General features: G+C 57.3%; 212 protein-coding genes, 8 tRNA genes, 3 rRNA genes and 4 pseudogenes (1 of these 227 cut by a window edge). 66 read left to right on the forward strand and 161 right to left on the reverse strand.

Annotation, left to right across the window (positions count from 1 at the left end):
• Positions 1 to 30: 30 nt before the first annotated feature.
• The 8 genes from rrf to apaG all read right to left on the reverse strand — a co-directional run bounded on the left by rrf (position 31) and on the right by apaG (position 8,455).
• Positions 31 to 143, reverse strand: a 5S ribosomal RNA gene (rrf, locus tag RHM62_RS00005).
• 178 nt (positions 144 to 321) lie between these two features.
• Positions 322 to 3,207 (reverse strand): 23S ribosomal RNA (locus tag RHM62_RS00010).
• Between the two features lie 344 nt (positions 3,208 to 3,551).
• A tRNA-Ala gene (locus tag RHM62_RS00015) sits at positions 3,552 to 3,627 on the reverse strand.
• 53 nt (positions 3,628 to 3,680) lie between these two features.
• Positions 3,681 to 3,757 (reverse strand) — tRNA-Ile (locus tag RHM62_RS00020).
• Between the two features lie 145 nt (positions 3,758 to 3,902).
• Positions 3,903 to 5,435, reverse strand: a 16S ribosomal RNA gene (locus tag RHM62_RS00025).
• Together the 16S, 23S and 5S rRNA genes with 2 tRNA genes alongside form the textbook arrangement of a ribosomal RNA operon.
• A 474-nt stretch (positions 5,436 to 5,909) precedes the next feature.
• The gene (locus RHM62_RS00030; protein ID WP_322123579.1) at positions 5,910 to 6,686 is read right to left on the reverse strand and encodes an enoyl-CoA hydratase; all 777 of its coding nucleotides are present in this window, start codon (positions 6,684 to 6,686) and stop codon (positions 5,910 to 5,912) included.
• A gap of 40 nt (positions 6,687 to 6,726) precedes the next feature.
• On the reverse strand, positions 6,727 to 7,923 hold the full coding sequence (locus tag RHM62_RS00035; RefSeq protein WP_322123580.1) for a murein transglycosylase A: 1,197 nt from the start codon (positions 7,921 to 7,923) through the stop codon (positions 6,727 to 6,729).
• A 154-nt stretch (positions 7,924 to 8,077) separates the two neighbouring features.
• Complete coding sequence (apaG, locus tag RHM62_RS00040; RefSeq protein ID WP_322123581.1) at positions 8,078 to 8,455, reverse strand: Co2+/Mg2+ efflux protein ApaG; 378 nt, start codon at positions 8,453 to 8,455, stop codon at positions 8,078 to 8,080.
• A 142-nt stretch (positions 8,456 to 8,597) separates the two neighbouring features.
• Here apaG and rpe point away from each other — a divergent pair, with 142 nt between their 5' ends.
• From rpe to trpC, 6 genes are all read left to right on the forward strand, one after another.
• Complete coding sequence (rpe, locus tag RHM62_RS00045; RefSeq protein ID WP_322123582.1) at positions 8,598 to 9,263, forward strand: ribulose-phosphate 3-epimerase; 666 nt, start codon at positions 8,598 to 8,600, stop codon at positions 9,261 to 9,263.
• Positions 9,260 to 9,934, forward strand: a complete 675-nt coding sequence (locus tag RHM62_RS00050; RefSeq protein WP_322123583.1) for a phosphoglycolate phosphatase — start codon at positions 9,260 to 9,262, stop codon at positions 9,932 to 9,934. Before rpe ends, RHM62_RS00050 begins: the two co-directional genes overlap by 4 nt.
• A 198-nt stretch (positions 9,935 to 10,132) precedes the next feature.
• Entirely contained in the window at positions 10,133 to 11,629 is a 1,497-nt protein-coding gene (trpE, locus tag RHM62_RS00055) for an anthranilate synthase component I (RefSeq protein WP_322123584.1), read from the forward strand.
• A gap of 1 nt (position 11,630) precedes the next feature.
• Positions 11,631 to 12,194, forward strand: a complete 564-nt coding sequence (locus tag RHM62_RS00060) for an aminodeoxychorismate/anthranilate synthase component II (RefSeq protein ID WP_322123585.1) — start codon at positions 11,631 to 11,633, stop codon at positions 12,192 to 12,194.
• A gap of 34 nt (positions 12,195 to 12,228) precedes the next feature.
• Positions 12,229 to 13,263: an anthranilate phosphoribosyltransferase gene (trpD, locus tag RHM62_RS00065; protein ID WP_322123586.1), complete on the forward strand. Its 1,035-nt coding sequence runs from the start codon at positions 12,229 to 12,231 to the stop codon at positions 13,261 to 13,263.
• 13 nt (positions 13,264 to 13,276) lie between these two features.
• On the forward strand, positions 13,277 to 14,077 hold the full coding sequence (gene trpC / locus RHM62_RS00070) for an indole-3-glycerol phosphate synthase TrpC (RefSeq protein WP_322123587.1): 801 nt from the start codon (positions 13,277 to 13,279) through the stop codon (positions 14,075 to 14,077).
• Here the strand turns inward: trpC and RHM62_RS00075 are convergent.
• The 7 genes and pseudogenes from RHM62_RS00075 to RHM62_RS00105 form a co-directional block, all read right to left on the reverse strand.
• A complete protein-coding gene (locus tag RHM62_RS00075; protein WP_416172277.1) occupies positions 14,066 to 15,880 on the reverse strand; it encodes a M61 family metallopeptidase in 1,815 nt (604 codons plus the stop codon). The genes trpC and RHM62_RS00075 overlap by 12 nt on opposite strands.
• Position 15,881: 1 nt before the next feature.
• Positions 15,882 to 16,343: a DUF3429 domain-containing protein gene (locus RHM62_RS00080; protein ID WP_322123588.1), complete on the reverse strand. Its 462-nt coding sequence runs from the start codon at positions 16,341 to 16,343 to the stop codon at positions 15,882 to 15,884.
• A 54-nt stretch (positions 16,344 to 16,397) separates the two neighbouring features.
• A complete protein-coding gene (locus RHM62_RS00085; RefSeq protein ID WP_322123589.1) occupies positions 16,398 to 16,976 on the reverse strand; it encodes a nucleotidyltransferase family protein in 579 nt (192 codons plus the stop codon).
• Between the two features lie 12 nt (positions 16,977 to 16,988).
• Positions 16,989 to 19,234, reverse strand: a pseudogene (locus RHM62_RS00090) (molybdopterin cofactor-binding domain-containing protein).
• A gap of 25 nt (positions 19,235 to 19,259) precedes the next feature.
• Complete coding sequence (locus tag RHM62_RS00095; RefSeq protein ID WP_322123590.1) at positions 19,260 to 19,718, reverse strand: (2Fe-2S)-binding protein; 459 nt, start codon at positions 19,716 to 19,718, stop codon at positions 19,260 to 19,262.
• Positions 19,719 to 19,840: 122 nt separating this feature from the next.
• On the reverse strand, positions 19,841 to 20,557 hold the full coding sequence (locus RHM62_RS00100; protein ID WP_322123591.1) for a DsbC family protein: 717 nt from the start codon (positions 20,555 to 20,557) through the stop codon (positions 19,841 to 19,843).
• A 41-nt stretch (positions 20,558 to 20,598) separates the two neighbouring features.
• Positions 20,599 to 21,792, reverse strand: coding sequence for an FAD-dependent oxidoreductase (locus RHM62_RS00105; RefSeq protein WP_322123592.1), 1,194 nt, complete (start codon positions 21,790 to 21,792; stop codon positions 20,599 to 20,601).
• A 120-nt stretch (positions 21,793 to 21,912) separates the two neighbouring features.
• Here RHM62_RS00105 and RHM62_RS00110 point away from each other — a divergent pair.
• Positions 21,913 to 21,988, forward strand: a tRNA-Phe gene (locus RHM62_RS00110).
• A 100-nt stretch (positions 21,989 to 22,088) separates the two neighbouring features.
• Here RHM62_RS00110 and RHM62_RS00115 read toward each other — a convergent pair.
• Positions 22,089 to 22,784 (reverse strand): dienelactone hydrolase family protein, encoded by a 696-nt coding sequence (locus RHM62_RS00115; protein WP_322123593.1) that lies wholly within the window; start codon positions 22,782 to 22,784, stop codon positions 22,089 to 22,091.
• 316 nt (positions 22,785 to 23,100) lie between these two features.
• On the opposite strand from RHM62_RS00115, the gene RHM62_RS00120 reads away from it, so the two are divergent.
• The gene (locus tag RHM62_RS00120) at positions 23,101 to 24,423 is read left to right on the forward strand and encodes an ATP-binding protein (RefSeq protein WP_322123594.1); all 1,323 of its coding nucleotides are present in this window, start codon (positions 23,101 to 23,103) and stop codon (positions 24,421 to 24,423) included.
• 64 nt (positions 24,424 to 24,487) lie between these two features.
• Here RHM62_RS00120 and RHM62_RS00125 read toward each other — a convergent pair whose 3' ends face one another.
• Positions 24,488 to 24,946 (reverse strand): hypothetical protein, encoded by a 459-nt coding sequence (locus tag RHM62_RS00125; RefSeq protein ID WP_009665470.1) that lies wholly within the window; start codon positions 24,944 to 24,946, stop codon positions 24,488 to 24,490.
• A gap of 436 nt (positions 24,947 to 25,382) precedes the next feature.
• Here RHM62_RS00125 and RHM62_RS00130 point away from each other — a divergent pair, with 436 nt between their 5' ends.
• The 10 genes from RHM62_RS00130 to RHM62_RS00175 all read left to right on the forward strand — a co-directional run bounded on the left by RHM62_RS00130 (position 25,383) and on the right by RHM62_RS00175 (position 37,124).
• Positions 25,383 to 26,072, forward strand: coding sequence for a response regulator transcription factor (locus tag RHM62_RS00130; RefSeq protein ID WP_322123595.1), 690 nt, complete (start codon positions 25,383 to 25,385; stop codon positions 26,070 to 26,072).
• Between the two features lie 26 nt (positions 26,073 to 26,098).
• Positions 26,099 to 27,490 carry a FecR domain-containing protein gene (locus tag RHM62_RS00135; RefSeq protein ID WP_322123596.1) on the forward strand — a complete coding sequence of 464 codons (1,392 nt, stop codon included), beginning with the start codon at positions 26,099 to 26,101 and terminating at the stop codon, positions 27,488 to 27,490.
• Between the two features lie 9 nt (positions 27,491 to 27,499).
• Positions 27,500 to 29,839, forward strand: a complete 2,340-nt coding sequence (locus RHM62_RS00140) for a CHASE2 domain-containing protein (protein WP_322123597.1) — start codon at positions 27,500 to 27,502, stop codon at positions 29,837 to 29,839.
• A gap of 62 nt (positions 29,840 to 29,901) precedes the next feature.
• Positions 29,902 to 31,191, forward strand: a complete 1,290-nt coding sequence (hemA, locus tag RHM62_RS00145; RefSeq protein ID WP_322123598.1) for a glutamyl-tRNA reductase — start codon at positions 29,902 to 29,904, stop codon at positions 31,189 to 31,191.
• 72 nt (positions 31,192 to 31,263) lie between these two features.
• Positions 31,264 to 32,346 (forward strand): peptide chain release factor 1, encoded by a 1,083-nt coding sequence (prfA, locus tag RHM62_RS00150; protein ID WP_322123599.1) that lies wholly within the window; start codon positions 31,264 to 31,266, stop codon positions 32,344 to 32,346.
• 73 nt (positions 32,347 to 32,419) lie between these two features.
• The gene (locus RHM62_RS00155) at positions 32,420 to 32,896 is read left to right on the forward strand and encodes a disulfide bond formation protein B (RefSeq protein WP_322123600.1); all 477 of its coding nucleotides are present in this window, start codon (positions 32,420 to 32,422) and stop codon (positions 32,894 to 32,896) included.
• Position 32,897: 1 nt separating this feature from the next.
• On the forward strand, positions 32,898 to 33,734 hold the full coding sequence (gene prmC, locus RHM62_RS00160) for a peptide chain release factor N(5)-glutamine methyltransferase (protein WP_322123601.1): 837 nt from the start codon (positions 32,898 to 32,900) through the stop codon (positions 33,732 to 33,734).
• 66 nt (positions 33,735 to 33,800) lie between these two features.
• Positions 33,801 to 36,158 carry a Tex family protein gene (locus RHM62_RS00165; RefSeq protein WP_322123602.1) on the forward strand — a complete coding sequence of 786 codons (2,358 nt, stop codon included), beginning with the start codon at positions 33,801 to 33,803 and terminating at the stop codon, positions 36,156 to 36,158.
• A 56-nt stretch (positions 36,159 to 36,214) separates the two neighbouring features.
• Entirely contained in the window at positions 36,215 to 36,526 is a 312-nt protein-coding gene (grxD, locus tag RHM62_RS00170) for a Grx4 family monothiol glutaredoxin (RefSeq protein ID WP_009665479.1), read from the forward strand.
• 1 nt (position 36,527) lies between these two features.
• Positions 36,528 to 37,124 (forward strand): UbiX family flavin prenyltransferase, encoded by a 597-nt coding sequence (locus RHM62_RS00175; protein WP_322123603.1) that lies wholly within the window; start codon positions 36,528 to 36,530, stop codon positions 37,122 to 37,124.
• Positions 37,125 to 37,184: 60 nt separating this feature from the next.
• On the opposite strand, the gene RHM62_RS00180 is transcribed toward RHM62_RS00175, so the two are convergent.
• From RHM62_RS00180 to petA, 6 genes are all read right to left on the reverse strand, one after another.
• Positions 37,185 to 37,260 (reverse strand) — tRNA-Thr (locus RHM62_RS00180).
• A gap of 29 nt (positions 37,261 to 37,289) precedes the next feature.
• Positions 37,290 to 37,790 (reverse strand): ClpXP protease specificity-enhancing factor, encoded by a 501-nt coding sequence (locus RHM62_RS00185; protein WP_322123604.1) that lies wholly within the window; start codon positions 37,788 to 37,790, stop codon positions 37,290 to 37,292.
• Positions 37,791 to 37,886: 96 nt separating this feature from the next.
• Entirely contained in the window at positions 37,887 to 38,498 is a 612-nt protein-coding gene (locus tag RHM62_RS00190) for a glutathione S-transferase N-terminal domain-containing protein (RefSeq protein ID WP_009665482.1), read from the reverse strand.
• An 83-nt stretch (positions 38,499 to 38,581) separates the two neighbouring features.
• Positions 38,582 to 39,346 carry a cytochrome c1 gene (locus RHM62_RS00195; protein WP_322123605.1) on the reverse strand — a complete coding sequence of 255 codons (765 nt, stop codon included), beginning with the start codon at positions 39,344 to 39,346 and terminating at the stop codon, positions 38,582 to 38,584.
• An 18-nt stretch (positions 39,347 to 39,364) separates the two neighbouring features.
• Positions 39,365 to 40,771, reverse strand: coding sequence for a cytochrome bc complex cytochrome b subunit (locus RHM62_RS00200; protein WP_322125280.1), 1,407 nt, complete (start codon positions 40,769 to 40,771; stop codon positions 39,365 to 39,367).
• Positions 40,771 to 41,385, reverse strand: a complete 615-nt coding sequence (petA, locus tag RHM62_RS00205) for a ubiquinol-cytochrome c reductase iron-sulfur subunit (RefSeq protein ID WP_322123606.1) — start codon at positions 41,383 to 41,385, stop codon at positions 40,771 to 40,773. Before petA ends, RHM62_RS00200 begins: the two co-directional genes overlap by 1 nt.
• 299 nt (positions 41,386 to 41,684) lie before the next feature.
• On the opposite strand from petA, the gene mscL reads away from it, so the two are divergent.
• The 3 genes from mscL (at position 41,685) to RHM62_RS00220 (ending at position 44,031) form a co-directional block, all read left to right on the forward strand.
• Complete coding sequence (gene mscL, locus RHM62_RS00210) at positions 41,685 to 42,104, forward strand: large conductance mechanosensitive channel protein MscL (RefSeq protein WP_322123607.1); 420 nt, start codon at positions 41,685 to 41,687, stop codon at positions 42,102 to 42,104.
• A gap of 72 nt (positions 42,105 to 42,176) precedes the next feature.
• The gene (locus RHM62_RS00215) at positions 42,177 to 43,358 is read left to right on the forward strand and encodes a trypsin-like peptidase domain-containing protein (RefSeq protein ID WP_322123608.1); all 1,182 of its coding nucleotides are present in this window, start codon (positions 42,177 to 42,179) and stop codon (positions 43,356 to 43,358) included.
• 4 nt (positions 43,359 to 43,362) lie between these two features.
• A complete protein-coding gene (locus RHM62_RS00220; RefSeq protein ID WP_322123609.1) occupies positions 43,363 to 44,031 on the forward strand; it encodes a DUF2461 domain-containing protein in 669 nt (222 codons plus the stop codon).
• Here RHM62_RS00220 and tatC read toward each other — a convergent pair.
• The 27 genes from tatC to RHM62_RS00355 all read right to left on the reverse strand — a co-directional run bounded on the left by tatC (position 44,028) and on the right by RHM62_RS00355 (position 68,201).
• Positions 44,028 to 44,792: a twin-arginine translocase subunit TatC gene (gene tatC / locus RHM62_RS00225; protein WP_322123610.1), complete on the reverse strand. Its 765-nt coding sequence runs from the start codon at positions 44,790 to 44,792 to the stop codon at positions 44,028 to 44,030. The genes RHM62_RS00220 and tatC overlap by 4 nt on opposite strands.
• Positions 44,793 to 44,853: 61 nt before the next feature.
• Positions 44,854 to 45,354: a Sec-independent protein translocase protein TatB gene (gene tatB / locus RHM62_RS00230; RefSeq protein ID WP_322123611.1), complete on the reverse strand. Its 501-nt coding sequence runs from the start codon at positions 45,352 to 45,354 to the stop codon at positions 44,854 to 44,856.
• Positions 45,355 to 45,406: 52 nt separating this feature from the next.
• Entirely contained in the window at positions 45,407 to 45,643 is a 237-nt protein-coding gene (gene tatA / locus RHM62_RS00235) for a Sec-independent protein translocase subunit TatA (RefSeq protein WP_322123612.1), read from the reverse strand.
• A 65-nt stretch (positions 45,644 to 45,708) separates the two neighbouring features.
• Positions 45,709 to 46,080, reverse strand: coding sequence for a histidine triad nucleotide-binding protein (locus RHM62_RS00240; protein ID WP_322123613.1), 372 nt, complete (start codon positions 46,078 to 46,080; stop codon positions 45,709 to 45,711).
• Positions 46,081 to 46,134: 54 nt separating this feature from the next.
• Positions 46,135 to 46,497 (reverse strand): phosphoribosyl-ATP diphosphatase, encoded by a 363-nt coding sequence (locus RHM62_RS00245; protein ID WP_322123614.1) that lies wholly within the window; start codon positions 46,495 to 46,497, stop codon positions 46,135 to 46,137.
• A 91-nt stretch (positions 46,498 to 46,588) separates the two neighbouring features.
• The gene (hisI, locus tag RHM62_RS00250) at positions 46,589 to 46,993 is read right to left on the reverse strand and encodes a phosphoribosyl-AMP cyclohydrolase (protein WP_009667856.1); all 405 of its coding nucleotides are present in this window, start codon (positions 46,991 to 46,993) and stop codon (positions 46,589 to 46,591) included.
• On the reverse strand, positions 46,990 to 47,754 hold the full coding sequence (gene hisF / locus RHM62_RS00255) for an imidazole glycerol phosphate synthase subunit HisF (protein ID WP_322123615.1): 765 nt from the start codon (positions 47,752 to 47,754) through the stop codon (positions 46,990 to 46,992). The genes hisI and hisF overlap by 4 nt, the downstream gene beginning before the upstream one ends.
• Positions 47,751 to 48,545, reverse strand: a complete 795-nt coding sequence (gene hisA / locus RHM62_RS00260; RefSeq protein WP_322123616.1) for a 1-(5-phosphoribosyl)-5-[(5-phosphoribosylamino)methylideneamino]imidazole-4-carboxamide isomerase — start codon at positions 48,543 to 48,545, stop codon at positions 47,751 to 47,753. The genes hisF and hisA overlap by 4 nt, the downstream gene beginning before the upstream one ends.
• 56 nt (positions 48,546 to 48,601) lie before the next feature.
• On the reverse strand, positions 48,602 to 49,240 hold the full coding sequence (gene hisH / locus RHM62_RS00265; RefSeq protein ID WP_322123617.1) for an imidazole glycerol phosphate synthase subunit HisH: 639 nt from the start codon (positions 49,238 to 49,240) through the stop codon (positions 48,602 to 48,604).
• A gap of 38 nt (positions 49,241 to 49,278) precedes the next feature.
• Positions 49,279 to 49,887: an imidazoleglycerol-phosphate dehydratase HisB gene (gene hisB, locus RHM62_RS00270; protein WP_322123618.1), complete on the reverse strand. Its 609-nt coding sequence runs from the start codon at positions 49,885 to 49,887 to the stop codon at positions 49,279 to 49,281.
• The gene (gene hisC / locus RHM62_RS00275; protein ID WP_322123619.1) at positions 49,871 to 50,989 is read right to left on the reverse strand and encodes a histidinol-phosphate transaminase; all 1,119 of its coding nucleotides are present in this window, start codon (positions 50,987 to 50,989) and stop codon (positions 49,871 to 49,873) included. Before hisC ends, hisB begins: the two co-directional genes overlap by 17 nt.
• A 27-nt stretch (positions 50,990 to 51,016) precedes the next feature.
• Positions 51,017 to 51,793, reverse strand: a complete 777-nt coding sequence (locus tag RHM62_RS00280) for a site-specific DNA-methyltransferase (RefSeq protein WP_322123620.1) — start codon at positions 51,791 to 51,793, stop codon at positions 51,017 to 51,019.
• A 15-nt stretch (positions 51,794 to 51,808) separates the two neighbouring features.
• A complete protein-coding gene (gene hisD, locus RHM62_RS00285) occupies positions 51,809 to 53,122 on the reverse strand; it encodes a histidinol dehydrogenase (RefSeq protein ID WP_322123621.1) in 1,314 nt (437 codons plus the stop codon).
• 18 nt (positions 53,123 to 53,140) lie between these two features.
• Complete coding sequence (gene hisG / locus RHM62_RS00290; protein WP_322123622.1) at positions 53,141 to 53,800, reverse strand: ATP phosphoribosyltransferase; 660 nt, start codon at positions 53,798 to 53,800, stop codon at positions 53,141 to 53,143.
• Positions 53,797 to 55,047 carry a UDP-N-acetylglucosamine 1-carboxyvinyltransferase gene (murA, locus tag RHM62_RS00295; protein ID WP_322123623.1) on the reverse strand — a complete coding sequence of 417 codons (1,251 nt, stop codon included), beginning with the start codon at positions 55,045 to 55,047 and terminating at the stop codon, positions 53,797 to 53,799. The genes hisG and murA overlap by 4 nt, the downstream gene beginning before the upstream one ends.
• Positions 55,040 to 55,282, reverse strand: a complete 243-nt coding sequence (locus RHM62_RS00300) for a BolA family protein (RefSeq protein ID WP_009668075.1) — start codon at positions 55,280 to 55,282, stop codon at positions 55,040 to 55,042. The genes murA and RHM62_RS00300 overlap by 8 nt, the downstream gene beginning before the upstream one ends.
• Before the next feature lie 24 nt (positions 55,283 to 55,306).
• Positions 55,307 to 56,062 (reverse strand): ABC transporter permease, encoded by a 756-nt coding sequence (locus RHM62_RS00305; protein WP_322123624.1) that lies wholly within the window; start codon positions 56,060 to 56,062, stop codon positions 55,307 to 55,309.
• Positions 56,059 to 56,970, reverse strand: coding sequence for an ABC transporter ATP-binding protein (locus RHM62_RS00310; RefSeq protein WP_322123625.1), 912 nt, complete (start codon positions 56,968 to 56,970; stop codon positions 56,059 to 56,061). The genes RHM62_RS00305 and RHM62_RS00310 overlap by 4 nt, the downstream gene beginning before the upstream one ends.
• Before the next feature lie 146 nt (positions 56,971 to 57,116).
• Positions 57,117 to 57,413 carry an STAS domain-containing protein gene (locus RHM62_RS00315; protein WP_322123626.1) on the reverse strand — a complete coding sequence of 99 codons (297 nt, stop codon included), beginning with the start codon at positions 57,411 to 57,413 and terminating at the stop codon, positions 57,117 to 57,119.
• Between the two features lie 9 nt (positions 57,414 to 57,422).
• Positions 57,423 to 58,058, reverse strand: a complete 636-nt coding sequence (locus RHM62_RS00320; protein ID WP_322123627.1) for an ABC transporter substrate-binding protein — start codon at positions 58,056 to 58,058, stop codon at positions 57,423 to 57,425.
• 43 nt (positions 58,059 to 58,101) lie between these two features.
• Positions 58,102 to 58,944 carry a VacJ family lipoprotein gene (locus RHM62_RS00325; RefSeq protein ID WP_322123628.1) on the reverse strand — a complete coding sequence of 281 codons (843 nt, stop codon included), beginning with the start codon at positions 58,942 to 58,944 and terminating at the stop codon, positions 58,102 to 58,104.
• On the reverse strand, positions 58,941 to 59,414 hold the full coding sequence (gene mlaD / locus RHM62_RS00330) for an outer membrane lipid asymmetry maintenance protein MlaD (protein WP_322123629.1): 474 nt from the start codon (positions 59,412 to 59,414) through the stop codon (positions 58,941 to 58,943). Before mlaD ends, RHM62_RS00325 begins: the two co-directional genes overlap by 4 nt.
• A gap of 67 nt (positions 59,415 to 59,481) precedes the next feature.
• A complete protein-coding gene (gene mlaE / locus RHM62_RS00335; RefSeq protein ID WP_416172306.1) occupies positions 59,482 to 60,258 on the reverse strand; it encodes a lipid asymmetry maintenance ABC transporter permease subunit MlaE in 777 nt (258 codons plus the stop codon).
• Positions 60,258 to 61,058, reverse strand: a complete 801-nt coding sequence (locus RHM62_RS00340; RefSeq protein ID WP_322123631.1) for an ABC transporter ATP-binding protein — start codon at positions 61,056 to 61,058, stop codon at positions 60,258 to 60,260. The genes mlaE and RHM62_RS00340 overlap by 1 nt, the downstream gene beginning before the upstream one ends.
• A gap of 123 nt (positions 61,059 to 61,181) precedes the next feature.
• Positions 61,182 to 62,645 (reverse strand): glutamate synthase subunit beta, encoded by a 1,464-nt coding sequence (locus RHM62_RS00345; protein WP_322123632.1) that lies wholly within the window; start codon positions 62,643 to 62,645, stop codon positions 61,182 to 61,184.
• A gap of 56 nt (positions 62,646 to 62,701) precedes the next feature.
• Complete coding sequence (locus RHM62_RS00350) at positions 62,702 to 67,390, reverse strand: glutamate synthase-related protein (RefSeq protein WP_322123633.1); 4,689 nt, start codon at positions 67,388 to 67,390, stop codon at positions 62,702 to 62,704.
• 169 nt (positions 67,391 to 67,559) lie between these two features.
• Positions 67,560 to 68,201: a transposase gene (locus RHM62_RS00355; protein WP_322123634.1), complete on the reverse strand. Its 642-nt coding sequence runs from the start codon at positions 68,199 to 68,201 to the stop codon at positions 67,560 to 67,562.
• Here RHM62_RS00355 and RHM62_RS00360 point away from each other — a divergent pair.
• Entirely contained in the window at positions 68,118 to 68,351 is a 234-nt protein-coding gene (locus RHM62_RS00360; protein ID WP_322125453.1) for a hypothetical protein, read from the forward strand. The genes RHM62_RS00355 and RHM62_RS00360 overlap by 84 nt on opposite strands.
• Positions 68,352 to 68,425: 74 nt before the next feature.
• Here RHM62_RS00360 and RHM62_RS00365 read toward each other — a convergent pair whose 3' ends face one another.
• The 5 genes from RHM62_RS00365 to ssb all read right to left on the reverse strand — a co-directional run bounded on the left by RHM62_RS00365 (position 68,426) and on the right by ssb (position 74,269).
• Positions 68,426 to 69,421 (reverse strand): glycosyltransferase family 4 protein, encoded by a 996-nt coding sequence (locus tag RHM62_RS00365; protein ID WP_322123635.1) that lies wholly within the window; start codon positions 69,419 to 69,421, stop codon positions 68,426 to 68,428.
• Complete coding sequence (locus RHM62_RS00370) at positions 69,418 to 69,966, reverse strand: GNAT family protein (RefSeq protein WP_322123636.1); 549 nt, start codon at positions 69,964 to 69,966, stop codon at positions 69,418 to 69,420. The genes RHM62_RS00365 and RHM62_RS00370 overlap by 4 nt, the downstream gene beginning before the upstream one ends.
• A 71-nt stretch (positions 69,967 to 70,037) precedes the next feature.
• Positions 70,038 to 71,555 (reverse strand): HDOD domain-containing protein, encoded by a 1,518-nt coding sequence (locus RHM62_RS00375; RefSeq protein ID WP_322123637.1) that lies wholly within the window; start codon positions 71,553 to 71,555, stop codon positions 70,038 to 70,040.
• A complete protein-coding gene (locus RHM62_RS00380; protein WP_322125281.1) occupies positions 71,552 to 73,222 on the reverse strand; it encodes a putative bifunctional diguanylate cyclase/phosphodiesterase in 1,671 nt (556 codons plus the stop codon). Before RHM62_RS00380 ends, RHM62_RS00375 begins: the two co-directional genes overlap by 4 nt.
• 552 nt (positions 73,223 to 73,774) lie before the next feature.
• The gene (gene ssb / locus RHM62_RS00385) at positions 73,775 to 74,269 is read right to left on the reverse strand and encodes a single-stranded DNA-binding protein (protein WP_322123638.1); all 495 of its coding nucleotides are present in this window, start codon (positions 74,267 to 74,269) and stop codon (positions 73,775 to 73,777) included.
• A gap of 315 nt (positions 74,270 to 74,584) precedes the next feature.
• Between ssb and uvrA the strand changes: the two genes are divergently transcribed.
• Complete coding sequence (gene uvrA / locus RHM62_RS00390; protein ID WP_322123639.1) at positions 74,585 to 77,443, forward strand: excinuclease ABC subunit UvrA; 2,859 nt, start codon at positions 74,585 to 74,587, stop codon at positions 77,441 to 77,443.
• Between the two features lie 35 nt (positions 77,444 to 77,478).
• On the opposite strand, the gene RHM62_RS00395 is transcribed toward uvrA, so the two are convergent.
• Both RHM62_RS00395 and RHM62_RS00400 read right to left on the reverse strand, forming a co-directional pair.
• The gene (locus RHM62_RS00395) at positions 77,479 to 78,372 is read right to left on the reverse strand and encodes an alpha/beta hydrolase (protein ID WP_322123640.1); all 894 of its coding nucleotides are present in this window, start codon (positions 78,370 to 78,372) and stop codon (positions 77,479 to 77,481) included.
• A 73-nt stretch (positions 78,373 to 78,445) separates the two neighbouring features.
• Positions 78,446 to 80,434, reverse strand: a complete 1,989-nt coding sequence (locus tag RHM62_RS00400) for a cation:proton antiporter (RefSeq protein ID WP_322123641.1) — start codon at positions 80,432 to 80,434, stop codon at positions 78,446 to 78,448.
• A gap of 94 nt (positions 80,435 to 80,528) precedes the next feature.
• Between RHM62_RS00400 and RHM62_RS00405 the strand changes: the two genes are divergently transcribed.
• The 8 genes from RHM62_RS00405 to RHM62_RS00440 all read left to right on the forward strand — a co-directional run bounded on the left by RHM62_RS00405 (position 80,529) and on the right by RHM62_RS00440 (position 87,245).
• On the forward strand, positions 80,529 to 81,578 hold the full coding sequence (locus RHM62_RS00405) for a KpsF/GutQ family sugar-phosphate isomerase (protein WP_322123642.1): 1,050 nt from the start codon (positions 80,529 to 80,531) through the stop codon (positions 81,576 to 81,578).
• A complete protein-coding gene (locus tag RHM62_RS00410; RefSeq protein ID WP_322123643.1) occupies positions 81,578 to 82,114 on the forward strand; it encodes an HAD family hydrolase in 537 nt (178 codons plus the stop codon). The genes RHM62_RS00405 and RHM62_RS00410 overlap by 1 nt, the downstream gene beginning before the upstream one ends.
• Positions 82,111 to 82,707, forward strand: a complete 597-nt coding sequence (gene lptC, locus RHM62_RS00415) for an LPS export ABC transporter periplasmic protein LptC (RefSeq protein WP_322123644.1) — start codon at positions 82,111 to 82,113, stop codon at positions 82,705 to 82,707. The genes RHM62_RS00410 and lptC overlap by 4 nt, the downstream gene beginning before the upstream one ends.
• A gap of 44 nt (positions 82,708 to 82,751) precedes the next feature.
• The gene (gene lptA / locus RHM62_RS00420) at positions 82,752 to 83,306 is read left to right on the forward strand and encodes a lipopolysaccharide transport periplasmic protein LptA (RefSeq protein WP_322123645.1); all 555 of its coding nucleotides are present in this window, start codon (positions 82,752 to 82,754) and stop codon (positions 83,304 to 83,306) included.
• 8 nt (positions 83,307 to 83,314) lie between these two features.
• Positions 83,315 to 84,088, forward strand: coding sequence for an LPS export ABC transporter ATP-binding protein (gene lptB, locus RHM62_RS00425; RefSeq protein WP_322123646.1), 774 nt, complete (start codon positions 83,315 to 83,317; stop codon positions 84,086 to 84,088).
• Between the two features lie 12 nt (positions 84,089 to 84,100).
• On the forward strand, positions 84,101 to 85,582 hold the full coding sequence (locus RHM62_RS00430; RefSeq protein ID WP_322123647.1) for an RNA polymerase factor sigma-54: 1,482 nt from the start codon (positions 84,101 to 84,103) through the stop codon (positions 85,580 to 85,582).
• Positions 85,583 to 85,689: 107 nt separating this feature from the next.
• Positions 85,690 to 86,046: a ribosome hibernation-promoting factor, HPF/YfiA family gene (gene hpf / locus RHM62_RS00435; protein WP_322123648.1), complete on the forward strand. Its 357-nt coding sequence runs from the start codon at positions 85,690 to 85,692 to the stop codon at positions 86,044 to 86,046.
• A gap of 101 nt (positions 86,047 to 86,147) precedes the next feature.
• Positions 86,148 to 87,245: an enoyl-CoA hydratase/isomerase family protein gene (locus tag RHM62_RS00440; protein WP_322123649.1), complete on the forward strand. Its 1,098-nt coding sequence runs from the start codon at positions 86,148 to 86,150 to the stop codon at positions 87,243 to 87,245.
• A gap of 27 nt (positions 87,246 to 87,272) precedes the next feature.
• Here RHM62_RS00440 and RHM62_RS00445 read toward each other — a convergent pair whose 3' ends face one another.
• Genes RHM62_RS00445 through RHM62_RS00480 form a run of 8 tightly spaced genes read right to left on the reverse strand, consistent with a single transcriptional unit; the run spans position 87,273 to position 97,412 of the window.
• Entirely contained in the window at positions 87,273 to 88,403 is a 1,131-nt protein-coding gene (locus tag RHM62_RS00445) for a deoxyguanosinetriphosphate triphosphohydrolase (RefSeq protein WP_322123650.1), read from the reverse strand.
• Positions 88,404 to 88,422: 19 nt separating this feature from the next.
• On the reverse strand, positions 88,423 to 90,093 hold the full coding sequence (gene aroKB, locus RHM62_RS00450; RefSeq protein WP_322125282.1) for a bifunctional shikimate kinase/3-dehydroquinate synthase AroKB: 1,671 nt from the start codon (positions 90,091 to 90,093) through the stop codon (positions 88,423 to 88,425).
• A gap of 29 nt (positions 90,094 to 90,122) precedes the next feature.
• Complete coding sequence (locus RHM62_RS00455) at positions 90,123 to 92,249, reverse strand: Ig-like domain-containing protein (RefSeq protein ID WP_322123651.1); 2,127 nt, start codon at positions 92,247 to 92,249, stop codon at positions 90,123 to 90,125.
• Between the two features lie 58 nt (positions 92,250 to 92,307).
• Positions 92,308 to 94,488 (reverse strand): type IV pilus secretin PilQ, encoded by a 2,181-nt coding sequence (gene pilQ / locus RHM62_RS00460; RefSeq protein ID WP_416172278.1) that lies wholly within the window; start codon positions 94,486 to 94,488, stop codon positions 92,308 to 92,310.
• Complete coding sequence (locus RHM62_RS00465; protein WP_322123652.1) at positions 94,485 to 94,997, reverse strand: pilus assembly protein PilP; 513 nt, start codon at positions 94,995 to 94,997, stop codon at positions 94,485 to 94,487. The genes pilQ and RHM62_RS00465 overlap by 4 nt, the downstream gene beginning before the upstream one ends.
• A 26-nt stretch (positions 94,998 to 95,023) precedes the next feature.
• Entirely contained in the window at positions 95,024 to 95,680 is a 657-nt protein-coding gene (locus RHM62_RS00470; protein WP_322123653.1) for a type 4a pilus biogenesis protein PilO, read from the reverse strand.
• 14 nt (positions 95,681 to 95,694) lie between these two features.
• A complete protein-coding gene (locus RHM62_RS00475) occupies positions 95,695 to 96,333 on the reverse strand; it encodes a PilN domain-containing protein (RefSeq protein ID WP_322123654.1) in 639 nt (212 codons plus the stop codon).
• Entirely contained in the window at positions 96,333 to 97,412 is a 1,080-nt protein-coding gene (locus tag RHM62_RS00480; RefSeq protein WP_322123655.1) for a pilus assembly protein PilM, read from the reverse strand. Before RHM62_RS00480 ends, RHM62_RS00475 begins: the two co-directional genes overlap by 1 nt.
• 399 nt (positions 97,413 to 97,811) lie before the next feature.
• On the opposite strand from RHM62_RS00480, the gene RHM62_RS00485 reads away from it, so the two are divergent.
• Positions 97,812 to 100,091: a penicillin-binding protein 1A gene (locus tag RHM62_RS00485; protein ID WP_322123656.1), complete on the forward strand. Its 2,280-nt coding sequence runs from the start codon at positions 97,812 to 97,814 to the stop codon at positions 100,089 to 100,091.
• Here the strand turns inward: RHM62_RS00485 and cyaY are convergent.
• A complete protein-coding gene (gene cyaY / locus RHM62_RS00490; RefSeq protein ID WP_322123657.1) occupies positions 100,088 to 100,429 on the reverse strand; it encodes an iron donor protein CyaY in 342 nt (113 codons plus the stop codon). The genes RHM62_RS00485 and cyaY overlap by 4 nt on opposite strands.
• 56 nt (positions 100,430 to 100,485) lie before the next feature.
• Between cyaY and lptM the strand changes: the two genes are divergently transcribed.
• Both lptM and lysA read left to right on the forward strand, forming a co-directional pair.
• Positions 100,486 to 100,662, forward strand: a complete 177-nt coding sequence (gene lptM / locus RHM62_RS18990) for an LPS translocon maturation chaperone LptM (protein ID WP_416172279.1) — start codon at positions 100,486 to 100,488, stop codon at positions 100,660 to 100,662.
• A 10-nt stretch (positions 100,663 to 100,672) separates the two neighbouring features.
• The gene (lysA, locus tag RHM62_RS00495; protein WP_322123658.1) at positions 100,673 to 101,956 is read left to right on the forward strand and encodes a diaminopimelate decarboxylase; all 1,284 of its coding nucleotides are present in this window, start codon (positions 100,673 to 100,675) and stop codon (positions 101,954 to 101,956) included.
• A gap of 53 nt (positions 101,957 to 102,009) precedes the next feature.
• Here lysA and RHM62_RS00500 read toward each other — a convergent pair whose 3' ends face one another.
• The 5 genes from RHM62_RS00500 to RHM62_RS00520 all read right to left on the reverse strand — a co-directional run bounded on the left by RHM62_RS00500 (position 102,010) and on the right by RHM62_RS00520 (position 107,720).
• Positions 102,010 to 102,639, reverse strand: coding sequence for a protein-methionine-sulfoxide reductase heme-binding subunit MsrQ (locus tag RHM62_RS00500; RefSeq protein ID WP_322123659.1), 630 nt, complete (start codon positions 102,637 to 102,639; stop codon positions 102,010 to 102,012).
• A gap of 2 nt (positions 102,640 to 102,641) precedes the next feature.
• Entirely contained in the window at positions 102,642 to 103,622 is a 981-nt protein-coding gene (msrP, locus tag RHM62_RS00505) for a protein-methionine-sulfoxide reductase catalytic subunit MsrP (RefSeq protein WP_322123660.1), read from the reverse strand.
• A gap of 77 nt (positions 103,623 to 103,699) precedes the next feature.
• Positions 103,700 to 104,851 carry a c-type cytochrome biogenesis protein CcsB gene (ccsB, locus tag RHM62_RS00510; protein WP_322123661.1) on the reverse strand — a complete coding sequence of 384 codons (1,152 nt, stop codon included), beginning with the start codon at positions 104,849 to 104,851 and terminating at the stop codon, positions 103,700 to 103,702.
• Positions 104,852 to 104,896: 45 nt separating this feature from the next.
• The gene (locus tag RHM62_RS00515; RefSeq protein ID WP_322123662.1) at positions 104,897 to 106,990 is read right to left on the reverse strand and encodes a cytochrome c biogenesis protein ResB; all 2,094 of its coding nucleotides are present in this window, start codon (positions 106,988 to 106,990) and stop codon (positions 104,897 to 104,899) included.
• 70 nt (positions 106,991 to 107,060) lie between these two features.
• Entirely contained in the window at positions 107,061 to 107,720 is a 660-nt protein-coding gene (locus tag RHM62_RS00520) for a c-type cytochrome (protein ID WP_322123663.1), read from the reverse strand.
• Positions 107,721 to 107,884: 164 nt separating this feature from the next.
• Between RHM62_RS00520 and yihA the strand changes: the two genes are divergently transcribed.
• From yihA to RHM62_RS00535, 3 genes are all read left to right on the forward strand, one after another.
• On the forward strand, positions 107,885 to 108,595 hold the full coding sequence (gene yihA / locus RHM62_RS00525; RefSeq protein ID WP_322123664.1) for a ribosome biogenesis GTP-binding protein YihA/YsxC: 711 nt from the start codon (positions 107,885 to 107,887) through the stop codon (positions 108,593 to 108,595).
• A gap of 220 nt (positions 108,596 to 108,815) precedes the next feature.
• The gene (gene hemB / locus RHM62_RS00530; protein WP_322123665.1) at positions 108,816 to 109,829 is read left to right on the forward strand and encodes a porphobilinogen synthase; all 1,014 of its coding nucleotides are present in this window, start codon (positions 108,816 to 108,818) and stop codon (positions 109,827 to 109,829) included.
• Between the two features lie 10 nt (positions 109,830 to 109,839).
• Complete coding sequence (locus RHM62_RS00535) at positions 109,840 to 110,928, forward strand: magnesium transporter CorA family protein (protein WP_322123666.1); 1,089 nt, start codon at positions 109,840 to 109,842, stop codon at positions 110,926 to 110,928.
• Between the two features lie 28 nt (positions 110,929 to 110,956).
• Here the strand turns inward: RHM62_RS00535 and RHM62_RS00540 are convergent, their stop codons facing one another.
• The 4 genes and pseudogenes from RHM62_RS00540 to RHM62_RS00555 all read right to left on the reverse strand — a co-directional run bounded on the left by RHM62_RS00540 (position 110,957) and on the right by RHM62_RS00555 (position 116,315).
• Complete coding sequence (locus tag RHM62_RS00540) at positions 110,957 to 111,595, reverse strand: peroxiredoxin (protein ID WP_322123667.1); 639 nt, start codon at positions 111,593 to 111,595, stop codon at positions 110,957 to 110,959.
• Positions 111,596 to 111,694: 99 nt separating this feature from the next.
• Entirely contained in the window at positions 111,695 to 113,479 is a 1,785-nt protein-coding gene (gene dsbD, locus RHM62_RS00545; protein WP_322123668.1) for a protein-disulfide reductase DsbD, read from the reverse strand.
• A gap of 333 nt (positions 113,480 to 113,812) precedes the next feature.
• Positions 113,813 to 114,199, reverse strand: a pseudogene (locus RHM62_RS00550) (ATP-binding protein); the annotation flags it as partial.
• A 578-nt stretch (positions 114,200 to 114,777) separates the two neighbouring features.
• A protein-coding gene (locus RHM62_RS00555) for an IS3 family transposase (protein WP_322123669.1) occupies positions 114,778 to 116,315 on the reverse strand; the annotation gives its coding sequence in 2 pieces (ribosomal slippage) (positions 114,778 to 115,688 and positions 115,688 to 116,315; 1,539 coding nt in all).
• A gap of 63 nt (positions 116,316 to 116,378) precedes the next feature.
• On the opposite strand from RHM62_RS00555, the gene RHM62_RS00560 reads away from it, so the two are divergent.
• From RHM62_RS00560 to tnpC, 4 genes and pseudogenes are all read left to right on the forward strand, one after another.
• Positions 116,379 to 116,606: a hypothetical protein gene (locus tag RHM62_RS00560; protein ID WP_322123670.1), complete on the forward strand. Its 228-nt coding sequence runs from the start codon at positions 116,379 to 116,381 to the stop codon at positions 116,604 to 116,606.
• Positions 116,607 to 117,100: 494 nt separating this feature from the next.
• Positions 117,101 to 117,514, forward strand: coding sequence for an IS66-like element accessory protein TnpA (tnpA, locus tag RHM62_RS00565; RefSeq protein ID WP_322123671.1), 414 nt, complete (start codon positions 117,101 to 117,103; stop codon positions 117,512 to 117,514).
• Positions 117,511 to 117,855, forward strand: a complete 345-nt coding sequence (tnpB, locus tag RHM62_RS00570; RefSeq protein ID WP_322123672.1) for an IS66 family insertion sequence element accessory protein TnpB — start codon at positions 117,511 to 117,513, stop codon at positions 117,853 to 117,855. The genes tnpA and tnpB overlap by 4 nt, the downstream gene beginning before the upstream one ends.
• Positions 117,856 to 117,892: 37 nt before the next feature.
• Positions 117,893 to 119,464 (forward strand): annotated as a pseudogene (gene tnpC, locus RHM62_RS00575) (IS66 family transposase).
• 281 nt (positions 119,465 to 119,745) lie between these two features.
• On the opposite strand, the pseudogene RHM62_RS00580 reads toward tnpC, so the two are convergent.
• The 48 genes and pseudogenes from RHM62_RS00580 to RHM62_RS00815 form a co-directional block, all read right to left on the reverse strand.
• Positions 119,746 to 119,928, reverse strand: a pseudogene (locus RHM62_RS00580) (transposase domain-containing protein); the annotation flags it as partial.
• A 129-nt stretch (positions 119,929 to 120,057) separates the two neighbouring features.
• Positions 120,058 to 120,453 (reverse strand): 50S ribosomal protein L17, encoded by a 396-nt coding sequence (rplQ, locus tag RHM62_RS00585; protein ID WP_322123673.1) that lies wholly within the window; start codon positions 120,451 to 120,453, stop codon positions 120,058 to 120,060.
• 130 nt (positions 120,454 to 120,583) lie between these two features.
• The gene (locus RHM62_RS00590) at positions 120,584 to 121,561 is read right to left on the reverse strand and encodes a DNA-directed RNA polymerase subunit alpha (protein ID WP_009666446.1); all 978 of its coding nucleotides are present in this window, start codon (positions 121,559 to 121,561) and stop codon (positions 120,584 to 120,586) included.
• Between the two features lie 98 nt (positions 121,562 to 121,659).
• Positions 121,660 to 122,283 (reverse strand): 30S ribosomal protein S4, encoded by a 624-nt coding sequence (gene rpsD / locus RHM62_RS00595; protein ID WP_322123674.1) that lies wholly within the window; start codon positions 122,281 to 122,283, stop codon positions 121,660 to 121,662.
• Positions 122,284 to 122,429: 146 nt separating this feature from the next.
• Positions 122,430 to 122,834 (reverse strand): 30S ribosomal protein S11, encoded by a 405-nt coding sequence (gene rpsK / locus RHM62_RS00600; protein ID WP_322123675.1) that lies wholly within the window; start codon positions 122,832 to 122,834, stop codon positions 122,430 to 122,432.
• Positions 122,835 to 122,874: 40 nt separating this feature from the next.
• Positions 122,875 to 123,240, reverse strand: coding sequence for a 30S ribosomal protein S13 (gene rpsM, locus RHM62_RS00605; RefSeq protein WP_322123676.1), 366 nt, complete (start codon positions 123,238 to 123,240; stop codon positions 122,875 to 122,877).
• A gap of 28 nt (positions 123,241 to 123,268) precedes the next feature.
• Complete coding sequence (gene rpmJ, locus RHM62_RS00610) at positions 123,269 to 123,382, reverse strand: 50S ribosomal protein L36 (RefSeq protein WP_012081231.1); 114 nt, start codon at positions 123,380 to 123,382, stop codon at positions 123,269 to 123,271.
• Positions 123,383 to 123,422: 40 nt separating this feature from the next.
• Positions 123,423 to 123,641 carry a translation initiation factor IF-1 gene (gene infA / locus RHM62_RS00615; RefSeq protein WP_005663428.1) on the reverse strand — a complete coding sequence of 73 codons (219 nt, stop codon included), beginning with the start codon at positions 123,639 to 123,641 and terminating at the stop codon, positions 123,423 to 123,425.
• Positions 123,642 to 123,666: 25 nt separating this feature from the next.
• A complete protein-coding gene (gene secY / locus RHM62_RS00620; protein ID WP_322123677.1) occupies positions 123,667 to 124,998 on the reverse strand; it encodes a preprotein translocase subunit SecY in 1,332 nt (443 codons plus the stop codon).
• A gap of 25 nt (positions 124,999 to 125,023) precedes the next feature.
• The gene (gene rplO, locus RHM62_RS00625; RefSeq protein ID WP_322123678.1) at positions 125,024 to 125,455 is read right to left on the reverse strand and encodes a 50S ribosomal protein L15; all 432 of its coding nucleotides are present in this window, start codon (positions 125,453 to 125,455) and stop codon (positions 125,024 to 125,026) included.
• 26 nt (positions 125,456 to 125,481) lie between these two features.
• Complete coding sequence (gene rpmD, locus RHM62_RS00630) at positions 125,482 to 125,661, reverse strand: 50S ribosomal protein L30 (RefSeq protein WP_083823006.1); 180 nt, start codon at positions 125,659 to 125,661, stop codon at positions 125,482 to 125,484.
• A gap of 10 nt (positions 125,662 to 125,671) precedes the next feature.
• A complete protein-coding gene (rpsE, locus tag RHM62_RS00635; RefSeq protein WP_322123679.1) occupies positions 125,672 to 126,190 on the reverse strand; it encodes a 30S ribosomal protein S5 in 519 nt (172 codons plus the stop codon).
• Positions 126,191 to 126,202: 12 nt separating this feature from the next.
• Positions 126,203 to 126,565 carry a 50S ribosomal protein L18 gene (rplR, locus tag RHM62_RS00640; RefSeq protein ID WP_322123680.1) on the reverse strand — a complete coding sequence of 121 codons (363 nt, stop codon included), beginning with the start codon at positions 126,563 to 126,565 and terminating at the stop codon, positions 126,203 to 126,205.
• A 12-nt stretch (positions 126,566 to 126,577) separates the two neighbouring features.
• Positions 126,578 to 127,111, reverse strand: a complete 534-nt coding sequence (gene rplF, locus RHM62_RS00645) for a 50S ribosomal protein L6 (protein ID WP_322123681.1) — start codon at positions 127,109 to 127,111, stop codon at positions 126,578 to 126,580.
• A 10-nt stretch (positions 127,112 to 127,121) separates the two neighbouring features.
• Complete coding sequence (rpsH, locus tag RHM62_RS00650) at positions 127,122 to 127,517, reverse strand: 30S ribosomal protein S8 (protein WP_322123682.1); 396 nt, start codon at positions 127,515 to 127,517, stop codon at positions 127,122 to 127,124.
• 14 nt (positions 127,518 to 127,531) lie between these two features.
• Positions 127,532 to 127,837, reverse strand: a complete 306-nt coding sequence (gene rpsN / locus RHM62_RS00655; protein ID WP_322123683.1) for a 30S ribosomal protein S14 — start codon at positions 127,835 to 127,837, stop codon at positions 127,532 to 127,534.
• A 7-nt stretch (positions 127,838 to 127,844) separates the two neighbouring features.
• On the reverse strand, positions 127,845 to 128,384 hold the full coding sequence (gene rplE / locus RHM62_RS00660) for a 50S ribosomal protein L5 (RefSeq protein WP_040723959.1): 540 nt from the start codon (positions 128,382 to 128,384) through the stop codon (positions 127,845 to 127,847).
• A gap of 5 nt (positions 128,385 to 128,389) precedes the next feature.
• Positions 128,390 to 128,704, reverse strand: coding sequence for a 50S ribosomal protein L24 (rplX, locus tag RHM62_RS00665; protein WP_322123684.1), 315 nt, complete (start codon positions 128,702 to 128,704; stop codon positions 128,390 to 128,392).
• Positions 128,705 to 128,713: 9 nt separating this feature from the next.
• Positions 128,714 to 129,082, reverse strand: coding sequence for a 50S ribosomal protein L14 (rplN, locus tag RHM62_RS00670; RefSeq protein ID WP_009665817.1), 369 nt, complete (start codon positions 129,080 to 129,082; stop codon positions 128,714 to 128,716).
• A gap of 214 nt (positions 129,083 to 129,296) precedes the next feature.
• Positions 129,297 to 129,572: a 30S ribosomal protein S17 gene (rpsQ, locus tag RHM62_RS00675; RefSeq protein WP_009665818.1), complete on the reverse strand. Its 276-nt coding sequence runs from the start codon at positions 129,570 to 129,572 to the stop codon at positions 129,297 to 129,299.
• Entirely contained in the window at positions 129,572 to 129,763 is a 192-nt protein-coding gene (gene rpmC, locus RHM62_RS00680; protein ID WP_322123685.1) for a 50S ribosomal protein L29, read from the reverse strand. Before rpmC ends, rpsQ begins: the two co-directional genes overlap by 1 nt.
• Before the next feature lie 11 nt (positions 129,764 to 129,774).
• A complete protein-coding gene (gene rplP / locus RHM62_RS00685; protein ID WP_040723969.1) occupies positions 129,775 to 130,194 on the reverse strand; it encodes a 50S ribosomal protein L16 in 420 nt (139 codons plus the stop codon).
• A gap of 2 nt (positions 130,195 to 130,196) precedes the next feature.
• Entirely contained in the window at positions 130,197 to 131,054 is an 858-nt protein-coding gene (gene rpsC / locus RHM62_RS00690; RefSeq protein WP_322123686.1) for a 30S ribosomal protein S3, read from the reverse strand.
• A 9-nt stretch (positions 131,055 to 131,063) separates the two neighbouring features.
• Positions 131,064 to 131,396: a 50S ribosomal protein L22 gene (gene rplV, locus RHM62_RS00695; protein WP_009665822.1), complete on the reverse strand. Its 333-nt coding sequence runs from the start codon at positions 131,394 to 131,396 to the stop codon at positions 131,064 to 131,066.
• Positions 131,397 to 131,402: 6 nt separating this feature from the next.
• Positions 131,403 to 131,678 (reverse strand): 30S ribosomal protein S19, encoded by a 276-nt coding sequence (rpsS, locus tag RHM62_RS00700; RefSeq protein WP_008113170.1) that lies wholly within the window; start codon positions 131,676 to 131,678, stop codon positions 131,403 to 131,405.
• Between the two features lie 9 nt (positions 131,679 to 131,687).
• On the reverse strand, positions 131,688 to 132,515 hold the full coding sequence (gene rplB / locus RHM62_RS00705; RefSeq protein ID WP_322123687.1) for a 50S ribosomal protein L2: 828 nt from the start codon (positions 132,513 to 132,515) through the stop codon (positions 131,688 to 131,690).
• Positions 132,515 to 132,832 carry a 50S ribosomal protein L23 gene (gene rplW, locus RHM62_RS00710; RefSeq protein WP_009664445.1) on the reverse strand — a complete coding sequence of 106 codons (318 nt, stop codon included), beginning with the start codon at positions 132,830 to 132,832 and terminating at the stop codon, positions 132,515 to 132,517. Before rplW ends, rplB begins: the two co-directional genes overlap by 1 nt.
• Entirely contained in the window at positions 132,829 to 133,452 is a 624-nt protein-coding gene (gene rplD, locus RHM62_RS00715; RefSeq protein ID WP_322123688.1) for a 50S ribosomal protein L4, read from the reverse strand. Before rplD ends, rplW begins: the two co-directional genes overlap by 4 nt.
• Positions 133,453 to 133,455: 3 nt before the next feature.
• A complete protein-coding gene (rplC, locus tag RHM62_RS00720; protein WP_322123689.1) occupies positions 133,456 to 134,112 on the reverse strand; it encodes a 50S ribosomal protein L3 in 657 nt (218 codons plus the stop codon).
• A 166-nt stretch (positions 134,113 to 134,278) separates the two neighbouring features.
• Positions 134,279 to 134,596, reverse strand: coding sequence for a 30S ribosomal protein S10 (rpsJ, locus tag RHM62_RS00725; RefSeq protein WP_322123690.1), 318 nt, complete (start codon positions 134,594 to 134,596; stop codon positions 134,279 to 134,281).
• An 80-nt stretch (positions 134,597 to 134,676) separates the two neighbouring features.
• Positions 134,677 to 135,867, reverse strand: coding sequence for an elongation factor Tu (gene tuf, locus RHM62_RS00730; protein WP_322123691.1), 1,191 nt, complete (start codon positions 135,865 to 135,867; stop codon positions 134,677 to 134,679).
• A 78-nt stretch (positions 135,868 to 135,945) separates the two neighbouring features.
• Positions 135,946 to 138,051 (reverse strand): elongation factor G, encoded by a 2,106-nt coding sequence (gene fusA, locus RHM62_RS00735; protein ID WP_322123692.1) that lies wholly within the window; start codon positions 138,049 to 138,051, stop codon positions 135,946 to 135,948.
• 122 nt (positions 138,052 to 138,173) lie between these two features.
• The gene (rpsG, locus tag RHM62_RS00740; protein ID WP_040722478.1) at positions 138,174 to 138,644 is read right to left on the reverse strand and encodes a 30S ribosomal protein S7; all 471 of its coding nucleotides are present in this window, start codon (positions 138,642 to 138,644) and stop codon (positions 138,174 to 138,176) included.
• 138 nt (positions 138,645 to 138,782) lie between these two features.
• Positions 138,783 to 139,166, reverse strand: a complete 384-nt coding sequence (rpsL, locus tag RHM62_RS00745) for a 30S ribosomal protein S12 (RefSeq protein ID WP_009664973.1) — start codon at positions 139,164 to 139,166, stop codon at positions 138,783 to 138,785.
• Between the two features lie 312 nt (positions 139,167 to 139,478).
• Entirely contained in the window at positions 139,479 to 143,714 is a 4,236-nt protein-coding gene (gene rpoC, locus RHM62_RS00750) for a DNA-directed RNA polymerase subunit beta' (protein WP_322123693.1), read from the reverse strand.
• A 301-nt stretch (positions 143,715 to 144,015) separates the two neighbouring features.
• Positions 144,016 to 148,122: a DNA-directed RNA polymerase subunit beta gene (gene rpoB, locus RHM62_RS00755; protein ID WP_322123694.1), complete on the reverse strand. Its 4,107-nt coding sequence runs from the start codon at positions 148,120 to 148,122 to the stop codon at positions 144,016 to 144,018.
• A gap of 261 nt (positions 148,123 to 148,383) precedes the next feature.
• The gene (rplL, locus tag RHM62_RS00760; RefSeq protein ID WP_322123695.1) at positions 148,384 to 148,755 is read right to left on the reverse strand and encodes a 50S ribosomal protein L7/L12; all 372 of its coding nucleotides are present in this window, start codon (positions 148,753 to 148,755) and stop codon (positions 148,384 to 148,386) included.
• 84 nt (positions 148,756 to 148,839) lie between these two features.
• A complete protein-coding gene (gene rplJ / locus RHM62_RS00765; RefSeq protein ID WP_322123696.1) occupies positions 148,840 to 149,385 on the reverse strand; it encodes a 50S ribosomal protein L10 in 546 nt (181 codons plus the stop codon).
• A gap of 314 nt (positions 149,386 to 149,699) precedes the next feature.
• On the reverse strand, positions 149,700 to 150,395 hold the full coding sequence (rplA, locus tag RHM62_RS00770) for a 50S ribosomal protein L1 (protein ID WP_322123697.1): 696 nt from the start codon (positions 150,393 to 150,395) through the stop codon (positions 149,700 to 149,702).
• Positions 150,395 to 150,826 (reverse strand): 50S ribosomal protein L11, encoded by a 432-nt coding sequence (gene rplK, locus RHM62_RS00775; protein ID WP_322123698.1) that lies wholly within the window; start codon positions 150,824 to 150,826, stop codon positions 150,395 to 150,397. Before rplK ends, rplA begins: the two co-directional genes overlap by 1 nt.
• 153 nt (positions 150,827 to 150,979) lie before the next feature.
• Entirely contained in the window at positions 150,980 to 151,582 is a 603-nt protein-coding gene (gene nusG, locus RHM62_RS00780; RefSeq protein ID WP_322123699.1) for a transcription termination/antitermination protein NusG, read from the reverse strand.
• Positions 151,579 to 151,962: a preprotein translocase subunit SecE gene (gene secE, locus RHM62_RS00785; protein WP_322123700.1), complete on the reverse strand. Its 384-nt coding sequence runs from the start codon at positions 151,960 to 151,962 to the stop codon at positions 151,579 to 151,581. Before secE ends, nusG begins: the two co-directional genes overlap by 4 nt.
• 36 nt (positions 151,963 to 151,998) lie before the next feature.
• Positions 151,999 to 152,074: transfer RNA gene (locus tag RHM62_RS00790), tRNA-Trp, on the reverse strand.
• A gap of 82 nt (positions 152,075 to 152,156) precedes the next feature.
• The gene (gene tuf / locus RHM62_RS00795) at positions 152,157 to 153,347 is read right to left on the reverse strand and encodes an elongation factor Tu (RefSeq protein ID WP_322123691.1); all 1,191 of its coding nucleotides are present in this window, start codon (positions 153,345 to 153,347) and stop codon (positions 152,157 to 152,159) included.
• Positions 153,348 to 153,428: 81 nt separating this feature from the next.
• A tRNA-Thr gene (locus tag RHM62_RS00800) sits at positions 153,429 to 153,503 on the reverse strand.
• 32 nt (positions 153,504 to 153,535) lie between these two features.
• Positions 153,536 to 153,609: transfer RNA gene (locus RHM62_RS00805), tRNA-Gly, on the reverse strand.
• A 66-nt stretch (positions 153,610 to 153,675) separates the two neighbouring features.
• Positions 153,676 to 153,761, reverse strand: a tRNA-Tyr gene (locus tag RHM62_RS00810).
• Between the two features lie 270 nt (positions 153,762 to 154,031).
• Complete coding sequence (locus tag RHM62_RS00815; protein WP_322123701.1) at positions 154,032 to 155,012, reverse strand: type 1 glutamine amidotransferase; 981 nt, start codon at positions 155,010 to 155,012, stop codon at positions 154,032 to 154,034.
• 195 nt (positions 155,013 to 155,207) lie between these two features.
• On the opposite strand from RHM62_RS00815, the gene RHM62_RS00820 reads away from it, so the two are divergent.
• Complete coding sequence (locus RHM62_RS00820) at positions 155,208 to 155,768, forward strand: NAD(P)H-dependent oxidoreductase (protein ID WP_322123702.1); 561 nt, start codon at positions 155,208 to 155,210, stop codon at positions 155,766 to 155,768.
• Complete coding sequence (gene kefC, locus RHM62_RS00825) at positions 155,758 to 157,560, forward strand: glutathione-regulated potassium-efflux system protein KefC (RefSeq protein WP_322123703.1); 1,803 nt, start codon at positions 155,758 to 155,760, stop codon at positions 157,558 to 157,560. Before RHM62_RS00820 ends, kefC begins: the two co-directional genes overlap by 11 nt.
• Positions 157,561 to 157,565: 5 nt before the next feature.
• Here the strand turns inward: kefC and RHM62_RS00830 are convergent, their stop codons facing one another.
• Positions 157,566 to 159,215 carry a response regulator gene (locus RHM62_RS00830; protein WP_322123704.1) on the reverse strand — a complete coding sequence of 550 codons (1,650 nt, stop codon included), beginning with the start codon at positions 159,213 to 159,215 and terminating at the stop codon, positions 157,566 to 157,568.
• 213 nt (positions 159,216 to 159,428) lie between these two features.
• Here RHM62_RS00830 and RHM62_RS00835 point away from each other — a divergent pair, with 213 nt between their 5' ends.
• Positions 159,429 to 160,430, forward strand: a complete 1,002-nt coding sequence (locus RHM62_RS00835) for a hypothetical protein (protein WP_322123705.1) — start codon at positions 159,429 to 159,431, stop codon at positions 160,428 to 160,430.
• Between the two features lie 14 nt (positions 160,431 to 160,444).
• Here the strand turns inward: RHM62_RS00835 and RHM62_RS00840 are convergent, their stop codons facing one another.
• The 5 genes from RHM62_RS00840 to RHM62_RS00860 form a co-directional block, all read right to left on the reverse strand.
• A complete protein-coding gene (locus RHM62_RS00840) occupies positions 160,445 to 160,969 on the reverse strand; it encodes a hypothetical protein (protein WP_322123706.1) in 525 nt (174 codons plus the stop codon).
• Between the two features lie 127 nt (positions 160,970 to 161,096).
• Positions 161,097 to 162,527, reverse strand: a complete 1,431-nt coding sequence (locus RHM62_RS00845) for a DHA2 family efflux MFS transporter permease subunit (RefSeq protein ID WP_322123707.1) — start codon at positions 162,525 to 162,527, stop codon at positions 161,097 to 161,099.
• Between the two features lie 5 nt (positions 162,528 to 162,532).
• On the reverse strand, positions 162,533 to 162,781 hold the full coding sequence (locus RHM62_RS00850) for a DUF2905 domain-containing protein (RefSeq protein WP_416172280.1): 249 nt from the start codon (positions 162,779 to 162,781) through the stop codon (positions 162,533 to 162,535).
• Position 162,782: 1 nt separating this feature from the next.
• Positions 162,783 to 162,980: a DUF2905 domain-containing protein gene (locus RHM62_RS00855; protein WP_009665873.1), complete on the reverse strand. Its 198-nt coding sequence runs from the start codon at positions 162,978 to 162,980 to the stop codon at positions 162,783 to 162,785.
• Between the two features lie 10 nt (positions 162,981 to 162,990).
• Positions 162,991 to 164,151: a class I SAM-dependent methyltransferase gene (locus tag RHM62_RS00860; protein WP_322123708.1), complete on the reverse strand. Its 1,161-nt coding sequence runs from the start codon at positions 164,149 to 164,151 to the stop codon at positions 162,991 to 162,993.
• A 37-nt stretch (positions 164,152 to 164,188) separates the two neighbouring features.
• Between RHM62_RS00860 and RHM62_RS00865 the strand changes: the two genes are divergently transcribed.
• From RHM62_RS00865 to ttcA, 3 genes are read left to right on the forward strand one after another with little or no spacing between them, the layout of a single operon-like run.
• On the forward strand, positions 164,189 to 164,965 hold the full coding sequence (locus RHM62_RS00865) for an SDR family oxidoreductase (RefSeq protein ID WP_322123709.1): 777 nt from the start codon (positions 164,189 to 164,191) through the stop codon (positions 164,963 to 164,965).
• Between the two features lie 30 nt (positions 164,966 to 164,995).
• On the forward strand, positions 164,996 to 165,391 hold the full coding sequence (locus tag RHM62_RS00870; RefSeq protein WP_322123710.1) for a dihydroneopterin aldolase: 396 nt from the start codon (positions 164,996 to 164,998) through the stop codon (positions 165,389 to 165,391).
• 15 nt (positions 165,392 to 165,406) lie between these two features.
• Positions 165,407 to 166,339 carry a tRNA 2-thiocytidine(32) synthetase TtcA gene (gene ttcA, locus RHM62_RS00875; RefSeq protein ID WP_322123711.1) on the forward strand — a complete coding sequence of 311 codons (933 nt, stop codon included), beginning with the start codon at positions 165,407 to 165,409 and terminating at the stop codon, positions 166,337 to 166,339.
• Here the strand turns inward: ttcA and RHM62_RS00880 are convergent.
• Positions 166,336 to 167,259 (reverse strand): DUF6279 family lipoprotein, encoded by a 924-nt coding sequence (locus RHM62_RS00880; protein WP_322123712.1) that lies wholly within the window; start codon positions 167,257 to 167,259, stop codon positions 166,336 to 166,338. The two genes, ttcA and RHM62_RS00880, sit on opposite strands and share 4 nt — an antisense overlap.
• On the opposite strand from RHM62_RS00880, the gene glmU reads away from it, so the two are divergent.
• Positions 167,246 to 168,604 (forward strand): bifunctional UDP-N-acetylglucosamine diphosphorylase/glucosamine-1-phosphate N-acetyltransferase GlmU, encoded by a 1,359-nt coding sequence (gene glmU, locus RHM62_RS00885; RefSeq protein WP_322123713.1) that lies wholly within the window; start codon positions 167,246 to 167,248, stop codon positions 168,602 to 168,604. The genes RHM62_RS00880 and glmU overlap by 14 nt on opposite strands.
• Positions 168,605 to 168,615: 11 nt before the next feature.
• Entirely contained in the window at positions 168,616 to 170,445 is a 1,830-nt protein-coding gene (gene glmS / locus RHM62_RS00890; protein ID WP_322123714.1) for a glutamine--fructose-6-phosphate transaminase (isomerizing), read from the forward strand.
• Here glmS and RHM62_RS00895 read toward each other — a convergent pair.
• A complete protein-coding gene (locus RHM62_RS00895; protein WP_322123715.1) occupies positions 170,432 to 174,286 on the reverse strand; it encodes an ATP-binding protein in 3,855 nt (1,284 codons plus the stop codon). The genes glmS and RHM62_RS00895 overlap by 14 nt on opposite strands.
• A gap of 369 nt (positions 174,287 to 174,655) precedes the next feature.
• Here RHM62_RS00895 and RHM62_RS00900 point away from each other — a divergent pair, with 369 nt between their 5' ends.
• A complete protein-coding gene (locus RHM62_RS00900; RefSeq protein WP_322123716.1) occupies positions 174,656 to 175,285 on the forward strand; it encodes a biliverdin-producing heme oxygenase in 630 nt (209 codons plus the stop codon).
• On the opposite strand, the gene RHM62_RS00905 is transcribed toward RHM62_RS00900, so the two are convergent.
• Genes RHM62_RS00905 through RHM62_RS00915 form a run of 3 tightly spaced genes read right to left on the reverse strand, consistent with a single transcriptional unit; the run spans position 175,251 to position 180,536 of the window.
• Entirely contained in the window at positions 175,251 to 177,830 is a 2,580-nt protein-coding gene (locus RHM62_RS00905; RefSeq protein ID WP_322123717.1) for a response regulator, read from the reverse strand. The two genes, RHM62_RS00900 and RHM62_RS00905, sit on opposite strands and share 35 nt — an antisense overlap.
• Positions 177,770 to 178,180, reverse strand: coding sequence for a response regulator (locus RHM62_RS00910; RefSeq protein WP_322123718.1), 411 nt, complete (start codon positions 178,178 to 178,180; stop codon positions 177,770 to 177,772). Before RHM62_RS00910 ends, RHM62_RS00905 begins: the two co-directional genes overlap by 61 nt.
• The gene (locus RHM62_RS00915; protein ID WP_322123719.1) at positions 178,173 to 180,536 is read right to left on the reverse strand and encodes an ATP-binding protein; all 2,364 of its coding nucleotides are present in this window, start codon (positions 180,534 to 180,536) and stop codon (positions 178,173 to 178,175) included. The genes RHM62_RS00910 and RHM62_RS00915 overlap by 8 nt, the downstream gene beginning before the upstream one ends.
• Before the next feature lie 298 nt (positions 180,537 to 180,834).
• On the opposite strand from RHM62_RS00915, the gene RHM62_RS00920 reads away from it, so the two are divergent.
• From RHM62_RS00920 to RHM62_RS00955, 8 genes are all read left to right on the forward strand, one after another.
• The gene (locus RHM62_RS00920) at positions 180,835 to 182,310 is read left to right on the forward strand and encodes an ATPase domain-containing protein (protein WP_322123720.1); all 1,476 of its coding nucleotides are present in this window, start codon (positions 180,835 to 180,837) and stop codon (positions 182,308 to 182,310) included.
• 3 nt (positions 182,311 to 182,313) lie between these two features.
• Positions 182,314 to 184,782 carry an EAL domain-containing protein gene (locus RHM62_RS00925; RefSeq protein ID WP_322123721.1) on the forward strand — a complete coding sequence of 823 codons (2,469 nt, stop codon included), beginning with the start codon at positions 182,314 to 182,316 and terminating at the stop codon, positions 184,780 to 184,782.
• A gap of 35 nt (positions 184,783 to 184,817) precedes the next feature.
• Positions 184,818 to 185,213 (forward strand): hypothetical protein, encoded by a 396-nt coding sequence (locus RHM62_RS00930; RefSeq protein WP_322123722.1) that lies wholly within the window; start codon positions 184,818 to 184,820, stop codon positions 185,211 to 185,213.
• Between the two features lie 62 nt (positions 185,214 to 185,275).
• A complete protein-coding gene (locus RHM62_RS00935; protein ID WP_322123723.1) occupies positions 185,276 to 186,637 on the forward strand; it encodes a TolC family protein in 1,362 nt (453 codons plus the stop codon).
• Positions 186,634 to 188,004, forward strand: a complete 1,371-nt coding sequence (locus tag RHM62_RS00940; RefSeq protein WP_322123724.1) for a copper oxidase — start codon at positions 186,634 to 186,636, stop codon at positions 188,002 to 188,004. Before RHM62_RS00935 ends, RHM62_RS00940 begins: the two co-directional genes overlap by 4 nt.
• A 16-nt stretch (positions 188,005 to 188,020) precedes the next feature.
• Positions 188,021 to 188,386 carry a copper resistance protein CopC gene (locus tag RHM62_RS00945; protein WP_322123725.1) on the forward strand — a complete coding sequence of 122 codons (366 nt, stop codon included), beginning with the start codon at positions 188,021 to 188,023 and terminating at the stop codon, positions 188,384 to 188,386.
• Positions 188,386 to 189,285 (forward strand): CopD family protein, encoded by a 900-nt coding sequence (locus RHM62_RS00950; RefSeq protein WP_322123726.1) that lies wholly within the window; start codon positions 188,386 to 188,388, stop codon positions 189,283 to 189,285. Before RHM62_RS00945 ends, RHM62_RS00950 begins: the two co-directional genes overlap by 1 nt.
• A gap of 28 nt (positions 189,286 to 189,313) precedes the next feature.
• Positions 189,314 to 191,653 carry a heavy metal translocating P-type ATPase gene (locus tag RHM62_RS00955; protein WP_322123727.1) on the forward strand — a complete coding sequence of 780 codons (2,340 nt, stop codon included), beginning with the start codon at positions 189,314 to 189,316 and terminating at the stop codon, positions 191,651 to 191,653.
• A gap of 24 nt (positions 191,654 to 191,677) precedes the next feature.
• Here the strand turns inward: RHM62_RS00955 and RHM62_RS00960 are convergent, their stop codons facing one another.
• Positions 191,678 to 193,684, reverse strand: coding sequence for a cytochrome-c peroxidase (locus RHM62_RS00960; RefSeq protein WP_322123728.1), 2,007 nt, complete (start codon positions 193,682 to 193,684; stop codon positions 191,678 to 191,680).
• Between the two features lie 180 nt (positions 193,685 to 193,864).
• Here RHM62_RS00960 and RHM62_RS00965 point away from each other — a divergent pair, with 180 nt between their 5' ends.
• A complete protein-coding gene (locus tag RHM62_RS00965) occupies positions 193,865 to 194,350 on the forward strand; it encodes a GNAT family N-acetyltransferase (RefSeq protein WP_322123729.1) in 486 nt (161 codons plus the stop codon).
• Here the strand turns inward: RHM62_RS00965 and RHM62_RS00970 are convergent.
• Genes RHM62_RS00970 through RHM62_RS00980 form a run of 3 tightly spaced genes read right to left on the reverse strand, consistent with a single transcriptional unit; the run spans position 194,347 to position 196,174 of the window.
• Complete coding sequence (locus tag RHM62_RS00970; protein WP_322123730.1) at positions 194,347 to 194,838, reverse strand: GNAT family N-acetyltransferase; 492 nt, start codon at positions 194,836 to 194,838, stop codon at positions 194,347 to 194,349. The two genes, RHM62_RS00965 and RHM62_RS00970, sit on opposite strands and share 4 nt — an antisense overlap.
• A complete protein-coding gene (locus tag RHM62_RS00975) occupies positions 194,835 to 195,248 on the reverse strand; it encodes a group 1 truncated hemoglobin (protein ID WP_322123731.1) in 414 nt (137 codons plus the stop codon). Before RHM62_RS00975 ends, RHM62_RS00970 begins: the two co-directional genes overlap by 4 nt.
• Positions 195,248 to 196,174 (reverse strand): DUF3034 family protein, encoded by a 927-nt coding sequence (locus tag RHM62_RS00980; RefSeq protein ID WP_322123732.1) that lies wholly within the window; start codon positions 196,172 to 196,174, stop codon positions 195,248 to 195,250. Before RHM62_RS00980 ends, RHM62_RS00975 begins: the two co-directional genes overlap by 1 nt.
• Positions 196,175 to 196,486: 312 nt before the next feature.
• On the opposite strand from RHM62_RS00980, the gene RHM62_RS00985 reads away from it, so the two are divergent.
• Positions 196,487 to 197,521 (forward strand): GGDEF domain-containing protein, encoded by a 1,035-nt coding sequence (locus RHM62_RS00985; RefSeq protein ID WP_322125285.1) that lies wholly within the window; start codon positions 196,487 to 196,489, stop codon positions 197,519 to 197,521.
• Positions 197,522 to 197,550: 29 nt separating this feature from the next.
• Here the strand turns inward: RHM62_RS00985 and RHM62_RS00990 are convergent, their stop codons facing one another.
• Together RHM62_RS00990 and RHM62_RS00995 are read right to left on the reverse strand one after the other, a co-directional pair.
• Positions 197,551 to 198,924, reverse strand: coding sequence for an ATP-binding protein (locus tag RHM62_RS00990; protein ID WP_322123733.1), 1,374 nt, complete (start codon positions 198,922 to 198,924; stop codon positions 197,551 to 197,553).
• The gene (locus tag RHM62_RS00995) at positions 198,921 to 199,649 is read right to left on the reverse strand and encodes a response regulator (protein WP_009666352.1); all 729 of its coding nucleotides are present in this window, start codon (positions 199,647 to 199,649) and stop codon (positions 198,921 to 198,923) included. The genes RHM62_RS00990 and RHM62_RS00995 overlap by 4 nt, the downstream gene beginning before the upstream one ends.
• A 164-nt stretch (positions 199,650 to 199,813) precedes the next feature.
• On the opposite strand from RHM62_RS00995, the gene ettA reads away from it, so the two are divergent.
• The 4 genes from ettA (at position 199,814) to RHM62_RS01015 (ending at position 204,640) form a co-directional block, all read left to right on the forward strand.
• Positions 199,814 to 201,481 carry an energy-dependent translational throttle protein EttA gene (gene ettA, locus RHM62_RS01000; RefSeq protein WP_322123734.1) on the forward strand — a complete coding sequence of 556 codons (1,668 nt, stop codon included), beginning with the start codon at positions 199,814 to 199,816 and terminating at the stop codon, positions 201,479 to 201,481.
• Between the two features lie 73 nt (positions 201,482 to 201,554).
• Positions 201,555 to 202,412, forward strand: coding sequence for an ion transporter (locus tag RHM62_RS01005; RefSeq protein WP_322123735.1), 858 nt, complete (start codon positions 201,555 to 201,557; stop codon positions 202,410 to 202,412).
• Positions 202,413 to 202,716: 304 nt separating this feature from the next.
• The gene (locus RHM62_RS01010; protein ID WP_322123736.1) at positions 202,717 to 203,868 is read left to right on the forward strand and encodes an MFS transporter; all 1,152 of its coding nucleotides are present in this window, start codon (positions 202,717 to 202,719) and stop codon (positions 203,866 to 203,868) included.
• A 10-nt stretch (positions 203,869 to 203,878) separates the two neighbouring features.
• The gene (locus RHM62_RS01015) at positions 203,879 to 204,640 is read left to right on the forward strand and encodes a phytanoyl-CoA dioxygenase family protein (RefSeq protein WP_322123737.1); all 762 of its coding nucleotides are present in this window, start codon (positions 203,879 to 203,881) and stop codon (positions 204,638 to 204,640) included.
• A 99-nt stretch (positions 204,641 to 204,739) separates the two neighbouring features.
• On the opposite strand, the gene RHM62_RS01020 is transcribed toward RHM62_RS01015, so the two are convergent.
• The 20 genes from RHM62_RS01020 to RHM62_RS01115 all read right to left on the reverse strand — a co-directional run bounded on the left by RHM62_RS01020 (position 204,740) and on the right by RHM62_RS01115 (position 228,241).
• On the reverse strand, positions 204,740 to 205,159 hold the full coding sequence (locus tag RHM62_RS01020) for a PRC-barrel domain-containing protein (RefSeq protein WP_322123738.1): 420 nt from the start codon (positions 205,157 to 205,159) through the stop codon (positions 204,740 to 204,742).
• A 124-nt stretch (positions 205,160 to 205,283) separates the two neighbouring features.
• Positions 205,284 to 206,579, reverse strand: a complete 1,296-nt coding sequence (locus tag RHM62_RS01025) for an HD-GYP domain-containing protein (RefSeq protein WP_322123739.1) — start codon at positions 206,577 to 206,579, stop codon at positions 205,284 to 205,286.
• A 16-nt stretch (positions 206,580 to 206,595) separates the two neighbouring features.
• A complete protein-coding gene (locus tag RHM62_RS01030) occupies positions 206,596 to 208,422 on the reverse strand; it encodes an aminopeptidase P family protein (RefSeq protein WP_322123740.1) in 1,827 nt (608 codons plus the stop codon).
• Between the two features lie 167 nt (positions 208,423 to 208,589).
• On the reverse strand, positions 208,590 to 208,898 hold the full coding sequence (locus RHM62_RS01035; protein ID WP_322123741.1) for a hypothetical protein: 309 nt from the start codon (positions 208,896 to 208,898) through the stop codon (positions 208,590 to 208,592).
• Between the two features lie 110 nt (positions 208,899 to 209,008).
• Positions 209,009 to 210,910, reverse strand: a complete 1,902-nt coding sequence (locus RHM62_RS01040; protein ID WP_322123742.1) for a hypothetical protein — start codon at positions 210,908 to 210,910, stop codon at positions 209,009 to 209,011.
• 89 nt (positions 210,911 to 210,999) lie between these two features.
• On the reverse strand, positions 211,000 to 211,515 hold the full coding sequence (locus RHM62_RS01045; protein WP_322123743.1) for a hypothetical protein: 516 nt from the start codon (positions 211,513 to 211,515) through the stop codon (positions 211,000 to 211,002).
• Positions 211,516 to 212,010: 495 nt separating this feature from the next.
• Positions 212,011 to 212,703: a hypothetical protein gene (locus tag RHM62_RS01050; RefSeq protein WP_322123744.1), complete on the reverse strand. Its 693-nt coding sequence runs from the start codon at positions 212,701 to 212,703 to the stop codon at positions 212,011 to 212,013.
• A 182-nt stretch (positions 212,704 to 212,885) separates the two neighbouring features.
• Positions 212,886 to 213,800: a hydroxymethylglutaryl-CoA lyase gene (locus RHM62_RS01055; RefSeq protein WP_322123745.1), complete on the reverse strand. Its 915-nt coding sequence runs from the start codon at positions 213,798 to 213,800 to the stop codon at positions 212,886 to 212,888.
• A 1-nt stretch (position 213,801) separates the two neighbouring features.
• Positions 213,802 to 214,731, reverse strand: a complete 930-nt coding sequence (locus tag RHM62_RS01060) for a glyoxylate/hydroxypyruvate reductase A (protein ID WP_322123746.1) — start codon at positions 214,729 to 214,731, stop codon at positions 213,802 to 213,804.
• 13 nt (positions 214,732 to 214,744) lie between these two features.
• Positions 214,745 to 216,754, reverse strand: coding sequence for an acetyl/propionyl/methylcrotonyl-CoA carboxylase subunit alpha (locus tag RHM62_RS01065; RefSeq protein WP_322123747.1), 2,010 nt, complete (start codon positions 216,752 to 216,754; stop codon positions 214,745 to 214,747).
• 376 nt (positions 216,755 to 217,130) lie between these two features.
• Positions 217,131 to 218,141, reverse strand: coding sequence for a biotin synthase BioB (bioB, locus tag RHM62_RS01070; protein WP_009667122.1), 1,011 nt, complete (start codon positions 218,139 to 218,141; stop codon positions 217,131 to 217,133).
• A gap of 31 nt (positions 218,142 to 218,172) precedes the next feature.
• Complete coding sequence (locus RHM62_RS01075) at positions 218,173 to 218,964, reverse strand: enoyl-CoA hydratase/isomerase family protein (protein WP_322123748.1); 792 nt, start codon at positions 218,962 to 218,964, stop codon at positions 218,173 to 218,175.
• A complete protein-coding gene (locus RHM62_RS01080; RefSeq protein WP_322125286.1) occupies positions 218,964 to 220,571 on the reverse strand; it encodes a carboxyl transferase domain-containing protein in 1,608 nt (535 codons plus the stop codon). The genes RHM62_RS01075 and RHM62_RS01080 overlap by 1 nt, the downstream gene beginning before the upstream one ends.
• Positions 220,565 to 220,957 (reverse strand): YchJ family protein, encoded by a 393-nt coding sequence (locus RHM62_RS01085; RefSeq protein WP_322123749.1) that lies wholly within the window; start codon positions 220,955 to 220,957, stop codon positions 220,565 to 220,567. The genes RHM62_RS01080 and RHM62_RS01085 overlap by 7 nt, the downstream gene beginning before the upstream one ends.
• 26 nt (positions 220,958 to 220,983) lie before the next feature.
• A complete protein-coding gene (locus RHM62_RS01090; RefSeq protein WP_322123750.1) occupies positions 220,984 to 222,114 on the reverse strand; it encodes an acyl-CoA dehydrogenase family protein in 1,131 nt (376 codons plus the stop codon).
• Positions 222,115 to 222,132: 18 nt separating this feature from the next.
• Complete coding sequence (locus RHM62_RS01095; protein ID WP_322123751.1) at positions 222,133 to 222,807, reverse strand: SDR family oxidoreductase; 675 nt, start codon at positions 222,805 to 222,807, stop codon at positions 222,133 to 222,135.
• Positions 222,804 to 223,997 (reverse strand): acetyl-CoA C-acyltransferase, encoded by a 1,194-nt coding sequence (locus RHM62_RS01100; protein ID WP_322123752.1) that lies wholly within the window; start codon positions 223,995 to 223,997, stop codon positions 222,804 to 222,806. Before RHM62_RS01100 ends, RHM62_RS01095 begins: the two co-directional genes overlap by 4 nt.
• A 2-nt stretch (positions 223,998 to 223,999) precedes the next feature.
• Positions 224,000 to 225,838, reverse strand: a complete 1,839-nt coding sequence (gene aceK / locus RHM62_RS01105; protein ID WP_322123753.1) for a bifunctional isocitrate dehydrogenase kinase/phosphatase — start codon at positions 225,836 to 225,838, stop codon at positions 224,000 to 224,002.
• 706 nt (positions 225,839 to 226,544) lie between these two features.
• A complete protein-coding gene (locus RHM62_RS01110) occupies positions 226,545 to 227,729 on the reverse strand; it encodes an isovaleryl-CoA dehydrogenase (protein ID WP_322123754.1) in 1,185 nt (394 codons plus the stop codon).
• An 83-nt stretch (positions 227,730 to 227,812) separates the two neighbouring features.
• Positions 227,813 to 228,241 (reverse strand): MerR family DNA-binding transcriptional regulator, encoded by a 429-nt coding sequence (locus tag RHM62_RS01115; protein WP_322123755.1) that lies wholly within the window; start codon positions 228,239 to 228,241, stop codon positions 227,813 to 227,815.
• Positions 228,242 to 228,326: 85 nt separating this feature from the next.
• Here RHM62_RS01115 and RHM62_RS01120 point away from each other — a divergent pair, with 85 nt between their 5' ends.
• A complete protein-coding gene (locus RHM62_RS01120) occupies positions 228,327 to 229,400 on the forward strand; it encodes an MBL fold metallo-hydrolase (RefSeq protein WP_322123756.1) in 1,074 nt (357 codons plus the stop codon).
• Here the strand turns inward: RHM62_RS01120 and RHM62_RS01125 are convergent.
• Positions 229,397 to 230,113 carry a Crp/Fnr family transcriptional regulator gene (locus tag RHM62_RS01125; RefSeq protein ID WP_322123757.1) on the reverse strand — a complete coding sequence of 239 codons (717 nt, stop codon included), beginning with the start codon at positions 230,111 to 230,113 and terminating at the stop codon, positions 229,397 to 229,399. The two genes, RHM62_RS01120 and RHM62_RS01125, sit on opposite strands and share 4 nt — an antisense overlap.
• Before the next feature lie 499 nt (positions 230,114 to 230,612).
• Between RHM62_RS01125 and RHM62_RS01130 the strand changes: the two genes are divergently transcribed.
• Positions 230,613 to 230,686: the start of a hypothetical protein gene (locus tag RHM62_RS01130; protein ID WP_009664555.1), read on the forward strand. It continues 328 nt past the right edge of the window; 74 of the gene's 402 nt are visible here — the first part of the coding sequence; it begins with the start codon at positions 230,613 to 230,615; its stop codon lies off the right edge, out of view.

The raw sequence follows: 230,686 nt of genomic DNA on the forward strand, positions 1-230,686 counted from the left end.
AGGGCCTTCTTGTTTGCTGCATGTAACTGAGCCTGACGATGACCTACTTTCACACGTGTTGACGCACTATCATCGGCGCAACGTCGTTTCACGGTCCTGTTCGGGATGGGAAGGGGTGGTACCGACGCGCTATGGTCATCAGGCTTAACTTGTAGAATCCTCTGTGGGGGCCGTTGATCTGGCTCCCTCAGGGGACGCAATTCGGAAGAAGTAAAGAAGTACAACACACACCTTGAAATCATCTTCAGTGTGCAGTTAGCGGGCGTGATGCATCAACAATCGCATACGCCATACTCGTCGTCTCTAACCCATCAAGGTTATAGGGACAAGCCTTACGGGCAATTAGTACTGGTTAGCTTAATGCATTACTGCACTTCCACACCCAGCCTATCAACGTCCTGGTCTCGAACGACCCTTCAAAGGAATCAAGTTCCTGGGAAATCTCATCTCAAGGCAAGTTTCCCGCTTAGATGCTTTCAGCGGTTATCTCTTCCGAACTTAGCTACCCGGCAATGCCACTGGCGTGACAACCGGTACACCAGAGGTTCGTCCACTCCGGTCCTCTCGTACTAGGAGCAGCCCCCTTCAAATTTCCAACGCCCACGGCAGATAGGGACCAAACTGTCTCACGACGTTTTAAACCCAGCTCACGTACCACTTTAAATGGCGAACAGCCATACCCTTGGGACCGGCTACAGCCCCAGGATGTGATGAGCCGACATCGAGGTGCCAAACTCCCCCGTCGATATGAACTCTTGGGAGGAATCAGCCTGTTATCCCCAGAGTACCTTTTATCCGTTGAGCGATGGCCCTTCCATACAGAACCACCGGATCACTATGTCCTACTTTCGTACCTGCTCGACTTGTCAGTCTCGCAGTTAAGCACGCTTATGCCATTGCACTATCATCACGATGTCCGACCGTAATTAGCGTACCTTCGAACTCCTCCGTTACACTTTGGGAGGAGACCGCCCCAGTCAAACTGCCTACCATGCACTGTCCCCGATCCGGATAACGGACCAAGGTTAGAACCTCAAACAAACCAGGGTGGTATTTCAAGGTTGGCTCCACGAGAACTAGCGTCCCCGCTTCAAAGCCTCCCACCTATCCTACACAGATTGGTTCAAAGTCCAATGCAAAGCTACAGTAAAGGTTCATGGGGTCTTTCCGTCTAGCCGCGGGTAGATTGCATCATCACAAACATTTCAACTTCGCTGAGTCTCGGGAGGAGACAGTGTGGCCATCGTTACGCCATTCGTGCAGGTCGGAACTTACCCGACAAGGAATTTCGCTACCTTAGGACCGTTATAGTTACGGCCGCCGTTTACTGGGACTTCAATCAAGAGCTTGCACCCCATCATTTAATCTTCCAGCACCGGGCAGGCGTCACACCCTATACGTCCACTTTCGTGTTTGCAGAGTGCTGTGTTTTTATTAAACAGTCGCAGCCACCAGTTTATTGCAACCCTTTCGTCCTTCCTCCGCAGGGAGGTCAAACTACAAGGGCGTACCTTATCCCGAAGTTACGGTACCAATTTGCCGAGTTCCTTCTCCCGAGTTCTCTCAAGCGCCTTAGAATACTCATCTCGCCCACCTGTGTCGGTTTGCGGTACGGTCTCGTATGACTGAAGCTTAGAGGCTTTTCTTGGAACCACTTCCGATTGCTTCGCTTATAAATAAGCTGGCCTCAACCCCTTGAATTACGCACCCGGATTTACCTAGATGCCTTCTACAAGTCAAGGACCGGGACTTCCAACACCCGGACAACCTTCCGCGATCCGTCCCCCCATCGCATCATACGACGGTGCAGGAATATTAACCTGCTTCCCATCAGCTACGCATCTCTGCCTCGCCTTAGGGGCCGACTCACCCTGCTCCGATGAACGTTGAACAGGAAACCTTGGGCTTACGGCGTGGAGGCTTTTCACCCCCATTATCGCTACTCATGTCAGCATTCGCACTTCTGATACCTCCAGCATCCTTTACAAGACACCTTCGCAGGCTTACAGAACGCTCTCCTACCATATCGACGTCATAAATGACGTTAATATCCGCAGCTTCGGTGACTGGCTTAGCCCCGTTACATCTTCCGCGCAGGACGACTCGATCAGTGAGCTATTACGCTTTCTTTAAATGATGGCTGCTTCTAAGCCAACATCCTGACTGTTTTAGCCTTCCCACTTCGTTTTCCACTTAGCCAATCTTTGGGACCTTAGCTGGCGGTCTGGGTTGTTTCCCTCTTGACGCCGGACGTTAGCACCCGACGTCTGTCTCCCTTGCTCGCACTCATCGGTATTCGGAGTTTGCAATGGGTTGGTAAGTCGCGATGACCCCCTAGCCATAACAGTGCTCTACCCCCGATGGTGATACAAGAGGCACTACCTAAATAGTTTTCGGAGAGAACCAGCTATCTCCAAGTTTGTTTAGCCTTTCACCCCTACCCACAGCTCATCCCCTAATTTTTCAACATTAGTGGGTTCGGACCTCCAGTGCGTGTTACCGCACCTTCATCCTGGCCATGAGTAGATCACTTGGTTTCGGGTCTACACCCAGCGACTGAACGCCCTATTCGGACTCGATTTCTCTACGGCTACCCTATACGGTTAACCTTGCCACTGAATGTAAGTCGCTGACCCATTATACAAAAGGTACGCAGTCACGGATCAAGTCCGCTCCTACTGTTTGTATGCACACGGTTTCAGGATCTATTTCACTCCCCTTCCGGGGTTCTTTTCGCCTTTCCCTCACGGTACTGGTTCACTATCGGTCGATATCGAGTATTTAGCCTTGGAGGATGGTCCCCCCATCTTCAGACAGGATTTCGCGTGTCCCGCCCTACTTGTCGCAAGCTTAGTTCCACACCAGACATTTCGTGTACGGGGCTATCACCCACTATGGCGCCAATTTCCAGTGGCTTCCACTATGTCTCATGCTAGATCTTGCAGGCTCTTCCCATTTCGCTCGCCGCTACTTTGGGAATCTCGGTTGATTTCTTTTCCTGCAGCTACTTAGATGTTTCAGTTCGCCGCGTTCGCTTTGCAACCCTATGTATTCAGGTTGCAATGACCATTAAGGCCGGGTTACCCCATTCGGAAATCTGCGGATCACAGCGTGTTTGCTCGCTCCCCGCAGCTTATCGCAAGCTACTACGTCCTTCATCGCCTGATATCGCCTAGGCATCCACCATGTGCACTTAGTCACTTGTCCCTATAACGTTGACCTCTGTACCACCAGCGTCTTTCTTTCGAAATGCACCGGTGACACAAAGACGGTTAGAACAACTGAGTACTACGTATGCACTTGCACCTTTGTAACCGCTTGCGCGGTCCAGCTAGATGCAAGCATGTTGAATCCATGTTTGTTGATTACAATCACTACCCACCAGCGCCTTTAATTCTCGCTTTCACGAGTCTCATCGACACTGATAAATCTTTACTTCTTCCAAATTGTTAAAGAGCGAACAGCTCATGGTTTCTTGTTATAAAAAACCAAACCTAAAGACCTTGTGGCGCTGCGCGCCACCTGTACTTAGGTTTGCATTTTTATGTCTCTGGTGGAGGTTGACGGGATCGAACCGACGACCCCCTGCTTGCAAAGCAGGTGCTCTCCCAGCTGAGCTAAACCCCCCAGGTGTTTCACTGACTGCTTAACTACTTGCTGCTTACCACCCTACTCTGTCTTGGTGGGTCTGGTTGGGCTCGAACCAACGACCCCCGCGTTATCAACACGGTGCTCTAACCAACTGAGCTACAGACCCGCTTGAACCCGCGCCACTTCACCACGACATATCACCACACTCTCGTGCACTTCCTTGTCATCGCTTGCTTGTTTTTACTGCTTGCTGTTCTTCTCTCGACTAACAGCTGATAAGTGTGGACACAGGGCTTCCGCGCATGCTCTAGAAAGGAGGTGATCCAGCCGCACCTTCCGATACGGCTACCTTGTTACGACTTCACCCCAGTCACGAATCCCACCGTGGTAAGCGCCCTCCTTGCGGTTAAGCTACCTACTTCTGGTGAAACCCGCTCCCATGGTGTGACGGGCGGTGTGTACAAGACCCGGGAACGTATTCACCGCGACATGCTGATCCGCGATTACTAGCGATTCCAACTTCATGCAGTCGAGTTGCAGACTACAATCCGGACTACGATACACTTTCTGGGATTAGCTCCCCCTCGCGGGTTGGCGGCCCTCTGTATGTACCATTGTATGACGTGTGAAGCCCTACCCATAAGGGCCATGAGGACTTGACGTCATCCCCACCTTCCTCCGGTTTGTCACCGGCAGTCTCATTAGAGTGCCCTTTCGTAGCAACTAATGACAAGGGTTGCGCTCGTTGCGGGACTTAACCCAACATCTCACGACACGAGCTGACGACAGCCATGCAGCACCTGTGTACTGGTTCTCTTGCGAGCACACTCTGATCTCTCAAAGCTTCCAGCCATGTCAAGGGTAGGTAAGGTTTTTCGCGTTGCATCGAATTAATCCACATCATCCACCGCTTGTGCGGGTCCCCGTCAATTCCTTTGAGTTTTAATCTTGCGACCGTACTCCCCAGGCGGTCTACTTCACGCGTTAGCTGCGTTACCAAGTCAATTAAGACCCGACAACTAGTAGACATCGTTTAGGGCGTGGACTACCAGGGTATCTAATCCTGTTTGCTCCCCACGCTTTCGTGCATGAGCGTCAGTGTTATCCCAGGGGGCTGCCTTCGCCATCGGTATTCCTCCACATCTCTACGCATTTCACTGCTACACGTGGAATTCTACCCCCCTCTGACACACTCTAGCCATGCAGTCACAAATGCAGTTCCCAGGTTGAGCCCGGGCATTTCACATCTGTCTTACATAACCGCCTGCGCACGCTTTACGCCCAGTAATTCCGATTAACGCTTGCACCCTACGTATTACCGCGGCTGCTGGCACGTAGTTAGCCGGTGCTTATTCTTCGGGTACCGTCATTAGCCCACCGTATTAAGATGAACCGTTTCTTCCCCGACAAAAGAGCTTTACAACCCGAAGGCCTTCTTCACTCACGCGGCATTGCTGGATCAGGGTTGCCCCCATTGTCCAAAATTCCCCACTGCTGCCTCCCGTAGGAGTCTGGACCGTGTCTCAGTTCCAGTGTGGCTGGTCGTCCTCTCAGACCAGCTACTGATCGTCGCCTTGGTAGGCTTTTACCCTACCAACTAGCTAATCAGATATCGGCCGCTCCACGAGCATGAGGTCCTTGCGGATCCCCCACTTTCATCCGTAGATCGTATGCGGTATTAGCGCAACTTTCGCTGCGTTATCCCCCACTCCAGGGCACGTTCCGATATATTACTCACCCGTTCGCCACTCGCCACCAGGGTTGCCCCCGTGCTGCCGTTCGACTTGCATGTGTAAGGCATGCCGCCAGCGTTCAATCTGAGCCAGGATCAAACTCTTCAGTTTAATCTCTGTGTTTTATGTCCTCTCGGACATGGTCATCGCTGACCGGTCGCTCACTCAAAATACTGACAGGATCAATCTTTCAATCTTTCCTATATTTCTTCGTGAGCACTTGCTTATATGTAAAGACTCCGTAGCAACCTAAGTCACCACAGTGCACTTCCACCAAGTGCCCACACTTATCAACTGTTAATTGTTAAAGAACTTACCGCACCATCCACAACACTTCGATTACCCTCACCGACCGTGCCGTCTTGTGTGCTGCTGACAAAGCGTTTTGTTTGTCTGCTGCAGAGAAACGAGATTATGCTGCTTTGCGATGTTGGCGTCAACCTTTTCGTTGGCGCGTTCTGCTTTTAATTTCCAGCAAAACCCCAGTTCCGTCGCCTTCTTGCGCTAACGTCGCTGCCACATCACTTGCCGCAATCACCTTCCGAACCCCTGCAATTCCCGCCTTTCGACGGGAGCCGAACTATATCAAATCCCGCGGAAACTTGGCAAGCGTTTCTCTATAAAAGCTTTCATTCCTTCCTTCTGGTCTTCGGTAGCAAAAGTACTGTGGAACATCCTGCGTTCAAAAAGTATGCCTTCAGACAAACTCACCTCATAAGCCCGATTGACCGACTCTTTGATCATCATTACAGAAGGAAGTGACATGCTCGAAATCACAATCGCTGCAGCAATCGCTTCATCAAACAATTTATCGAGAGGAACGACACGGGAAACGAGACCGGCCCGCTCCGCCTCGCTGGCATCCATCATCCGCGCCGTCAAACACAAATCCATGGCTTTTGATTTTGAAACCGCACGAGGCAATCGCTGCGTTCCTCCAGCACCGGGCATGGTTCCCAGTTTGATTTCCGGCTGGCCGAACTTGGCATTCTCAGCTGCGATAATAAAATCGCACATCATGGCCAATTCACATCCCCCTCCCAGCGCGTAACCAGCGACTGCTGCGATGACAGGCTTGCGGATAGTACGAATTCTTTCCCAGTTACGAGTTATGTAATCACCTTTATAAGCGTCCATATAACTGTAATTGGCCATCGCCCCGATATCGGCCCCTGCCGCGAACGCCTTATCGCTACCCGTCAGTACGATGCAGCCGATGTCGTCATTGGCATCAAAAGCAGCCAAGGCATTACCGAGCTCATCCATCAACTGATCATTCAATGCATTGAGCGCCTTCGGACGATTCAGACGGATTACCCCTACCCGCTCCTGTGTTTCAACCAGTATGTTTTCGTAAATCATCGCGTTCTGCCATCTCCATATAAGTTCAACGGGAAAATCTTCATTTCATCATGGCGTTGTTCGCCGGGGACTTTGGCAATAGCACCCACATCATTCCGCGCTGCTTCATTTTTCCTGCTTTTTCACCGGCCTCGGCACCGAAACCCCAGAAGTAATCGGCACGCACCGCATTCTTGATCGCACCGCCCGTATCCTGCGCCATCATCAAACGCTGCAATACTGCAGGATTATTGGGCTGGGTGGTAGACAAATACACCGGCGCTCCCAACGGAATAAATTGAATATCAACAGCAATCGACCTCTGCGGGGTCAATGGCACTCCAAGCGCGCCTTTCGGTCCTTTGCGAGGATCAGAAATCGATTCCTCCTTGAAAAACACATAGCTTGGATTTGCATTCAGCAATTCCTGCTGACGCTCCGGATGCGCGCTGTACCACGCCTTAATTCCCTGCGCCGATGCCTGGTCGAGTGTCAGCTCGCCACGATCAACGAGATAGCGACCGATAGATTTATACGGGTACCCATTCTGATCGGCATATGCAACCCGGACAACCGAACTGCCATCGGCAAATTTCACCCTGCCCGAACCCTGTACCTGCAGAAAAAAAGCTTCAATGGGATCATCGACCCACAGCAGTTCCTTTCCCGACATGGCCCCGGGTTTGGTCAGATCGGCGCGCGGGTAATACGCCACGACCTTGTTTCCCTGGATCCGTCCGCGCAAGCGCATGCCTTTCAATTCCGGGTACACCCCGGCAAGATCAATCGTCAGCAAGTCATCCGGCACACGGTAAAGAGGCGTCTGATAGATCCCGCCGCGCTTGCGCGCACCGCGCAGCAGCGGTTCGTAATACCCCGTCACCAGTCCTGATTCCGAACCATCGGCATTAAACACCTGATTCGGCACGAAGAAGGCAACAAAGAACGCCCGTACCGCCTGCAAGTCGGACACATTGACATCCTGTGCGATCGTACAAGGTTCCTTCCAGTCGGCTTTCCTGATCAGCACTTCGCACGATGCCAGAAAGGCAGGCCAGGTTTCACGCTGATCATCCTTGTCCCAGCCAGGCAAAGTTGAAAAATTAACCGGGCGTAATATCTCACCTTTGGGACCTGCTGGAGGCACGACAGGCACTGGGACGGCGACCGCCGGTTCAGGTGGAGTAGTAACGCAACCGGCCAGAATGAAGGCAAACAGGGAAACTGAAGCGAGTAAGCTAAGACGTTTTGATGACATGAAAGATGATCTGCTATGTGGCTGTTACTGTTGGAAGCTGGTGTCGCTGGATGTTTGCTGATCTTTATCGTCTGGTGGACGATGTACTCGGGCCCGAAAGCACGTCGCCCGCCATCGAAACCGCAAGCACCCAAAAAGGAAGACGAGACTTAATTCAATGCAATGTGCGCGGTAACGACAACACGAACTCAGGAATCACGGTCTGGAATTGTTCGCCGTCCTGCGCGACACAAAAGTATTCGCCCCGCATCGATCCTTGAGGCGTCGCCAGCGTTGCACCGCTGGTGTATTCAAATGCCTGCCCTGGTTCCAGCAGCGGTTGATGGCCGACTACGCCGAGTCCACGCACCTCTTCAATATGGTTATTGCCGTCGGTAATCACCCAGTGCCGGGATATCAGCTGCGCTGGAATCTGCCCCGTATTCTTGATCGTTACCGCATAGGCGAATACGAAGGTCGAACGTTCCGGCTCGGACTGCTCCGCCAGATATTGCGTTCTGACGGTAACGGTGAATTCGTACGCTGCTGCCATGAATGGTCCTCGGCTGGTTGGAAATAGATCACATCGCTCCGGCAGGTTTGGTCGCCGGAGTGACCGGACATTTTGACGAACGCCTCACCGCTTAGCAAGCACGACAGGGTTAAAATGCCGCACCTCCATTGAATTGATAACCATGCCAACTTACCACATCGCACCCAGCATCCTGTCAGCCGACTTTGCCCGTCTTGGCGAAGAGGTGCGTAACGTCGTCAGCGCCGGTGCCGACATCATCCATTTCGACGTGATGGATAACCATTACGTTCCCAATCTGACCATCGGCCCGCTGGTCTGCGCAGCAATCCGCCCGCACGTACAAGTACCGATCGACGTGCACCTGATGGTGAAACCGGTCGATCGCCTCATTCCTGATTTCGCCAAAGCAGGTGCCAACATCATTAGCTTCCATCCGGAAGCGTCGGAACACATCGATCGCACGCTGCAACTGATTCGTGACAACGGCTGCAAGGCCGGACTGGTCTTCAATCCGGGAACACCGTTGCATTTTCTCGAGCATGTGATGGACAAGATAGACCTGATCCTGATCATGTCGGTCAACCCCGGCTTCGGTGGCCAGTCCTTCATTCCGGAAGCGCTGAAAAAAATCGCTGCAGTGCGCAAGCTGATCGATGAATCCGGACGCACGGTCCTGCTCGAAGTTGATGGCGGCATCAAGATCGAGAATATCGCCGCCGCGGCCAGGGCGGGTGCGGACACCTTCGTCGCCGGCTCCGCAATCTTTGGCGCAACGGATTACAAAACCGTCATCGATGCCATGCGCGCCGAACTGGCTGGCGCATGAAATTCTCCGGCATCCGCGCCGCCATCATCGACCTCGACGGCACGATGATCGATACCGCACCGGATTTTCACTGTGCGATCAATCGCATGCGCGCGGAACTCTCGCTCGCCCCGCTGGACCTCGAACTGATCAAAAGCTTCGTTGGCAAAGGATCAGAAAACCTGATGCGCCGCGTACTGGCCGTCGATTACAACGAGCAGGATGTCAAGCGCCATTTCGATACCGCACTGGCATCGTATCAACACCATTACCTGGCCATCAATGGCGATTACGTCACCCTGTACGACCAGGTCTATGAAGGCCTCGCACAACTGCGTCACCAGCAGATCCGGCTGGCCTGCGTGACCAACAAGCCAATCGCCTTTGCACTGCCGCTGCTGGAAAAAACCGGACTGCGCGAGTATTTCGAGCTGGTCTACGGCGGCGACTCGCTGCCCACCAGGAAGCCCGAACCCGGCCCGTTCCTGCAAGTCTGCGCCGACTTCGACATCACCCCCGCGCAAGTCGTGGCCATTGGCGATTCATCCAACGATGCCCGCGCAGCCCGTGCCGCCGGTTGCCATGTACTGACCGTTCCTTACGGCTACAACCATGGCGAACCTGTACAGTCAATTGACTCGGATGGTATAGTCCAGACGCTGCTGGAAGCAGCTGGCCTGATCTCTCACTGACCTTCTACTGATTACTCTCACTCATGCTTCTCGCTAAAAAAACACACGCCTGCTTCACCAGCGCTCCCGAGGCCTGGCTGTGGCGAGGCTGGCAAATCCCGGACTGAACTGTCCCCGATTCGCCGTTGATTTCGCCTGCGGGCGTCAACGTTTCCCGAGAACCCGCCGTCCCGATAACCGGGCGGCCTGGAGAGCACCATGACCGAACTCGAATTCAAATCGCTTGCCACGCAAGGCTATAACCGTATCCCGCTGATCGCCGAAGCCTTCGCCGATCTCGAAACCCCGCTGACGCTGTACCTGAAGCTCGCACAAACCCAAAGCGCCGGAAAGAATACCTTCCTGCTCGAGTCCGTCGTCGGCGGCGAACGCTTCGGACGCTACTCGTTCATCGGCTTGCCGGCGACGACCATCATGCGCAGCCATGGCCAGCTGACCGAAGTCCTCGTCGATGGCAAGGTCACTGAATCCATCACCGGCAATCCGCTTGACTTCATCGAACAATTCCAGGCCCGCTACAAGGTAGCGATCCGTCCGGGCATGCCGCGTTTTTGCGGCGGACTGGCCGGTTACTTTGGCTACGACACGGTACGTCACATCGAAAAACGGCTGGCCGACTCGACGCCGAAAGACGATCTCGGACTGCCCGATATCCAGCTGATGGTGACCGAGGAACTGGCCGTCATCGATAACCTGTCCGGCAAACTGTACCTGATTGTCTATGCCGATCCGACCCGGCCCGAAGCGTTTTCGACCGCCCGCCAACGGCTCAAGGACTTGCGCGCGATGCTGCGCCGCGCGGTCGACGCACCGGTCACGTCGGCTTCGGTGCGCACCGAAAGCATCCGCGATTTTCCGCGCGACGCTTACCTGAAAGCGGTCGCGCAGGCCAAGGAATACGTGATGGCCGGCGATCTGATGCAAGTACAGATCGGCCAGCGCATCCGCAAGCCCTATGTCGATTCGCCGCTGAGCCTGTATCGCGCCTTGCGCTCGCTGAATCCGTCGCCGTACATGTACTTCTACAACTTCGGCGACATGCAAATTGTCGGTGCCTCGCCGGAAATTCTGGTCCGTAACGAGAGCATCAATGCCGACCAGATGAAGGTCACGATCCGTCCGCTGGCCGGCACGCGTCCACGCGGATCGACGCCGGAAAGCGACGCCGTACTGGCCACCGAATTGCTGGCCGACCCGAAAGAAATCGCTGAGCACGTAATGCTGATCGACCTGGCCCGCAATGACCTGGGCCGCATCGCCGACACCGGCAGCGTGAAGGTCACCGACAAGTTCGTCATCGAAAAATATTCGCATGTGCAGCACATCGTCTCGAACGTCGAAGCAGTGCTCAAGCCGGGCCTGTCGAATCTCGATGTACTCCGGGCGACCTTCCCTGCCGGCACGCTGTCGGGTGCGCCGAAAGTACGCGCGATGGAAGTGATCGACGAACTCGAACTGACCAAGCGCGGCATCTACGGCGGTGCCTGCGGTTACCTGTCGTTCGGTGGCGAAATGGATCTGGCGATTGCAATCCGTACCGGCGTCATCAAGGACGGCATGTTGTACGTGCAGGCCGCCGCCGGCATCGTCGCCGATTCGGTGCCTGAAATGGAATGGCAGGAAACCGAGAACAAGGCCCGCGCGGTATTACGCGCAGCGGAACAAGTACAAGATGGCCTGGACGGGGAGATCTGACATGCTGCTAATGATCGACAATTACGATTCGTTTACCTACAACCTGGTGCAGTACTTCGGCGAACTCGGCGAAGACGTGCGCACGGTACGTAATGACGCCATCACCCTCGACGCCATCGCGGCGATGAAGCCGGACCATATCTGCATCTCGCCGGGACCGTGCACGCCGCAGGAAGCCGGTGTCTCGGTGCCGTTGCTGCAACGCTTTGCCGGCCAGATTCCTATCCTCGGCGTGTGCCTCGGCCATCAGGCCATCGGCGCAGCATTCGGCGGCAAGGTGATCCGGGCGCGCGAAGTCATGCACGGCAAGACCTCGCTGATCGCGCACACTGGCGTGAGCGTATTCAAGGATTTGCCGAGTCCGTACACGGTGACCCGCTATCACTCGCTGGCCATCGAGCGCGCGTCATTGCCGGCGTGCCTGGAAGTCACGGCCTGGACCGACGACGGCGAAATCATGGGCGTGCAGCACAAGGAATTCAATTTGCATGGCGTGCAGTTCCATCCCGAATCGATCCTGTCGGAGCATGGCCACGCGCTGCTGCAAAATTTCCTGCGAGGCTGATGTGCCCTCCTCCACTTCATTGACAGGACACACGATGCCCATCACGCCACAAGAAGCGCTGCTGCGCTGTATCGACCACCGCGAAATTTTTCACGACGAAATGCTGTCGCTATTCCGCCAGATCATGCAGGGCGAGATGTCGCCGGTAATGATCGCGGCACTGACGATGGGCTTGCGCGTGAAGAAGGAAACCGTCGGCGAAATCGCTGCCGCGGCGCAGGTCATGCGCGAGTTTGCTACCAAGGTACCGATGGCAGACACCACCCACCTGCTCGACATCGTCGGCACCGGCGGCGACGGTGCCAACACCTTCAACATTTCGACCGCCACGATGTTCGTCGCGGCAGCGGCCGGCGCGCGCGTGGCCAAGCATGGCGGACGCAGCGTGTCGTCGTCGTCGGGCAGCGCCGATGTGCTCGAAGCACTCGGCGTGAACATCAACCTGAAGCCCGAACAGATCGCGCAATCGATCGCCCAGACCGGTATCGGCTTCATGTTCGCGCCCAACCACCACGCTGCCATGAAACACGCGGCGCCGGTGCGCAAGGAACTCGGCGTGCGGACCATTTTCAACATCCTCGGCCCGCTGACCAATCCGGCCGGCGCACCCAATATCCTGATGGGAGTTTTTCACGCCGACCTCGTTGGCATCCAGGTGCGCGTATTGCAGCGGCTCGGTGCGCAACATGCGATGGTGGTCTGGGGCCGCGACAACATGGACGAGATTTCGCTCGGTGCCGGCACCCTCGTTGGCGAGCTCGTCAATGGCGAAATCCGCGAATACGAAATCCATCCGGAAGACTTCGGCCTGGCAATGGTCGCGAGTCGCAACCTGAAGGTCAGCAACGCCACCGAGTCGCGCCAGAAAATCCTCGAAGCGCTCGACGATACCCCCGGCCCGGTGCGCGATATCGTCGCCCTCAATGCTGGCGCTGCACTGTATGCGGCCGGCATCTCGGCGTCGATAGGCGACGGATTGATCGCGGCACAAGCCGCCATCGCCTCCGGTGCCGCGCGCGCCAAGCTGGCGCAATTCGTCAGCGTTACCCAGCAACTAGCCAGCTCCTGAAGCCACGAAAACCATGTCCGATATCCTTACCAAAATCCTCGACGTCAAGGCCGACGAAGTCGCTGCCGCAAAAAAATACCGTGACTTTGCCAGCCTGCGCCGCGAAGTCGAAGCCGATACCGAAGCACGCGCCAACCTGCGCGGATTCGAGGCCAGCCTGCGTCAGAAAATCGCTGCCGGCCAGGCGGGCGTGATTGCCGAAATCAAGAAAGCCTCACCCTCCAAAGGCGTCTTGCGGCTCGATTTCAAGCCAGCCGAAATCGCTGCCAGCTACGCACAATTCGGCGCGGCCTGCCTGTCGGTGCTGACCGATGTGAACTTCTTTCAGGGTGATCCGGCCTATCTGCGACAAGCTCGTGCGGCTTGCAATTTGCCGGCGCTGCGCAAGGATTTCATGATCGATCCGTACCAGGTTTATGAAGCCCGCAGCTGGGGTGCGGATGCCATCCTGCTGATCGTCGCGGCGCTCGATCACGGCCTGATGGCCGAGATGGAAGCCGTCGCGCATGAGCTCGGCATGGGCGTGCTGATCGAGGTGCACAACGCGGACGAACTGACCGCCGCGCTGCGCCTCAAGAGCGCGCTGCTCGGCGTGAACAACCGCAACCTGCGCACCTTCGAGACCTCGCTGCAGAACACCATCGATCTGCTGCCGCGCATCTCGCCGGGCAAGCTGGTCATCACCGAGTCGGGCATCGTGAGCACCGATGATGTCAAGCGCATGCGCGACCACGACGTCAATGCCTTCCTCGTCGGCGAAGCCTTCATGCGCGCCGCCGACCCGGGGTTCGAACTGAACCGGCTATTTGCCTGAGCTCAGCCAGGCACGCCGTAATTTAACCGCGGCGGCTGGCTTGTCGAGCAGCGACAAACTGCTGGCCGGCGCATCATCGAGTGCCAGCTTTACGCTAAACGTCATCAGCTCGTCGCGCCGGAATGCATGTACTTCCACCTTGTCCCCCGCCCGATAACGACGCAGCAAATCCGCCAGATTGGTGGCATTGACGCGCAAGCCGTCGATGGCGACAAGTACATCTCCCGCCGACATCCCTGCCCGATGCGCCACGCCTTTTTCATAGACGCTGGCGAGCTTGCAATCATTGCCGTCGCGCGCAGTCCGTGCGCCCAACGCCACCACGCCCGGGGCCTTCTTCGCGGCGAACATCACACCGAATGGCGCGAGCACATCGGCCAGCGGCAAGTCGCTGGTACCGCGCACCGCACGGTCGAGCAAACGCTTGAGCTTCAGGCCGGTGGCTTCATCGATCAGCGCCTCGACCTCGGCTTCGGTGACGCCACGGCCGGTCTCAAAGAAGTCACGGCCATAGCGCTGCCACAACAAGCGCATCACGTCATCGAGTGACTTCTTGCCGGCGGTGCCGGCACGGATGGTCAGGTCCAGCGTCAGCGCCACCAGCGAGCCCTTGGTGTAATAACTGACGATCGCGTTCGGCGCGTTTTCGTCCTGCCGGTAGTATTTGATCCACGCATCGAAGCTCGATTCCGCCACCGATTGCTTGCTGCGACCGCTGCCGCGCAGCACGCTGTCGATGGTCTTGCCAAGCAGCGTGAAATACGCGGCATCATCGATGACGCCGCTGCGCACCAGCATCAGGTCATCGTAATAACTGGTAAAGCCTTCGAACAGCCACAGCAGCGAGGTATAGCTTTCGCTGGCCAGCGCATACGGTGCGAAAGCAGCCGGCTTGATGCGCTTGACGTTCCAGGTATGGAAATACTCGTGGCTGCACAGCCCGAGAAAAGTCCGGTAGCCGTCGCTCAGTTCCGGTTGGCCAAGCACCGGCAGGTCGGCGCGCTTGCAGATCAGCGCCGTCGACGCGCGATGTTCAAGCCCGCCGTAGCCATCGCCGACCGCCAGCGTCATGAACAGGTAACGCGCCATCGGCGCGCGTTTGGATTCCGGCTCGAACAGGGCGATCTGCGCTTCGCAAATCCGGGTCAGGTCGGTTTGCAAACGCGCCATGTCGAGGTTCGGCACATTGCCGGTGATGACGATATCGTGCGGTACGCCGTGCGCGACAAACGTCGCCAGTGCGAAGGTGCCGAGCTCGACCGGATGATCGATCAGCTCGTCATAGTTGGCTGCGACATAGGTACCGAAACCCAGTCGTGCGGCGTCGAGTTCCGGCAGTGCGGTGGCCACGCGCCAGTGCTTGCAAGCGACGTCATCCGGCTTGACGATATCGACCACGTGCGGCACGGCATCCTGCCCGGCCACTTGCAGGAACACGCTGGTGCCATTGAAAAATCCGTGGGTCTGGTCCAGATGCGCGGCGCGCACCGACAGGTCCCACGCATAGACGTCGTAGCTGACGACCAGCGCACCGCTGCAGGCGGCGGCTTGCCAGCTGTGCTTGTCGCACTTGCGCAGGACGACTTTCTTGCCGCCCGAAGTGGCGCGGATCTGCACGATGTTGCGGGCGAATTCGCGGATCATGTAGCTGCCCGGAATCCACGCCGGCAGGCTCAGCAACTGGCCGGCCGGATCGGGCCGGGCGATCGTCAGCGTGACCTCGAACAGGTGAGCAGCGAGGTCGCGCGCGACGATGGTGTAATGAATCGGATGGGTCACATGGTTGGTCACATCATTGGTCACATCAGCTCCTGACATTGGCAGCGAGGAAGGTCACGACCAATGCCGTGACGACCACGCAAGTAAGTTTGAAACGCAGACCGATAAACCAATCCGGAATGCCATACCACTGGTACAAGCGCTTGTCGATCTGGTAGGCCGCAATGAAGCCGGCCATCAGCACGGCAAAGCCCAGGCCGATCTCGATGCGCGACGCCAGCAACGCAATGAGCGACGGCGTCACGCCCCAGATCAGGGATCGCTTGGTCTGAGCGATAGTCAGCAGGTTGCAGGTCAGCGCGGCTCCCCAGTGAATGCCGCCGAGGAAGGACAGGATCGCAATGCCGTACGCGAGCTGGGCCTTGACCAGATAGCCCAGCCAATCCGGATGGACCAGCCAGCAACCGAGCGACAGTAATACGAACGGAATCAGGCCAGCCATGCCGAGCCGGAATGCCAGCCGCTGGTTAAAAAAATTTATGTTCATTCAGGAAGTTTCCGGGTGAAGAGGGACAAACCAACTCGTGCAGGTGTAACGCATTCAGCCCGCTTTTTTCAGATCGTCGGGCGTGTCGATGTCAAACAGAATACCGGGATCATCGACTTCGACCTCGACCACCGGATGCACTCTGACGACCTCGCGCGCACCCTGATCGCCATGCATGTCCAGCAATGCCTGCTGGTGCAGGCGACTGAATCCGACCGGATTGCCGCGCCGTCCCTGATGCACCGGGACTGCGATATCGGCACCGTCGCGAATTGCGGCGTCGAGCGCTGCGATGGTCGATGACTTCACGTGCGGCATGTCGGCCAGCGCCACGATCCAGCCCGGCGCAGCGGCGCTGCTGCGCACCCCGTGCGCCAGCGTGTGCCCCATGCCGGCAGCGGCGTCGGCGCAGCAACTGGTAGCAAAGCCCGACTGATGCAGCAAGTTCATCAGCCGCAGTGCATCCGGATGCACTACCACCAGCGTGCTGGTCAGGGCCTGCGCCAGACGCTGCGCCGAACGCAGCGCCACATGCTCGCCCTGCGGCAGGATTTGCAGTAGTTTGTTCTGCAAGCCGCTCGGATCGAAACGACGGCCGCGGCCGGCCGCGAGCAAAAGTCCGGTGCAATGCATGAGCGCGCTCCGTCAGGTCAGGTCGAACGGCAGCTTGCGCAAGCGCTTGCCACTGAGCCTGGCGAGCGCATTAGCAAAAGCCGGTGCCAGTGGCGGCAAGCCGGGTTCGCCCATGCCGGTCGGTGCATCGCCGGAAGCAACGATATGCACAGCCACCTTTGGCATGTCAGGCATGCGTGCAACCAGATAATCATTGAAGTTGTTTTGCTGGACCACGCCATCCTTGAGCGTCACTGCCGCGCCGGCCAATGTGGTGCCCAATCCCATCAGGATCGCGCCCTGCACTTGCGCTTCGATGGTCAGCGGATTGACAGCGAGGTTGCAGTGCACGCCGGCGGTGACTGAATGCAGCTTCGGCTTACCCTCGGTCAGCGACGCCACGACAACGTAGGCGACGACCGAGTTGAACGATTCATGCAGCGCCACGCCCCAGGCCTGACCTGCCGGCAGCTTGGCCTTGCCGTAACCTGACCTGGCTACCGCCAGGTCGAGTGCGGCCAGATGGCGCGGATGTTTGTCGCCAATGAGCTTCTTGCGATAGGCCACCGGATCGGTACCGGCGATCTGGGCGGCTTCATCGATCAGCGTTTCCATCACGAAGGCGGTGTGGGTCGAACCGACCGAGCGCCACCACAGCACCGGTACGTTGGCCTTGACGTTGTGAACCGACAGCTTCATCGGCAACGCATACGGTGCGCCCATGCCTTCGGTCATCGTGGAGTCCACGCCATCCTTGACTGCAAAGGCTTCGAACGCCGTTCCGATCATGATCGACTGGCTGACGATGGTGTGGTTCCAGGCCACGATGTCGCCGTTGTCATCGAGGCCGATTTCGGCGCGATGGACTGTCGCAGGACGGTAATAACCACCCTTGATATCATCCTCGCGGCTCCAGATCACCTTCACCGGGCTGGTTTTTCCGGCTGCTTTCCAGACCTTGGCGACCTGCACCGCTTCGACGATGAAGTCCGAAGTCGGCACGCCGCGCCGGCCGAAACCACCGCCGGCCATCATTGTGTTTACCGTGACCTGCCCGACCTTCAGCCCGGCTGTACGCGCAATAGCCGCCTGGTCGACGGTCTGGAACTGGGTGCCGGCCCAGACCGTGCATGCGTCGGCCTTCAGATCGACGATGCAGTTCAATGGCTCCATAGGCGCGTGCGCCAGATACGGAAACTCATAGTCCGCCGTGATTTTTTCGGTGCCGCTGCGAGCTTGCCGATGTCGGCCTTGATCGCGACGAGACCGGGCTGTTGTGCCAACTCCTTGTAAGCAAGCAGTTGCCGGTCGCTGCTGATTTTTTCGAGGCCGCTGGTATCCCAGTCGATGACTAACGCATCGCGCCCGGTCTTGGCCGGCCAGTAACCGTCGGCGATCACGACCACACCACTGCCGCCGCGATCGGTCGGCACTTCCAGCACGGCCAGCACGCCCTTGACGGCCAGCGCCTTGGTTGCATCGAATTTACCGACCTTGCCGCCAAAGACCGGCGGCCGCGCCACCACGGCCACCTTCATGCCGGGCACGCTGGCGTCAATGCCGAACACTTGCCCGCCTGTTGACTTTGCGCGGGCGTCGATGCGTGGCGTCGGCTTGCCAATCCGCTTGAAATTTTTCGGGTCTTTGAGCACCACTTTCTCCGGCATCGGCAGCTTCATTGCCGCGTCGGCCAACGCGCCGTAGCTTGCTTTCTTGCCGCCGGGGCCGATCACGACGCCGTCGGCCGTGCTGCATCGGGCCGGCTCGACTTGCCATTGTTGAGCGGCGGCTGCGATCAGCATCGCCCGCGCGGTCGCGCCGATTTCACGGTATTGCGTATACGAGTGGGCGATGGTGCCGGAGCCGCCGGTCATTTGCATGCCGAACGCCGGGTCCTTGAAGACCTCGGCAGCCGGTGCCAGCTCGCTGCGCACCAGGGTCCAGTCGCAATCGAGTTCTTCGGCAATCAGCATCGGCAGACTGGTATTGACGCCCTGGCCGAATTCGAGCCGGTTGACGGCTACGGTGATGGTGTTGTCGGGAGCAATCCGCAAAAAGGCGTTGGGCGCGTACACCGCCTTCGGTGCCTGTGCATTGGCCATCTTGTTCATGCCTGGCACGAAAAAGCCGAGCAGCAAACCGCCGCCAACGACACTGGACGCCTTCATGAAATGACGACGCGAGATGTGGCTTGATGCGTAGCTTGGTGCGTGACTCGTTGCGTGGCTTGATACGCCGGCGCCATTAGCGGCAACCTGGTTTATCCATTCGGTACGCATGTGATTCTCCGGAAAGTGGCAAGGCTCAGGCCAGCGTTTTTGAGGCGTCCTTGATCGCAGCGCGGATGCGCTGATAGGTGCCGCAGCGGCAGATATTGCCACTCATGGCGGCATCGATATCGGCATCGGAAGGCGATTTGTTGGACCGCAGCAAGGCAGTCGCTGTCATGACCTGGCCGCTCTGGCAGTAACCGCATTGCGGCACGTCGAGTTTGACCCAGGCATCCTGCACCGCCTTGCCGACCTTGTCCGCCTGCATGGCTTCGATGGTGGTGATTTTTGCTCCGGTGGCAACCGAAATCGGCGTGACGCACGAGCGGATTGGCTGACCGTTGAGGTGCACGGTACACGCACCGCACAGTGCAGCGCCACAACCGAACTTGGTACCGGTCATGTTGAGGTTATCCCGCAGCGCCCACAGAATTGGGGTGGAAGGATCGGCATCGACCTGCATGTCTTTGCCGTTGATATTGAGTGTGACCATGGAGTGCTCCGTATGGTGAAGGCGTTCTTGCGCTGGATCCGCATGTTGATCGGCTGAAATATAACGGATTTCAATAGGGACCGTGCAATGTGCCCGCCCCCTATTTGCCTGCGCGAACCAGATTACTGCGTGGCGAGCTTGGCTTCGAACGCCTTGACATCCATCGCGCCGGGAACCCGGCTGCCGTCGGCAAAGAAGATCGTCGGGGTTCCCGTGATACGCAGTTTCTGGCCGAGCGCCAGCACTTTGTCATTCGGCGTGGTGCAAGCGGCCGGCGCTGCGGCGGCTTCCTTGCCCCTCAACATCCAGTCATCCCAGGCCTTGTTACGATCCGCTGCGCACCAGACATTCTTGGCCTTCACACCCGAGTCTTCAGACAGGATGTTGTACAAGAAGGTGTACACCGTCACGTTATCCACGCCTTGCAAGGTTTGCCGGAAACGCTTGCAGTATCCGCAGTTCGGATCCTCGAACACCGCAATGACGCGCTTGCCATCGCCCTTGACCGATTTGATCGCCATCTCCAGCGGCAGGTCGGCAAACTTGATGCGGCTGACTTCGTCGACGCGCGACTTGGTCAGGTCCTTGAAGGTCTTGCTGTCCATCACGCGACCGACGAACAAGTAGTTGGCTTGTTCGTCGGTGTACAGGATGTCACCGCCGACGTGCAACTCATACAGCCCGCCATAAGGTGTCTTGCGAACGGATTCGACAACGGCACCGTCGCCGAGGCGCGGCTCGATCAGCTTCTTGATTTTGGCTTCCTGCGGCGTTTCGGCGCAGGCAACAAGTGTCGACAGAGCCAGCGAAACAGCGAGTACGGACTTATAAAGTTTCATGCAATGATTTCCAGAAATGGGGTTAGAGACGCGAGCACCGCTCACTTGATGCCCCCTGCGGCGTGGGACATCAGACGTCTTTTTATGACCGGCAACTTATTGAGCAAGTTCAATCCTAGATTACGGACTATACGCAGCGGTTCGAACTGGCTTGAAAACAAGCGTTGCAGTCCATCGGTGGCGATCTGCATCATCAGCACTTCTTCCTTGCGCGAACGGGCATAAGCGGCGAGCAGGCGGGCGTCGCCGCAATCGCGCCGGGCATCAGCGCCCAACAAGGCGCGCAATAGCGCAGCGACATCACCGAAACCCAGGTTCATGCCATGTCCGGCCAGCGGATGCACGGCGTGGGCGGCATCGCCCAGAAGCGCAATACGCGGGGCAACAAACTGATGTGCACGGATCAGTGCAAGCGGAATCGCCTGTACCCGTTCAGGCTGCATCGGCTGCAGCTGACCAAACGGCTGCCCGGGCAATGCCGTCAGGCGCGCGGCCAGTTGCGACGGCGACTCGGTCATCAGCGTTGCTGCCAGCGCATCCGGTGCCGACCAGACCAGCGAAACGCGCTGCCCTGCCAGCGGCAGCAAGGCAATGATCCCTTCGGTCGCCGTGAACCACTGGTAAGCCACGCCCTGATGGGCAACACTGCACTCGAAGTTGCTGACGACGGCGCGTTGTTCGTAAGGGCGATAGTCGATGCCGATATCGGCATGGTTGCGTACCCAGGAATGGGCTCCATCGGCACCGATCACCAGCGCCGCCGTCAAGTGGCTGCCATCGACCAGGTCGATACGGGCCGCATCGGCCGCGACATGCAAGGCCGAGGCCGAGCCGGTGACCAGCGTGACATCCCGCGAAAAGCGCAACGCCGCGTCCAGCGCCTGGTCCAGATTGCGGTGCTCGACAATCCAGGCCAGCGCGGCGACATGCGCGCCATACGCATCGAACTCGATCTTGCCGGCATGATCGCCATCACCGATGACCACCATCCCGTCGACGGCAGCCACACGATCGGCATCGAGCGCATCCCACACCTTCAGCGAGGTCAGCACATCGCGCGCGACATCGTTCAATGCATAGACCCGCAAGTCCCAGGCCGCTGACGCTGATGCCGCTTTCGCCGCTGGCGAAGGCGGCGGACAGAGCAAAGCAACCCGGTATCCCGCCTGCGCCAAGCCGAGCGCCGTGGTTTTTCCTATGGTGCCGTTGCCGATAACGCAAATGTCGGTGTGCATGTGATTCGATCAAAAGAAGTGGGGATGGAAATGCCTGGGGCAGATTATAGCGGCTGGTCAAAATTTAGATTCCCCCTCCAGCTTGCAAAATCCAAAAGAGTTGCTATACTTGCGCCCCTTGGCCTGGTAGCTCAGTCGGTAGAGCAGAGGATTGAAAATCCTTGTGTCGGTGGTTCGATTCCGCCCCGGGCCACCAAGAACAGCAGCCTCCGGAAAGCAATTTCCGGAGGCTTTTTGTTTTTTTACCTTCTGCAAAAAATGTCCGCCTGCCTGCAGGCGGACAACTCTCACTCTGCTCAGTACGCCTTGGCCAGAAACGACAATGACAAGCCATGCGCCAGCGACGAGGTCTTCTGGTCGTAAGCAGGACGCTCCCAGCAATTAAATCCGTGATCGACATCCGGATACACCTCGATGACCGCCGTTTTCACATCGGCAAACGCGTTCTGGACCGACTTCACTGCGGCGGCCGAAATGTAGTGATCCTTTTCTGCAAAATGGATCAGGATCGGGCAGATCACTTTGTCGACCAGGTTCAGGTGTTCTTCGATGGAGCCCGGGTAATAACAGACCGCCGCATCGACACCGGCGTTGGCAGCACTGAGATAGGACAGCAAGCCACCCATACAATAACCGAGCGAAGCCACCTTACCGTTACATTGCGGCAATGCGCGTAATGCACTGACCGTGGTCGTCAAATCCTGAATCGCCAGCGGGAAGTCCGTGTTTTGCATGAAGCCGATTGCCGCACCAAAATCACTCTCGGTGTAGCCAAGATCCACCCCCGCTTGCTGACGCCAGAACAGGTCCGGCGCAAGCACCACATAACCGTCCAGCGCGTATTGGTCTGCCACTGCCTTGATATGGTCATTGACACCGAAAATTTCCTGGATCAGGACGATGCCCGGACCGGTTCCGGTCGGCGGCAATGCCAGATAGCCCTGGAAGGTTTTTCCGTCGTGGCTTGCAATATCGATCATTTGAGATGTCATGGTGTCATTTCTTTCAAGAAGAGGGAAAGGTACTAAGAACATGAACCGCCCACTGCGCAGACGGCAACCTGATGGGAAGACAAAATGCTCACAGCACGGGTTCTGCCGCGCGTGAAGTCTAGGGTATCCGCACTATTTGTGCTGTAGCGGCGGGTCCTAAGCCCTCGCGCAGCAAAACAATATTTTTATATAGCAACTATTTGACGCGTCCTGTAGGATCTTTGAGGGAACTACCAACCCTTAGTCATGCATCCGTACTCCGCTGGTCGGACCGTCCGGCTTCATGCCACAAAGATCAACCGGGCGGCCACCTCGCATGCAATTTCACGACTTCGACCAGCAGCCCAGACATCAACCATCGATCGATCCTGCCCAGCAGGACGCGGCGTCTGCATTGATATCGACCAATGCACGGCTCGAATATCTGATCGCCAATACGCCCGCCATTATTTACAGCAGCGTTCCGACCGGCGACTTCAAGATGACTTTTGTCAGTGATAACGCCCGACGCGTGCTTGGCTATGAGCCGGCGGACATGGTCGCTGATCCGAATTTCTGGTTCGACCATATTCACCCGGAAGACATTCCCACTATTTTTTCCAGTCTGGCATTGCTGTTTGTAGAAGGCCAACGCTCGTACGAATATCGTTTCAAAACCAGCGATGGTATCTATCTGTGGATGCATGACACGCTTCGTCTGATGCGCGACGCAAACAACGAACCGCTGGAAGTCGTGGGCTTACTCAGCAACATCACCGAACGCAAAAAAATGGAAGAAGCCCTGCAAAAAAAGGGCGATGAACAGCAACGGATGATTGAGGAAATGCAGCAGATGCAGGCCAAGCTCCTGCAATCCGAAAAAATGGCCTCGATCGGCCAACTGGCAGCTGGAATCGCACATGAAATCAACAATCCTGTTGGTTTCGTCAATTCCAATCTGGGTTCGCTACGCGGTTATGTCGATACGCTGCTTGTCGTCCTCGAACAATATGATGCGGCCGTCGCCACGACGACGGACGTGCGTGACCTGAAATTACAATTGGCGCAGATCCAGCAAGAGGCTGAAGTCGACTACCTGCGCGAAGACGCCGTCGCGCTGGTGAGCGAATCGCTTGATGGCCTCAAAAGAGTTCGCGATATTGTCCAGTCGCTGAAGGACTTCGCTCATGTCGGCGAATCGGACTGGCAAGTGGCCGATCTGCACCACGGGCTGGATAGTACGCTGATGATTGCTGCCAACGAATTCAAGTACAAAGCCAGCATCGAAAAGCACTACGGCAAGCTACCGCTGGTGATGTGCCTGGCTTCACAAATCAATCAGGTCTTCATGAATCTGATCATCAATGCCGCACAGTCCATTACCAACAAAGGGACCATCACCATTCGTACCGGCGTCAGCGATGACTGGGTCTGGATAGAAATCGGCGATACCGGAAAGGGAATTGCAGCAGACCAGATCAACCGGATCTTCGAACCATTCTTCACTACTAAACCTATCGGCCAGGGCACCGGGCTGGGTTTGTCGCTGTCCTACAATATTGTCAGTCAGCACAGTGGCCGGATAGAGGTCGACAGCCAGGTCGATCTGGGTACGCGCTTTACCGTGCATCTGCCAATTAATCCGCCAGCCATGGCCTGAATCACGCGACGCCAGATAAAAAAAGCCCGGACAATGCCGGGCTGTTTTTTTGGAAGCGGCTGGTCTAGCCGCCGGTCTTCAGTTTGGTAACCCGGGTCGCCCGCTCCGGAATCACGTCCGGCGATGGGCGCCCTTTCTGGGCCAGCAGCTTGATGAAATCCTGCACGATCTGGCGATGATGCATATCCAGCTCCATGAAATCAGCAATCAGTTTCGATTGCGCCGATTCGGAGGCTCCGCTGGTCTGAGGAGCTGAAATCACCGCATTTTCTTCAGGCCCGCCAAACCGGAGCCACTCCGCCGTCACACCCAGCCAGTTCGACAGCGCGCGCAATTTGTCCTGGGTCGGAATCGATTCACCGACCAGCCATTTGCGCGCAGCATGGACCGTGATCGGACTACCGGAAAACCGGAAGTTGAACTCGCGGGATAAATAAGTCGGATGATTAGCAGCATGGTTGGCATTACGTAGCGCCAGTTGAAGTCGTGCACTAAAGGCAGTGCGTTCGGTAGATGTTTTCATTTTATGCAGTTCCGCAGGCAGTTTTTAGGCATCGACACGTTCTTTGTCCAGTCGTCGTTTTCAATCATGTTCCGTATTTTCCTACCGCAAGGTAGTAAAAAATCCCGATGGTCACGAGAAAGTTCTTTCGTTGGTCCGAGCATACAGCATGTAGCACTTCGAAAACTATTAGTTTCAAGAAATAACCAATAAGTGAAATATCTATCGTTTTGGTTTTTCCCGGTCAACTGGACTCGACAGATCGGGCGACGGCATATTTTTTAAATGCATTTTGAATGCCGTAAATTGCCGCCTCGTTACGCCAAGAATTTCGCCGGGGCGAATGTTAATTTCCATTGTGAACGATTGTTAAAGTAAAACGAAAAAAAACCGATTTTTAACAAAAGTTGGTAAATTGTCGACAACTTATTCACTCAGACCTTTTGCGACTGCCCCCATGAGAATTGCCGTACTTGACGATGACCGCACACAAACTGATCTGGTATGCCAGGTGCTGAGCGCTGCCGGCCATACCTGCCACGCGTTTCAAAGCGGCAAGGAAATGCTGAACCAGCTTCGTCGCGAAAGTTTCGACATGCTGATCATCGACTGGCAAGTCCCTGACCTGAGTGGTGCCGACGTATTGCGCTGGGCACGAGAAAAACTGCCGGCCGTCTTGCCGGTCCTGTTCATGACCAGCCGCTCGGGCGAGGACGATATCGTCGCCGGTCTGGCCGCAGGTGCGGACGATTACATGATCAAGCCGATCCGGCGCGGTGAGCTGGTCGCCCGCGTACAAGCATTGCTGCGACGCGCCTATCCGACTCAGAACACGATCGAACAAATCCAGTTCAGTCATTACATTTTTGAACCGCGCACCGGCCGGTTACTGGATCACGGTGAACCGGTCGAACTGACGCAAAAAGAGTTCGATCTGGCCTTGCTGCTATTCCGCAATCTTGGGCGGCCGCTATCACGTGCGTATATTCTCGAAGCAGTCTGGTCGCGCGATGTCGAAATTCCATCGCGCACGATGGATACACATGTTTCACGGGTACGTACCAAGTTAAAATTGCGTCCGGAAAATGGCTTCCGGTTAGCCCCGGTTTATAGTTACGGTTACCGTCTGGAACAAGTCTCCGGATAGTCGTCCAATTGCAGTGAAGAGAACGCATGCGTGCAACCACTACAGGCTGGGTCAGAATGGTCGTACTGGCGTCGGTTGCGCTGCTCTGCGTGCCACAAGCGCAGTCGGACGACGCGTCTGACGGCATCTCGGTCGGTGCCTCGGGCATTACCATCACCGCCCGCCAGGGCGACACCCTGTCATCGATCGCTACGCGATTTACCAGCGCCACGAGCAACTGGGTTGCACTCGGCAAGATCAACAACATCCTCAAAGACACCAGTATTCCGGTCGGCAGCGCCATCCTGATTCCGGCCGGCTTGCTGCCCGACGAACCGGCACAAGCGCACGTCACCACGCTGTCCGGCACAGTTACTGCGCTGGGAGCCGGCAATCAACCAGTGACGCTATCGATCGGTAGCCGCGTGGTCGAAGGCATGCACATCGAGACCGCCAATAACAGCTTCCTGACGCTGGGCTTGCAGGATGCGTCGCGCGTCTCCATTCCATCGAATACGCGCATCAGGTTGTCCATCCTGCGCATGGCCAGATACACCGGCAGTCCGCGCACCGAAATCACCATCCTGCGCGGCAAAGTGGAATCGCAGGTCAGCCCACTCGCTCCCCGCATGGGGCGCTACGAAATCCGTACGCCAATGGCCATGGCCGGCGTGCGGGGCACCCATTTCCGCGTCGGCCTGCAGGCCGGTGGCACGACCACCAATGAAGTGCTGTCCGGCATTGTCGAGGTCAGCCGGCTCACACCCGGCCCTGGCGTGAGCTTGCAGTCCGGACAAGGCAATATCGTCGGCAGTACGGTCGGTGCACCGGTGGCTCTGCTGGCGGCGCCGCAACTGGCTGACCAGGCCAGCCTGCAGAACGGCGGCATCGCCCAGTTCAAGGCTGTCACGCTGGCAGGTGCCGCCGCCTACCACTTGCAGATCGGTACCGACGCACAAGGTGAGGCCCCCTTCGCCGAAACCCGTTCCAGCGGCAATGCGATGTCGCTCAGCGGGGTCAGTGCCGGCGATTACTTCGTGCGTATTTCGGCCATCGATGCCCTTGGACTGGAAGGTTTTGCGCGTGTGGTGCCGGTCAGCCTGCGCCCGGCTCAGGCACCAACGCCATCGGCACCGACCGTCGACTCCAGCGATAGCAAGCAATTCCAGCTCAGCTGGCGCAGCCCGGCCGCGGCCGGATTCCATGTCCAGGTCGCCCGCGATGTCCAATTCAGCTGGCTCCAGTTCAATGCCACCACGACCAGGCCAACGCTGACGCTGCCACGCCCGCCGTTCGGCACTTACTTCGCCCGCGTACAAATCCGCAACGACGACGGCAGTACCGGACCATATTCGGCAACCCAGAGTTTTGTCGTGACCGATCAGTGGATCATCCACGAAGGCAATCCGGTCACCGCACAATCAGGCCGGGCGCGCTGACGCGTGGTCATGCGCGCCCGCTCCTTGCTGTCCCGGTCGCCACTGATGGCACTAAAAAATTATTTCGCGCTGCGCGAATGGGTCACCTTGCTGCTGGTGATGCTGTTACTGGCTGCCGGACTGGGATGGCAAAACGGTCTCGGGCGGCTCGATATGACGCTCTACGACCAGCTCATCACCGCCAGTGCGCGGCCGGCACGCGACGACATCATCATCGTTGCCATCGACGATTACAGCCTGGCCGAATTGGGCCGCTGGCCATGGCCGCGTGAATTGCATGCGCAGCTGATCGACCAGCTCAGCCTGGCAAAACCGCGCTCCATCGGCCTTGACGTGATCCTGTCAGAACCCGAGCGCGCACCACGGCTTGGCGATACGGCCTTGCAGGCGGCGATGGTACGCAGCAAGCGCGTGATCCTGCCCGTCGTCATCACCAACAACGGTGCCCGCCACATCGCCACGCCACCGATACCGGAACTGGCCGACGCCGCCCATGGCCTCGGCCACATCGGTCTGAATATCGATCCCGATGGCGTCGTGCGCAGCACATTTCTCGATGAAGCCGGCGAACACGGATCCTGGCCGCATTTTGCCGCAATGATAGGCGGCGACCAGCTGCCTGCTTACCCGCACCGCATCCGGCCAATGCTGATTCCGTACGCCGGCAGCAGCGGGCAGGTGATGTCGGTGCCGTATGCGGCAGTGCTGCGCGGCGAGGTGCCGGCGGACTTTTTTACGAACAAGTACGTGCTCGTGGGTGCCACCGCCGTCGGTCTGACCGATACCTATCCGACACCGGTCTCGGGTCAGGGCGGCGGCATGCCGGGGATTGAAATCAGTGCCAACATCCTCGCCAGCCTGCTCGATGGCCACACGCTGGTGGCAGCACGCCCGTGGCAAACCGCGTTGCTGAGCAGCCTGCCGGTGTTGCTGGCGATGCTGGGTTATTTGTTTCTGTCGCCACGCGCGGGCTTACTGGCGACTGCCGGATTACTGCTGACCAGTCTGGCCGGCGCATGGATGGCCTTCAGGCTGGGCGCCTGGATACCGCCGGCGGCAACCTGCATTGCACTGATCGTGGCCTATCCGTTATGGAGCTGGCGCCGGCTCGATGCCGCCATCAGCTATCTCGGCCAGGAATTCAGCCGGCTCGACAGCGAACCGCATTTGCTGCCCGAACTGGAGCGGCGCAAGCCACGCAGCGCCGATATCCTGGAGCGGCGCATCCAGGCCATGAAAAATGCGGCGCGGCGCGTCCGCGACCTGCGCAAGTTCGTCTCCGACAGTCTTGACAGCCTGCCGGATGCGACGCTGGTAACGACCGTCGATGGCTATGTGCTGCTGTCGAACAAGCACGCGGTGGATTATTTTGCCAGCGTCGGTTTCAGAAACGTCAATGGCGCATTGCTGCCGTATCTGTTTTCGACGCCGGGCCAGACCGTCCCGCATGCGTTCGACCATACCTTCGAAGGCCCGTTCGACTGGTGGGACTTACTCGATCCCCAGCGCGCCGCGACCTTCGCCGATGGCATCGGCTACCGCAACGAGGCCGGTGCCGAACTCCTGGTGCGCAGCGCACCATGCCGCTCGAACGACAATGTCCTGACCGGCTGGATCGTCAGCATCGTCGACATCTCGGCGATCAAGCTGGCCGAGCGCAGCCGGGATGAAACCCTGCGTTTCCTGTCGCACGATATGCGTACACCGCAGGCCTCGATACTGGCACTGCTGGAATTACAAGCCGATCCGGCATCGGCGCTGCCCGAAGCAGAGCTGTTCGCCCGCATCGACAAGGCGTGTCGCAAGACACTTGGCCTGGCCGATAATTTCGTCCAGCTGGCACGCGCCGAGTCGCATGAATACCGGCTCGATGAACACGACTTCCAGGATCTCGTGTTCGATGCCACCGATGAAATGTGGACCCTTGCCAATAGCAAGAAAATCACGATCCGCAACGAAGTCACCAGCGAGCTGTTTCCGGTCCGCGTCGATCGCGGGCTGATGACGCGGGCACTCGCCAACCTGCTCTCGAACGCGATTAATTACAGCCCCGAAGGCACGGTCATTACCTGCTCGCTGCGACCGCGAGCGACGCTACTCGGCACGCTGGTCGTGTGCGACATCACCGATCAGGGTTACGGTATCGCTGCGGCCGACCAGATCCGGATTTTCCGCCGCTTCCAGCGCGTCGATTTACCCAACCAACCCCGTCACGACGGCATCGGTCTTGGCCTGGTATTCGTCAAAACCGTCATCGAACGCCACCATGGAGAGATTTCATTCACCAGCAAGGTCGGGCTGGGTACGACCTTTACCGTAGTATTGCCGGTCATCAACGTGCACACCTGACCGGGCAACGGGCATCACACGCTATAATGGCCACTCACAAAGCAAGCCGGTCCACCCATACAATGCAACTGCTCGCCCTCGGACTCAACCACACTACCGCGCCGCTATCCCTGCGCGAAAAAGTCGCGTTCCCGACGGACCAGATCGGCCAGGCAGTCAGTGCAGCGCGGGCCTGGTTCGGCAAAGACGGTAATCTGCGTATCGGTGACGAAGCCGCCATCCTGTCGACCTGCAATCGTACCGAACTGTATGCCGCCAGCGATCTGCCGGGCGGCGCCGAAGCAGTGCTCGATTCAACCGGGCACTTCCTTGCCAGTTATCACAACCTGTCTTACTCTGAACTCCGTCCGTTCCTGTACGCACGCCCTCAAGGTGAAGCCGTACGACATGCTTTCCGTGTCGCTTCCGGCCTCGATTCGATGGTGCTGGGCGAACCGCAAATCCTGGGCCAGATGAAAGAAGCGGTACGCCAGTCCGATGCCGCCGGCGGACTCGGCACCTATCTGCATCAACTGTTTCAGCGCACCTTTTCGGTCGCCAAGGAAGTACGCAGCACCACTGAAATCGGCGCCCACAGTGTCTCGATGGCAGCGGCCGCGGTGCGCCTGTCGCAACGTATTTTTGACAGCATCAACGATCAGCATGTGCTGTTCATCGGTGCCGGAGAAATGATTGAATTGTGTGCAACTCATTTTTCCGCGCACAATCCCAAGTCGATCACGATCGCCAACCGGACCCTGGAACGCGGTCAGGCACTGGCCGAACGCTTCGGCGGCAAATCGATCCGGCTGGCCGAACTGTCCGGCAAACTGGCCGAGTTCGATATCGTTGTTTCATGCACTGCCTCGGCATTACCTATCCTCGGCCTGGGCATGGTCGAACGGGCCGTCAAGACCCGTCGTCACAAGCCGATGTTCATGGTCGATCTGGCCGTGCCGCGCGACATCGAACATGAAGTCGCCCGCCTCGATGACGTCTTTTTGTACACCGTCGACGATCTTGGCGCGGTAGTCCAGACCGGTGTCGAAAGCCGGCAGGCAGCGGTATCGCAAGCCGAATCCATCATCGACATCCGCGTGCAGTCGTTCATGCACTGGATCGATCATCGCGCGATGGTGCCGGTGATTCAGGAGCTGCACGAAACCAGCGAAGCGATGCGCCTGCATGAACTGGAGCGCGCCCACAAGCTGCTCGCACGCGGTGAAAATATCGACGTGGTGCTTGACGCCTTGTCGCGCGGTCTGACCGCCAAGTTCCTGCATGGCCCGCAACACGCGCTCAACAATGCCGAGGGGGACGAACGCGCTCGTCTCGCTGCGCTGCTGCCACAGTTGTTCCGCAATCGCCGCTAGCCGGTTCCACACTGCCCCTCGCTATGCCCTGCGCCGTCAGGCTACCGCCCCACCCGCTTTCCAGGACGTTCCATGAAACCATCGATGCTCGTCAAACTTGATCAGCTGGCCGACCGGCTGGGTGAACTCAATGAGCTGCTCACGCAAGAAGACCTGGCTTCGGACATGGACAACTATCGCAAGCTGACCCGCGAGCATGCCGAACTCGGCCCGCTGGTGGCGCTGTATGACAGTTTCCGTGTGGCCGAAGCCGACATCGCGACCGCGCACGACATGCTGGCCGATCCCGACATGAAGGATTTCGCGCAAGAAGAAATCCTCGCTGCGCGCGCCCGCACCGGACAGATCGAAGCCGACCTGCAAACCATGCTGCTGCCGAAAGACCCGAACGACGAGCGCAACCTGTTCCTCGAAATCCGCGCCGGTACCGGTGGCGATGAATCGGCGCTATTTGCCGGTGACCTGCTGCGCATGTACACACGCTATGCCGAACGCAATCGCTGGCAGGTCGAGATGGTATCGGAATCGAGTTCGGATGTCGGCGGCTACAAGGAAGTCATCGTGCGGGTCATCGGCAACGGTGCCTATTCGCGCCTGAAGTTCGAGTCCGGCGGCCATCGCGTTCAGCGGGTGCCGACCACCGAAACGCAGGGTCGCATTCATACCTCGGCCTGTACCGTGGCAGTGATGCCGGAAGTCGACGAGATCAGCGATGTCGATATCAATCCGTCCGACCTGCGCATCGATACCTATCGCGCCTCCGGTGCCGGTGGCCAGCACATCAACAAGACCGATTCGGCTGTGCGCATCACCCATCTGCCAACCGGCATCGTGGTCGAATGCCAGGACGACCGCAGCCAGCACAAGAACAAGGCCTCGGCCCTGAAAGTGCTGGCGGCGCGAATCAAGGATGCACAGGTGCGCGAGCAGCAATCGAAAGAAGCGGCTACCCGCAAGTCGCTCATCGGCTCAGGCGACCGCAGCGAGCGCATCCGCACGTATAATTTCCCGCAAGGTCGCATGACCGACCATCGTATCAACCTGACGCTGTACAAGCTCGACTTCATCATGGACGGTGATCTCAGTGACCTCACCGGTGCGCTGGCGGCGGAACACCAGGCTGAATTGCTGGCGGCGCTGGGTGACGACAATTGATTTCTGCCCGCTTAAGTTATCGTAGGGGCGACGCGCCCTTTTCCTTCTCGACTTTTCCTTGCTTGCCTACCTCATGAAAAATGCCAAACCCGTCCTGTTACTTGTCGCGCTAGCCTGCCTCGCGCTGCTCGGTGTCGCGCTCTATCTACAAGTCGTGGAGCGTATGCAACCCTGTCCGTTATGCATCATCCAACGCTATGCCTTCGCCGCAGTCGCGCTGATCTGCCTGGTGTTTGTCGTCCTGCCACGCGGCACCAGCGCTATCGGTGCGGGCTTCGCGGCGCTGGTAGCGCTGGCCGGTGCCGGCACGGCAGGCTGGCATCTGTGGGTCAAGGCCCATCCGGAAATCTCGTGCGGCATCGATCCGCTTGAAACCGCGCTCAACACGCTGGCACCGGCGAACTGGCTGCCGCTGGTCTTCAAGGCCGACGGGTTTTGTAGTACGCCGTATGCCCCGATACTCGGGCTGTCGATCCCGCAATGGTCGCTGGTCTGGTTTGTCGGCTTCGTGCTGATCCTGGGCCGGGTTGCCCTCAAGCGCGGTCGCTAGAATGCCACTGATCGTCGCCGGCGAGACCATCGAAGCCGCGCTGCGTCAGGCGGCACCGATTCTGGCGGAACGTCGCATCCTGCTGGGCCATGCACTCGGCCTGACGCGCATCGCACTCATCACCGGCAATGAACAGGTGCTGACATCGGCCCAGGCGCAACGGGTCTCGACGCTGTTTGCCCGCCGCATTGCCGGCGAGCCGATTGCTTATCTGGTCGGCAGCCGAGAGTTCTACGGCTTGCGCTTCGAGGTCACGCCGGCAGTGCTGATCCCGCGTCCGGAAACCGAGTTACTGGTCGAGCTGGCGATTGATCGCCTGCCACGCCAGGGTCGCGTGCTCGACATGGGAACCGGGTCCGGTGCCATCGCCGTGGCGCTCGCCTACAGCCGGCGCGATGCTGCCGTCAGCGCCATCGACCTCAGTGATGGCGCGCTCGCCGTAGCCCGCCGCAACGCCGCCCACCATGCCGTCCAGGTGCACCTGCAACGCAGCGACTGGTACGCGGCACTCGACGGCCAGTGCTTCGACATGATCGTGGCTAATCCTCCGTATATCGTCGACGGCGATCATCACCTGTCCGAAGGCGACTTGCGCTTCGAACCGGTCGATGCGCTGACCGATCATGCTGATGGACTGAGTGCGCTACGCCAGATCATCAGCGGCGCAACGGCGGCCCTCGCGCCGGCCGGCTGGCTGTTGATGGAACACGGTTACGACCAGGCCGCGGCGGTCTGTGCGCTGCTCGACGCCGCCCGATTCACTGATGTGCAGAGCTGGCCCGACCTGGCCGGCATTGCCCGTGTCAGCGGCGGACGCCGATGCAGTACCGCGCCGTAGCAGCGCATACCAATTCGTTTTCACTGCCTTCATTCACTGCTTGATTTTTACTTTTCCCGACACGCCATGCTGCCATCCATCGAACAACGCCTCGCCCTTGAACTAGTTGCCCGTCCGGCCCAGGTCGCCGCGGCCATTGCCCTGCTCGACGAAGGTGCGACCGTGCCGTTCATCGCCCGTTATCGCAAAGAAGCCACCGGCGGTCTCGACGATATCCAGTTGCGTCTGCTCGAGGAGCGCCTGCGCTATCTGCGTGAACTTGAAGCGCGTCGCAGCGCCATCGTCAGCGCCATCGAAGAACAGAACAAAATGACGCCGGCGCTGCGCGACATGATCCTGCACGCCGAAGACAAGACCCGGCTCGAAGACCTGTACCTGCCGTTCAAGCTCAAGCGCCGCACCAAGGCGCAGATCGCCGCCGAAGCCGGCCTGACCGAACTGGCCGACGCCCTGCTGGCGGACCCGCAGCTGGATCCGGAAGTCACTGCCGCGGCGTATCTGAAGCCGGCTTTCAGCACCGACAGCGGCGACAATCCGGGCGTCGCCGATACCAAGGCCGCGCTCGACGGCGCACGCCAGATTCTGATGGAACGCTTTGCCGAAGACGCGACCTTGCTGCAGGCGCTGCGCGAATACCTGACCGAACACGGCATCGTTGAATCGAAAGTCATTGACGGCCAGCAGGATGCCGGCGCCAAGTTCGCCGACTATTTTGACTACTCGGAAACGCTGGGAACGATCCCGTCGCACCGCGCGCTGGCGCTGTTCCGTGGCCGTCGCGAAGAAATGCTGACGGTTCTGCTGCGCCTTGATACCGAGCCGGAGAAACCGAAATGGGATGCTCCGCACAATCCCTGCGAAGGCCGTATCGCAGCGCGCTTCGGCGTGCGCCATCAGAACCGGCCTGCCGACAAATGGCTGGCCGACACCGTGCGCTGGGCCTGGCGTGTGAAGGTCTTCATGCATCTGGAAACCGAGCTGATGACCGGCCTGCGCGAGCGCGCCGAAGTCGAGGCGATTAACGTTTTTGCACTCAATTTGAAAGCGCTGTTGCTGGCCGCTCCGGCCGGTCAGCACGCCACGATGGGACTCGATCCGGGCTTGCGGACCGGCGTGAAGGTCGCCGTCGTCGATGCCACCGGCAAGGTCGTCGATACCAGTACGATTTATCCGCACCAGCCGCGCAATGACTGGGATGGTTCGCTGCACACGCTGGCGCAACTGGCAGAGAAACACAAGGTCACGCTGATTTCGATCGGTAACGGTACTGCCTCGCGCGAAACCGACAAGCTTGCACAGGACTTGATCAAGCTGCGCCCGGAACTGAAGATGACCAAGATCGTGGTGTCGGAAGCCGGCGCGTCGGTGTATTCGGCGTCGGAGTTTGCCTCGCGTGAATTGCCGGATATGGATGTCTCGATTCGCGGTGCCGTGTCGATTGCACGGCGCTTGCAGGACCCGCTGGCGGAACTCGTCAAGATCGATCCGAAGTCGATTGGCGTCGGCCAGTACCAGCATGATGTCGGCCAGACCCAGCTGGCACGCTCGCTCGATGCGGTGGTCGAGGATTGCGTCAATGCCGTTGGCGTCGATGTCAACACAGCCTCAGCACCACTGCTGGCGAGGGTGTCGGGGTTGAGCAGCAGCGTCGCACAAAGCATCGTCACTTACCGCGACCTGAAGGGTGCCTTCACATCGCGTGCGGCATTGCGCGACGTACCCCGCCTTGGCGACAAGACCTTCGAACAGGCCGCCGGATTCCTGCGCGTGACGGGCGGCGACAATCCGCTGGATGCGTCAGCCGTCCATCCGGAATCCTATGCGCTGGTGCAAAAAATTCTGGCCGATATCCAGAAGGATGTGAAGGCAGTGATTGGTGACGAGCGCTTGCTGAAGTCCCTCAATCCGGCGCGCTATGCCGATGACACGTTCGGGGTCCCGACGATCACCGACATCCTGAAGGAACTCGAAAAACCGGGCCGCGATCCACGTCCGGAATTCACTACGGCGACCTTCAAGGAGGGTGTTGAAGCGTTGCGGGATTTGCGTCCCGACATGATCCTCGAGGGCGTCGTCACCAACGTTGCCGCATTCGGTGCGTTCGTCGATATCGGCGTGCATCAGGATGGCTTGGTCCACATCTCGGCGCTGTCGAACACCTTTGTGAAAGATCCGCATAGCGTGGTCAAGGCAGGCCAGGTGGTGCGCGTGAAAGTGCTGGAAGTGGACGAAAAACGCAAGCGCATTGCGCTGACCATGCGCCTGACTGATAGTGCGCCAGTGGCAGGTGCCAAGGTCGAACAGCGCGCCGACCGCAACGATGCGAAGCGACTCTCGCAGCATCAGCATCAGCAGATGCAGCAGACCCGCCAGCCCGACGCCGGCAATGCGATGGCAGCGGCCTTTGCCAAACTCAAATCCTGATCAAGCAGGAGCAGCCCCTTTTTCCTATAATGACCAACCAAACTAGTGAGGTAAGCATGAGCGACGTTAAAACCTGGATTCAAGAGACCGTGACGCAAAACCCGGTCGTACTATTCATGAAGGGCACTGCCCAATTTCCGCAATGCGGTTTTTCGGGTCGCGCGATTCAGCTGCTGAAATCAAGCGGTGTCGAGAACATCGTCACGATCAATGTGCTGGACGACGCTGATGTCCGTCAGGGTATCAAGGACTATTCAAACTGGCCGACCGTGCCGCAGCTGTACGTCAAGGGCGAGTTCGTTGGTGGTACAGACATCATGAACGAGATGTTTGAATCCGGCGAACTGCAAACTCTACTCAAGGCCTGATGTGACGCCAGCAGGAACACCCAGAAGGCTGATCATCGCCATTACCGGAGCCACCGGATCGATCTATGGCGTGCGCCTGCTGCAGGTACTGCGCGACATCGGTGGCATCGAAACGCACCTGATGGTGTCCGAATCAGGCGTTCTGAACCTGCATCACGAACTCGACATGGACCGCAAGCAAGTTGGCGCATTGGCTGACGTGGTCCACAACGTGCGGGATGTCGGTGCCTCGATTGCGAGCGGATCGTTTCAGTCCGACGGCATGATCGTCGCGCCCTGTTCGATGAAGACGCTGGCCTCTGTGGCGATGGGGATGTCGGACAATCTGATCACGCGCGCCGCCGACGTGGTTCTGAAAGAGCGACGACGGCTGATCCTGATGGTCCGCGAGACACCTTTTAATCTTGCGCACCTGCGCAACATGACGTCGGTGACGGAAATGGGCGGCATCATCTTCCCGCCGCTGCCGGGTTTTTACCAGCGTCCGGCAAGCATCGCCGAGATGGTTGATCACACGGTAGGCCGGGTCCTCGACATGGTCGGTGTCACGCATCAGATGACGCCGCGCTGGAGCGGTTTGAAAGCTCACAACGCCTGAGCTTGTGAACGTCCCGAAATGCAAAAAGCCCGTGATCTTGATGATCACGGGCTTTTTAACTGGTGCCGATTGCAGGACTTGAACCCGCCACCCCATGATTACAAATCATGTGCTCTACCAGATGAGCTAAATCGGCGAAACTTGAACGAGCCGTATTGTACTTGATTATTTAATGCGCGTGAGGGTCGGACGACCGCCTTTTTTTGGCGGTTGTGGATCCTCACCGTCACTGCCGTTTTCCTGAGAAGCTGAAGGCACCGACGTCAACGTCGGACCGGTGCTCACCGGATCGGTCGCAGGACCGTTATGGCTATCGCCTGGCTCGGTGACTGTGTCGTCGTCCCGGGCTGGCAAGCGCGACACTTCAAACGCCATACCCTGTCCGTTTTCACGGGCGTAGATCGCAATAATGTTATCAACAGGGACCGAAATATCCCGCGACACGCCGCCAAAACGGGCACTGAAGCGGACCAGGTCATTGTCCATCTTCAGCGCGCTGGTCGCATCGAAACTAATGTTGAGAACGATCTCGCCATTCTTGACGAACTGCATTGGCACCTTGGTACTGGCATCAACCAGCACAGCCAGATAAGGCGTGTACCCGTTGTCGGTGCACCATTCGTAGATGGCACGTAGCAGGTAGGGCTTGGTAGAGGGTTCGGACATGGGATTCGGCTATATCTTATCGGTGAGACTGCTGGCCGCGCATCCCGCTCACTCACAAGCGGTATGCGCGAAAGCGCGTTGCGATTGAACGCAAGATCAGCGACGCATCACTTTTTCGGATGGGGTCAGAGCTTCGATATAGGCAGGACGCGAAAAAATCCGCTCGGCGTATTTCATCAATGGCGCAGCCGTTTTCGACAGCTCGATGCCATAGTGATCCAAACGCCAAAGTAGCGGCGCAACAGCAACATCGAGCATCGAGAACTCATCGCCCAGCATGTATTTGTTTTTCAGGAACAGCGGTGCCAGCGTGGTCAAGCGATCGCGAATTTCCTGGCGGGCTTTTTCCTGTAATTTCTCGGCACCCTTGGACTTGTCGTTTTCAAGCGTATGCACGTGAACAAACAGTTCTTTTTCGAAATTGAACAGCATCAACCGTGCACGGGCACGCATCAGCGGATCAGCCGGCATCAATTGCGGATGCGGGAAGCGCTCATCGATGTATTCGTTGATGATGTTCGATTCGTACAGGATGAGATCGCGCTCAACCAGAATCGGTACCTGACCATAGGGATTCATGGTCGAAATATCTTCCGGCTTGTTGAACAAGTCGACGTCGCGCACTTCGAAATCCATGCCTTTTTCAAACAGGACCAGGCGGCAGCGTTGTGAAAACGGGCAAGTGGTGCCCGAATAGAGAACCATCATTTTGTAGTTCCTTAGAAACAAAGGGGTGAGACGATGTCAGTCTCACCCCATCAAACCTGCCCGCAACGTGCGGGCCAGACAACTTACTTGACTTCTTTCCAGAACGACGCATTCAGACGCCAGACGATGACGACGAACACACTCATGAACAGCAGAACGATAACCCCGAGGCGACGGCGCTGATTTTGTGCCGGCTCGCCCATCCAGCTCATGAAACCAACCAGATCACCGATAGCCTGGTCGTATTCGATGGCGCTCATCTTGCCCGGTTTGAGTTGCGTGAAACCGGCAAACTGATGCTCAATTTTCGACTCATCATGCGGATCTTTGATCTCGACGTATTTGGCCGCGCGGGTGCCTTGAAGTTCCCACAATACATGCGGCATCGCGGTGTTCGGATATGCCAGGTTGTTCCAACCTGTTGGCCGGCTCTCGTCCTTGTAGAACGTGCGCAAGTAGGTGTACAGATAGTCCTCCCCTGAGCCCGCACCGGAAGACTTCGCCCGCGCCATGACTGACAAGTCAGGTGGTACCACGCCAAACCATTCTTTGGAATCCTTCGGTGCCATCGACACCTTCATCAGATCGCCGACCTTGTCGGTGGCGAACAGCAGGTTGGCCTTGATTTGATCTTCGCTCAAGCCGATGTCGCGCATCCTGTTGTAGCGCATTGACGCTGCCGCATGGCAGTTCAGACAATAGTTAACAAACAGTTTGGCACCATGCTGCAGCGAACTCAGGTCAGTAGAGTGGTCCGGCGCACGGTCCAGCTTCGGACCGCCTTCATTCGCCAGAGCCAGTGCCGGCACGAATGCCAACACCAATATCAATTTTTTAAACAGTTTCATTCTTGATCCCTTGGCGAATTAGTGCGGGTGGAACGTGACACGTTTCGGCACGGGCTTGAATTTTCCGGCGGCACTCCACCAAGGCATCAGGAGGAAGAAGCCAAAGTAGATGAAGGTGCATATCTGCGATACCAGCGTCCGGCCGTCCGTTGGTGGCAATACGCCAAGGTAACCAAGGACCAGGAATGAAATTCCGAAAAGAATGTACACATATTTGTGCCAGGTTGGACGATAGCGAATCGACCTGACTTCGGAATGATCCAGCCACGGCATACCAGCCAGTATGAGTACCGAAGCACCCATCAGCACCACACCGAAGAACTTGGCATCAAGCACAAACATCGAAGCAATTGCCACCAGTCCAATGACTGCCGATGCCGCCTTGGCCAATCCGGTCAGACGCGACTTCAGGATCAGTAGCGCGACATAGCCTGCCACCGCCACCATCATGGCGTAAAGGAACTGCGACGTCGTTGCCCGCAGCACCGAGTAAAACGGCGTGAAATACCAGACCGGCGCAATGTGCGGAGGCGTCTTGAGCGAGTCAGCAGGCAGGAAGTTGTTGTACTCAAGGAAATAACCACCCATTTCAGGAGCAAAGAAAATCACTGCGCTGAAAATCGTCAAGAAAATCGATACGCCGAACAAATCGTGAACCGAGTAGTAGGGATGCGAAGGAATGGCATCGAGCGGGTGGCCATCGGGGCCCAATGTGTCCTTGACTTCAATTCCGTCAGGATTATTCGAACCGACTTCATGCAACGCGATCAGATGCGACACAACCAGGCCGAGCAGCACAAGTGGAATGGCGATCACGTGAAACGCGAAGAAGCGGTTCAACGTCGCGTCGGACACTACATAGTCACCGCGGATCCACAGGGACAAGTCCGGACCGATGAAAGGAATCGCGCCGAACAAGTTAACGATAACCTGGGCGCCCCAATATGACATCTGGCCCCAAGGCAGCAAATAGCCAAAGAAGGCCTCGCCCATCAAGCACAAAAAGATTGCCACGCCAAACAGCCAGATCAACTCGCGCGGCTTGCGATACGAGCCGTACAGCAATGCACGGGTCATGTGCAAATAGATGATGATGAAGAACGCGGAGGCGCCGGTTGAGTGCATGTAGCGCACCAGCCAGCCCCATGGGACGTCGCGCATGATGTATTCAACGGAGGCGAAGGCCAGATTGGCATCCGGTTTGTAGTGCATGACCAGGAAGATACCGGTCACGATCTGCATCACCAGCACCAGCATTGCCAGCGAACCGAAGATGTAGAACCAGTTGAAGTTTTTCGGCGCGTAGTACTGGCCCCATTGATCGTTCCAGAGCTTGGTCAACGGAAAGCGCGAATCGACCCAGTTCAGGGCCTTGTCTGCCATAGGCGCATTGGCCGGCAGTTTTTTCTCGTGAAACGCCATGATTACGCCTCGCCTTTCTCGTCTTTGCCGATAACAATCTTGCCATCGCCAACAAACATGTGACGCGGCACCTGGAGATTGTCAGGTGCGGGTTTGTTCTTGTAGACACGCCCTGCGAGGTCGAAGGTCGAACCGTGGCAGGGACATAAGAAACCACCTTCCCAGTCATTGGGTAACGACGGCTGCGGACCTGGCTGGAACTTGGTTCCCGGCGAGCAGCCCAGATGGGAGCAAATGCCGACGGCAACCAGTATGGTTGGCTTGATGGACCGGAATTCATTGCGCGCATATTCCGGGGTCAGCTCATCCTTGTTACGCTCGGAGTGAGGATCGGCCAGTTCATTGTCGTTTTTCGTATCTTTCAGCGACGCCATCATGTCTGGAGTACGCTTCAGAATCCATACCGGCTTGCCGCGCCATTCCACTGTCTTCATCTCGCCAGCCACCAGGCTGGAAATATCGACTTCCACCGATGCCCCGGCGGCTTTAGCCCGCTCGGACGGTGCAAATGTAGAAACCAGTGCTCCTGCGGTTGCCAATCCTGCTACCCCACCTGCCGCGCACGTCGCGACGAGCAAACCACGTCGACCGGAATCGACCTGCTTTTCGTTACTCATACCAACCCCAATCAGTCAAAATGCGAATTCCGTTAGAAACTTCTAGCAACCGCAGATTATATCGGAGGCCACAGTCCTTTTAAAGCAATTACACGTTCCCCGCGGTATTTTAACGGAGTTTTCAGGGGACTCTTTCGAGTTGACGACTGATTTTTTAGTTCCATGCCAAACACCATCCCAACAGCAATTAATTTAGACGACGGCTTAACCTGGAGCACAACGGCAAGGCAAATACCGCATGACGTCCGGCAAACGGCAACGGTACAATCCAAATTTTGACAACAATCTGAGGAGAAAACATGGGCATGATGCAAGAATTCAAAACATTCGCCACCAAGGGCAACGTCATGGACCTCGCGGTCGGGGTCATTATCGGCGCGGCATTTGCCAAAATTGTGGATTCCGTCGTGCAGGACTTAATCATGCCGATTGTCAGCACGATTTTTGGCGGTCTCGATTTCGCGAATTACTACATTCCGCTGAACGGTCAGGGAATGCAGTTATCATTGTCCGAGGCAAAAAAGGCAGGTGCAGTGCTTGCCTACGGAAACTTCCTTACCATATCGATCAATTTTCTGATTCTGGCTTTTATCATTTTTCAGATGATCCGACTGGTAAATGCCGCCCGACGCAAGCAGCCTGCACCGGCACCGGCGCCTACCGTCACACCCGAAGATGTACTTTTATTACGGGAAATCCGCGATGCCTTGCGCAAATAAGACTGTGCTCATCCGATCTCTCCGCGTTCATTCCTGACAATCCTTTTTACTAACGACCCCCCACCCTCATTTATGCGACGTCTCTGGCTCCTGTTTGCCCAAACCGCTACCGTAGCACTTGCTCTCTGGTTTATCGTTGCAACGCTCAAACCCGAGTGGTTGAACAACTTGCCCGGCGCGTCCCGGCAAGTACGATTAGGCACCTCGACAGTAGCAATACACGAGGCACCAGCCAATGCATCGCCCGCAGTCCAGGGATCCTATCGGGATGCGGCCCGACTAGCGATGCCATCGGTGGTCAATATCTATACGACCAAAGGAGCCAGGCAAGCACGTAATCCGATGCTCGATGACCCCTTCTTCCGGAAATTCTTTGGCGAACGTCCCGAGCAGGATGAAAAACAAGTCAGCCTCGGCTCCGGTGTCGTCATCAGCTCGCAAGGCTACATTCTGACCAATAACCATGTGGTCGAAGCGGCAGACGAGATTGAGGTCGCGTTCGCAGACGGGCGCAAGGCCGTCGCAAAAGTCGTTGGTGCTGATCCGGAGACAGACCTTGCCGTAGTCAGGGTGGACCTGCAAAACCTGCCGGCGATCACGCTCGGACGTATCGAGCAAAGCATGGTCGGCGACGTGGTGCTCGCCATTGGCAATCCATTCGGCGTCGGCCAGACGGTCACCATGGGCATCATCTCGGCACTTGGCCGGAATCACCTCAATATCAATACCTTTGAAAACTTCATCCAGACCGATGCAGCAATCAACCCGGGCAACTCCGGCGGCGCGCTGATCGACACGAATGGCAACCTGCTCGGCATCAATACCGCAATCTATTCCCGCAGTGGCGGATCGCTTGGTATCGGCTTTGCCATTCCAGTCAGCACGGCAAAGATGGTCACGGAATCGATCATCAAGACCGGCTCGGTGGTGCGGGGCTGGATTGGTGTCGAGCCGCAGGACATCACGCCGGAACTGGCCGAAAGCTTTGGCCTGAATCGTAAATCCGGCGCCATTATCGCGGGAGTCCAGCGCAATGGCCCGGCCGACCGCGCGGGCATGCGTCCGGGCGATATTCTCGTAGCCGTCGAAGGCAAGCCGGTCACCGACACCACTGAAATGCTGAATCTGATCGCCCAACTTAAGCCGGGCATCAAAGCCAACATGACCGTACAGCGCAAGTTGCAGGAGACCACGCTGGAGGTCACCGTGGGCAAGCGGCCGAAACAGCAGGTACGCCCGATCGACAGCGAATAAGCACATGCATCTTCGCGACCTGACCCAATTCCTTGCCGAGCTTTCCGACAATAACAACCGTGCCTGGTTTGTCATGAACAAGCCACGCTACGACATCCTGCGCGCCGAATTTCTCGAGCTGGTGACCGGCCTGATTGCGGCAATGACGCGATTCGATCCGCTGGTGGCCGATTGCAATCCCAAGAAAGCCCTCTTCCGCATTAACCGTGACATGCGGTTTTCGCACGTCAAGATCCCGTACAAGACGACGTTTTCAGCGGCAATTATTCCGAATGGAATGAAAAAGCCCAGCCAGGGCGGCGGGCCTTCGTACTACTTCCAGATTGATGCAGCGGGGAACTTGCTGGTGGCAGGTGGCGAATACATGCCGCCTGCCGATCGGCTCCGGATGATCCGGCAGCATGTGCTTGCCGATCCGGGTGGTCTGGCCAAGGTCTTGAAGAGCAAGAATTTTGATAGGCGGTATGGTGGTTTGCAGCAGGAAGGAAAACTGACACGCCCGCCAAAAGGTTTCGATGCCGGCGAACCGCAAATCGAGACGATCAAACTGAAGAACTTTATCGCCTGGAGCGCGACGGGCCTGACAGGTAGCTCCCCGGCGACGCTGGAAAGCGATCTGACCAGTGCCTTCAAGGATGTGCAGCCACTGATCCAGTGGCTGCGTGAGGCTTAGGCCTCCGGCAAATCTTCCGGGGCTTTGGTCATGCGTGCGAACATCGGTGCGATGAGCAAGCCCACCTCGTACAGAATGCACAGAGGGACGGCGAGCAAGAGCTGGCTCATGATATCCGGCGGTGTCACAACGGCGGCCAGCACGAACGCGCCGACGATCACGTAGGGGCGGACCTCGCGCAGCTTTTCTACCGAGACGATGCCCATACGGACTAGCACGATCACGACGATGGGCACTTCGAAGGTCAAGCCGAACGCAATGAACATCGTCATCACAAACCCGAAATAGGCATCGATATCCGGCGCAACTGAAATCGACTTCGGCGCGAAGTTATTGACGAACTTGAAGACGATGCTGAACACGAGGAAATAACAGAACGCCACGCCGGTCACGAACAGCACCGACGATGAGACCACCAGCGGCGCAATCAGTTTTTTCTCGTGTGAGTACAGGCCGGGCGCGACGAACGCCCATAGCTGATAGAGCACCCACGGCAACGCAATCATGAACGCCACCAGCAAGGTCACCTTGACCGGAATCAGGAATGGCGTGATGACGCCGGTGGCTATCATGCGGCTGCCGGCAGGCAGTGCAACCATCATCGGATACGCCAGCAGATCATAGATATCGCCAGCCCATGGCATCAGGCACAGGAACACCACGATCACGGCAATCGAGGCCTTGAGGATCCGATTGCGTAATTCGATCAGGTGCGAAATGAAGGTGTCTTGCAACCCCTCCGACTGGATATCTGGATTCATGATGGGATGCCGGGAACAAAAAATAGTAGAGAGAAACAATCACCGCAACGGATGCCGTCCGTCACGAAAAAAAACCGTTACCAGCGGTGCCTGATGGCCGGTATCTGGCAACCCGTGCAGCACCGGACATCACATGTGACTTGCGACCGTTCTGATGCTTGTACCAGCCAGGCAATGCTGAATTGCGCGCCAGTTTTTTCTTGCGGAACAGCTTTGCCTTGACGGCAACCTGGTCCGGCGTCGGGGTATCGCGTAAGGCGTTATCGTCATAAGTCGTCGTACCGGTCCAGGCCGATTGCATCGAACTGCCGACCTCGTTCACGCTCTTTGAGATGCTCTGACTGACATCACTGGCAGCCTCTTGCACATCCTTGTGCATCTTGCGCAATTCGTCGAGTTCGATCTCACGGCTGACTTCGGATTTGACCTGCAAAATATAACGCTGCGCGCGCCCGTACAAGGTACCGGCCATGCGTGCGACACGAGGGAGTTTTTCCGGGCCGATGACGACCAGGGCAACTACGCCTATCAAGGCAATCTTGGTAAGACCGAGATCTATCATGTGGGGGAGTCAGGGCGAACCGGACCGGCTGGCAAACTCAGCCGGCACCGTATCAGCTCTTCGTCTTCTCTTTCGCGTCTACGTCGATGGTGGCCTTGTCGCCCGACTTGGCGGTGGAGGTTTTGTTTGCGTCAGCGGCCTCGGCTTCTTCGTCGCCCTTAACGCCATCCTTGAAACCTTTGACGGCCTTGCCGAGGTCGGACCCCATGCTACCGATTTTTTTGGTACCGAAAACAAGCATCACGATGACCAGAACGATCAACCAATGCCAGATACTGAATGAACCCATGATGATTTCTCCTTGCGTATGCAAACGTACTACGATGATTTGATGGTTGGGTTAAGGGCTAAGGCTTAGCGTTGTCCGCGCCAGGGCTTCGGACCGCCAATCACATGCAGGTGCAAATGGTACACCTCCTGACCGCCATCAGGGCCGGTGTTAAAAAGGGTCTTGAAGCCACCGCTGGCAACGCCATCGCTATCGACCGCGTAAGTGCAACCCTGCTCTGCAGCAAGCCTTGGTGCCAGCAGCAGCATCTTGGCCAGCAAGGCAGCATGCCCGGTCGTGCAATCGGCCAGTGTGGCGACATGCTGCCGCGGAACGATCAGAAAATGTACCGGCGCGGCAGGATGGATATCCAGGAAAGCCACCACGTCGTCGTCCTCGTAAATCATGGTGGACGGAATCTGTTTCGCAGCGATCTTGCAGAAAAGGCAGGCACTCATGCAGTTACTCCGGCAGGGGATAAGTTGTTGCTGGCGAACGGGTCGGCGACCCGTTCAATCGCCGTTTTTTTCGCGCTCGATCAATTTGCGATTGGCTTTTTCTTCGATGCCGGACAAGCCTTCGCGACGCGCCAGCTCATCGAGCACCTGCTGCGGCGTCAGGTTAAATTGCGCCAGCATGATCAGCGAATGGAACCATAGGTCGGCACATTCATAAATCACCTTGCTGGTATCGCCATCGACCCGCGCATCCTTGGCCGCCATGACGGTCTCGGTGGCTTCTTCGCCGATTTTTTTCAGGATCGCATCGTCGCCCTTCGAAAACAGCCGCGACACATACGATATGTCCGGATCACCGCCGTTAGCCAGCTTGCGACTTTCGATGACGGCAGCCAGTCTTTGCAATGTATTACTCATGGAATCTCTCAGTGATGGCCTGCAAGCCATCGCGACCTGTGTCTTGCATGGAATATCGGTACGAGCAGCGCAACTGTGCTGCGCTCCCGCGTTATTTGTAAATGCTGGCCGGATCCACCAGAACCGGGTCCGCGCTGACCCACTCGCCGTCGCCAACCGTGCCTTCGAACTTCTGGAAAAAACACGAGTGCCGCCCTGTGTGACAAGCGATATTGCCCGTTTGTTCCACCTTCAGCAGCACCACGTCTTCATCACAGTCGAGACGAATGTCATGGACTTTTTGCGTGTGTCCGGACTCTTCTCCCTTGTGCCACAGCTTCTTGCGCGAACGGCTCCAGTACACCGCTTCGCCCGACTCGACCGTGCGCTCTAGCGCATCGCGGTTCATCCATGCAAACATCAGGACGTCATTCGAACCGAGTTCCTGCGCGATCACCGGCACCAGGCCGTACTCGTCCCACTTGACCTTGTTGAGCCACTTCGCCTTGATACTCATGTCAATCTCACCGCTATCTGTTGTGCCGCCATGAACTGCTTGGCTTCGGCAATTGTGTGTTGACCATAATGGAAAATACTCGCGGCCAGAACCGCATCGGCCTTGCCGATCCTGACGCCATCGGCGAGGTCTTGCAGGCCGCCCACGCCGCCGGAGGCAATCACCGGAATAGTGACGGCATCGGACACGGCCGCCGTCAGCGCCAGATCAAACCCGCTGCGCGTGCCATCGCGATCCATGCTGGTGAGCAGCAACTCGCCGGCACCGAACGCAGCCATTTTTTTGGCCCACTCGATCACGTCCAGCCCGGTAGCCTTGCGCCCGCCATGCGTGAAGACTTCCCACTTGCCATCGCCACTGCGCTTGGCATCGATCGCCACAACGATGCATTGCGAACCGTGTTTTTGAGCGGCATCGAACACCAGTTGCGGATTGCTGATCGCCGAGGAATTGATACTGACCTTGTCGGCACCGGCATTGAGCAGACGGCGCACGTCCTCGACCACGCGCACGCCGCCACCGACGGTCAGCGGAATGAAGACTGTCGAGGCCACCGCTTCGATGATGTGCAGGATCAGGTCGCGTCCGTCCGAGGTCGCGGTGATGTCGAGGAAGGTGATTTCATCGGCACCCTGCTCATCGTAGCGCCGGGCGATTTCGACCGGATCGCCGGCATCGCGCAGCTCGAGAAAGTTGATGCCCTTAACGACGCGGCCAGCCGTGACATCGAGGCACGGAATGATGCGCTTTGCCAGTGTCATGGGGTACCGGGGATCGCTTGATCCAGCCCGGCCGTGAGCGTGTCGGCACGCTCTTGTGCCGAACGCAAATCCAGCGTGCCCTCGTAAATCGACCGGCCGCAGATGACGCCCTCGATGCCTTCGCCCTGCACTGCGCACAGCGCTTCGACATCCTTGATGCTATGCACGCCACCGGAAGCGATCACTGGAATCGTCATGCTTTGCGCCAGCTTGACGGTGGCTTCCATGTTGATACCGCCCATCATGCCGTCGCGGCCGATGTCGGTGTAGATGATGGCTTCGCAACCGTAGTCTTCGAACTTGCGGGCCAGGTCGATGACTTCGTGGCCGGTAAGTTTGCTCCAGCCATCGGTGGCGACCTTGCCGTCGCGTGCGTCGAGTCCGACGATGATCTGGCCCGGAAAGGCGCTACAAGCATCATGCAGGAAACCCGGATTCTTGACCGCGGCAGTGCCGATGATGATGTAACTCAGGCCACCGTCGAGATAGCGTTCGATGGTATCGAGGTCGCGGATACCGCCACCGAGCTGGACCGGAATTTCATCGATACCATTGGCTTCAGCGTAATCGCGTACAGCCTGGATGATGGCCTTGACGGCGCTTTCGTTTTTCGGCTTGCCGGCAAAGGCGCCATTGAGGTCGACCAGATGCAGGCGACGGGCACCCTGCTCAAGCCAGTGGCGCGCCATCGCGCCCGGGTCTTCGGAAAATACGGTGGCCTGGTCCATGTCACCTTGTTTGAGGCGAACACAGTGACCGTCTTTGAGATCGATAGCGGGAATGAGCAACATGGCTGTTGAGTAAGTAGATAAAAAATGTGGATGACAAGCGATCGGCACGACCGCGCTCAGGGATTCCAGTGCACGAAATTCTTGTAGAGCTGCAGACCGGCCGAGGCACTTTTTTCGGGATGGAACTGGGTCGCGAAAATATTATCACGCGCGACCGCACAGGCAAACGCCGCGCCGTACAAGCTTTCGCCGGCGACATGCGACGGTTCGGCAGGCCGGGCGTAATAACTGTGCACGAAATAGAAATAACTCTGGTCGGGAATACCTTCCCAGAGCGGATGTGCGATCGTCTGGCGAACCCGGTTCCATCCCATTTGCGGCACCTTGAAACGCGAACCGTCTTCCTGCAACTGGCCATCGAGCTGGAACTTGACGACCTTGCCTGGCAATAAGCCCAGACCCGGCGTATCGCCTTCTTCGCTCCAGTCGAACAGCAATTGCTCGCCGACGCAGACACCGAGCAGCGGCTTGTTACGCACGGCGGCAAGCAAGGCGTCCTGCAAGCCCGACTCGCGCAGGCTGCGCATGCAATCCGGAATCGCGCCCTGCCCCGGCAAGACCAGCCGGTCAGCGGTCACGATATCCTGCACGTCGCCCGAAATCCGCACATCGGCGTCCGGTGCCACATGGCGCAAGGCTTGCGCTACCGAGCGCAAATTCCCCATGCCGTAATCGACTACTACAATTTTGTTCATGCTTGAAGGTCTGACATCAATGAAAGAAAAGCTGCCAATTAGAGCGAACCTTTGGTCGACGGAATCGTACCGGCCGAGCGCGGATCGCGTTCGGCGGCCATGCGCAATGCACGACCGAACGCCTTGAACACGGTCTCGCATTGATGATGGGCATTGTCACCGCGCAGGTTGTCGATGTGCAGCGTGACCAGTGCGTGATTGACGAAACCCTGAAAGAACTCGTGCACCAGATCGACATCGAATGCACCGATCATGGACCGCGTGAAAGGCACATTGAATTCGAGCCCCGGACGACCGGAACAATCGATCACGACGCGCGACAGCGCCTCATCGAGCGGCACGTAGGCATGGCCGTAGCGACGCACGCCTTTCTTGTCGCCGATGGCCAGCGCGAAGGCCTGACCGATCGTGATGCCGATGTCCTCGACCGTGTGATGCGCGTCGATGTGCAGGTCACCGTCGCATTCGACATCAAGGTCGAACAGGCCATGACGGGCGATCTGATCCATCATGTGATCAAGGAACGGCACGCCCGAGTTCAGGCTTTGACGTCCGGACCCGTCGAGGTTGATCGTGACGCGGATCTTGGTCTCGTTGGTGTTGCGCGTGACAGCGGCGATGCGCTGGAGTTCAGGTGCGGTTGGCATGGTGCGGTCCAGATGACGATGAGAGGGAGGCGGAAATTGCGGCCAGGAAGGAGGCGTTCTCTTCCGGCGTGCTGACGGTAATCCGCAGGCAATCTTCCAGCAGAGCGTGCATTTTACCTACATTTTTAACCAGTACTTTGCGGGCCAGCAGATCGGCAAAAACATCGTCGCCGGTTTTGCCCTTGCCGCGAATCCGGATCAGCAAGAAGTTGGCGGCCGACGGGAACACTTCGACGCCCGGCAGGGCTGCGAGCGCCGCTCCGAGGACGGTGCGCTGCTCGCGCAGGATCGTGGCCTGCGCGGCCAACATGTCGGTATGTTCGAGCACGAATTCGGCGGCGGTCTGCGTCAGCACGTTGATGTTATAAGGCGGACGCACCTTGTCGAATTCGGCCAGCAAGGCCGCACTGCCCGACATGTAGCCAAGGCGGATGCCGGCCAGTCCGAGCTTGGAGACGGTGCGCATGACCAGCAGATTATCGAACTCGGCCAGGCGCGGCATGAAGCTGGCCGGCGCAAAGGGCTGGTAGGCTTCATCGACGATGACGACACCGCTATCGCCGACCGCCTGCAGGATCGCAACGATGTCGTCGGCCTCGAACATTGTGCCGGTCGGGTTGTTCGGGTACGCCAGATACGTAATCGCCGGCCGGTGCTGAACGATCGCTGCCAGCATCGCCGGCAAGTCCAGCGTCAGGTCGGCCTGCAGCGGCACGCCGACAAATTCCATGCCGGCGAAGCGCGCCGACATCGCGTACATCACGAAGCCCGGCACTGGTGCCAGCACTTTTGCCCCCGGTCGCGCACAGGCTACCGACACCATCGCAATCAATTCATCGGAGCCATTCCCAAGCACGACATCGAAGCCGGCCGGCACGCCGAAGCTGGCGCACAGACTGGCTTTGAGCGTGGTGTAGCTCGGCACCGGATAGCGGTTCATTGCGACGTCGGCCAGCCGCGCACCGAGTGCTGCACGCAATTGCGCCGACAGCTGGTACGGGTTTTCCATCGCATCGAGCTTCAGGAAGCCGTCGGCATCCTGGACGTGATACGCCGACAGCGCACGGACTTCGGGGCGGATGATATTTTCGATTAACGACATGATAGAGGTCCGTAAGCTAGGTAAAAATCAGGCTGCAACTTGCGCGTTGGTATCGAGTTGCGCGAGTCGCTGCGCAATCATCGCGCAATAATCAGCATTGAGTTCGAAGCCGACAAACTGGCGGCCCGTGCGTTTTGCGGCAACCGCCGTGGTGCCGCTGCCCATGAACGGATCGAGCACGATGCCGCCCGGCGGACACGATGCCTTGACCATGCGCTCAATGATTTCAAGCGGCTTCTGGGTCGGATGATCGGCGCGCTCGCGGTGTTCGCGGTGCAGGCGCGACACGCTCCAGACATCCTTCGGGTTGTAGCCCAGCTCCAGCCATTTCGCGCCGACAAAAATCGAGCGCGAACGGGCTTTCTTGGTGACCGCATCGTACGCAATCCGGATCGCGTCGAGGTCGAAATAGTAGTCCTTGCTGTTGGCGAAAAAACCGATCGTGTCATGCACCGAGGAATACTTGCGCACCGTGCCGCCCATCGATGGCACGCGACGATCCCAGATAATTTCGTTGACCATCGTCATGCGCTGCTTCAGGAGCACGAAAATTTCCGGCGAATAGCGCCAGGTCAGGAAAATGTACAGGCTGCCGTTGGGCTTGAGCTTGGGCAGCGCGGCGTCGATCCAGCATTCCATCCAGGCCAGATACTCGGCAGTCGCCAGCTTGTCCGAATCATTGCCATAATCCTTACCCAGCCCGTACGGCGGATCGGCCAGAATCAGGTCGATCGCACCATCGGGAATGCGTGCCAGTCCTGCCAGCGCGTCTTCGCAAAAGACCTGGTTGTGCCAGTCAGCCACGACGCGATCCGGCTGTCATCGCAAGCGCATTTCTGCCGAGCGGGCATGGGCCTGCAAGCCTTCGCCATAAGCGAGTTCGGCCGCAATCTTGCCCAGCGTGATCGCACCGGCGGCGCTGACATGGATGATCGACGAGCGCTTCTGGAAGTCATACACACCCAGCGGCGACGAGAAGCGCGCCGTGCGCGAGGTCGGCAGCACATGGTTCGGTCCGGCGCAATAATCGCCCAGCGACTCCGACGAAAAACGACCAAGGAACATCGCACCGGCGTGGCGGATCTGGTCGGCCCAGCGCTGCGGGTCAGCCGCCGAAATTTCCAGATGCTCGGCGGCGATGCGGTTGGCGATCTCGCAGGCTTCTTCCATGCTACGCACCTTGATCAGCGCGCCGCGGTTCGTCAGCGAGGTGGCGATGACGTCCTTGCGCGGCATCTCTTCCAGCAGCCGGTTGATGCTGGCTTCGACCGCCAGCAGATAGGCGGCGTCCGGACACAGCAAAATCGATTGCGCCAGCTCGTCGTGTTCGGCTTGCGAAAACAGGTCCATCGCGATCCAGTCGGGATCGGTGCTGCCATCGCAGATGACGAGGATCTCGGACGGGCCGGCGATCATGTCGATGCCGACGATGCCGAATACGCGGCGCTTGGCGGCAGCCACATACGCATTGCCGGGACCGACGATCTTGTCGACTTGCGGGATCGTTGCGGTGCCGTAGGCCAGTGCACCGACGGCTTGCGCGCCACCGATCGTGAAGACGCGATCGACACCGGCAATCGCGGCGGCGGCCAGCACCAGCTGGTTTTTGACGCCGGCAGGCGTCGGCACCACCATGATCACTTCCGGCACGCCGGCCACTTTGGCCGGAATCGCGTTCATCAGTACCGACGACGGATAGGCCGCCTTGCCACCGGGGACGTAGATGCCGACGCGGTCGAGCGGCGTGACTTTCTGGCCCAGCACGGTGCCGTCGGCTTCGGTGTAGGTAAAGCCGGCCGAACCGCATTCGGCTTTCTGGCGTTCGTGATAACTGCGCACGCGATCGGCAGCTTGCTGCAACGCGTCGCGGCGTACCGGCGACAGGCCGAGCAACGCCGCCTGCAATTCGGCCTGCGGGATTTCAAGGGTACTGACACGGTCGGCGGCAAGCCGGTCGAACTGATTGGTGAACTCGAGCACGGCGTCGTCGCCACGCAGTTTGACGGCGGCGAGTATGGTCGCAGCGGCCTGGTCGATGGCAGCATCTTCGCCGGCCTCGAAGGCCAGCACGGCATCAAGCCGGGCAAGAAAATCAGGTTCGGTGGAATCGAGTTTGCGGATCGGGAGTGTCATGGCATGCCTGTGAAAATGTTAGGTCCTTGAGGCTTTTTCGAATGCGTCGAGGATGGGTTGCAAGCGCTCGCGCTTGAGTTTCAGTGCCGCCTGGTTGACCACCAGCCGCGCCGAGATTTCCATGATGTGTTCGACTTCGACGAGGTTGTTGGCGCGCAGCGTGTTGCCGGTGCTGACCATGTCGACGATGGCGTCCGACAAGCCCACCAGCGGTGCCAGCTCCATCGATCCGTACAGCTTGATCAGGTCGACGTGCACACCCTTGGACGCAAAATGCTCGCGCGCGGTTTGCACGTACTTGGTTGCGACCCGCAGGCGCGCACCATGGCGCACCGCAGTGGCGTAATCGAAGCCGGCCTGCACCGCCACAGACATCCGGCAATTGGCGATATTGAGGTCGATCGGCTGATACAGGCCTTCGCCACCATGCTCGTACAGGACATCCTTGCCGGCCACGCCAAAATCGGCAGCGCCGTATTGCACGTAGGTCGGCACGTCCGAGGCACGCACGATGATGACGCGCACGTACGGATCATTGGTCGGCAGGATCAGCTTGCGCGAGGTTTCGGGATCTTCGGTAACCATGATGCCGGCGGCTTCGAGCAGCGGAATGGTTTCTTCGAAGATGCGCCCTTTTGACAGGGCCAGGGTCAGTTGCTGCTCGACTGGAATATTCATTTGACTCGCTCGATCTGTGCGCCGACTGCCGACAATTTGACTTCCATGCGGTCGTAACCGCGGTCCAGGTGATAGATGCGTTCGATCAGGGTCTGGCCTTGCGCGGCGAGGCCGGCAATGACCAGCGAAGCCGACGCGCGCAAGTCGGTCGCCATGACCGGTGCGCCGACGAATTTATCGACACCCTTGACGATGGCGATGTTGCCTTCGATATCGATGGCCGCGCCCAGCCGGTTCATTTCCTGCACATGCATGAAGCGGTTTTCGAAGATGGTTTCGGTAACATGACTGGTGCCATCGGCGATGCAATTCAAGGCCATGAACTGGGCCTGCATATCGGTCGGAAAGCCAGGATACTCGGTGGTACGGAAGCTGATCGCTTTCGGACGTGCGGCCATCTGGACCCGGATCCAGTCGGGGCCGGAGGTCAGGATCACGCCGGCTTCGCGCAACTTGTCGAGCGCGACATCAAGGATATCGCTGCGGGTGTTTTTCAGGATAACGTCACCGCCGGTGGCAGCGACCGCGCACAAAAACGTGCCGGTCTCGATGCGGTCGGCGATGACGGTGTGTTCTGCGCCATGCAAACTGGCGACGCCCTGGATGACCAGGCGGTCGGTGCCTATGCCAGCGATCTTCGCACCCATCGCTACCAGCAGGTGGGCCAGGTCGGCGACTTCGGGCTCACGGGCGGCGTTTTCGAGGATGGTCTCGCCATCGGCAAGCGTGGCTGCCATCAGCAGATTCTCGGTGCCGGTAACGGTGATCATATCGGTGACGATGCGCGTGCCCTTGAGCTTCTTGGCACGCGCATGGATGTAACCGGCTTCGATCGTGATCTCGGCACCCATCGCCTGCAAGCCCTTGATGTGCTGATCGACCGGACGCGAACCGATTGCGCATCCGCCCGGCAGCGAGACCTTGGCTTCGCCGAAACGGGCCAGCAGCGGACCGAGCACCAGGATCGAAGCACGCATGGTCTTGACCATGTCATACGGCGCTTCGAGCTTGTCAATAGCCGCCCCATTGAGCATGACCTGGTTGCCCTCCTGCTCCGCGCGCAAGCCCATCTGGCGCAGCAGCTTGAGCATGGTCGTCACGTCCTGCAGTTGCGGCACGTTCGATAGCTGCACGCTGTCGGCGGTCAGCAATCCGGCGCACAGGATCGGCAGTGCAGCATTCTTGGCACCCGAAATGAAGATGTCGCCGGACAGGCGGTTGCCACCCGTGATGAGGAGTTTATCCATTGTTGGCGAACTCCTCGGGCGTCAGGGTCTTCATCGACAGCGCATGGATTTCTTCGCGCATGCGATCACCCAGCGCGGCGTAGACGATCTGGTGGCGCTGGATCAGGCGCTTGCCGGCAAACGCGTCAGAGACAATGACAGCCTTGAAATGCTGGCCATCACCTTCGACTTCAACGTGACTGCAGGCGAGGCCGGCGGCGATGTAATTCTTGACGAGTTCTGGAGTAGGAAACATGACGGGCTCTTTAAAAAAACGTGTTCAGTGGCGCAGCTTGTAGCCGCTCTTGAGCATGCCGACCGCGATGGCGGCCAACAACAGCGAGAAAGCGGAGACGATCGCCAGACTCAACAGCGGGTTGACATCGGACTGCCCGAAAAAGCCAAAGCGGAAACCGTCGATCATGTAGAAGAACGGGTTGAAGTGCGATACCGTCTGCCATGTCGGCGACAACGAATGGATCGAATAAAACACGCCTGACAAAAAGGTCGCCGGCATGATCAGAAAGTTCTGGAAGGCCGCGAGCTGGTCGAATTTCTCGGCCCAGATACCGGCGATCAAGCCCATCGTGCCCAGCATGGTCGCACCCAGCAACGCGAACACCAGGATCCACCACGGTGCAACGAACGACAGTTTTGCGAACCATGCGGTGATGATGAAGACACCGGCGCCGACCGCGAAACCGCGCACCACTGCCGCCAGCACATAGGCACTGAACAGTTCCCAGTGCGACAGCGGCGGCAGCATCACAAAGACCAGGTTGCCGGTGATCTTGGACTGGATCAGCGACGACGACGAATTGGCAAACGCGTTTTGCAGGATGCTCATCATGACCAGGCCGGGAATCAGGAAGGCGGTATAGCCGACGCCCGGATAGACCTCGACCCGGCCTTCGAGCACGTGGCCGAAAATCATCAGGTACAGCATCGCGGTAACGATAGGCGCGGTCAGCGTTTGCGTCGCGACCTTCCAGAAACGCAGAACTTCCTTATAGAACAGTGTCTGGAAACCGATCATTTGTCACCGTCCATAATTTGCAGGAATACGTCTTCGAGATCAGCCTGCTTGAGCTGCATGTCTTCGATGACCACACCACCTTCGCGCAAGCGCGCCAGGATAGGTTCGACATCGTTGTAGCCATTGACGCGCAAGGTGAATTGATTACCGCCGAGTAGCTGCTCGGGATTCGTCACCAGCGGCTTGAGGCTATCCGGCAGCACACCGCTGGCCAGGTGCACCACCAGTTGCGAGCCGGAGATGCGCTTGATCAGGTTGGCCGTCGAGTCCAACGCCACCACTTTGCCGGCTTTCAGCATCGCCACGCGGGTGCACAGGGCTTGCGCTTCTTCGAGATAATGCGTGGTCAGCACTACGGTGTGGCCTTCGCGATTGAGGCGGGCAACAAATTTCCACAAGGTCTGACGTAGTTCCACATCGACGCCGGCGGTTGGCTCGTCGAGCACGATCACCGGCGGCTTGTGCACCAGCGCCTGCGCCACCAGTACGCGGCGCTTCATGCCACCCGACAGCGAGCGCATGTTGGCGTCGGCTTTATTGGTCAAATCGAGGTGATGCATGATCTCGTCGATCCACTTGTCGTTGTTCTTCAGGCCGAAATAGCCGGACTGCATGCGCAAGGTTTCGCGCACCGAAAAAAACGGATCGAACACCAGTTCCTGCGGCACCACGCCAAGGCGGGCGCGCGCGGCGCGGTAATCGGTGACGACATCATGGCCTTCGACCGTGACGGTGCCGGAATCGGGCCGGCTGAGACCCGCGATAATCGAGATTAGCGTGGTCTTGCCGGCGCCGTTCGGTCCGAGCAGGCCAAAAAACTCGCCCTGCTCGATCGACAGCGAAACGCGGTCGAGCGCACGCAGCGACTGGTAGCTTTTTTCTACGTTGGTAATCTGGATGGCGGCCATGGAGGCAGTTGCGCAATTCTTGGAAATGATCCGGAGGTCAGTCGGAAGTGAGCAAAAAACGGAGGCACCAGGTGGTCCGTTGCTGGATTAAGGGTACCGATTATAGGGGATTTCCGTTGCCGGAAGCCGCCCGCCGTGCAGCAGGGTCAGTGATGTGGCACGGCGATAGAATGGTCAGCGTCGATACCGGCCTGCAGCAGATCGGCGACACCGTACAAGTTAGCCAGGCTGGAGAGGCTGACAGACGGATTGGAAAACCTGAGCGGTACACCACGTTCCCGTGCCGCGCGCTGCCAGGCCAGCAGGACAGCGACGGCACTTGAATCGACGCGCTCGACCTGCGCCAGATCGATGACTTGCTGCCCTGTGGCGATCGCGCCCAGGCCGGCCTCAAGTACGCTTTTGGCGGTATCGAACGTCAGTGTCCGGGCAGGTGCAAACATGGCGGTCAATCAGCTCCCCGATTTACCGGCGAGAGACTTGTTCTTGTCGGTCAGCGCCTTGATCAGACCATCGATACCACCGCGGCCGATTTCGGCAGCGAACGTGCTTTTGTAGGTCTCGACCAGCCAGGCACCGAGAACATTGACGTCATAGATGCGCCAGCCGGCAGCGGTTTTCTCCAGCCGGTAATTGAGTTGGATAGGCTCGCCGCGTGATTGCAATACCTGCGAGCGCACTTCAACATCGGTATCGGCTGGCAGTGAACGCATCGGCAGGAACTGGACTTTCTGGTCACGCACCTGCGAGATAGCACCCGAATACGTGTAGACCAGCAGGCTGCGAAATTGCGTCGTCAGTTGCTGTTGCTGCTCGGGTGTTGCGTTACGCCAGAAGCGTCCGGCGGCCAGTGCAGTCATTTTCTGGAAATCGACGGAAGGCAGAATTTTCTCTTCGACGACTTGCAGCACGCGCTGCTGGTTACCGCCCTGAATGGCCTTGTCGGACTTGGCAATATCGAGAACTTCCTGGCTAATGCGCTTGACCAGCGCGTCGGGCGCTTCCGTCTCTGCAGCAACGGCACCACCGGTGAACGACAACATGCCAAGGGTGACGACTGCAGCGAACAACTGTTTAAATTTTTTCATGATTTCCCATTTCGGTAACTGAGCCCTGGATCTGCGTCCGGACTTACTCTGCCTTGACACTCAACTGCGCGGACGGTGCCTGCTCTGGCACCGGAGCCTGAAGCGGCTCGATGCCAGGAACCGCAACGGCACTGTCAACAGGTGAGGCCGCCGAGCGCTCATTCAAGTACGAATCATCCACCGTCGAGCGGCGCCCTTTACCCCTGGGTACGTCACCGTCATAAACCCGGCTCTGGCGGCGCTGCAGATAAGCATCGCGGATGAATTCATAGCGATCCAGCGCGGCGTCTTCGATCAGGCTGGACGCATCCAGCACGCTGGCACGCAAGTCGACCAGACGCAGCGCCGTTCCCATGTTGCGCACATTGGTTGGATCCTTGTAAGTCCACGGATCACCAACGATGTCGAGCGGAGTCGCTGCAGTGTCACGCAAGGTCGACGAGCCGAACAAGGGCAAGACCACGTACGGGCCTGAAGCCACGCCCCAACGGCCCAGGGTCTGACCAAAATCTTCGCGATGCTTTTGCAGTCCTGCTTCCGAACCGATGTCGAGCAAACCACCCAGTCCTAGCGTGCTGTTGACGGCGACGCGCATGAAGTCATTCAGGCCATCTTCGACTTTTCCCTGCAAGAGATTATTGACCGCGGTCCAGACATCACCAAGGTTACCGAAAAAATTACCTACGCCGGTTTGCACGAATTGCGGCAACACGTTCTTGTAGACGGTCGCCGCAGGCTTGAGCGCCACCCGGTCGAGTCCGTCATTGAAGCTGAACATGGCGCGGTTGTAGGTCTCAAAAGGATCCTGCGGATTGCGGCTGGTGGCACAACCGGATATGGCAACCGCCAGGACCAGCATCGTGATGCGTTTCAAAACAGGGTTCATTTTTTCTCATCCTTTCCGTCGGCTGCCTTGCTGAACAAGAACTGAGTGATCAGATTCTCGAGGACCAGGGCCGATTGCGTCATTCTTATATTGTCACCGGCAGCGAGCAGATTCGTATCGCCGCCTGGTTCGAGGCCTATGTACTGCTCTCCCAGCAAGCCTGAAGTCAGGATTTTTGCCGAGCTATCTTTGGGGAATTTGTAGCGGGTCTCCATGTTGACGGTCACGGAAGCCTGAAAACGCTGGTCGTTAAACGCAATATCAGCCACGCGACCGACTACCACGCCGGCACTCTTGACGGGCGCGCGCGGCTTGAGTCCGCCGATATTATCGAAGCGCATCGTGACCGGATACGTTTGCGCAAACGATAGCGAACTCAGATTGCCTGCCTTCATGGCCAGGAAAAACAAGGCTACCGCCCCCAGCAGAACGAACAGGCCTACCCATAGATCCAGTGATTTTCGTTGCATGATCCGATACCCTAACTAGTTATTGCGTTACACGATGCGTCACGTTTGTATTTTTTCCAGCGCACGATCAGTTGAACATGAGCGCCGTCATCAGAAAGTCCAGCCACAGCACGGTCAGCGAACCGATGACCACCGTCCGCGTGGTAGCCCGGGCAACACCTTCCGGCGTTGGCTGGGCCTCATAACCCTGAAACAGCGCAATGAAGGTGACCGCAATACCGAATACAAAACTTTTCAGGACGCCATTGGCAATGTCCTGCCAGACATCAACGCCACTCTGCATCTGTGACCAGAACGCGCCTTCGTCAATACCGATCATCTGCACGCCGACGACATAGCCGCCAACGATACCAACGGCACTAAATATCGCCGCCAGTACCGGCATCGCAATGACCCCGGCCCAGAACCGCGGCGCCAGCACCCGCTGTATCGGATCGACCGCCATCATTTCCATTGCCGACAATTGCTCGCCGGCTTTCATCAGGCCGATCTCGGCCGTCAGCGACGTTCCGGCGCGGCCGGCAAACAGCAATGCCGTGACCACCGGCCCGAGTTCGCGCACCAGTGACAAGGCCACCAGCAGACCCAGCGCCTGCTCGGAACCGTAACGATTGAGCGTGTAGTAACCCTGCAAACCAAGGACAAACCCCACGAACAGACCCGACACGGCGATGATCACCAGCGAATAATTACCGACAAAATGAATCTGGTCGGTAATGAGTCGCGGCCTGCGCCAGAGCCCGGCGGAAGCCCGCATAATCGCCAGAAAGGCGCGTGCGGCATGGCCAATTTGTTGCAAAAATCCGGCAACCCGGCTCCCGAGTGCGGCGATCCAGTCGAGCATCATGTCGCCTCCAGGCCGAGGTCGGCTGCCAGCGACTTGCCGGGATAGTGGAACGGCACCGGACCATCGGCATCGGCGTGGACGAATTGCCGGACATACGGATCAGTCGACTCCCGCATTGCCGCCGGCGTGCCTTCGGCCACAATCTTGCCTGCGGAAAGGAAATACACGTAATCCGCGATCAGGAAGGATTCATTGACGTCATGCGATACCAGAATGGAGGTCGAACCCAGCACATCATTGAGACGACGAATCAGGTTGGCCGTGACACCCATCGAAATCGGATCGAGGCCGGCGAACGGTTCGTCATACATGATCAATTGCGGATCCAGCGCGATGGCACGCGCCAGCGCTACGCGTCGCGCCATGCCGCCGGAAATCTCGGATGGCTTGAGCTGCGCCGCATTGCGCAAGCCCACTGCCTGCAATTTCAGCAGCACCAGATCGCGCAATAACGCCTCCGGCAAATCCGTATGCTCGCGCAGCGGAAAAGCCACGTTCTCGAAAACACTCAGGTCCGTGAATAGCGCGCCATGCTGGAACAGCATGCCCATATTGCGCCGCAATGCCATCAAGTTCTGGCCGGTGAGCTCATGCACTACCGCGCCATTGACCGTCACGGCACCTGCTTGCGGCACCAGTTGCCCACCGATCAGGCGCAAGACCGTGGTCTTGCCGGAACCGGAACCGCCCATGACGGCAATGACCTTGCCACGTGGAAAATCCATTCGGACGCCCGACAGGATCGGGCGCTCTCCATAAGCAAAATGCAGTTCGCGGATTTCGACTAGATTGGGCACGGTGCGGCCAGGTTGATGCAAAAGCGTGATTGTAGTTCAGATCGGCAGATTACTATGTGCGCTGCACAACAAACCCCGGAATGGCTGTGATGAAAAGCCACTCCGGTTTGTGAGGCGGAAAAATCAGCGAGGCAGGACCGACTCGCCCATCAGGAATTCATCGACGGCACGCGCGCACTGGCGGCCTTCGCGAATCGCCCACACGACCAACGACTGACCACGACGCATGTCGCCGGCAGCAAACACCTTTGGCACCGAAGTCTGGTAGCAACCAGCACCATCGGTCGTGGCCTTGACATTGCCGCGGCTATCTTTCTCGACGCCGAACGCTTCCAGCACTTGCGCCACCGGCGAGACGAAACCCATGGCCAGAAAGACCAGATCGGCTTTCAGTTCGAATTCCGAATCCGGCACTTCCTGCATGCGGCCGTCTTTCCATTCGACGCGCGCGGCAATGAGCTTATCGACCTTGCCGTTTTTGCCTTCGAGACGCTTGGTAGCGACCGCCCAATCGCGATCGCAACCTTCTTCATGCGACGACGAGGTACGAAGCTTGGTCGGCCAGTACGGCCAGACCATCGGCTTGTTTTCTTCTTCCGGCGGCTGCGGCATCAGTTCGAACTGGGCCACCGACGTGGCACCCTGACGGTTCGAGGTACCGACGCAATCGGAACCGGTGTCACCGCCACCGATGACGATGACATGCTTGCCGCCGGCGAGAATCTGGTCCTTGACCTTGTCGCCGGCATAGCTCTTGTTTTGGAGCGGCAGGAAGTCCATCGCGAAATGCACTCCCTTGAGCTCGCGACCCGGCACCGGCAAATCGCGCGGTTGCTCTGCGCCACCGGCGACGATGACGGCATCGAAGTCTTTTTCGAGCTGCTCGGGGAAGATGGTTTCCTTGGCCCAGTTGTTGACGTTGGCCGGGAAGTCCTTGCCGATCAATACGCCGGTGCGGAAAGTTACGCCTTCGGCCTGCATTTGCTCGACGCGACGGTCAATGTGGATTTTTTCCATCTTGAAGTCAGGGATACCGTAGCGCAGCAGGCCGCCAACGCGATCACTCTTTTCGAACACAGTGACATCGTGGCCGACCCGCGCCAGTTGCTGCGCCGCTGCCATGCCGGCAGGACCGGAGCCGACAATGGCGATCTTCTTGCCGGTTTTGGTGGCCGACGGTTGCGGCACGACCCAGCCATTCTCCCAGCCCTTGTCGATGATGAAATGCTCGATCGACTTGATGCCGACGGCGTCGCTGTTGATGCCGAGCGTGCAGGCGCTTTCGCACGGTGCCGGGCAAATGCGGCCGGTGAACTCGGGGAAGTTGTTCGTCGAGTGCAAGGTCTCCAGCGCTTCGCGATAACTGCCGCGATACACCATGTCATTCCAGTCGGGAATGATGTTGTTGACCGGGCAGCCGGTATTACAAAACGGAATACCGCAGTCCATGCAGCGCGCGCCTTGCACTTTGGCTTCGGCGTCGGTCAGGTGCAGCGTGAATTCCTTGTAATGCTTGGTGCGCAGCTGCGGCGCTTCGCTCGCCTCTTTGAGGCGCTGAAATTCCATGAAGCCAGTTACTTTTCCCATGATCGATCCAGGTTGTGCGCTGTCCGTTGCAGCAACGGACAGCGCCGTTGTTCTTCTTATGCTGCGACTTTTTGCTTGCCGGCCTTGGCCTTGCGAGCCGCATCCATTTCGCCCAGTGCGCGCTTGTACTCGGTCGGAAAGACCTTGACGAACTTGCTACGTGCAGTACTCCAGTCATCCAGCAAATTGCGCGCGCGCGTGCTGCCGGTGTACTTGAAGTGACGCTCGATCAACCCCTTCAGGATCGCTTCATCGGTCTGGCCCTCGCCATTACGTTGCAGGCTGTGCCAGCGCGGCTTGTCGCCGATGGCTTCCTGCTCGGCATGCGGCACCACCAGATCGAGAGCTACCATCGCCATATTGCAACGGGTTTCAAAATCGCCTTCCGGGTCGTAGACGTAGGCGATGCCACCCGACATGCCGGCGGCAAAGTTACGCCCTGTCTCGCCCAGCACGACCACGGTACCGCCGGTCATGTATTCGCAACCATGGTCACCGCTGCCTTCGACGACGGCCGTGGCACCGGAATTACGTACCGCAAAACGCTCGCCCACGACGCCATTGAGAAAAGCCTCGCCGGAGATCGCGCCGTACAACACGGTATTGCCGGCGATGATGTTGTCGACTGCACGACCACGGAATTCAGTGTTCGGCCGCACGATGATGCGTCCACCTGACAAGCCCTTGCCGACGTAATCGTTGCCTTCACCGACCAGGTCGATCGTGATGCCGTGCGCCAGGAAGGCTGCCGCCGATTGACCTGCCGTGCCTTGCAGCTGGATATGAATGGTGTCATCCGGCAAACCGTCATGGCCGTATTTCTTGGCCACTTCGCCCGACAGCATCGTGCCGACGGTGCGGTTGACATTGCGCACCGGCGAGATGAACGATACCCGCTCGCCTTTTTCCAGCGCTGCCTTGGCTTGCGCGATCAGCTTGTGATCGAGCGCACCTTCCAGACCGTGATCCTGCTCTTCGACGTGATAGCGTGCTTCGTCGGCAGGCATGTCCGGCAGATGAAAAATCCGGCTGAAGTCGAGGCCCTTGGCTTTCCAGTGGGTGACCGCTTTCGATTTATCGAGCAGGTCGGCGCGGCCGATCAGTTCGTTGAAGGTCGCGATCCCGAGTTGGGCCATGATCTGGCGCGCTTCTTCGGCAACGAAGAAGAAGAAATTGACGACATGTTCCGGCTTGCCCGAAAACTTTTCGCGCAGTACGGGATCCTGCGTTGCCACGCCCACCGGGCACGTATTCAAGTGGCATTTGCGCATCATGATGCAGCCTTCGACCACCAGTGGCGCGGTCGCGAAACCAACTTCGTCAGCGCCCAGCAAGGCAGCGATGACGACATCGCGGCCGGTCTTGATCTGGCCATCGGCCTGCACGCGGATACGGCTGCGCAGACGGTTAAGTACCAGGGTTTGCTGGGTCTCGGCCAGGCCGAGTTCCCATGGCGAACCGGCATGCTTGATCGACGACAACGGCGACGCACCGGTACCACCGTCATGACCGGCGATGACGATATGATCCGACTTGGCCTTGGCAACACCGGCGGCAATCGTGCCGACGCCGACTTCGGAAACCAGCTTGACCGAGATCGAGGCTTTCGGATTGACGTTCTTCAGGTCATGAATCAATTGCGCCAGATCTTCGATCGAATAGATATCGTGATGCGGCGGCGGTGAAATCAAGCCCACACCAGGCACCGAGAAGCGCAGCTTGGCGATGTATTCAGAAACCTTATGACCGGGTAACTGACCGCCCTCGCCAGGCTTCGCGCCTTGCGCCATCTTGATCTGGATCTGGTCGGCCGAGCACAGGTATTCGGCGGTGACACCGAAACGACCTGACGCAACCTGCTTGATCTTCGAGCGCAAGGAATCGCCTGCCATCAGCGGGATGTCGACGACGACGTTTTCTGCGCCAATAATCGAGGCCATCGAATCGCCCTGCTTGATCGGGATGCCTTTCAATTCCTGCTGGTAGCGATGCGCATCTTCGCCGCCCTCGCCGGTGTTGGACTTGCCGCCGATGCGGTTCATCGCGATGGCCAACGTGGCATGCGCTTCGGTCGAGATCGACCCGAGCGACATCGCGCCGGTCGCGAAGCGCTTGACGATTTCCTTGGCCGATTCGACCTGGTCGAGCGGGATCGCCTTGGCCGGATCGATCTTGAATTCGAACAGGCCGCGCAAGGTCATGTGCCGTTGCGACTGGTCATTGATGATCTGCGCGTATTCCTTGTAGGTATTGAAGTTGTTGGCGCGGGTTGAGTGCTGCAGTTTCGCAATCGCATCCGGCGTCCACATGTGGTCTTCACCACGCACGCGGAACGCGTATTCACCACCGGCTTCGAGGGCGTTGGTCAGTACCGGATCCTTGCTGAAGGCAGCGCGATGCAGGCGCAACGCTTCTTCGGCCACTTCGAACACGCCGATACCCTCAACGTTTGATGCGGTACCCTTGAAGTACTTGTTGACCAGTCCTTTGTTCAGGCCGATCGCTTCAAAAATCTGCGCGCCGCAATACGACATGTAGGTCGAGATACCCATCTTCGACATCACTTTCAGCAAGCCCTTGCCGACGGCTTTCTGATAGTTGTAGATGGCTTTCTCGGGCGACAATTCGCCTGGCAGGCCGGCGGCCATTTCAGCCAATGTATCCATCGCGAGGTACGGATGGATTGCTTCGGCGCCGTAGCCCGCCAGCAGCGCGAAGTGATGCGTTTCGCGCGCCGAGCCGGTTTCGACGACCAACCCGGTCGAGGTGCGCAAGCCCTTGCTGACCAGATGCAAGTGGATCGCCGAAGTCGCCAGCAGCGCCGGAATCGCGACCTGCTCGCCATCGACCTTGCGGTCTGAAATGATCAGGATGTTGTGCCCTGAATGGACGGCATCGACCGCCTTCGCGCACAGCGAAGCCAACCGTGCTTCGATACCTTCCTTGCCCCAGGCAACCGGGTAGCAGATATTGAGTTCATGCGACTTGAACTTGCCGCCCGTGTGCGCGCTGATATTGCGCAGCTTGGCGATGTCGCTGTAGTCGAGCACCGGTTGCATGACTTCGAGACGCATCGGTGGATTGATGTTGTTGGTGTCGAGCAAGTTCGGCTTCGGACCGATGAACGACACCAGCGACATCACCATCGCTTCGCGGATCGGGTCGATAGGCGGGTTGGTCACTTGTGCGAACAGTTGCTTGAAGTAGTGGTACAGCGTCTTGTTCTTGTTGGACATCACGGCCAGCGGCGAGTCATTGCCCATCGAACCGGTGGCTTCTTCGCCATTGGCGGCCATCGGTGACATCAGGAACTTCAGGTCTTCCTGGGTGTAGCCGAACAGTTGCTGGCGATCGATCAGCGGCAGTGTCGAGGCGGGCTCGACCGGCTCGGCCTTCAGCGTATTGAGACGGATGCGAACAGACGCAATCCACTGCTTGTACGGCTTGGCGTTGGCGTAGGTATCTTTCAATTCCTTGTCGCCGATGATACGGCCGGCATCGAGGTCGATCAGGAACATCTTGCCCGGCTGCAGACGCCATTTCTGGATGATCTTCGACTCGGGAATCGGCAGCACGCCGGACTCCGACGCCATCACCACCAGGTCATCGTCGGTGACGATGTAGCGTGCAGGGCGCAAGCCGTTGCGGTCGAGCGTGCCGCCAATGTGACGGCCATCGGTGAAGGCCATCGCGGCCGGACCGTCCCATGGTTCCATCATCGCGGCATGGTATTCGTAGAAGGCGCGACGGTTGTCGTCCATCGTGGTGTGATTTTCCCAGGCTTCCGGGATCATCATCATCATCGCCTGCGCGATCGGATAGCCGGCCATGATCAGCAGTTCGAGCGCATTGTCGAAGCTGGCAGTATCGGACTGGCCTTCATAGATCAGTGGGAACAATTTCTTGAGGTCATCACCCAGCACGGACGACTTCATCACGCCTTCGCGGGCCCGCATCCAGTTGAAGTTACCCTTGACGGTATTGATCTCGCCATTGTGCGCGATCAGGCGATACGGGTGGGCCAGTGGCCACTCCGGGAACGTGTTGGTCGAAAAACGCTGATGCACCAGCGCCAGCGCGGAGACGCAGCGCGGATCTTGCAGATCCTTGTAGTACACGCCGACCTGATCCGCCAGCAGCAAGCCCTTGTAGACCACGGTGCGGGCCGACATCGACGGCACGAAAAACTCCTGACCGTGCAGCAGGTTCAGCGCACGGATCGCGTGACCGGACGATTTGCGAATCACGTACAGTTTGCGCTCGAGCGCATCGGTGACCATGATGTCCGGACCACGACCAATGAATATCTGACGGATCACGGGTTCCTTGTCGCGCACGGTCGGCGACATCGGCATCGTGATATCGACCGGCACGTCGCGCCAGCCCAGCACGACCTGACCTTCGGCCATGACCGAGCGTTCGATTTCCTGTTCGCAGGCAATCCGCGATGCGTTCTCTTTGGGCAGGAACACCATGCCGACACCGTACTCGCCAGGCGGCGGCAGCTCGACTCCGAGCAAGGCCATCTCTTCGCGGTAGTACTGGTCAGGCACTTGAATCAGGATACCCGCGCCATCACCCATCAACTTGTCCGCCCCGACCGCGCCCCGGTGATCCAGATTTTTCAGGATCAGCAGACCTTGCTCGACGATAGAGTGGCTCTTGTTACCCTTGATGTGGGCGATAAAACCGACGCCACAGGCATCGTGCTCATTGGATGGGTCGTACAGACCTTGTGATTGCATAACGGTTCTCCCTGCCCGACGAATTTGAGGGCTAAGGATAGTGCAGCATAAAATTGTGCGCAACCTCTTTAATTAGGGTCAGAGTCAATTTAAATTCGCCATTTGCTCCATCTTTTTTAAATGGGGACAGAGTCAATCAAGCGACAGCACAATCCGGGTGCAGACCGCACTATTCCGGCTCGCGTTCTTCTGTCGGATCGGGCCTGGGCGGGCGTCCGCGTCGTGCTGGTCCAACGCGACGCTGAACGGTTTTTTCCAACGTCGTCCGGAACTGGCTGGAGCCGAGCGCCCATCCTTTGAGCGTTGAATCCGTCAGCGTCGTGACCTCTTCAGCACTCAAGCCTTGCCGCACTAATTCCCGATAGGCAATTTCGCGCTCGAAAGGCGTATTACCGAGCGCCCAATACAAGCCATGGTCACTAATCAGAGGATTGGAATGCGTGCCAGCATGATGGGCATAGCTCGACCACGGGAAATCGGCGGGATCGACCACCAACGCGGCGCGCACCGGATTGAGCTCGATATAGCGGCAGCAAGTCATCAGATAGCGCTCGGAATCGATCACGGTCGCCTTGAAGCGGCCTTGATACAAGGTGCCGACGCGCTCGTACTTGCGATTGAAATACGGTACGTAATGCCGCCCTACCCATTGCATCATGCGGCTCAGGCCATCCTTGTCCGCGGGCGATGCCAGCAGGTGCAGGTGGTTGGGCATCAGCACGTACGCATGAATGGCTACCTTGAACTGGCGGGCGGCATCCGCCAGCCAGGCCAGAAAAATCCGATGATCATCATCATCGCGAAAAATCACCCGTCGGTCGTTGCCGCGCTGGATGATGTGATGGGGCTGGTCGGGGACGACAAGACGGGGAAGTCGGGCCATGGCAGGAAAGAAAAAGTTGCAGAGAAGCCCAATTTTAAAGGCATTCCAGCAAATTATTTTGACTCTGACCCTAATTAACTTTGAGTTTGCGAAAAAATAAATTGACTCTGACCCTATTTGATAAAAAATAAATCGACTCTGACCCCAATTTTTTAGCGGCGGAGGAATGTCATGCGTGCTTGTAGTGCCGACGCGCTGAACAGCGCTTCTACCGTGCGGCGGGCGTTGGCACCGATTAGGGCCCGCAGGACCGGGTCGTGGCGGAGCTGGTGCAGGATGGCGGCGGCTTGGTCGGTGGTGTCGAACAGGAAGCCGTTTTCGCCGTGGCGGATGTGATCGGCGTATCCGCCGTGGCGGTGACAGACGACGGGTACACCGCAGGCCATTGCTTCGAACACGACGCGGCCGAAGGTTTCGACATGCACACCGGTGCGGTAGTAAAACACGTCAAGACCACGCAGGAAGTCGGCTGCATCGACCAATCCTTCGGGCGTCAGTTGCAGCGCCGGATCGGCGGGCAGCTGCTCCCGCAAGCTGGTGGCACCTTGCAGACGCACCTGCCAGCCCTCGCCGGGCAAGGTCCGGTAGAGGGCCAGGTCTTGCGCGTCGTGCTTGTCGGCGGTGTCGCGGCTGAGCCGGCCGACGACCAGCGGAAGGTTGGCGGGCGCGAATTGATCGGGTGATGGCGGGCGCGGATGGAATCGTTTGAGGTCGATTGGTGAGGGATGGATCTCGCCTTCGATACCGAGCATTTTTTTCTGGAACGCAGAAATAAGGACGTATTCGGTGCGCGGCCAGGAGCGCAGCGCCGGGCCGCGCGCGGTCAGTGCGAGGACTTTCGGATGGAAGGTGTTGAACACATAGATCAGCCGGCGCGGCGGTGTTGCCACCATCGGCCAGAGCCGGTTGCGCCAGTGCGCGCCAAAAAAGACGTAGTTGCCGCCCTGCGGTACCTGACCGCGCCAGGCGACTATCCGCTTGATCGGATAGCGCGACAGCAATGCCGGCGCGGCTCTCGACGAGGTCGCCCATAGCGTGACCGGACCGGTCTGCGACAGCAGCTCGAACACGGCCAGGGTCTCGAGCTCGCTGCCGCCATAGGGGTTGGCAAAACCATTGAACAGGTGAATCGGCACGCTGCCGCTCATGCTTGCCATTCCTGCTGCAGCAGCGCATAGCAATTGAGGTCGTGGAACTGGCCGGCCCAGCGGGCTTGCTGGCGATGCACGCCTTCGAAACGAAATCCGAGCCGGGTCAGCAGGGCGATCGAGGCTGCGTTGTCGGCGTGGCTTTCGGCCTGGATGCGATGCAAGTCCATGTGCGAAAACCCGTAATCGAGGATGGCGCTGGCGGCTTCGCGCATGTAACCGTGGCGCTGCATCGCGGCCGACAGCTCGAAACCCAGCATGCAGTTGTGCCAGCTCTTATTCCAGCGAAACAAGCCACTGGTGCCGATCAGCGCCCCGTCTTCGTTGCGCACGATGCCCCAGCGCACCCCGGTGCCCGCCGGAAACCAGCCTGCGAACATGGCCGCCATCTGGTCTGCCTGGCTGCGCTCGGTGAGCGCATCGATGCCGAACCAGCGCATGGTCTGGGCGTCGGAGTGAATCAGGAATAGCGCGTCGGCGTCGGTCGGGACGATCTCGCGCAGGGTCAGGCGTGCCGTCTGGAGGATGGGAAAAATGGACGACATCGGTCGGGGCCTGTCTTTCGGTTATCGGGCGTTCACGATAGCGGAATCGGCACTGCCGATCAACGCCGGGACTATCGGCGGTTCCAGGTCGGTTCGACCGGACGCTGCGGTTGCAAGGCGCGCACCAGCAAGGCGCGCAATTCATTCATCGGCACGACCTCGGCGGCCTCGACCTTCGAGGGCGCAACATGCATATCCCAGTCGCCATACAGGAAACCGATCGGCGAACGATTGATGGTCAGTGGCATCACGACGAAACTGCGGGTGGTCGGCAACGCGTCTTTCCACCAGCGCGGCAATTTGTTGATGAAGGCAGGATCGCGGGCGTTTTCGACAAAGATCATCTTGTCGTTGGCCAGCGCGGCATGAAATACATCGGGCTGGTAGGCATCCTCGAACGTCAAGCGCGCAGCAATCTCTTGCAGCTTGCCGCCAAGACACATGCGCGCCTGATAACGACCGTCTTTCACGATGCGCTGGAACAGCGCGCCGTGACTGAAACCGAGGCTCTTGAACAGGAGTTCCAGCGCCATTGTCATCAATTGGGCATTGCTCGATGTCAGGCTCAGTTCGCGCAGATCGGCAACACCGCGCGCCAGCAATTGCGCGGCATCAGCAGGTTTGCCGCTGACGGCAGCCGCGGCGGTCGCCACCGGTGCCGCGCCGGCGGGACGCTGCGGCCGGGACGCCGTCGCGCCATCGTCGCGCGCGGCTTGCTGGGCGGTTTCTACGGCCAGCAATAACTGGCTCGCATCGACCCCGAGCATGCCGGCGTAGTCTTCGGTAATTCTGGCGAGCGCGACGGCCAGTTCGGTACTATCCGGCGCTTCCGCAAACAGGACGTCGGCACAGGACAGCGACATCGTCGACACCGCGGCCAACCAGGCATTGTGGTCAAGCGGTTCGTCCAGGGCGCTCGGATACAGGTCCTTGAGCGTGTCGACCAGCGTGTTCGGCAAGCCCCAGCGCAGCGCCACCATCCGGCCGATCTGGTCCAGGCCGAGTCCCAGCACATGACGCGCGCGCTGGTCTTGCTGGCGCTCCCGCGGCACGTGCTCGATCGCGCTGCCGGTGGTGATCTGCTGCCACATTTCAGGCAGATAGAAAGCCACCATCATCCGGCCCAGTGCGTGCAGCATCGAACACACCACGGCTTCTTCGGCGTCGCGGGTACTGGCACCGGCGGCGACCTGACGTCCGATGTGACCGGACAGGACGGCTTTTTCCATTTCGCTACGGGCCAGTGCCGAATCCGCCGACGCGACCGACAAGCCATCAATGAGCTTCACGCCCAGCGCCAGATGGCCGATTGCATCGGTACCCAGTACCACGACAGCTTTCGAGACGGTGTTGATGTCGCGGCCGAACACCGCATACATCGGACTGTTCGCCAGACGCAGTACTTTTTGCGTCAGTCCCGGGTCCGACAGCACGGTGCTGGCCATATTGAAATCGCGATCATCCTCACCGCGCATGGCCGCCAGAATCGAGCTGACGACTTTGGAAAATCCCGGCAAATCGCCGCGCTGACGCACGCGCGTCCATAGCAATTGCAGCGTCTGTTCGGAATCTGCCGGCTTGTCACTCATGGTGCCAGTACCCGCTTGGCCAACGATGGCGCGGGCACGGCAGCCGTCTGCAGCAGCGTGATGGCCGCTTCCGGCAACATCGGGCGGCCGGTGAAGTATCCCTGGATCAGGGTGCAACCCTGACGTGCGAGGAACTCCAGCTGGGCCGCGTTTTCGACGCCTTCGGCGACGGTGGATAAATTCAGATGACTGGCCAGGCTCAGTACGACATTACAGATCGCGGCGTCCTTGACCGATTCCGGCAAGTCCTGCACGAAGGCCCGGTCGATTTTCAGCGTCGAGATCGGAAAGCGCTTCAGGTAAGCCAGCGAAGAATAGCCGGTGCCGAAGTCATCAATGGCGATCTTCACGCCCCGGGAGCTGATCTGGTTGAGCATGGCCTCGGCATGCTCGGGATCCGACATCAGGATGCCTTCGGTAATTTCGAGCAATAGCTCGGAGCCGACCAACCCGGACATGCTTAGCGCGTTATCCATCACGCCCAGGAACTGGTCATTGCGAAACTGACGCGGGCTGACATTGACCGACACGTACAAAGGCCGGCCGGCCACTTCCTGGAAGCGCTTGATCTGCATGCAGGCCGAGCGCAGTGCCCAGGCCCCCAGCAAGTTGATCAGTCCGTTGCTCTCCGCCATCGGGATGAATTGCGATGGCGGTACCGGTCCGAGCTCGGGACGCATCCAGCGCATCAGCGCTTCGAAACCCAGCACCTGGCAGGTCACGGCGTCGACGATGGGCTGGTAGTGCAGGAAGAATTCGCCATTGCGCACCGCGTCGAACATCGCCGCCTCCATCGAGACGTCGTACTCCTGCTGATTGAATTTTTGCGGGTTATAGACCACGCAGCGGGCCTTGCCGGTTTCCTTGGCATGGCACATCGCCGTGTCGGCGTGACTGAGCAACTTGACGTCGTCGTCGCCATGATCCGGATACGTGGCCGCCCCGATCGAGGCGCCGACGTACAGCGTGTGGCCCTGAATTTCAAACGGCACTTGCATGTTTGCAATCATGCGTCGCGCGACCGTCTGGATTTCTGCTTCGCTGACCGCACCCGGCAGGACTGCCACGAACTCATCACCACCGACGCGGGCTAGCGTATCGACATTGCGCAAGGTTTCGCGCAAGCGCTCGCCGGCCACCCGCAACAAGGTATCGCCGACCAGGTGCCCGAGTGCATCGTTGACCTTCTTGAAGCGGTCGAGGTCCAGCGCCAGCACCGAAAATCCGCGCCCCGTACGCTTGGCCTGCGCGATCGCCATCTGCAAGCGATCCGACAGCAAGGAGCGATTCGGCAGGCCGGTCAGCGCATCGTGGGTGGCCATGTGGCGCAAGCGCTCTTCGGTATCTTGCTGAACCGAAATATCGCGCCCGACTACGAGCAGCGCAGTCGTCCCTTCCGGCGTGACGTAATTAGTCAGCTGCAGCTCGAACCACATGGATGACTTGCGCGTGTTGATGCGGGTATTGATCTTGCCGGAACGCCCCGATTCGAGCGCCTGGGTAATGGCCAGGCTGATGATCAGGCGATCACTCAGCGGTGCCAGCTCCGACAGAAACCAGCCAACAATGCTGACACCTGTGCCGACAAATTCCAGAGCACGCTGGCTGACGTACAGAATCCGGCCTCGATCATCAAGGCAAAACACCGCGTCGCCTGCTGCCTCCATGAGGCTGTTCAAAGGTCCGTCAGCACCGGCTTTCAAGAGTCCCGTCCCTATTGCGGTTGGTGTGACGATGTCCGCCAGTATTCTATGCACGGCGTAGCCCGGGGTAGCAGTCACACGGAAGCAGACTGGTACCCGGCAGAGCCAAACAGACATGCATTACAAAATAGCGCTCCACTGAAGCCTTCCTGATACCTGGCGAGGTGCCAGGCTACGGCGATGAGTTCTCGCTATTAAAGTGACTTCTTAAGTTTATTTACAAATAACAACGTGGAACTTATCAAGAAAATCACCAAAAGTACATCCCATGTGGAAAATACTCGGGATATTCATTGCGTTATAGGCAATATAAGCAGGAGGAACCGGCTAGCGGGTGTCCGTCGGGCATCACGAGGCCATCCATTGCGCACAAAATGCGCACCCGGCGGATCCGGCGGATCCGGTAAGCCACCAGAATTCTCTCAAAGACATCTACCCAAGACGCCGCTCATTAAAAAACCGGTTGTCCTCCGCCAGGGCAAAGGACAACCGGTCTGTTTTTTACGAACGGATCAATCAGAACGGGATGTCGTCATCCATATCCGAAAAATTCGGGGCCGGACGGGAAGCCGGTGCCTGGCGCGGCGCGCTCGCAGCCTGAGCCGGCTGGGCACTCTGGCGTGGTGCCGGGGCGCTGCCGTAATCGTCTTCCATTGCACCGCCGCCACCCATGCCTTGCCGGCTACCGAGCATCTGCATCGTGTCAGCAATGATTTCGGTGGTGAAGCGCTCGACGTTTTCCTTGTCGGTCCATTTGCGGGTTTGCAGCTTGCCTTCGATATAGACTTGCGAGCCTTTTTTCAGGTACTGGCCGGCGATCTCGGCGAGCTTGCGGTAGAAGGTGATGCGGTGCCATTCGGTGAGTTCTTTTTTCTCGCCGCTGTTCTTGTCTTTCCAGCTTTCGGTGGTGGCGACCGCAATGTTGGTGACGGCGTCGCCGTTGGTCATGTAGCGGGTTTCAGGATCGCGGCCGAGGTTGCCGATGATGATGACTTTATTGATCGATGCCATGGTGGTTTCTCCTGGGGTGTCTGTATCGGGGCAGTCGACTGCGCTGCTGCGGATGCGTCGAATTGGCCGCAATTATAAGCTAGCTGGCGTGCGTCTTCGCCGTAAAGACAGGCTGCGCCATTGCCCGTTGCCATGACAATGCAACTGCGCCCGCGCTGTCGTACGGTACTGACAACCGGCACCTGCTGGCCGTTTTCACAAGCGCAGGGCTGACGGCTCGTGCCGGCAAAACCCGCTATAGTGTCGGGTTGATTCGTACCCAAGTCGCTGGTCCCTCACTGTCAGGTCAGCGCCACACCACGCAGAAAGCAGTTCATGGAACAAATACGCATCCGCGGCGCCCGCACCCACAATCTCAAGAACATCAACCTCGATTTACCGCGCAACAAGCTCATCGTCATCACCGGCTTGTCCGGGTCCGGCAAGTCATCGCTGGCCTTCGATACCTTGTACGCGGAAGGCCAGCGTCGCTATGTCGAGTCGCTGTCGTCGTATGCGCGTCAGTTCCTGCAACTGATGGAAAAGCCGGATGTCGACCTGATCGAAGGTTTGTCACCGGCCATCTCGATCGAGCAGAAAGCCACCTCGCACAATCCGCGTTCGACCGTCGGCACGGTCACCGAAATCCATGACTACCTGCGCCTGCTGTATGCCCGCGTCGGTACGCCCTACTGCCCCGACCATCCCGAAAATCCGCTCGCTGCGCAATCGGTCTCACAGATGGTGGACGCGGTGCTGGCGATGCCGGAAGACACCAAGCTGATGATCATGGCCCCGGTGGTGTCGAACCGCAAAGGCGAGCATGTCGATCTGTTCGAGCAGATGCAGGCGCAAGGCTTCGTGCGCTTCCGGGTCCAGAGCGGCGTGCAGCCGGCAAAGATTTACGAAGTCGACGACCTGCCAAAACTGAAGAAAACCGAGAAGCACACGATCGATGTCGTGATCGACCGGATCAAGGTCAAGGCCGACATCAAGCAGCGTCTGGCCGAGAGTTTCGAGACCGCTTTGCGGCTGGCCGATGGCCGCGCGCTGGCGCTTGAAATGGATAGCGCAGTCGAACATATCTATTCGAATAAATTCGCCTGCCCGACCTGCGGCTACTCGTTACAGGAACTCGAACCGCGGCTGTTCTCGTTTAACAATCCGATGGGCGCCTGCCCCGAATGCGACGGCCTCGGCCATATCGAATTTTTTGATCCGAAGCGCATCGTCGCGTTCCCTAACCTGTCGCTGGCCAGCGGTGCGGTCAAGGGCTGGGACCGGCGCAACCAGTTCTATTTCCAGATGCTGACAAACCTGGCCGAATTCTACGAATTCGACCTCGACACGCCATTCGAAAAACTGGCCGATAGCGCCCAGCAGGCGGTGCTGTACGGCTCGGGCAAGCAAGTCATTCCGTTCACGTATATCAACGAGCGCGGCCGTGCGGTAGTGCGTGAGCATGCGTTCGAAGGCGTCGTCAACAACCTGCAGCGACGCTATCGCGAAACCGATTCGAACGCGGTCAAGGAAGAGCTGGCCAAATTTATCAACGGCAAGCAGTGTCCGTCGTGCCAGGGTGCGCGGCTGCGCATTGAAGCGCGCTACGTGAAGGTCGGCAATGGCACGCAACAGCGCGCGATTTATGAAGTCGCCGCCACCCCGCTGCGCGAGACGCTGGACTTTTTCGAGACACTGGTGCTGACCGGCGCGAAGAAAGAAATCGCCGACCGGATCACGAAGGAAATCATTTCGCGCTTGCGCTTTTTGAACAACGTCGGGCTCGATTACCTGTCGCTCGAACGCAGTGCCGACACGCTGTCGGGCGGCGAAGCGCAGCGCATCCGGCTGGCTTCGCAAATCGGTTCCGGCCTGACCGGCGTGATGTACGTGCTCGATGAACCGTCGATCGGTTTGCACCAGCGCGACAACGATCGCCTGATTGCGACGCTGCGTCATCTGCGCGATATCGGCAACAGCGTGCTGGTCGTCGAGCATGACGAAGACGCGATCCGCTGCGCCGATTACGTCGTCGATATGGGGCCGGGCGCCGGTGTCCATGGCGGCGAAATCATCGCCGAAGGCACGCTCGAGGAAATCCTTAGTAACACCAATTCGCTGACCGCCAGATACCTCAACGGCACGCTTGAAATCGCGGTGCCGGCGAAGCGCCATGCACCCGATCCGAAACGCCAGTTCGTCATCACCGGCGCCTCCGGCAACAACCTCAAGAATGTCACGCTGGAATTGCCGGTCGGCTTGCTGACCTGCGTAACCGGCGTGTCGGGCTCGGGCAAATCAACGCTGATCAACGAAACCCTGTACCACGCGGCGTCGCGCCATCTGTATGGCTCACAAGCCGAACCGGCAGAGCATGAAAGCATCAGCGGCTTCGAACATTTCGACAAGGTGATCTCGGTCGATCAGGGACCAATCGGCCGCACGCCACGCTCCAATCCGGCCACCTACACCGGCCTGTTCACGCCGATCCGCGACCTGTTCGCGACCGTCAATGCAGCCAAGGAACGTGGGTATAGCGCCGGTCGTTTTTCATTCAACGTCAAGGGTGGACGCTGCGAAGCCTGTCAGGGCGATGGCGTGATCAAGGTCGAGATGCACTTCTTGCCGGATGTCTATGTCCCATGCGATGTCTGCCACGGCAAGCGCTACAACCGCGAAACTCTTGAAGTACTTTACAAAGGCAAGAACATCACCGAAGTGCTCGCCATGACGGTCGAGGAAGCGCATGTGTTCTTCCTGCCGGTGCCGGTGATCGCGCGCAAATTGCACACGCTGCTCGATGTCGGCCTTGGGTATATCCGGCTCGGGCAAAGCGCTACGACGCTGTCGGGCGGCGAGGCGCAGCGCGTCAAGCTGTCGCTGGAACTGTCGAAGCGCGACACCGGCCGCACGCTGTACATCCTCGACGAACCGACCACCGGCCTGCACTTCCATGACATCGATCTGCTGCTCAAAGTGATTCACCGTCTGCGCGATCAGGGCAACACGCTGGTCATCATCGAGCACAATCTCGACGTCATCAAAACCGCCGACTGGGTCATCGACCTCGGTCCGGAAGGCGGCGCGGGCGGCGGCCAGATCATTGCGACCGGCACACCGGAGCAGGTGGCGAAAAATCCGGCCAGCTTCACCGGCCACTATCTCGGACCGCTGCTGAAGAAAAAAAAGGCCTGACGCTTTCGCTCAGGCCTCCGAATGGCGCGCGGTGTTCAGCGCGCCATTTTTACGTCACGGCCACCATCGCTGTCGACGAATTCAACCACCTTGTCGAGCACCGGCGCGAGTCCGCGCAACGGCCAGGCAAATGCGCCGATCAGGCTGGCGTGGCTGGTGCTGTCGAAATAGACTTCCTCGACCGGCACTGCAAGGCTGCGCAGGCTGGTCGACAAGCCGCCGGTATTGCGCGTTGCATTGACGATCTTGTCGGTGTGCGATGCGACCAGCAAGGCCGGCGGTGCCGACGCCGTCACATGCCGGATCGGCTGCGATTCAGGCGGTGAATCCGGATAGAAAAAAACCGGCCGCACTTCGGGATTCTCGATCGGTAAAAAATCATACGGACCGGCCAGTCCGATCCAGCCCCGCAATGCCGTCGGCGACGCGCCCTGTGCCGCCAGCCAGCGTGCGTCGAGCGCCACCATCGCGGCATTGTAGGCACCGGCACTATGGCCCATCACGAACACTTTTTCCGGATCACCGCCATAGCGCTGGATGTCTTTCAGGGTCCAGGCGACTGCTTCCGCGGAATCCTCGACAAAGGCCGGATAACGCACTTGCGGATACAACCGGTAATCGGCCAGCACAGCGACAATACCGCGTGCCGCCAGCGCCTCGCCGACGAACGCATAGTCAGCGCGTGATCCCATGTTCCAGCTGCCGCCGTAAAAGAACACGACGACAGGCGCGGCGCTCTTGCCATCGCGCGGCCGGTAAATATCAAGCCGGTTGCGCGGATCGCTGCCGTAGCTGATATCAAGGTGTTTGTCCGAGGCGCTGCCGGGTGTGACGGCGTTGATCACGCGCAGCGGCGAACACGCGCTTAGCGTACCTGCCAGCAGCAGCGCCACGACGCTGCCCAGCAGGATTTTAGTTGCCATGGCCATTGAGAACCCGTAGTGAAAAATACTGAAAAAAGATATCTGCCAGTCATACGCAGACACGGTACGGATGGATTCGTCAGGCTTTAAGCAAGCGTTTCTCGGCCCGTGTCACGCTCTCTGCAGTACCACGCAACACGATGATATCGCCCCCTTGCAGGATCGTCGCGGGCGTCACGTCGATGCGGGTCTTGCTACGCCGGACGGCGGTGATCTCGACCGCGAATTCCTGCAGGTTAAGCTCGACCAGCGACTTGCCAACGGCCTTCGCATGCATGCCCAGCGTGACCGAATGGAGCCGGACATGCAGGTGCTCGGCATCGTCCTCGGCATCGCTATCACCATGAAAAAATCCGCGCAGTACCGCATAGCGCTCATCCCGCGCGCTCTGCACCCGGTGCACCACACGGCGCAGCGGTACACCCAGCATCACCAGCGCATGCGAGGCCAGCATCAGGCTGCCTTCGAGCGCTTCCGGCACCACTTCGGCCGCGCCGGCGGCGCGCAATTGATCGAGATCGGTGTCGTCATGGCTACGCACGATGACCGGCAAAGACGGTGCCAGCTCGTGCGCCAGGTACAGCAGTTTCAGCGCCGATGGCGTACTCGCATACGTAATGACCAGCGCCGCGGCCCGGTGGATGCCGGCAGCCACCAGCGACTCGCGCCGCGCCGCATCACCGTACGACACGTTCGCGCCCGAGACCTGCGCTTCATGTACCCGGTCGGGATCAAGGTCTAGCGCGTGATACTGGATGTGCTCTTCTTCGAGCAGACGCGCCAGGCTCTGCCCGCTACGGCCGAAACCGGCGATGATCACGTGTTTCTGGGTCGTCATCGTGCGACTGGCAATCTGCGTCAGCGCGACCGATTGCATCATCCATTCATTGGCCGACAGCTTCATGACAATGGCATCGGCATTGGCCAGAATGAAGGGCGCTATGAGCATCGACAGCACCATCGAGGCGAGGATCAGCTGCACGATGAACGGATCGATCAGCTGCAAACCACCGACCTGATTGAGCAGCACAAAACCGAATTCGCCGGCCTGCGCCAGGGCCAGACCGGTGCGCAGCGCAATCCCGGTACTGGCGCCGAACAGCCGCGCCAGGGCGGTGATCAGGACAAACTTCAGCAGCACCGGTGCGGCCAGCAGCAACAGCACCAGCCACCAGTTCTCGATGACCAGCCGGATATTGAGCAGCATGCCGATAGTGATGAAGAACAGTCCGAGCAGCACGTCGCGAAACGGCTTGATGTCTTCTTCGACCTGATGCTTGTATTCGGTCTCCGAGATCAGCATGCCGGCGACGAAGGCGCCCAGCGCCAGCGACAGGCCGGCCTGCTCGGTGATCCATGCGGCACCCAGCGTAATGAGCAGCAGGTTGAGCATGAACAATTCCTGCGAACGCCGCTGGACCACAATGCGAAACCAGCTGCGCATGAGCTTCTGGCCGATCACCAGCAACAGCACCAGTACGCCGACGGCTTTCAGTGCGGCCCAGCCGAGTGTCACGGCAATGTCCTGCGGCGCCTTGGCCAGCGCCGGCACCAGAATCAGCAGCGGCACCAGCGCCAGGTCCTGGAATAGCAGGATGCTGATGATGCGACGGCCATGTTCGCTTTCGAGCTCGAGCCGCTCGGTCAGCAGTTTCGAGACGATGGCCGTCGACGACATCGCCAGCGCTCCGCCCAGCGCGAACGCCGCGCCCCAGCTGATGTCGGCGACCTGCGGCAGCAAGCGCGCCGCGCCCCAGCTGCACAGCATGGTGGCCAGAATGGTCAGCAGTACTTGCGCCATGCCGAGGCCGAACACGGTACGACGCATGGCAAACAGTTTGGGCAGCGAGAATTCGAGGCCGATCGAAAACATCAGGAACACGACGCCGAATTCAGCCAGCGTGTGGGTGGTGGCGGTATCCTCGGCCCAGCCCAGTGCGTGCGGACCGATGGCAATGCCGACCGCCAGGTAACCCAGCATCGGTGGCAAATGCAGCATGCGAAAGGCGACCACGCCGAGCACGGCAGCACCGAGTAACAGTAAGGTGAGTTCAAGCGCTGAGTGCATGACGGGGCGAAAGATCCTTTAATCCGGCGCAAGACAAGTTTTTAGTTGTCGCTGGCAGAATTTTTGCTTTAGTAATTCGTTTATACTTTCCGGCATGAGTGTACCCCAACAAAAATCCGTTTCCGACGCCGTCACAGTCCCCTTCACTGCCGAGCGTGCGGCACGTGCCCTGCTCCTCGCCCGCGAGACCCTGCAAATCGAAGCCGATGCCTTGCTGACCCTGAAAGCACGCCTGTCCGACCCCGTCAGCAACAGCGCCGCTTGCTTTGCCAAAGCAGTCGGACTATTGCTCGATTGTACCGGTCGCGTGGTGGTATCGGGCATCGGCAAGTCCGGTCATATCGCACGCAAGATTGCTGCGACACTGGCTTCGACCGGCACCCCTTCTTTGTTCGTGCATCCGGCCGAAGCGGCCCATGGCGATCTTGGCATGATCGGTCCGCAGGATGTGTTCGTGGCCATTTCCAATTCCGGCGAAACCGCCGAGCTGATGGCCATCGTGCCCAGCATCAAACGCATGGGTGCGATCCTGGTCACGATGACTGGCAACGATGACTCCAGCCTGGCGCGGCTCGCGAGCGTGCATCTGAATGTCGCTGTCGACAAGGAAGCCTGCCCGCTCAATCTTGCCCCCACCACCAGCACAACGGCGGCGCTCGCGCTCGGCGATGCACTGGCCGTGGCACTGCTGGATGCGCGCGGCTTTCGCGCCGAAGACTTTGCCCGCTCGCATCCGGGCGGCGCACTGGGCCGGCGCTTGCTGACCCACGTGCGCGACGTGATGCGCAGCGGCGGCGAAATCCCGGCAGTGCTGGCCACCGTGTCGCTGTCGCAGGCACTGGCCGAAATGACCCGCAAGGGCATGGCCATGACGGCTATCGTGGACGAGTCATTCCGCCCGATTGGCGTCTTCACCGATGGTGACTTGCGCCGTCTGATCGAACACGTACAGGACTTCACACGCTTGACGGTGGCCGACGTGATGCACCCCGATCCGCGCACCATAGCTCCCGACCAGCTGGCCGTCGATGCGGTGCAAGTGATGGAAGAACTGCGCATCAATCAGTTGCTGGTCGCCGATGCGTCCGGCATGCTCGTCGGTGCGCTGCACATCCATGACCTGACCCGCGCCAAGGTGATCTGATGACCGACCAGTTACAGGATGTCATTACACGCGCTGCCCGGGTCCGGCTGATGATTTTCGACGTCGATGGCGTACTGACCGACGGCAGCCTGCACTTTGGTGCCGACGGCGAGCTCATCAAGACCTTCAATGTGCTCGATGGCCAGGGCATCCGGCTGCTGCAGCAATCGGGCGTCGCCACGGCGATCATCAGCGCGCGCCAGTCGCCGCTGGTACAGCGCCGTGCCGGCGACCTCGGCATCACGCATGTGTTCCAAGGCAGTCACGACAAGCGCGCGAGCTTCGAGCAACTGCTGGCGCAGACCGGCTTCACGGCCGACCAGTGCGGCTTCATTGGTGATGACGTCATCGACCTGCCTATCCTGTTGCGTGCCGGCTTTGCCGCCAGCGTACCGAATGGCCATGCCGAGGTACGCCGGCGCGTGCATTTTGTCACCACCGCGCAAGGCGGTCGCGGCGCAGTACGTGAACTGTGCGACCTGATCCTGAGCGCCCAGGGCAACTACGAGGCGGCACTGGCACCGTATCTGTCATGAGCGCAGTGCGTTCCGCCAACCGCTTCCGGCTCGGGTTCCTGATCGCGCTGAGCGTGGCACTGGCACTCGGCAGTTTCTGGGTTCTCGAAGTGATCCGCAAAAGCGGCGGTAACGATGCACCTGACGCGCCGCGCGTCGCTCCCGACTACTACGTGAAAAATTTTACCTTTGTCCGGATGGCCAAAAACCGCACGGCACGCTACAACATTTCCGGTGACGTGCTGACCCATTTGCCGATGGACGACTCGTATGAAATCACCAAGCCGGTGATCTACAACCTGTCGAATAACCGGCCAACGATGGTGATGCGTTCCGAACGTGCACTGGTCAACAGCGACAACAGCGAAGTACAAATGATTGATAACGTGGATGTCGACCGGCCCGCGTCCGGCTCCATCCAGCGCTTTCATCTCAAGTCCGCCTATCTGCTGCTGTTGCCTGATGACGATGTGATGAAAACCGATACGCCCGTTGAAATGCTGATGGGTACCACCATACTGAACGGCACCGGCATGGTCGCCAACAACGCCACCCGCCAGCTCGATTTGGCCCATCGCGTGCACGGCGTATTCGCGCCGGCCGTAGCGCGATGAGCTACTGTGCATGACCTCTTACGCTGCCTCTACCAGGAATTTTCATGAAACCGTTTTTTTTCGCTTTTCTGTTCATGTTCAACGCGGCCTTCGTGCCGGCGGTGCATGCCGAAAAAGCTGACTCCAACAAACCCACTGTCGTCGACGCCAACCAAATGGCCTACGACGACGTCAAGCAGGTCAATACCTTCACCGGTGACGTCGTGGTCGTGCGCGGCACGCTGCTCATGAAAGCCGCACGCGTGGTCGTTGTGCAAGACCCGGCCGGTTATCAGTTCGCCACCTTATATGCTGCACCTGGCAGCCTGGCCAGCTTTCGACAGAAGCGTGATGGCGGCGAGAATCTGTGGATAGAAGGCGAAGCCGAACGTATTGAATACGATGGCAAGACCGAACTGGTGAAGTTGTTTTCGAAGGCAAAGATGCGCCGTCTCGATGGCAAGACGCCGACGGACGAAGTCGAAGGAGAATTCATTTCCTACGATAGCCGCAGCGAATTTTTCTCGGTCAACAACACGCCCGCAGGACAGGACAGCAAGGCCGGTGCCGGACGCATCAAGGCGACGATCCAGCCACGCACACCGGGTGTGCCCAAATGATCAATGCCATGTCGACACCGGTTGACTCCTTCACCAATAGCAGCAGCAAACTGATCGTCACCGGCCTGAAAAAAAGCTACGGAATCCGCCAGGTTGTCAGCGATGTCTCGCTCGATGTGGCCAGCGGCGAAGTGGTCGGCCTGCTCGGGCCGAACGGTGCCGGCAAGACGACGTCGTTCTACATGATCGTCGGCCTGGTGCCATCGGACGCCGGTGAAATCCGTCTGGATGGCATCGATATCTCGCGTCTGCCTATCCATCGACGCGCGGTGCTGGGTCTGTCCTATCTGCCGCAGGAAGCCTCGGTATTTCGCAAGCTGACCGTCGAGGAAAACATCCGCGCCGTGCTGGAACTGCAGCACGATGACCATGGCAAGACGCTGACCAAGTCCGTCATCAATGAACGGCTCGACACCTTGCTGCAGAATTTGCAGATCGATAAGCTGCGCGACAGCCAGGCCATGTCGCTCTCCGGCGGTGAGCGACGCCGCGTAGAGATTGCCCGCGCGCTGGCCAGTAATCCGCGCTTCGTGCTGCTCGATGAACCCTTCGCCGGCGTCGATCCGATTGCCGTGATCGAAATCCAGCGCATCGTGCGCTTCCTGAAAGAACGCGGTATCGGCGTGCTGATCACCGACCACAATGTGCGCGAAACCCTGGGTATCTGCGACCGCGCCTACATCATCAATCAAGGTGCAGTGCTGGCCAGCGGCAAGCCGGATGCGATCATTGCCAATGAATTGGTGCGCCAGGTCTATCTTGGCGAACACTTCCGGATGTAAGCACAAACAAGAATGAAACAATCCCTCCAGCTCCGCACCTCCCAGCATCTTGCGCTGACGCCGCAATTGCAGCAATCGATCCGCCTGTTGCAACTGTCGACGCTGGAACTGCATCAGGAACTGGAGCAAATGCTGACCGATAATCCGCTGCTGGAACGGCTCGACGATCCGCTCGATCACTCGGTCCGTCTGCTGGCGGATGGCGCGCTCGGAGCCGAAGGTATCCGTCAGGAAGGGGCCAGCGAAGACGCCAACGCAGCGCCTTCATCGTCCGAATCGGAAGCCCCCGCGCCGGACCAGAACGATGCCGGCGACGCCACGCCAAGCACCGATGCGGACTGGAGTTTTGATGACGTTGCACGCACCTCGAAAGCGCCGGAAGACGACGATGCCAGGCCGCAGCTCGAAGCACACGAATCCACGCTGCGCGAATTCCTGCTCGAGCAAATGCGCGTCACGGTGCGCAACCCGCGCGATCGCGCGCTGGTCGAATTGATGATCGATGCGCTCAATGACAATGGCTACCTCGACGATACGCTGGAGGCCATGCTCGAGCGCTTGCCGGCCGAACTCGACGTTGAAGCCGAAGAGCTGACCATCGCGCTCAAACTGCTGCAGAGCTTCGATCCGCCCGGCGTCGGCGCCCGCCACGCGGCCGAGTGCCTGGCGCTGCAGATACGGCGTTTTCCCGGCATCGCGATGGTGACCCGGCGCATGGCACTGGTTATCGTCGAGGACTATCTGCCGCTGTTTGCACAGCGCGATTTCAGCAAGCTCAAGAAAGCCCTCGACTGCGATGACGAGGATCTGCGCGAAGCCCAGAGCGTGATCCGCCAGTGCAATCCGCACCCGGGTGCGATCTTCGGCGGCGGCACCTCGGACTACGTGGTGCCGGACGTGATCGTCAAGCGCACCAAGACCGGCTGGCAAGTCATGCTCAACCATGACGTGATGCCACGACTGCGGGTCAATGCCATGTACGCCAACATTCTCAAGCAGAGCAAAGGTGAGGGATCGCTGACGTCGCAGCTGCAGGAAGCCAAGTGGCTGATCAAAAATATGCGCCAGCGATTCGATACGATCCTGCGGGTTGCACAGGCCATCGTCGAGCGTCAGCGGAACTTTTTTTCCCATGGCGCGGTCGCCATGCGCCCCCTTGTCTTGCGTGAGATTGCTGATACACTCGGACTGCACGAGAGCACCATCTCACGTGTGACAACCCAGAAATACATGCTGACCCCGCATGGCATGTTCGAGTTGAAATATTTTTTTGGCAGCCACGTTGCCACCGAAACGGGCGGCGAAGCGTCATCGACGGCAATACGGGCACTCATCAAACAATTGATAGGAGCTGAAGACCCGAAGATTCCATTTTCTGACAGTAAGATCGCAGACATGCTGGGAGAACAGGGTATGGTAGTGGCAAGGCGTACGGTCGCAAAATATCGCGAAGCCCTGAAAATCCCTCCCGTCAACCTGCGCAAGGCCCTGTAGTTTCTGTAGTTTCATTTGTCATGTTGTACTGTCGTTGTGTTCGAAGCTACCCTTCCGTAGCGGGGTCACCTCCGAACCTCCATCGGCATTATTCAAAGGAGCGCTGTATGAATCTCACAATCAGTGGACACCACCTCGAAGTGACACCTGCCATTCGTGAATATGTGCAAAGCAAGCTTGAGCGTATCAAGCGCCATTTCGACCATGTCATTGATATTGCCGTCATCCTGACGGTAGAAAAACTCCCGGAAAAAGAAAAGCGGCAGCGAGCAGAAATCAACCTGCATCTGCGCGGCAAAGACTTGCACGCCGAGAGTATTGCGGAGGATCTTTATGCCGCAATTGATGCGCTGATCGACAAGCTCGATCGCCAGGTCATCAAGTACAAAACCAAATTGCAGGATCATCAGCACGACGCCATCAAACACATCCCTGACCCGGTTGTGATAGCCGCCTCCTCCTGATCGAACCCGCTGCCGGGCAGACCGGCACATTCCATTTAGGGCGCATTGATTGCGCCCTTTTTAATTTCACGCAATTGACTTGTGCACAATCGAATCCGACCATGACCGCTCTCATCCAGACCCAGATCCGCAACGCAACAGGCCACATCACACTGGACCGTCCGAAGGCCCTCAATTCCTTGTCGCTCGCGATGGTGCGCGACCTGACTCACGTGCTGCTCGACTGGCGTGATAACGCCGCCGTCCAGACTGTGATCCTACGCGGCAGCACCGAGAAGGCGTTTTGTGCCGGTGGAGATATCCGCTTTTTTCATCAGGCCGGCGGGTCGACGCCCCAAGGCGGCAGCGCAGCGCTGGATGATTTTTTTACCGAAGAGTATGCACTGAACCACCTGATCCATTTTTATCCGAAACCCTGGATCGCCGTGATGGATGGCATCGTCATGGGGGGTGGCATGGGGCTGGCGCAAAGTGGTCCGCAGAACCGCTTGCGGATCGTCACCGAGCGCACGAAAATGGCCATGCCCGAAGTCAATATCGGCTTGTTCCCAGATGTCGGTGGTAGCTATTTTCTGTCGCGCACACCCGGGCAACTGGGCACGTATCTGGGCGTGAGCGGCGAGATGATAGGCGCTGCCGATGCGCTCTACGCCGGACTGGCCGATGTGTTCCTGCCGGGGGGTGCGCTGGCCGGACTGGAGGCCTTGCTCGATCAGTTTTCAGGTGGCGATGTGCGCGCTGCCATTCGCGCGTATGCCGCACCGTTTGCCAGCCTGTGCGATCCGGCCGGGAGCAAACTGGCGCAGCAGCAGGCGAGCATCGACACGCATTTCCGGTTCGCGTCGGTCACGCAGATTGCTGACTCGCTGGCCGGCGACGACAGTGCGTTCGCTCAGGCGACACTGGCGACGATGCAGAAGCGCTCGCCGCTGATGATGGCGGTGACCTTGCGCCAATTACGACAGGGCGCAGCGCAAGATCTTGCAGGCTGCCTGCGCATGGAACGCACGATGGTGCGACACGCTTTCACGCAGGGCGAGGTACTGGAGGGGATACGTGCGGTGGTGATCGACAAGGACAACCAGCCGCACTGGCAGCCGGCCGGTTTGGAAGACGTAACGCAGGAGATGGTCGATGGCTATTTCGCGCCGGTCTGGCCGGACCATGCCCATCCGCTGCGGCACCTCATTGATCAATAAATTTTTCGCTGCGACGGCCGACCCGGCTTAGAGTTCGTCCATCCTGAATATCCGCCGGTGTTCACGGATCGCATAGCGGTCCGTCATGCCGGCGATGTAGTCGGCCACCTTGCGCACCTGGCTGGTCGCATCACCTTCGCGGGACTCGTAGTCCGGCGACAGCAGACCGGGCTCGGCCATGAAGGCGGTAAACAGATCGGTGACGATACGGCGTGCCTTGCTGGTCATCCGGTTGACCAGATAATGGCGATACAGGTTCTCGCGCAGGAACTGCTTGAGCAGTGTCGCCTGCGCCTGCATCGCCGGTGAAAAAGCGATCAGTGGCGGCGCGTTGCGCACGTCGTCGACACTTTCCAGACGGGCTTGCCGGATGCGCTCGCGGGACGTGTCGATCAGGTCGACAACCAGCGCATTGATCATCTGCCGTATCGTTTCGCTGATCGCACGGCGACCGCTGATGCCCGGATAAACTTGCGCGACTTCGCGCCGGTGACGCGCATACAGATCGATCTCGTCGAGTTGCGTTTCCGTGAGCAGGCCGGAACGCAGGCCGTCATCGATATCGTGATTGTTGTAGGCAATTTCATCGGCCAGGTTGGCCAGCTGCGCTTCCAGCGTCGGCTGCTTCTTGTCGAGGAAGCGCTGGCCGATCGCACCGAGCGTGCGGGCGTTCGCTGCCGAACAATGTTTGAGGATGCCTTCGCGTGTTTCGAACATCAGGTTCAGGCCGTCGAACGCACCGTAACGCTCTTCCAGCACATCGACCACACGCAGGCTTTGCAGGTTGTGTTCGAAGCCGCCGTGGTCGCTCATGCAGGCATTGAGTGCATCCTGGCCGGCATGCCCGAATGGCGTATGGCCGAGGTCGTGTGCCAGCGAAATCGCTTCGATCAAGTCTTCATTGAGCTGCAGGTTGCGCGCCACCGAGCGCGCGATTTGCGCCACTTCGATGCTGTGCGTCAGGCGCGTTCGGAACAGGTCGCCTTCGTGATTAACGAACACCTGCGTCTTGTATTCGAGCCGGCGAAACGCGGCACAGTGAATGATGCGGTCGCGGTCGCGCTGGAATTCCGAGCGCGAGGCCGGCGCCGGTTCGGCGAACTGGCGTCCGGGCGATGCGTCAGGGCGGGCCGCGTATGGCGCCAATTCATCATTCATCAAAACCTCGTTGAGTTGGTCAGCAAGCGCGCTGTACGCACGCATGCAGCGTATGCGCAAGCACCGTGTCGGGCACGGTGCGGATGATGGCACTGCCCAGTGGTTGCAGCAGGATGAACTTGATCGCCCCGCCCTCGTTTTTCTTGTCGACCTGCATCAGTTCCAGCCAGGTCGCCAGTCCGAGGTCAGGCGCAATGACCGGCAAGCCCGCAGCGCTCACGATCCGTGCCAGACGGTCCCGCGCGACAGTATCGATCAGCCCCAGACGGCACGATAAATCGGCCGCCATCACCATTCCGCAACCCACTGCTTCACCATGCAACCAGGTGCCGTAACCGAGACCGGCTTCAATCGCATGGGCAAAGGTGTGGCCGAAATTGAGGATGGCGCGGATGCCCGATTCGCGCTCGTCCTGACGCACGATGTCGGCCTTGATTTCGCACGAACGCCGGATCACATGCGTCAGCGCGACGGCATCCCTGGCCAGCAGGGCCCCCATATTGGCTTCGACCCAGTCCAGAAAAACGGTATCGATAATCGCGCCGTGCTTGATCACTTCGGCCAGGCCTGCTGACAATTCGCGCGCCGGCAAGCTATCGAGCGTGGCGGTGTCCGCAATCACGGTCTGGGGCTGGTAGAACGCACCGATCATGTTCTTGCCAAGCGGATGATTGATGCCGGTCTTGCCACCGACCGACGAATCGACCTGCGACAGCAAGGTGGTCGGGATCTGGATCAGCGGTACGCCACGCATATAGCTCGCGGCCGCGAAGCCGGTCATGTCGCCGACCACGCCACCGCCGAGTGCAATCAGCGTGGTCTTGCGGTCGCACTTGTCGGTCAGCAAACCATCAAAAATCGCCATCAGGTTGGGCCAGGTTTTTTCTTCTTCGCCATCCGGCAGCACGACCGTGGTCACTTGCTTGCCGGCAGCGGCGAGACTGCGCGTCAGACGTTCCAGGTACAAGGGTGCAACAACGGTATTGGTGACAACTGCGACACGCTCTCCGTGCACGTGCTGGCGCAGCAAACCGGCATCGTCGAGCAAGCCGGGGCCGATCGTAATCGGGTAGCTGCGGGTGCCGAGATCGACCTGCAACCGGACCGGCACAGGGCGTGCAGCGCCAGGCTCGCGTGGGACAGGTGCTGGCGTTACGGTGGAAATGGGCATGGATTGGGAATTCATCGAGGGTTCGATGCAACGGTCGGGTGCTAACCCGAGATGCATCAGTATGTTATTGACCAAAAATTGTACATTGGGGCGACCGGTATCGATCACGATATCTGCAATCTCGGCGTACATCGGTTCGCGCTGACGGGACAAGTCTTCGAGACGACGACGCGGATCCGGCCCCTGTAGCAAGGGTCGATTCTTGTCGTGACTCGTGCGATGCAGGATGCTGCTGACACTGGCACGCAGGTAAATGACCGTACCCCGCTCTGCCAGCAGCGCGCGACTGGCCGGATTGAGGATTGCGCCACCGCCGGTGGCGAGCACGATATCGTCGAGTGCCGTCAGGTCTTTGATGACCTCGGCTTCGCGCTGGCGAAACGACGCCTCGCCTTCGACCTCGAAAATCACCGGAATCGAAGCACCAGTACGCGCCTCGATTTCGTGATCCGAATCAATGAACCGCTTGTTGAGTTTTCTGGCGAGGGCCCGGCCAACTGTCGTTTTGCCGGAGCCCATCAGGCCGATGAGGAAAATATTTTTTTTTGTCAATTTGAACTGAAGCCGAATACGGATCCGATAAGTTTAGGCGTGGTCGCCACAATGTTGACCGACCCTGATGCGCAAGTAGTGTCCGGCTTGATAGTAACCTGATGAAACGTGCCACCGACTTCGTTAGTCGATGGGACGATAGCGGGATAAAAGGTACCTGCCGAGATTTTGTTCGCATCGGCCGCAGACAGGGTGCTCTCCGCCGGAATAGGATTGTTATTGATGTCTGTCAGACGAAACACCAGTGTCTGCGCGCTGCAACCAGGTCCGGCAAGTCCGGCGATCACTGAAGCGGCACTGCCATCGGTAGTCGGATTCCAGTCGCGGCACGACGTGGACGTACAGAACTGACGAATCAAGGTCGCATGTGAACCGCTGAAAATGAATTCCCGCGACTGGCGTATGTAGTTGATGCCCCAGCGACCATCGCCGGCGGCACTGTATGTCGATTTGTTATATGGCACCGGCAAGTCGCCATTTGCCGCGTCATAAACCCCATCAAGTCCTCCCGTGCCGGTGACACCGTTGATTTTGGTAAGTACACCGGCATCGAGGAAGGCATCCGGCAGATCAGTAAATGGCTCACCACCGCTAATACACGTATCGATCAACGGTCTGAAAACGGCAGGGCTTGTGCTGTCGCCGCTAGTGAAATTACTGCAGGAATATTGCCCGTCACCGTTCGAATCGATGAAGTCTTCGATGCCCTGTGCATAAGCAAGCACGGTGACACGTCCATTCGCTGGTCGAAAGGATTGGCTAAACAACGAAACAGAACACAGACCGGACGCGTCGGTCTGGCAAGCACCTTGCGCTGATGAACCGACCGCCCCGCCTTCCGCAATGAAATTGACTGTCGTACCTGAGGCAATCGGATTGCCATACTGGTCAGCCATCCGGACAGTGATGAGCGCGGATACGCCGTCGTAATCGAGGCCTTCGATGTTGTACTTGTTAGCACTCACCGACATCGCTTTTTGGATTGGCAGGCCGGTCGATATGGTCAGATTGTCCGACAACACGCTTACGGTACTGCCGTTGGCGGTGCTCGCTTGAGCAATTACTTTCACCGGCGTCGGGATCGTACCCGACTGTACGCTGGTGGTGACATTTCCCTGACTGTCCGTCGTCGCTTGCGCGGGAAGGACCTTGAGGCCACCAGTGGTCGTGGTCGCAGCGAAAGAGACGTTCACGCCAGGGATTCCGGCACCGGTCTGGTCAACCACCTTAAAAGTCAATTGTGCCGACTCGCTGCGGCCCAGTCCGCCACTCCCCTTGAGAACCAGCGAAGAAAGCGGAGAACTGGAGCTAACAAAATTAATTGCACCCGCGCTGGCTACATTGACGCCAATGGAAATGGTTTTCGACGAGTTACCGATCGAAGCGGTAATCACGTCCGTCCCGCGTGTACACCCCTTGTTCAGATAAGTCGCCGTTGCATTACCACTCACAACACTACCCAGCGTCAGAACGGCAGTGCCATCACCGCTGCATAACGACGAAAGATTCAGGCCAGGGACAATCGAGACCGGCTGTCCATTATTGGTCACTGGAATATTCAGCGTCGTCGTACTGAGCGATGACAATGGTCCGCTCGGCGAAGGCGTGAACGATAGCGCGCCGACAAGCAGGTTGGCAGCACCTATCGAGACATTTGTCGTGCCGGAAGCCGTCTTGGCACCGAGCACAGCCTGTGCGGTAATCGTTGTAGCGCCGGCCGATGAAAAATCGACGGGCTTGACATTGATGACCGCCACGCCGGTGCTGTCTGTCAATGCGGATCCAGATATCGGGGAAAATTGCAGCAGTGTTGCGCTACCAACCGTAAATTGGACGACCGCGTTTGCTAGCGCGGCTCCCGTCGCATCTACAAATTTTGCCCGCACGGTCCCGACATCACCTCCCGACAATGCCGTTATTGTTGCACCAGCCCCATCGACGACCGACACGGTGAGCACCGCAGCTGCGATCGTGCCGGACTTCGTTCCCGTCGCAGTGCCGGAACCAACGCCCGTCGTCGTTCCTGCGGACCCGCCACCGCCACCGCAAGCAGCCAAACTGGCGACGAGAAGAGCGCCGAGCCCAATTTTACCGAGAGCAATACGCTTCAATTTACTGGTCATTTTTCAGTCCTGAATTTTTATTGTTAGCGCTACGTTGGCCGTCAATCACATCTCGCAATCAGCGCGCCGACAACCGGTCCGCCACAATTTTCGGCGTAATAAAGATCAGCAATTCCGTCTTGTCATTGGTGCGACCCGTCGTCTTGAACAAATTGCCCACCACAGGAAGATCGCCAAAGAACGGAATCTTGGTGACTGAGTCCAGCTCGCGCTGCGTGAAGATACCTCCCAGCACAACCGTACCGCCATTTTCGACCTGTACATTGGTTTTGACGTGCTTGGTATTAATGGCGAAACCACCCGGTGCCGGTGCCCCACGACTGTCCTTATTCACGTCCACGGTCAGGATGATATTGCCATCCGGCGTGATCTGGGGAGTTACTTCGAGCTTTAAATTGGCTTTCTTGAACTCCACTGACGTGGCACCACTGCTGGTCGCTTTTTGGTAGGGAATTTCTTCGCCCTGTTCGATCAGCGCTTGTTGCTGATCGGCAGTAACGACGCGCGGGCTCGAAATAACCTTGCCACGGCCATCGGCTTCGAGTGCCGACAGTTCCAGATTCAGGAATCGATTGGCAGCAGCGGAAAACAAGCTGACAGCAAGGCTGCCCGCATTGAGGCCATTGATTCCTGCGGCCGGCAAACTGACGAATTGCGAGTTCGGTATGAAGCTGCCATCGGTGATGGTCGCCTGTCCGGTTTGCTCGCCAACGCCAAGATAGTTGCCGGTCAGTCCGACACGGGTGTTGCCCGCGAGCTGATAACCACTGTCTCCGCCGCGTGCCGTGCGCAGGTCCGTAAACCCCAGCTTGGCACCGAGATTTTTGCTGAAGGTGTCGTCAGCTTCGACGATGCGCGCTTCGATCAGTACCTGACGCGTCGCTACGTCGGTGATCAGAATCAGCTTGCGGACTTCATCTAGCTTGGACGTGATGTCGGTCACGATGAGCTTATTGGTGCGTGGATCGATCGCTGCGCTGCCACGCTTGGACAGGATACGATTCTTGCCATCGCCGGAACCACTGTCAAGACCGAATACCATCTTGAACGCTTCGGCCTTCTGGTAATTGAGCTGGAAAGTTTCTGTCTTCAGTGGCTCGAGCTCGGCAATCTGCGCGCGCTGCTCAAGTTCGAGTTTTTCTTTGGTCAGCAATTCGTCTTTGGGCGCGATCCAGATCACCGTGCCGTTCTTGCGCATATCGAGTCCCTTGGCCTGCATCACGATATCTAGGGCCTGGTCCCACGGTACATCCTTGAGGCGCAGCGTCAAATTGCCGGAGACGGTGTCGCTGGTAATGATATTAAGACCCGTGAAATCGGCAATGACCTGCAGCACCGAACGCACTTCGACATTCTGGAAATTGAGTGAGAGTTTTTCTCCGCGGTAGCCTTGCGTACCCTGAGACAGTTTGTTCGGCTCCTCTTTGACGGGACGCACTTCGATGACCAGCTGGGTATCGCTCTGGTAAGCACTGTGTTCCCACAAGCCCTTGGGCTCGATGACCATGCGGACGTTGTCACCTTGCGGCGCAGTGGTGATAATTCGCACCGGCGTGCCAAAGTCACCGACATCCATGCGTCGGCGCAGGACATCCGGCAAACCGGCTTTCAGGAAATCGACGACGATAGTTTGTCCCTGCTGGCGCACATCTACGCCCATCTGGTTCGATGGCAGATCAATGACCACCCGTCCCTCGCCGGCAACGCCCCGCCGGAAATCGATGTCACGGATTTGCAGCTTGCCCGGGGGCGCTTTGCTCGCTGTATCGACTGCGACTGCGACACCAGCGGCATTGACCGGCGTGGCTACGCCACCCGATCCGTCAATGGTGATGGTGACGGCATTGCCTTCAACCACAGTGGCATAGTTAAGTGGCCGCGCGAGATTGAAGACCAGGCGTGAACGCTCGCCCGCCTGGACAACATTGACATTGCGTACGTCACCGAGGCCAATGTCCTGCGCTGACTTGCCAGTCGCATTCGTGGTGCCGGAAAAGTCGATCGCTATGCGTGCCGGACTATTGATTGAGAAGCCAATCGGTGGCTTGGTGACCGGATTTTTCATCAATATCTTGACGATGACATTGGCACCCTGCTGATTGGCGCTAATCGTCTGGATCGCATTTTCTTGCGCTTGCGCCGCCCCGGACGCACCGGTCAGGCCGATGAGGGCGCACAGGAATAGCAGCTTGTGCGCGATCATGTCGAATTTTCCAGACTGCTGTTTTAACACGGTCATTTCTTGGTCTCCTGCAGCTCTAACTTCGCTTTGCGCTCGACCCACTCGCCGGACGCATCCTGAACAATTTCTTTCAACTCAACGGCAGTCTCGGTAATGCCCGACACCATGCCGAAATTTTGTCCTATGTAACTCCCTGCCCTGACCTGAAACAAAGTCTTGTCAGCGAGGATCAGGGCGTAATTCAATCCCGGCTTTTGCAGCGTACCCACCATCTTCAACGTATCGATCGGATAGGCTTCGAGCGGCTCACGACGACGCTCGAGATCAGGCTTCATACCCGAGCTATTGGCTTGCAGTTTCGCAAACGCAACGGCGAGCTTGCCCGGGTTATAGGGATCGACCGCACTTTTCCCTTGATAAGTAAAAGGGGTGAATTTTTTCGGCGGAGACAAGGTCGGGATGGACACCTTGGTTTGCTGGCGGACACCATCCATCCATACCTTGACGTCAGGTACGCCGTTATCACTGCATCCGGAAAGACTCAAACCGAGCAATACCGCAAACATCCGTACTCCCGGGCGGCACCAACTGGTCATGGCTTGCCTCCCTTCTTATCGCTGGCCGCTTTGCGCTGCGCGAGGATTTCATCCTGATCGAGATAGCGAAATGTCTTGGCAACGGCTTCCAGTGTCAGCGCACCGGTCGTCCCTGTGATCAGATTCATATTGTTGAGCGTGACGATACGCGGCAGGTTGGCAATATCACTGGTGAAGGCACCAACATCGTGGTAATTCCCAGTCACTTTGATATCAATCGGCAGTTCGGCGTAGTAGTCGCGCACCACCACCTGACCCGGCTTGAACAGTTCGAACTGCAAGCCACGACCTACACCGGCTTGGTTAATATCTGACAGCAGTGCATCCATTTCCGCCTTGCTCGGCAATTGCTTTTCCAGTGTTGCGACGTATTCGCGCACTTGGACTTTCTGCTTCCGCAAGCCGTCTAGGTTGATGGATTGCTGGGTCTTTGACTTGTAGTCATTCTTGAGCGTGAGTTCAGCCGCCTCACCAGCATCCAGTTCGTCGACTTGCCCGCTCCAGTACAAAAACCAACCAAGTACCAATGCCAGCACCAGCACGCCAACCCCGCACAGCAAACGTGGTGCGACCGGCCAAAGACCCGGATTCCTTCCGCTTAGGCCACGAAACTGGACGGCCAGCGACGCTCCGAAATTATTCAAATCTGCCATCTCGGATCCTTCATTTATTTTGGTTTTACCGCTTCTGCTGGCGCGGGCGCGGTGGTCTTTTCCGTTGTACCAGTCTCGACAGGCTGGTCTTTGTCACGAGGTCGTTTGATGCCGACATTCACTGTGAAGTCAAATACCCGCTTGGCGTCCTTGCCTTGCCCGATGTTTGCGGCCTTGATTTCAATCAGATCAGGACGTTCCAGCCAAGGCGAGTTATTGCTGAGGTTACGCAGTAACTCCGACACCCTTTCGTTCGATTGAGCGTAGCCATTCAGGACAACACGCTGTCCGTCCTGCTTGAAGGCGCGCAAATAAACCCCTTCCGGCACTTGCTTGACCAATTCATCCATTAAATAGACCGGTTGATTGCGATCTCCCTGCAAGTCTTCGACTGCTTTTTGGCGCGCTTTGAGTGACTCGATCTCGGCCTTCAAGGTCGCGATCTCCTTGATCTCCTCATCGAGTTTGATGTTCTCCGCCTTGATGTAATCATTGCGCTGCGTTTGGGCAGAAATTTTATTGGCAATGACGACTCCGACAAGCAATACCACCAGTGCCCCCACCACCGCCGTTACTCCCATCATCGCAATGAAGGCGTTGATGCGCTGTTTTCGTCGCTCTTCGCGGTGCGGTAAAAGATTAATCCGGATCATTAGTCAAACCTCCGCAGAGCCAGACCACAAGCAACCAGGTAGGCGGGCGCCTCGTTGCGCAATTGTTTTTCTCGAATATTGGCACCAAATTGCATGCCATCGAAGGGGCTAACGACAGATGTCGATATTTTGGTCCGACTGGCAACTATCTCGGTCAGGCCGGCAAGAATTGCACAACCTCCGGCGAGAAAAATTTCGTCGATTCGCGTGTAAGGGGTAGACGTAAAAAAGAACTGTATCGCCCGCGTGACCTCCAGCGCAGCATTATCAAGAAATGGCTCTAGCAACTCGGCTTCATATCCTTCAGGCAAGTCACCGGATTTTTTCTTCGCCTCAGCATCTTCATAAGACAGTCCGTAAGTCCGTACGATGTCTTGTGTCAGTTGATGACCACCAAAAGGTTGCTCCCGTTCATAAATCGGCTGGCCGTCGAGCAGCACTGAAATATGGGTGACCTGCGTGCCAATTTGAAAAAGAGCGACGATCTGACCTCGCCCGCCCTGCGACGAACGGGCCACCAGTCGATCAAGTGCAGCACGAGCGGAGTAAGACTCGATGTCCATCACAACCGGCTTTAGTCCGGCAGCTTCGGCGACGGCGACACGATCTTCTACTTTTTCCTTGCGTGTCGCGGCGATCAATACCTCAACATCTTCCGGAGAATGCGCTGCAGGACCGACGACATCGAAATCGAGACTTACTTCATCAAGGGCAAATGGGATGTATTGACTGGCTTCGGTTTCGACCTGAAACTCGAGATCTTCTTCGGACAGCCCTCCGGGGAGGACAATTTTTTTGGTGATGACGGAAGCTGGTGGCATACCAAGCGCGACTAACTTGGCACGTGTTCCGCTCTTTTTCCAGACTCGCCTGACCGCCTCGGCAACCTGTTCGATATTTTCGATGTTACCGTCTACGACAGCGCCACGAGGCAACGATTCTGACGCGTAATGTTCCAGTCTGAGTTCATTTTTTCCGACCTCGGCGAGCTCCACTAGTTTGACGCCGGATGTGCTGATATCGAGGCCAATCATTGGCGCGTTTTTGCTGCCGAACAATGATCCGAGATCAAGAGCCAAAAGTACCCCCTGCATACGTTATTTTTATGTGAATCAGCGCGATTAAATACAAGTCAACGTTGCCGGACCATATCGTCAATCTGATAGCAAAATCCTGTTAATAAACCGAGGCTTAAAGAAAGTTCTTAAAGGTACATTAAATCCTAGCAATAAGACCGGGAAAGTAAAAGCAATTTCCACTAAGTAATTTGCAATGTCGTTGTCAAAAGCCGACGAGCTTTGTCGACGTTCGCGGATCCGGTGGTATTTCGGAGGCCCGCCAATCTGCGCGATTCGTGCCGCTATAATGCATCGGACTACGACCCTCCCCTTACAAGAATGATCACTAAAAAAACGTCTGAATCCATACCGTCGCGAGAAGAATCCTCACGCCCTGCTTCCAGCATGCTTAAGAAAATCATGCTCGCACTCGCCGGAATCGGCGCGGGACTTGCTCTTGCCGCAGCGTTGATTATCGGATTCACACTAGCATTGGCTTACCCCAAATTGCCTCCCCTGGATTCCCTGACCGACTATCGCCCGAAAATCCCTTTACGCATTTTTTCAGCCGATAACGTATTAATCGGTGAATTTGGCGAGGAACGTCGCAATCTGGTTCGCATCAAGGATATTCCCGAAATAATGAAGAAAGCCGTGCTGGCTATTGAGGATGACCGTTTCTACGAGCATGGTGGCGTTGATTATCTTGGAATTTTGAGAGCCGCATTACACAACCTGATGGGCGGAGCCAGACAAGGTGCCTCGACCATCACGCAACAGGTTGCCCGGAATTTTTTCCTGTCCAGCGAACAAACTCTCAAGCGCAAAGCGTACGAGGTCTTACTGGCCTGGAAAATTGAACAGAATCTGACCAAGGACCAAATTCTGGAGGTGTACCTGAACCAGATTTATCTCGGGCAACGCGCGTATGGATTTTCGTCAGCCGCACAGATATATTTTGGGAAAAAATTGCAGGATTTATCCATTGCTGAATCCGCGATGCTGGCCGGACTGCCGAAAGCCCCGTCAGCTTATAACCCCGTGGTCAACCCGAAGCGCGCGCGTGCACGCCAGCAATATATTCTCGTTCGCATGCATCAACTCGGCTACATCACTACGACACAGTTTAAGGAAGCGCAGCAAGAAGAACTCAAAATCAAGACGGACACTACCGAATTCGGGCTGCATGCTGAATATGTTGCCGAAATGACGCGGCAGTTGGTCTACGAGCAATTCAAGGAAGAAACCTATACACGTGGGCTCAGTGTATTCACCACCATTACCAAAGCAGATCAGGATGCCGCCTACATTGCGTTACGGCGCGGCGTGATGGACTACGAGAAGCGACACGGCTATCGAGGTCCGGAAGGGTATATGGATATTCCGGCAGTCAAAGACGAATCTGAAGACGCCATTGAAGTCGAACTGGCCGACCATCCCGACAGCGATGACATCATCGCAGCCGTCGTGCTGGAGGCGTCACCAAAAAGCGTTCGTGCGGTACTCGCCTCTGGGGAGGACATCACCATAACCGGTGCCGGCCTGTCATTTGCGACGAATTTACTAAGCGACAAAGCCCCACCAAATCGCCGCGTCAAACGTGGTGCCATCATCCGTATCATTCAGGATGGTCAATCCTGGAGTATTACGCAGATGCCAGAGGTGCAATCGGCATTTGTTTCCGCCAGCACCGAAGATGGAGCCATACGCGCACTGATTGGCGGATTCGACTTCAACCGCAACAAATTTAATCACGTCACCCAGGCATGGCGACAGCCGGGTTCGTCGTTCAAACCATTCATCTATTCGGCCTCACTCGAAAAGGGACTATCACCGTCGACCATCATCAATGACGCGCCCATCAGTTTCGGTGCAGGCCAAACCGGTGGCCAGGCCTGGGAACCCAAGAATTATGATGGTAAATATGAAGGCCCGATGACGATGCGGCGCGGCCTGACGAAATCGAAAAATATGATTTCGATCCGAATTCTCAACAAGATCGGCGCGAAATATGGGCAAGAATATGCAACCCGTTTCGGTTTCGATGCTGAAAAAAATCCGGCGTATCTGACGCTTGCGCTGGGTGCTGGTGCAGTGACTCCGCTACAAATGGCTGGCGCCTATGCCGTTTTTGCCAACGGCGGTTACAAGATTAGTCCCTATCTGATCTCAAAAATCGTCGACAGTGATGGCAAAATACTGTCGCAGGTCGTACCGGACAAGGCCGGCGATGAAGCGAATCGGGTCATCGATGTTCGCAACGCATTCCTCATGGACAGTATGCTCAAAGATGTCGTCAAATCCGGTACGGCGACAAAAGCGCTGGTGCTAAAGCGCACGGATATCGGTGGCAAGACTGGCACGACCAACGACTCGTTCGATGCCTGGTTTGCCGGCTATCAGCAAAAACTGGTGGGTATTGCCTGGATCGGCTTCGATCAACCAAAGAACCTGGGAAACCGCGAAACCGGCGGCGGGTTGGCGCTGCCGATCTGGATCAACTACATGCAAAAAACTTTAAAAGACATACCTGTCGATGAACGTGAGGTGCCACCAGGACTTATCCAATCCAACGGTGACTACTACTACGCCGAGAACCCTCCCGGCATGGGAGTGAGCAGCCTGGGCATCAATGATCAACCGGGACTCGGTCAGGATTCAGAAAAAATCCGGGATAATGTCAAGAATGAACTGTTTTAAACGCCCCGTGCAGCGATTGATATCTCTGCACCGCCTTGCTGGCTAATCATGGCCGACAGTGCGGTGAATAATTCCGAGTCATCGCGGGTGTTACACCATTGTTGTCCATCGTACTTGTAGTGATAGCCTCCCGACTTTGCCGCGACCCACATTTCACGCATTGGTGCCTGGCTATTGACGATGATTTTCGAGCCGGTATCGACAAATTCAATTTCAAGAACGTTGCCGCTACGACTGCATTCGACATCCACGGCATCGACAATATCGGGGCGCTCCAGAGCCGCCTCAATGCCGCTCAATACGGCATCTGCCAGGGTCAGAAAATCGGATTCTGTCATGATAAACTCCAGTCGATATTTGAAACCGAGATTCTAACGTGAAGCACTCTCCCCTGATGTATCAGCTATTTTTTTCAGCAACCGTGCTAGTTGCGGGTATTGTTCTTGGTGGCTGTGGCCAGCGCGGCCCATTAACTCTCCCGGTTAGGCCAGCAGCGATTTCCACGACGCCAATACCGCCGGCATCATCCGTCACGCCGCCGGTTCCCGCGACTGACCCCACTCTTAAATAGCCTTCGCACCATGCCCCATTTTTCTATCCAGAATCGCACTCTGTGCGCCGAGACCCAACCGCTCACGACGATTGCCGACGAATTCGGCACTCCGACTTACGTCTACTCAAAAGCCGCCATCACCGAGAATTACCTGTCGTATGCCAACGCTTGCAGAGAAAATGGTCGTACCGAGCACACGGCACTCGTATGTTATTCGGTCAAGTCAAATTCCAATTTGGCCGTGCTGCACTTGCTCAGTCAACTGGGATCGGGCTTCGACATTGTTTCGAGCGGAGAATTGCTGCGGGTACTTGCTGCAGGCGGTGATCCCGAGAAAGTTATTTTTTCAGGTGTCGGAAAGACCCGCGACGAAATGCGACTGGCACTGTCCCACGGCATCGCTTGCTTCAATGTGGAATCGACGTCCGAATTGCATCGACTCTCTGCGGTGGCCATCGAGATGCAGTTGACCGCATCGATTTCGTTGCGGGTTAACCCGAACGTTGATGCCAAGACGCACCCATATATTTCCACTGGCCTCAAGGAAAATAAATTCGGCGTTGCTATCGAAGACGCACTGATGATCTATCGCACTGCCGCAAGCCTGCCTGGCATCCGCGTCGTCGGTATTGATTGCCACATCGGGTCGCAACTGCTCGACGATGCGCCATTGCTGGAGGCGCTCGACAAGCTGATCGAACTGATCGATGTGCTGGCGGCTGAAGATATCGTCATTCACCACCTCGATATCGGCGGCGGTTTAGGTATCGATTACGAAGCGGAGGCGCCAGTCACTGTCGGCGACTATCTGACAAGACTGTTCCGTAAAATCGATACCTGGCGAGCTGAGAAATACGGGGGCGTACCGATTAAAGTCCTATTTGAACCTGGCAGGTCAATCGTCGGCAACGCCGGCGTGTTACTGACGCGGGTCGAGTACCTGAAACCTGGCAGCGAAAAGAATTTCGCAATCGTGGATGCAGCGATGAACGACTTAATGCGTCCCGCGATGTATCAGGCTTGGCACGGGGTACAGACCGTCGTACAGCGCGATGGCGAAGCGGTCGTCTGGGACATCGTTGGTCCGGTGTGCGAATCCGGCGATTGGCTCGCTCGTGCACGCACGTTATTCCTTGAAGAAGGCGACTTGCTGGCGATCCACTCGGCGGGTGCTTACGGCATGACCATGTCCTCCAATTACAATACGAGGGGACGTGCTGCCGAGGTCATGGTTGACGGCAACGTGAGCCATCTGATCCGCCAGCGTGAAACGCCGGAACAGTTATTTGCTCTTGAAAAAATTCTTCCGTAAAAACCCCGCTCTGCGGTTTAGAGACGACTCAAGTTTTTAACGTTCCTTGCACGTCAAGCACTAGCTTGACGTGATGCCGCTTGCCAGCGCCACACAACCCGCATTGCCAGCAATACCAACACCAGCAAGGCAAACAACAAGGGTTGGAACAAGTTATTCTTCGCCGCTTTCATCCACCAGAAGTGCAATACGCCCAAAGGTACGATCAGATAAATTAACCTATGCAGCCATTGCCAGCGCTTTCCACCAAGCCGCCGCACCATTTTGTTGGTACTTGTTACCGCCAGCGGCACGAGTAACACGAAGGCCGCGAACCCTACCGTGATGAATGGCCGTTTGATGACGTCGCTCCACATCGCAACAACATCAAAAGCGTGGTCGAACCACAGAAAAGTCAGGAAGTGCAGCGTGACGTAAAAGAATGCGAACAGGCCTGTCATACGGCGCAATTTGATCAGCCAGTTCCAGCCTGTCAGCTTGCGCAGCGGGGTTATCGCAAGGGTCAGGCACAGTAGGTACAAGGTCCAGGCACCCGTATTGCGGGTGATGAATTCAACCGGATTTGCGCCAAGCTGATCGATGAATGCCGCCACGAAAAGCCGCAGAAATGGCAGCAATCCCAGTGTAAAAAGTCCAATTTTCAGCCAGCGCATTTGCGCTACCGACGGTGAGTTAAATACCATGGTCAGAAAAACTTTTTCAGATCCATGCCTTTGTACAACGAGGCGACATCACCGTAGCCGTTGAACATCAGCGTCTTGCGTTTCCGGGTAAACAATCCATCTTCACCGATCCGACGCTCGCTGGCCTGAGACCAACGTGGATGATCAACTTCCGGATTAACGTTGGAATAAAATCCGTACTCTTGCGCCGCTGCGATATTCCACGCCGTGCGCGGTTCTTCCTTAGTAAAACGAATTTTGACAATGGATTTGGGCGATTTAAATCCGTATTTCCATGGCACAACGATACGGACGGGCGCGCCATTCTGATTTGGTAAAACTTCGCCGTACATCCCCAACCCCAGTAGCGCCAGCGGATGGTTCGCTTCATCGAGTCGCAAGCCTTCTACATAAGGCCATTCAAGGACCGGGCTTCCCAAGCCTGGCATGCGTGCTTTGTCTGCCAATGAAATGAATTCGACGTATTTGGCGTTACCGGTGGGCTCCACTTTTTTGATCAACTCCGACAACGAATAACCGACCCAAGGTATGACCATTGACCATCCTTCGACGCAGCGAAGTCGATAGATACGTTCTTCGAGTGGTGCCAGTTTCATCAAGCTGTCAAGGTCCAGCGTCATTGGCTTCTTGACTTCGCCTTCAATGGAGATGGTCCACGGACGCGGCTTGAGCGTTCCTGCGTACTTCGCAGGATCGGTCTTGTCGGTGCCAAATTCGTAAAAGTTGTTGTAGGTGGTGGCATCCTTGTACGGAGTGGATTTATCCATCAATACGTAAGCAGGATTCAATTTTGCAGATAATTTTTGGGCAGAAGGCGTTTGGGCGAAGGCTTCCCGGCTAGCCATTTCAAGCACTGCACCGCTGGCAATCGAGCCGATAGCCAGTTGTTTGATAAAACTCCGGCGCGCTTCGAAAACCGCTCGAGGGGTGATTTCGGAAGAGTATGGCAACTCGATTCCGTTTGGACTGCGGTTGATCAGCATGATGACTCCGTGACTTGAACTGTAAGGTAGCGCTAGGTCTGCTAGGACAGCGCCAACCTTACACGAAATTCAAATAGTCAGAGTTGGCCGTAACTATGCAAGCCGGAAAGGAACATGTTCACGCCAAGGAATGCAAATGTCGTAATCAGCAACCCGACCAACGCCCACCAGGCGGCGAAGCGACCGCGCAAACCCTTCATCAACCGCATGTGCAACCACGCCGCATAGTTCAGCCAGACGATCAGCGCCCACGTTTCCTTGGGGTCCCAGGACCAGTAGCCACCCCATGCTTCCGCGGCCCACAAACCACCAAGAATGGTTGCGATGGTAAAAAATGTAAAGCCAACAGCGATCGCCTTGTACATCACATCATCGAGCACTTCCAGCGAGGGCAAGCGATCTTCCAGATATCCTTTTGATTTCAGCAGATAGGCTACCGCTACCATCGCCGCCAACGAGAATGTCCCGTAGCCAACGAAATTAGCCGGCACATGAATCTTCATCCACCAACTCTGTAATGCCGGCACGAGTGGCTGGATTTCTGCGGCATCACGGCTAACCGTGTACCACAGCAAGAATCCGACCGCCGCTGAGATCACCACCAGGACGAAAGCACCCATCTGCCGGGTTTTATAGTGTTGCTCGTAATACAGGTAGAACAGCGCAGTAATCATGCAGAACAGCACAAACACTTCGTACAGGTTTGATACGGGAATATGGCCCACGTCTACGCCGATCAAGTAGGACTCATACCAGCGCACTAACATACCGGTAAACCCGAATACTACGGCTGCCCAGCACAGCTTGCTACCTATGGCACCACCGAAATCAGAACGGGCGATCAATCCACCCCAGTAGAACAGCGTCGACAAGAAAAACAGCACACTCATCCAGAGAATGGCTGATTGGCTTGATAGCAGGTATTTAAGGAAAAATTTCTTATTTGCCATGTCGAGAACACCACCGTACATCGCCATCGCTGATAGCGATAGCACGGCCAACCCCAGCATTAACGGACGAATCGGCTTCCATTGCCAGCCCAACCAGGCGAATACCGGTGCGGACATAACAAGGATTATCTTTTCGTAGTAGTCCATGAAGGCACCAAACCGGCTTAGCGCATAAAACGACGCGACTACAAGTACGACAGCGAATAACCAGTCTACCGGTCCGAGTTTCTTGAAAAATCCTGTCGGCGCAGTGTAAGGACGTTGTTGGGTAAGTTGCATAATGTTCTCCGGTGTCGCTGCCATCGAATGGTGGTCGCGACGGGTTCAGGAATTTTGTGGCAATTGCTGTTTCAGGTTCTCAAATTCATTTTCAAAATCGAGCGTAATCCGCTGCGAACTCATCGCCATCAGCGCGTGTGCCTGATCATCGTCTGTCGTCGTGATCCATATCCAAAGCCGGCGTTCGCGAATATACAGCATCGAGAAAACACCCAGAACGAGAAATAGGCAGCCAAGATAAACCACGTTTTGACCAGGCGCGCGAGTCACTTGCAACACCGAAGCTTTGACTTCGTCGAACTCTTTGAGTTGCAAGTATATCGGCGCGCCATAGAAAAATGTATCGGCATAGGCATTGGTAGCTAGCTGTAAAAACCGCGCATGCTTTTCATCGGCTGCTAGCACGGGCAAGCCATCCGCCTGACGTGCAATTTGCCAGAGATCCCACAAGCTGCCATTTAGAATTTTCATAAAAATACCGGCTGCCTTTTCTTGCTCGGCTGACGGGATCCGCTCGAGGAAGCGCGATACGGCAACGTAACCTGACTGTTTGTTATCGCCGGAAAAAATGGTCATGCCGCGTATCGCTGACTGAGCCAACTGCTCTCGTAGCGCTTGTGAACCATCGCTGGACTGGGGCAATGCGCGCTGTGCATACCGCTGGGCTGCCTGCTCACGAAATACCGGATTTTGGATTGCGGCACGCAATCGCATCCATTCATCGACGGTGTCGTTGTCATCGGCAGGAATGCGCAGGTAACGAAATTGCTCGGACGGAGAGTCACGCATACCAGCCAAAAATACATAACCGTCGTCCGACTTTACCGACATCATATAGTTCTGATACTCGCGCGCCTGACCTGTTTTATCGCGCAATTTATATTGCACACTCGGGCCTACATTTTTCAAATCCTTGGAAATCGCACTTTTCGCACCTGACCCCAGATGCTTGCCGAGACTGTCAACGAAGCTCTGCGATGCCTTAACCGATCGCAAATCCTGACCGTTTTGTGACATATTTTCAACGTTAAAAGGCCTAAAACCCGACCATTCAACCGAGTACGCAACATCGTTGCTTCTCAACGGTGTTGCGTTACCAACTACCCCGGACAGTGGGAATACGACATTGCCGGCACCCGACATCGGATGACCTGTCAACTTCAGCTTGGTTCCACCATCCTCAAAACTGGATTGATATACCGATAGACCTTTGTAGACCAATGGCTGATTAACCTTGATGGTAGCTGGAAATTTCTTTCCACTTTCATGGTCAGTGATCTCCACCTCGCTAGCAAACAGCTTGGGCATACCCGTCGAATAAAAATCAATAATGAAACGTTTCAGCGTGATCGTGAATGGTAAATCCTGAATATAGACGCCATTTTTTTGCGAGATAATCGCTGTATTGCTACTCGCGCCTTCGGGAATGAGCGTGTTACCTCGAAAGGTCGGGTTTCCGAGGCCAAGTCGATGTTGTGCGGGAATGTCTGCAATGACACCGTTGCCTACAAATGGCGTTTTATTCTGGAACCATCCCTGGAAGCGGATTGGTAGATCAGAGTCGAGCAGTCCACCGATGCAGATGATCACAATGGCGCTGTGGGCAAAAATATAGCCCCACTTATTGGCAGCTCCCTGTTTGGCAGCGAGCAATATAGCTTGATCTTTCTCGACCAACTTGACCTTGTAGCCACGCGCAATGATCCGCTCGGACAATTGCGCAGCCAACGCCGCGCGCGATCCGGCAAAATCCCATTCCGCCTTATGCCGGAAATTTCGCAGCGATTGCTCGCGAACGTTTTCCCGCCAGCTACGCATGTCCTTCAGCATCTTGGGGGCATTCCGGGTAATGCAAAGCGATGTCGAAGCAACGAGAAACGCCAGTATCAGGAGAAACCACCAGGATGAATAAACGGAGTACAAGCCGATCTTTCCGAATACATCAAACCAGAACGGACCGAACTGGTTCACGTAATTAGGCATTGGCTCGTTTTGCTTCATCACCGTACCGATGATCGAAGCGATGGCCAGCAACGATAGCAAGCTAATCGCAAAACGCATGGATGAGATTAGCTCAACAATAGTGGCGAGCCATCGTCGGTCGGTTTTCAGCTGTACACCTGTCGTGCTTGTGGTCATGGTCACTCGAAATGCAAAAAGGGGCGGCCTCAGCCACCCCTCTGGTCGTTATTCGGACGGACTTGCTGAATTATTTAAGTCCAGCTATGTAGTCGGCGACTGCCTGCATTTCGTCGTCCGAAAGTCGCTTGGCGATAGTCGTCATTTGCGTACTATTTTTCCGCGTACCGGCGCGGAAACTCATTAATTGGGCAACTGTGTACTCTTGGTGCTGCGCGCCGAGACGCGCAAACTGGTCAGGGATACCAGCACCGTTCGGGCCGTGGCAGGAAGCACAAGCAGGCACGTTCTTTTCGGCTATGCCACCCCTATAAATGTTCTTACCGGCCTCTATCGTATCCTTGTTTTTTGCTGTTCCTGGCTTGATGACTTGCGCACCGAGATAAGCTGAGATGTTTTTCATCTCGTCTTCAGTAAGTGCCTTGGCTGTCATGGTCATGATAGCGTTGTTACGATCAGGACCCTTAAAATTCATTAACTGCTTATACAGATAGGCATCGTGCTGACCAGCCAGTTTCGGGTTCTGTACGATCGTAGAATTTCCTGCGGCGCCGTGGCAAGCCACACAGGCGGGGATGTTTCGGGTTGGATCGCCGTTTGTGTAGATGGCCTCGCCCTTGGCAACGTCCGCTTTTATTACTTTTTTTTCTTCGGCAGCGTATGCGATGGAAGAAAGTGCCAGGACGGCGATACAGAATGATTTCACAGCGGGATAAAAAACTCGGTTCATTCAAACACCCTGAGACTTAATATTAAAATTCTGCCCTGATAGCGACGGACTTGCTACTATTGCGCTGTTCATTGTCGAGCCAGTGGCGGCTTGGTGCTTAGCCTCTTATTGTACAATAGCTTACTGGCATTTTCGCCTCCATCAGCGCATTTTCTGTTCACTCTATGTCCCAACTCTGGCAAGCCCGATTTTTCACTACTGTGAATCATCTCCGTGATTTACCAACTACACAAGTTCCTGAAATTGCCTTCGCGGGTCGCTCTAACGCCGGTAAATCTACGGCGATCAACATTTTATGCAATCAAAAGAAGCTGGCATTTGCTTCAAAAACCCCTGGACGCACGCAGCATATCAACTATTTCTCAATTGGTGGTGCGCAAATCAACCAGCATCGCAAGGATGTAACCAAGGTCGATGAGATCCGCGCCTTACTGGTCGATTTACCTGGCTATGGCTATGCGGAAGTGTCGGGATCGGCCAAGTTGCACTGGCAAGAGCTCCTGGGAGATTATGTCCAGCGCCGGGAGCAATTGGCAGCTCTCGTACTCATCATCGACGTCAGACGTCCATTTACAGATCTGGACATACAGATGCTTGAATGGTTTGCCCCGACGGGCAAACCTATCCACTGCATCCTGACCAAAGCCGACAAGCTCAATCGGAACGACGCAGCGTCGGCTTTACGCGTTGCACGTAGCGTGCTATCGAGCTATCTCGACACTGACGGAAAACCATTTCCGTTCACCGCACAATTATTCTCTGCGCTGAAAAGAACTGGTTTAGAAGAGGCAGATAAGCGGATTTGTGAACTGGTGGGGCTGACTTCGCTAACGGAGGCCGGACTACAGGCGGCAACATCAACAGACGCTAGCTGAGCGCAACCACGTCCAAAAAAGCCCTGGAGATAGGGGAATAACTCCAGGGGAAGAATGCCTTATCGCGAATATCGATTCGGCCCCGCTCAGGGAGGAGAAGCGGGAGGCGAAATACATCACCTGGTTCTATGAGATGCCGCTCGATGAAAAGTTCCGGCTCTTGGTCGAACCCGGATTGCAGGCCGACCAACTTCATTTCTTAAACTAGGAAAACCTGATCATGCCTAACACCTCATACACAAACCGCTTTCCAGCCATTCGCATGCGGCGAATGCGTAAAGATGCTTTCTCGCGCGCAATGATGCGCGAAAATGTACTGACGCCGGCCGATCTGATCTATCCCGTATTTATCCAGGAGGGACGTAATCAACGCGAGAAAGTCGCTTCAATGCCGGGAGTGGAACGTCTGTCAATCGATGAACTTCTCGGTGTGGCGGAAGAATGCGTCGCCCTTGGCATTCCGGTAATGGCATTGTTCCCTGTCATTGGCAATGCACTAAAAACGCCGGATGGCATCGAGGCCACGAATCCTGACGGGCTTATTCCCAGGGCAGTGCGGGAACTGAAAAAGCGTTACCCGGAGCTGGGGATCATGACGGATGCGGCGCTGGACCCCTACACCAGTCATGGACAGGACGGCGTCATTAATGCCGCCGGCTATGTACTGAATGATGAAACGTGCGACTTGCTGGTCAAACAGGCGCTGACACAAGCTGCCGCTGGTGTCGATATTGTCGCGCCTTCGGACATGATGGATGGCCGCATCGGGGCAATTCGCCATGCACTTGAAGCCAATCACTTTATACATACCCGCATCATGGCTTACTCGGCAAAATATGCATCGGCTTTTTATGGCCCCTTCCGGGATGCAGTCGGCTCAGCTGTTAATCTCGGAAAGAGTGACAAAGCCACTTACCAGATTGATCCTGCCAACAGTGATGAGGCGTTGCGCGAAGTCGGTCTGGACTTGGCGGAAGGTGCCGATATGGTGATGGTCAAACCTGGAATGCCATATCTGGATATTGTCAGACGCGTCAAAGACGAATTCAAGGTCCCGACTTTTGCATATCAGGTAAGCGGCGAGTATGCGATGCTCAAAGCGGCCGCACAAAATGGCTGGCTCGATCATGACAAGGTCATGATGGAATCGATGATTGCGTTCAAGCGCGCAGGTGCCGATGGCGTATTGACCTACTTTGCGCTTGACGTCGCGCGCCGATTACAGCTGGGGTAACTGGCACCGCATGGACATATTTCATATCAGTAGCCAGCAAGCCACGATGTGCAGCGAAGCACCCCTCGGCTTACCGGCTGACGGATTTCTATGGGTCGACACCACACGGGAGGAAATAGCCGATCATATCGAGACATGGCGAGATGAAATTGAGCGTATTTCAGGCGTGGCGATTTATGACCTCCATCTGACCGACATCATGAATTTGACGCATTCGTCTTATTTTGACTCGACCAATGACTACGAAATGGTGGTGTTCCGAAAATTGAGGATGCCAACCACTGCTGGTGAAGCAGCAAATAAGCAAGCGCAGACAGAGTCAGACGCGGCTCCTTCGACGCTTCGCAAATTGGTTACTCAACCCGTAATTTTCATCGTGATGGACCGCCTTGTTATTACGGTCCATGCCGAAAACTCAACCATCATTCGGGCCGCGCGCACCAAACTTCTTGAATATCGGGACAGGGGCAACACCAGTAGTCGACATGGCCGGCTTCCAACCTCCCCCCAGGAGTGGATGCTCAGGCTTCTCAATACGATGGTTGATCAATACCTCGATTTACGCCAACCGCTAACGACCCAGATCGACCGGTGGCAACGCGCACTCCTGAATCCGCGCAGACCTTTCAATGACTGGATAGCCTTACTTGATGCGCGTATTGCATTACGTAAGCTAGACCATCTGTGTGAGGAACAACATGATGCTCTACAGGAACTGAGAGACCACATTATTGACACGTACCGGACAGGGGAAGATGGACGTGAAAAGGACTTGCTGCTGGTCAGAACGAACGACGTCATCGAACATATAGGCAGAGTACTCGGCAATGCGCGACGACTTGAGTCCTCGCTCGAATCGGCAGTCCAAATGCATTTTTCCGCGATGTCTCATCGCACAAGCGAGATCATGAGAACACTCACCGTGATTACCGCCCTCTTCATGCCGCTGACGTTGATCACCGGCATTTTTGGCATGAATTTCGAAGTAATGCCATTACTCAAAGATAAGATCGGATTCTGGCTGATCATGGGGGCGATGGCCATGATCGTAGTTGGATTACTCGCTTATTTCCGCCGCAAGCATTATCTGGAAGGATAATCAGACCGCGATCAACGCGGTCGGTTTTTTATTTGTTTGGCTGCGGAGTGACGCGTAAATAAGGCCTTTTTGCCGTATATCCCTTAGGGTATTTTTGCTTAATGACGGCCTCGTCCTGAATTGACAAAGGAATAATTACATCGTCGCCGTCATTCCAATTACCTGGTGTTGCGACAGTATATTCATCCGTCAACTGCAGGGCATCCAGTACGCGTAAAACTTCATCAAAATTTCGCCCCGTACTAAGTGGATACGTAATCATTAAACGAATTTTTTTCTTCGGATCAATAATAAATAACGAGCGTACTGTCACCGTATCGGACTGATTCGGGTGAATCATGTCGTAAAGGCTAGAAACTGACTTATCAGAATCAGCGATAATAGGGAACCCGACAACCGTGTTTTGTGTTTGTTCTATGTCCTTAATCCAAAGCGCATGTTTGTCAGCTGGATCAACAGAAAGAGCAATCGCTTTGACATGTCGCTTGTCGAATTCCGGCTTCAGTTTCGCAGTTAGTCCGAGTTCTGTCGTACAAACTGGGGTGAAATCAGCAGGATGCGAAAATAATACAATCCAAGAATCGCCTGCCCACTCGTGGAACTTGATTTTTCCTAACGAACTATCCTGTTCAAAATCGGGCGCAATATCACCTAAACGTAAAGTCATCTGATCCTCCGTGATTAAAAAAATTTTCGCTACGCCACTATTACTACATGACGACCATTAAGACTTACACTAATATATCGACGAACTGTTATGTCACATTTATTTCACTACAACCGCATCAAGCGAGGTATTGAACTGTTTGGCATTCTGATAACCGATAACCCGTGTGCCAGTGACCTCTAGCTGATCGCGAAAAAAGATAATTCCCGGGGGGCCAAAAAGTTTAAAACGCTTCAATAACTCTTTGTCTTCATCTGTATTTTTCGTTACGTCGACTTGCAATAAGATCATTGCTGCAAGCTGTGAGCGAATAAGTGGATCAGTAAATGTCAGCCTCTCCATTTCCTTGCAGGAGACGCACCAATCGGCATAAAAATCCAGCATCACTGTTTTATTCTTGTACTTCTGTAGTAAGTTGTCCAGCTCGGTAACTGACTTAATGCGCTCGAAGTGCAGCGAAGAGGTTTGCTCTCCGCGTAAATGATCAAGCGGCGCAAGCGCATCGCGGCCGCCACTGGCTACTCCTATTAACTGGATCAAACCAAGAGCAATAAAGACGATACCTATTGATTTCGCTATCCAGCCAGAAAGTTTTTCTGACAGCAAATAAGACCCGTATCCAATACCAATAGCGCACCACCCTGCCATCTGCAATAGCACCGGGAGAAATGACGACACCATCCACAAAGCCACCCCAAGCATCAGCACACCAAAAAACTTTTTTACGTCTTCCATCCAAGCACCGGCACGTGGCAAAAGAACACCCGCAGAAAGTCCTAACAACAACAGTGGAACACTCATTCCTATTGCCATCGCAAATAGTGCACTGCCTCCGACCAACACATCCCGTGATTGGCTAATATAAACCAGCGCTCCGGCCAATGGCGCTGCAACACAAGGTCCCACAATTAAAGCTGAAATCGCACCCATCAGAAACACCCCTAGCAATTTCCCGGAAGTGTGATTCCCTGACACGCGAATTAATTGTTGCTGCACAACAGGCGGCATCTGGAGTTGATAAACATTAAACATAGACAACGAAAATCCAACCATCAACAAAGCAAACAGCGTAAGTACCCATGGATTTTGAAGTGTTGCCGAGAGGCCTTCGCCAATTAGCCCTGCTGCAATTCCAAGTAAGGTGTAAACAAGCGCCATCCCAAGCGAGTAAGTCATCGCGAGTAAAAATCCCCTGCCTCGACTGACATTTTTTTGATCTCCAACAATAATTGAAGATAGGATAGGAACCATCGGCAAAACGCAGGGAGTGAGGGACAACCCCAAACCCAATAAGAAAAATATAGGCAATATCAGCAAAAACCGGCCACTGAGAAGCGCTGACTCGATACGACCAGTTTCTGTTTGCGTTGACCTGATGGCAATGACGTCCCCAGCACCCGAAGGCACTTCGCCGGCAGTCTTTCCGACACCTGCTAGTGATGCATCCGGAGTCAACTTTATTGTGTTGTCCATCGGCGCGTAACAAAGACCGGCGTCTGCACAGCCCTGACTTGTCACCACCAATTCAAATTCGTTATTTGAAACAACAGGAATTTGAAACTTTAACGTATTACGAAAAGTCTCTACGTCTTTTTGAAACGTTTCATCGAACTTAACCTTACCTGGCGGGAAAATAGCTTCGCCGAGACTTGCACCGGATGCCTTGAATCGAAAATGATCGCGGTACATATAATAACCATCAGCAATTTTGTAGGTGATAGTTATCATGTCTGGTGCTGTCACCTGCGCAGAAAAATTAAAAGCTTTTTCAGGCTCGAGGTAATCTTGTGCAGCATTAGCCAGATACGGAGAAGAAAACAGTAATAGGGCGCACAAAAATGACAATACATCACGAGTTCCAAAGCGTACAAAAAAAGATGTCATTCAACATTCCTACTATAAAAGAACTATCTGGGACAGTCAGCAGCACATCACAGATGCGGGGGCCTTATGTTGGCACAACCTACGGTTCCATGCTTTAAATGAACTCATCATTTTACCCTTTCGTCTACACGGTCAATTAACAGCAATATTGTGAGTATATTTCTTCACCAATAGCGTCGCTGCCGGGTACTCGACGTATGCGTCGTGTTGGCATGGCAAAGACGATTTTAAGCTGATACACGCCGTTGGCCGACTTTTGCCGGCTTCGTGCTTTTCGATTGACGTCATTGATGACATCTGCTTCTTTCAGCCCATCCCCGCGATCTCGGCATGTCACTGATTTTTGAGCCGATCGCCGTGGCCGGCGATGGCGACGATATGGACAGGATGAAGCAGCCGGTCGATCAGGACCGTCGTCAAGGGTGCGTCCTGCGCGAATGCCTTGATCGGGCGATGCATCAGAGCCTTCAAATTATTCTGCGTGTGTGCCGTAGACGACAGGCCTGCAGAGTCTTGCAGCCGGGGCACCATCGCAAGGCGCGCCTTACCCGAGCCGCCGGATTCGACCAACGTGACGTCCTCGCGTCGTTCGAAAAAGCCGAGTCCAGCCAGCTCCTCAATCTGACCACCCTTGATGCCCGTGGCCAAGTGATAGTTGAACTGGTCGAGAGTCTTGTTCGCCGGAAAGCTCATCTTTCGATTCATCATGTTTTGTTTGCGCGTGGTCCGATCCGGCCATCGTTTCCTGAAATAGTATTTCCAAAAAGTCGCAGTAAGAGATCCCTCTGCTGGCTACTTTTCATGACACCGAACTATAGCCTTGCGCCATGAAGGAAAATTTAGCGCCTCGCGTAACTGGTCAATGCGCTCCTGCTGCGGATTCATGAGGGCTCTGCCAGCGGCATCGTTAGTTCCAGCAGGAGCTGGTCGTTGACGGCCAGTGGGTGTTGCATCGGTACGATTGAGCGAATTGGGCGACGACGACTGCCTGGCACGTCGCCGGAGCCGATGCGCGATACCGCCGAAGTTCATGTGGGTATTCCGGTCCAACGTGACCAGCCATTCCGGTTGAACGTGACCGACGATTCCGGCGGATCGTGACCGCGGATTCCGGTCGAACGTGACCGATTTCGGGACCGTACCGGTTTGACCGGTCACGATACAGGAATCGTCGGTCACGATACCGGACCGGTGTCGTACTGCAACGCTATGGTGTTACGCAACGAACCCACCACGCGGGTTGTCAGCAGCGGATGTAATCTGACACGGTGGGGATACGGCGTAAAACTTGGACTGGTTTATCCCGTAATACCGAGGCTCTGACGGTATTCGATCGGGCTGAGTGAACCAAGAGAAATCTTGATGCGTTTTTTGTTATACCAGTGGATGTAGGAATCAACTTGCTGGATGAATTGTTCAATTGTCGTCGTTTGCCAGTTCCTTGGGTAGAACAATTCCGTCTTCAGCCGCCCGAAGAATCCCTCACAGGCCGCATTGTCTGGTGAACATGCTTTGCGCGACATCGAACGAATCAGCTTGGCGTCATGCATCCGCGCGAGCCACCCAGGCCAGCGATAATGGGCACCGCGATCAGAGTGGACGATGGGCCGACCGCTACCGTTAGCCACCGTTTCGATGGCAGTATCCAACATCGTATTCACCAGGTCGGCGTCAGGGCGTGTGCCAATGGACCAACTGATCACCAAGCCATCGAAGCAATCAATCATAGGCGAAAGATATACCTTCCCAGCCGGGATGTGGAACTCCGTGATGTCGGTAAGCCACTTCTCATTCGGCGTCGCAGCCCGGAAGTCCCGATTAATGAGATTTTCTGGCGCAGGACTGATTTCGCCGAGGTAGGACCCATACTGGCGTCGCCGGGGAGTCGCAACGATCAGGCCGTCCTGCCGCATCAAACGTCGCACGACTTTTTCTGAGAGGCATACCTGTTGCCTGCCAAGAGCCGCACGCATCCGCCGATAACCGTAGCAACGGTGATTGCATTCGAACACGTCTGTAATGGCAAGACGTGCCTCTGCGTATTTGTCTGGCCGTCGCAAACTGGATCGGTGATAAAAGTACGAGCTGCGGGCAAGCTCAAGTTCACTGAAGAGTTCTGACAGCGAATAGGTCTGCTTCAGAGCGTCAACCAGCAGCGTCTTCTCCCGGTTAGTCAGGAGCGGCAGGTCGGCGCTCAGGCCTTTTTTAACAGTTCATTGGCTTTCTCTAATAAATCTCGCTCAAGCTGCAGTTGCCGGATATCCCGTCGAAGCGAGTCGACTTGTTGCTGCAGTTCCGTTCGCTCCAAATCCGGTGGTGAATCATTGTGGTGTTTCATGAATGGCGGTGCCTCGCGACCAAGTAGCTGATTTTTCCAGTTGTACAAGGTTGGACGACTTACCGTCAACTGTTGAGCAATTGCTTGCGCACTTATCTCCCTGGTGCAAAGCGCAATGACTGCCGCCTTCTTGTGCTCCGGCGAGTGCTTTACACCTGCCGCTTTGCCGATAATGCGATGGCGTAATTCGGGGTGCAGTTCGTCAATCCACGCAGTGAGTGATTCACGACATGGGTAGCCCAGTGCCTTCAAAGTGCCAGCAAGGCAGCGGTCGTGCGTTAGGTAATGATCGACAGCCACCTGCTTTTCTGCACCAGAATACTTTTGCAATAAGCGCACATAGCCTTCATACAAATCGTGAGCGTGTTCGTACTCCCGATACCAGGCTTTGAGGGCATTCTTTGTCGGATAGCCCAACTGCAGAATGGTTGATGCGGTACGTTTCCCGAGTTTTATATAGAGCTCGACTGCCCGAATGCGTTCTTCGTATGAGTACATGAACTACCTCCAAGTAGTCCAAGTTATTGTCCGCATCCCCGGTGTATCAGTTTTAAGTCGTTGTTGACATACCGGACTCGTCGTCCGTTCGAAGGAGAAAACGGCAACGGCCAACGGCGTCTTCAGGGATGGATTGCAACGCGAGCCGCCCTGGCGCTGGAGCGCCTGGCACGCCGTTACGGTGTCACGAAGCAGACCATGATGGAGGGCCTGATCAACGCCGAGGACGAACGGATCATGGCGCAACTCAGCCCTGATACACCGGACCGGCATGCCTATGTCGGCAAGTAACCCGTGACGCTGTAACGATCAATGAAAAACACATTCAACAAGAGAAAAAGAAGGAATTCCGATCTATCGTGACCGGCCGCATTACAATTTGAGCGTGTAACACCATGGCATGCGCAGCGGACACGTTCGACCGGAATGAGCGGTCACGTTGACCGGAATACGGATCCACGAGGGCGCGCTCTTGGCAGCCGGTCAGCCAGGCCTCCATCTTGCCACTAAAAAACGCGCCTCAGCTGGCGCAGCTAGATCACAGCGTCGTGCAAAAACACGTGAACCGGTGAGCTCCGTTGCGAGGCTCAAGTAAGTCCACCTGCAATCGTTCGCCCATGGCCGTCTAAAAACACATTACCGGACTGGCCGACAATACTGACTGGAATCCAGTACGGCTGCGCAGCGCCCGTCCGCTCACGTACGGTAAGCGTCCAGCCACGGCATCTTCCACCTGATCGCACAACGCGGCATGCTCGCGTATTTCTGATCAGGCAAGCACGAGCATGGACAATCACGAGCAATCGATCGTTGCAATTCCTCCGATTTCTGGCAGGCGACGCAGTTTTACCGGCCTCTTCAAGCGAGAGTTGGTTGAGCAAACATTACGGCCCGATGTGTCGGTCGCCGGTGTTGCGCTTGCTAATGGCCTGAACACCAATTTGTTAGCCCGTTGGCGCCGCGACTATCTGATGGCTCAAGTCGCCACGACCACGCCGACGCTAATTCCAGTGCATGTCGTTGACAGCCCGCCGGCCCCGTTACCGGTTCGAACACGGCCAACTACCGCACCTCGTGACGGCGAGATAGAACTTCGACGGGGCGATACGACTGTTCTTATTCGTGGCGCACCGGATCAAGCCGTCGTCGGCGCGCTCTTGCGCGAGTTATTGCAGTGCGGTCCCGGGTCGTCACGGTGATCGGCCTTCCTGCCAGCACACGCGTCTGGCTGGTCGCTGGCGTCACCGACATGCGACGTGGTTTCGATGGACTGGCGGCCGTTGCGCAGGCCGCCTTGGACGTCAATCCTTTCGGTGGTCATATCTTCGTCTTCCGGGGCAAGCGCGGTGATCTCATCAAGGTTCTCTGGTGGGACGGTCATGGTTTGTGCCTGTTCTGCAAGCGGCTGGAGCGGGGTCGCTTCGTCTGGCCGCAGGCCACCGCTGGTGGCATTCACCTGAGCTCGGCGCAGCTATCGATGCTGCTCGAAGGTATCGACTGGCGGCACACGGTACGCACAGCACCGACCTGCGCTGCTTAAGCAAGTTACGCTTGTAATACGTTCGTCAACTACGGACATGGACGATTTCACCGCAACCCTTCCCGACGACCCCGCTGCCCTGAAGGCGCTGATACTCAGCCTGGACGCACAGATCAAGTCGCTGGAATCGGCATTGAGTACCCGCCAACTGATCATCGAGACGCTGCAAATTCAATTGGCAGCACTGCGCCGCCAGAAGTTTGGCCGCAAATCCGAGAAACTAGACGAATAGATCGCGCAGCTGGAATTGAAGCTCGAGGAGTTCCAGGCCGATGAAGCCGAAGATCCGGCACCGGCGACCGAAGCGGTCAAGGCCGCACGAGCCACACGCGTTCGCAAACCCTTGCCGGACCATCTGCCGCGCTAGACCATCACCTATCCCGCGCCAACCTGTGACTGCCCGACCTGCGGCGGTGCACTGCAAGCGATCGGCGAAGACGTCGCCGAGCAACTCGAATTCATTCCGACGAGCTTTCGCGTCATTCGGCATGTGCGACCGAAATTGTGCTGCACACGGTGCGACACGCTGGTGCAAGCACCGGCACCATCGCGTCCGATCGCGCGTGGCATCGCCGGTCCAGGATTACTGGCACATGTTCTGGTCGCCAAGTACGGCGACCATTTGCCGCTCTACCGGCAAAGTCAGATCTATGCACGCGAAGGCGTGGAGCTCGAGCGCTCGACACTGGCCGAATGGGTCGGTGGCGCCAGCCGGATACTGCGTCCCCTGGTCGACGCGCTACGCCGCCATGTCCTGACCGGACCAACCGTGCATGCCGACGACACGCCAGTTCCGATGCTGGCACCCGGTCGTGGCAAGACGCTGACCGGGAGGCTCTGGGCCTATGTGCGGGACGAGCGGCCTGCCGGACAAACCAGCGCCCCTGCCGTGTGGATGGCCTATTCGCCGGATCGCAAGGGGGAGCATCCACAAGAACACCTGAAAAATTTCAACGGCGTCATCCATGCCGACGGCTTTGCCGGTTACGGCAAGCTCTATCACGGTCCCCGTGCCGAAGCAGCCTGCTGGGCTCACGTGCGCAGGAAATCCTATGACATCAGCCAATCGCATCCATCGCCGATTGCCGGTGAGGCGATCCGGCGCATCGCGGCCCTGTATGCCATCGAAGCGCAGATTCGCTGAAAGCTACCGGATAAGCGACGAGAAATCCGCATGACGCAGACCCAACCATTGCTTGATGACATGCACCGCTGGTTGACCAGTTTGCTGTCAACGCTATCAGCGAAAACGGCTTTAGCCGGGGCGATTCAATACGCCTTCAATTGGTGGGGCGCGCTGAACGTCTTCGCCAGAGACGGTCGCGTTGAAATCGATAACAATGCCGTCGAACGCGTATTGCGCGCAGTGTCATTAGGCAGAAAAAATTTCATGTTCGTCGGTTCAGACGCAGGCGGTGAGCGGGCTGCAGCAATGTACAGCCAGATCGGCTCGGCCAAACTGAACGGCCTTGATCCCCAAGCGTATCTGCGCAACGTCCTGTCACAGATCGCCGAGCATCCGGTGAATCGGGTCGACGAACTGCATCCGTGGAACTTGCCTGGTGCTGCTCTCATTGCAGCCGAAGAGACCGCTACAGCGTCAGCTTAAGTCCCCACCTAAAAACAAGTGGGGACTTATTCTTAGCCCGTCGTATCAACTTCCCTTACCAAAATCACGTCATGCAAGATGCAGTGCGTAGACGCTTACTTTGCGGCTGCCGGATTGGATGGTTGTGTCCAAAGTGGTCCCCACTACTATTTGGTGGGCACCACTTTGGCGGGTCAATGGTGTGTTGTACAGACGTCCTTGATGAGGCGCTTACTGGCCGACGTGCGTATTCCAGTCAACGTGACCGCACTTTTACTGACGAAAGACGCCGCGGCATTCGGCAGCGCCATGGCAATAACGAGCCAGACCACTTGTTCGGCCGGCAAGCGGCGATGGCGTATGCTCGCTTTGCCCGTCTGCACCAGGGCTTGCCCGATCCAATCAAAAGGCAAATGCTCCCCTAGTCGCCCCCATTCGTGTGGACTATCCGGATCAAGTATTGAGGGAAGAACGTCGGCCAGCATGATGCCGAAACGTTAACAGCTTGCGAATCTGTTTACAACCGGTTCGCACGTAGAAAATGCCGTTCAGGGCTTAACTGACCGGCATTGCAGGGAAACCTGGCTTTTTTTACGGATTTTTTTACCGACTAATTACTCAGCGTCATCTAACTCAACTGCTTCAGTGTCTGCAGGGCGATCTAACAGCTCGATATATGCCATAGGCGCGTTGTCGCCAACACGGAAACCCATCTTCAGAATACGAAGATAGCCGCCATTGCGATTTGCGTACCGCGGACCTAACTCTGCAAACAGCTTAACGACCATTTCGCGATCACGCAGACGGTTGAATGCCAAACGCTTATTGGCTAACGTATCTGTCTTACCAAGTGTCAGAATCGGCTCAATAACGCGACGCAACTCTTTGGCTTTTGGCAGAGTAGTCTTGATGGCCTCATGACGCAACAGTGACACAGTCATGTTGCGTAACATAGCTAAGCGATGAGAAGAAGTACGATTTAATTTACGAAGACCGTGGCGATGACGCATGATAAATCCTTAAAGTTAAACAATTTAAATCCAGCTCTTCGATCGACGAAATGTCTAGTTCATCGCGGGCCGGTATTAGTGGGAAAACTACGAGGCCGTATTATGGACCTCGTACCAAACTAAATCACATTTATTTTTCTAACCCTGCCGGTGGCCAATTTTCAAGCTTCATGCCTAAAGTCAGACCACGAGAAGCCAAAACTTCCTTTATTTCGTTCAGCGATTTGCGACCGAGATTCGGGGTTTTCAACAGTTCGTTCTCACTGCGCTGAATAAGGTCACCGATATAATAAATATTCTCAGCTTTCAAACAATTTGCCGATCGAACCGTAAGTTCAAGGTCATCCACCGGACGCAACAGGATAGGATCCACTGACGGTGCACGGGATGGTGCCTCTGCCGCTGCTTCGGTTCCTTCAAGCGCTGCGAATACGTTCAATTGATCAACGAGTACTCGAGCTGACTGACGGATCGCCTCTTCAGGAGAAATTACACCGTTGGTTTCAATATTAATTACCAATTTATCAAGATCGGTCCGCTGTTCAACGCGCGCAGACTCTACTGAATAGGATACGCGTCGCACTGGTGAAAAGGATGCGTCTAAAATAATGCGGCCAATTGTTTTATTCGCATCTTCGGCTAACCGACGGACATTACCAGGAACGTAACCACGGCCTTTTTCAACCTTTATCTGCATATCTAACTTACCACCAGCAGTCAGATGTGCAATAACGTGATCGGGATTAATCAACTCGACATCGTGAGGCAGGTCGATATCTGAAGCTAACACTGCGCCTTCACCATCCTTCTTCAGTGTCAGAGTAACTTCATCGCGATTGTGCAATTTAAAGACAACACCCTTTAAATTAAGCAACATATCAACAACGTCTTCTTGTACGCCATCAAGTGACGAATACTCATGAACAACACCCGCAATTGTCACTTCTGTCGGCGCGTATCCAACCATTGACGACAACAACACCCGACGCAGAGCATTGCCTAATGTATGGCCGTAGCCACGCTCAAAAGGCTCCATCACCACTTTCGCATGACCTGCACCCAAGGTCTCAACTTCAATAATGCGAGGCTTCAACAAACTGTTTTGCATGTAATGTCCTTTTCAATACCCTCGGCTCGTTACACCAATAAGGCTGATAACACGACCAAAAGCCCGCCAGAAAACTGGCGGGCTACCAACCCAAACTATTAACGAGAGTAAAGCTCGACGATGAGCGACTCATTAACGTCATGAGCGATTTCGCTGCGATCCGGAACAGACTTGAACGTCCCTTCCATTTTTTTGGCATCAACAGCTACCCACGAAGGCATACCAATTTGCTCCGCAAGCGAAAGCGCTTCAACGATCCGAACCTGCTTCTTCGCTTTTTCACGAACGATAATCACGTCACCCGCTTTGACCTGATAAGAAGCGATGTTAACGACGATGCCATTAACCGTGAAAGCCTTGTGCGATACAAGCTGACGGGCTTCTGCACGGGTCGAGCCAAATCCCATACGATAGATAACATTATCGAGCCGACCTTCCAACAACTTCAGCAACGTCTCGCCCGTATTACCTTTGCGACGATCGGCTTCTGCGAAATAACGACGGAATTGGCGTTCCATGACTCCGTACATGCGCTTTACTTTTTGCTTCTCACGCAATTGATTACCGTAATCAGAAGTACGAGCACCAGAAGTACGACCATGTTGACCAGGTTTTGAATCTAACTTGCATTTGGAATCGAGCGACCGGCGAGCACTCTTCAGGAAGAGGTCTGTACCTTCGCGACGGGAAAGCTTTGCCTTAGGGCCAATGTAACGTGCCACGTGAAATCCTTTGAAGTATGACGGACATAGAACTGACTACGTCAGTGATTTGTCCGCTAGTCTGGTATGCGTTCTACCAAACAGTGGGCTTATAAACTATGCCCGACAATCGACGGCCGGGCATGACAAACAAATACCGCTGAACTTTAAATCCGGCGGCGCTTCGGTGGGCGGCAACCGTTATGAGGAACTGGTGTAACGTCCTGTATCTGAGTAATTTTAATACCCAAATTATTCAATGCACGAACAGCAGATTCACGACCGGGACCTGGACCCTTGATACGCACCTCAAGATTCTTGACACCGCACTCAACAGCGACCTTACCGGCAGCCTCTGCCGCAACCTGCGCTGCGAAGGGTGTCGATTTACGCGAACCCTTGAAGCCGGCCCCGCCAGAAGTTGCCCAAGACAACGCATTACCTTGGCGATCGGTGATCGTAATAATTGTGTTGTTAAAGGACGCGTGGATATGCGCGATGCCCTCAGCAACATTCTTTTTAACTTTTTTACGAACGCGCGCTGAAGCCGCGTTGTTTGGGGCTTTTGCCATGATTATTTCCTAGGTTCCATCAAATCAGACAGGTGTCTAATTATTTTTTCAGCGACTGTGCTGCCTTCCTTGGTCCCTTGCGGGTACGAGCGTTAGTGCGAGTACGCTGACCGCGACAAGGCAGACCTTTGCGATGACGCAAACCGCGATAGCAACCCAAATCCATCAATCGCTTGATATTCATTGAGACTTCACGGCGAAGATCGCCTTCGACCACAAACTTCGCTATCTCGTCGCGCAGCTTCTCTAATTCGCTGTCGTCAAGATCCTTGATTTTTTTGGTCGATAAAACGCCCGTAGCTTCGCAAATTTTAACTGCGCGTGGACGGCCAACACCATAAATAGCCGTGAGACCGATTACGGTGTGCTGATGATTTGGGATATTAACCCCTGCAATACGTGCCATTCGTTATTCCTCGATAAATAACGTTAAATTAACCTTGGCGCTGTTTATGGCGCGGCTCGATGCAAATGACTCGAACAACGCCTTTGCGCTTAATGATCTTACAGTTGCGGCAAATCCGCTTCACTGATGCGAGCACTTTCATAATTGCCCTCTCTCTTTCAGTTCTAGACTAAAAATTGAAACTACTTGGTGCGGAAAACGATACGGGCACGACTCAGATCATATGGCGTTAGCTCAACCGTCACTTTGTCTCCTGGAAGGATACGGATATAGTTCATCCGCATTTTCCCAGATATGTGACCCAGTACAACATGTCCGTTCTCTAACTTTACCCGGAAGGTCGCATTGGGAAGATTCTCAAGAATCTCACCCTGCATTTGTATTACGTCGTCTTTTGCCATTCGGTGTGCTCGTTCTCCTGGGCGCTTAGCGTGTCGGAATTCCGCCCTTGAAATTCGCTTTACGAAGCAATGATTCGTATTGCTGCGACATGACGTAGTTTTGAACCTGCGCCATAAAATCCATCGTTACCACCACGATGATCAGTAAAGATGTACCGCCAAAATAAAACGGCACCTTATATTTCGCTACAAGAAACTCAGGAAGAAGACACACCAAAGTAATGTAGACCGCTCCAGCAAGTGTCAATCGCGTTAGTATCTTGTCAATATATCGTGCCGTTTGATCACCAGGACGAATACCGGGGACAAATGCACCGCTCTTTTTCAAGTTATCAGCTGTCTCTTTGCTGTTAAACACCAAAGCTGTGTAAAAAAAGCAGAAGAAAACGATTGCGACCGCGTACAACAATGCGTGTATCGGCTCACCCGGTGCCATTGAAGAAGAAAGGTCCTTGAGAAAACGTACAAACGGATTCGAGGTATCACCAGTTGTGAACCAACTTGTAATCGTCGCTGGGAATAAAATTATCGAAGAGGCAAAGATTGGTGGAATAACCCCAGCCATATTCAACTTCAGCGGCAGATGACTGCTCTGCCCGCCGTAGATTTTATTTCCAACCTGCCGTTTCGCATAGTTCACCAGAATCTTACGCTGGCCACGTTCAATGAAAACCACTACAAACGTTACAACTGCTACCACCAAACAAATAAAGATCGCAGAGAAAGCACTCATTGAGCCCGTTCTTACCAATTCAAATAACCCACCTAAAGCAGTCGGCAGCCCAGCGGCGATACCAGCAAAAATAATAATCGAGATGCCGTTTCCCAGTCCTCGCTCGGTGATCTGCTCACCAAGCCACATCAAAAACATAGTGCCGGTAACCAACGTAACCACGCAAGTAAAACGGAACGCAAGACCTGGGTCCAAAACTAACCCAGCCTGAGACTCCAGCGCTACAGCAATACCTAAAGCCTGGAAAAGCGCCAAAAAGAAGGTGCCGTAGCGAGTGTACTGAGTAATCTTGCGCCGACCAGATTCACCCTCTTTCTTCAACGCTTCTAGCTGAGGTGACACAATCGACATCAATTGCATAATGATCGAAGCAGAAATGTAAGGCATGATCCCGAGTGCGAACACGGTGAATCGCGACAGCGCACCACCAGAGAACATATTAAACATTCCCAGAATACCACCCTGATTCTGCTTAAATAACTGCGCTAACTGTTGAGGATCGATCCCTGGGACCGGTATGTGAGCACCAAGCCTATAAACCACTAAGGCACCCAGCAAGAACCACAATCTACCCCAAGGAAAACCACTCGACGCACTCTTAGCAAGTTGAGGACTAGTTGCCAATTCCCGCTCCAATCACATTGACACGTTAGGCAACAGAACCACCAACAGCTTCAATAGCAGCCTTGGCGCCCTTGGTAACAATGAGACCTTTCAGACTAACTTTTTTGGTAAGTTCGCCGGAAAGAATCACACGTACGACCCGAGCTAGTTCAGAAATTACACCAGCTTGCTTCAACGCAAGAATATCCACTTCGGAAACAGGCAAGCTTTCCAAGTCAGACAAACGCACCTCAGCCTTAAAAGGCGTCGCCATCGACTTAAAACCGCGCTTCGGCAAACGCCGCTGGAGTGGCATCTGCCCACCCTCGAAACCGACTTTGTGAAAACCACCCGCACGAGACTTTTGTCCCTTGTGACCGCGACCCGCTGTCTTACCAATCCCAGAACCAATTCCACGGCCAACACGACGTTTGTAGTGCTTCGCGCCATCTGCTGGTTGAATGCTGTTCAATTCCATAATTTTTCCTATGCGCCAGCCGAAGCTTACGAAATGACTTTTACAAGGTAGGAAACTTTATTGATCATGCCGCGAACCGCAGGCGTATCTTCGAGTTCCGAAACCGAATTAATTCCACGTAAACCAAGGCCGCGAACTGTAGCGCGATGTGTCTCGCGTGTACCGATCAATCCCTTGACTAACGTCACTTTCACTGTCTTTGCCATAGAGTTCACCTTAGCTCAGAATATCTTCAACTGATTTACCGCGCTTAGCAGCAATATCAAATGGGGTATTCATTTTGGCCAGGCCGTTTAACGTCGCCCGAACCATGTTATACGGATTCGTTGAGCCATTTGACTTAGCAACAACGTTGGTCACACCCATTACCTCGAAAATGGCACGCATTGGACCACCAGCAATAACGCCAGTACCTTCTTTCGCGGGAGCCATCAGAACTGAAGAAGCACCGTGCTTACCAGTTACCGTATGTTGAAGCGTCCCGTTTTTCAGCGTAACCTTAATCATTTTACGACGCGCCTCTTCCATCGCCTTCTGTACGGCTACAGGCACCTCTTTCGATTTGCCTTTACCCATACCGATACGACCTTCGCCATCGCCGACCACCGCAAGAGCGGCAAAACCCATGATCCGACCGCCCTTGACCACTTTGGTCACGCGATTGACAGCGATCATTTTTTCGCGCATTCCGTCATCGGGCTTCTCGCTTTGCATCTTGGATTGCATTTTTGCCATGATGTATTTTCCTTAGAACTTCAGACCAGCTTCACGAGCCGCTTCGGCAACTGCCTTAACGCGGCCGTGGTATCTAAAACCTGAACGATCGAACGCAACTTCAGCTATACCAGCCGCAAGCGCCTTCTCAGCCACCCGCTTACCAATGATTGCAGCTGCAGCAGCGTTACCGCCTCTACCGGACTGACCAGCAAGCTCAAGACGAACTTCAGCTTCGAGCGTGGATGCGGACGCAAGTACCGTCGCGTCTGGCCCGATGATGCTTGCGTATATATGCAAGTTTGTCCGATGAACCGCGAGGCGAGTTACTTTTAACTCTGCGATCTTTGCACGGGTTTGGCGTGCGCGGCGCAGACGTGATTGTTTCTTATCCATCGTCAACCCCTATTACTTCTTCTTAGTTTCTTTGATTGTTACCACCTCGTCCGAATAACGGACTCCCTTGCCTTTATACGGCTCAGGTGGACGGTAAGCACGGACCTCGGCTGCAACTTGACCAACACTCTGTCGGTTAATTCCCTTGATGAGAATCTCCGTCTGAGTTGGCGTGGCACAAGTAACACCCTCAGGCATGACGTGCACTACAGGATGCGAAAAACCTAGAGACAGATTGAGCTTGTCACCCTGCGCTGCAGCACGATATCCGACGCCTACCAAATTCAGCTTCTTCTCGAAACCCTTGGTAACACCAATGACCATGTTACTAACGAGCGCACGGAGCGTTCCCCACATCGCATTTGCCTCGCGACTAACATCCGCCGCCGAAAAGACCAAAGATCCATTAACGATCTCGACCTTCACCAGTCCATTCAGCGACTGAACCAGTGTACCTAGCGGACCTTTGACGGTGATCGCCTGCTCGGAAATGATAGCCTCGACGCCGCTAGGCAGCGCCAATTGCATTTTACCTACTCGTGACATCTTGCACTCCTTAGGCGACGTAGCAAATAACTTCGCCACCGACACCGGTCGCGCGCGCTTTGCGGTCAGTCATAACACCTTTGGGAGTGGAAACAATAGCCACACCCAAACCGTTCATGACATTAGGAATATCATCCTTGCCCTTGTAAATACGCAACCCAGGACGGGATACGCGCTCCAAGCGCTCAATTACTGGACGACCAGCGTAATACTTCAAACCGATTTTCAATTCCGCCTTGCCATCTGCTTCAGCAACCACGAAATCTTCGATGTAACCCTCGTCTTTGAGGACGTTGGCAATTGCAATTTTGACCTTAGACGACGGCATAGAAACCGACGTCTTTTGCACAACCTGCGCATTGCGGATACGGGTCAGCATATCGGCGATAGGATCGCTCATACTCATTGCATATTCTCCTATTACCAGCTTGCTTTTGTCATACCGGGAACTTCACCACGCATGGCGACTTCACGGAGCTTAATACGGCCCAAACCGAACTTGCGGAAAGTGCCACGAGGGCGACCAGTCAACGCACAACGATTACGTTGTCGCGTCGGAGCCGAATTACGAGGAAGCGACTGTAATTTCAGGCGAGCTTCGTAGCGCTCTTCTTCCGACTTCGATTGGTCATCAATGATTGCCTTCAACGCCGCGCGCTTTCCAGCAAATTTCTTTACCAGATCTGCTCGCTTCTGTTCGCGATTAATCAATGCCAGCTTTGCCATGGCGACCTCAGTTTCTAAACGGGAATTTAAAGGCGGCGAGTAGCGATTTCGCTTCGTCGTCGGTCTTGGCGGTGGTCGTGATGCTGATGTTCATACCACGCAGCACATCGATCTTGTCGTACTCAATCTCGGGAAAAATAATTTGTTCTTTCACGCCGATATTGTAGTTGCCTCGGCCATCAAATGCGCGCCCCGAAATACCGCGAAAATCGCGAACACGTGGCAGTGCAACTGTGACCAACCGATCGAGAAACTCATACATATGAGCGCCGCGAAGTGTAACCATGCAGCCAATCGGATAGCCTTCGCGGATCTTAAAACCCGCAATCGCTTTGCGTGCCTTGGTCACGACTGGCTTTTGTCCAGCAATCTTGGTCAAATCACCTACAGCATGCTCAATGATCTTCTTATCCGCGATTGCCTCAGATAGCCCCATATTCAGGGTAATCTTCAAAATCCGCGGGACTTCCATTACTGATTTGTACGAGTACTTTGCAGTTAGATCAGCAACAATCTTTTCTTTATAAAACTCTTGGAGACGGGCCATGATCTTTAAACCTTTACAGCTTCGCCACTGGACTTAAAAACGCGAACGAGACCACCGTCAACAGTTTTAAATCCAACACGATCAGCTTTGCCTGTTGCGGCATTAAACAACGCAACATTCGACACATGAATCGGCATCAACTTATCCATGATGCCGCCGGTGGTACCAGTCATCGGGTTGGGCTTTGTCGCTTTCTTCGCAACATTGATCCCATCAACCAACACGTGATCAGCATCGACTCGCTTGAGAATAGTTCCCCGCTTACCTTTGTCTTTGCCAGCCAGGACGATAACTTCGTCATTCTTCTTAATCTTATCCATCGTTACCCCTTACAAGACTTCAGGAGCAAGAGACACGATTTTCATGAACCGCTCAGTGCGCAGCTCACGTGTCACAGGCCCAAATATGCGCGTACCAATAGGCTCGAGCTTTGCGTTCAACAAAACCGCTGCATTGGTATCAAATTTAACCAATGAACCGTCCTGGCGACGAACGCCCTTAGCTGTACGAACCACCACCGCATTGTAGATCTCGCCTTTTTTGACACGACCGCGAGGTGCTGCAACCTTCACAGTAACCTTGATCACGTCGCCGATTCCAGCATATCGACGCTTGGAACCACCGAGAACCTTAATGCACATGACTTCGCGCGCACCGGTGTTGTCGGCTACTTCTAGCCGGCTTTCAGTTTGAATCATAATATTTTCTTTCCCAACTTAACCCGAACAATCCGCACAATGCGGCATTACGGTTAGTCTTGGTCCCGCCAGCTGATCTTTTTACATCAGAACTGATTGGGTGGACGATTTCCAAAACTTCGAACTTAATATTCGCCTACTTAATACCCGTGGAGTACAAAGCACTGCGAAGCCCAGCATTATGTCAGAAATAAGCTGGGCTTTCAACTATTGCTTAAACAATTTGTACAGCTTGCACTACTCGGGTAACTGTCCAGGCTTTGGTCTTTGAAATTGGACGACCTTCCTGAATTTCAACCGTATCACCCGTCTTGGCCTGATTGGCTTCATCATGCGCGTGATACTTATTAGAACGCATGATGATTTTCCCGTACAGCGGGTGTTTCACATGGCGCTCGATCAGTACAGTAACCGTCTTGTCCATCTTGTCAGACACCACCTTACCAATCAGCGTGCGCTTAAGCGCTACCTTCTTCACTGGATCGTTCATTATTTGGCGTCCTTCACGTTCATGACAGTTTTTACACGAGCGATATCTCGGCGTACCTTTTTGAGCTGGGACGTATTGTTCAACTGTTGCGTCGCGATTTGCATGCGCAAGCCGAACTGCGCCTTCAACAATGCGTTCAGTTCGATAGTCAAAGCCGCTTGATCCTTGCCTTGGAGTTCAGATGTCTTCATATTCACTCCTCTTATTGGCCGACTTGACGAACGACGAACGTAGTCAACAGCGGCAGTTTAGCTGCAGCGAGACGAAACGCCTCACGTGCCAATGTTTCATCAACGCCGTCCATCTCGTACAGCATTTTACCTGGCTGAATTTCAGCGACGTAATATTCAGGATTACCCTTACCATTACCCATCCGAACTTCGGCCGGCTTTTGCGAAATAGGCTTATCCGGAAAGATACGAATCCAGATACGACCACCGCGCTTGATGTGACGAGTCATTGCCCGGCGCGCCGCTTCAATTTGACGGGCTGTGATACGACCACGACCAATCGCCTTCAAGCCAAACTCACCAAACGAGACCGCCGTACCCCGAGAGTGAGAGATACCCTTATTGCGCCCCTTTTGTTCCTTGCGGTACTTTCTGCGTGCTGGTTGCAGCATGGTTATTCTCCTGCTTTCTCAGCAAGTGCCGGAACTGCTGCATCAGCAGGACCGTCTGGCTTTTTTGCGCGAACACGTTTTGCAGCAGGCAGTACCCCAGGAGCAGCGGCATTAGGCTGACCATCCGGTCGTGCAGTACGCGGACGCGAACTCGGTTTTCCATCGTCACGACGTGGTCCACGACGCTTCTTGTCATCATCGGCGGCAGTATCTAAAGTTGGAGTTTCGCCGCTTGCGAGACGATCACCTTTATAGACCCAAACCTTAATACCAATAATGCCGTAAGTCGTTAACGCTTCACCAAATCCATAGTCAATATCAGCTCGCAACGTATGGAGAGGTACGCGGCCTTCGCGATACCACTCCTTACGAGCAATTTCGATACCGTTTAAACGACCCGAGGACATAATCTTGATACCCTGAGCGCCCAAACGCATTGCATTTTGCATAGCGCGCTTCATTGCGCGACGGAACATGATGCGTTTCTCGAGTTGCTGAGCAATCGAATCAGCTATCAATTGCGCATCGGTTTCCGGCTTACGAATCTCTTCAATATTGACGTGCACGGGCACGCCCATCATTTTACCTAGCGCTGCCTTGAGGACCTCAATGTCCTCACCCTTTTTACCAATCACGACCCCTGGCCGCGAACTGTAAATGGTAATTCGAGCGTTTTTTGCAGGACGCTCAATAACGACGCGGCCGACAGATGCGTTTTTCAACTTAGTTTTAAGGTAGGCACGCACTTTCAAGTCTTCAATCAGCATGGTGGCAAAGTTTGCATTGCCAGCATACCAACGTGAACCCCAATTGCGTGTCACTGATAAGCGAAATCCTGTTGGATGTATCTTCTGTCCCATCGTGACCCCTTAGTTTCCGACAGTCACATAAATGTGACAGGATTGTTTCGAGATACGATCACCACGGCCCTTGGCTCGCGCAGTAAAGCGCTTAAGGACCGAACCCTTTTCGACATAAATAGTTGTAACTTTCAACTCATCTATATCGGCACCGTCGTTGTGCTCTGCGTTTGCGATCGCCGATTCAAGGACACGCTTAATGATAACAGCGCCTTTTTTCGGACTAAACTGCAAGATGTTCAACGCTTGATCGACTTTTTTTCCCCGTATGAGATCTGCAACTAGACGGCCCTTTTGGGCCGACAGGCGCACACCACGGAGAGTAGCTTTAGTTTCCATCATCGGACCTTATTTCTTAGCCTTCTTATCGGCGGCATGACCCTTGAACGTACGGGTCAAAGCGAATTCGCCAAGTTTATGGCCAACCATGTTTTCAGAAACATAGACCGGCACATGTTGCTTGCCGTTATGCACCGCGATAGTCAAGCCGATGAAATCTGGCATGATTGTCGACCGACGTGACCAAGTTTTAATTGGCTTCTTGTCTTTGATCGCCTGCGCAGTCTCTACCTTCTTCACAAGGTGGGCGTCACAGAACGGCCCTTTTTTCAATGAACGTGTCATTTTTTTTCCTTATTTCTTGCCGCGGCGCGAGATGATCATTGACGTAGTACGCTTGTTGCGGCGCGTCTTCTTGCCCTTAGTTTGCTGACCCCATGGCGAAACCGGGTGACGACCAGCTGCAGTCTTACCTTCACCACCACCGTGCGGATGGTCAACTGGGTTCATTACCACACCGCGAACGGTAGGGCGAACACCACGCCAACGCATAGCACCAGCTTTACCGATCTTGCGGAGGTTGTGCTCGCCGTTGCCAACTTCACCAACAGTCGCACGACATTCGACGTGAACACGACGCACTTCACCTGAGCGCAAGCGAACCTGGGCGTAAGTACCATCGCGAGCCATTAAAACCACACCAGCTCCGGCTGTACGCGCCATTTGCGCGCCTTTTCCTGGCAGCATCTCGACGCAATGCATCGTTGTGCCGACTGGAATATTGCGAATTGGCAAGCAGTTACCCGATTTGATTGGTGCCTCGGAACCATTCATTACCTGATCACCAACCGCCATGCCCTTGGTTGCAATGATGTAATGACGCTCACCATCTGCATAACAAAGTAAGGCAATATTAGCTGTCCGATTCGGATCGTATTCAATACGCTCCACTTTCGCAGGAATGCCGTCCTTGATACGACGGAAATCGATAACGCGATAGTGTTGCTTGTGGCCGCCGCCAATATGACGGGTAGTGATATGCCCGTTATTGTTACGACCTGCACTCTTTGATTGAGCTTCGATCAAGCCAGCAAATGGGCGACCTTTATACAAGTCGGCATTGACTACCTTGACCATGCCGCGACGGCCAGGTGAGGTTGGTTTTACCTTAACGAGTGCCATTATTTAGCCTCCTCGGTGAAGTTGATTTCCTGACCAGGCTTCAAGCAAACAAATGCGCGACGCGTATGATTGCGGCGACCGTTGAATTTGCCCGAACGCTTCTTCTTACCTTGGCGATTCGCAACTTGCACGGACTCGACTTCGACTTTGAAAAGCAACTCGACCGCAGCTTTTACTTCAAGCTTAGTTGCGTCCGGCATGATCAGAAAAACGACTTGTTCATTTTTCTCTGCAACAAAGGTAGCTTTTTCCGAAATAACTGGAGCCAGTAAAACCTTCATCAACCGCTCTTCGCTGAATTTCAAATTCGCGCTCATGCCAACATCTCCTCAATCTTTGCCAATGCGGCCTTGGTAATTACAATTTTCTTGTAAAAGACCAGCGACACAGGATCAGCATGACGTGGCTCAACAATCAGGACATGCGGCAAATTGCGTGAAGCAAGCACCAGGTTCTCATCGATAGTGTCAGCAATAATCAATACTGACTCGAGGAGACCCATTTCCTTCAGCTTTGAAGACAGCAGCTTCGTCTTTGGCGCTTCGAGGGAAATTTCCTCGATCACTGAAATACGTCCTTCGCGTGCCAACTGGGAGAGGATCGAGCACAAACCAGCGCGATACATCTTCTTATTAACTTTGTGCGAGTAGTTTTGATCGGGCGAATTTGGAAAAATCCTACCGCCGCCACGCCAAAGAGGTGAGGACGACATACCGGCACGAGCGCGACCCGTACCTTTTTGACGCCAAGGTTTCTTGGTAGTGTGATGAACTTCTTCGCGATTCTTTTGCTTGCTGTTACCACTACGGGCGTTAGCCTGATAAGCGACAACGACTTGATGGATCAGCGCTTCGTTGTAGTCGCGGCCAAAAATAGTATCAGGCGCTGCTACATCGGATTCTGCTTGACCTTGGTCATTAAGGAGCTTGAGTTCCATTAATTAAGCTCCTTTCTTGGCTTTGATTTTGACAGCGGGCGAGACAACGACCTCACCATTCTTGGCACCTGGCACGGCGCCTTTAATCAGCAAAAGCTGACGCTCAGCATCAATACGTGCGATTTCAAGATTTTGGGTCGTAACGGTAACATCACCCATGTGACCCGTCATACGCTTACCGGGAAACACGCGGCCTGGATCTTGTGCCATACCAATTGAACCTGGCACGTTGTGCGAGCGGGAATTACCGTGCGTAGCGCGACCGGAGCTAAAGTTGTAACGCTTAATGACACCAGCGTATCCTTTACCAATCGAAATACCTTGTACGTCAACTTTTTGACCAACTTCGAAAAGACTAGCCGCGACAATATCGCCAGCTTTCATTTCGGAAGCTTTCACCGCATCGATACGAAATTCTTTTAGGATCGTACCAGCTTCAACACCAGCTTTGGCATGATGCCCAGCTGTAGCTTGATTGACACGCGAAGCGCGTCGCTGACCGAATGCAACCTGAACAGCGGTATATCCATCTGTTTCAGGGGTTTTTATTTGGGTGACTCGGTTGTTCGATACGTCAACTACGGTAACTGGAATTGAATCGCCGTCATCCGTAAATATACGCATCATTCCAACCTTGCGACCAACAAGGCCAAGGCTCATTTTTTCTCCATTCCCGCCTACGATTGGGCAGGGCTGTTGTTTGTACTACTAAATAACGTGGAGGAATTCTAGAAATACCATCCCCCACCGAAGCCCGAAATTATAACGGCAGTTCCATTCTTCTACAACAAATAATTCGAGAATTCGACATACCTCAACCGATAAATTATTGCAATTTAATTTCCACATCAACGCCAGCTGGCAAATCCAGCTTCATCAACGCATCAACTGTTTTATCAGTAGGGTCAACAATATCCATCAAACGAACATGAGTACGAATTTCAAACTGATCACGCGACGTTTTGTTTACGTGGGGTGAGCGCAGGACATCGAAGCGTTGAATACGTGTTGGCAGTGGGACAGGTCCCTTAACTACGGCACCGGTACGTTTTGCTGTCTCAACGATCTCAAGGGCTGACTGATCAATCAGACGGTAGTCGAATGCTTTAAGACGGATACGGATTTTTTGGTTAGGGCTAGACATGGCAATCCTTAAAAGAGCGAGCCACGGATTAAGTTATCCGTGGCAATATTAGCCAAACATCTTGTTTGACAACTAGTAAATTACTCGATGATTTTGGCAACAACACCGGCACCAACCGTACGACCACCTTCGCGTATAGCAAAACGCAAACCTTCTTCCATCGCGATCGGGTTGATCAGCATGACGGTTATCGATACGTTATCGCCAGGCATTACCATTTCTTTGTCTGCTGGCAATTCAATCGATCCGGTCACGTCTGTCGTGCGGAAGTAGAACTGTGGGCGGTAATTATTGAAAAACGGTGTGTGACGACCGCCTTCGTCTTTCGATAATACATAAATTTCACCCGTGAAATGCTTATGTGGCTTGATCGTGTTTGGCTTCGCCAAAACTTGACCCCGCTCCACGTCTTCACGTTTTGTGCCGCGCAGCAGCACGCCAACGTTGTCGCCTGCTTGACCTTGGTCCAACAGCTTGCGGAACATTTCAACACCAGTACATGTTGTCTTTTGTGTGTCACGGATCCCGATAATTTCCAGTTCTTCGCCTACTTTGACGATACCGCGCTCAATACGGCCGGTTACCACTGTACCGCGGCCTGAGATCGAGAACACATCTTCGACTGGCAGCAGGAACGCGCCATCAATCGCCCGCTCTGGTGTAGGAATGTACGTATCCAGCGCATCAGCCAACTTCATGATTGCTTGCTCACCCAACGGGCCCGTATCGCCTTCCAGGGCCAATTTTGCAGAACCTTGAATGATTGGCAAATCGTCGCCTGGGAATTCATACTTGACCAGCAGTTCCCGCACTTCCATTTCGACCAGCTCAAGCAGTTCGGCGTCATCCACCATATCGCACTTGTTCAGGAAAACAATGATGTACGGAACGCCGACCTGACGCGCCAGCAGGATGTGCTCGCGCGTTTGTGGCATCGGGCCGTCCGCTGCCGAACACACCAGGATCGCGCCATCCATCTGCGCGGCACCTGTAATCATGTTTTTCACATAGTCCGCGTGACCTGGGCAGTCAACGTGCGCGTAGTGGCGCGCCGCTGTTTCGTACTCAACGTGTGCCGTATTGATCGTGATGCCGCGTGCCTTTTCTTCTGGCGCTGCATCGATCTGGTCATAGGCCTTCGCCTCACCGCCAAACTTCTTGGACAGTACGGTAGCTATCGCTGCTGTCAACGTGGTCTTGCCGTGGTCGACGTGGCCAATCGTGCCCACATTCACGTGCGGCTTGGTCCGCTCAAATTTACTCTTTGCCATTTTATTCTTCCTTCAAAAAGAACGATTTATCTATCGGTGTAGTGGTCCGGCACCAAAGTGGGGACCACACTAACTTAATTATTTGCCCTTGGAACTGACAATTGCTTCTGTCACGTTCTTTGGCGCCTCTGCATAATGCTTGAATTCCATCGTGTAAGTTGCCCGACCTTGCGTTGCGGAACGCAGCGATGTCGAGTAACCGAACATTTCCGAAAGTGGCACTTCGGCTTTGATGATCTTGCCACCGCCGCCGGCAATCTCGTCCATACCCTGAACCATACCGCGACGTGATGAGAGGTCACCCATTACCGACCCGGCGTAATCTTCAGGCGTTTCCACTTCAACCGACATCATCGGCTCGAGAATTACCGGACTAGCTTTGCGACAGCCGTCTTTGAAAGCCATCGATGCAGCCATACGGAATGCATTTTCATTCGAATCAACGTCATGGTACGAACCGAAGAACAGCGTCACTTTGACGTCAACCACCGGATAGCCAGCCATTACGCCAGCGGTCAATGTTTCACGGACGCCTTTTTCGACTGCAGGGATATATTCGCGAGGAACGGTACCGCCTTTAATAGCATCAACGAATTCAAAACCAACACCTGGCGGCTGCGGTTCGATTTTCAAGACCACGTGTCCGTATTGCCCACGGCCACCTGATTGCTTGACAAACTTGCCTTCAATCTCTTCGCAAACCTTACGAATTGTTTCCCGATAGGCAACTTGTGGCTTACCAACCGTTGCCTCGACACCAAACTCGCGACGCATACGGTCGACGATGATCTCCAGGTGCAACTCACCCATACCGCCGATGATGGTCTGACCCGACTCTTCATCTGTCTTTACGCGGAAAGAAGGATCTTCTTGGGCAAGACGGTTTAGCGCGAGCCCCATCTTCTCTTGATCAACCTTCGTTTTAGGCTCGACGGCCTGAGAAATCACTGGCTCAGGAAATACCATGCGCTCCAGGGTAATGATTGCCGATGGATCGCACAACGTCTCACCGGTAGTGGCGTCTTTGAGACCAACCGCCGCAGCGATATCGCCAGCATGTACTTCCTTGATTTCTTCGCGCTGGTTCGCATGCATTTGCAAAATCCGGCCGAGGCGCTCTTTTTTGTTTTTCACCGGATTGAACACGGTATCACCAGACTTGACGGAACCGGAATATACGCGGAAGAAAATCAGTTGGCCAACAAACGGATCAGTCATGATCTTGAATGCGAGTGCTGAGAATTTCTCGGAGTCTTCTGCCTTGCGCTCGGTAGGCTGGTCATCTTCATCCAGACCCTTAACCGGCGGAATGTCCGCTGGCGATGGCAGGTATTCAATAACGCCGTCAAGCATTGCCTGGACGCCCTTGTTCTTGAAAGCAGTACCGCACATCATTGGAACAATTTCTGCAGCAATGGTACGTTGGCGCAGAGCAGCCTTAATTTCGGCTTCCGACAAATCTCCCTCGTCGAGGTACTTATTCATCAGCTCTTCAGTGGCTTCAGCGGCTGCTTCCACCATCTTTTCCCGCCATTCCTTAGCCTGCTCGAGGAGCTCTTCCGGGATTTCGCGGTAATCAAATTTCATACCTTGCGACGCATCATCCCAATAAATTGCTTTCATCTTGACCAGATCGACTACACCAAGGAAGTTTTCTTCGGCACCAATAGGAATCTGTAGAGGAATCGGGTTCGCCTTCAAACGCGCACGCATTTGATCGTAGACCTTGAAGAAGTTCGCGCCTGTGCGATCCATCTTGTTCACGAACGCGAGGCGTGGCACGCCATATTTGTTGGCCTGACGCCATACGGTTTCCGATTGCGGCTGAACGCCACCAACAGCACAGTAGACCATACATGCGCCATCAAGCACACGCATCGACCGCTCTACTTCAATCGTAAAGTCGACGTGACCTGGCGTATCAATGATGTTGATGTGGTGTTCAGGGAAGTTGTTAGCCATGCCCTTCCAGAAACAAGTCGTCGCAGCGGACGTAATCGTGATGCCGCGCTCTTGCTCTTGCTCCATCCAGTCCATGGTGGCCGCGCCATCATGCACTTCACCGATTTTGTGATTTACACCTGTGTAGAACAGTACGCGCTCGGTCGTGGTGGTCTTGCCGGCGTCAATGTGAGCGGAGATACCAATGTTCCGATAGCGCTCAATGGGGGTCTTGCGGGCCATAGTTGATCCTAAATCTTTTTAATGAACAAAACCGAGCGCCATCTATTCAATGTGCCCGGCCTCGAACAAGTTACTTTTGCGACCAGCGAGGCATGCACAAGGCAGCTCCACCAATCGATATATTAGAAGCGGAAGTGCGAGAACGCCTTGTTCGCTTCTGCCATGCGATGCACTTCATCGCGTTTTTTCATTGCACCGCCACGGCCTTCAGCGGCTTCGAGCAGTTCACCACCCAGACGCTGTGGCATCGATTTTTCGCTACGCTTGTTGGCGGCTTCACGCAACCAACGCATCGACAGCGCCATACGGCGAACTGGACGAACTTCGACCGGCACCTGGTAGTTTGCACCACCAACTCGGCGCGATTTTACTTCAACCAGAGGTTTGCAGTTGCCGATAGCAGCAGCGAACACTTCCAACGGATCTTTACCTGATTTTGCATTAATGTGCTCGAAAGCACCATAAATGATATTTTCAGCGACTGACTTCTTACCCGACAACATCAGCACATTGACGAACTTGGCAACATCAACATTACCGAACTTTGGATCCGGCAAAATATCCCGCTTGGGGACTTCACGACGACGTGGCATTTCGATTCCCTTCAATCTTCAGTTGAGCGCGCATCCCATTGGATTACTCACTCCAGAACAGCCATCATAGCCATTCACTTACTCGGCCCATTTGGGACCGACACCTGCTCCGCTCACTTTGAGCGAAACTATCTAGTATTACTTCTTGCCAGCTTTAGCGCGCTTAGTACCGTACTTCGAACGCGATTGCTTGCGATCCTTGACGCCTTGAGTATCCAATGCCCCGCGAACCATGTGATAACGCACACCCGGCAAATCTTTCACACGACCACCGCGCAGCAAAACCACGCTATGTTCCTGCAAATTGTGACCTTCACCACCAATGTACGAAATTACTTCGAATCCATTGGTCAGGCGAACTTTCGCGACTTTACGCAAAGCCGAGTTTGGCTTTTTTGGAGTCGTTGTGTAAACGCGCGTACATACGCCACGTTTTTGCGGGCTGTTTTCCAGCGCCGGCGATTTGCTCTTGACACGTGCTGAAACACGCGGCTGGCGAATCAATTGATTGATGGTTGGCATCGCTCTAAACCCAACTAAAATTACTTCTGTTAACAGATCCCGAAAACGGTTGTCCGGGGACTAAAAAAATGCGGCGTGAGTTGCTTGCTCTGCGCGATCTCTGCGATACCAGGCTGAGCCTGTCTGAAAAGTCAGATCTGACTTAAGGATAAAATCGAGAACTCGCGAGTATAGACGCGACACGCGAGAGCGTCAATCAATCCGCACCGATAATTCTTGCTCCACTTACTCTTTGAATACGAAACGGATCACGAAATAAAAACGACGCCAGGCTGACAACCCTGGCGTCGTTCTGGATAAAGCTGAGACTTTTTACGCCTCGGTGTCGGCAGGACCGCTAATGTCTGCCATCTGGGCTTCGAACTCGGCGTTACGCGCCACTTTCTCGGCTTGCAGCAAGGCGGTACGCTCTTCGGCCTCCCATGTTTCCTTTTCCTTGCGTGCACGATGGAACGCAAGTCCTGTACCTGCAGGAATCAATCGACCGACAATCACGTTTTCTTTAAGGCCACGCAATCCATCGCGTTTACCCATAATTGCGGCCTCAGTCAGAACACGGGTGGTTTCTTGGAACGATGCTGCCGAGATGAACGAATCTGTCGACAACGACGCTTTGGTAATACCCAACAACACGTTTTCGTACGTTGCAGGAATCTTGCCAGCAGCATTGACGCGATCGTTTTCATCCAGCAATTCTGAACGCTCGACTTGCTCACCAGTGATGTAATTCGCATCGCCAGCATCAACGATCTGCACCCGACGCAACATCTGGCGCACGATCACTTCAATGTGCTTGTCATTGATCTTCACACCTTGCAAGCGATACACATCCTGTACTTCATCGACGATGTAACGCGCGAGCGCTTCGATACCCAGCAAGCGCAGGATGTCTTGCGGATCAGCTGGGCCATCAACAATCATTTCTCCTTTGTTGACGACCTGACCGTCATGCACCAGCACTTGCTTGTCTTTGGTGATCAGGAACTCATGCTTGTTGCCATCCATGTCAGTGATCTCGAGGCGCTGCTTTCCTTTGGTTTCCTTGCCGAAGGCAACGGTACCCGTTACCTCTGCGAGCATGCCGGCGTCTTTTGGCGACCGCGCTTCAAACAACTCGGCCACACGCGGCAGACCACCGGTGATGTCGCGCGTTTTTTGCGATTCAGTAGGAATACGCGCCAGCACTTCACCGACTGTGACGTGCTGACCGTCCTTGACCGTAATCAGTGCGCCGACCTGGAAGCCGATCGTTACCGCATGCTCGGTACCGGCGATCTTGACTTCTTCGCCTTGTTCGTTAAGCAGTTTCACTTGCGGACGAACTGTCTTACTGACCGAACCGCGACGCTTCGCATCGATGACTACCATGGTCGACAGACCCGTTACTTCATCCACTTGACGAGCAACCGTCGAACCTTCTTCGACGTTCTCGAAGCGGACGGTACCGGCGTACTCGGTGATGATCGGACGCGTCAAAGGATCCCATGTTGCCAACGGAATACCTGCTTTGATCACCAGGCCGTCATGTACGCTCAATGTCGCGCCATAAGGCACCTTGTGACGCTCACGTTCACGGCCATGGTCATCGGTAATCAATACCTCGCCGGACCGGGAAATGACAATCTGGCCACCCTTACCGTTCGTGACGTAACGCATGGTTGCTGTAAAGCGAACAATACCGTTCGACTTCGCTTCCACCGACGATGCCACCGCAGCGCGAGACGCCGCTCCACCGATATGGAAGGTACGCATAGTCAACTGGGTACCTGGTTCACCGATCGACTGGGCGGCAATAACGCCGACAGCCTCACCCGCATTGACCAGCACGCCACGACCGAGATCCCGACCGTAACACATACCGCAAAGGCCATAACGCGTGTCGCAGGTCAGCGGGGTACGCACCTTAACTTCATCAATGCCAAGACGTTCGATCTCTTCGACACCATCCTCATCGAGCAACGTACCCGCCGGGAACAGTGTCGCCTGGGTTTCAGGATTGACGATGTCGTTGGCTGCAACCCGACCAAGAATACGGTCACGCAGTGCCTCAATCACTTCACCGCCTTCGACCATTGCCTTCATGGACGCACCGTTGGACGTACCGCAGTCATCTTCAATTACAACCAGATCCTGCGTTACGTCGACCAAACGACGCGTCAGGTAGCCGGAATTAGCCGTTTTCAATGCGGTATCTGCCAGACCTTTACGCGCACCGTGGGTCGAAATGAAGTACTGGAGTACGTTTAGGCCTTCGCGGAAATTCGCGGTAATTGGCGTCTCGATAATCGAGCCATCCGGTTTGGCCATCAAGCCGCGCATCCCTGCCAACTGGCGAATCTGCGCTGCTGATCCACGCGCACCGGAGTCCGCCATCATGTAAATCGCATTGAACGATTCCTGAGTCGACCTGGACCCGTCACGACGAACCACATCCTCAACTTTGAGCTGGTCCATCATGGCCTTACCGACGTCGTCACCAGCTTTGCCCCAGATATCGACCACTTTGTTGTAGCGCTCGCCAGCGGTCACGAGACCGGACGAATACTGCTGTTCGATCTGTTTGACTTCTTGCTCGGCTGTGGCGATCAGCGTGACTTTCTGCGGCGGTACCAGCATGTCATCGACACAAATCGAGATACCGGCGCGCGTCGCCAAGCGGAAGCCCGACTGCATTAACTGATCGGCGAACACCACCGTCGCACGCAGGCCGCACTTGCGGAATGACGTGTTGATCAGCTTCGAGATTTCTTTCTTTTTCAATGCACGGTTCAGCACGCTGAATGGCAATCCCTTCGGCAGGATTTCCGACAGGATTGCGCGGCCAATCGTTGTTTCGTAACGGGTAATGGTCTTCTCGAATTCACCGGTTTCCAGATTTTTGGGAAACTCGGTGATGCGCACTGTCACGCGGGTCGTCAGTTCGACTTCCTTGTTATCGTAGGCGCGAATAACTTCGGACACATCCGGGAACATCATCCCTTCGTTCTTGCCATTGATTTTTTCGCGAGTAGCGTAGTACAGGCCCAGCACGATATCCTGCGAAGGAACGATCGACGGTTCTCCGTTCGATGGGAACAGGATGTTGTTAGAGGCCAGCATCAATGTGCGAGCTTCCATCTGGGCTTCGATCGACAGTGGAACGTGGACCGCCATTTGGTCGCCGTCAAAGTCTGCGTTGAATGCGGCGCAAACCAATGGATGCAGTTGAATCGCCTTACCTTCGATCAACACGGGCTCGAATGCCTGAATGCCAAGACGATGCAAGGTTGGGGCACGATTGAGCATGACCGGATGTTCGCGGATCACGTCTTCGAGGATGTCCCAAACGACAGGCTCCTGAATTTCAACGAGTTTCTTCGCAGCCTTGATCGTGGTCGCCAGACCCATCAATTCAAGCTTGTTAAAAATGAAAGGCTTGAACAGTTCCAGCGCCATCAACTTCGGCAAACCGCACTGATGCAATTTCAGTTGGGGGCCCACGACGATGACCGAGCGACCGGAATAATCGACACGTTTTCCCAACAAGTTCTGACGGAAACGACCGCCCTTTCCCTTAATCATCTCCGCCAGTGACTTCAGCGGACGCTTGTTGGCACCTGTCATTGCCTTACCGCGACGACCATTGTCAAGCAACGAATCGACGGCTTCCTGCAACATCCGTTTCTCGTTACGCGTAATGATTTCCGGAGCGCGCAATTCCATCAGGCGCTTCAAGCGGTTATTACGGTTAATGACACGACGATACAGGTCGTTCAAATCAGAAGTAGCGAAACGACCACCATCAAGCGGCACAAGGGGACGCAACTCTGGCGGCAGCACCGGCAACACTTCCATGATCATCCAGTCAGGCTTGATACCCGAACGTTGGAAGGCCTCAAGGACTTTCAGGCGCTTAGCGTATTTCTTGATTTTGGCTTCGGACTTCGACTCTTTGAGTTCCTGGCGCAGCATCTCTGCGTCGCGATCGATGTCAATCGAACGGAGCAATTCACGAATGCCTTCTGCACCCATGAATGCAGTGAAGTCATCACCGAATTCTTCGTACTTGGCCGCGTAATCATCTTCCGACATGATCTGGCACTTCTTCAGCGGAGTCATGCCCGGATCTGTGACAACATAGGCTTCAAAGTACAAAACGCGCTCGATATCCCGCAACGTCATGTCGAGGACCATTCCCAAACGAGACGGCAATGATTTGAGAAACCAGATATGCGCGGTTGGCGAGGCCAACTCAATGTGACCCATACGCTCGCGGCGCACTTTTGCCAACGTTACTTCGACACCGCATTTTTCGCAGATAACACCACGATGTTTGAGGCGCTTATATTTTCCGCAGAGGCATTCGTAATCTTTGATCGGGCCAAAAATCTTGGCACAAAACAGACCGTCGCGCTCTGGCTTGAAAGTACGATAGTTAATGGTTTCCGGCTTCTTGACTTCGCCGTAGGACCACGAACGGATCTTTTCAGGTGACGCAAGACCAATCTTGATGGCGTCGAACTGTTCGTTTTGCTGAACTTGCTTGAATAAATCGAGCAGTGCTTTCATGGTTCACTCCAGGTTGCGTGAAAACGCTAGATGACTGACGAGGAGGATGAGCCGACTCCGCTTGACGACCCTGCTCGCATCAGCGGGAGAGCCCTGTTATGACACAGAGTTCCGCTAATACCGGGTACGGAAGGACACTTCCTTGTAACTGACGTGCTGCTAACAAAAACGTGCTGCTAACTAATATTAATTGCTTATCAAAAAGAAACCTTGTTGCACCAGTAACTACAGACCTGTTGGCCTGGCGAAAAAAGCCGCGACCCGCATTTTACGCGTATCGCGGCTTCTTTGTCTGAAACAATTAATCGCGTTCGAGATCGATATCGATACCAAGCGAACGGATTTCCTTGACCAGAACGTTAAACGATTCAGGCATGCCGGCATCGATCACATGGTCGCCTTTGACCAGATTTTCATACACTTTGGTACGGCCATTCACGTCATCGGACTTCACAGTTAACATTTCCTGCAAAACATATGACGCACCATATGCTTCCAGCGCCCACACTTCCATCTCACCAAAACGCTGTCCACCAAACTGAGCTTTACCACCCAGAGGCTGTTGCGTCACCAACGAGTATGGACCAGTCGAACGGGCATGCATCTTGTCATCAACCAGGTGATGCAACTTCAGCATGTGCATGTAGCCGACTGTGACTGACCGCTCAAAGGCTTCGCCGGTACGACCATCGTACATAGTTACCTGGTTTTTGGATGGCGTCATTCCCAGCAACTTGGCTATGTGATCAGGGTAAGCCAAATCTAACATCCGACGAATCTCTTCCTCGTTAGCACCGTCAAACACTGGGGTTGCAAATGGTACGCCATGCTTCAGATTCGACGACAACTCGAGGATCTCATCGTCCGAGAAACTGTCAAGATCTTCGCTCTTACCAGACTCGTTATAAATCACGGTCAGGAATTTACGAAGCTCGGCAGCTTTGGCTTGTACCTTCAACATTTCACCAATTCGCAGCCCTAGGCCCTTAGCAGCCCAGCCTAAATGGACTTCGAGAACCTGACCCACGTTCATCCGGGATGGCACGCCCAGCGGGTTCAGTACGATGTCTGCTGGCGTACCGTCTGCCATGTAGGGCATGTCTTCAATAGGAACGATGCGAGATACCACACCCTTGTTACCGTGACGACCGGCCATCTTGTCGCCTGGCTGCAAGCGACGCTTGACCGCCAGATACACTTTCACCATCTTTTGCACGCCTGGCGGCAACTCATCGCCTTGAGTCAGCTTCTTACGCTTTTCTTCAAAAGCCAAATCGAACTGATGCCGTTTTTCCGCTATCGATTCCTTGATTGCTTCGAGTGCAGTCGCAGCATCGTCGTCGGCAGGTCGGATATCGAACCAATGATATTTATCCAAATCCAGCAGGTACTCACTGGTAATCTTTGCGCCCTTGGCAATCTTCTTCGGACCACCATTTACGACCTTACCAACCAGCATTCTCTCAAGGCGCTGGAAGCCATCACCTTCCACGATACGCAACTGATCGTTAAGATCGAGACGGTAGCGCTTCAACTCATCATCGATAATCTGCTGTGCCCGCTTATCGCGAGGAATGCCTTCGCGTGTGAAGACCTGCACATCGATCACGGTGCCGATCATGCCTGATGGCACGCGCAGCGAGGTATCTTTGACGTCAGATGCTTTCTCACCGAAGATAGCACGCAGCAGCTTCTCTTCCGGCGTCAGTTGTGTTTCCCCTTTTGGCGTGACTTTACCGACCAAAGTATCCCCGGCTTCTACTTCAGCGCCGATATAGACAATTCCGGATTCATCAAGCCGGGCTAACTGATTTTCAGCCAGATTAGAGATATCGCGAGTGATCTCTTCGGCGCCGAGCTTAGTGTCACGTGCGACAACAGACAACTCTTCAATATGAATAGATGTGTAGCGATCATCAGCCACGACTTTTTCAGAAATCAAAATCGAATCTTCAAAGTTATAGCCATTCCACGGCATAAATGCGACCAACATGTTTTGACCGAGCGCTAGTTCACCAAGGTCAGTCGAAGCACCGTCGGCGATTACGTCATGTTTTGCAACACGGTCACCGACTTTCACGATTGGACGCTGATTGATGTTGGTATTCTGGTTAGAGCGCGTGTACTTGATCAGGTTATAAATATCAACCCCGACTTCGCCGGCCGTAGCCTCTTCATCATTTACCCGAATTACAACACGACCAGCATCAATGTAATCGACCAGCCCACCACGCAAAGCCTGCACCGTAGTACCCGAGTCCACTGCCACAGTACGCTCAATACCTGTACCTACCAGCGCCTTTTCCGGACGCAAGCACGGAACTGCTTGACGCTGCATGTTCGCACCCATCAACGCACGGTTTGCATCATCGTGTTCGAGAAACGGAATCAGCGATGCAGCAACGGAAACCACTTGACCAGGTGCAACATCCATATACTGGACCCGCTCTGGCGACACGAGAATTGTTTCCCCGGCTTCACGAGCTGAAACCAACTCATCGGACAACCGGCCGTCGGTGTCAATTGTCGCGTTTGCCTGAGCAATAATGTAACGGCCTTCTTCGATCGCCGACAAATAGTCGATTTGTGAAGTGATTTTGCTGTCGTTGACTTTTCGATACGGCGTTTCAAGAAACCCATACTCGTTCAGCCGCGCATACAAAGCTAGCGAGTTAATCAATCCAATGTTCGGACCTTCAGGCGTCTCAATCGGACAAACTCGACCGTAGTGGGTCGGATGCACGTCTCGCACCTCAAAACCGGCACGTTCACGGGTCAATCCACCAGGCCCAAGCGCTGATACGCGACGCTTGTGAGTGATCTCGGACAAAGGATTAGTTTGATCCATAAATTGAGACAACTGCGACGAACCAAAGAACTCACGAATAGCGGCAGAAATCGGCTTTGAATTAATCAGATCGTGAGGCATCAAATTATCCGCTTCGGCTTGGCCGAGGCGTTCCTTAACAGCCCGTTCGACACGCACCAAACCAGCGCGGAATTGATTTTCAGCCAGCTCACCAACGCACCGGACCCGACGATTTCCAAGGTGATCAATATCGTCGACTTCGCCACGACCGTTACGCAGTTCAACCAATATTTTGATTACTGCGAGGACATCATCATTTGAGAGTGTCATCATTCCGGTCAGTTCATCCCGACCAATCCGACGATTGAACTTCATCCGACCGACTGCTGATAAATCGTAGCGATCCTCGTTGTAGAACAACCCGTTAAATAGCGCTTCAACCGAGTCTTCAGTCGGCGGCTCGCCAGGGCGCATCATCCGATATATTGCAACCTTTGCCGCCATCTGATCTGAGGTGTCGTCCATTCGCAGCGTCTGCGAGATGTAACTACCTTGATCAAGATCGTTGGTGTAGAGCGTTTGGATTGTCGTGATGTTTGCCTCACGCAACTTACCCATTAACTCTTCAGTCAATTCATCATTGGCACTGGCAACAATCTCACCAGTATCTGCATCGACGATATTTTTCGCAAGAACACGACCCAGCAAGTAGTCCTCAGGCACTGTCACCTGTTTAATTCCAGCCGCTTCGATTTCACGCACGTGCTTGGCGTTGATACGCTTATCTTTTGCGACTAATGATTTACCTGCTTTGTCATTAATATCAAAACGAGCAACTTCACCCCTCAAACGCTCTCCAACGAATTCCATTTCCCCGCCTTCGGTGCGAAGAGAAAAATTATCGAATACGAAGAAGTTTGCAAGAATTTGCTCCGGCGTCATGCCGATAGCTTTCAACAAGATCGTTACAGGCATCTTGCGGCGACGATCTACACGGAAGAACAATATATCCTTTGGATCGAACTCAAAATCAAGCCACGAACCACGGTACGGAATAATTCGAGCAGAAAACAGGAGTTTCCCTGACGAGTGGGTTTTACCCCGATCGTGTTCGAAAAAGACACCTGGGGAACGATGCAACTGAGAAACGATCACTCGCTCCGTTCCATTAATCACGAACGAGCCTGTTGTCGTCATGAGCGGTAATTCACCCATGTACACTTCTTGCTCCTTCATCTCCTTGACAACCGGCTTGGTAGGCGATTCTTTGTCAAGAATTACAAGACGGACCTTCGCCCGCAGCGGAGAAGCGAATGTCAAGCCGCGTTGCTGGCACTCCTTGACGTCAAATGGAGGATCGCCAAGAATATAAGACAAGAATTCCAGGCGAGCAAATCCGTTGTGTGAAACGATAGGGAATATCGACGTAAAGGCAGATTGCAGCCCTTCGTTCTTGCGTTGCGATGGAACTTTGTCCTCTTGAAGAAAGCTAAGATAGGACTCGAGCTGCGTCGCCAGCAGGAACGGAACGTTGTGAACGTTAGCGCGCTTCGCAAAAGATTTACGAATGCGCTTCTTCTCAGTAAATGAGTAGTGCATGAACACTCCGTGAGTGACAGGAAGGATGGACAGTTCAGAATTCGATAGTGACGTGCAATAACTGTACGCACCAACAGCAACGAAACCTCAAGTGACAACCCTACCGGGTCTATTTATGCTGCAAAAATAGCAGCTTAAGCATGAACAAATACTATCTAATCCATATTTTTGGAACGACAAAGAAGCCAAAGCCGAACCTTTATTAATAAAAGGCTCGACGCTTTGACTCCGGCGCTACTATTCTGCGCTATCTTAACCAGTTTACTTGATTTCAGCTTTCGCGCCTGCATCTTCCAATTTTTTCTTGGCTGCTTCTGCATCTGCTTTAGAAACAGATTCTTTGACTGGCTTTGGAGCGCCATCAACCAGGTCTTTGGCTTCTTTCAAACCAAGGCCCGTAATTTCACGAACCGCTTTAATCACACCAACTTTATTGGCGCCGAAATCGGTCAGTGTAACGGTGAATTCTGTTTGCTCTTCAACCACTGCAGCAGCACCGCCTGCAGGTCCAGCTACTGACATTGCGGCAGCTGACACACCAAATTTTTCTTCGAATGCTTTGACCATGTCGTTCAGGTCCATTACTGACATCGCGCCTACGGCTTCGAGGATATCGTCTTTGCTAATTGCCATTTGAAACTCCTAATTGGTATTGATGATTACATCAGATCGGTATTAACGTCATGCGTCGGATAATTCAACAACTTACTTGTTGAATTAAACAGCTTCCACAGGCGCTTCGGCAACAGCCTCAGCTTCTGGTGCGGCTTCTGTTCCTTCGTTTTTCTTCGCTGCAAGAGCTGCAAGAGCGCGAGCAAATCCAGAGACGGGTGCCTGCATAATTCCCAGCAATTGGGAAAGCAAAACTTCACGACTAGGAATACTGGCCAATGAAGACACAGCAGCTTTATCAAGCGGCTTGCCAGCATAGTTACCTGCTTTAATCACCAGCTTGTCGTTTGTCCGAGCGAATTCCTGAAGAACTTTCGCAGCAGCAACAGCATCGTCCGAGATCGAATAGATCAACGGACCGGTCATTTCAGAAGCCAGGCCAGAAAATGCAGTGCCTTCTACAGCGCGACGAGCCAATGTATTTTTCAATACACGCAAGTAGACGCCTTCGGCACGTGCTTTTGCACGCAATTGTGTCAAATGACTAACTTGGATACCACGATATTCAGCTACGACGATAGTCTGAGCTGTTGCAACTTTCGCTGATATTTCGGCTACGACAGCCTTTTTGTCATTCAGATTGAGACTCACGGTCAACCTCCAAAAATGATACGCAGCTTAATGCAGTCCCAATGAACTGCCTGCCTTGTATCGGTTCGAACACGGCGTCCGAAGTTAGGAGTTTCGACTGGCAGGCCAGCGTAGAGACTACAAAACTTGTTCGGGGTCACCATCTGCGTTGGGAATAAGGCAACCTTCAACCTTACGTTTTAACCCTGTACCCAACCCACAAGCACACAGCCCAACGGTCTTTGATTGTCTGTATCCACCTCAGGTGTTCTGAAATGAAGACATCCCAAAGAATTGCCCCATCCTTAACAGCATAGGGACTTGATTCTGTCTTTTTATCCTGCCAACGATGCGTGATCGACACGCACGCCTGCGCCCATCGTCGATGACAATGAAACTTTACGCAAGTACACGCCTTTACTGGAAGTGGGCTTTGCTTTGTTCAATGCATCAATGAGTGCGACCAAATTGGACTTCAACGCCTCATCAGTAAATGATTTACGACCGATAGTGGCATGAATAATTCCGCCTTTATCGGTACGATACTGAACTTGACCTGCCTTGGCATTTTTGACCGCCGTTGCTACGTCAGGCGTTACCGTTCCGACTTTCGGGTTCGGCATCAATCCGCGTGGCCCCAAAATCTGGCCCAATGTACCGACAATACGCATTGTGTCTGGTGAGGCAATCACGATATCAAACGGCATATTGCCAGCTTTGATTTGCTCTGCCAAATCTTCCATACCCACAATGTCTGCACCTGCAGCCTTAGCTTGCTCAGCCTTTTCGCCTGTTGCAAACACTGCAACGCGAACACTTTTACCTGTTCCTGCTGGCAACACTACTGAACCACGGACTACTTGATCTGACTTCTTAGCATCAACACCAAGTTGAACCGATACATCGATCGACTCGTTGAATTTCGCCGTTGCGAGCTCTTTAATCAAGGCAACAGCATTGTCGAATGGGTACGCCTTGGTGCGATCTACTTTTGCTTTGATTGCTTTGATGCGCTTAGATAACTTAGCCATTACATTCCCTCTACCGTAATACCCATGGAACGTGCCGACCCAGCGATAATACGCACTGCGGCATCCATGTCAGCAGCCGTTAAATCAGGCCGTTTTTGTGTTGCTATTTCCTCAGCTTGCTTGCGGGTGATACTACCGACTTTATCGGTGTGTGGCTTTGGTGAGCCTTTTGTAATACCAGCAGCTTTTTTGATCAAAATTGTTGCGGGCGGAGTTTTCATCACAAAAGTGAATGATTTATCCGCGAAGGCTGTGATCACTACAGGAATAGGAAGGCCCGGCTCCAAACCTTGGGTTTGGGCATTGAACGCCTTACAGAATTCCATAATATTCAAGCCGCGCTGACCCAATGCTGGGCCGATCGGTGGGGATGGGTTTGCTTTACCAGCTGGGACTTGCAGCTTGATAAAACCGATGATTTTCTTTGCCATGTTGGCTCCGTCGGTAGGTGAGTGATAGCGCCTTTACAATTCTCTATTTCAGGAATCGAATCAGGCTCCTCGCTAATGCATACAGAGTCGCCGAGTAAATTTCGGCAACTCTGCTTCTTACAAATTCTTTATCTCTGTAACAAAAAATTTTTATTAGGCTTTTTCAACCTGGCCAAACTCAAGTTCAACCGGAGTTGCTCGACCGAAAATTGTTACTGACACCCGGACTTTCGATTTTTCGTAATTTACTTCTTCTACGTTTCCATTGAAATCTGTAAATGGACCATCTTTTATTCTAACGAGCTCACCAACTTCATACAGAACTTTTGGCCGCGGTTTCTCGATGCCCTCTTGCATTTGCTGCATGATTTTATCGACTTCGTTTGGCGGAATCGGCGTTGGCTTATTGGATTTACCACCAATAAAACCTGTAACTTTGCTGGTATTTTTTACCAAGTGCCATGTTTCATCGGTCATTTCCATCTCGACCAATACATAACCTGGAAAAAACCTGCGCTCAGTAACTGTTTTCTGACCGTTTTTTACCTCTATGACCTCTTCAGTCGGAACCAATATCTGACCAAATTTTTCATCCATGCCTGCGCGAGTAACCCGCTCAGTCAACGCACGTTGCACGCTCTTTTCCATACCAGAATAAGCATGAACTACGTACCAACGTTTTTTGCTTGTTAGCGCTACGGTCGCAGCACTATCCACACTCAACGGCGCGCCTTCTGCTGATTGCTCGTTCGTCATTTTTTCCAACCTAGAATCAAGTCATACAATATAAATTCTAATAACTTGTCAGTACCCCAAAGAAACAGCGCCATTACAAGAACGAAGCAAAAAACAATCGCGGTGATCTGCATTGCTTCTTTTCGTGTAGGCCACACTACTTTTTTGGTTTCCCTAATCGCCTCGCTAGCGAAACTTAGGAATTCCTTACCTTGGGTCGACGTCCAGGCAAACCCTATAGCGACTATCAGTCCCAGCACCAGCGCACTGGCTCGCACAATGGAGGATTTGTCCGCGAGCACATAAAAAGCTACCACGCCGGCAATGACCGCACAAACGGCCAAAGCGACCTTTAACTTGTCGCTTGACGTACTCACTGTTTGCACAGGTTGATTAGACATACTCTATTTACTTTCGATACCCTGCACCTGATTCGGTGGCAGGGGCGGAGGGCCTCGAACCCCCAACCTTCGGTTTTGGAGACCGACGCTCTGCCAGTTGAGCTACACCCCTACGTTTAAACACTATCCATCACATTAATTTTTCGCTGGCACCACAGTCGAACAGAAAACCTTAATGTGATTCTTAAATCTTATTACTCGATGATCTTAGCAACAACACCGGCACCAACCGTACGACCACCTTCGCGTATAGCAAAACGCAAACCTTCTTCCATCGCGATCGGGTTGATCAGCATGACGGTTATCGATACGTTATCGCCAGGCATTACCATTTCTTTGTCTGCTGGCAATTCAATCGATCCGGTCACGTCTGTCGTGCGGAAGTAGAACTGTGGGCGGTAATTATTGAAAAACGGTGTGTGACGACCGCCTTCGTCTTTCGATAATACATAAATTTCACCCGTGAAATGCTTATGTGGCTTGATCGTGTTTGGCTTCGCCAAAACTTGACCCCGCTCCACGTCTTCACGTTTTGTGCCGCGCAGCAGCACGCCAACGTTGTCGCCTGCTTGACCTTGGTCCAACAGCTTGCGGAACATTTCAACACCAGTACATGTTGTCTTTTGTGTGTCACGGATCCCGATAATTTCCAGTTCTTCGCCTACTTTGACGATACCGCGCTCAATACGGCCGGTTACCACTGTACCGCGGCCTGAGATCGAGAACACATCTTCGACTGGCAGCAGGAACGCGCCATCAATCGCCCGCTCTGGTGTAGGAATGTACGTATCCAGCGCATCAGCCAACTTCATGATTGCTTGCTCACCCAACGGGCCCGTATCGCCTTCCAGGGCCAATTTTGCAGAACCTTGAATGATTGGCAAATCGTCGCCTGGGAATTCATACTTGACCAGCAGTTCCCGCACTTCCATTTCGACCAGCTCAAGCAGTTCGGCGTCATCCACCATATCGCACTTGTTCAGGAAAACAATGATGTACGGAACGCCGACCTGACGCGCCAGCAGGATGTGCTCGCGCGTTTGTGGCATCGGGCCGTCCGCTGCCGAACACACCAGGATCGCGCCATCCATCTGCGCGGCACCTGTAATCATGTTTTTCACATAGTCCGCGTGACCTGGGCAGTCAACGTGCGCGTAGTGGCGCGCCGCTGTTTCGTACTCAACGTGTGCCGTATTGATCGTGATGCCGCGTGCCTTTTCTTCTGGCGCTGCATCGATCTGGTCATAGGCCTTCGCCTCACCGCCAAACTTCTTGGACAGTACGGTAGCTATCGCTGCTGTCAACGTGGTCTTGCCGTGGTCGACGTGGCCAATCGTGCCCACATTCACGTGCGGCTTGGTCCGCTCAAATTTACTCTTTGCCATCTTGGACTCCTTACGATATTTGAGAGAATGCTCAGGCACGGGCCCGATCGGCTTGATGATTCGACTTGCTACTAGCTAAACTGGTGCCCTTTACGTGGATTGAACACGTGGCCTCTCCCTTACCAAGGGAGTGCTCTACCACTGAGCTAAAAGGGCGACTTGGAGCTGATTAATCAACTACTTAAAACTGGAGCGGGTGAAGGGAATCGAACCCTCGTCATAAGCTTGGAAGGCTTCAGCTCTACCATTGAGCTACACCCGCGAGGGTCACCATTTTCGCAATTTTGTTCTTGTATTGCACTTGCACTTGCACTCTTCTGACGAAGCCTGGTGGAGGGGGCTGGATTCGAACCAGCGTACTCGTAAGAGGGCAGATTTACAGTCTGCTGCCATTAACCACTCGGCCACCCCTCCTCAGGGAACCCCAAACTATATTTGAGAGAAAGGTCCTTGTCAATCGTCGTGCCGTTTCCGTTTGATAGGTAGTCAAATTATTGAAGTTCGATAATTCAATTCAGCCATCAAATTTAACGACGCCGCGCATCATACTATGAAGCTGCTAAAATTTTCCCCTTTTTCGACGATTGAGGCATATATTTTTCTTGCCATCAATGAAAGTCGGGCTCGTAGACTTTTGATTTTGGCCGTCTTCGGCGCATAACGACCCTTCCGGGTCAGCGCATTTCAAAAGCGCGTTTCTCGAGCAGCTCTTAAAAAGCTGTCCAAGACTGGTGTGCAATCGAGCAACTCAACACCACCCGCCCGGTGAAATTCCGGGTGCCATTGCAGCCCCATGACAAACGGCGCTTTTCGATAGCGAATTGCTTCAACTATTTGGTCCTCTCCGGACACGGCCTCAACGTGAAGATCGCGCCCCACGTCTCTAACTGCCTGATGATGTATCGAGTTCACAAGCGGCGAGACAAGGGTCGGGAACATTTTGCCGAGCGATGAGCCCTGCGGAAATGTTATCGGGTGACGATGGCTATCGTATAGATCGTTAACATGCGCGATGGCATGGGGCACATCCGATGCAATATCTTGATAAAGCGTACCGCCAAAAGCAACGTTAATAAGCTGACAGCCGCGACAAATTCCGAGGACAGGTTTATCAGCCTCAATAAATTCATGCAATAACTCGAGCTCGTACATGTCACGCGCTCTGTCACCATTCCATTCCGGTCGGGTAGCAAATTCGGAATAACTTTGAGGCGAAACATCCGCGCCGCCTTGCAACACTAATCCATCAAGATGTTTGGCATAGTCGCGCAAGCGGATATTGCTTGGATGGAGTAAGCCGTTGGTATTGACCGTAGGTATCATAAATACCATCACATCACGGGACATTACCCACTGAGCGATAGATTCTTCGAGGTATTGCAACGTTTTTCCGCGCAGTCCTTTTGCGCCAGGTTCAGGGTGAAAAATCCTGGCTGACACGCCAATTTTTAATGTTCTATGGGCAAGTTTTTTACCCACTTTGTCGCTCAAGGCACGAATGCGTGCAGAAAGTACATTCCAGGATTGCATCCACGGTGTTTCACGCTGCGCAATTTCCCATGGCAACGGCTGCTTTTCCCCACCAGGAGCCGAAGAAGGCACATCTCCCGGCTCGTTGGCATGCGAGGATGGCGCTCCAGTCTTTCCTTCTGGTGTGTTAGTCATAGCATCCAGTTCATTTTAGAAATCAGTAGTTGGTTGACAATCTCAAACCACGCCGGAGATTCCAGCCAAGGCAAAAAACACGGGAAATGAAATAGCAATCGTCGCGAAGGTAGCGCAAGTCATCGGCATTGGATATTTGTTAAGGTAGCGATCTTTTAAATTTCACGCCCTAATTTACATGATTGATTACAACTGATGACGTCGTCGCCAAATATTCTGGTGATCCTGGCCCACGCATCCCTTCAGCGCTCGCGTGTCAATCGACGCCTCGCGGAAGCGGCGGCCGTCTTGCCCCATGTGAAAGTGCGCGATCTGTATGAAATTTATCCGGACTTCGACACCAATGTGTTGCATGAGCAGTCACTTCTCGAAGCCGCTGATCTAGTAGTTATTCAGCATCCAATTCAGTGGTACAGCATGCCATCCCTGCTCAAGGAATGGTTTGATGTAGTGCTTGAATCCGGGTGGGCATGTGGCGAGGGCGGGAACGCGTTGCGCGGCAAAAGCTATTGGCTCGTTGCAACTACGGGCGGAACTAGTGACACCTATCGGACAGACGGAGTACATCAGCATCCGTTCACCGACTTCCTTCCAGCGCAGGAGCAAACAGCGCGCATGTGTGGCATGAAATGGCTACCTCCACATATTTTTCATGGCGCGCATCAAGCAGATGACGCGTCGGTAAATCAGTACATCGCAACCTATATCCAACAGCTTGAAACGTATTCTCACCGGGCTGCCAAGCATGGAACATAGTCTTCTTTTCAACGCATTGATTTATCTCGTTGCCGCAGTCATCGCCGTGCCGGTCGCAAAGAAACTCGGCTTGGGAGCCGTGCTTGGCTACTTATTTGCAGGCATCGTAATTGGACCATGGGGACTCGGCTTGATCAGCGAAGTCGACGACATTCTGCATTTTTCAGAGTTTGGTGTCGTCTTGTTATTATTTCTGATCGGACTGGAGCTTGACCCGAAACGTCTATGGTCATTGCGACGACCTATTTTTGGTTGGGGTGGCGCGCAGGTTGGGCTAGTTGCACTAGCTCTTTTTTTATTTGGAATCGCTCTGGAGGTCGAGTGGCATACCGCGCTGATTGCCGCACTGGGTCTTTCACTGTCATCAACAGCAATTGCGCTGGCTACGATTGGTGAGCGCAATCTGATGGCTACGCCGGCGGGCTCGGCCAGTTTTGCCATCCTGCTCTTTCAGGACATGGCAGCCATTCCGATGATCGCCATTGTTCCTCTGCTGGGAGCGAAGTCAGCAGCGACCGCGGGTTCAGGCTGGATAGGCGCAGCCAAAATTATCGGGGTGGTCATCGCACTTATCATCGGTGGTCGTTATCTGATTCGCCCGATCCTGCGCATCATTGCCAATACAGGAATGCGTGAAATATTTACTGCATTTGCATTACTGCTCGTCATCGCCATCGGGCTGTTGATGCAATGGGTCGGCATGTCCATGGCGCTCGGTACCTTCCTGGCTGGTGTTCTGCTGGCAGATTCCGAATATCGACACGCCCTCGAAACTGACCTTGAGCCATTCAAAGGTTTGCTCCTTGGACTGTTTTTTATTGCCGTTGGCATGTCTGTTGACTTTGGCGTCTTCCGGGCACAGCCGTGGGTCGTGCTGGGTTTGGTTGCAGCATTTCTTTCCATCAAGACACTGTTGCTGTACTTACTTGCAAAATCTTTCGGAATACCGCGTGCACAGCAAGCACTTTTTGCTTTTTTATTGTCACAAGGTGGCGAATTTGCCTTTGTGGTGTTCGGTGCTGCAGCTACAGCAGGTGTACTGACAACGGAAATCGCCTCGTTACTAGTCGTCGTGGTGGCCCTGTCGATGTTGGCTACTCCGCTACTGCTGGTTTTTTACGATCGCGTACTCGCACCGCGACACCGCGCAGATAAGAAGCGTCCGGACGAACCTGTCGAACTGCAGGACAACCCGGTCATCATTGCCGGCTTTGGACGCTTCGGTCAAATTATCGGTCGCTTGCTGTATGCCAATCGCATTGGCGTCACTGTTCTGGATCACGATCCTGACCAGATTGACCTGTTACGCAAGTTCGGGCTAAAGGTGTTCTACGGGGATGCAACTCGCGTCGATTTGCTCACTGTCGCGGGAGCGGCCAAAGCCCGTGCACTGGTCGTTGCCATTGATAATGTTACGGATAGCCTGGCATTAGTTGACGCGGTTCGGGTCGCGTTCCCGGCATTGCCTATCTTTGCGCGTGCCCGCAACGTAACCCACTATTACGAATTGATGGACCGTGGTGTCACCGTACTGGAGCGCGAGACGTTCGAAGCAGCTCTGCAACTGGGGCGCCAGGTATTGCACCAGCTTGGCTTCGGCGCATTTCAGGCCCGCCAGGCTGCGATGAAATTTCGCAAACACAATATTAAGACATTGCTAGCGGTTTATCCTTTTTATAAGGATCAGAAACAGATGGTGTCGATGGCAAAGCAGGCACGCGATGAACTGCGTGAAATGTTTTCCCGCGATGCCCAAATCAGCAACGGGGAATCTCGTGATGGCTGGGATTGACCCTGCTACGACTCAATGCCGGGCGCGGCCACCGCCGCTGCCGGGGCAATGCCGTATTTTTTCATGATGCTGTGATGTAAAGCTGTCAGGGATGCAAGTCGCGGGTTAGCGGCATCAAGCCGGCGCGCAGAATCAATCAAAGTCCTTGCCTGATCCGCCAAGCGCTCATCCCAGCCAAGATGGTCAAGATGTTTAAGCAATGCAACAGCAGCATTGAACACCACCTGTGGATTCCCCGGCAACTTTTTAACAGCTTCCATCATTGCCGTCACAGCGCCGCCGTAATCTCCCTGGCGCGCCTTCTCTGCCCCGGATGCCACAAGGTCAACCACCATGCGTCGACTTTCCTTGGCAGTGCTCTGCGCCAGATCGGCGCGCCCGGATTGCTCGAACAAGTTTACTGCCTTGGCCATTGCAGCACTACTGGACGCATTGTTCATTACATCGAGCATGATTTCAGTGGCGCCGCTGTCCATCTGCTGTTCAAGGCAATTTTTTGCCAGCGTCATCTTCATCTCCGTCGACAAGCCAATATTGTCGCGGCAGGCTTCAACCGCCTTATTCAACTCTTCGCTGGACCGATCAAGGTCGCCAGTTTGCTTGAACAGCATCGCAGAAGAGATGGCGTGACACGCCTTACCCTTGCCAGACCCCGAAAGCGAGCGGTCAAGATCACGGATGATCGTTGCTGCCTGGCTGGTATCGCCCTTACTGACCAGGGTTTTCACCAGCCGTACATGATCTTCCGGGTCACGGAACTCCGAATAACGTGCTTTGGTAACGACCTGCTGAAAGGCCTTTTCAGCGGTACCGACATCGCCTGTTTCGAATGCTATTTCACCTAACTTGCGCAGACGCTGCAATGCGTTGGGCGAAATCATCACCGCGTTTTGCAGCACTGCCTGCGCTTCAGAAAACTTTCCATTGGCTTCATGCGCTTTGGCAAGCCAATCATGTGCGTCCATGAATTTATTGTTTTCTGCAACTAGTGCGATGAGTATTTCTTCGGATTCAGCAAACTTATTTTGTAAAAATAATGTTTTTGCGAGGCCCAGGCGAGCCCACGCAACCGCACGAAGCTCGTACAACTCGGCATACAACGGCTCCGCCAGATGCGGTTCGCCCGATAAAATATGCAGTTCTGCACGCAAGCGCTTGAAATCGACCAGGTAACGCCGGTCTCCCGCCTCTCCTTCGAGACAAGCGGCAACAGCCTGGTTGAGGTCACCGCGCTCCATCAATCGATACAAGCTGGCAAAGACCGCACGTTTCTCCACGGCTTTTGCAATACGGTCCATCAGGGTATCAGCGGTAAATGGCTTGAGGATGTAATCGGAAGGAGCCAATTCCGCTGCACTCACCACTTTTTCGTAAGCACGCTCTGCAGTGACCATGAAGAATATCGTTGACATGGAAATCAGTTTGTTGTGCCGTACGTCTTCAAGAAATTGCTGGCCATCCTGGCCATCTCCCAGATCGTATTCGCATAAGATGATGTCAAAAGAACGTGCTTGAAGCTGACGTATCGCCGTTCCGGAACTGACGGCGTGATCGATTTTTTTAAGCTCGCATAGCGTCAACATGTTATGCAAATTGCCACGCATCCCCGGTTGCGGCTCGATGATCAAGGCAGTCAGACTACGAAATTCTTTCATTTTTGCTGGCTGCGCCAAGGAGGTAAGGGTCACCAAGTATAGTACGGTGCCACGGGCCGGCAGCATGCCATCACCAATGGTTGAAAAGTTGTTGCTTTTTATTAACTTGGCAAACTATCAAGGTGAAGACTGACTGTCGACAACCAACTCGTGATTCCCCCTAATAATATCGGCCATGGTGGACATGAACCTCTTCCGGGCCAAGGAGATGTCGTGCAAATTCGATCGTTCATTGCCGGTTTTCTTTTTTTGTCGAGCATGCTCGGTATCGCTCCGCAATTGCATGCAGCAAGTGCAACCGCCTTGCCAGTCACTCCGGTCATCGAGCGTTTTTTCCTCCAACCGGTCGACCCCATTGAACCAGGTACGGAACTCAAATTCACGGCAGGCGGCACACCACGCGCAAAAGCCTCACTGTCGATCGACGGCGTAATCGAGAACATTCCCATGCGCGAGGAACCGGCCGGTGTGTACGAAGCCGCGTACACCGTCCGCCGGCAAGACATTCTTACGCCGGCCACCGGAATCACCGTGGTGCTGGAAGTCGCAGGACAGGTTGTGCAAGCAACACTTGCCCAAACACTCCTGGTCAAAAGCCCTTCCCCTGCAATAAAACATGCCACACCGCGTGATGGCGAAACGATGGTCACCAATCCAGTCTTGATTTCAGCAACCTTCGACGACGCCAATGGCATGGGTATTGATGCCAAGACCGTAAAAATTTTACTCTCGGGCAAAGACATCACACGAAATGCTACCGTCACCACTCATTTTTTTAGCTATCGATTGGAGCTCCAACCCGGCGCATACACTGTTGAAGCAAGTGCACAGGATATTGCAGGCCGGTTGTTACAACAGATCTGGTCGTTCAATGTAGCTTCTGCGGCAATCCCTGCCTCAACAACCTTACCGTTGCAAATTAGCAGTCCGGTAAACAATGCACAGGTTGGACCAGGAACCATTGATGTTCGCGGCAACACCGCTCCTGATGCAAAGCTGGAAGTCAAGGTACAGGCGGTGGCGGCGATTGCCGGCTTCGTCGGACTCCGCCAGCAAATTTATACGCAGACACTGAAAGCCGACTCAAAAGGCTATTTCTCGTTTTCGTTCCTGCCCCACGTCACGGTGGCGGGTACGCGCTATGAGGTAACGATCAACGCCAGCAAATCAGAAATGACCAGGGACATCAAGCTCGTGCTTTTCCAGCAGAAGTAAGGTCAGGTCCGACCTCAGACGTCCTGCACAACAGCCAGGACCTGCTGCACCGGATCGAGCAGGCTGGCGGCAGCCTGGCTAATCTGTTCGGTCATTATCTGCATCCTTTCGATTTCCATATTGGCATTGTCGATCGTCGTTTTGATTTGCTGTATGAGTTCCGGAGAACAAAAAGCAGAATGACGGCCGGCAACTTCGATCAGATGCACGACACGGGCGCGCGTTTCGATGATGTGGGCGTTAGCAGTCGACTGGAAGTCCGCCTCCAACTCCAGTGCGGCAGCACCCAGCGCACGACTGTCCTCGATCAATTCGCGAATTTTATTGCGACTTCGTTCATTGGATAAAAACAGGATCTTGTCCTGACGTGGGGCTGATGCCGGGGCTTTTTTGCCGGCACCGCCTATTTGCTGCAAAGCAAGCAGCAGCGAAGCATTCGCAGAAATTTTCTTGATCAAGGAATCAAACAGTTGCCGTTGTAAGGCAAGTTGCGAAAATACGGCCCCGGGTATGGCACCACCTTGACTGGACGAAGGCATCGTGACTCCTAGCGAGTACCGCGGCTGCGGCGTGATTGATTTACGGTTTATTGATAGTAACTAACGGTATCAACAAAGTAAATTCACACGCTGGGTTTCAATTCCGTGAGACTCAAAGACGCGACAATTACAACGACGTTCCGGTAGCCGGACGCATGCGCCAGGCAGCCGCGACTGCAATGGCGCACAGAGCGGCGACAAATAGAAACGTTTCATCGAAGGCCTGAATACGGTTTGCCTCGACATTGGCCGCGATACCTGAGCCGCTCCGGTGAACCGCCAGCCGCCACTCCAGCACAATACCCACCAGACTCACGCCGATTGCACCGCCGAGCTGACGCAAGAAGTTCAACGTACTGGCACCCTGTGCGATCAAGCCGTGATCGACCCCGCGCATCGCACCCAGGCTCAATGCCGGCAACACGAAACCCAGCCCCACGCGGCCAATAACAGCCCAGGCCATCAACAGCAAATAACTGCCGCCTGGTTGCCCCAGCGCCATCAATCCAAAGGACAATGCGAGTAAGACCAAGCCGATAGATACCAGCACATTCGGCGGGTACTTGTCCGCCATTTTTCCCGCCAGCGGAATCGTGATGGCCAGAACGATGCCGGCGGGCAGCAGAACCAGCCCGGCACGCGAAGGCGAATACGCCAGCGCCATTTGCAAGTAGACCGGTAACAGATACGTCGAGCCAAACAAGCCCATGCCATAAATAAACGCGACCAATCCGCCCATCGCAAATTGCCGGTAACCGAACAGCTGGAGGTTCATCAGTGGCGCATCCGTGTGGGACTGCCAGGCAATGAAACCGATAAAAGACAGCAGTGCAACCGTCAGCAGAACCACTGCCAGCGACCTGTCGTCATGCAGGTGGACCAGCCCATTAAGAACCGTGACGGTGCAGGTTCCGGCCAGCAGCAGGCCGCGCCAGTCGAACCGGCGGGCCTCACCCATCAGCGGCGAATTGGTCGACAGATAGCGCCGGATCAGGACCAATACCACCAGGCAAAACGGCACGACCACAAAAAAGATCGATTGCCAGCCGAATTGTTCGACCAGGACCCCGCCCACGCTCGGCCCGACGGCCGGCGCCAGCACTACCCCGAAGCCAAAAATACCCAGCGCCTTGCCCTGCTCTTTCAGGTCGAAAGCGCGCAGGATGACAATCGCGGGAATCGGTTGCAGGATGCCGGAAGCCAGTCCTTCGAGTACGCGCATCGACAGCAGCATCGAATAATTAATACTGAATCCACCGAGCACACCGCCTGTCAGCAGCGCCAGAATGGCCACCGTATAAGTGCGTCGCAAACCGAAGCGCAGCAGGAGCCACGGCGTCGTCAGCATCGACATCGTCATGGCCAGCATGAAACCCGACGACACCCACTGCGCACGCTCCTGACCAAGTTGAAAATGCTGACTCAGGTCCGGAATGGCCACGTTGACAATCGTCGACGACAGGATCGATGCCATCGTCCCGATCATGACCGTCAGCAGTACCAGCCATTTATGGCGATCGCCGTACCGTTCGCGCAGAACTTCGATGGTCGCGGTCATGAAGCTCAGGGTAGGTAAGTGAACAACTCGGCACACAAAAATGCCAATGCCGACACCAGCAACGTCGACCCGAACGGTAGGCACAACCGAAGGCTACCCAAGGTGAAGCGCACATCGCCAGGTACTCGTCCGATGCCGAGCCGGTTCAGCCAGGGCAACAGCAAGGGGAAGACAATCAGACCCACGAAAATGACTGCGACCCAACGTATCATCGGTTGCCTTTGGTAAAGCGGCCGGAAGGCCGTGGCGGTCATCTTAGCGGATCAGGCGCATCACGGCGAACAGCACCATCGACAGCAACACGGTCGAGGCAAAAGGTAGAAAAATATCCTTGCCGAACAGCCGGAAACGGATGTCGCCGGGCAAGCGGCCCAGGCCGATTTTCTCGAGCCACGGCAGAGCGGCCGACAACACAATCAATCCGACGAAAATGGCGAGAAACCAGCGGATCATGCCTCCCCCTTCACAGTCGATGGCTGCGGTCGTTGCGCTCGAAGCGCTCCGGCAACCGCAATTGCGTGCCAACAATCAGCACCTTGAACAGCTCGCCCATTTCAGCGGGCGAAGTCAGCTTCTGGACCGCATTGGCCTGCGGCAGGTAACGCGCGCCATCGTCAGGCGAGGTCCGCAACAGCAAATCGCCCAGACCGGCTTCCAGCAAAAATGACGCCTGACTCAGATAACCCAGCAAATCGAGCCCGCCGTCCAGCGCGGCCCGCGCCATCGCCGTGAAATCGACATGCGCCGTGATGTCTTGCAAACCCGGCAGGAAAAACGGATCGTCATGGGCGTGATGACGGTAATGGCACATCAGCGTGCCGTGCTCGCGCTGGTCAAGGTAGTACTCATGTGCAGGAAAGCCGTAATCGATCAGGATCGCCGCACTGCCCTGCCCGGAGTCATCGAAGCCGGCACACAGCATCTCGGCCAGCGAACGCATGAAACCGGCCGCTACCGGATGGACTTCCGTCGCATAGCCGACCGGCAGCGCGTCCGCCTCCGGAATCTGCGCAATCAACGCGGCATCACACGGATGCTCGCGATAGACAAAATGTCGGGCCGACAGGCCTATGCCGCGCTCGCGCCAGCCGTGCTCGGTCTTCACCACCAGATGCGCCGGCATCGCGTCGAGCACTTCATTGCCGATCACCACCCCGGTAAATACCGACGGAAAATGATCCAGCCAGACCACCTGCGGAAAGCCCTTGAGCAATTGCTGTTGGCGCGCCCGTAATTCGCCCGACAGTTCGACAATCGCATACCGGTGCACGGGGATTCCCATCAAGGCCAGTTCGGTCAGCAAATCGAACGCCAGCTTGCCGGTGCCGGCACCGAACTCCAGCAAATGAGGAGCGATTTTCGGCAGCAAGTCGGCCACGGCGTGCGCCAGCGTCGCACCGAATAGCGACGTGATTTCGGGGGCGGTTGTAAAATCGCCGTCTTTCCCGAGCTTGGCGGCACCGCCGCTGTAATAACCGAGCTCCGGCTCGTACAGCGCCAGCTCCATATAGCGCGAAAAAGATATCCAGCCGGAATTGCGGCGGATGTCGTTGGCGATCAGAGTATGCAGCGCGCGCGAAGCACGCAGCGCGTCAGCAGAGGGTTCGGGCAGTTGCAATTGCATGGCTTTTTTTCGATATCTCAGCGAAAGGCACAACACGATGACCACGGACCAACAGAAAGTTGCACTCGTCACAGGCGCGGCCAAACGCATCGGCCGCACCATCGCGCTGGCATTGGCCGGGCGTGGCTGGGACGTCATTGTGCACTACGGTCGCTCGGCTGGCGAGGCCGCCACGACAGTCCATGAGATTGAACAACTCGGCAGGCGCGCCTGGGCATTGCAATGCGACCTGACCGATGAACAGGCCGTCAAAAAATTATTGCCAGACGCCATTGCCTGCTGCGGCCCGCAAAGCCGGCTGGCCTGCGTCGTCAACAATGCCTCGCTGTTCGAGCAGGATGGCCCGGCTGATTTTTCGCTGGTAGTCCTCGATGAACACATGCATGCCAACCTCGCCGCCCCCATCCTGCTGGCGCAAGCGCTGCATGCAGCAACGCCGGACGGCGAACAATCGGTCGTCATCAATTTGCTGGACCAGAAACTGTTCAACATGAATCCGGATTTTCTGTCATACACGCTGTCGAAGGCCGCACTGCAAACCGCTACCGTAATGCTGGCGCAAGCGCTGGCACCAAAGCTGCGGGTGGTCGGCGTCGCCCCCGGCATCACGCTGATTTCCGGCGACCAGAGCCAGGCCAGTTTCGAAAAGGCGCACAAGATTACCCCGCTGGGTCGCTCCAGCACGCCGAAAGATATCGCCGACGCCGTCTGCTATGTCGCAGAGGCGCAAGCAATGACCGGCACCACTTTGCTGGTCGATGGCGGCCAGCACCTGATTCCACTGCAACGCGACGTGATGTTCGTTGCCCATTAACCCCACCCCGTTTCAATACCGATCGTGACCATGTCCTCATTCCTGTCCCAACCCGCCCTCGTCAATTGTCGTCGTCTGTTTCTGCGCAATTACGAAGTCCTGATCAACATCGGCGTCCATGATTTTGAAAAAAAAGCCGAACAGCGCGTGCTGATCAATGTTGACCTGTTCATCCCGCTTGAACTGTCGACCCCGAAAGGCGATCTGCTCGACGAAGTAGTCGACTATGACTTCATCCGCAGCACGATTTCCAGACGCACCGAAGCCGGCCACATCCATCTGCAGGAAACCCTGTGCGATGATGTTGCTGCCGCCATGCTGCAACACCCGAAGGTACGCGCGGTGCGTGTCTCGACCGAAAAGCCGGACGTCTATCCGGACTGCGAATCGGTCGGCGTCGAAGTCTTCCGGGTCAAGGCAGCCTGAATGCTGGAGTCCACCATGTCCGATACAGCAACCGAACCCGCCGACGACCTGTCGGTCCGGCAGCGCGAAAAAATCACCTACGAAAATAACAAGCTGCACAAGCGCCTGTGCCGCCAGGTCGGCCAGGCCATCGGTGACTTCAACATGATCGAGGAAGGCGACAAGATCATGGTCTGCCTGTCCGGCGGCAAGGACAGCTACGCCCTGCTCGACATCCTGATGACGCTGCGCGAACGCGCCCCGATCAATTTCGAACTGATCGCCGTCAACCTCGACCAGAAACAGCCGAACTTTCCGGAGCACATCCTGCCGGCCTATCTGACTGATCTCGGCGTGGCTTTCCACATCGAAAACCAGGATACCTACAGCATCGTCAAGCGCGTCATTGCCGAAGGCAAGACCACCTGTTCGCTGTGCTCGCGGCTGCGGCGCGGCATCCTGTACCGGGTTGCCGACGAGCTTGGCGCGACCAAGATCGCCCTGGGTCACCATCGCGACGACATCCTCGAAACGTTTTTTCTGAATATGTTTTTTGGCGGAAAACTCAAAAGCATGCCGCCCAAGCTGCAATCCGATGACGGCAAGCACATCGTGATCCGGCCGCTGGCCTACGTCAAAGAAGCCGACACCGAGCGCTATGCCGAAGTGAAGAATTTCCCCATCATTCCGTGCGACCTGTGCGGCAGCCAGGAAAACCTCCAGCGCAAGCAACTCAAGAACATGCTGCGCGACTGGGACAAGAAAAATCCGGGCCGCACCGACAACATCTTCGCCGCCCTATCGACCGTCGCACCGTCGCATCTGATGGACCGCAAGCTGTTTGATTTCGCCGGTCTGGCTGTTACCGGGGCGCCGGTGGTCGATGGCGACATTGCCTTCGATGACGAACCGTGTTCGGTGCCGGCGACCATGCCGGGTACGATCACGCTGCAAGCGGTGCAGCGCTAGCCTGCCAGGTCCAGAAAAAGTTCCTGCAGGTCTTGCAATTGCCGTATCGCGTGGGCTTTCTGGCGCGGAGTGGTCAGGGCGATCACATCAGCCGTCAGGCTGATCGCCGCGTCAGTCGAGGCCGCAAAAAACGCCGTATTGACGCCATTGCCAGTCCGCTCGTAATGCACGCGGGTGTAGTCCTTAAGCGCCTGCACCACAGCCACGCGCGGCGCTTGTTCGCGGCGTACCTTCTTGAGCAACGCGATCAGTGCTTGCCGGCGCTCGATGCGGTCGGCCAGCACCAGCGCGTTATCCAGCGGCCGCGCATCCGACAGCCGCCGGATGCGGCTCTCCTGCGCGTCACTGAAATCGCCAAACCAGTACTCGGCCTGCTTCATGACTTTTTTGTAGCGGAACTGTTGACGGTCCTCAACGTCGCCACTCAGGTACTCCTTACGATAACGCTCGGTGCTGTCGACCAGCTTGTTTTCGATCCGGTCGATCTGCTCCGGACTCAATGACAAGGCCAGATCGGCCAAGGCCGGCAGCGCCTGATCGAGCATGACGACGACACGCTTTTTCAAGCCGTCATAGTCACTGCGCACGATCTCCGGCGTCACGATCGCGGTATCCTGCAGGCGGCGCTGACCGGCTCCCATCAGTTGCGCATAGTCGGGCAACTGGGTCTTCCGGTGCCACGAAAATAGGTTATCGAGCTGGGTACGCACTTGCGCGCGCTGGGTCTGATCAAACCCGACATAGGTATTGAGCCACCAGTACGACAAGGTTTCGCCATTGCCATAAGACAGCCGCAATGCACTGCATCCGGCCAGCACCACCACGAGCACGAGCAGCGCGCCCTTTTTGGCCAGGGAGCGCGCAGTGCACATGTTAAGATTTTGTACTTTTTTCAAACGGGCACCTATGAACGTTGTCATCCTGGCCGCCGGCATGGGCAAACGCATGCAATCGGCCTTGCCGAAGGTGCTGCACCCGCTGGCTGGAACATCCCTGCTGGCACATGTGGTCGGCACCGCCCGGTCGCTGTCGCCGACCCGCCTGTGCATCATTTACGGTCATGGCGGTGACGCCGTCCCGGCCGCTTTCGACGCTGACGACATTGTCTTCGCGCGCCAGGAGCCGCAACTCGGCACCGGCCACGCGGTGATGCAAGCCATGCCATTGCTCCACGAGTGTACCCCGACACTGGTGTTGTACGGCGACGTGCCCCTGACCACCACCGGCTCGCTGCAAAAACTGCTGGCCTGCGCCGGCACTGACGCGCTCGGCATCCTCACCATCACCATGACTGATCCGACCGGCTACGGGCGTATCGTGCGCGAACAGGGTCGCATCGTCCGTATCGTCGAACAAAAAGACGCCAGTGCCGCCGAACTGGCGATCACCGAAGTCAATACCGGCATCCTGATCGCTCCGACCGCCGCCCTCAAGCGCTGGCTGGCCAGCCTGTCGAACGACAATGCCCAGGGCGAGTACTACCTGACCGATATCGTCGCCTGTGCGGTTGCCGAAGGCATGCCGGTGCAGTCGGCCCAGCCAGGTGCCGTGTGGGAAACCCTGGGCGTCAACAGCAAGGTACAACTCGCCGAACTCGAGCGGGTGCACCAGCGCAACGTCGCACAGCGCCTGATGGAACAGGGCGTCACGCTGGCCGACCCGTCCCGCATCGACGTGCGCGGCACGCTCACGTGCGGCCGCGATGTTAGCATCGACGTGGGTTGCGTTTTCGAAGGCACGGTCACGCTGGCCGACAACGTACGCGTCGGCGCGCACTGCGTCATCAGCAACGCCCGCATCGGCGACGGCGCGCAAATCAAGCCGTTCTGCCACATCGACGAAGCCGTCGTCGGTGCCGCCGCCATGATCGGTCCGTACGCCCGCTTGCGCCCGGGTACCGAACTGGCCGACGCGGTCCATGTCGGCAATTTCGTCGAGATCAAGAACAGCCAGCTCGGTACCGGCAGCAAGGCCAACCACCTGGCCTACATCGGCGACGCCACCATCGGCCAGCGCGTCAATGTCGGGGCCGGCACGATCACCTGCAACTATGACGGCGTCAACAAATACCGCACGGTCATCGAGGACGATGCCTTCATCGGCAGCGACACCCAGCTGGTCGCCCCGGTGACCGTTGGCGCAGGTGCCACCATCGGTGCGGGCACCACGCTAAGCAGGAATGCGCCGCCCGGCAAGCTCACCTTGTCGCGCAGCAAACAACTCACCATCGACGGCTGGCAACGGCCTATCAAGCAAAAAAAATAAGGAAATACTCCATGTGCGGTATCGTCGGCGCAGTCTCCACACGCAACATCATTCCCGTCCTGCTGCAAGGCCTCAAGCGCCTCGAATACCGCGGCTATGACTCCTGCGGCGTGGCCGTCTTCAACGATGGCCTCCAGCGCGCCCGCAGCACCGCGCGCGTCGCCGAACTCGAAACCCAGATCGCCGGATCCGGCCTGCAAGGCAGTACCGGCATTTCGCATACGCGCTGGGCCACGCATGGCGCACCGGTCACCTTCAACGCGCATCCGCATTTTTCACCGGATGCCGATGGCGTCCACCGCATCGCGCTGGTCCATAACGGCATCATCGAAAACTACGAAGAAATCCGTACCGAACTGAAGGTACTGGGTTACGTGTTCGAATCGCAAACCGATACCGAAGTCGTGGCCCACCTGGTCAACCACCTGTACGACGGCGACCTGTTCCGCACCATGCAACGTGCGGTCAAGCGCCTCACCGGGGCCTACGCCATTGCCGCCTTCTGCCGGGACGAACCGCACCGCGTGGTCGGTGCCCGTTTCGGTTGCCCGCTGATCGTCGGTATCGGCGAAGGCGAGAATTTCCTGGCCTCGGATGCGATGGCGCTGTCCGGCTCGACCGACCAGATCCTGTACCTCGAAGAAGGCGACGTAGTCGACCTGCAGCGCGGCAGCGTACACATCACCGACAAGAACGACGAGCCGGTCGAACGCATCATCCATACCGTCAGCGCCTACGCCGGCGACATCGATCTGGGCCCATACCGGCACTACATGCAAAAAGAAATTTTCGAGCAGCCGCGCGCCATCACCGATACGCTCGAAGGCGTGCAAGGCTTCGTGCCGGAGCTGTTCGGTGCGAATGCCGGCACCGTCTTCAAGGACATCGATGCGATCCAGATCCTGGCCTGCGGCACCAGCCTGTATTCCGGCATGACGGCGCGCTACTGGCTCGAAGCCCTGACCGGCCTGCCAACCCAAGTCGAGATCGCCAGCGAGTACCGCTACCGCACCCCGGCCGTCAATCCGAATGCGCTCATCGTCGTCATCTCGCAATCCGGTGAAACCGCCGACACGCTGGCCGCGCTCAAGTATGCAAAAGAACTCGGCCACCGGCACTCGCTGGCGATCTGCAATGTCGGCACCTCGGCGATGGTGCGCGAAACCGAACTGGCGTACCTGACCCGCGCCGGCACCGAAATCGGTGTCGCCTCGACCAAGGCCTTCACGACACAGCTGACCGCGCTGTTCCTGCTGACGCTGACGCTGGCCAGATTGCGCGGCCGCCTGGACGACGAACAGGAACACGCTTACCTGAAAAACCTGCGTCACCTACCGACCGCAATCCAGAGCGTGCTGGCGCTGGAGCCACAGATCATCGCCTGGGCCGATGCGTTTGCCCGCAAGGAAAACGCGCTCTTCCTCGGTCGCGGCATGCACTACCCGATTGCCCTCGAAGGCGCGCTCAAGCTCAAGGAAATCTCCTACATCCACGCCGAAGCCTATCCGGCCGGCGAACTCAAGCACGGACCGCTGGCGCTGGTGACCGAAGAAATGCCGGTCGTCACGGTGGCACCGAACGACACGCTCATCGAGAAACTGAAATCGAACATGCAGGAAGTCCGCGCCCGTGGCGGCCAGCTGTATGTCTTTGCCGATGCCGATTCGCACATTTCGTCGAGCGAGGGCATCCACGTGATCCGCCTGCCCGAGCATTACGGTTTGCTATCACCGATCCTGCATGTGGTCCCGCTGCAATTGCTGGCTTATCACACAGCGCTGGCGCGCGGCACCGATGTCGACAAGCCACGCAATCTGGCCAAGTCCGTCACGGTGGAGTAATCAGGCCGGGGTGCCCTAGCGTCAGCAACGCATCAAACCGGCGGGCGCAATGCCGCACCATCGTCATGGCATCCTGAAGCTGGCTGAACAAGTCCGGTAGCGCTTCGACCGCGCCGTCCAGCAGGGCGGCCTCGGTCAAGCCGGCGACGTGGTGTAGCTCGCGTGCATGCAGCGACGCCGCCACACCGCGTATCTGGTGCACCAGATCAATTGCCGCGTCGATGTCGTTGCAGTCCAGCAGCCGGCGCGCTTCGGCAACATCCCCGCCCTGGCGACCCACGAACGCGCGCAAGAGCGTCGCCAGACGCACCTTGTCACCGCCGAAGACTTTCAGGGCAGCGACAAAATCCAGCCCGGATAACGGGATGGCCGGCGGCGCATCAGGAAGCGCCCGGTGGCTGCCGGCAGGCCAGCCAATACCCGCCCCGGCGATCACGGCGAGCAAGGCATCGATATCGAGCGGCTTGGCCAGGACGCCGGTCATGCCGGCATCGCGCGCCGTGGCGGACCCGCCCGCGTTCGCCTGTGCCGTCAGCGCAATCACCGGCAGCGTTGCGACATCAGAATGGTCACGGATCCACCGTGTCGCCGCATAGCCATCCATCAACGGCATCTGGATATCCATCAGCACGATGTCAAACCGGTCGGCCGCCATCGTCAGCGCCGCCTGCACCGCAATACCGTCACCGACCACCACGACCTCGGCACCGGCCGCAGTCAAGACCTGCGCAGCGACTTCCTGATTGATGGCGTTATCCTCGGCCACCAGCAGGCGTAACCCGGACAGTGGCAAGGCAGCCGTCGCAGCAGCCGGCATACACGCGGCCGGTTCAACCGGGAAAAGCCTGAGTACGGCCTCCGCCAGACTCCAGCGCGTCAGCGGCTTGGCAACCAGTCCGCCCGGATAGCCGTCCCGGCTGCCCGCGGCGAACCGATCGAGCGCCAGCAGCGGCACCATCAGCAACGTACGCGGCAATACGACATCGGGCATCGCACGCCATTGCCGCAACAGAGCCATCGTGTCGATCTCCGGCAACCTCCCGTCCAGTAGCAGCAAATCGGTCTCGCCGCGTGTCGCCCCGGCCTTCAGCAAGGCCGGCAATCCCGGCTGCGCAGGATCAATCACACGAACCTGCCAGCCGAATGCCAGGCAGGCATCGCGCAAGAGCACACGTTTCAGCGGATGACTTTCCACGATCAGCACCCGCAGTGCGGCGGGAAAATCGTCCTGCCGGACCGGCACGCCTGCCGTCAGGGGCAGCGAAAAGCGAAATTCGCTGCCCTGTCCCGGCGTGCTGTCGACGCTGATCTGTCCCCCCATCATCGTGACCAGCCGGTTGCTGATCGTCAGGCCCAGGCCGGTGCCACCATACAACCTGGTGGTCGATGCGTCGGCCTGCATGAACGCATTGAAAATCGACTCCAGCCCCGCCGCGGCGATACCGATACCGGTATCGCGTACGGCGATCTGCAACAGGACGGGCGCACCAGCTGGCACCGGTGCAACCGACTGGCAGCGCACCGACACGACGATCTCGCCGCGCTCGGTAAATTTAAGTGCATTGCTAATCAGGTTCAGCAGGATTTGCTGCACGCGTAACGGGTCGCCCACCATGGCATCGGGCACGTCCGGCGCCAGATCCAGCACCACCGCAATCTCTTTTTGGCCAACACCGACCCCCAGCACCGAGGCCGCCGTACGTAACAGCAGGTTCAGAGAAAACGGGATCTGTTCGATGCGCAGCTGGTTTGCTTCCATCTTCGACAAATCCAGGATGTCATTGATCAGCACCTGCAAAGACTGGGCCGACAACGCGATCTTGTCGGCATAGTCGCGTTGCCAGGCGTTCAGCGGTGACTCTGTCAGCAATCGTGCCAGACCGATCACGGCATTGAGCGGCGTGCGTAGTTCGTGAGTCATATTGGCCAGGAAATCGCTCTTGGCAAGATTGGCGGTTTCTGCCTCGGTGCGGGCTTGCGACAACGCTTGCTCGGCCAGCCGGAACGGCGTGATGTCGGTGTAGGTCAGCAGGACCCAGTCGGCCGAAATCGGCTGGCCGCGTATTTCCAGATACTTGTTATCAGGCAAACTGCGCTCCATGCACACTGATTGGCGCGAAGCAATCATCGCGCGATAGTCGGCCAGCACGTCGTCATACAAGCGCTGCGGGTAATACCCCAGTTCATACGAAAACCGGACCATATCGGTAAATAGCCGCGGCGATTTCTGGAACAATTCGGGCGGGTAGCTTTGCAGGTCACCGAACAGACGGTTGCGCAAAATGACTTGTTGTTGCTCGTTGAGTACCGCCACGCCAAACGGCAAAGACTCGAGCACGTCATTGAGGAACTGGTTGAGCGAAATGATCTGCTGCTGGCGTGCTTTACCGATGCGGTTATCGACCAGCGTGCTGCGCAGGAAAGCGAAATTGCCCCGGCTATCGAGCTCGGCATTTGCACTCATCAGGCAAGGCACCACCGTGCCATCCTTGTGCACGAAATCGACTTCAAGCTCATGCAATTGCCCGCCGGGCAGCAATTGCGGATACCTGTCGGCGATGGTCGCCCAGCTATCCGGCGTCATGAATTGCCGGATAGCGTGCCCCAGATATTCTTCGCGGTGATAACCCAGCAAATCCAGCCCGGTCTGATTCACCTGGATCACGATACCCGCGGCATCGAGCGTGTGATAACTGCAAGGTGCGCGGTCATACAGATCGGTCGCTTCGCGAGTGCGCTCCTGTATCCGCGCTTCCAGATCGCGGTTCAAGGCCTTCAGCGCCAGCTCGCTGTAACGTAACTCCATCGATGATCGTATCGTCACCCGGGCGACTTCGCCGGCCTCATGGAAATACACACGAGGAAGTACGAGTGGCTTGCCCGCTGCCAGATCCCGTGCCGGCAACGCCAGTGCCGTCATCGACCAGGTAATCCGCCTGCCCAGCGTGAGTGCCATTGCACCTGCCAGCACGCACCACGCCAGCAGCGCGCTGCCCGTCAAGGTCACGGTCAGCACAGAAAACGTCGGCAGAGGACCGCCCGGTGAACCAATTACCGCCCTCCAGTGACTGGCCGCCGACGTACTAAAAAACGTCCGTACCGCTATGCTGTCGCTGGTGTAGGTGTGATGGATACCCTCGCTCTCTACCAGGAACATCTCGAGGCTGGCTTTCTGGCCGACGAACTGCTCCGCAAGCCGGTTTCGTGCGGCAATCGTGCCGCTGCTATCAACAATGCTGACCGTCCAGCCGGCGGGGAACGGATAACGCTGCAATAGCGCGTCGAGCTGCCGCAGCGACATCAACACGCTCACCACCCGGATGACATTTCCGTTGACCATGACCGGAAACGCGACCGCATAATGACCCGCCGGCAAATCGGCGAAGACGTCTGACGCCACCGCCCGGCCCGAAGTGATCACTTGACGCAGCTGGTTCTGGTTGCCATAACGCAGCAACGGTGTACCAAATGCGACCCGGGTATCGAGCACTTGCTGTCCCTGCACATCACTGACTACAACGCCGGTCGATATCGCGGTCGCGCTCAGCAATTGACGCGCCTCGCGATGGAAGGCGGCAAGGTCGTCGCCGGCAAGCGTGCGACTTTGCGCCAATGTCACGGCCAACAACCGGGCCTGGGCGAACTGCGCGTCGACTTCCCGCACCAGCGTGCGCGCCGTCGCCATCGTCGATTGCTGTAGCTGCCGGTCAGCCTCGATGGACAGATAAGAGAACAGCAATGCCGCGCCGATCACGCCCGGCAGCACACAACCCAGCACCAGCAACAACAGCAGCCGGCGCACTGACGGGAGTCTGACGGCAGTAGAGAATTCGGACGACATCACCCTCATGAAAAAGCTCGCATAGAAAACGTTCCGGCCCCGGGTTAAAAAGATCAGTGGTCGTGCCACCGTCCCTGCTGAGAAGTGAATTACTTATAAGCATTATTGAATAAGCGCAACCATAAACCATAACCTCATATCGAGTTATGGTTTTTTTAATTGCTCTGCAGCGCCAGGGGTAACCCCTATAAGCGCTAACGCTCCTGGACAGCACGGTTCTTGGGTTGGGTTGGGTTGGGTCGGGTTGCTTCACGGTCATGCAGCCGTAGGGGGCAATAACCGCAGGGCATTGCACCCTACGACCAACCGACGACCGCAACTCGCAAATGACAAAGAATAAAACCGCTGAATGCCGGCCTGAAATTGGCTGTGCTGTACGATGCAGTCAAACACCTTCCCGACCAGATCACGATGCCTGCTCCGACACCATCCGCACTGCACCAGCAATTGCGCCTCGCCACCAAAGAACCGCACCATGCCCTCGATCACCATCCGCTGATGGCGCGACTACTGGCACCGCACGTCAGCCGCGACGACTACGGCGATGCGCTGGCCGCCATGCACGGGATTTATGCGAACGCCGAAACCGCCTTGCTGACCTATCTGGCACATCACCCCGATTTATTTGATTACGCACCACGGCGCAAGCTGCCGGCCCTCGAGGCCGATCTGGCAGCACTGGGCCGCCAACCGTTCGCAGCGACGGTGCAACTTCCGGCCATCGACCGCGCCGGCGCCTTGTTCGGCATGCTGTACACGCTGGAGGGCGCGACGCTTGGCGGGCAGTTCATCGCGACGCGGCTACGCCAGCAGGGAGCCGGCGACTTGCCGATGCAGTTTTATACCGTGTATGGCGAGCACGCCCGCTCGCACTGGCTAGCGTTCCTCGAGAGTGCCGAACAACGCTGCCCGCAGACCGAATACCCGAGCGCAGTGGCCACCGCCGTGGCGCTATTCGAAGACATCAGAAGCCATCTGGATACGTGCCGGCAGCCTTGACGGCGGCCAGGTCCAGCAAGGTCCGGATCAGCAACTGGGGCCGGATCGGCTTGTCGATGCAGGCCTGATAACCCGCTTGCAGCGCACGGGCATGATCCTGGGCGCGGGCATAGGCAGTGACGGCCACGGCCGGTAGTTGCGACGCACCCAATCCCATGCCGGTACGCACCAGCTCGATCAGCTGGTAACCGTCGGTGCCCGGCATGCCGATATCACTGAGCAGGATGTCGGGCACCTGCCGGCGAATCTGCAGCAAGGCTGCATCGGCACTCTGCGCGGTCGTGACCAGCGCACCATGCTCGGTCAGCAAGCGACGGCCGAGTTCGAGTACATCCGGATTGTCATCGACCAGCAAGACCGCCATGCCGCGCAGTGCGTTGCTGTCGTCGACGCTCATTGGCCCGCTCACCAGAACCTCCGGCACCACCTCCGGCACGGCGGCCGGTGCCGCACGTGGCATCGGTCCATCCGGTGCGCGCGGCAACAGCACCGTAAAACACGCACCCTGACCGGCACCGCCGCTGCTGGCGCTGACGGACCCGCCGTGCAACTCCAGCAAATTCTTGACGATCGATAAACCCAGTCCTAGCCCCCCATGCACCCGTGCCGCGCTGCCGTCGCTCTGGCTGAAACGATCGAACAGAAAAGGCAGGAAGCTCGCCTCGATGCCAGTGCCATTGTCGGTCACCGTCGCCACGACCAGACCATCGCGCTCACTGATGGCCAGCGTGACGACACCGCCGCCGGCCGTAAATTTAACGGCGTTGGCCAGCAGGTTCCACAGCACTTGCTGCAAGCGCGCGCCATCGCCCAGCACCCTGCCCGGTCCGTCCGGTGCCAGTACCAACTCAAGTGTGATGCCCTTGGCCAGCGCCGCCGGTGCCAGCGTATCGATCGCTGCGGCGGCGACGGCATCGAGATTGACCCGTTCGCTTTCCATGCGCAATTTGCCGGACAGAATACGGTTCATGTCCAGCAGATCACCGATCAGTGCGGCCTGATCGGTCGCATTGCGGGCGATCACGTCGATCCCCTTGCGGTACAGCTCCGGGCTGGGCGATGCGCGCTTGAGCAGGCTGGCCCAGCCCATGATGGCCGACAACGGCGTGCGCAATTCGTGGCTCAGTGTGGCCAGGAATTCATCCTTGATCAGCGCAACGCGTTCGCTCTCGATACGGGCGGCGCGCTCGGCTTCGAGCAATTCTTCCCGCCGGTCGTCGAGCTGGTGGCGCACCGTCACATCATGCGTGACGCCGAGGATGTGCGTAATCCGGCCATCGCCGCGCTGCTCGGCCACCAATTGACAATCGAAGTGGCGCAGTCCCGTCACGGCCGGAAAATCGAACGAGACCTGCTGCGCTTCGCCGGTCGTAAAGACATGCTGCATGGCCCGTTCCCAGCGCGCACATAAGGCTTCCGGCATGCCAAGTTCGCGATTGCTCTTGCCAATGAAGTAGGCCGGCGTGTGGCCGGTCACGCGGGTGATGGCGGCATTGATGAAGACGTGGCGCAACTGCCGGTCGAAACGGGTCAGGATATCGGGCGAGTTATCCGTCAGGCTGCGCAATTCATTGTCCTTGCTACGCAGCAGATCGAGCCGCTCCCAGGCCGCGCCGACCTGGCTGGCCACCGTGGCCATGAAGTCGCATTCGTCGTCGTCAAACTGGACGCGCGAACGCGACCCGAAGCTCAACGTGCCAATGACCCGGCCGTCGACTTGCAACGGATACGACGCATACGCCTGCACGCCGATTTTTTTCAGCACGGCCGTTGCTTCCTCGTCGTGCTCCTGCAGATGGTGGCGAAACACCGGCTTGCCATGCGCGACCACGCTGCCGCACAAACTGGTGACCGGATCCAGCAACAGGTACAGCAGCCGGGTGGGGGCGTCGATACCGGCGTCGGCAGTCAGGCGCAACATCGGCGGCGTACCGATGTCGAGCACATGGCTCAGAAAAATATCGGCCTGCACCAGCACGCGGACCCGTTCGAACAACGCTGCCATCGCGTTGCCGGGACCGTCGGTAGCAGCCTGTGCAATATCGGCGATGACTTGCTGGCGGGCCCGCTCGCGCCACAGTTCACGCTTCATCAGATGGCGCTCGATCGCATTTTCGACGCCGCGCGTCAGGCTCTCGGGCCCCAGCCAGGCCTTGCCGACATAATCCTCGGCACCGGCGCGCAGCAATTCCTGGTTCAGGGACTGGCGTGGCGAGCCGGTCAGAATCACCACCGGCACCAGCGTGATGCCATGGCTGTCGCGCGGCATCCGCGCCAGCAGTTCGAAGGCATCGGCGTCCGGCAAATCAAAATCGAGCAGCATGCAATCCGGCGCAGGCTGCTGCGCGCAATAATCCAGCGCCTCCTGCGCCAGCTCCGCTTCAATGAAGTCATAGCGGCGGCGCGATCCCTTGAGCAGTGCTGCCCTGGCATCAGCGCGATCATGCAGATTGTCATCGACGAGCAGGATGCGCCAGGGCCGCGTCACGGCGCAACAGTCGGGCCGGACCAGCGCTTGAAAATTGCCGTCAGCGTATCGAGACATTCTTCGAGCCGTACGGTCTTGATATGGAAGGCGTCAGCCCCGGCAGCAAGAAAAGCCAGGCGGTCACGCGGGTTCACGCTCGCCGTCAGCACCACCACCGGCAAACGCGCATGGACCGGATGCCGGCGCACCTGATGCAGGAATGTCAGGCCATCGACGCCGGGCAGATTGAAGTCCAGCAGCATGAAGGCAAACACGCCATCGGCAGCGGCGTCGAGCAGGCGCAATGCCACGTCCGCATCCGGCGCACTGGTAATGGCCATCGTCACGCCGGCGCGCGATGCGGCCGCGCATACGGTCTCGATATCATCGTCGGAATCGTCGACCACCAGAATGGCTTGCTCACCCATGAGCGTGCACTTGCGCGGGCGCGGCAAGGCCGGGCGCTTTCAGCGTGAAATAGAAGGTCGCACCGACGCCCGGTTCGGCATCGAACCAGATGCGCCCATGATGCTGTTCGACCAGCTTGCGCACGACGGCCAGGCCGGCGCCGGCACCACCGCCGTAAGCGTCGCGCGGGTGCAGCCGCTTGAAGATCTGGAACACGCGGTCGCAGTGCCGGCTCTCGATGCCGATGCCGTTGTCACGCACGAAAAAAACCAACGGTGTCGTGCCGTCGTGGTCCAGGTAGCCAATCTCCAGCCACGGTGCCGGCTTATCGTTGTACTTGAGCGCATTCGAGATCAGGTTGGCGAACACTTCACGCACCCGGATCCGGTCGCAGGCGAGTATCGGCATCGGCCGGGGAATGCGGACTTCGAGGCCGCTCACGGCCAGCCTTGAGCCGAGCATTTCCAGCGCCTCGGCCACCACCGCACCGAGGTCGACTTCCTCGTAATCCAGCCCGATCCGGCCGATGCGGGCATAGTTGAGCAGCGCATCGAGCAGGTTATCCATGCGCAGCGTCAGGCGCATCACCGTGCCGAGATGCTCGCTGCCGGCATCCCCCAGCAAACGGCCGGCATCGACCTCTTCCTTGAGCTGATAGGCATTCTTGTAAATCCCGCGCAACGGCTCTTTCAGATCATGCCCGGCCACATACGCAAAGGCATCGAGTTCGTCATTGCTGCGTACCAGGTCGCTATTGGTTTTATCGAGCTGCTCGGCACGGCCGATGACCATGTCGGCGATCCATTGCCGCAACTTTTGCGCCCCATCGATCTCGACCGGCTTCCAGGGCATCGCACGCCCGCGGACCTCTTCCTGCCAGAGATCAAAGCTGCGCCGTGGTGTCAGACGCGCACCGTGTGGTCCCGTCACCGTCGGCTTGTCGTAGGGATTGCCACTCCAGTTGAACACCTGCTTTTGTTCCGGCCGGAACCAGAACAGCAAATCGCCTTGCAGCGAGCGTGACACGGCGATGGCCAGCAAGCCGCTGGCCACGTCGGCGTACTGCGCCGCCGGGGCGAACAGACTGCCCAGCGCATCGGTGACGACCAGCTGAGCGCCATTGCCCTCGCGGGCCAGCTGTTGGCGCACCCAGCCTGCCAGCGACTGCAGCTGCAGCGTAGACGGCGTCTGCCCCGACGTGAGCCACTGGTCATGGTGGCGCAGCGCGATACCACCGGCGTCGATGCCATCGAGTAGGCCGGACCGGTCAGACGCGTCGAACGCTTCCATCAGTGCCGTCAGTTCGCCGCGGGTTGCCGCTCGCGTCATGACGCCGTGATGGACCGCGTCGATGCGGGCCTGGTACTGCGCATGTTCGCGCGTTTCGGCACCGGTGATTTCAAGCGAGGCTACCTGGCCGATGAATTCGGCGGCGGCGCGCTGGTGGTACGGCATCACCGTCGGTGTGTAGTGGTGGCAGACCACCAGCCCCCACAACACGTTGTCGCGCAGGATGGGCATGGTCAGCGTAGCGGCCACGCCCATATTGGTCAGGTATTCGGTGTACATCGCCGAAGCGCCGCGCAAGGCGCAATGGGTCATGTCCAGCGGTGCGCCGGACGCCGGATCAAGCAGGGGCACCAGTTCACACAACTCGCCCCGCGCATCCGGCAGCGGACGCACGCCGATCTGCTTGAAAATCTCGCGCGCCGGCTTCGGGATATCGCTGGCCGGATAGCGCAAGCCCAGCCAGGTGTGTAGGTCCGGCCGGTGGGAATCCGCCACAATTTCGCCGGAATCGTCAGCATGGAAGCGATACACCATCGCCCGGTCCAACCCGGTAGTGCTGCGCACTTCCTCGGCGATAGCCTGGCAAAACGAAGCCAGTGACGGGCTGGCACGCAGGCGTGCCATCGTGGACTTGACGCGCGAATAGTAGTCGCGCTCGGAGAGCGGCCCACGGCGATCACGCCCGGTTGGTTCGAGTTCAACGATCAGCACGCCGCCAGCCAGATGCACGCTGATATCAAGCGGCTCGGTATCGGCCGGCATGCCCGGCACGCGCTCTGTCATGGCATAGGTCGGATTGCCTTCCAGGCCGCCGATCCCGATGAGCCGGGCGATACGCTGCGCCACCGCCATGCCGAGCACGTCCGCCAGTGCAGCGCCAAGTACCTGCGCGACCGGGCGGGCAGTCCACTGCGCGCAGTTGTCACTGACCTGGGTCACGATCAATGCGACCGGGTCCATCGCCAGCAACATGCCGTGACTCTGGATGCATCCCGGCGTGCTCACCGGTTCGTCGTCGCACTGCGCCAGAGAAGCACCATGACGTTTGGCGCTGTACGGAAAGGGCAAGCTGGTGGTCGGGATCATACGGGCACTCCAATTGACGGTGTATGGCTTCACATGCTGCACCCGTAACGAAGTTACAAGTCACTCTGAGTCTGATGGAGCAGTGCAACTAAAGTCAGTAATTATTAGCCGTAGAGCAGCAGTCGTTGCGACCGGTACGAACCGGCCTGCTTGCCGGACGCTTCGCCGCGATAGGCTGGCGCGGTCCCGGTGAATTATATTTTCTAAAAAGCAATCAATTCTGGTGTTGGCAACTGGTAGTGACTACACTCGGCAGTCTGAAAGTAGGTTGCCCAATTCACCTCGAAAGCATCTCCCCATGAGCGAGCAACAACGCCCTCCACGGATGTCCACCGGTGTCCCGGGTTGCGACGAAATTCTCGACGGCGGACTGGTCGCCGGGCGCTGCTATCTGATCGGCGGATCGGCCGGTGCCGGCAAGACCATCTTTTCGCTGCAATGGCTGCGCGCCGGCTTGCAGCGCCATGAAAAATGCCTGTACATCACGTTGTGCGAACCCGGCCCCGAGATCATCCGCAATGTCTCCGGCTTCGGCTGGGATCTCGCGCAGATCGCCATCATGGACCTCTCGCCCAGCGGCATCGAACTGGCCGATGATCCGGGCGAATACCATATTTTTCCGCCCGGCGAAGTCGAAAGCGCGCCGCTCTGGAAATCCATTTACGACGCCGTGCGCAGCGCCCGGCCCGACCGGCTGGTGATCGATTCGGTGACCCAGTTGCGTTATCTGGCCACCGACGAATACCAGTTCCGCAAGAACATCCTGGCGCTGGTGAACTTCCTCAACGGCAGTGGCACCACCTCGCTGCTGGCTTTTGATCCGACCGAGATGGTGCGCGACACCTCGGTCGCGCTGGCCGTCGATGGCGTGATCCGCCTGAGCAAGGATATTTCGGCCGGACTGGGGATCGGCCTGCGCAGCCTGGAAGTCGAAAAACTGCGCGGTTCGGGCTTTATGTCAGGCCGCCATCCGATGCGCATCACCGGCAACGGCATGCATGTCTTTCCGCACCGCATCGAGCACACCGGCACGCTCAATCCGGGCGACCAGATGATGTCATCGGGCATTACCGAACTCGATCAATTACTGGGCGGCGGCCTCGAATCCGGCACCACGACGCTGCTGACCGGCCCGACCGGCACCGGCAAAAGCACGCTGGGCACGCAGTTCCTGGCGCATCACGCCCGGCGCAGCCGCGCGGTGCTGTTCACGTTCGAGGAACCGGCCAGCTTCATCATGGCGCGCAGTCGCGGCATCGGTGCGCCTATCGATGACGTGGTGGCCTCCGGCGCGCTGAAGATCGTGCGCATCAATCCGATCGAACTCTATCCCGATGAATTCCTGGCCGCGATCCGCGACGCCGTCGAAATCGATGGCTGCACGATGGTGATGATCGACAGCCTGCGCGGCTACCTGTTTGCGATGGAAGAATTCGGCAAGCCGCAGGCGCACATCCACAACATGGTCACCTACCTGTCGCGCAACGGCGTATCGACCTTGCTGATCAATGAAGTTGAACACATCACCAGCACCAGCCTGAAAGCCACCGACCTCGGCGTGAGCCATTTGGCCGATAACATCATTTTGCTGCGCTATGCCGAATACGCCGGCCAGGTCATCAAGATCGTCGGCTGCCTGAAAAAGCGCATCGGCAATTTCCAGCCCGAGCTGCGCCAGATGAAAGTCAGCGCCTCCGGCATCGAGATCAGCGAGAAGCTGCAGCACCTGCAGGGCATCCTGACCGGCGTGCCGGGTTTCAAGCAAACGGACTGAACGATGAACCGCTCACCGACTCTCGCGACGATAGGCCTGCTGATCGCCGATCCGACCGATCGCCGCCTGCTGACGCAGTTCCTGCAGCAAACCGGACATCAGGTGCAGATCCTGCAGCCGTCCGCGCTGAGCGCCGGCAACGTCGATGCGGCGTTGTGCATCACCGATGAGCAGGCCGCGCGCCGGCACGGGCGCGCCCTGCTCGACCTCAAACAGCAGCTACGACCGCTGTATTTTCCGGTCCTGCTGACGCTCACCGGCAACCAGCGCGCCACCGGCTGGCTGCGCACCGGCTTTGATGATGTGCTGCGCCTGCCGCTGAACAAGGATGATTTGCTGGCCCGGCTCGAAGCCTTCCTGCGCCTGCGCCGCCATTCCGAAGAATTGCAACGCGATAGCGACCTGCGCTACCGCAGCACCTTTGACCTGGCACCGGTGGGCATAGTCCACACCACGCCAGACGGCAACATCACGCTGGCCAACCCGCGTTTTGGCGCGATGCTGCTTCTGTCCGGAACGGCTTTACCGGACCGCAAAATCACTGACATGGTCGCCGGCGAAGACCGCAACCAGATGCAGGCCGCCATTACTGCCTTGCTGGCCGGTGGCCAGACCGAAACCGCCTCTTTCGACCTGCGCTTCGCGCGTCACGATGGCAGCTTGCTGTGGACCAGCGTGACGCTGTCGCTGGTGCGCGGCACCGGCATCGCGCCACGTCATTTGCTGGCACTGATCGAAGACATCAGCCTGCGCAAGGAAATGGAACAGGCGCTGCGTGAATCGGAGCGCTTCGTCAGGGCCACCATCGATGCACTGTCCGAACACATCTGCGTGGTCAATGAAACCGGCCGGCTGCTGGCGGTCAACAAGGCCTGGGCAAACTACGGCAACGACAGCGACGAGGTCACCGCGATTGACTGGCGTGGCTTCAATTACCTGACCATGTGCGATGCCGCAGCCGCGAGTGGTCTCGAGGACGGTCGCCTGCTGGCGCAAGGCATGCGCGCCGTACTGGCCGGTACGCAGGAAGACTTCCATTACGAATACCGTTGCGGCACGGCGGCCAGACCGAGCTGGTTCCTCGCCAGGCTGACGCGCTTTCCGCAGGGCGGACCGATGCGCGTCGTGGTCTCGCACGAAAACATCACCGACAGCAAGCTGGCGCAAAAGCACCTGACCTACCTGGCTCACTACGACAACCTGACCGGTTTGCCGAACCGGGTGCTGTTCTATGACCGCCTGAAGCAGGTACTGCTGCAGGCCGAACGCAGCAACTGGATGGTGGGCGTGATGTTCATCGACCTCGATCATTTCAAGGCGGTCAACGATACGCTGGGGCACGCGGCCGGTGACACGGTGCTGCAACAGGCCAGCCGGCGCATCCTCGACAGCCTGCGCGCCAATGACACCGTCGGGCGTCTGGGTGGCGATGAGTTCGGCGTATTCCTGCCGGACCTGGCGACGCCACAGGATGCCGCCATGCTGGCAGGAAAAATCACGCAAGCCCTGTCGCTTCCCTTCGTGATCGCCGGTACCGAACTGTTTGTCACGCCCAGCATCGGCATCACGCTCTATCCGCGCGATGGCAATACCGCCGACGTGCTGATCTCCAGCGCCGATACGGCGATGTACCGGGCCAAGGAACTCGGCCGCAACGGCCATCAGTTTTTTACGCCGCACATGACGGCGCGGATGAGCGTACAAAGCCGCCTCGAAAGCAGCTTGCGCAAGGCGCTCGAGCGCCAGGAACTGTCGCTGCATTATCAGCCTCAGGTCGACATCGCCAGTGGCCGTATTACCGGTGTCGAGGCCTTGCTGCGCTGGCACCATCCCGAGATGGGAATCATCTCGCCGGCGCAGTTCATCCCGATCGCCGAAGACACCGGGCTGATCGTGCCTATCGGTGCCTGGGTGATGCAGGCAGCATGCCGCCAGAACATGGCATGGCAACGGGCCGGCCTGGCCCCGATCGTGATGGCGGTCAACCTGTCGGCACGTCAGTTCAAGCACAACGACGTCGAAGCGATGGTGCGCGACGTCCTGCTGGACACCGGGCTCGATGGCAGGCATCTGGAACTCGAAGTGACCGAGGGCATCGTGATGGAAAACACCGAAGCACTGATCGTCACAATGGATGCGCTCAAGGCCATCGGCGTACGCCTGTCGCTGGACGACTTCGGTACCGGCTATTCCAACCTGGCCTACCTGAAACGTTTTCCGCTCGACACCATCAAGATCGACCGCTCGTTCGTCAGCGGCATCGGCCAGGGCGACGATGCGGTAATCGCTGCCACCGTCATCACGCTCGGACATCACCTGAACCTGACGGTCATTGCCGAAGGCGTCGAAACCCCGGACCAGCGCAACGTGCTGCAACAACTGGGCTGCGACATCATGCAGGGCTACCTGTTCAGCCGGCCGCTGACGGCCGAAGCGACCACGGCCTTGCTGTGGCAACACCAGCCCGGATGATCCGGAGGCGGTTTGCCTGTGCTACAGTGCGCCGCATGAGAGCGACTTTCCACACCTTGATGATCTGGCTGATGCTGCTGGCAATCCCCGTACAGGGTTTTGCTGCAGCCACCATGCTCTTGTGTGAACCGGTCGCAGCCATGACTCCCGCCGATGCAAGCGCCGGACCGCACGATCACGCGGCAATGCTGGCGGCACAATCTGCCGATGAGCCGGACCAGCCGGACCAGCCGGCCAGCTCCGGTCATCACACTGCCACCAAATGCGGCAACTGCGCCGCCTTCTGCATTGGCGTCGTGATGATCACCTCGACCCAACCCGCCTTGCCGGCACTTGACTTCCCGTCGCAAGCGGTGGCTACCTCGACCGCCCTGCTGACCTCGGTCATTCCCGCCCATCCCGAACGCCCCCCGCAAGTCCGCCTCGCCTGATTCCGGTTAATCCCTGCCCGCACTGCGGACAGGCCTTCTCCTTCTGATTCCCGAGGTTGATCATGAAATACCCCATTGCCTGCGCCATGGCGACTCTGTTGCTGGGCGGTTGCGCCAGCTTTTCGCCGGACGGCGGTTTTGACACCGTCACCAGCGCCACCCGCGACCGGCTCGGCAAGGACACCCGCATCGTCCGTACCGACGCCGATGTCGCTGCCCTGGCCGGCACCCTTGCACCACTGCTGGCAACCCCGCTGTCGGTCGATAGCGCGGTACAGATTGCGCTGCTCAATAACCGCGGCCTGCAAGCCACCTACCAGCGACTTGGCGTGGCCGAAGCCGACCTGGTCCAGGCCGGCCGGCTGCAGAATCCGCGCTTCGGTTTCAAGCGCTCCCATGAAGGCAGCGACGTGCTGGTCGACCGCAGCCTGACCATCAACCTGGTCAACCTGCTGACCGCGCCGCTGGCCACCCGCATCGAAAGCCGTCGCTTCGAGCAGACCCGCCTGCAGGTCGCCGATGCCGCCTTGACCGTCGCGGCCGACACCCGTCACGCCTATTACGGCGCGCTCGGCGCAGCGCAGCAACGCACCTACGCCCGGCAAGTCAGCGACGCTGCCGAAGCCGGTGCCGAGCTCGGTACCCGCATGGCCAAGGCCGGCAACTGGAGCACGCTCGACATGGCGCGCGAACAGAGCTTTCATGCCGACGCGATTACGCGACTGGCGATGGCCGACAAGGATGTCCTTGCCAGCCGCGAAAAACTGGTCCGGCTGCTCGGCCTCGATAGCGCCAGTGCGTTCACGCTGCCGGATCGTCTGCCGGACTTGCCGGTTGCTGCCATCGCGCTGAAGCAGGTTGATCAGATTGCGCTGCGCGAACGGCTCGATATCCAGGCCGCCAAATTGCAACTGCAAGCCACCGCAGCCTCGCTGAACCTGACCCGCAGCACGCGCTTCGTCAATGCACTGGAAATCGGCGGCGTGCGCAACTCGGCCAGCGGCAATCCCCCCGAAACCGGTTACGAGCTGAGCCTGGAAATCCCGCTGTTCGACTGGGGCACGGCGCGTGTCGCCAAAGCCGAAGCGACCTACATGCAAGGCGTCCACCAGCTGGCCGACACCGCTATCGCGGCGCGCAGCCAGGCCCGCGAAAGCTACGGCAATTACCGCGTCTCGTATGACCTCGCGCGCCATTACCGTGACCAGGTCATGCCATTACGCAAACGTATTTCCGACGAAACCATGCTGCGCTACAACGGCATGCTCATGAGCGTATTCGAGCTGCTGGCCGATGCGCGCGAGCAGTCCGGTGCCGCCCACGGTTACATCGGTGCCCTGAAAGATTTCTGGATCGCTGACAGCGATCTGCAAGCCGCACTTGGCGGACGCCTGCCGTCCGCTCCTGATGGAGAAAAAAAATGAATTCACGTCGCAACTTCCTCTCCGGCAGCGTCGCCACGATGCTGGGCGCCGCCCTTGTCACCAAGGCTGGTGCCGCCAGTTTGCCCGAAGCCCCGCTGCAATCCAGCGCCGCCACGATGCCACCATTGATGCCGCCGAACGGCCGGCCGTACAACCCGGTGGTCACGCTCAATGGCTGGACACTGCCCTGGCGTATGAAGGACAACGTCAAGGAATTCCATCTGGTAGCCGAACCGGTAGTGCGTGAAGTCGCGCCCGGTATGACCGCCAACCTGTGGGGTTACAACGGCCAGAGCCCGGGCCCGACCATCGAAGTCGTCGAAGGCGACCGGGTGCGGATTTTTGTCACCAACAAACTGCCCGAACACACCAGCATCCACTGGCATGGCCAGGAACTGCCCAATGGCATGGACGGCGTGACCGGCCTGACCCAGCCCGGCATCGCGCCCGGCAAGACCTTCGTCTATGAATTTATTGCGCGCCGCCCCGGCACTTTCATGTACCACCCGCATGCCGATGAAATGGTGCAGATGGCGATGGGCATGATGGGCAGCTGGGTCACGCATCCGAAAAATCCGGCGCAACACCGGGTCGACCGCGATTTCGTGTTCCTGCTCAACGCCTACGACATCGAGCCCGGCGCACGTGTGCCGAAGGTCAGCACGATGCTCGACTTCAATCTCTGGACCTTCAACAGCCGCGTCTTTCCGGGCATCGATCCACTGGTGGTGCGCCAGGGCGACCGGGTCCGCATCCGCGCCGGCAACCTGACCATGACCAACCATCCGATCCACGTGCACGGTCACTCGTTCGAAGTCACCGGTACCGACGGCGGCTGGGTGCCTGCCACCGCGCGCTGGCCGGAAGTGACCACCGATATTGCCGTCGGTCAGATGCGCGCCATCGAGTTCGTTGCCGACGCCCCGGGCGACTGGGCGCTGCACTGCCATAAATCGCATCACACGATGAATGCCATGGGCCACAACGTGCCGACCATGATAGGCGTCGACCACAGCGGCGTTGCGCAAAAGATCAATGCACTGGTGCCGGATTACATGGTGATGGGCGACAAGGGGGGCTCGATGGGCGGCATGCAGATGCCCTTACCTGAGAACACCTTGCCGATGATGAGCGGCGACGGGCCATTCGGCGATATCGAGATGGGCGGCATGTTCACCGTGCTCAAGGTCCGCACCGGGCAGGCCCGCAACGACTACAAGGACCCCGGCTGGTACAAGCATCCACCGGGAACACTGGCACGCGAATGGACCGGCCCGATGCCGGCCGCCGACGCCGCCAAGGCACCACCCGCCGATGTCAACACGCTCGATGTCAAGCGCGGCAGCATGCCGGGCATGCATCATTAACCAACTGGAGTACGCCATGTTCAAGCGAACCGTCTTTGCTATTTTTATACCCCTTCTCGCTGCCGTTATGGCGCCGGCAGCACTTGCCCACGGTGCCCTGAAAGAAGCCAGTCCGGCAGCCGGTGCGGTGCTCGACACCCCGCCGGCGCAGATCCGCCTGCAGTTCAATGAGGCGCTCGAAGCCGGCTTCAGCAAGATCACGCTGACCGATGCCAGCGGTGCGGTATTGGCGACTCCTTCTGCCGGGGTCGAAGCAGGCCATCCGGAGAGCCTGGTGCTGATACCGCCAGCGCTGGCTGCCGGCACCTGGCAAGTGCATTGGTCGACGCTCACCCGCGACGGGCACCGGACCAAAGGTGACTATGTATTCCAGGTGAAATAATGATCGCTCTGGTAGTGGCGCTCAATCTCGCACTGGCCGTGCTGGTGGGTGCCTCGCTGGCCAGCACGTGGCTGGCGGGACAAACCTCAGGCTGGGCCATCGCTGCTGCGCGCCAGGTCCACACCACCGCACGTATCGCCAGTGTCCTGACGCTGCTGGCGAGCGTGCTGGTGCTGTGGTTTCAGGTCGCGGTGATGACTGAACTGCCGCTACTGGCGGCGGTACCCGCAGTAATCCTGGTCCTGTCAGGGTCGCATTTCGGGCTCTGCTGGCTGGCCGGCTGCGCGGCACTGGTGGCCATCATCGTCCTGCAGGCGTCCAGCCGGCACGGTGCCGGCCATCCCGTCGTTGGCACCGGCATCGCTTGTGCGCTGCTTATCTTTGCCATCAGTCGCGCGCTGGTCAGCCATGCCGTGATGGCCGGTGACTGGAGCTGGTCCGTCGCCATTGAAACCGTGCATCTTCTGCTGGTCAGCGCCTGGGTGGGCATGGTTCTGGTGGCGGGCTGGATCGTTCTGGCACGATCACCCGGAACCACGCTTGCTGATCTGGGCAGCTGCAGGCGCTATGCGAATACCTTGTCGCTTGCTGCCATGCTGGCCCTGGTCGGGATCGTGCTGACCGGGGCCTTTAATGCCTGGCGCGCGATGGGCGACATCACGCAGCTGGTCACGACAAACTGGGGTCTGACATTGACCGCCAAGCTGGTGTTGGTCGGCGGTGCCATCGTGCTTGGCGCGATCAATCGCTGGTGGCTGGTGCCGGCCTTGCTGGACGGGCCGGACAGCCTCAAGGCCTGCCGGCGATTTGCGATTAACCTGCGTATCGAAGGCGTGGTGCTGATACTGGCGCTGATCGCTGCGGCCTTGCTCAGTGCCGGTTCGCCACCCAGCGACTGACTTGTGACATTTTTTCCGGAAAGCCAACATGAACCAGAAACCAGATAGCACCTGCTGCGCCGGCCATGCCAGTCCGGCAGCGCCTGCCGACAAGCCGTACACCGATCCGGTGTGCGGCATGAAGGTTGCCGCCAATCCCGAAAAAACCGTCACCCATGACGGCGCCGATTACCATTTTTGCAGCCAGGGGTGCGTGACCAAATTCAAGGCCGATCCGGACAAATACCTGAGCCCGCAAGCTCCCGTGGCAATGGCTGCCGGGACCGTTTTCACGTGTCCGATGCACGCAGAAATCCGCCAGGTCGGCCCCGGCTCCTGCCCGCTGTGCGGCATGGCGCTTGAACCGCTGGAAGCCAGCGCCGAAGACGACACCACCGAGCTTGATGACATGACGCGCCGGCTCTGGATCAGCGTCGCACTGACGGTGCCGCTAATGCTGCTGACGATGGGCGACATGCTGTTCGGCACGCCGCTCCATGAGCGACTCGGCATGATGCTGTTCAACTGGTTGCAGGCAGGGTTGGCGACGCCGGTCGTGCTGTGGGCCGGCTGGCCGTTTTTTACGCGGGCCGCTGCGTCGTTCCGGACCTGGAACCTCAATATGTTCAGCCTGATCGGTCTTGGCACCGGGACGGCTTTTGCATTCAGCATGGTCGCGCTACTGTTTCCGGGCTTGCTGCCGGCGGCGTTCCTGATGGATGGCATGGCACCGCTGTACTTTGAAGCAGCAGCCGGCATCACGACACTGGTACTGGTCGGGCAGGTGCTGGAACTGCGCGCCCGCGCGCGCACCAACAGCGCGATCAAGGCGCTGCTGGCGCTGACCCCCGACACGGCGGTGCGCTTGCGCGACGATGGCAGCGAAGAAGACATCGCCCTCGATCAGGTGGTGCCGGGCGACCGCTTGCGCGTCAAGCCGGGTGCGCGCATTCCGGTCGATGGCGAAATCCTCGAAGGCCACTCCAATGTCGATGAATCGATGATCAGCGGCGAGCCGGTCCCGGTCGAAAAATCGGTCGGCAGCAACGTCGTCGCCGGCACCGTCAATCAAACCGGTACCTTCGTTTTCACGGCCAAAAAAGTCGGTGCTGATACGCTGCTGGCGCACATCATCACGCTGGTCAATGCGGCCAGCCGCTCGCGTGCACCGATCCAGAAACTGGCTGATACGGTGGCCGGCTGGTTCGTGCCCGCCGTGATGCTGGTGGCGCTGCTGGCGTTCGGGTTGTGGAGCTGGCTCGGGCCGGCACCGGCGCTGGCGCATGCGCTGGTGGCGGCGGTGTCGGTGCTGATCATTGCCTGTCCGTGCGCGCTCGGGCTGGCCACACCGATCTCCATCATGGTCGGCATCGGTCGCGGTGCGCAACAAGGCATCCTGATCAAGGATGCCGAGGCGCTGGAACTGATGGAAAAAGTCACCGCGCTGGTCATCGACAAAACCGGCACGCTGACCGAAGGCAAGCCGCGCGTGCAGCAGGTCACTGCTGCTGACGGGTACGACGACGCGCAGGTGCTGGCGCTGGCAGCGGCACTCGAAACCCGCAGCGAGCATCCGCTGGCGCAAGCCATCGTCGATGAAGCCGCCCAACGCAAAGTGACCGTCGGGAGTGCTAGCGATTTTGTGTCACTCACCGGCCTCGGTATCCGCGGGCAGGTCGACGGCCAACGTGTCGCGATCGGCAATGCGGCGCTGATGGCGCAGGAACAGGCCGATACCGCGCCGCTGCAAGATCGCATCAAGGAGCTGCAGGAGAAAGCGCATACGGTGATGCTGCTAGCGGTCGACGGCAAATTCGCCGGACTGGTCAGCGTCACCGATCCGGTCAAGCCGACCGCTGCACCGGCCATCGCTGCCCTGAAGGCAGCCGGCCTGCGCATCGTGCTGCTGACCGGCGACAACCCGGCCACGGCAAAGGCGGTCGCGGAGCACCTCGGGATTACCGAAGTCCATGCCGAAGTCATGCCCGAAGATAAATACCAGCATGTGCGGCGACTGCAAGCCGACGGCGCGATCGTCGCGATGGCCGGCGACGGCATCAATGACGCGCCGGCGCTGGCACAAGCCGACGTCGGCATCGCGATGGGCACCGGCACCGAAGTGGCGATGCAGAGTGCGCGCATCGTGCTGGTCAAGGGCGACCTGTCGGGCATCGCCGAAGCGCGCCTGCTGAGCCGCGCGACGATGCGCAACATCCGCCAGAACCTGGTGTTCGCGTTCGGCTACAACCTGCTCGGCATTCCGCTGGCCGCCGGCGTGCTGTACCCGTGGTTCGGGCTGCTGCTCAGTCCGATGGCAGCCAGTGCGGCGATGGCGCTCAGTTCGGTATCGGTAATCACGAATGCGTTGCGGCTCAAGGGCAAGTCGTAACAAGCAGGCACCGGGCCGTGGACCTCAGCGCGCAAACGGACTGAGCCGCAAAAACGTCGGCAGCGCCGCCGCCGCGCCGCGCGTGCCGACCGCGCCGATGCAGCGCATCACATCCTTCGCATTGCCGGCGGCATCGGTGACGACGGCGCGTGCATCCCCCTCCTGACCATCCGGCACGCAGATCGACGGATGATCGAACGGCGCGCGCTGGAAGCGCACCCGCTCATCGGTCAGGCTGAGCAGGAACGCGACCAGATCATCCTTCTGCGGCTGGGTCAGTCCGAGCGGACGCATGGTGGGGTCCGGTACCGGCTGGTTGGCCGCAGTAAAGTCGCCGCCCCGATTATAAAAATCGACCACCTGCATCAGCGTGGACTTGCCACCGTTATGGAAATACGGCCCGGTCAGTTCGACATTGCGCAGCCCCGGTGTCTTGAAAGCGCCATCGATGGCCAGCGGCGCACCGGTCGTAACCGGCACTTCCTTGGCCGGATCGAATCCGCTGCCGAGCAAGGCGGTCTTACCGGCGATCGCCATGCGGGTTTCCGAGAGCGGATTGCCGAACGGATCAAGCCCGCCGACACCGGGATCGTCGGCAGTCGGCCGCACGCCGGTATTGAAAAAGCCATTGTCATAACGGAACACCGAGTTGTTCGCACCGGGACGCTGGTCGAGCCGGCCTTCTGCCGTCACGTTGGACACCGATGCGCTGGTCAGTTCAGGCCCGGCATGGCAACGCACGCATTGCGCCGGCCCCCGGAAAATCGTCAGTCCGCGCACCTGCTGCGTAGTGAGTGCCTGCTTGTTGCCTGCCGCGTAACGATCGAATGGCGTGTCGTCGGACACCAGCGTGGCCTGGTACAACTGCACCGCCAGGCTGAAAAACAGCGAAAAATTGGCTTCGGCCTGCGAGATCTGGTCGCCGTTCTGCGGCCGCTGGCTGCTGCGGTCGTGACGGCTACGTTCCAGATCGGACTGGCGCGCGCGCTGCACTTCGCCGGTGGCGACATTGATCCGCACGCCGGAACGCCAGTATTCCGGCCGGTAGGCTTGCTTTACCAGCTCCGCATAGGTCGGCGTATTGCGCGCCAGCGGGCCGAGTACGCTGTCATCCGGCGCGATACGCTGATCGGCCAGCAACTTGCTGCCGGCCAGCTTGCGACCCAGATTGGCAAAACTGCGATTGCGGCAACTCATTTCGTTTTCGCTCAGCGGCGGACCCGAGGCAACCGAGCCCAGCGCCGACCCCGACAACGTCATCCGGGCCGGTCGCACCACGCCATTTTGCAGGGTCCAGACCTGCGCATCGGTATTGCGTAGTCCAAATGGATCGATGCCGTTCGTCATGTTGTTGCCGCGGCCATCCCAGAAATTGCGAAAATTGAACACCGCATTGAAGATGCCGGGCGCATTGCGCGGCTCGACCCGGCGGGTATTGACGCCGCCCAGACTGAAGCCCGAACCGCCGTGGCCGACCACATCCGGCACGTTGCTGCAGCGGTCCGGTCCGCCACGGCTGTCGATGCCACCGAACAGCGTCGTCAGCACGCCCTGCGACGACACCACGTCGTTGACATCGCGACCGCGCGTGCCGGCCAGATCCGGATTGGCAAAGCGCGTCAGCGGAAAATCGGCTGCTGTCAGCGTCGCGTTCGGCCCGCCGAGCTGGAAGGTCTTGTCACCGGCCAGCAGACCCGGATTGATCTGGTTCTTGACGCGGTTGTCGGCACCGGCGTGGAAGTGGCAAGTGGCACAGGCAGTCTTGTTGTCGCTGCCGACCCGGGTATCCCAGAACAGCGCCTTGCCGAGCTGGATCGCGGCGCGCTTGTCCTGCACGATGGCGGCCAGCTGGTCGGGCGGCGGTGCCGGCACCGGTACGGTTTTCAGGGACGCCAGCGGTGCCGGTTCCCCGGTACTGGCCTGGGCTTGCAAGACACCCATGCCGACGGCCAGGCCAATCAGGCTGGCTTGCCGGACATGACGGATGACGCGCTGGCGCGCCGGTACACAAATTTCCTCAGTGGTAATCATGGTGACTCCGTAGAACGATTACCTCCCTGATGGAGTTTTTTATGACTGCGGATGGTTAGACGTCGCTGGTCCGGTTTGTTCCGCCGCCACTGAAAGTACTTGCCGACGGTACCGCATCGAGTGTGAAACATGCGACCATCGGGGTCCTTTTTCCTGCCCCCCCCCGCCTGCGATCTTCTTATGCCCATCCCGGAACACAGCACCACGCAATGGCAATGGTCACGCTTCGACCAGCTAGGCCTGCACGACCTGTACGCACTGCTGGCATTGCGCCAGGCGGTCTTCGTCGTCGAACAGGCGTGCCTGTTCCAGGATATCGATGGAGCCGATCAGGCGTCGTGGCATTTGCTGGGCTGGCAGGTACGCGATGGCCAGCGCACGCTGGCGGCGTATTTGCGCTGCCTGCCGCCCGGCACCAAGTATCCGGAAGCCTCGATCGGCCGGGTTGTCAGCGCGGTATCCGCGCGCGGCACCGGACTGGGACGGGCATTGTTTTCAGAGGGACTGAAACACCTGCTGCAGGTCTGCCCGGGGCAGGCGATCCGGCTCGCCGCACAGCAGCGGCTGGAGGGTTTTTATGCCAGCTTCGGCTTCGTGACCTGTTCGGCAGCGTATCTGGAAGACGATATCTGGCATGTCGACATGCGGCGCCCGGCGGATGCCTAAAGTTTTTTCTGCCACATCAGCGCATCGCCATATTCGGCGTCCAGCTGATAGCCGGCATAGCCCATCTTGCGATACACCAATTGCGCATGCCGGTTGCCCTCCAGGACTTCCAGCGTGATCTTGCAGCAACCACGCTCCAGTGCGACCTGTTCGATGTACTGCATCAGTTGCTGCGCCAGCCGCTGGCCGCGATACGGTTCCAGCACCATCATGTCGTGGATATTGATCAGCGGCGCACAACTGAAGGTCGAAAACCCCTCGAAACAATTGGCCAGTCCAACGGCCACACCATCGACCCGGGCCAGCACACTGAAGGCGCCGGCGCGCGCAGCGAGTGCGGCAATCAGGTCGCGCTGGACATGCGCGGCCAGCGCTTCGGCGCCGCCGAATGGATCGCGTGCGTAAGCATCGAGCACGGCGATGACGTCGCGGGCATCGGCCGGATCGGCATAGTCAGCCAGCGTGATCTGTACCGTCGCGGCGCTCATCGGGTCACCACGTCACGCTGCATGGGCGCGAGGCCGGCCAGGAGCTTGTTCTGGATGCGGGAGGCGATATCTTGTCGCTCCATCGCGATCTGTAAATCTTCCACCAGCGCATAAAACTGTGCGGTCGTGATGTCGAGCCCGTCATGAATGGTCGCCATGTCCTTGCCGGTGTACTCGCAAGGACCGCCGGCGAGCATGCAGAACTGCTCGGCCAGTTTTTCTTTGAGGTGCGGGATATCGGCTTCACCCAGGCTGTGGCCCACCCGGGGATCGGCTTGCAACAGCGTCACGAAAGTCTCGACCAGTTGCGCGATCCCCTGCTTCTGTCCTAGCCCGCGATACACCTCGTCGCCCGCCAGCGCCGGCGCAGCAAGCGCCAGCAACAGGCACAACATGGCAATACGTTTCATCAGAAACCTCCTTGTAATGACAGATAGGCGCCGCTCTGGCGACGCGGATTAAAGATCGTGACGTCACCGAGCGTCACCCAGCCCAGCATGACCGACACATTCCGGTTCAGAAAATAGCCGACGAATACATCGGCCGCGTCTTTTTCCTTGTCCACCGATAGATTGCGCGGCTTCATCCGGTATTCGATACCGGCCACCAGCTGGCGATTGATCAGGTAGACCACGGAGCTCTCCAGCATGGGCTGGTAGCGATCGTGCAAGTCACCGCCAAAACCGAGCAGGCCGAACTGGTTGGCCTTGGTCGCGCGCAGCGTGGCATTGAGCAGCAGACTTTGATCCAGCAGGATTTTGGTGGCCGACAGCGTGACATCGATGCCGTGGTCGTTGCGCGCGCCAAGCTGGGTCACGCTGGTCACGCCGAGTGCATCGAGGCCACGTATGCCGCGGTTGCGCTTGTACTGGACGCCCAGCGCAATCTGCGGCAGCAGCCTGTCCTGGTCGGCCAGTGCATCGCCGGCGAGCTTGAGCTTGAGGCCGACGATATCCTGCGTGATCGCCAGTTGCGCCAAGGGTGCCAGACTGCCCTGCAGCTTCTGGCTGGCAAGCGAGATTTCAAAACGGTCGGCAAAACCGAAGGCCACGCCGGCCGAATCGATCGCGTAGTCCTGCGTGCGCACGCCGGTGTAGTGGACATTGCCGCCGTAACTGTCGCGCGTTCCGTAGCCGGTAATCAGCGCCCAAGGTGTCAGCCCGCCGCCGCCGGCACCTTCGATCTGGCTGGCACCGCCGAGCGCCAGCAACTTGCCCTGGTCGGGCAACGGCCACTGCGCCGCCGCCATGCCCGAGCAACCCGTCAGCACACTGGCAGCCAGCAAGTGACGCCATCGGCTGCGTGTGCTGATTGCTTGTATTTTCATGGTTTTCATTCTGGATATTGCCGCGCTGTAACAAGTCAGTGATTATGCCCACTTTCGGCGTACCGATGGGTAGCACCTTTCCGTCCTTGCGGATTCTATCGAATACCACCGCAATAGCATGGTGACTGAAAGTCATGGGAATTCGGTGATCGTCATGCGGAAGGTTTCAGCTATGATGTCCGCTGCCATTGTTGGCCAACATCACTATTTGCCGCACACCATGACCGAACTTCCTTGCCATGATGCTTTGCCCGCATCCGCGTTGATTGCCCCTAAGTGACTCCCGCCCATCCTCTGATGATGGAATCGTTGTTGCGACACATGGTTGAACTGACCGGACAGCGCGACCACCACCTGCTGGATGTGGCGGTCATTTCGGCGTTGCAGGAGATGGTCGGTGCCAGCCAGGTCCGGGTACTCGATATTTTCCGGGCCGGTGACGCGGCGATGATGCGGCCACGTGCCTGGATCATGCATGGCAAGGTGATCGCTATCGATGAGAGCACCGCGCACCAGCACGGCGATACCGCGCTGGCACAGTATCCGGTGCTGGTCGATTGCATTGCCCGACAGGGCGGCCGGGCCGAAGAAACCGGCCCCGAAGGCGAACACATTCTGTGGGTACCGATCTGGCAAAACGATATCGCCACGGCCTGTTTGCAGATTAGCGGCCTCACCGCCGTCGCACCGGCAACGCTGCACGTGATGGAAGGCATCCTGAGCGTCTACCGCAATTACCAGAACCTGCTCGATTACAGCGAACGCGATTCGCTGACCGGCCTGCTCAACCGCCGCACCTTCGACGAAAAATTCTCGCGCATGGTTGCCTGCAGCACGCCCGCCGACAGCACGCTGGCGAGCACCACCGAGCGGCGTCATCCGAACGATATCGAAGGACAGTGGCTGGCCGTGGTCGACATCGATCACTTCAAGCGCGTCAATGACCAGTTCGGCCATCTGTACGGCGACGAAGTCCTGATCCTGGTGGCCAACCTGCTGCGCTCGTCATTCCGTACACAGGACCGGGTGTTTCGCTTCGGTGGCGAAGAATTCGTGATCCTGCTGCGCTCGGTGTCGCTGGCCGATGCCCGCACCGCGTTCGAGCGGCTGCGCGCCAATATCGAAGAACACCACTTTCCGCAACTTGGCACCATCACGGTCAGCATCGGCTTTGTCAGTATCAGTTCATCGACGCCGGTGGTGATACTCGGTCACGCCGATCAGGCGCTGTATTTCGGTAAATCCAACGGCCGCAACCAGGTCTGCTTTTATGATGAACTGGTGCTGCGCGGCCAGCTGCATTCCGAAGTCATCAATGACCATGTCGAGTTCTTTTTTGACGACCATCCGGGCTGAAGGGCGCTAACACCGGCATCCGGTTTTTCTCAGGAGAGGCGCGACGTTGCCGCTTGCCGCACCGGCAATGCCAGTGTCGCCTCCAGCCCGCCACCGGCCGGATTGGCCAGCACCAGCGTGCCGCCATGGGCCTCGGCAATATTGCGCGCAATCGTCAGTCCCAGACCGGTGCCGCCGGTGTCACGCGAACGCGAGGTTTCGAGCCGGAAAAAAGGATCAAAGACGGCTTCGAGCTGATCCGGCGGCAAGCCCGGTCCGGCATCGCGAATACGGATCACGACCCGCTCCTGCTCGCGCACCACCGAGACCCGCGCCAGCCGACCGTACTTGATCGCATTGTCGAGCAGGTTGGTCAGGCAGCGCCGCAGCGCATTCGGTTGCGCCATCACGCGTACGCCGGACGGTCCCGTCAATTCCACATCCTGACCGGCATCAGTGGCATCGGCACACACGCTGTCGATCAGCGAATCGAGATCGAGCCGTTGCAACGGTTCCTGCGAATCCATGCTGCGCGCCAGTTCCAGCCCTTCGCGCACCATCGACTGCATCACACCCAGATCATCGATGAGCTTGGTGCGCAGTTCGCCGTCGCCGACTTTTTCGAGGCGCAGGCGCAAGCGCGTCAGCGGTGTCTGCAAGTCATGCGTGATGGCCGCCAGCATGTGAGTGCGGTGCTGGACCTGGCGACGGATGCGCGCCTGCATCGCATTGAAGGCGCTGGCGGCCTGGCGGATTTCGGTCGGACCGGTTTCGGGCAAGGGTGCGCGATCGAGATCACTGCCGAGTGCGCCGGCGGCTTCGGCCAGTTGCCGGATCGGACGCGCCGTCATGCGTGCCACCAGCCAGGCCAGCAAGCCGATCAGCGTCAGGAACAAGGCCAGATAAGCGCTCGGCAAACCGAGCGGCGGCTTGTCCTTGCCGCCGCCGGTCGAGCCGCCCGGCCGCAATTGCACCCGCAGCAGCTGGCCATCGCTCAGACCCACCAGAATCGACTGGCAATCGCCCGGATTGGCCCGCTCGAAACGCGGCAGGCGGGCCAGCCGGGGCTGGCAACCGGTCTGCTGTTTCAGGACGATCTGGCGATGCATGCCCAGGCGCGACTTGAGCAGATCGACCAGCGCGCCATCGCTGCCACCGAGTGCCTCGAGATCGTCGGCCATGCTGGCAGCAACGCCGAAATTGGTCGCCGTCTGCAGGATCACCGGCCGCACCTCCGGTGCCGCCTGATCGAGCGCCACCACCAGCTGGACCACCCGCTCGGCGCTGTGATTGAGGCGCATCTGGTTCATCGCCCCTTCCCGCTCGCGCTCTGCCAGCATTGCCGTGACACCGGTCGCCACCAGGATCCCGGCCAGCAGGATCACGAACACCCGGTTGGCAATCGATCCCAGAAAGTTTTTCAATGCCGGCTCTCGATCGATACCGTGGCCGACAGCACATAGCCTTCGTTGCGCACGGTCTTGATGATGCGCGGCGTACGGGCGTCGTCGCCGAGTTTCTGGCGCAGCCGGCTGATCTGGATATCGACCGAGCGGTCGAACGGATCGGCATCGCGGCCGCGCGTCAGTTCCAGCAACTGGTCGCGGTTGAGCACCCGGTTCGGGTGTTCGAGAAATACCTTGAGCAGGCGGAATTCGGCACCCGACAACGCCACCACGGTACCGTCTTCCATCACCAGATGGCGCGCCATCAAATCGAGCCGCCAGGTATCGAACAGCATGCTGTGCGCCTCGCTCAAGGCCATGTTGGGCGGCAGGGCGTTGGTCCGGCGCAGCACGCTGCGGATGCGGGCGAACAGTTCGCGCGGTTCGAACGGCTTGGCGAGGTAATCGTCGGCGCCCATTTCGAGCCCGAGGATGCGGTCCAGCGGTTCGCCACGTGCGGTCAGCATGATCACCGGCAGGCTCGATTGCGCGCGCAGATTGCGGCACAGCGTCAGGCCATCTTCGCCGGGCAGGGTCAGGTCGAGTACGACCAGATCGATGCGGGCGGTGTCGAGCATCTTGCGCATCTCGGTGCCATTGCTGGCCGTGAAGGTCCGGAAGCCATTGCCGTCGAGGTAATCGGCCAGCAAGGTGCGGATGTCGCGGTCGTCATCGACGACCAGAATTTGTGTCGGATTTTCCATGCGCTGATTATCACCACCCGCGCGCCGATCGGACAGCGGAATTTGTAGCGCCGGGTGACGCGGGATGGATGGGACATAGTGCGTTACAAAGCAGCGCCCGCTAGCCCGGCCAAGCCCCATCGGTTATCCTGAGCGCCTTCCGATTACTCCAACCGAGACCAACCATGGCCAATTACGTCTACACGATGAACAAGGTGGGCAAGATCGTCCCGCCGAAGCGCCAGATCCTGAAAGATATTTCGCTGTCCTTTTTCCCGGGCGCCAAGATCGGCGTGCTCGGCCTGAACGGGTCGGGCAAATCGACGCTGCTCAAAATCATGGCCGGCATCGACAAGGACATCATCGGCGACGCCGTACCGATGCCGGGTCTGAACATCGGCTACCTGCCGCAGGAGCCGCTGCTGGACCCGGAACAGACCGTACGCCAGGCCGTCGAAAGCGGCCTCGGCGAAGTCTTCGAAGCCAAGGCCAAGCTCGATGCGGTGTATGCCGCTTATGCCGACGAAGACGCCGATTTCGATGCGCTCGCCGCCGAACAGGGCCGGCTCGAAGCCATCATCTCGACCTCGGCCGGCGACAATCCTGAACAGCAACTGGAGATGGCCGCCGATGCCTTGCGCCTGCCGCCGTGGGACGCCAAAATCGGCGTGCTGTCAGGCGGTGAAAAACGCCGCGTCGCGCTGTGCCGGCTGCTGCTGTCGAAGCCCGACATGCTGTTGCTCGACGAGCCGACTAACCATCTGGATGCCGAATCAGTCGACTGGCTCGAACAGTTCCTGCAGCGCTTTCCCGGCACTGTCGTCGCCATCACCCATGATCGCTACTTCCTCGACAACGCCGCCGAGTGGATTCTCGAACTCGACCGCGGCCACGGCATTCCATGGAAAGGCAATTACAGCTCGTGGCTGGAACAAAAAACCAATCGCCTGAAGCAGGAAGAAGCCACCGAATCGTCGCGCCAGAAAACCATGAACCAGGAACTCGAATGGGTGCGGCAGAATCCGAAGGGCCGGCAAGCCAAGAGCAAGGCCCGGCTGGCGCGCTTCAATGAATTGTCCGAGCACGAATACCAGAAGCGCAACGAGACCAGCGAGATTTTCATCCCGGTGGCCGAGCGTCTGGGCAACGATGTCATCGAATTCAAAAACGTCAACAAGGCCTTTGGCGAGCGCCTGCTGATCGATGACCTCAGCTTCACCATTCCGGCCGGCGCGATCGTCGGCATCATCGGTCCGAACGGGGCCGGTAAATCGACCTTGTTCAAGATGATCATGGGCTTGGAGCAGCCCGATGGCGGCGAAGTGGCGATCGGCCAGACCGCGCGCATCTCGATGGTCGACCAGTCGCGCGATACGCTATCCGACAACAAGACCGTGTTCGAAGACGTCACCGGCGGCGCCGACATCCTGACGGTTGGCCGCTTCGAAATGCCGTCGCGAGCCTATCTGGGACGCTTCAACTTCAAGGGCGGCGACCAGCAAAAAATGGTCGGCACTTTGTCCGGCGGCGAACGCGGCCGGCTGCATCTGGCCAAGACGCTGCTCAAGGGTGGCAACGTACTGCTGCTCGATGAACCATCGAACGACCTCGACGTCGAAACCCTGCGCGCACTCGAGGATGCCTTGCTCGAATTCGCCGGCAGCGTGCTGGTGATATCGCATGATCGCTGGTTCCTGGACCGCATCGCGACCCACATCCTGGCCTTCGAAGGCAATTCGCACGTCGCCTTCTTCGATGGCAATTACCAGGAATACGAAGCCGACAAGCGCAAGCGCCTCGGCGAAGAAGGTGCCAAGCCGAAGCGGATCCGCTACAAGCCACTGACCACCTGACGCAGCCTGCCGCCCGACCCGGTCCGCCCGGTCGGGCAACGCACTTCCCTGCCTCCTGAAAGTCCCGCTCCCCATGTCCAAAGCAGTAAAAAGATCCCTCCCGCAAGCCATCGACCTCGGTATCCCCAAAGCCGGCTGGCGTCGCACCCTTTACACGATCATTTTTGAATCCGATACGGTCGCCGGCAAGCGCTTCGACCTGCTGCTGCTGGGCGCCATCGTGCTCAGCATCGGCGTGGTCGCGCTTGATAGCGTTGCCGTCATGACCGAGCGCTACGGCACCGTGCTCAATACCCTCGAATGGTTTTTCACGCTGGTGTTCCTGCTCGAATATCTGGCGCGGCTGTCCTGCGTGCGGCGGCCGGTGCGCTATGCGCGCAGTTTCTTCGGCATCATCGACCTGCTGTCTATCGTGCCCTCATTTCTGGCGCTGTTTTTCCCGGGCGCGCATGCCTTCCTCGATATCCGCATCCTGCGGCTGCTGCGTATTTTTCGTATTCTCAAGATGGTCGCCTACATCAAGGAGTATCAGCTGCTCGGGCAGGCGCTGGTGGCTAGCCGGCGCAAGATCCTGATCTTCCTGTCCTGCGTGCTGATGATCGTGATCCTGATGGGCACCGCGATGTACGTGATTGAAGGGGCCGAGAACGGCTTCACCAGTATTCCGACCTCGGTCTACTGGGCGATCTCGACGGTGACCACAGTCGGCTTTGGCGACATCACCCCGAAAACCGATGCCGGCCGCGCGCTGGCCTCGGTAATGATGCTGCTGGGCTGGGGCATCCTCGCGGTGCCGACCGGCATCATCAGTTCGGAGCTGACGGCGCAGCATTTTTCGGCCCGGCCGCTGCCGCGCGACTGCCCCGCATGCCTGAGCGAAGGCCATGAAGCAGAAGCCGTGTTCTGCAAGGATTGCGGCGCGACGCTGTAAGCCGGCGGGGTACTCCCGGCCTGGTCATGGCGTAGCACAGACAGGTTCATCAAGCGCTGGCGAACCATTCGGTGCAATGCCCTGCGGTTATTGCACCCTACAGTCTGGGCAATGATGGTGGGCGGGCTAGGCTTGCTGGGCTTTGCGGCGCGCCGTCGCCGCAGCGATGTGCGACTAGGCTGAGAACGACCCGACAGCCGGCCACTACTCCGGCTGAAGTTGCGCACCAACATAAACGCAACCCGCCAAGGTATCTGGACGACGCTGTTGCATAATGCACGCTGACATCGCTTCTAGCCACTTCATGGAATCTGCCGTTTTACCTCCTCTGCCACGTCCTTTGCTGCCCGCCCGCATCGCCCTGCCCATCCTGTTCATCCTGCTTGGTGCCGTTTTTGCCACCTGGGCGGCGCGCATCCCGGCGCTGCGCGATGCGCTGCAGCTCGGTGCCGCCGAGCTCGGGCTGGTGCTGTTGTGCAGCGGCGTCGGCGCGGTACTGTCGTTTCCGCTGGCGGCCTGGCTGCTGGCGCGACATGGCGCACGCCATGCGGCGCTCTGGTCCGGACTGGCCTTGTTGCTGCTCGTGCCGTGTCTGGCGCTGGCGCCGCGGATGGGCTGGCTGATGCTGGCGATGTTCGGCATGGGCTCGGCGACCAGCTGTTTCGATGTGGCCGTCAATGCGATCGGGGCCGAAGTCGAACGCTTGGCCGGCCGTTCGATCATGTCGATGCTGCATGCGTGGTTCTGCCTGGGCACCTTCAGCGGTGCCTTGCTGGGCAGCGCGATGGCGGGCTTGGACGTCACGCCGCTGTGGCATTTTTGTCTGCTGTCGGCCGGCTTCCTGCTGCCGCTGTGGCTGAGCTATCAGGCCTTGCCTGCGGACCGGATTGTCCCCGGCGCCGTCCGGCAGCAATTCGCCTTGCCGCATGGCGCACTGGTGGCGCTGGGCATGATCGCTTTTTGCGGCGCGATGGTCGAAGGCTCTATCGGTGACTGGAGCGGCATTTACCTGACCGATCAACTCGGTGTCGCACCCGGCGTCGCGCCGCTCGGTTACGCGGTATTTTCCGGCATGATGCTGCTGGCACGACTGGTCGGCGACCGCCTCAAGGATCGTCATAGCGCCCGTCCGGTGCTGGTCATCGGGGCCAGCATCGCCACCGTCGGCGTGCTGCTGGTGATCACTGCATCGCACACTGGCGTGGCCTTCGCCGGCTTTGCACTGATCGGCGGCGGGGTGGCAGCGGTCTTCCCGTTCATCTTCAGCGCTGCCGGCAGGGAAGGCCCGACCGCGCTGGCAGCCGTTGCCACGATGGGCTACAGCGGTGGCCTGATCGGCCCGCCCATCATCGGCTTTCTGGCCCACGGGCTGGGCCTGCAAGTGGCGCTCGGCTTTATCGGCGTACTGACGCTGATAGTCGCACTGGCAGCTGGCAAAGCCAGCTTGCTCAAATGAGGATGACGCCATGACCCGACTGAGTTCCGGACAGATCGTCCGGTTCCGCGAAGACGGCTACCTGGTCTTGCGCCAGCGCGTGACACCGGCCGACTGCGCCGCGCTGCGTGCAGTCGTCGGCGACGACCTGCAAATCGCCGCCGAGCCGGTCGAATACGAAGCCGATGTCGGCTATGCCGGCGCACCCGCCACCCGCGATGCGCCGGGTGGCCGCACGGTGCGGCGACTGCGCGGTGCCTGGCAGCGCCATCGGCTATTGCAGCAATGGGCGGCCGATCCGGCACTGATGGCGATGCTCGGACAATTGTTTGACCAGCCGGTGGTGCTCAATCTGGCCCATCACAACTGCGTGATGACCAAGCATCCCGACTGGGGCACCGCGACCGGCTGGCATCGCGATATCCGTTACTGGTCATTCACCGATGCCAACCTGATCACGGTCTGGCTGGCGCTGGGCCGCGAGGATGCCGGCAACGGCGGCCTGCAGGTGCTGCCCGGTTCGCACCGCTGGCAGATCGCACCGGACCAGCTCGATGCGCTCGACTTCCTGCGCCCCGACCTGGCGCGCAACGAGGCGCTGATGGCGCAAGGGGTCACCTTGTCGCTGGCTGAAGGCGACGTGCTGCTGTTCCATAGCAGCCTGTTCCATGCGGCCGGCACCAACAGCTCGGGCGAGCGCAAGTTCTCGGTCGCGTTTGCCTATCGCGGTGCCGACAATCTGCCGCTGGCGGGGTCGCGTTCGGCGGCTGCCGGCGAAGTCGCGCTCGACTGACATACGTCGTCAGCCCAAAAAAAAGCCCCCGACAAGTTGTCAGGGGCTGAAAACCGCACCGGAAAGGCGCGGGCAGGGAATCGTGGCCAGCTTGCCGGCTTAGCGCGGCAGGTCGTGGCCTTGTGTGGACGTGCTGTAGTACTCGTCTACCGTGGTGCGCCAGGTCTGGTCGGCCATGTCCGGCCAGTGGTCAGGGTCAAATCCGGGTGCCTGCTCCAGCTTTTCGCCATCGACATCGAGGACAAAACGCTTGTTGACGGTGTCGAGCATCAAGGCGCTCCATGGCACCGCAAACAGCTTTTCACCTATCCCGAGAAATCCGCCAAACGACAGCACCGCATAGGCAACTTTGCCCGAGCGCATGTCGATCATGATTTCCTTGACGTCGCCAAGGCTTTCGTCCTGACGGTTGTATACGTCTTCGCCCAGCAGCGTATCGGCACCCATCAGTTCGGGGCCGGGACCTTTGCCCGAGCTGGTGTCATACATGCCCAGCGAATCGCGTTCCAGGTAGCTCATTGCATCTCCTTGCAAACCTCAGGAAGAGCTTGAAGCATAGGAGACGGCGCGCGTCGGGTCTGTTCGACAGCGCACACAGGGAGTCAGGTTGGAAGCCGTCGTCCGGGCGGCACGCAGATGCAGCTCACCGGCCGGACTGGCGATGGTCGCGCTCAGGCGCATCGAAGTAATACGTCATGCGCTTGCGCGGGCTGAGATACGCATGGACTTCGCGCGACAACTGAGCCGGCTTCAGGCTGGCCGCCACCGAGAGTGCGGTCTCGTGCTGCAGGTCGAGGATGGTGGCTTCGTCTTTCGGCACGGCCGGATCGTAGATCAGCACCCAGGGTCGCAATGGCTGGGCCGAATTGACTGACACCACCATGCCCAGCGTGCCGTCGGACAGCCGCACCACCGTCCCCGGCGGATAAATGCCCATGCAACGGATGAACAGGTTCAGCGGCGCAATGTCGAACTGCCCGCGCTGCTGCGTGAACAATTGCGACAGCGCTTCATGCGGACTGAGCGAATCAGCCGGATTGTGCTGGTTGCACAGGTTGTCGTACTCGTTGACGATCGCCACCAGCCGCGCCAGCAGCGAAATCTGCGCCCCCTTCAGGCGGGCCGGATAGCCGCTGCCATCGACATGCTCGTGATGCTGGCGCAGCACCTCCATCGCCTTCGCCGACAACCCCAGCCGCACGCCGATCGGTTCGCCATAGGCGCAGTGCTGCTCGATCAGATTGCGTTCGGCGCGGTTGTACGGCTCGGTTTTTTGCAGCACGCGGTCCGGGATATCGGTCTTGCCGATGTCATGAAAAATGCAGCCGATGCCGAGCTGGCGGATGTCTTCGGCCGGCAAGCCGACTTCGCGTGCCAGCAGCATCGCCAGCACCGACACATTGAGCGCATGGAAATATAGGTCTTCGCCGACGGTCTTGTCGTTCATCAGGTGAATCGCGATGTCCTTGTGCGACAGGATGGATGACAGCATCTGGCCGACCAGCAGCTCGGCACTGGCGCGCGCTTCCAGCGGCCGCGAGAACAGCTTGCTGCCGATATCCTTGAGCGAACCGGCGGCGCGCACAAACTGGGTTTCGCAGGCGGCGGTTTGGGCGCGCTGCTGCAGGATGCGGGCGCGCCGCGCTTCGCGTTCGGCGGCCTGCAGAAGCTGCTCCGGGCTGGGCGGCGGCGGCACCGGTGCCACCACCGCCACCGGCACCACTTTTTGCGGCAGCGGCGTCACGTCCGAACGGGACGGATCGATACGGATTTTTTTCAGTCCCAGCTTGGCGATGGCCTTGATCTGGTCGGCATTCCTGATCTTGAAACTACTGAGCGGAAAATCGTGATCCAGCCAGCCAAGGTCAAGGCAGACATACACACCGACGCGGAGCTGGTCGGCACCGATATAGCTCTTGTCATCCTGCGCGTCATCCATCGACGTGTCCCCGGTCTCAGCCCGCGACGGGCGATAGCGCCACGGTGCGCTGCTCCAGCCACGCCTTTGCGACGCCGCTGACATGCGGCAACAGCCGCTCGCGCACCGTCGCGTGATACGCATTGAGCCAGGCCAGTTCGTCCGGACGCAGCAACGCCAGATCAAGACAACGGCTGTCGATCGGGCACAGGGTCAGGACTTCAAAGCGCAGGTATTCGCCGAATTCGGTGATTGTTGCCGGCACGTTGAGCACCAGGTTTTCGACTCGCACGCCCCACTTGCCGGGCCGGTAGATGCCCGGCTCGATCGAGGTGATCATGCCCGGCTCCATCGCCGTGTGCGGCTCGGGCATGGCCGATGCTGCAATGACTTGCGGACCTTCGTGGACGTTCATAAAATAACCGACGCCGTGGCCGGTGCCATGGCCGTAATCGATGCCGGCCGACCAGATCGGTGCGCGCGCAATCGCGTCCAGCATCGGCGAGCGGGTGCCGCGCGGGAACTGCGTGCTGCTCAGTGCAATCACGCCGCGCAGCACCAGCGTTACGTCGCGCCGCTGCGCCGCCGACGGCTGGCCGACCGGCACCATGCGGGTAATGTCGGTAGTGCCACCCAAATACTGGCCACCGGAATCGATCAGCAGCAAGCCATCGCCTTCGATGACCGCATGCGCGGACGGCGTCGCGTGATAGTGCGGCATCGCGCCATTGGCATTGAAGCCGGCGATGGTGCCAAAGCTCGGGCAGACAAAGCCCGGACGGCGCGCACGTGCTGCGGTGATCTGTGTGTCGATGGTCAGTTCGGTCACCACCTCGTTGCCCAGTGCCTGATCCAGCCAGCCAAAAAATTCGCACAGCGCCGCGCCATCCTGCTCCATCGCTGCCCGCACATGCGCGGCTTCGGCCGTGCTCTTGCGCGACTTGGCAAAGGTAGTCGGATTGATCGCCTCGACCACGCGCAAGGTAGCCGGCACGGCACGCCGCAAGCCCAGCGTGACACGACGCGGATCGAGCAGCATGACCGCATCGGCCGGCAGCGCGGCCAGCGCCGCCGCTGCATCCGCGTACTGGGCGAGGTGCACGCCGTCGGCCGCCAGCGCCGCAATCACCCCGGCCGGCACCTTGCCATCGGCAACAAAAATCGTCGCCTGCTGCAAGCCCACCAGCGCATGCGCCACAAAGATCGGGTTGTAATTGACATCGGCACCGCGCAGGTTGAACAGGTAACCAATGTCGTCTAGCGTCGACAGCAAATGCCAGTCGGCACCGGCGGCCTGCATCGCCAGCCGCAACTGCGCCAGCTTGTCGGCACGCGACATCGTCGCGTAGGGCGGCAGGTGTTCGTAGACGGCTTGTGCCGGCAAGGCCGGCCGGTCGGTCCAGACTTGCTCGAACAAGTCAAGGTCAGTACGCAAGGTCGCACCACGCGCCTGCAATGCCTGCTCCAGCAAACGCGCCCCCGCCAGCCCGAGCACCGCGCCATCCACACCGGCCACCTGCCCCGGCTGCAGCGTTTGCGCCAGCCAGTCGATATGTTGCAGGCTATTGCCCGCCGGGATTTTCATCAGCACGATGCCGGTACCGGCCAACTCGGCCTCGGCTTGCGACCAGTAGCGGCTATCGGCCCAGAGCCCGGCGAAATCGGCCGTGACAATCAGCGTGCCGACCGAGCCGGTAAAGCCGGACAGCCATTCGCGACCCTTCCAGCGTTCGGGCAGATATTCGGACAAATGGGGATCGGAAGAAGGGACGACGTAGGCGTCAAACCGCTGCTGTTGCAGGGCCGCGCGCAATGCGGCAAGGCGGGAATGAATGAGGGAACGGGACGCGTGCAATGTTTCCATGAGGGCCGGTACCTGTAAATGATGGTGAGTAGCCATCATACAGTCCGGACTTGGGTCTTGTATCCGTGGCGGTGCTGACTTGCGTCTGGCCGGGACGGTGGCGACGACAGATCTGACAAGAAACGCAACACCGGACAGCGCTCACGCCCCGCCCGGAGAACCCGCGATCAGGGACGCGTACCGGCAGGCCCCGGCCGCGCTGCTGCATGATGCTGGCTGATCAATTCCTCCACCGTCTTCCTGCGCGTGATCAGATCGGTGCGGTCTTGCTGCAGGCGTTGCAGGCTTTGTGTTGCCTGCTGGTGCTGACTCGCCAGCCCGCTCACCCCGCCGGCGCTTGCCTGCTCCACGGCGGGACTGTTGCCGGCAGGAGCTAGCCGGGTGAGGTCTTGATGCAGGAAGGCGATTGCTTCATTCAATGCGGTTAGCTGTTTTTCGGAGGCGATGTAGATTTTTTCCATTTCGGTGATGTTCATTGGGGGCCTTTGGGTTTATTGGAAAAGGTGGACGCAGGAAATTTTGTGACTAGTTATTTATCCTGCGATCACCATTTACTTCACACAAAAACTTTTTTATATAAATACAATTATTTTTTTAGCGCATCAAATTCTAATGAAATTTCACTAGCCCTCTTATTTAATTCCTGATACGCATAATTAAATTGATTCACTTTGTTCTCGATATCTTCGTTATCCTTTCTTATACCTTCGATATCTTTATTTGCATCACCATCGGGAATATTATAATTATCGATTTTTTCTTTAATTTTTACCATATCAGCGGTCCATTTTTTTAGCGTGTCGATCTTATTAAAAAGTTCCGAAGACTTATCAAGCACCCATCCGTCGCGAGCCACCTGACAGAACAATTTAACATCGCTATTTCCGTTAATGAAATCCATTTCCTGATTGATTCTTTTAAATCCTGCTTTTATGGCCTCATAAGTTTTTATACTTGATTTTCTTTCTTCAAGAATCATCTCTTTTGCTATTTTTGATTGTTGAATCACCGATAGGAAATTCTTACCCAGTTCGTTCTGCTTTTCATTTCCCAATGTCATCTCTTGTATCAATATCGATTCGTCAAAACCGCTTGTAGATTTAAATGTAGGCAAACCCAACACCAATCCATTCTTCAAATTTGACTCACTTATCTTTTCTGATGGGAGCGGAAAATAATCCTGCGGCGAATAGCCAAACTTAAGTCTTCTAAAGTTTTCAGCAGCCAATCCTGCAGACGTACACAACATCATCAACTGTAAGTCACGCACTGCACGATCACTTTTCGATGGAGGCTCTGGCAACGGTTGGAGATTATTAACTTCAGCTATTCGAGCTTGCAGTTCCGCGATCAGATCCGTCAGAGCCGTAGTTACTGACGCCGATTGGTCTGGAGTTGCTTTTGCATGATTTTGGATAGCGTCGCGACAATCTTTTAATTCATCTCCTACAGATTCAACGGTGAATATTGGATCAGAAGCGGTACGCGGAGCGACAACGGCAGGCTGGCGGGCAAGTTCAGCAGCGGCATGCTCAGCAACGACACGCTCAGCATTGGCACGCATTGCGACAAGGTTAGCAGCGGCGGCAGCAGGAAGCGAAGCGCCAGCACCAGGCTGGGCGGTAGGCGCAACGTTAGCAAGACGCGAAGCGGTAGCGGATGAGGTTATTCCAGACTTAAGCTGAGCACTGGTAGCAGACTCGCTCAACACTTCTTTCATCGCAACGAAAGATCCGGTTCTACCGACGGGTTGCGGCCCCCCGACAAAAGGGCCAGCGGTCCGGATCAGCGGAAGACTTGGCGTTGGCGGTATAACCGCAGACGACGGAATATCCTCGGGACCATGTCCACCGACCGGGACTTTAGAATCTGTTCGTGGGTTTCGATGTACGGGCGTGTGATCTCCTGATCCCTCGCTATCGGATTCAGTAGCTTCTTCATAAGCAAGAAGGCAAGGACCGGAAAAATGTCTTTCCGGCTGCTGAGAGCTTGGTGTACCTGAAGGACTTACCGGTCGAGACGCAGGTGGCGACGAAGGGGGAGTGCCTACTTCACTGGCGCCGTCTGAATTGACGCTTGCCGGTTTTTTCGGAGACCCCGATTGATGCGTCTCGGACCCGAAAACTCCAAATGGAATTGACCCATCCCCGCCACTTTTGAGGGGAGTATCGCCTTTCTGGTCTTTTGGCCGCTGATCACCTTCCGGATTACCTCCCGACGGCGAGTCACTGGTAGTCCCGCGAGGAGCGGAAGCACTGGCTTGTGGAGAGCCTCCGGCTCTTATCGAAGCCGGATTGCCTGCATCGGCAGCTGGCCCCGGCGGTTTTGGAGAACCACTCGGGGTAGTCATAGGAGGGTCAGCTTTAGGACTTGCATCCGTTTTAAGCCCGAGAAGTTTATCTTCCTCTTCTGCTATCCCTTTAAGTACGACAAGCTTTCCTTCAATATCCTGAACAGTAAGCGATTCCGTTTTATCCTTATTATCCAACAACTTATTTAACTCATTTTTGAAATTTGCACTATCCCTTGGCTTACCCCCCTGCAATATTATCCGAGCCGAATTTATATATATTTCTTTTACATTAACAAAGATGTTTTTTTCTCTCCAAGATTATCCCGTTTCCATTTCTGAAAATCTCCAAGGAAAAATTCAGGATCTTCTAAACTTGGACAAGTGTATTTATAATGACTTTCTGATTTACACTCAAAAAACGCGTCCAAGAGAAGGATGTCATTTACCGCTGACTTCAAATCTTCGTTACTTTGATTATTAATAACAGTAGCGCCGTCTAATTTATTTTTAAATTCAGCACTGTATTGGCTTACTAATTCTGCACAATTCTCTGGCTGCTTTTTGGATACAGGAGAAGATGGGGAGGCAACTGGAATACTCGCTTCAAGGGTTTTCAGCAAGGTCTTTTGTGTAGCCATTCCAGAGCGCCGAGCTAGTGACCTGGAAGTTCCCTGCAGGTCTGCGATAACACGAGACGTGGAAGTTCTCTCAACAGTCGTATCCTTATCTGAACTTTTCGAGGAGCCGAAAATCGCGCTCTTTATTTTTTTTAGCGCATAAAATACCGCATTGCCAGTCATATAAACCTCAATAAATTACCGTCAATGCCAAAATGCATCAATCCGGAGATGAACTTATGTGGCGGTCTCTCAAAACCGGTTCCATCGATGCGGACGATTTATTGATGGATGGTCATGCGGCCAGGCATTCGGCGACGGACGACAAGAAACCCGTCAAAAACAAAGCCCCGGCGACAGACCAGCAGCTTCCTCACCGGCACATTACGGAACCAACCCCCTGCAAAAGGCACACAACAATCCCTCATCAGCACAGCACGTCCGCCCCCAAACATCGCGCACGACCAGACGACATCACCAGTTGGATGCTATTTACTCGCGCAGGAAATGAAGGCTCACCGCAGACAGCGAAACAGTCGCATTGAGTAAAGAAAGGAACATGCCGCCGGTCGGTCTACCTCGATGGCAACCGGCCCGAAGACTGCCCGGATTGTCCGCGCTGCGACGGCAGTCGCGCCGCGCGCAATCAACCAACCAAGCAATCAATCAACCAAGCAATCAATCCGCCTTAAGAATCCCCACCCGCAGCAACTGCTCAACAATCTGACTGGTACGCCGGTCAATGATTTGCCAGGCGACGCTGGCATCCTTGCTGCGGGCGGCCTGGAAGACCGCTGACTGCTGTTCGCGCCGTGTCAGCAGCGGCACCAGTTTGGCTTCCTGGCTACCGGCCTGGCTGATGACATCGCGTGCGACCGTCAACTTGGCGACATCGACCCGCTGCAAGCCGGTCAGTGCGCCGGCCAAAGCATCCATGCAGTCGAATTCGAAGTCGACGCCTTTGAGGAGTTGGTTCGACAAGTCGGCACGTCGCTGCGCCAGCACCGGCTTGTCTTCGCTGGCAGGCGCGCCGAGAGCGTGAATTTGCGCCAGTAAATGGCTGGTATCGGCCATCGCCGTGCACAGCGTGATGCTGGATTCGGTGGCGACCTGGCTCAAGGTGGCTTCCATGGGACGGGTTTGTGTTGCTTGCTGAAATTTTTTGAAGTTCGGACTGCTTTGCCGCAGCACCTGCTCGGTACGGTTTGCGCCGGTGTCTTTCCTGCCGATGGTGGCAGGACCGCTGTGTGTCGCGGCAGCGGGCGCTGCGGGCGCAGAACCGGTCTCGGCGGTGGCAGGTCGCGGCGACGCTGCCTGGGTCGGTTGCGGGGGCACTGGGCGCTTTAATGCGGCATCAAAGTATTTAGGCATGATCGTCAGTGGCAACTGGCCGTAAAAGATTCCAGATTGCAACTTCAAGAGTGGGATATGGATTTGAGTGGCGGCTTGGCAAGATCAGTTCCGGAGAATCCGAATATCTTTTTCCGGCACAGGACGCACCATGCGGGACACCGCGCGCTGCGCTTGCAAAGCCGACTCGTTCCGTTTGTTCGCTATGCCGCTGACGCCCGCGCCGCCGCAATCGCATTCCCCGCCCGACTCGCCGCCTTGCGCCCCAACTGCTGCGAAATGAACTGCCCCGCATCAACGACCGCATTCAGATCAATACCGGTCGCTATTCCCAGCCCCTGCATCAGATACAGCACATCCTCAGTCGCAACATTGCCGGTCGCGCCCTTGGCATACGGACACCCGCCCAACCCCGCCACCGACGCATGAAAAATCGCAATCCCGACTTCCAGACTGGCGTAAATGTTGGCCAGCGCCTGCCCGTAAGTGTCATGAAAATGTCCCGACAGCTGCGCCAGCGGAAACTCCTGCGCGGCGCGCTGCATCACCGCTTGCACTTGATGCGGGGTGCCCACGCCGATGGTGTCGGCGATGTCGATTTCATCGCAGCCGAGGGCACGCAATCGCGCGACCACGTCGGCAACGCTATCGAGCGATACCGCGCCCTGGTACGGACAGCCCATCGTGCAGCTGATACTGCCGCGCAGGCGCAAGCCATTCAGTTTCGCGGCGGCGGCGACCGGGCGGAAGCGTTCGATCGATTCGGCCATCGAGCAGTTGATGTTCTTTTGCGAAAACGCTTCCGAGGCCGAGGCGAAGATCACGACTTCGTCAGCCCGCGCCTGCAGCGCCGCATCGAAACCCTGCATGTTCGGCGTCAGGGCCGAATACACGACGCCATTGCCGCGCACGATCTGCGCCATCACATCGGTCGAGGTGGCCATCTGTGGCACCCATTTAGGCGAGACGAAGGACGCCGCTTCGATGTTGCGAAACCCTGCTTTGGTGAGCCGGTCGACCAGCGCGATCTTGATCCCGGCGGGGATGATTTGCTGTTCGTTCTGCAGGCCGTCGCGCGGGCCGACTTCGACGATCTTGACGTGGGTAGGCAGGGTCATTTCAATATCCTTTGGTGATGTCGACCAGGCCGGCAACCGGCTGGCCACGCTCGATCTGTTTGATCTTGGCGGCGATCTGCCGCACGCTGTCGCCGCGCAAGGTCAGCGCCGCGACATGCGGCGTGATCGTGATGCGCGTCTGGTTCCAGAACGGGTGGTCGGACGGCAGCGGTTCGTCGTGAAAGACATCGAGCATCGCGCCGCCCAAATGACCTTCGTCGAGCAAGTCCACCAGATCCCGTTCGACCAGATGCGCGCCGCGCGCGACATTGACCAGATACGCGCCCTTCGGCAATTTGGCCAGCGTGGCGCGATCGAGGATGCCGGTCGTTTCCGGTGTCAGCGGCAGCACGCACACCAGCACCTGCGATTGCGCGAGGAAGTCATCGAGCTCGTCGGCCCCCGCATGCGAGTGCACGCCGGGGATTTCCTTGCGGCTGCGGCTCCAGCCGCGCACCGGAAAATCGAACTGCAGCAAGGCCTCGGCAATCCGCGCGCCGAGTATGCCCATGCCGAGAATGCCGACCGAAAATTCTTCCTTGCGGCGTGGCTTCAGGAAGCGCCATTGATGGTCGCGCGCCTGCGCATCGAATTCATCGAAGCGCCGGAAATACCGCAACACCGCATAGCTGACGTACTCGGCCATCTGCACCGCCATGCCGGCATCATCGAGCCGCACCACCGGCACACCGGCTGGCAGCGCATCGCCGAGTTGCAGGATGGCGTCAACACCGGCACCAAGGTTGAAGATGGCCTTCAGATCAGCGCGTCCCTGCAACATCGCCGCCGGCGGTTTCCAGACCACGGCGTAATCGGCCGGTGCGGTGTCGCCGTCGTGCCAGACGCGCACGTCGGCCAGCGGCAATGCCTTGTGCAATTCGGTGAGCCACTGCTCGGCGGCACCGCCATCGGCGTAAAAAATAATCTGCATGAGGCGCTCCCTGTCAGGCAATTACTGCGGTGGCAAACGAGAGCAACGGCGCGCCTTCCGCGACCTGGTCGCCGACGGCGTACAGCACTTGCTCGACCACGCCGGCGGCCGGCGCGGTGATCGTGTGTTCCATTTTCATGGCTTCCATGATCAGCATAGGCGCGCCCTTCTCGACGCTGTCGCCAGCCGCGACCAGCACCGCGACGATCTTGCCCGGCATAGGCGCGGTCAGGCGTCCGCCTTCGGCTTCGGTCGCACCGGAATGCGCGAGCGGATCGGTCCAGGTCAGCGTGTTGTGCTGGCCATCGAGATACACATGCAGCTGTTCGCCATCGCGCACGACGGTGCCGCGCACGGTGTGCGCGCCGAGTTGCAGCGTGATCGCATCGCCGTCGCGGCGGATGATTTTCATGGCTACAGTGACGTCGCCAAGCCCGAGCTGATAGCCATCACGCAAGTAAATTGCACGCAATGGATAGGCACCCGCCTCGTCGGACAAATCCAGCGTGCGCTGCAGCGGCACGTTCATGCGCCAGCCATCGGTGCCGGACCATGGGCTGGCATCGCTGGATTGCGCCGATTGCAGCAGTACCGCAGCGGCCAGTGCCAACACCGGCAGACTTGCCGCCACGGGTGCCGGAAACAGCGCTGCATGGTTGTGTTCGATCAGCCCGGTATCGAGCTGCGCACCGGCGAATGGTGCGCTCTCGACCAGCCGTTTCAGGAAGCCGATATTCGACGACAGGCCGACGATCCGGTATTGCGACAGCGCCTCGCTCATCTGGCGCAGCGCGGCATCGCGGTCCTTGCCCCAAACAATCAGCTTGGCAATCATCGGATCATAAAACGGCGAGATCGCATCGCCTTCGCGCACGCCGCTATCGATGCGGATGACGCTGTGTTCGTGCAGGTCGATCGGCGTGCTGAAGCTGATCGCAGCCGGCGTGCCGAGATGGCGCAGCGTGCCGATCGAGGGCAGGAAACCCTTCTCCGGATTTTCGGCATAGATGCGGGCTTCGAGCGCGTGGCCGTTGATCTGTAGTTGGTCCTGGCGCAGCGGCAGCGGCTGGCCCGAAGCCACGCGCAATTGCCATTCGACCAGGTCGAGGCCGGTGATCATTTCGGTGACCGGATGCTCGACCTGCAGGCGCGTATTCATTTCCATGAAATAGAACGAGCCATCCTGATTGGCGATAAATTCAACGGTGCCGGCACCGACATAATTGACGGCTTTGGCAGCGGCAATGGCGGCCTCGCCCATCACGCTGCGGCGCGCCAGCGTCATGCCGGGAGCCGGCGCTTCTTCGAGCACTTTTTGATGGCGGCGCTGCACCGAGCAATCGCGTTCGAACAGGTAGACGCACTCGCCTTGCGTGTCGGCGAAGACCTGGATTTCGATGTGGCGCGGCGCGCTCAGGTATTTCTCGACCAGCACCTTGTCGTCGCCAAAACTGTTGATCGCTTCGCGCTTGCACGAGGCCAGCGCGGCGATAAAGTCGGCGCTGGATTCGACGATACGCATGCCCTTGCCGCCACCGCCGGCGCTGGCCTTGAGCAGCACCGGATAACCGATCTGGTCGGCTTCGCGGCGCAGGAAATCGGCGTCCTGATTTTCGCCGTGATAGCCGGGTACCAGCGGCACGCCGGCTTTGCTCATCAATTCCTTGGCAGCGGACTTGCTGCCCATCGCGCGGATGGCGGATGCCGGCGGGCCGATGAAGACCAGTCCGGCGGCGGCGCAGGCATCGGCGAAGCCGGCGTTTTCGGACAGAAAACCGTAGCCGGGGTGGATTGCTTGTGCGCCGGTGGCGAGCGCGACTTCGATGATCTTGTCGGCGCGCAGGTAGCTTTCTTTGGCCTCGGCAGGGCCGATCCTGACCGCTTCATCGCACAGCGCCACGTGGCGCGCGGTGGCATCGGCGTCGGAGTAGACCGCGACGGTCTTGACGCCGAGCCGACGGGCACTGGCAGCGACACGGCACGCGATTTCGCCGCGATTGGCGATCAGGATTTTGGTGAACATGGTGGTCTCTTTGTTGTGGTTATTCGTGCGCAAGCGTCGCGCTTCGTTGTCCATTTTCGGGTGCGCGCGGTGCAATGCCCTTTGGTTATTGCACCCTACGTTCTGTGTCGCTTTAACCAACCGTCGCAAACCGCAACGGCAGCAACCAGGGTCAGAGTTTTTTTCGCGATGCTTTTCCGCGAAAATTACTCTGACCCTGCTTGCGGATTTCGGAGCCGGCTAATCGCGACCGTAGCTGCCGGTGCGCGATGACTGTGCTCCGTAGCCCGTTGTCGGGGTCAGAGTAATTTTCGCGATACCCCCTGCGAAAAAAAACTCTGACCCCGACAACTCCTGTTCTCTTCCGCAATCTCTCTGAACTACAAGACCCTGACCATCAATGACACCCTTCCGCTTCGATCTTGGTCGCCCGCGTACGCATGCCCAACTTGGCCAGCAACGCCTGATCTTCCTCGACTTCCGGATTGCCGGTGGTCAGCAACTTGTCACCATAAAAAATCGAATTCGCCCCGGCCAGGAAACACATCGCCTGCACCGCTTCGCCCATCTGCCGACGCCCAGCCGACAGGCGCACCCGCGCGGTCGGCATCGTGATCCGCGCCACCGCAATCGTGCGCACGAATTCCAGCGGGTCCAGTGCTTCGCTGCCATACAGCGGCGTGCCTTCGACCTGCACCAGATGATTGACCGGCACCGATTCGGGATACGGCGTCAGGTTGGCCAGTTGCGCGACCAGCCCGGCGCGTTGCAGGCGCGATTCGCCCATGCCGACGATGCCGCCGCAGCAGACCTTGATGCCGGCACCGCGCACACGACCGAGCGTGTCGAGACGGTGCTGGTAGTCGCGGGTCGAGATCACGTTGCCGTAGAACTCGGGTGCGGTGTCGAGGTTGTGGTTGTAGTAATCGAGGCCGGCGTCCTTCAGTTTTTCGGCCTGACCGACGCCGAGCATGCCCAGCGTGGCGCAGGTCTCCAGCCCCAGCGCCTTGACTTCGCGGACCATTTCTTCGACCTGTTCCAGATCGCGGTCCTTCGGTTCACGCCACGCCGCACCCATGCAAAAGCGTGTCGCGCCGTGGGCCTTGGCTTGTCGTGCAGCTTCCAGCACGGTGGCCAGCGGCAGGATTTTTTGTGCGGTCACGCCGGTGTCGTAGCGCGCGGCTTGCGGGCAGTATCCGCAGTCTTCGGGGCAGCCGCCGGTCTTGATCGACAGCAGCGTGGCCAGTTCGACTTCGGTCGGATCGAAGTGTTCGCGATGGATTTGCTGGGCCCTGAACAGCAGTTCATTGAACGGCAAATTGAACAGCGCGAGCACGTCTTCGACCGGCCATGTACTGGCAACGATAGTCGGGGTGGCCGCTTGAAAGGCGATGGTCTGTGAGGTCATGGAATGCAATCCTGTGAGGTAGTGAGAGCGCTCAGGCCAGCCACGCTGGCTTGCGCTTCTCGAGAAATGACTGGACGCCTTCGCGTCCCTGGGTCGATGCGCGGACCAGTGCAATGCGCTCTGCCGTATCGGCAATGAGCGCGTCGGTGATCGGTGCGCCGGCGATGTCGCGCACCAGGCGCTTGGCTTCGCGTACCGCGTCGGGACTGGCCGAAACCAGTGCCTTGACGATGCCGGCGACGGTCGCATCAAGCGTCGTCGCCGGCACCGATTGTGCAACAAAACCGATGCGCAATGCATCGGCTGCGTCGAAACGCTCAGCAGTCAGGAAGTAGCGCCGTGCGGCATTGTCACCCATGGCCTTGATCACGTACGGAGAAATCGTTGCCGGGATCAAACCCAGCTTCACTTCGGACAAACAGAACTGGACGTGATCGGCGGCCACCGCGATATCGCACACCGCCACCAGCCCCATGCCGCCGGCATAACAATCGCCCTGCACGCTGGCCACTACCGGCTTCGGACACAAGTAAATTGTGCGCAACATGATGGCAAGCCGGCCTGCGTCAGCGAGGTTCTCGGCGTCGCTGTAAGCGGCCATCTGCTGCATCCAGTTCAGGTCGGCACCGGCGCAAAACGCCACACCTTCGGCAGCCAGCACGATGGCGCGCACCGTGTCATCGTTGCCGAGTGCGGCGAACACCGTGGTCAGTTCGGCGATACTGGTTTCGTTGAAGGCATTGCGGACCTCGGGACGGTTCAGCGTGACCGTGGCGACGCCGGCGGCGTGCTGCAGAGTGAGTGTCGAATAGGTGCTCATCATCACATCCGGAACACGCCGAACTTGGTCTCGGCAATCGGTGCATTGAGCGCCGCGCTCAGGCCCAATGCCAGCACCTTGCGGGTATCGGCCGGGTCGATCACGCCGTCATCCCACAAGCGCGCCGACGCGTAATACGGATGGCCTTGCTGTTCGTACTGGTCGCGGATTGGCTGCTTGAAAGCGTCTTCTTCGGCAGCGCTCCAGGCCCCGCCCTTGCCTTCGATGCCATCGCGCTTGACGGTAGCCAGCACGCTCGCAGCCTGGTCGCCGCCCATCACCGAGATGCGCGCGTTCGGCCACATCCACAAAAAGCGCGGCGAGAAAGCGCGGCCGCACATGCCGTAATTGCCGGCACCAAAACTGCCGCCGATGATGACGGTGAACTTCGGCACGGCCGCGGTCGCCACCGCTGTCACCATCTTCGCGCCATTGCGGGCGATGCCTTCGTTTTCGTATTTGCGGCCGACCATGAAGCCGGTGATGTTCTGCAAAAAGACCAGCGGGATCTTGCGCTGGCAGCACAGTTCAATGAAGTGCGCACCCTTCAATGCCGACTCCGAAAACAGGATGCCGTTATTGGCAATGATCCCGACCGGCATGCCGTGGATGTGCGCGAATCCGCACACCAGCGTGGTGCCATAGCGCGCCTTGAATTCGTCGAACTCGCTGCCATCGACGATGCGGGCAATGACTTCGTTGATGTCGAACGGCTTGCGGGTATCGAGCGGGATGACGCCATACAGTTCTTCGGCCGGATATTTCGGCTCGACGCTGGTGCGCAGGGCCAGTTGCTCGGGCTTGCGGCGGTTCAGGTTGGACACGATGGTGCGTGCCAGCGACAGCGCGTGCAGGTCGTTCTGCGCGAGGTGATCGACCACGCCGGACAGGCGCGTATGCACATCGCCACCGCCGAGATCTTCGGCACTGACAACTTCGCCGGTGGCGGCTTTCACCAGCGGCGGGCCACCCAGGAAGATCGTGCCCTGGTTCCTGACGATGATCGATTCGTCGCTCATCGCCGGCACGTAGGCACCGCCAGCGGTGCAGGAACCCATGACGACGGCGACTTGCGGAATGCCCTTGGCCGACAGCGTGGCCTGATTAAAAAAGATGCGGCCGAAATGGTCGCGGTCGGGAAACACGTCATCCTGGTTCGGCAGGTTGGCGCCGCCGCTATCAACCAGATAAATGCACGGCAAATTGTTCTGGTCGGCCACCTCTTGCGCGCGCAAGTGCTTCTTGACGGTCAGCGGGTAATAGGTGCCGCCCTTGACGGTGGCGTCGTTGCAGACGATCACGCATTCGAGGCCGGACACGCGGCCGATACCGGTGATGATGCCGGCCGATGGCGCAACGTTGTCGTAGACGTTGTGCGCAGCCAGTTGCGAGAATTCGAGGAAGGGCGTGCCGGGATCGAGCAGCATCATCACGCGGTCGCGCGGCAGCAATTTGCCACGGCCGACATGCTTGGCGCGGGCATCGTCGCTGCCGCCCAGCGCGATCTTTTCGACGGTGCGGCGGAGGTCATCGACGACGGCCTGGATCGCGGCAGCATTGGCCTTGAAATCATCGGCGCGGGGATTAAGTTTTGATTCGAGGATCATGATGCGCGGGTACTTTCCGGAAAACTGCCATCCAAATAAAACCAGCAACCCTGCTCGCGCACGAAGCGACTGACTTCGTGCAAGCGCTGGGCGCGGCCGTTGATTTTGTAGCGGGCGATAAATTCGACAATGGCGCTGTCGCCATCGGTGCTGCTGTGGCGGATGTCGAGGCCCAGCCAGTTGGTGCTGTCATCGGCGACGGCGACCGGTGCCGGACGCGTGCTGGCGGCCCATGTCGCGGTGATGTAAGCGTCGTTGTTGCGGGTGTAGGCGGTGTAGCGCGAGCGCATTAACTGCTCGGCGGTCGCGGCCGGCGTGCCGGCCAGGATGGGCCCGCAGCAGGTGGCGAAATCGGGGCCGCCGCAGGGACACGGCACTGGTTTTTTCATCACGTGGTCTCCGTCTTTTTGTGTGGTCAGGCCAGCGCCCGCCCGATCAATATCTTCTGAATATCACTGGTCCCTTCATAAATCTGGCAAACCCGCACATCCCGATAAATCCGCTCAACCGGAAAATCACTCACATAGCCATACCCGCCATGAATCTGGATCGCATCCGAACAAACCCGCTCGGCCATTTCGCTGGCGAACAGCTTGGCCATCGCGGCTTCTTTCAAACACGGCACGCCGGCGTCTTTCAGGCTGGCCGCATGCCAGACCAACTGGCGCGCCGCTTCCAATTGCGTGGCCATGTCAGCCAGCTTGAATTGCACTGCCTGATGTTCGTAAATCGTCTTGCCAAAACTGCTGCGGTCCTTCGCATACGCGAGCGCCGCATCGAAGGCCGCGCGCGCCATGCCGACGGCTTGCGCGGCAATGCCGATGCGTCCGCCTTCGAGTCCCGACAGCGCAATCCGGTAACCCTGCCCTTCGTCGCCGATCAGGTTGGCGACGGGAATGCGGCAGTTCTCGAACGCGATGGCGGCGGTATCCGACGAGTGCTGGCCGAGCTTGTCTTCGAGACGCGTGACGACATACCCGGGCGCAGACGTCGGTACCCAGAACGCGCTGATGCCGCGCTTGCCGGCGGCCTTGTCGGTGACGGCCAGCACGATGGCGACATCGGCGTGCTTGCCGCTGGTGATGAATTGCTTGACGCCATTGAGTACGTACTCGTCGCCATCGCGCACCGCCGTGGTCAGCAGGCTGGAGGCATCGCTGCCGGCATGCGGTTCGGTCAGGCAGAACGCACCCAGCATGGTTCCCTGTGCCAGCGGGCGCAGCCATTGCTCTTTTTGTGCGGCGTTCGCGTACATCATGCCGATGCTGCAGACCGGGCAATTGTTGACCGAGATGACGGTCGAGGTGCCGCCATCGCCGGCAGCAATCTCCTCGATCACCAGCGCCAGCGCGAGATAATCGAGGCCCGCACCACCGAGCGCTTCGGGCACGGCGACACCGTACGCGCCTAGCTCGGCCAGGCCGCGTAATTCATCCTGCGGAAAATGGTGTTCCTTGTCCCAGCGCGCGGCATTGGGAACGAGTCGCTCCTGCGCAAAACTGCGCAGGGCGTCGCGGATCATCTCGTGTTCTGGGCTCAGTTGCATCGTGTCTCCGGGGCGGTGCTACCAGGTCAGTGGCGCGCCGTTGTAATTGAAAAAATGGCCGTTGCCAGCCGCCGTCAGCCCGGCCAGCGTGGCGCGCATACCCGCGGCACTGTCGGACACGTCGAGGTCGGCACCGTCGCCGCCCATCGCGGTACGCACCCAGCCCGGATGCAGCGCCACGCAGATCGCCGGTGCGTACGTAAGTGACGCATCGACCAGCAGCGAATTGAGCGCGGCCTTGCTGGCGCGGTACAGCCAGCCGCTGGTGTTGCTGCGCAGGCTGATCGATCCCATCGACGACGAGGTCACGGCCAGCCGTCCGCCGGCAGCGGCCACCAGCGGACCGAGCAGTGGCAGCAGGCGCATCGCACCCAGCACGTTGGCATGCATGACGGTATCGAATTCGTCCGCTGTCGGGATAGCCGGCACGCTGGTTTGCGGGCCGTAGACACCGGCATTGAGCAGCGCGATGTCAAGTCGCTCTGATGCCAGCCGCGCGCCCAGCGCTGCGCATTGCGCGGCATCGTCGAGATCGAGCTGCAGGACTTCACAACCGAGTGCTTCCAGCGCAGCCGCATCGGCCGGCCGGCGCACGCTGGCCAGCACGCGCCAGCCGTCAGCGCGGTACTGCCGCGCCAGTTCGAAGCCGATGCCCCTTGAGGCGCCGACGATCAGTGCAGTCTGTGCGCTCATACCATCTCGATCGCGACGGCCGTACCTTCGCCGCCACCGATGCACAGCGAGGCGATGCCGCGCTTGCCGCCGGTTTTTTTCAGGGCGCCCATCAGCGTGACGATGATGCGCGCGCCGGAGGCACCGATCGGATGACCGAGTGCGCAAGCGCCGCCGTGGATATTGATCTTGCTGTGCGGGATATCGAGCTCGCGCATCGCGGCCATCGGCACGACGGCAAAGGCTTCGTTGATCTCGAACAGGTCGACATCGGACAAGGCCCAGCCGGTCTTGGCCAGCAGCTTTTCAATCGCACCGACCGGCGCGGTAGTGAACCAGTTCGGCGCTTGCGAATGGCGGCTGTGACCGATGATGCGGGCGATCGGCGTGCAGCCGAGTTTCCTGGCCATCGATTCGCGCATCAGCACCAGCGCGGCCGCGCCATCGTTGATCGACGACGACGAAGCGGCGGTGATGGTGCCGTCTTTCTTGAAGGCGGCCTTGAGCTTCGGGATCTTGTCGAGCTTGGCTTTTTGCGGGCCTTCATCCTTGTCGATGACGACGTCGCCGTTGCGACCGGACACCGTGACCGGTGCGATTTCCCAGTCGAACGAGCCGTCGGCGGCGGCGGCCTGTGCGCGCGTCACCGAGGCGATCGCGAAGGCGTCCTGCTCTTCGCGGCTGAACGCGTACTTGTCGACGCACTCTTCGGCGAAGGTGCCCATCGAGCGGCCTTTTTCGTAAGCGTCTTCGAGGCCGTCGAGCATCATGTGGTCGTACATCATGCCGTGGCCGATACGGTAGCCGCCGCGGGCTTTCGGGATCAGGTACGGCGCATTGGTCATCGATTCCATGCCGCCGCTGACGACGACATCATTGGTGCCGACCAGCAGCGAATCGACGCCGAACATCGTGGCTTGCATGGCCGAGCCGCACATCTTCGACAGCGTGACGGCACCGGCCGAGACCGGGATACCGGCCTTGATTGCCGCTTGCCGTGCCGGCGCCTGCCCCTGGCCGGCCATCAGGCAATTGCCGAAAATGACGTCGTTGACCAGGGCCGGATCGATGCCGGCGCGTTCGACCGCGGCGCGGATCGCGACGGCACCCAGTTCGCTGGCCGACAGCGCCGAGAAATCCCCCTGGAAAGCACCCAATGGCGTGCGGGCGGCACCGACGATGACGATGGGATCTACGAGTACGTTGGACATGTTCATTCTCCTGTGCAGGCAGCGGATGCTGCGGGGATGGCTTGAGACGGCTTGCTTGAATGCGGTGTGGCCTGATCCGGTTTGTAGCTGAAGCGGCATTCCTGCGGATACGGAAACACATCGTCGAAATAGCCGTCGAGGATGCGCTGCTTGTAGCCTTGCCAGTAGGCCGCATCGAGCAGGTCGGCGTGGTGCTTCATGAAGTATTTGCGGACCGTCGGATTGCCCAGCAGGAAGGTGCCGAACTGTTCCGGGAAGACGTCGTGGCGGCCGATCGGATACCACGGCTCGGCCGACATTTCATCTTCTTCGTTGCGTGGTAGCGGGATGGTGCGGAACACGCAATCGGTGATGTATTCGATTTCATCGTAGTCGTAGAACACGACGCGGCCGTGCTTGGTGACGCCGAAGTTTTTATAGAGCATATCGCCCGGGAAGATGTTGGCGCGGACCAGTTCCTTGATCGCGTTGCCGTACTCCAGCACGCCATGTTCGACGGCGGCTTCGTTGCCTTCTTTTTCGGCATTCGACAGCCAGATATTGAGCGGAATCATGCGGCGTTCAATGTACAGGTGGCGGATGATGACCTGGCCGTCTTCTTCTTCGACCAGCGACGGCGCGACCAGTTTCAGCTCGGCCAGCAACTCGTCATCGAAGCGCGCGCGCGGGAACGCGACGTTCGAGTATTCGAGCGTATCGGCCATGCGGCCGACGCGGTCATGGTTCTTGACCAGCACGTACTTTTCGCGCACCAGCGCGGGAGTAGTTTCTTTTGGCGGCGGGAACGCATCCTTGATCACCTTGAACACGTACGGAAACGACGGCAGCGCAAACACCACCATCACCAGTCCCTTGATGCCGGGCGCGATTTCGATGCGGTCCGACGAGTGCCGCAAGTGGTGCAGGTAGTCGCGGTAGAACAGCGACTTGCCGTGTTTTTGCAGGCCCAGCATTGTGTAAATTTCGCTGCGCGGTTTTTTCGGCAGCAGCGAGCGGATGAACTGGACATAGCCGGACGGCACTTCCATGTCGACCATGAAGTAGGCCCGCGTGAATGAAAACAGCACCGTGATCAGGGCCGGATCGAACAGCACGGTGTCGAGCACCAGCTTGCCCTTGCGGTTGTGCAGGATGGGCACGACGAACGGGGTTTCGCGATTGCCGTTGATGCCTTTGCCGACGATGTAGGCACCCTTGTTGCGGAAGAACAGGCTGGCCAGCACCTGGATCTGGCGGTTCGGTTCGGCCTTTTCTGTGCCGAACATTTCCTTGAGCCGCTGTTCGACCAGGCTGACATCGCGGTCGAGATCGGTGAACGGGCAAGCCAATCCGAAATCCAGCACGATGCGCCGGATGGTCTGGTGCAGGCCATCGGTGGCCGGGTAATACACGCGGTAGGTCGGTGCCGGATCATTGGTTTCGATGTATTCGGTCGAAATCACGGGCCGCACAAAAATAAAATCGTTATGAAAATACGCCCGGTGCAGGATTTTGCAGCAGACCGTATTGAAGAAGGTTTCGGCCAGCTCAGGTTGCTTGTGATCGGTCAGCAAACCGATGTAGTGCAGCTTGACCTCACGCCAGACCGCGTCGGTGAGCTCCTCGCCTTCGTACTCGTCTTCGAGCACGGTAACGCACTCGCCGACCCGCTTGTCGTAGAACGCAATGCGCTCGCGCAGGCAGGATTGCTGCGACTGCCACGCACTCTGCTCGAAATGCCGCTTCGCATCATGGCTGGTGGCGCGGAACAAGCGGTAATGCTTGTCGAAGCCATCGAGGATGGTGCGGGCAATATCGAAAGCGATCTGCGAAGAGAGCAGCTTGGGGAAGGCAACGGTCATGTCAGACTCCGGGGGGCGCAAGCCAGGGGGGCTAGTGTAGCGCCGGTGGGAGTGAGGGTGGGGTTCCGTTCGAGAGACTCAGGGCGAACGGTTGGAGCGCGGTGGACGAAGACCGAACCGGTTTTGACGTTGACGTTGACGTTGACGTTGACGTTGACGTTGACGTTGACGTTGTCGTTGTCGTTGACGTTGACGTTGACGTTGCTGTTGACCTGCCCCGCATTGAGATAGCTGCCAAAAGTCGGAGTCAGGCAGGGGATAAGAGGGCCGCACTGTCTGACGTGGAGCAGGGGTTTCGGATCGCATGCGATCCGCCTGCGTAACGGGATTCGCTTGCAAGCGAATCTGCGCCCTGCAAGGGAAGCGAGTTTGCGGCACTCCCCCTGACTGGCTCCGGCTTTTGGGAACCCGAAGGGCAGCAGTCTCGCGGTCGCCTTTTTCTTGGTTACTTCTCTTTGGCGAAGCAAAAAGAAGGGACCGGCTGCCGGGCCGCTCCCGGCTAGGTCATGACGGAGCAGAGACCAATCAAGCCACCTCAGCACGGAAATTGGCTGGCACGCGCTCCGCAACCCGCAAGCAGGGTCAGAGTAATTTTCGCGATGAAGCCTGCGAAAAAAAACTCTGACCCTGGTTGCTCCCGACGGGAGTTTACGACCGCAGGAAAAAGCGAACAGAGGCGTCCCAAACAACATCATCAGCGAGACCCCTACCGCGTCTCGTTAAACAACTCACGCCCAATCAACATCCGCCGGATCTCGCTAGTGCCCGCCCCGATCTCATACAACTTCGCATCCCGCCACAAGCGCCCCGCCGGATACTCGTTGATATACCCGTTCCCGCCCAGCGCCTGAATCGTCTCGCCGGCCATCCACGTCGCCTTCTCGGCCGAATACAAAATCGCCCCCGCCGCATCCTTGCGCAAAGCCCGCACCGCCTCCGGAGAACCAGCCCGATCACACGCCTGACCAACCGCATACACATACGCCTTGCACGCCATCATCGTCGAATACATATCCGCCAGCTTGCCCTGCATTAGCTGGAATTCGCCGATCGGCTGGCCGAACTGCTTGCGATCGTGCACGTACGGCACCACCACATCCATGCAAGCCTGCATGATCCCGAGCGGCCCGCCGGACAGCACGGCGCGTTCGTAATCCAGCCCCGACATCAGCACATTGACGCCCTTGCCCAGGCCACCAAGCACGTTCTCGGCCGGTACTTCGCAATCGCGGAACACCAGTTCGCCGGTATGCGATCCGCGCATGCCGAGCTTGTCGAGTTTTTGCGCAACGCTAAATCCCTTGAAGTCTTTTTCGATCAGGAAGGCGGTCATGCCACGCGCGCCGGCTTCCAGGTCGTTCTTGGCGTAGACCACCAGCACGTCGGCATCGGGACCATTGGTGATCCACATCTTGGTGCCATTGAGAACCCAGCGGTCGCCCTTCCAGTCGGCGCGTAACTTCATGCTGACGACGTCGGAGCCGGCGTTCGGTTCCGACATCGCGAGTGCACCGATGTATTCGCCGCTGACCAGCTTGGGCAAATATTTGGCTTTCTGTTCGGCGCTGCCGTTGCGCTTGATCTGGTTCACGCACAGGTTCGAATGCGCACCGTACGACAGACCGACCGAGGCCGAGGCGCGCGAGATTTCTTCCATCGCGATGATGTGGGCGAGGTAGCCCATGCCGGTGCCGCCGTATTCTTCGCCGACCGTGATGCCGAGGACACCAAGGTCGCCCATCTTGCGCCACAGGTCCATCGGAAACTGGTCGGTGCGATCGATCTCGCCGGCGCGCGGGGCGATCTCGGCGGCAGCGAATTGGGAGATGGTGTCGCGCAGGGCGGCGATGTCGTCGCCGTGGTCAAACGTCAAGCCGGGCAGGTGGAGCATGGCATCCTCGGGTTATCGGAACCGGTTAAAAATGAGCTACGGAATCATATCTTCAATTGACGTTAACGTAAACGTCAATTGCATTAAACGGACTTGGTCCGTGAGACTGTCTTGACAGCGGCTTTTTTGGTCGCGCGACCATCGAGCACTTTGCGACACTGCGCTTCGTGCGCGCTGATTTCAGCCAGCGTGACATCGATGTCTTCGCGCTGCATTTCGAGTGTCAGCCGGTGCTGACCGAGCACTTCCATGAAGTGCTTCATTTGCGCGATGGTGTCGCGCGGCGATTCGTACATGTCGACCAGGCTCTTGATTTCGGACAGCGTCAGGCCGAGGCGTTTACCGCGCAGCGTGAGCTTGAGGCGGGTGCGTTCGCGGGCGCTGTAGACCCGCACCCGTCCGCTGGCACCTTCGCGGCTCGGGCTGAGCAAACCCTGGTCTTCGTAGAAACGGATCGCCCGCGGCGTGATGTCGAATTCGCGGGACAGTTCGGTGATGGTGTAGGTAGACATTCGTTTAGAATCAGCTTTACGTTAACGTCAAGCATTGTAGGCGCAGACGTCCCGCCTGTGCATCACCCTCACCGAAAAGTCCACCATGAATCTGCTCGAAGCCCAGCTCGATTATCCGTTCGGCGACACCCTGCCCGCCGATGCCAGTCTGCTTGAAGTCGCACCCGGCGTGATGTGGTTGCGCATGGGTTTGCCGTTTGCGCTTAACCATATTAATTTGTGGCTGCTGGAGGATATGTTCGATAGCGAACACGGGCCAATCGCAGGCTGGACGGCGATCGATTGCGGCGTCGCCAACGATGCCACGCGCGCAGCTTGGGAAACCATTTTCACGCAAGGTTTGCGCGGGCTGCCGATCCGGCGTGTCATTGCCACGCACTGCCATCCGGACCATGTCGGCCTGGCCGACTGGCTCTGCACACGCTGGCAGGCACCGCTCTGGATGACTGCGGGCGAATACGGTTTTGCGCGGATGATGGCGGCCAGCCTGCCGGGTGTCGACGGCACTGCAGCGCTGCCGCATTTCCAGCGCCACGGCCTGACCGATGCCGCGCTGCTGGCCACACTGGCTGAGCGCAAAAGCTATTACCCGATGCTGGTGCCGGGCATGCCGGCGTCGTATGTGCGGCTGCAGGATGGCCATGACGTGACGATAGGCGGCCATCCATGGCGCGTCATTACCGGCTTCGGCCACTCGCCCGAACATGCATCGCTGTACTGCTCGACGCGCGATGTGCTGATCGCCGGCGATATGGTGCTGCCGCGCATATCGACCAATGTGTCGGTGTTTGCGATCGAGCCGGAAGCCAATCCGGTGCGGCAATTTCTGGATTCGCTGGCGAAATACGCCGGCCTGCCAGCCAGCGTGCTGGTGCTGCCGTCGCATGGCAAACCGTTCCGCGGTTTGCATGTGCGTATCGGCCAGCTCAATGACCATCATGCCGCGCGACTGGCCGAGGTGCGCGATGCCTGCGTCACGCCACAATCGGCGGCCAGCATCGTGCCGGTGATGTTTCCGCGTGCGCTGGACGCGCATCAGCTGACCTTTGCGCTGGGTGAAGCGCTGGCGCATTTGCATTTGCTGTGGTTTGACGGGACCGTGCGGCGGATATCCGGCGCGAATGGTGTAATGCGTTTTGTGAGGACGGCAACCAGCTAGCCGAGCAAGCGTTCGTAAGCGGCTTCAGTCACGCCGTAGCAGGTGCAGGCCGCAGCGATGACACCTTCGCGGTCAAGTATCGTGATGGTGCCGCGCCGGTAACTGATCAGCCCGCGCGACTGTAGCGCGCGCGCTGCCAGCGTGATACCAACGCGGCGCACGCCGAGCAAGTCAGCCAGCATTTGATGCGTCAGTTCGAACGCATCCTCGTCAACCCGGTCGTGCACCATCAGCAGCCAATAGGCCAGGCGCGCTTCCAGCAAATGAAACTGGCAGCAGACTGATTTGCGGATCAGGTAATCAAGGCTCAGGTGCAGGTAGCTGAAAACGCGACGCCGCAAGAGCGGCAGCGTTGCCAGCAGCAACATGAATTTGTTGCGGCTGATGCGCCAGGCACCGCCACCCTCCTGGACCGAGGCCCGCACCTGCAGCATCGCGATACCCGTGGAGAGCGTGGTACCGAGCATGCCCTCGTACCCGATCAGGCTAACGCCCAGCTGGATACCGGTTTCAGTCGGCGTCGTCAGGCAAATCGTGCAATCGATAGGAAAATACACCTGGGCCATCGCCTCGCCCGCCTCGACCAGGATCATGCCGCCAGAGAGCACGACGCGGGTGCAACCCGCCAGGACTTGTTCGCGGTCACGCCGGGTCAGGCCAGCCAGCAGGCGATTGACGTTGGTGCTTGTATTGACTTGCTCTGGGCTGACCAAAATGGGAGGGTCCGTTGGCGACGTGAATTCATGGGAAACAACACGAGTCTGGCATTGCTTATCTCAGTCCGACTTCCGCTAAAACGAACTGTTGATCAGGATTATCAGTAGTCCACGATTATCGCATTACTCTCAGCCGGTTTTTCAGGTAAACCTTTGGTGGTGTCAAATGATATTCCGGCCAGACTTCAGGTAGCCGCCCCTGGCGTTTCATACTCGTTATCAATGCAACACTTTCTTTTTGAAAACTCTCACTTATTCTTTATTCTATGTTCGGTAACGAACATAGCGCACTTGCAATTACTTGCGCTGCTATACTTGCGCACCTAAAATCCGCAGGCTATGCGCCGGAATCTATTTATACTTTGTCTTCGTACAAGACAAGAAGCAACCCGACAGGCGACAGTCATTCGGGCCCGAAAACCCTAGTTTTCAGCCACAACATGTTCCTGCACCGCAGAGACTGACTGAAACGACTGACATGGAATAGCTCGCGTTAATGAAAGCATCTATCGAACGAGAAGACTTTAGTGAGCGCTTGCAGCTCGCGTTGCGCAATGCCGATTACTCACC

Origin of the sequence: Actimicrobium sp. CCC2.4, assembly GCF_034347385.1 — a bacterium.
Taxonomy (GTDB): Bacteria; Pseudomonadota; Gammaproteobacteria; order Burkholderiales; family Burkholderiaceae_D; genus Actimicrobium.

What these genes read in the sequence shown, in the direction of transcription:
- RHM62_RS00030 (WP_322123579.1), bottom strand. Translation starts at nt 6,686, where the DNA reads ATGATTTACGAAAACATACTGGTTGAAACACAGGAGCGGGTAGGGGTA.
- RHM62_RS00035 (WP_322123580.1), bottom strand. Translation starts at nt 7,923, where the DNA reads ATGTCATCAAAACGTCTTAGCTTACTCGCTTCAGTTTCCCTGTTTGCC.
- apaG (WP_322123581.1), bottom strand. Translation starts at nt 8,455, where the DNA reads ATGGCAGCAGCGTACGAATTCACCGTTACCGTCAGAACGCAATATCTG.
- rpe (WP_322123582.1), top strand. Translation starts at nt 8,598, where the DNA reads ATGCCAACTTACCACATCGCACCCAGCATCCTGTCAGCCGACTTTGCC.
- RHM62_RS00050 (WP_322123583.1), top strand. Translation starts at nt 9,260, where the DNA reads ATGAAATTCTCCGGCATCCGCGCCGCCATCATCGACCTCGACGGCACG.
- trpE (WP_322123584.1), top strand. Translation starts at nt 10,133, where the DNA reads ATGACCGAACTCGAATTCAAATCGCTTGCCACGCAAGGCTATAACCGT.
- RHM62_RS00060 (WP_322123585.1), top strand. Translation starts at nt 11,631, where the DNA reads ATGCTGCTAATGATCGACAATTACGATTCGTTTACCTACAACCTGGTG.
- trpD (WP_322123586.1), top strand. Translation starts at nt 12,229, where the DNA reads ATGCCCATCACGCCACAAGAAGCGCTGCTGCGCTGTATCGACCACCGC.
- trpC (WP_322123587.1), top strand. Translation starts at nt 13,277, where the DNA reads ATGTCCGATATCCTTACCAAAATCCTCGACGTCAAGGCCGACGAAGTC.
- RHM62_RS00080 (WP_322123588.1), bottom strand. Translation starts at nt 16,343, where the DNA reads ATGAACATAAATTTTTTTAACCAGCGGCTGGCATTCCGGCTCGGCATG.
- RHM62_RS00085 (WP_322123589.1), bottom strand. Translation starts at nt 16,976, where the DNA reads ATGCATTGCACCGGACTTTTGCTCGCGGCCGGCCGCGGCCGTCGTTTC.
- RHM62_RS00095 (WP_322123590.1), bottom strand. Translation starts at nt 19,718, where the DNA reads ATGGTCACACTCAATATCAACGGCAAAGACATGCAGGTCGATGCCGAT.
- RHM62_RS00100 (WP_322123591.1), bottom strand. Translation starts at nt 20,557, where the DNA reads ATGAAACTTTATAAGTCCGTACTCGCTGTTTCGCTGGCTCTGTCGACA.
- RHM62_RS00105 (WP_322123592.1), bottom strand. Translation starts at nt 21,792, where the DNA reads ATGCACACCGACATTTGCGTTATCGGCAACGGCACCATAGGAAAAACC.
- RHM62_RS00115 (WP_322123593.1), bottom strand. Translation starts at nt 22,784, where the DNA reads ATGACATCTCAAATGATCGATATTGCAAGCCACGACGGAAAAACCTTC.
- RHM62_RS00120 (WP_322123594.1), top strand. Translation starts at nt 23,101, where the DNA reads ATGCAATTTCACGACTTCGACCAGCAGCCCAGACATCAACCATCGATC.
- RHM62_RS00125 (WP_009665470.1), bottom strand. Translation starts at nt 24,946, where the DNA reads ATGAAAACATCTACCGAACGCACTGCCTTTAGTGCACGACTTCAACTG.
- RHM62_RS00130 (WP_322123595.1), top strand. Translation starts at nt 25,383, where the DNA reads ATGAGAATTGCCGTACTTGACGATGACCGCACACAAACTGATCTGGTA.
- RHM62_RS00135 (WP_322123596.1), top strand. Translation starts at nt 26,099, where the DNA reads ATGCGTGCAACCACTACAGGCTGGGTCAGAATGGTCGTACTGGCGTCG.
- RHM62_RS00140 (WP_322123597.1), top strand. Translation starts at nt 27,500, where the DNA reads ATGCGCGCCCGCTCCTTGCTGTCCCGGTCGCCACTGATGGCACTAAAA.
- hemA (WP_322123598.1), top strand. Translation starts at nt 29,902, where the DNA reads ATGCAACTGCTCGCCCTCGGACTCAACCACACTACCGCGCCGCTATCC.
- prfA (WP_322123599.1), top strand. Translation starts at nt 31,264, where the DNA reads ATGAAACCATCGATGCTCGTCAAACTTGATCAGCTGGCCGACCGGCTG.
- RHM62_RS00155 (WP_322123600.1), top strand. Translation starts at nt 32,420, where the DNA reads ATGAAAAATGCCAAACCCGTCCTGTTACTTGTCGCGCTAGCCTGCCTC.
- prmC (WP_322123601.1), top strand. Translation starts at nt 32,898, where the DNA reads ATGCCACTGATCGTCGCCGGCGAGACCATCGAAGCCGCGCTGCGTCAG.
- RHM62_RS00165 (WP_322123602.1), top strand. Translation starts at nt 33,801, where the DNA reads ATGCTGCCATCCATCGAACAACGCCTCGCCCTTGAACTAGTTGCCCGT.
- grxD (WP_009665479.1), top strand. Translation starts at nt 36,215, where the DNA reads ATGAGCGACGTTAAAACCTGGATTCAAGAGACCGTGACGCAAAACCCG.
- RHM62_RS00185 (WP_322123604.1), bottom strand. Translation starts at nt 37,790, where the DNA reads ATGTCCGAACCCTCTACCAAGCCCTACCTGCTACGTGCCATCTACGAA.
- RHM62_RS00190 (WP_009665482.1), bottom strand. Translation starts at nt 38,498, where the DNA reads ATGATGGTTCTCTATTCGGGCACCACTTGCCCGTTTTCACAACGCTGC.
- RHM62_RS00195 (WP_322123605.1), bottom strand. Translation starts at nt 39,346, where the DNA reads ATGAAACTGTTTAAAAAATTGATATTGGTGTTGGCATTCGTGCCGGCA.
- petA (WP_322123606.1), bottom strand. Translation starts at nt 41,385, where the DNA reads ATGAGTAACGAAAAGCAGGTCGATTCCGGTCGACGTGGTTTGCTCGTC.
- mscL (WP_322123607.1), top strand. Translation starts at nt 41,685, where the DNA reads ATGGGCATGATGCAAGAATTCAAAACATTCGCCACCAAGGGCAACGTC.
- RHM62_RS00215 (WP_322123608.1), top strand. Translation starts at nt 42,177, where the DNA reads ATGCGACGTCTCTGGCTCCTGTTTGCCCAAACCGCTACCGTAGCACTT.
- RHM62_RS00220 (WP_322123609.1), top strand. Translation starts at nt 43,363, where the DNA reads ATGCATCTTCGCGACCTGACCCAATTCCTTGCCGAGCTTTCCGACAAT.
- tatC (WP_322123610.1), bottom strand. Translation starts at nt 44,792, where the DNA reads ATGAATCCAGATATCCAGTCGGAGGGGTTGCAAGACACCTTCATTTCG.
- tatB (WP_322123611.1), bottom strand. Translation starts at nt 45,354, where the DNA reads ATGATAGATCTCGGTCTTACCAAGATTGCCTTGATAGGCGTAGTTGCC.
- tatA (WP_322123612.1), bottom strand. Translation starts at nt 45,643, where the DNA reads ATGGGTTCATTCAGTATCTGGCATTGGTTGATCGTTCTGGTCATCGTG.
- RHM62_RS00240 (WP_322123613.1), bottom strand. Translation starts at nt 46,080, where the DNA reads ATGAGTGCCTGCCTTTTCTGCAAGATCGCTGCGAAACAGATTCCGTCC.
- RHM62_RS00245 (WP_322123614.1), bottom strand. Translation starts at nt 46,497, where the DNA reads ATGAGTAATACATTGCAAAGACTGGCTGCCGTCATCGAAAGTCGCAAG.
- hisI (WP_009667856.1), bottom strand. Translation starts at nt 46,993, where the DNA reads ATGAGTATCAAGGCGAAGTGGCTCAACAAGGTCAAGTGGGACGAGTAC.
- hisF (WP_322123615.1), bottom strand. Translation starts at nt 47,754, where the DNA reads ATGACACTGGCAAAGCGCATCATTCCGTGCCTCGATGTCACGGCTGGC.
- hisA (WP_322123616.1), bottom strand. Translation starts at nt 48,545, where the DNA reads ATGTTGCTCATTCCCGCTATCGATCTCAAAGACGGTCACTGTGTTCGC.
- hisH (WP_322123617.1), bottom strand. Translation starts at nt 49,240, where the DNA reads ATGAACAAAATTGTAGTAGTCGATTACGGCATGGGGAATTTGCGCTCG.
- hisB (WP_322123618.1), bottom strand. Translation starts at nt 49,887, where the DNA reads ATGCCAACCGCACCTGAACTCCAGCGCATCGCCGCTGTCACGCGCAAC.
- hisC (WP_322123619.1), bottom strand. Translation starts at nt 50,989, where the DNA reads ATGTCGTTAATCGAAAATATCATCCGCCCCGAAGTCCGTGCGCTGTCG.
- hisD (WP_322123621.1), bottom strand. Translation starts at nt 53,122, where the DNA reads ATGACACTCCCGATCCGCAAACTCGATTCCACCGAACCTGATTTTCTT.
- hisG (WP_322123622.1), bottom strand. Translation starts at nt 53,800, where the DNA reads ATGAATATTCCAGTCGAGCAGCAACTGACCCTGGCCCTGTCAAAAGGG.
- murA (WP_322123623.1), bottom strand. Translation starts at nt 55,047, where the DNA reads ATGGATAAACTCCTCATCACGGGTGGCAACCGCCTGTCCGGCGACATC.
- RHM62_RS00300 (WP_009668075.1), bottom strand. Translation starts at nt 55,282, where the DNA reads ATGTTTCCTACTCCAGAACTCGTCAAGAATTACATCGCCGCCGGCCTC.
- RHM62_RS00305 (WP_322123624.1), bottom strand. Translation starts at nt 56,062, where the DNA reads ATGATCGGTTTCCAGACACTGTTCTATAAGGAAGTTCTGCGTTTCTGG.
- RHM62_RS00310 (WP_322123625.1), bottom strand. Translation starts at nt 56,970, where the DNA reads ATGGCCGCCATCCAGATTACCAACGTAGAAAAAAGCTACCAGTCGCTG.
- RHM62_RS00315 (WP_322123626.1), bottom strand. Translation starts at nt 57,413, where the DNA reads ATGTTTGCACCTGCCCGGACACTGACGTTCGATACCGCCAAAAGCGTA.
- RHM62_RS00320 (WP_322123627.1), bottom strand. Translation starts at nt 58,058, where the DNA reads ATGAAAAAATTTAAACAGTTGTTCGCTGCAGTCGTCACCCTTGGCATG.
- RHM62_RS00325 (WP_322123628.1), bottom strand. Translation starts at nt 58,944, where the DNA reads ATGAACCCTGTTTTGAAACGCATCACGATGCTGGTCCTGGCGGTTGCC.
- mlaD (WP_322123629.1), bottom strand. Translation starts at nt 59,414, where the DNA reads ATGCAACGAAAATCACTGGATCTATGGGTAGGCCTGTTCGTTCTGCTG.
- mlaE (WP_416172306.1), bottom strand. Translation starts at nt 60,258, where the DNA reads ATGCTCGACTGGATCGCCGCACTCGGGAGCCGGGTTGCCGGATTTTTG.
- RHM62_RS00345 (WP_322123632.1), bottom strand. Translation starts at nt 62,645, where the DNA reads ATGGGAAAAGTAACTGGCTTCATGGAATTTCAGCGCCTCAAAGAGGCG.
- RHM62_RS00350 (WP_322123633.1), bottom strand. Translation starts at nt 67,390, where the DNA reads ATGCAATCACAAGGTCTGTACGACCCATCCAATGAGCACGATGCCTGT.
- RHM62_RS00360 (WP_322125453.1), top strand. Translation starts at nt 68,118, where the DNA reads ATGAATGGCTACCTTGAACTGGCGGGCGGCATCCGCCAGCCAGGCCAG.
- RHM62_RS00365 (WP_322123635.1), bottom strand. Translation starts at nt 69,421, where the DNA reads ATGAGCGGCAGCGTGCCGATTCACCTGTTCAATGGTTTTGCCAACCCC.
- RHM62_RS00370 (WP_322123636.1), bottom strand. Translation starts at nt 69,966, where the DNA reads ATGTCGTCCATTTTTCCCATCCTCCAGACGGCACGCCTGACCCTGCGC.
- RHM62_RS00375 (WP_322123637.1), bottom strand. Translation starts at nt 71,555, where the DNA reads ATGAGTGACAAGCCGGCAGATTCCGAACAGACGCTGCAATTGCTATGG.
- RHM62_RS00380 (WP_322125281.1), bottom strand. Translation starts at nt 73,222, where the DNA reads ATGGAGGCAGCAGGCGACGCGGTGTTTTGCCTTGATGATCGAGGCCGG.
- ssb (WP_322123638.1), bottom strand. Translation starts at nt 74,269, where the DNA reads ATGGCATCGATCAATAAAGTCATCATCATCGGCAACCTCGGCCGCGAT.
- uvrA (WP_322123639.1), top strand. Translation starts at nt 74,585, where the DNA reads ATGGAACAAATACGCATCCGCGGCGCCCGCACCCACAATCTCAAGAAC.
- RHM62_RS00395 (WP_322123640.1), bottom strand. Translation starts at nt 78,372, where the DNA reads ATGGCCATGGCAACTAAAATCCTGCTGGGCAGCGTCGTGGCGCTGCTG.
- RHM62_RS00400 (WP_322123641.1), bottom strand. Translation starts at nt 80,434, where the DNA reads ATGCACTCAGCGCTTGAACTCACCTTACTGTTACTCGGTGCTGCCGTG.
- RHM62_RS00405 (WP_322123642.1), top strand. Translation starts at nt 80,529, where the DNA reads ATGAGTGTACCCCAACAAAAATCCGTTTCCGACGCCGTCACAGTCCCC.
- RHM62_RS00410 (WP_322123643.1), top strand. Translation starts at nt 81,578, where the DNA reads ATGACCGACCAGTTACAGGATGTCATTACACGCGCTGCCCGGGTCCGG.
- lptC (WP_322123644.1), top strand. Translation starts at nt 82,111, where the DNA reads ATGAGCGCAGTGCGTTCCGCCAACCGCTTCCGGCTCGGGTTCCTGATC.
- lptA (WP_322123645.1), top strand. Translation starts at nt 82,752, where the DNA reads ATGAAACCGTTTTTTTTCGCTTTTCTGTTCATGTTCAACGCGGCCTTC.
- lptB (WP_322123646.1), top strand. Translation starts at nt 83,315, where the DNA reads ATGTCGACACCGGTTGACTCCTTCACCAATAGCAGCAGCAAACTGATC.
- RHM62_RS00430 (WP_322123647.1), top strand. Translation starts at nt 84,101, where the DNA reads ATGAAACAATCCCTCCAGCTCCGCACCTCCCAGCATCTTGCGCTGACG.
- hpf (WP_322123648.1), top strand. Translation starts at nt 85,690, where the DNA reads ATGAATCTCACAATCAGTGGACACCACCTCGAAGTGACACCTGCCATT.
- RHM62_RS00440 (WP_322123649.1), top strand. Translation starts at nt 86,148, where the DNA reads ATGACCGCTCTCATCCAGACCCAGATCCGCAACGCAACAGGCCACATC.
- RHM62_RS00445 (WP_322123650.1), bottom strand. Translation starts at nt 88,403, where the DNA reads ATGAATGATGAATTGGCGCCATACGCGGCCCGCCCTGACGCATCGCCC.
- aroKB (WP_322125282.1), bottom strand. Translation starts at nt 90,093, where the DNA reads ATGGGCTCCGGCAAAACGACAGTTGGCCGGGCCCTCGCCAGAAAACTC.
- RHM62_RS00455 (WP_322123651.1), bottom strand. Translation starts at nt 92,249, where the DNA reads ATGACCAGTAAATTGAAGCGTATTGCTCTCGGTAAAATTGGGCTCGGC.
- pilQ (WP_416172278.1), bottom strand. Translation starts at nt 94,488, where the DNA reads ATGACCGTGTTAAAACAGCAGTCTGGAAAATTCGACATGATCGCGCAC.
- RHM62_RS00465 (WP_322123652.1), bottom strand. Translation starts at nt 94,997, where the DNA reads ATGTTTGCGGTATTGCTCGGTTTGAGTCTTTCCGGATGCAGTGATAAC.
- RHM62_RS00470 (WP_322123653.1), bottom strand. Translation starts at nt 95,680, where the DNA reads ATGGCAGATTTGAATAATTTCGGAGCGTCGCTGGCCGTCCAGTTTCGT.
- RHM62_RS00475 (WP_322123654.1), bottom strand. Translation starts at nt 96,333, where the DNA reads ATGATCCGGATTAATCTTTTACCGCACCGCGAAGAGCGACGAAAACAG.
- RHM62_RS00485 (WP_322123656.1), top strand. Translation starts at nt 97,812, where the DNA reads ATGCTCGCACTCGCCGGAATCGGCGCGGGACTTGCTCTTGCCGCAGCG.
- cyaY (WP_322123657.1), bottom strand. Translation starts at nt 100,429, where the DNA reads ATGACAGAATCCGATTTTCTGACCCTGGCAGATGCCGTATTGAGCGGC.
- lptM (WP_416172279.1), top strand. Translation starts at nt 100,486, where the DNA reads ATGTATCAGCTATTTTTTTCAGCAACCGTGCTAGTTGCGGGTATTGTT.
- lysA (WP_322123658.1), top strand. Translation starts at nt 100,673, where the DNA reads ATGCCCCATTTTTCTATCCAGAATCGCACTCTGTGCGCCGAGACCCAA.
- RHM62_RS00500 (WP_322123659.1), bottom strand. Translation starts at nt 102,639, where the DNA reads ATGGTATTTAACTCACCGTCGGTAGCGCAAATGCGCTGGCTGAAAATT.
- msrP (WP_322123660.1), bottom strand. Translation starts at nt 103,622, where the DNA reads ATGCTGATCAACCGCAGTCCAAACGGAATCGAGTTGCCATACTCTTCC.
- ccsB (WP_322123661.1), bottom strand. Translation starts at nt 104,851, where the DNA reads ATGCAACTTACCCAACAACGTCCTTACACTGCGCCGACAGGATTTTTC.
- RHM62_RS00515 (WP_322123662.1), bottom strand. Translation starts at nt 106,990, where the DNA reads ATGACCACAAGCACGACAGGTGTACAGCTGAAAACCGACCGACGATGG.
- RHM62_RS00520 (WP_322123663.1), bottom strand. Translation starts at nt 107,720, where the DNA reads ATGAACCGAGTTTTTTATCCCGCTGTGAAATCATTCTGTATCGCCGTC.
- yihA (WP_322123664.1), top strand. Translation starts at nt 107,885, where the DNA reads ATGTCCCAACTCTGGCAAGCCCGATTTTTCACTACTGTGAATCATCTC.
- hemB (WP_322123665.1), top strand. Translation starts at nt 108,816, where the DNA reads ATGCCTAACACCTCATACACAAACCGCTTTCCAGCCATTCGCATGCGG.
- RHM62_RS00535 (WP_322123666.1), top strand. Translation starts at nt 109,840, where the DNA reads ATGGACATATTTCATATCAGTAGCCAGCAAGCCACGATGTGCAGCGAA.
- RHM62_RS00540 (WP_322123667.1), bottom strand. Translation starts at nt 111,595, where the DNA reads ATGACTTTACGTTTAGGTGATATTGCGCCCGATTTTGAACAGGATAGT.
- dsbD (WP_322123668.1), bottom strand. Translation starts at nt 113,479, where the DNA reads ATGACATCTTTTTTTGTACGCTTTGGAACTCGTGATGTATTGTCATTT.
- tnpA (WP_322123671.1), top strand. Translation starts at nt 117,101, where the DNA reads ATGGACAATCACGAGCAATCGATCGTTGCAATTCCTCCGATTTCTGGC.
- rplQ (WP_322123673.1), bottom strand. Translation starts at nt 120,453, where the DNA reads ATGCGTCATCGCCACGGTCTTCGTAAATTAAATCGTACTTCTTCTCAT.
- RHM62_RS00590 (WP_009666446.1), bottom strand. Translation starts at nt 121,561, where the DNA reads ATGCAAAACAGTTTGTTGAAGCCTCGCATTATTGAAGTTGAGACCTTG.
- rpsK (WP_322123675.1), bottom strand. Translation starts at nt 122,834, where the DNA reads ATGGCAAAAGCCCCAAACAACGCGGCTTCAGCGCGCGTTCGTAAAAAA.
- rpsM (WP_322123676.1), bottom strand. Translation starts at nt 123,240, where the DNA reads ATGGCACGTATTGCAGGGGTTAATATCCCAAATCATCAGCACACCGTA.
- rpmJ (WP_012081231.1), bottom strand. Translation starts at nt 123,382, where the DNA reads ATGAAAGTGCTCGCATCAGTGAAGCGGATTTGCCGCAACTGTAAGATC.
- infA (WP_005663428.1), bottom strand. Translation starts at nt 123,641, where the DNA reads ATGGCAAAAGACGACGTAATACAAATGCAGGGTGAGATTCTTGAGAAT.
- rplO (WP_322123678.1), bottom strand. Translation starts at nt 125,455, where the DNA reads ATGGAATTGAACAGCATTCAACCAGCAGATGGCGCGAAGCACTACAAA.
- rpmD (WP_083823006.1), bottom strand. Translation starts at nt 125,661, where the DNA reads ATGGCAAAGACAGTGAAAGTGACGTTAGTCAAGGGATTGATCGGTACA.
- rpsE (WP_322123679.1), bottom strand. Translation starts at nt 126,190, where the DNA reads ATGGCAAAAATGCAATCCAAGATGCAAAGCGAGAAGCCCGATGACGGA.
- rplR (WP_322123680.1), bottom strand. Translation starts at nt 126,565, where the DNA reads ATGGATAAGAAACAATCACGTCTGCGCCGCGCACGCCAAACCCGTGCA.
- rplF (WP_322123681.1), bottom strand. Translation starts at nt 127,111, where the DNA reads ATGTCACGAGTAGGTAAAATGCAATTGGCGCTGCCTAGCGGCGTCGAG.
- rpsH (WP_322123682.1), bottom strand. Translation starts at nt 127,517, where the DNA reads ATGAGTATGAGCGATCCTATCGCCGATATGCTGACCCGTATCCGCAAT.
- rpsN (WP_322123683.1), bottom strand. Translation starts at nt 127,837, where the DNA reads ATGGCAAAGCTGGCATTGATTAATCGCGAACAGAAGCGAGCAGATCTG.
- rplE (WP_040723959.1), bottom strand. Translation starts at nt 128,384, where the DNA reads ATGGCCCGTCTCCAAGAGTTTTATAAAGAAAAGATTGTTGCTGATCTA.
- rplX (WP_322123684.1), bottom strand. Translation starts at nt 128,704, where the DNA reads ATGGATAAGATTAAGAAGAATGACGAAGTTATCGTCCTGGCTGGCAAA.
- rplN (WP_009665817.1), bottom strand. Translation starts at nt 129,082, where the DNA reads ATGATTCAAACTGAAAGCCGGCTAGAAGTAGCCGACAACACCGGTGCG.
- rpsQ (WP_009665818.1), bottom strand. Translation starts at nt 129,572, where the DNA reads ATGAACGATCCAGTGAAGAAGGTAGCGCTTAAGCGCACGCTGATTGGT.
- rpmC (WP_322123685.1), bottom strand. Translation starts at nt 129,763, where the DNA reads ATGAAGACATCTGAACTCCAAGGCAAGGATCAAGCGGCTTTGACTATC.
- rplP (WP_040723969.1), bottom strand. Translation starts at nt 130,194, where the DNA reads ATGCTGCAACCAGCACGCAGAAAGTACCGCAAGGAACAAAAGGGGCGC.
- rpsC (WP_322123686.1), bottom strand. Translation starts at nt 131,054, where the DNA reads ATGGGACAGAAGATACATCCAACAGGATTTCGCTTATCAGTGACACGC.
- rplV (WP_009665822.1), bottom strand. Translation starts at nt 131,396, where the DNA reads ATGATGGAAACTAAAGCTACTCTCCGTGGTGTGCGCCTGTCGGCCCAA.
- rpsS (WP_008113170.1), bottom strand. Translation starts at nt 131,678, where the DNA reads ATGACACGTTCATTGAAAAAAGGGCCGTTCTGTGACGCCCACCTTGTG.
- rplB (WP_322123687.1), bottom strand. Translation starts at nt 132,515, where the DNA reads ATGGCACTCGTTAAGGTAAAACCAACCTCACCTGGCCGTCGCGGCATG.
- rplW (WP_009664445.1), bottom strand. Translation starts at nt 132,832, where the DNA reads ATGAGCGCGAATTTGAAATTCAGCGAAGAGCGGTTGATGAAGGTTTTA.
- rplD (WP_322123688.1), bottom strand. Translation starts at nt 133,452, where the DNA reads ATGGAACTCAAGCTCCTTAATGACCAAGGTCAAGCAGAATCCGATGTA.
- rplC (WP_322123689.1), bottom strand. Translation starts at nt 134,112, where the DNA reads ATGAGCCTTGGCCTTGTTGGTCGCAAGGTTGGAATGATGCGTATATTT.
- rpsJ (WP_322123690.1), bottom strand. Translation starts at nt 134,596, where the DNA reads ATGTCTAGCCCTAACCAAAAAATCCGTATCCGTCTTAAAGCATTCGAC.
- tuf (WP_322123691.1), bottom strand. Translation starts at nt 135,867, where the DNA reads ATGGCAAAGAGTAAATTTGAGCGGACCAAGCCGCACGTGAATGTGGGC.
- fusA (WP_322123692.1), bottom strand. Translation starts at nt 138,051, where the DNA reads ATGGCCCGCAAGACCCCCATTGAGCGCTATCGGAACATTGGTATCTCC.
- rpsG (WP_040722478.1), bottom strand. Translation starts at nt 138,644, where the DNA reads ATGCCACGTCGTCGTGAAGTCCCCAAGCGGGATATTTTGCCGGATCCA.
- rpsL (WP_009664973.1), bottom strand. Translation starts at nt 139,166, where the DNA reads ATGCCAACCATCAATCAATTGATTCGCCAGCCGCGTGTTTCAGCACGT.
- rpoC (WP_322123693.1), bottom strand. Translation starts at nt 143,714, where the DNA reads ATGAAAGCACTGCTCGATTTATTCAAGCAAGTTCAGCAAAACGAACAG.
- rpoB (WP_322123694.1), bottom strand. Translation starts at nt 148,122, where the DNA reads ATGCACTACTCATTTACTGAGAAGAAGCGCATTCGTAAATCTTTTGCG.
- rplL (WP_322123695.1), bottom strand. Translation starts at nt 148,755, where the DNA reads ATGGCAATTAGCAAAGACGATATCCTCGAAGCCGTAGGCGCGATGTCA.
- rplA (WP_322123697.1), bottom strand. Translation starts at nt 150,395, where the DNA reads ATGGCTAAGTTATCTAAGCGCATCAAAGCAATCAAAGCAAAAGTAGAT.
- rplK (WP_322123698.1), bottom strand. Translation starts at nt 150,826, where the DNA reads ATGGCAAAGAAAATCATCGGTTTTATCAAGCTGCAAGTCCCAGCTGGT.
- nusG (WP_322123699.1), bottom strand. Translation starts at nt 151,582, where the DNA reads ATGACGAACGAGCAATCAGCAGAAGGCGCGCCGTTGAGTGTGGATAGT.
- secE (WP_322123700.1), bottom strand. Translation starts at nt 151,962, where the DNA reads ATGTCTAATCAACCTGTGCAAACAGTGAGTACGTCAAGCGACAAGTTA.
- tuf (WP_322123691.1), bottom strand. Translation starts at nt 153,347, where the DNA reads ATGGCAAAGAGTAAATTTGAGCGGACCAAGCCGCACGTGAATGTGGGC.
- RHM62_RS00815 (WP_322123701.1), bottom strand. Translation starts at nt 155,012, where the DNA reads ATGACTAACACACCAGAAGGAAAGACTGGAGCGCCATCCTCGCATGCC.
- RHM62_RS00820 (WP_322123702.1), top strand. Translation starts at nt 155,208, where the DNA reads ATGACGTCGTCGCCAAATATTCTGGTGATCCTGGCCCACGCATCCCTT.
- kefC (WP_322123703.1), top strand. Translation starts at nt 155,758, where the DNA reads ATGGAACATAGTCTTCTTTTCAACGCATTGATTTATCTCGTTGCCGCA.
- RHM62_RS00830 (WP_322123704.1), bottom strand. Translation starts at nt 159,215, where the DNA reads ATGAAAGAATTTCGTAGTCTGACTGCCTTGATCATCGAGCCGCAACCG.
- RHM62_RS00840 (WP_322123706.1), bottom strand. Translation starts at nt 160,969, where the DNA reads ATGCCTTCGTCCAGTCAAGGTGGTGCCATACCCGGGGCCGTATTTTCG.
- RHM62_RS00845 (WP_322123707.1), bottom strand. Translation starts at nt 162,527, where the DNA reads ATGACCGCGACCATCGAAGTTCTGCGCGAACGGTACGGCGATCGCCAT.
- RHM62_RS00850 (WP_416172280.1), bottom strand. Translation starts at nt 162,781, where the DNA reads ATGACCGCCACGGCCTTCCGGCCGCTTTACCAAAGGCAACCGATGATA.
- RHM62_RS00855 (WP_009665873.1), bottom strand. Translation starts at nt 162,980, where the DNA reads ATGATCCGCTGGTTTCTCGCCATTTTCGTCGGATTGATTGTGTTGTCG.
- RHM62_RS00860 (WP_322123708.1), bottom strand. Translation starts at nt 164,151, where the DNA reads ATGCAATTGCAACTGCCCGAACCCTCTGCTGACGCGCTGCGTGCTTCG.
- RHM62_RS00865 (WP_322123709.1), top strand. Translation starts at nt 164,189, where the DNA reads ATGACCACGGACCAACAGAAAGTTGCACTCGTCACAGGCGCGGCCAAA.
- RHM62_RS00870 (WP_322123710.1), top strand. Translation starts at nt 164,996, where the DNA reads ATGTCCTCATTCCTGTCCCAACCCGCCCTCGTCAATTGTCGTCGTCTG.
- ttcA (WP_322123711.1), top strand. Translation starts at nt 165,407, where the DNA reads ATGTCCGATACAGCAACCGAACCCGCCGACGACCTGTCGGTCCGGCAG.
- glmU (WP_322123713.1), top strand. Translation starts at nt 167,246, where the DNA reads ATGAACGTTGTCATCCTGGCCGCCGGCATGGGCAAACGCATGCAATCG.
- RHM62_RS00880 (WP_322123712.1), bottom strand. Translation starts at nt 167,259, where the DNA reads ATGACAACGTTCATAGGTGCCCGTTTGAAAAAAGTACAAAATCTTAAC.
- glmS (WP_322123714.1), top strand. Translation starts at nt 168,616, where the DNA reads ATGTGCGGTATCGTCGGCGCAGTCTCCACACGCAACATCATTCCCGTC.
- RHM62_RS00895 (WP_322123715.1), bottom strand. Translation starts at nt 174,286, where the DNA reads ATGTCGTCCGAATTCTCTACTGCCGTCAGACTCCCGTCAGTGCGCCGG.
- RHM62_RS00905 (WP_322123717.1), bottom strand. Translation starts at nt 177,830, where the DNA reads ATGTCTCGATACGCTGACGGCAATTTTCAAGCGCTGGTCCGGCCCGAC.
- RHM62_RS00910 (WP_322123718.1), bottom strand. Translation starts at nt 178,180, where the DNA reads ATGGGTGAGCAAGCCATTCTGGTGGTCGACGATTCCGACGATGATATC.
- RHM62_RS00915 (WP_322123719.1), bottom strand. Translation starts at nt 180,536, where the DNA reads ATGATCCCGACCACCAGCTTGCCCTTTCCGTACAGCGCCAAACGTCAT.
- RHM62_RS00920 (WP_322123720.1), top strand. Translation starts at nt 180,835, where the DNA reads ATGAGCGAGCAACAACGCCCTCCACGGATGTCCACCGGTGTCCCGGGT.
- RHM62_RS00925 (WP_322123721.1), top strand. Translation starts at nt 182,314, where the DNA reads ATGAACCGCTCACCGACTCTCGCGACGATAGGCCTGCTGATCGCCGAT.
- RHM62_RS00930 (WP_322123722.1), top strand. Translation starts at nt 184,818, where the DNA reads ATGAGAGCGACTTTCCACACCTTGATGATCTGGCTGATGCTGCTGGCA.
- RHM62_RS00935 (WP_322123723.1), top strand. Translation starts at nt 185,276, where the DNA reads ATGAAATACCCCATTGCCTGCGCCATGGCGACTCTGTTGCTGGGCGGT.
- RHM62_RS00940 (WP_322123724.1), top strand. Translation starts at nt 186,634, where the DNA reads ATGAATTCACGTCGCAACTTCCTCTCCGGCAGCGTCGCCACGATGCTG.
- RHM62_RS00945 (WP_322123725.1), top strand. Translation starts at nt 188,021, where the DNA reads ATGTTCAAGCGAACCGTCTTTGCTATTTTTATACCCCTTCTCGCTGCC.
- RHM62_RS00950 (WP_322123726.1), top strand. Translation starts at nt 188,386, where the DNA reads ATGATCGCTCTGGTAGTGGCGCTCAATCTCGCACTGGCCGTGCTGGTG.
- RHM62_RS00955 (WP_322123727.1), top strand. Translation starts at nt 189,314, where the DNA reads ATGAACCAGAAACCAGATAGCACCTGCTGCGCCGGCCATGCCAGTCCG.
- RHM62_RS00960 (WP_322123728.1), bottom strand. Translation starts at nt 193,684, where the DNA reads ATGATTACCACTGAGGAAATTTGTGTACCGGCGCGCCAGCGCGTCATC.
- RHM62_RS00965 (WP_322123729.1), top strand. Translation starts at nt 193,865, where the DNA reads ATGCCCATCCCGGAACACAGCACCACGCAATGGCAATGGTCACGCTTC.
- RHM62_RS00970 (WP_322123730.1), bottom strand. Translation starts at nt 194,838, where the DNA reads ATGAGCGCCGCGACGGTACAGATCACGCTGGCTGACTATGCCGATCCG.
- RHM62_RS00975 (WP_322123731.1), bottom strand. Translation starts at nt 195,248, where the DNA reads ATGAAACGTATTGCCATGTTGTGCCTGTTGCTGGCGCTTGCTGCGCCG.
- RHM62_RS00980 (WP_322123732.1), bottom strand. Translation starts at nt 196,174, where the DNA reads ATGAAAACCATGAAAATACAAGCAATCAGCACACGCAGCCGATGGCGT.
- RHM62_RS00985 (WP_322125285.1), top strand. Translation starts at nt 196,487, where the DNA reads ATGGTTGAACTGACCGGACAGCGCGACCACCACCTGCTGGATGTGGCG.
- RHM62_RS00995 (WP_009666352.1), bottom strand. Translation starts at nt 199,649, where the DNA reads ATGGAAAATCCGACACAAATTCTGGTCGTCGATGACGACCGCGACATC.
- ettA (WP_322123734.1), top strand. Translation starts at nt 199,814, where the DNA reads ATGGCCAATTACGTCTACACGATGAACAAGGTGGGCAAGATCGTCCCG.
- RHM62_RS01005 (WP_322123735.1), top strand. Translation starts at nt 201,555, where the DNA reads ATGTCCAAAGCAGTAAAAAGATCCCTCCCGCAAGCCATCGACCTCGGT.
- RHM62_RS01010 (WP_322123736.1), top strand. Translation starts at nt 202,717, where the DNA reads ATGGAATCTGCCGTTTTACCTCCTCTGCCACGTCCTTTGCTGCCCGCC.
- RHM62_RS01015 (WP_322123737.1), top strand. Translation starts at nt 203,879, where the DNA reads ATGACCCGACTGAGTTCCGGACAGATCGTCCGGTTCCGCGAAGACGGC.
- RHM62_RS01020 (WP_322123738.1), bottom strand. Translation starts at nt 205,159, where the DNA reads ATGAGCTACCTGGAACGCGATTCGCTGGGCATGTATGACACCAGCTCG.
- RHM62_RS01025 (WP_322123739.1), bottom strand. Translation starts at nt 206,579, where the DNA reads ATGGATGACGCGCAGGATGACAAGAGCTATATCGGTGCCGACCAGCTC.
- RHM62_RS01030 (WP_322123740.1), bottom strand. Translation starts at nt 208,422, where the DNA reads ATGGAAACATTGCACGCGTCCCGTTCCCTCATTCATTCCCGCCTTGCC.
- RHM62_RS01035 (WP_322123741.1), bottom strand. Translation starts at nt 208,898, where the DNA reads ATGAACATCACCGAAATGGAAAAAATCTACATCGCCTCCGAAAAACAG.
- RHM62_RS01045 (WP_322123743.1), bottom strand. Translation starts at nt 211,515, where the DNA reads ATGACTGGCAATGCGGTATTTTATGCGCTAAAAAAAATAAAGAGCGCG.
- RHM62_RS01050 (WP_322123744.1), bottom strand. Translation starts at nt 212,703, where the DNA reads ATGCCTAAATACTTTGATGCCGCATTAAAGCGCCCAGTGCCCCCGCAA.
- RHM62_RS01055 (WP_322123745.1), bottom strand. Translation starts at nt 213,800, where the DNA reads ATGACCCTGCCTACCCACGTCAAGATCGTCGAAGTCGGCCCGCGCGAC.
- RHM62_RS01060 (WP_322123746.1), bottom strand. Translation starts at nt 214,731, where the DNA reads ATGCAGATTATTTTTTACGCCGATGGCGGTGCCGCCGAGCAGTGGCTC.
- RHM62_RS01065 (WP_322123747.1), bottom strand. Translation starts at nt 216,754, where the DNA reads ATGTTCACCAAAATCCTGATCGCCAATCGCGGCGAAATCGCGTGCCGT.
- bioB (WP_009667122.1), bottom strand. Translation starts at nt 218,141, where the DNA reads ATGACCTCACAGACCATCGCCTTTCAAGCGGCCACCCCGACTATCGTT.
- RHM62_RS01075 (WP_322123748.1), bottom strand. Translation starts at nt 218,964, where the DNA reads ATGATGAGCACCTATTCGACACTCACTCTGCAGCACGCCGCCGGCGTC.
- RHM62_RS01085 (WP_322123749.1), bottom strand. Translation starts at nt 220,957, where the DNA reads ATGAAAAAACCAGTGCCGTGTCCCTGCGGCGGCCCCGATTTCGCCACC.
- RHM62_RS01090 (WP_322123750.1), bottom strand. Translation starts at nt 222,114, where the DNA reads ATGCAACTGAGCCCAGAACACGAGATGATCCGCGACGCCCTGCGCAGT.
- RHM62_RS01095 (WP_322123751.1), bottom strand. Translation starts at nt 222,807, where the DNA reads ATGAGCGCACAGACTGCACTGATCGTCGGCGCCTCAAGGGGCATCGGC.
- RHM62_RS01100 (WP_322123752.1), bottom strand. Translation starts at nt 223,997, where the DNA reads ATGTCCAACGTACTCGTAGATCCCATCGTCATCGTCGGTGCCGCCCGC.
- aceK (WP_322123753.1), bottom strand. Translation starts at nt 225,838, where the DNA reads ATGACCGTTGCCTTCCCCAAGCTGCTCTCTTCGCAGATCGCTTTCGAT.
- RHM62_RS01110 (WP_322123754.1), bottom strand. Translation starts at nt 227,729, where the DNA reads ATGCTCCACCTGCCCGGCTTGACGTTTGACCACGGCGACGACATCGCC.
- RHM62_RS01115 (WP_322123755.1), bottom strand. Translation starts at nt 228,241, where the DNA reads ATGTCTACCTACACCATCACCGAACTGTCCCGCGAATTCGACATCACG.
- RHM62_RS01120 (WP_322123756.1), top strand. Translation starts at nt 228,327, where the DNA reads ATGAATCTGCTCGAAGCCCAGCTCGATTATCCGTTCGGCGACACCCTG.